This window comes from Stenotrophomonas sp. 96582_Sma (assembly GCF_056480905.1).
In genome coordinates, this window is the sequence record NZ_CM151122.1 from 3,819,965 (window position 1) to 4,046,808 (window position 226,844).

Annotated in this window: 196 protein-coding genes, 2 tRNA genes, 1 other RNA gene and 1 pseudogene (2 of these 200 running past the window's edge); 78 read left to right on the plus strand and 122 right to left on the minus strand. The window is 66.3% G+C overall.

Annotated features, from left to right (window positions below; all coding sequences use genetic code 11):
• The 13 genes from tolA to aspS form a co-directional block, all read right to left on the minus strand.
• Positions 1-589, minus strand: partial view of a cell envelope integrity protein TolA gene (tolA, locus tag ACZK2R_RS17915; RefSeq protein WP_005410750.1) — the 5' portion only. It extends 467 nt beyond the left edge of the window; only the first 589 of its 1,056 coding nucleotides appear in the window; it begins with the start codon at positions 587-589; the stop codon falls past the left edge of the window.
• The gene (gene tolR / locus ACZK2R_RS17920; protein WP_049400778.1) at positions 579-1,007 is read right to left on the minus strand and encodes a protein TolR; all 429 of its coding nucleotides are present in this window, start codon (positions 1,005-1,007) and stop codon (positions 579-581) included. The genes tolA and tolR overlap by 11 nt, the downstream gene beginning before the upstream one ends.
• 24 nt (positions 1,008-1,031) lie before the next feature.
• The gene (tolQ, locus tag ACZK2R_RS17925; RefSeq protein ID WP_006438802.1) at positions 1,032-1,811 is read right to left on the minus strand and encodes a protein TolQ; all 780 of its coding nucleotides are present in this window, start codon (positions 1,809-1,811) and stop codon (positions 1,032-1,034) included.
• A gap of 10 nt (positions 1,812-1,821) precedes the next feature.
• On the minus strand, positions 1,822-2,253 hold the full coding sequence (gene ybgC, locus ACZK2R_RS17930; protein WP_071229045.1) for a tol-pal system-associated acyl-CoA thioesterase: 432 nt from the start codon (positions 2,251-2,253) through the stop codon (positions 1,822-1,824).
• A complete protein-coding gene (ruvB, locus tag ACZK2R_RS17935) occupies positions 2,243-3,283 on the minus strand; it encodes a Holliday junction branch migration DNA helicase RuvB (protein ID WP_010481595.1) in 1,041 nt (346 codons plus the stop codon). Before ruvB ends, ybgC begins: the two co-directional genes overlap by 11 nt.
• A gap of 533 nt (positions 3,284-3,816) precedes the next feature.
• The gene (locus ACZK2R_RS17940) at positions 3,817-5,736 is read right to left on the minus strand and encodes a potassium transporter Kup (RefSeq protein WP_032128529.1); all 1,920 of its coding nucleotides are present in this window, start codon (positions 5,734-5,736) and stop codon (positions 3,817-3,819) included.
• Between the two features lie 49 nt (positions 5,737-5,785).
• Entirely contained in the window at positions 5,786-6,379 is a 594-nt protein-coding gene (ruvA, locus tag ACZK2R_RS17945; protein WP_005410756.1) for a Holliday junction branch migration protein RuvA, read from the minus strand.
• Positions 6,380-6,392: 13 nt separating this feature from the next.
• Positions 6,393-6,914 (minus strand): crossover junction endodeoxyribonuclease RuvC, encoded by a 522-nt coding sequence (gene ruvC / locus ACZK2R_RS17950; RefSeq protein WP_032128530.1) that lies wholly within the window; start codon positions 6,912-6,914, stop codon positions 6,393-6,395.
• A 105-nt stretch (positions 6,915-7,019) separates the two neighbouring features.
• The gene (locus tag ACZK2R_RS17955) at positions 7,020-7,751 is read right to left on the minus strand and encodes a YebC/PmpR family DNA-binding transcriptional regulator (protein WP_032128531.1); all 732 of its coding nucleotides are present in this window, start codon (positions 7,749-7,751) and stop codon (positions 7,020-7,022) included.
• A 179-nt stretch (positions 7,752-7,930) separates the two neighbouring features.
• A complete protein-coding gene (locus ACZK2R_RS17960; protein ID WP_032128532.1) occupies positions 7,931-8,563 on the minus strand; it encodes an esterase/lipase family protein in 633 nt (210 codons plus the stop codon).
• A 75-nt stretch (positions 8,564-8,638) separates the two neighbouring features.
• Positions 8,639-9,160: a GNAT family N-acetyltransferase gene (locus ACZK2R_RS17965; RefSeq protein ID WP_032128533.1), complete on the minus strand. Its 522-nt coding sequence runs from the start codon at positions 9,158-9,160 to the stop codon at positions 8,639-8,641.
• Between the two features lie 31 nt (positions 9,161-9,191).
• Entirely contained in the window at positions 9,192-9,509 is a 318-nt protein-coding gene (locus tag ACZK2R_RS17970; protein WP_032128534.1) for a hypothetical protein, read from the minus strand.
• Positions 9,510-9,525: 16 nt separating this feature from the next.
• On the minus strand, positions 9,526-11,277 hold the full coding sequence (aspS, locus tag ACZK2R_RS17975) for an aspartate--tRNA ligase (RefSeq protein WP_010481582.1): 1,752 nt from the start codon (positions 11,275-11,277) through the stop codon (positions 9,526-9,528).
• A 157-nt stretch (positions 11,278-11,434) separates the two neighbouring features.
• On the opposite strand from aspS, the gene ACZK2R_RS17980 reads away from it, so the two are divergent.
• Positions 11,435-12,178 carry a DUF3011 domain-containing protein gene (locus ACZK2R_RS17980; RefSeq protein ID WP_032128536.1) on the plus strand — a complete coding sequence of 248 codons (744 nt, stop codon included), beginning with the start codon at positions 11,435-11,437 and terminating at the stop codon, positions 12,176-12,178.
• 133 nt (positions 12,179-12,311) lie between these two features.
• On the opposite strand, the gene ACZK2R_RS17985 is transcribed toward ACZK2R_RS17980, so the two are convergent.
• The 3 genes from ACZK2R_RS17985 to blaL2 all read right to left on the minus strand — a co-directional run bounded on the left by ACZK2R_RS17985 (position 12,312) and on the right by blaL2 (position 15,220).
• On the minus strand, positions 12,312-12,953 hold the full coding sequence (locus tag ACZK2R_RS17985; protein WP_049422905.1) for a hypothetical protein: 642 nt from the start codon (positions 12,951-12,953) through the stop codon (positions 12,312-12,314).
• 55 nt (positions 12,954-13,008) lie between these two features.
• A complete protein-coding gene (locus ACZK2R_RS17990; RefSeq protein ID WP_032128538.1) occupies positions 13,009-14,223 on the minus strand; it encodes a cation:proton antiporter in 1,215 nt (404 codons plus the stop codon).
• An 85-nt stretch (positions 14,224-14,308) separates the two neighbouring features.
• A complete protein-coding gene (blaL2, locus tag ACZK2R_RS17995; RefSeq protein WP_180837832.1) occupies positions 14,309-15,220 on the minus strand; it encodes a L2 family extended-spectrum class A beta-lactamase in 912 nt (303 codons plus the stop codon).
• 177 nt (positions 15,221-15,397) lie between these two features.
• Here blaL2 and ampR point away from each other — a divergent pair, with 177 nt between their 5' ends.
• Positions 15,398-16,261 carry a LysR family transcriptional regulator AmpR gene (ampR, locus tag ACZK2R_RS18000; protein ID WP_180837831.1) on the plus strand — a complete coding sequence of 288 codons (864 nt, stop codon included), beginning with the start codon at positions 15,398-15,400 and terminating at the stop codon, positions 16,259-16,261.
• A gap of 73 nt (positions 16,262-16,334) precedes the next feature.
• Here ampR and ACZK2R_RS18005 read toward each other — a convergent pair whose 3' ends face one another.
• The gene (locus ACZK2R_RS18005; RefSeq protein WP_180837830.1) at positions 16,335-18,200 is read right to left on the minus strand and encodes an ABC-F family ATP-binding cassette domain-containing protein; all 1,866 of its coding nucleotides are present in this window, start codon (positions 18,198-18,200) and stop codon (positions 16,335-16,337) included.
• A 336-nt stretch (positions 18,201-18,536) separates the two neighbouring features.
• Between ACZK2R_RS18005 and ACZK2R_RS18010 the strand changes: the two genes are divergently transcribed.
• Entirely contained in the window at positions 18,537-20,924 is a 2,388-nt protein-coding gene (locus tag ACZK2R_RS18010; protein ID WP_180837829.1) for a TonB-dependent receptor plug domain-containing protein, read from the plus strand.
• 151 nt (positions 20,925-21,075) lie between these two features.
• Positions 21,076-22,773, plus strand: a complete 1,698-nt coding sequence (ybaL, locus tag ACZK2R_RS18015; RefSeq protein WP_180837828.1) for a YbaL family putative K(+) efflux transporter — start codon at positions 21,076-21,078, stop codon at positions 22,771-22,773.
• 398 nt (positions 22,774-23,171) lie between these two features.
• Here the strand turns inward: ybaL and ACZK2R_RS18020 are convergent, their stop codons facing one another.
• Positions 23,172-24,458 (minus strand): O-acetylhomoserine aminocarboxypropyltransferase/cysteine synthase family protein, encoded by a 1,287-nt coding sequence (locus ACZK2R_RS18020; protein WP_032128543.1) that lies wholly within the window; start codon positions 24,456-24,458, stop codon positions 23,172-23,174.
• Between the two features lie 181 nt (positions 24,459-24,639).
• Between ACZK2R_RS18020 and ACZK2R_RS18025 the strand changes: the two genes are divergently transcribed.
• The 3 genes from ACZK2R_RS18025 (at position 24,640) to ACZK2R_RS18035 (ending at position 27,604) form a co-directional block, all read left to right on the plus strand.
• On the plus strand, positions 24,640-25,377 hold the full coding sequence (locus ACZK2R_RS18025) for a winged helix-turn-helix domain-containing protein (RefSeq protein WP_180837827.1): 738 nt from the start codon (positions 24,640-24,642) through the stop codon (positions 25,375-25,377).
• On the plus strand, positions 25,374-26,663 hold the full coding sequence (locus ACZK2R_RS18030; RefSeq protein WP_180837826.1) for an ATP-binding protein: 1,290 nt from the start codon (positions 25,374-25,376) through the stop codon (positions 26,661-26,663). Before ACZK2R_RS18025 ends, ACZK2R_RS18030 begins: the two co-directional genes overlap by 4 nt.
• Before the next feature lie 140 nt (positions 26,664-26,803).
• Positions 26,804-27,604: a MipA/OmpV family protein gene (locus ACZK2R_RS18035; RefSeq protein ID WP_125892763.1), complete on the plus strand. Its 801-nt coding sequence runs from the start codon at positions 26,804-26,806 to the stop codon at positions 27,602-27,604.
• A gap of 72 nt (positions 27,605-27,676) precedes the next feature.
• Here ACZK2R_RS18035 and clpB read toward each other — a convergent pair whose 3' ends face one another.
• Both clpB and ACZK2R_RS18045 read right to left on the minus strand, forming a co-directional pair.
• Complete coding sequence (gene clpB / locus ACZK2R_RS18040; protein WP_180837825.1) at positions 27,677-30,262, minus strand: ATP-dependent chaperone ClpB; 2,586 nt, start codon at positions 30,260-30,262, stop codon at positions 27,677-27,679.
• 181 nt (positions 30,263-30,443) lie between these two features.
• Entirely contained in the window at positions 30,444-31,265 is an 822-nt protein-coding gene (locus ACZK2R_RS18045; RefSeq protein WP_180837824.1) for a DUF3014 domain-containing protein, read from the minus strand.
• Between the two features lie 170 nt (positions 31,266-31,435).
• On the opposite strand from ACZK2R_RS18045, the gene ACZK2R_RS18050 reads away from it, so the two are divergent.
• On the plus strand, positions 31,436-32,146 hold the full coding sequence (locus ACZK2R_RS18050; RefSeq protein WP_180837823.1) for a glutathione S-transferase: 711 nt from the start codon (positions 31,436-31,438) through the stop codon (positions 32,144-32,146).
• A 79-nt stretch (positions 32,147-32,225) separates the two neighbouring features.
• On the opposite strand, the gene ACZK2R_RS18055 is transcribed toward ACZK2R_RS18050, so the two are convergent.
• The 4 genes from ACZK2R_RS18055 to ACZK2R_RS18070 form a co-directional block, all read right to left on the minus strand.
• On the minus strand, positions 32,226-33,830 hold the full coding sequence (locus ACZK2R_RS18055) for a SulP family inorganic anion transporter (protein ID WP_180837822.1): 1,605 nt from the start codon (positions 33,828-33,830) through the stop codon (positions 32,226-32,228).
• Between the two features lie 684 nt (positions 33,831-34,514).
• Complete coding sequence (locus tag ACZK2R_RS18060; RefSeq protein WP_180837821.1) at positions 34,515-36,233, minus strand: thiamine pyrophosphate-dependent enzyme; 1,719 nt, start codon at positions 36,231-36,233, stop codon at positions 34,515-34,517.
• 133 nt (positions 36,234-36,366) lie between these two features.
• Complete coding sequence (locus tag ACZK2R_RS18065; protein ID WP_125892751.1) at positions 36,367-37,224, minus strand: XAC2610-related protein; 858 nt, start codon at positions 37,222-37,224, stop codon at positions 36,367-36,369.
• A 36-nt stretch (positions 37,225-37,260) separates the two neighbouring features.
• Positions 37,261-37,743 carry a DUF3574 domain-containing protein gene (locus ACZK2R_RS18070; protein ID WP_125892749.1) on the minus strand — a complete coding sequence of 161 codons (483 nt, stop codon included), beginning with the start codon at positions 37,741-37,743 and terminating at the stop codon, positions 37,261-37,263.
• 216 nt (positions 37,744-37,959) lie between these two features.
• Between ACZK2R_RS18070 and ACZK2R_RS18075 the strand changes: the two genes are divergently transcribed.
• From ACZK2R_RS18075 to otsA, 4 genes are all read left to right on the plus strand, one after another.
• Positions 37,960-40,395 carry a TonB-dependent receptor plug domain-containing protein gene (locus ACZK2R_RS18075; protein WP_180837820.1) on the plus strand — a complete coding sequence of 812 codons (2,436 nt, stop codon included), beginning with the start codon at positions 37,960-37,962 and terminating at the stop codon, positions 40,393-40,395.
• A gap of 147 nt (positions 40,396-40,542) precedes the next feature.
• Positions 40,543-41,301 (plus strand): trehalose-phosphatase, encoded by a 759-nt coding sequence (gene otsB / locus ACZK2R_RS18080; RefSeq protein WP_032128814.1) that lies wholly within the window; start codon positions 40,543-40,545, stop codon positions 41,299-41,301.
• 39 nt (positions 41,302-41,340) lie between these two features.
• The gene (locus tag ACZK2R_RS18085; protein ID WP_180838175.1) at positions 41,341-43,122 is read left to right on the plus strand and encodes a glycoside hydrolase family 15 protein; all 1,782 of its coding nucleotides are present in this window, start codon (positions 41,341-41,343) and stop codon (positions 43,120-43,122) included.
• Complete coding sequence (gene otsA, locus ACZK2R_RS18090; protein WP_032128815.1) at positions 43,119-44,483, plus strand: alpha,alpha-trehalose-phosphate synthase (UDP-forming); 1,365 nt, start codon at positions 43,119-43,121, stop codon at positions 44,481-44,483. The genes ACZK2R_RS18085 and otsA overlap by 4 nt, the downstream gene beginning before the upstream one ends.
• 124 nt (positions 44,484-44,607) lie before the next feature.
• Here otsA and ACZK2R_RS18095 read toward each other — a convergent pair whose 3' ends face one another.
• From ACZK2R_RS18095 to rluD, 4 genes are read right to left on the minus strand one after another with little or no spacing between them, the layout of a single operon-like run.
• Complete coding sequence (locus ACZK2R_RS18095) at positions 44,608-45,045, minus strand: thiol-disulfide oxidoreductase DCC family protein (protein ID WP_032128816.1); 438 nt, start codon at positions 45,043-45,045, stop codon at positions 44,608-44,610.
• The gene (locus ACZK2R_RS18100; RefSeq protein WP_180838174.1) at positions 45,020-45,526 is read right to left on the minus strand and encodes a DUF4166 domain-containing protein; all 507 of its coding nucleotides are present in this window, start codon (positions 45,524-45,526) and stop codon (positions 45,020-45,022) included. The genes ACZK2R_RS18095 and ACZK2R_RS18100 overlap by 26 nt, the downstream gene beginning before the upstream one ends.
• Positions 45,527-45,546: 20 nt before the next feature.
• Positions 45,547-46,317 carry a peptidoglycan editing factor PgeF gene (pgeF, locus tag ACZK2R_RS18105; RefSeq protein ID WP_180838173.1) on the minus strand — a complete coding sequence of 257 codons (771 nt, stop codon included), beginning with the start codon at positions 46,315-46,317 and terminating at the stop codon, positions 45,547-45,549.
• The gene (gene rluD, locus ACZK2R_RS18110; protein ID WP_180838172.1) at positions 46,317-47,306 is read right to left on the minus strand and encodes a 23S rRNA pseudouridine(1911/1915/1917) synthase RluD; all 990 of its coding nucleotides are present in this window, start codon (positions 47,304-47,306) and stop codon (positions 46,317-46,319) included. The genes pgeF and rluD overlap by 1 nt, the downstream gene beginning before the upstream one ends.
• 113 nt (positions 47,307-47,419) lie before the next feature.
• On the opposite strand from rluD, the gene ACZK2R_RS18115 reads away from it, so the two are divergent.
• Both ACZK2R_RS18115 and ACZK2R_RS18120 read left to right on the plus strand, forming a co-directional pair.
• On the plus strand, positions 47,420-48,307 hold the full coding sequence (locus ACZK2R_RS18115; RefSeq protein ID WP_110713341.1) for an outer membrane protein assembly factor BamD: 888 nt from the start codon (positions 47,420-47,422) through the stop codon (positions 48,305-48,307).
• A 190-nt stretch (positions 48,308-48,497) separates the two neighbouring features.
• Positions 48,498-49,700 carry a lipase family protein gene (locus ACZK2R_RS18120; RefSeq protein ID WP_180838171.1) on the plus strand — a complete coding sequence of 401 codons (1,203 nt, stop codon included), beginning with the start codon at positions 48,498-48,500 and terminating at the stop codon, positions 49,698-49,700.
• Positions 49,701-50,539: 839 nt separating this feature from the next.
• Here ACZK2R_RS18120 and ACZK2R_RS18125 read toward each other — a convergent pair.
• From ACZK2R_RS18125 to sucC, 3 genes are all read right to left on the minus strand, one after another.
• Positions 50,540-52,174 carry an NAD+ synthase gene (locus tag ACZK2R_RS18125; protein WP_180838170.1) on the minus strand — a complete coding sequence of 545 codons (1,635 nt, stop codon included), beginning with the start codon at positions 52,172-52,174 and terminating at the stop codon, positions 50,540-50,542.
• Positions 52,175-52,398: 224 nt separating this feature from the next.
• Positions 52,399-53,274, minus strand: a complete 876-nt coding sequence (gene sucD / locus ACZK2R_RS18130; RefSeq protein ID WP_005410793.1) for a succinate--CoA ligase subunit alpha — start codon at positions 53,272-53,274, stop codon at positions 52,399-52,401.
• A 20-nt stretch (positions 53,275-53,294) separates the two neighbouring features.
• Positions 53,295-54,464: an ADP-forming succinate--CoA ligase subunit beta gene (sucC, locus tag ACZK2R_RS18135; protein WP_004154430.1), complete on the minus strand. Its 1,170-nt coding sequence runs from the start codon at positions 54,462-54,464 to the stop codon at positions 53,295-53,297.
• A 405-nt stretch (positions 54,465-54,869) separates the two neighbouring features.
• Here sucC and ACZK2R_RS18140 point away from each other — a divergent pair, with 405 nt between their 5' ends.
• Positions 54,870-56,483, plus strand: a complete 1,614-nt coding sequence (locus ACZK2R_RS18140; protein WP_049401617.1) for a sensor histidine kinase — start codon at positions 54,870-54,872, stop codon at positions 56,481-56,483.
• A gap of 60 nt (positions 56,484-56,543) precedes the next feature.
• A complete protein-coding gene (locus ACZK2R_RS18145) occupies positions 56,544-57,917 on the plus strand; it encodes a sigma-54-dependent transcriptional regulator (protein ID WP_180838169.1) in 1,374 nt (457 codons plus the stop codon).
• Positions 57,918-58,143: 226 nt separating this feature from the next.
• Here ACZK2R_RS18145 and pilB read toward each other — a convergent pair whose 3' ends face one another.
• The 6 genes from pilB to ACZK2R_RS18175 form a co-directional block, all read right to left on the minus strand.
• Complete coding sequence (gene pilB / locus ACZK2R_RS18150; protein ID WP_149908722.1) at positions 58,144-59,871, minus strand: type IV-A pilus assembly ATPase PilB; 1,728 nt, start codon at positions 59,869-59,871, stop codon at positions 58,144-58,146.
• 116 nt (positions 59,872-59,987) lie between these two features.
• Positions 59,988-60,917, minus strand: coding sequence for a UDP-glucose 4-epimerase GalE (galE, locus tag ACZK2R_RS18155; protein WP_440565990.1), 930 nt, complete (start codon positions 60,915-60,917; stop codon positions 59,988-59,990).
• A gap of 144 nt (positions 60,918-61,061) precedes the next feature.
• On the minus strand, positions 61,062-62,606 hold the full coding sequence (locus ACZK2R_RS18160; protein WP_180838168.1) for an NAD(P)/FAD-dependent oxidoreductase: 1,545 nt from the start codon (positions 62,604-62,606) through the stop codon (positions 61,062-61,064).
• Complete coding sequence (locus ACZK2R_RS18165; RefSeq protein ID WP_180838167.1) at positions 62,603-63,049, minus strand: GtrA family protein; 447 nt, start codon at positions 63,047-63,049, stop codon at positions 62,603-62,605. The genes ACZK2R_RS18160 and ACZK2R_RS18165 overlap by 4 nt, the downstream gene beginning before the upstream one ends.
• Positions 63,042-65,003, minus strand: a complete 1,962-nt coding sequence (locus tag ACZK2R_RS18170) for a hypothetical protein (RefSeq protein ID WP_180838166.1) — start codon at positions 65,001-65,003, stop codon at positions 63,042-63,044. The genes ACZK2R_RS18165 and ACZK2R_RS18170 overlap by 8 nt, the downstream gene beginning before the upstream one ends.
• An 82-nt stretch (positions 65,004-65,085) precedes the next feature.
• On the minus strand, positions 65,086-65,496 hold the full coding sequence (locus tag ACZK2R_RS18175; protein WP_478487520.1) for a pilin: 411 nt from the start codon (positions 65,494-65,496) through the stop codon (positions 65,086-65,088).
• Between the two features lie 361 nt (positions 65,497-65,857).
• Here ACZK2R_RS18175 and ACZK2R_RS18180 point away from each other — a divergent pair, with 361 nt between their 5' ends.
• The 3 genes from ACZK2R_RS18180 to coaE are packed head-to-tail and all read left to right on the plus strand — an operon-like array spanning position 65,858 to position 68,612.
• On the plus strand, positions 65,858-67,117 hold the full coding sequence (locus tag ACZK2R_RS18180) for a type II secretion system F family protein (protein WP_149908727.1): 1,260 nt from the start codon (positions 65,858-65,860) through the stop codon (positions 67,115-67,117).
• An 8-nt stretch (positions 67,118-67,125) separates the two neighbouring features.
• On the plus strand, positions 67,126-67,989 hold the full coding sequence (locus ACZK2R_RS18185) for a prepilin peptidase (RefSeq protein WP_180838164.1): 864 nt from the start codon (positions 67,126-67,128) through the stop codon (positions 67,987-67,989).
• Positions 67,990-68,000: 11 nt separating this feature from the next.
• A complete protein-coding gene (gene coaE / locus ACZK2R_RS18190) occupies positions 68,001-68,612 on the plus strand; it encodes a dephospho-CoA kinase (protein WP_180838163.1) in 612 nt (203 codons plus the stop codon).
• Between the two features lie 162 nt (positions 68,613-68,774).
• On the opposite strand, the gene ACZK2R_RS18195 is transcribed toward coaE, so the two are convergent.
• The 5 genes from ACZK2R_RS18195 to rimK all read right to left on the minus strand — a co-directional run bounded on the left by ACZK2R_RS18195 (position 68,775) and on the right by rimK (position 72,954).
• Positions 68,775-70,142 (minus strand): sensor histidine kinase, encoded by a 1,368-nt coding sequence (locus ACZK2R_RS18195; protein WP_032128829.1) that lies wholly within the window; start codon positions 70,140-70,142, stop codon positions 68,775-68,777.
• Positions 70,105-70,782 (minus strand): response regulator transcription factor, encoded by a 678-nt coding sequence (locus tag ACZK2R_RS18200; RefSeq protein WP_005410804.1) that lies wholly within the window; start codon positions 70,780-70,782, stop codon positions 70,105-70,107. Before ACZK2R_RS18200 ends, ACZK2R_RS18195 begins: the two co-directional genes overlap by 38 nt.
• 8 nt (positions 70,783-70,790) lie before the next feature.
• Positions 70,791-71,264, minus strand: coding sequence for a hypothetical protein (locus ACZK2R_RS18205; protein WP_032128830.1), 474 nt, complete (start codon positions 71,262-71,264; stop codon positions 70,791-70,793).
• A gap of 89 nt (positions 71,265-71,353) precedes the next feature.
• Positions 71,354-71,830: a hypothetical protein gene (locus tag ACZK2R_RS18210; RefSeq protein WP_010481495.1), complete on the minus strand. Its 477-nt coding sequence runs from the start codon at positions 71,828-71,830 to the stop codon at positions 71,354-71,356.
• Positions 71,831-72,075: 245 nt separating this feature from the next.
• Complete coding sequence (gene rimK / locus ACZK2R_RS18215) at positions 72,076-72,954, minus strand: 30S ribosomal protein S6--L-glutamate ligase (protein ID WP_005418651.1); 879 nt, start codon at positions 72,952-72,954, stop codon at positions 72,076-72,078.
• A 167-nt stretch (positions 72,955-73,121) separates the two neighbouring features.
• Between rimK and ACZK2R_RS18220 the strand changes: the two genes are divergently transcribed.
• Both ACZK2R_RS18220 and ACZK2R_RS18225 read left to right on the plus strand, forming a co-directional pair.
• Positions 73,122-73,487: a hypothetical protein gene (locus ACZK2R_RS18220; RefSeq protein WP_258015804.1), complete on the plus strand. Its 366-nt coding sequence runs from the start codon at positions 73,122-73,124 to the stop codon at positions 73,485-73,487.
• A 79-nt stretch (positions 73,488-73,566) separates the two neighbouring features.
• Positions 73,567-73,989: an acyl-CoA thioesterase gene (locus tag ACZK2R_RS18225; RefSeq protein WP_049425109.1), complete on the plus strand. Its 423-nt coding sequence runs from the start codon at positions 73,567-73,569 to the stop codon at positions 73,987-73,989.
• A gap of 125 nt (positions 73,990-74,114) precedes the next feature.
• On the opposite strand, the gene ACZK2R_RS18230 is transcribed toward ACZK2R_RS18225, so the two are convergent.
• Positions 74,115-75,296, minus strand: a complete 1,182-nt coding sequence (locus ACZK2R_RS18230) for a hypothetical protein (protein ID WP_258015803.1) — start codon at positions 75,294-75,296, stop codon at positions 74,115-74,117.
• Here ACZK2R_RS18230 and ACZK2R_RS18235 point away from each other — a divergent pair.
• The gene (locus ACZK2R_RS18235) at positions 75,295-76,269 is read left to right on the plus strand and encodes a PoNe immunity protein domain-containing protein (RefSeq protein ID WP_478444953.1); all 975 of its coding nucleotides are present in this window, start codon (positions 75,295-75,297) and stop codon (positions 76,267-76,269) included. The genes ACZK2R_RS18230 and ACZK2R_RS18235 overlap by 2 nt on opposite strands.
• A 1-nt stretch (position 76,270) precedes the next feature.
• On the opposite strand, the gene ACZK2R_RS18240 is transcribed toward ACZK2R_RS18235, so the two are convergent.
• Complete coding sequence (locus tag ACZK2R_RS18240; RefSeq protein ID WP_049425112.1) at positions 76,271-76,675, minus strand: DUF805 domain-containing protein; 405 nt, start codon at positions 76,673-76,675, stop codon at positions 76,271-76,273.
• A 296-nt stretch (positions 76,676-76,971) separates the two neighbouring features.
• On the opposite strand from ACZK2R_RS18240, the gene ACZK2R_RS18245 reads away from it, so the two are divergent.
• Entirely contained in the window at positions 76,972-77,706 is a 735-nt protein-coding gene (locus tag ACZK2R_RS18245) for a hypothetical protein (RefSeq protein ID WP_125892726.1), read from the plus strand.
• Between the two features lie 137 nt (positions 77,707-77,843).
• Here ACZK2R_RS18245 and ACZK2R_RS18250 read toward each other — a convergent pair.
• Positions 77,844-77,917 (minus strand) — tRNA-Gly (locus ACZK2R_RS18250).
• 128 nt (positions 77,918-78,045) lie between these two features.
• Positions 78,046-79,899 carry an autotransporter domain-containing esterase gene (locus tag ACZK2R_RS18255; RefSeq protein WP_049401606.1) on the minus strand — a complete coding sequence of 618 codons (1,854 nt, stop codon included), beginning with the start codon at positions 79,897-79,899 and terminating at the stop codon, positions 78,046-78,048.
• 207 nt (positions 79,900-80,106) lie between these two features.
• Between ACZK2R_RS18255 and thiS the strand changes: the two genes are divergently transcribed.
• From thiS to ACZK2R_RS18275, 4 genes are all read left to right on the plus strand, one after another.
• Positions 80,107-80,307 (plus strand): sulfur carrier protein ThiS, encoded by a 201-nt coding sequence (gene thiS / locus ACZK2R_RS18260; RefSeq protein ID WP_049401605.1) that lies wholly within the window; start codon positions 80,107-80,109, stop codon positions 80,305-80,307.
• Positions 80,308-80,460: 153 nt separating this feature from the next.
• Entirely contained in the window at positions 80,461-81,255 is a 795-nt protein-coding gene (locus ACZK2R_RS18265) for a thiazole synthase (RefSeq protein WP_010481470.1), read from the plus strand.
• The gene (gene trmB, locus ACZK2R_RS18270; RefSeq protein ID WP_010481468.1) at positions 81,255-81,989 is read left to right on the plus strand and encodes a tRNA (guanosine(46)-N7)-methyltransferase TrmB; all 735 of its coding nucleotides are present in this window, start codon (positions 81,255-81,257) and stop codon (positions 81,987-81,989) included. Before ACZK2R_RS18265 ends, trmB begins: the two co-directional genes overlap by 1 nt.
• A gap of 27 nt (positions 81,990-82,016) precedes the next feature.
• Positions 82,017-83,864 carry an SLC13 family permease gene (locus ACZK2R_RS18275; RefSeq protein WP_180838161.1) on the plus strand — a complete coding sequence of 616 codons (1,848 nt, stop codon included), beginning with the start codon at positions 82,017-82,019 and terminating at the stop codon, positions 83,862-83,864.
• A gap of 500 nt (positions 83,865-84,364) precedes the next feature.
• Here the strand turns inward: ACZK2R_RS18275 and ACZK2R_RS18280 are convergent, their stop codons facing one another.
• Complete coding sequence (locus tag ACZK2R_RS18280) at positions 84,365-84,700, minus strand: Rieske (2Fe-2S) protein (protein WP_049401603.1); 336 nt, start codon at positions 84,698-84,700, stop codon at positions 84,365-84,367.
• Positions 84,701-84,878: 178 nt separating this feature from the next.
• Between ACZK2R_RS18280 and ACZK2R_RS18285 the strand changes: the two genes are divergently transcribed.
• The 4 genes from ACZK2R_RS18285 to ACZK2R_RS18300 all read left to right on the plus strand — a co-directional run bounded on the left by ACZK2R_RS18285 (position 84,879) and on the right by ACZK2R_RS18300 (position 88,076).
• Entirely contained in the window at positions 84,879-85,160 is a 282-nt protein-coding gene (locus tag ACZK2R_RS18285) for a hypothetical protein (RefSeq protein ID WP_005410817.1), read from the plus strand.
• 75 nt (positions 85,161-85,235) lie between these two features.
• Positions 85,236-85,952 (plus strand): fumarylacetoacetate hydrolase family protein, encoded by a 717-nt coding sequence (locus ACZK2R_RS18290; RefSeq protein WP_107432150.1) that lies wholly within the window; start codon positions 85,236-85,238, stop codon positions 85,950-85,952.
• Positions 85,953-86,007: 55 nt separating this feature from the next.
• The gene (gene mscL / locus ACZK2R_RS18295) at positions 86,008-86,412 is read left to right on the plus strand and encodes a large-conductance mechanosensitive channel protein MscL (RefSeq protein ID WP_032130206.1); all 405 of its coding nucleotides are present in this window, start codon (positions 86,008-86,010) and stop codon (positions 86,410-86,412) included.
• Between the two features lie 242 nt (positions 86,413-86,654).
• Positions 86,655-88,076: a M28 family peptidase gene (locus tag ACZK2R_RS18300; RefSeq protein ID WP_012481115.1), complete on the plus strand. Its 1,422-nt coding sequence runs from the start codon at positions 86,655-86,657 to the stop codon at positions 88,074-88,076.
• Positions 88,077-88,220: 144 nt separating this feature from the next.
• Here the strand turns inward: ACZK2R_RS18300 and ACZK2R_RS18305 are convergent, their stop codons facing one another.
• The 10 genes from ACZK2R_RS18305 to ACZK2R_RS18350 all read right to left on the minus strand — a co-directional run bounded on the left by ACZK2R_RS18305 (position 88,221) and on the right by ACZK2R_RS18350 (position 102,641).
• Complete coding sequence (locus ACZK2R_RS18305; protein ID WP_180838160.1) at positions 88,221-89,672, minus strand: alanine/glycine:cation symporter family protein; 1,452 nt, start codon at positions 89,670-89,672, stop codon at positions 88,221-88,223.
• Between the two features lie 10 nt (positions 89,673-89,682).
• Entirely contained in the window at positions 89,683-90,675 is a 993-nt protein-coding gene (locus tag ACZK2R_RS18310) for a hypothetical protein (protein WP_180838159.1), read from the minus strand.
• Between the two features lie 237 nt (positions 90,676-90,912).
• Complete coding sequence (locus ACZK2R_RS18315) at positions 90,913-91,749, minus strand: TrmH family RNA methyltransferase (RefSeq protein ID WP_125892712.1); 837 nt, start codon at positions 91,747-91,749, stop codon at positions 90,913-90,915.
• Complete coding sequence (locus tag ACZK2R_RS18320; protein ID WP_180838158.1) at positions 91,742-93,262, minus strand: alanine/glycine:cation symporter family protein; 1,521 nt, start codon at positions 93,260-93,262, stop codon at positions 91,742-91,744. The genes ACZK2R_RS18315 and ACZK2R_RS18320 overlap by 8 nt, the downstream gene beginning before the upstream one ends.
• Positions 93,263-93,440: 178 nt before the next feature.
• Positions 93,441-93,980 (minus strand): GNAT family N-acetyltransferase, encoded by a 540-nt coding sequence (locus ACZK2R_RS18325; protein WP_180838157.1) that lies wholly within the window; start codon positions 93,978-93,980, stop codon positions 93,441-93,443.
• Complete coding sequence (locus ACZK2R_RS18330; RefSeq protein ID WP_049425136.1) at positions 93,973-97,098, minus strand: efflux RND transporter permease subunit; 3,126 nt, start codon at positions 97,096-97,098, stop codon at positions 93,973-93,975. Before ACZK2R_RS18330 ends, ACZK2R_RS18325 begins: the two co-directional genes overlap by 8 nt.
• Complete coding sequence (locus ACZK2R_RS18335; RefSeq protein ID WP_253144035.1) at positions 97,095-98,201, minus strand: efflux RND transporter periplasmic adaptor subunit; 1,107 nt, start codon at positions 98,199-98,201, stop codon at positions 97,095-97,097. Before ACZK2R_RS18335 ends, ACZK2R_RS18330 begins: the two co-directional genes overlap by 4 nt.
• Positions 98,202-98,477: 276 nt before the next feature.
• Positions 98,478-100,541, minus strand: coding sequence for a TonB-dependent copper receptor (locus tag ACZK2R_RS18340; protein WP_180838155.1), 2,064 nt, complete (start codon positions 100,539-100,541; stop codon positions 98,478-98,480).
• Between the two features lie 72 nt (positions 100,542-100,613).
• Positions 100,614-101,045, minus strand: coding sequence for a DUF2946 domain-containing protein (locus tag ACZK2R_RS18345; RefSeq protein WP_180838154.1), 432 nt, complete (start codon positions 101,043-101,045; stop codon positions 100,614-100,616).
• Between the two features lie 612 nt (positions 101,046-101,657).
• Entirely contained in the window at positions 101,658-102,641 is a 984-nt protein-coding gene (locus ACZK2R_RS18350; protein ID WP_043403003.1) for a LysR family transcriptional regulator, read from the minus strand.
• 209 nt (positions 102,642-102,850) lie between these two features.
• Between ACZK2R_RS18350 and cysK the strand changes: the two genes are divergently transcribed.
• Together cysK and ACZK2R_RS18360 are read left to right on the plus strand one after the other, a co-directional pair.
• Positions 102,851-103,810 carry a cysteine synthase A gene (cysK, locus tag ACZK2R_RS18355; RefSeq protein WP_032127874.1) on the plus strand — a complete coding sequence of 320 codons (960 nt, stop codon included), beginning with the start codon at positions 102,851-102,853 and terminating at the stop codon, positions 103,808-103,810.
• Positions 103,811-104,085: 275 nt separating this feature from the next.
• Entirely contained in the window at positions 104,086-104,685 is a 600-nt protein-coding gene (locus ACZK2R_RS18360) for an O-acetyl-ADP-ribose deacetylase (protein WP_032127873.1), read from the plus strand.
• Positions 104,686-104,777: 92 nt separating this feature from the next.
• Here ACZK2R_RS18360 and ACZK2R_RS18365 read toward each other — a convergent pair whose 3' ends face one another.
• From ACZK2R_RS18365 to gap, 8 genes and pseudogenes are all read right to left on the minus strand, one after another.
• On the minus strand, positions 104,778-105,926 hold the full coding sequence (locus ACZK2R_RS18365) for an ABC transporter substrate-binding protein (RefSeq protein WP_180838153.1): 1,149 nt from the start codon (positions 105,924-105,926) through the stop codon (positions 104,778-104,780).
• 129 nt (positions 105,927-106,055) lie between these two features.
• Positions 106,056-107,060, minus strand: coding sequence for a class I fructose-bisphosphate aldolase (locus ACZK2R_RS18370; RefSeq protein ID WP_010481439.1), 1,005 nt, complete (start codon positions 107,058-107,060; stop codon positions 106,056-106,058).
• Between the two features lie 196 nt (positions 107,061-107,256).
• The gene (pyk, locus tag ACZK2R_RS18375) at positions 107,257-108,723 is read right to left on the minus strand and encodes a pyruvate kinase (RefSeq protein ID WP_180838152.1); all 1,467 of its coding nucleotides are present in this window, start codon (positions 108,721-108,723) and stop codon (positions 107,257-107,259) included.
• 214 nt (positions 108,724-108,937) lie between these two features.
• Positions 108,938-109,591, minus strand: a complete 654-nt coding sequence (locus tag ACZK2R_RS18380; protein WP_180838151.1) for an HAD-IA family hydrolase — start codon at positions 109,589-109,591, stop codon at positions 108,938-108,940.
• The gene (locus tag ACZK2R_RS18385; protein WP_180838150.1) at positions 109,588-110,763 is read right to left on the minus strand and encodes a phosphoglycerate kinase; all 1,176 of its coding nucleotides are present in this window, start codon (positions 110,761-110,763) and stop codon (positions 109,588-109,590) included. Before ACZK2R_RS18385 ends, ACZK2R_RS18380 begins: the two co-directional genes overlap by 4 nt.
• Before the next feature lie 755 nt (positions 110,764-111,518).
• The gene (locus ACZK2R_RS18390; RefSeq protein ID WP_180837500.1) at positions 111,519-112,895 is read right to left on the minus strand and encodes a DUF3999 domain-containing protein; all 1,377 of its coding nucleotides are present in this window, start codon (positions 112,893-112,895) and stop codon (positions 111,519-111,521) included.
• Positions 112,892-115,566 (minus strand): annotated as a pseudogene (locus tag ACZK2R_RS18395) (DUF2339 domain-containing protein). The gene ACZK2R_RS18390 and the pseudogene ACZK2R_RS18395 overlap by 4 nt, the downstream one beginning before the upstream one ends.
• Before the next feature lie 125 nt (positions 115,567-115,691).
• The gene (gene gap, locus ACZK2R_RS18400) at positions 115,692-116,696 is read right to left on the minus strand and encodes a type I glyceraldehyde-3-phosphate dehydrogenase (protein ID WP_032127866.1); all 1,005 of its coding nucleotides are present in this window, start codon (positions 116,694-116,696) and stop codon (positions 115,692-115,694) included.
• Between the two features lie 193 nt (positions 116,697-116,889).
• On the opposite strand from gap, the gene ACZK2R_RS18405 reads away from it, so the two are divergent.
• Positions 116,890-117,519: an OmpW/AlkL family protein gene (locus ACZK2R_RS18405; protein WP_125894137.1), complete on the plus strand. Its 630-nt coding sequence runs from the start codon at positions 116,890-116,892 to the stop codon at positions 117,517-117,519.
• A gap of 272 nt (positions 117,520-117,791) precedes the next feature.
• Here ACZK2R_RS18405 and ACZK2R_RS18410 read toward each other — a convergent pair whose 3' ends face one another.
• On the minus strand, positions 117,792-118,706 hold the full coding sequence (locus tag ACZK2R_RS18410) for an IS110 family RNA-guided transposase (protein ID WP_180838801.1): 915 nt from the start codon (positions 118,704-118,706) through the stop codon (positions 117,792-117,794).
• 621 nt (positions 118,707-119,327) lie between these two features.
• Between ACZK2R_RS18410 and ACZK2R_RS18415 the strand changes: the two genes are divergently transcribed.
• Both ACZK2R_RS18415 and ACZK2R_RS18420 read left to right on the plus strand, forming a co-directional pair.
• Complete coding sequence (locus tag ACZK2R_RS18415; protein WP_180838622.1) at positions 119,328-120,146, plus strand: S1/P1 nuclease; 819 nt, start codon at positions 119,328-119,330, stop codon at positions 120,144-120,146.
• Positions 120,147-120,157: 11 nt separating this feature from the next.
• Positions 120,158-120,958: an MBL fold metallo-hydrolase gene (locus tag ACZK2R_RS18420; protein WP_071229432.1), complete on the plus strand. Its 801-nt coding sequence runs from the start codon at positions 120,158-120,160 to the stop codon at positions 120,956-120,958.
• A 57-nt stretch (positions 120,959-121,015) separates the two neighbouring features.
• Here ACZK2R_RS18420 and ACZK2R_RS18425 read toward each other — a convergent pair whose 3' ends face one another.
• From ACZK2R_RS18425 to ACZK2R_RS18435, 3 genes are read right to left on the minus strand one after another with little or no spacing between them, the layout of a single operon-like run.
• Positions 121,016-121,579: a hypothetical protein gene (locus ACZK2R_RS18425; RefSeq protein ID WP_180838621.1), complete on the minus strand. Its 564-nt coding sequence runs from the start codon at positions 121,577-121,579 to the stop codon at positions 121,016-121,018.
• Positions 121,576-122,778: a M56 family metallopeptidase gene (locus ACZK2R_RS18430; RefSeq protein WP_180838620.1), complete on the minus strand. Its 1,203-nt coding sequence runs from the start codon at positions 122,776-122,778 to the stop codon at positions 121,576-121,578. The genes ACZK2R_RS18425 and ACZK2R_RS18430 overlap by 4 nt, the downstream gene beginning before the upstream one ends.
• A complete protein-coding gene (locus tag ACZK2R_RS18435; RefSeq protein WP_010484077.1) occupies positions 122,771-123,136 on the minus strand; it encodes a BlaI/MecI/CopY family transcriptional regulator in 366 nt (121 codons plus the stop codon). Before ACZK2R_RS18435 ends, ACZK2R_RS18430 begins: the two co-directional genes overlap by 8 nt.
• A gap of 118 nt (positions 123,137-123,254) precedes the next feature.
• Between ACZK2R_RS18435 and ACZK2R_RS18440 the strand changes: the two genes are divergently transcribed.
• Positions 123,255-123,812, plus strand: coding sequence for a flavin reductase family protein (locus tag ACZK2R_RS18440; RefSeq protein WP_125894125.1), 558 nt, complete (start codon positions 123,255-123,257; stop codon positions 123,810-123,812).
• 34 nt (positions 123,813-123,846) lie between these two features.
• On the plus strand, positions 123,847-125,799 hold the full coding sequence (locus ACZK2R_RS18445; RefSeq protein WP_180838619.1) for an acetyl-CoA hydrolase/transferase C-terminal domain-containing protein: 1,953 nt from the start codon (positions 123,847-123,849) through the stop codon (positions 125,797-125,799).
• 126 nt (positions 125,800-125,925) lie between these two features.
• Here the strand turns inward: ACZK2R_RS18445 and tkt are convergent, their stop codons facing one another.
• The 13 genes from tkt to ACZK2R_RS18510 form a co-directional block, all read right to left on the minus strand.
• Entirely contained in the window at positions 125,926-127,923 is a 1,998-nt protein-coding gene (tkt, locus tag ACZK2R_RS18450) for a transketolase (RefSeq protein WP_049461813.1), read from the minus strand.
• 476 nt (positions 127,924-128,399) lie between these two features.
• Positions 128,400-129,719, minus strand: a complete 1,320-nt coding sequence (locus ACZK2R_RS18455; protein WP_032127858.1) for a dicarboxylate/amino acid:cation symporter — start codon at positions 129,717-129,719, stop codon at positions 128,400-128,402.
• Between the two features lie 57 nt (positions 129,720-129,776).
• Entirely contained in the window at positions 129,777-131,492 is a 1,716-nt protein-coding gene (locus ACZK2R_RS18460) for a BatD family protein (RefSeq protein WP_180838618.1), read from the minus strand.
• On the minus strand, positions 131,489-133,327 hold the full coding sequence (locus ACZK2R_RS18465; protein ID WP_180838623.1) for a VWA domain-containing protein: 1,839 nt from the start codon (positions 133,325-133,327) through the stop codon (positions 131,489-131,491). Before ACZK2R_RS18465 ends, ACZK2R_RS18460 begins: the two co-directional genes overlap by 4 nt.
• Positions 133,324-134,328 carry a vWA domain-containing protein gene (locus ACZK2R_RS18470; protein ID WP_180838617.1) on the minus strand — a complete coding sequence of 335 codons (1,005 nt, stop codon included), beginning with the start codon at positions 134,326-134,328 and terminating at the stop codon, positions 133,324-133,326. Before ACZK2R_RS18470 ends, ACZK2R_RS18465 begins: the two co-directional genes overlap by 4 nt.
• Entirely contained in the window at positions 134,325-134,774 is a 450-nt protein-coding gene (locus ACZK2R_RS18475) for a DUF4381 family protein (RefSeq protein ID WP_180838616.1), read from the minus strand. Before ACZK2R_RS18475 ends, ACZK2R_RS18470 begins: the two co-directional genes overlap by 4 nt.
• The gene (locus tag ACZK2R_RS18480; RefSeq protein ID WP_049422629.1) at positions 134,771-135,700 is read right to left on the minus strand and encodes a DUF58 domain-containing protein; all 930 of its coding nucleotides are present in this window, start codon (positions 135,698-135,700) and stop codon (positions 134,771-134,773) included. The genes ACZK2R_RS18475 and ACZK2R_RS18480 overlap by 4 nt, the downstream gene beginning before the upstream one ends.
• An 8-nt stretch (positions 135,701-135,708) precedes the next feature.
• Positions 135,709-136,734, minus strand: a complete 1,026-nt coding sequence (locus ACZK2R_RS18485; RefSeq protein ID WP_125894113.1) for an AAA family ATPase — start codon at positions 136,732-136,734, stop codon at positions 135,709-135,711.
• A 172-nt stretch (positions 136,735-136,906) separates the two neighbouring features.
• Entirely contained in the window at positions 136,907-138,880 is a 1,974-nt protein-coding gene (locus tag ACZK2R_RS18490; protein WP_180838615.1) for a type IV pilus secretin PilQ, read from the minus strand.
• Between the two features lie 21 nt (positions 138,881-138,901).
• On the minus strand, positions 138,902-139,408 hold the full coding sequence (locus ACZK2R_RS18495) for a pilus assembly protein PilP (protein ID WP_010484064.1): 507 nt from the start codon (positions 139,406-139,408) through the stop codon (positions 138,902-138,904).
• A 26-nt stretch (positions 139,409-139,434) separates the two neighbouring features.
• Positions 139,435-140,091 (minus strand): type IV pilus inner membrane component PilO, encoded by a 657-nt coding sequence (locus ACZK2R_RS18500; protein WP_049400744.1) that lies wholly within the window; start codon positions 140,089-140,091, stop codon positions 139,435-139,437.
• On the minus strand, positions 140,088-140,984 hold the full coding sequence (locus ACZK2R_RS18505) for a PilN domain-containing protein (protein WP_180838614.1): 897 nt from the start codon (positions 140,982-140,984) through the stop codon (positions 140,088-140,090). The genes ACZK2R_RS18500 and ACZK2R_RS18505 overlap by 4 nt, the downstream gene beginning before the upstream one ends.
• Positions 140,984-142,042, minus strand: a complete 1,059-nt coding sequence (locus ACZK2R_RS18510; protein WP_010484061.1) for a pilus assembly protein PilM — start codon at positions 142,040-142,042, stop codon at positions 140,984-140,986. The genes ACZK2R_RS18505 and ACZK2R_RS18510 overlap by 1 nt, the downstream gene beginning before the upstream one ends.
• 219 nt (positions 142,043-142,261) lie before the next feature.
• On the opposite strand from ACZK2R_RS18510, the gene ACZK2R_RS18515 reads away from it, so the two are divergent.
• The 3 genes from ACZK2R_RS18515 (at position 142,262) to ACZK2R_RS18525 (ending at position 147,196) form a co-directional block, all read left to right on the plus strand.
• Positions 142,262-144,685, plus strand: coding sequence for a penicillin-binding protein 1A (locus tag ACZK2R_RS18515; protein WP_132810710.1), 2,424 nt, complete (start codon positions 142,262-142,264; stop codon positions 144,683-144,685).
• Positions 144,686-145,139: 454 nt separating this feature from the next.
• Positions 145,140-145,784, plus strand: coding sequence for a hypothetical protein (locus tag ACZK2R_RS18520; RefSeq protein WP_010484059.1), 645 nt, complete (start codon positions 145,140-145,142; stop codon positions 145,782-145,784).
• Between the two features lie 449 nt (positions 145,785-146,233).
• The gene (locus ACZK2R_RS18525) at positions 146,234-147,196 is read left to right on the plus strand and encodes an IS110 family transposase (protein WP_478482351.1); all 963 of its coding nucleotides are present in this window, start codon (positions 146,234-146,236) and stop codon (positions 147,194-147,196) included.
• 71 nt (positions 147,197-147,267) lie between these two features.
• On the opposite strand, the gene ACZK2R_RS18530 is transcribed toward ACZK2R_RS18525, so the two are convergent.
• The 16 genes from ACZK2R_RS18530 to gmk all read right to left on the minus strand — a co-directional run bounded on the left by ACZK2R_RS18530 (position 147,268) and on the right by gmk (position 169,620).
• Positions 147,268-148,011 (minus strand): hypothetical protein, encoded by a 744-nt coding sequence (locus ACZK2R_RS18530; protein WP_107432127.1) that lies wholly within the window; start codon positions 148,009-148,011, stop codon positions 147,268-147,270.
• A gap of 69 nt (positions 148,012-148,080) precedes the next feature.
• Complete coding sequence (locus ACZK2R_RS18535; RefSeq protein WP_180838480.1) at positions 148,081-152,664, minus strand: ESPR-type extended signal peptide-containing protein; 4,584 nt, start codon at positions 152,662-152,664, stop codon at positions 148,081-148,083.
• A 61-nt stretch (positions 152,665-152,725) separates the two neighbouring features.
• A complete protein-coding gene (locus ACZK2R_RS18540; RefSeq protein ID WP_180838479.1) occupies positions 152,726-153,433 on the minus strand; it encodes a pilus assembly protein in 708 nt (235 codons plus the stop codon).
• A gap of 18 nt (positions 153,434-153,451) precedes the next feature.
• The gene (locus ACZK2R_RS18545) at positions 153,452-154,585 is read right to left on the minus strand and encodes a CfaE/CblD family pilus tip adhesin (protein ID WP_180838478.1); all 1,134 of its coding nucleotides are present in this window, start codon (positions 154,583-154,585) and stop codon (positions 153,452-153,454) included.
• A complete protein-coding gene (locus ACZK2R_RS18550; RefSeq protein WP_180838477.1) occupies positions 154,582-157,314 on the minus strand; it encodes a TcfC E-set like domain-containing protein in 2,733 nt (910 codons plus the stop codon). Before ACZK2R_RS18550 ends, ACZK2R_RS18545 begins: the two co-directional genes overlap by 4 nt.
• A gap of 51 nt (positions 157,315-157,365) precedes the next feature.
• Positions 157,366-157,875 (minus strand): CS1 type fimbrial major subunit, encoded by a 510-nt coding sequence (locus ACZK2R_RS18555; protein WP_106469007.1) that lies wholly within the window; start codon positions 157,873-157,875, stop codon positions 157,366-157,368.
• A gap of 455 nt (positions 157,876-158,330) precedes the next feature.
• A complete protein-coding gene (locus tag ACZK2R_RS18560) occupies positions 158,331-158,693 on the minus strand; it encodes a NirD/YgiW/YdeI family stress tolerance protein (protein WP_125894097.1) in 363 nt (120 codons plus the stop codon).
• A gap of 300 nt (positions 158,694-158,993) precedes the next feature.
• Positions 158,994-160,064, minus strand: coding sequence for a hypothetical protein (locus tag ACZK2R_RS18565; protein WP_180838476.1), 1,071 nt, complete (start codon positions 160,062-160,064; stop codon positions 158,994-158,996).
• Between the two features lie 291 nt (positions 160,065-160,355).
• On the minus strand, positions 160,356-161,633 hold the full coding sequence (locus ACZK2R_RS18570; protein ID WP_032127838.1) for a citrate synthase: 1,278 nt from the start codon (positions 161,631-161,633) through the stop codon (positions 160,356-160,358).
• A gap of 296 nt (positions 161,634-161,929) precedes the next feature.
• Complete coding sequence (locus ACZK2R_RS18575; RefSeq protein ID WP_005410871.1) at positions 161,930-162,172, minus strand: type B 50S ribosomal protein L31; 243 nt, start codon at positions 162,170-162,172, stop codon at positions 161,930-161,932.
• 88 nt (positions 162,173-162,260) lie between these two features.
• Complete coding sequence (locus tag ACZK2R_RS18580) at positions 162,261-163,199, minus strand: nucleoside hydrolase (RefSeq protein ID WP_049457374.1); 939 nt, start codon at positions 163,197-163,199, stop codon at positions 162,261-162,263.
• Positions 163,200-163,592: 393 nt separating this feature from the next.
• Positions 163,593-165,704 carry an ATP-dependent DNA helicase RecG gene (gene recG, locus ACZK2R_RS18585; protein ID WP_180838475.1) on the minus strand — a complete coding sequence of 704 codons (2,112 nt, stop codon included), beginning with the start codon at positions 165,702-165,704 and terminating at the stop codon, positions 163,593-163,595.
• Positions 165,705-165,711: 7 nt separating this feature from the next.
• Complete coding sequence (locus tag ACZK2R_RS18590) at positions 165,712-166,098, minus strand: RidA family protein (RefSeq protein ID WP_005410875.1); 387 nt, start codon at positions 166,096-166,098, stop codon at positions 165,712-165,714.
• 177 nt (positions 166,099-166,275) lie between these two features.
• Positions 166,276-168,438, minus strand: coding sequence for a RelA/SpoT family protein (locus tag ACZK2R_RS18595; RefSeq protein ID WP_106551287.1), 2,163 nt, complete (start codon positions 168,436-168,438; stop codon positions 166,276-166,278).
• Positions 168,439-168,544: 106 nt separating this feature from the next.
• On the minus strand, positions 168,545-168,844 hold the full coding sequence (rpoZ, locus tag ACZK2R_RS18600; protein ID WP_005410877.1) for a DNA-directed RNA polymerase subunit omega: 300 nt from the start codon (positions 168,842-168,844) through the stop codon (positions 168,545-168,547).
• Positions 168,845-168,954: 110 nt separating this feature from the next.
• Complete coding sequence (gene gmk, locus ACZK2R_RS18605) at positions 168,955-169,620, minus strand: guanylate kinase (protein ID WP_014038334.1); 666 nt, start codon at positions 169,618-169,620, stop codon at positions 168,955-168,957.
• Positions 169,621-169,911: 291 nt separating this feature from the next.
• On the opposite strand from gmk, the gene fdnG reads away from it, so the two are divergent.
• The 3 genes from fdnG to ACZK2R_RS18620 are packed head-to-tail and all read left to right on the plus strand — an operon-like array spanning position 169,912 to position 174,552.
• A complete protein-coding gene (gene fdnG / locus ACZK2R_RS18610; protein ID WP_180838474.1) occupies positions 169,912-172,980 on the plus strand; it encodes a formate dehydrogenase-N subunit alpha in 3,069 nt (1,022 codons plus the stop codon).
• Positions 172,981-172,990: 10 nt separating this feature from the next.
• Positions 172,991-173,908, plus strand: coding sequence for a formate dehydrogenase subunit beta (gene fdxH / locus ACZK2R_RS18615; RefSeq protein WP_012481154.1), 918 nt, complete (start codon positions 172,991-172,993; stop codon positions 173,906-173,908).
• Entirely contained in the window at positions 173,905-174,552 is a 648-nt protein-coding gene (locus ACZK2R_RS18620; protein WP_032127833.1) for a formate dehydrogenase subunit gamma, read from the plus strand. Before fdxH ends, ACZK2R_RS18620 begins: the two co-directional genes overlap by 4 nt.
• A gap of 49 nt (positions 174,553-174,601) precedes the next feature.
• On the opposite strand, the gene ACZK2R_RS18625 is transcribed toward ACZK2R_RS18620, so the two are convergent.
• Entirely contained in the window at positions 174,602-174,841 is a 240-nt protein-coding gene (locus ACZK2R_RS18625; protein ID WP_180838473.1) for a hypothetical protein, read from the minus strand.
• Here ACZK2R_RS18625 and fdhE point away from each other — a divergent pair.
• From fdhE to ACZK2R_RS18660, 7 genes are all read left to right on the plus strand, one after another.
• Positions 174,840-175,823: a formate dehydrogenase accessory protein FdhE gene (gene fdhE, locus ACZK2R_RS18630; RefSeq protein WP_180838472.1), complete on the plus strand. Its 984-nt coding sequence runs from the start codon at positions 174,840-174,842 to the stop codon at positions 175,821-175,823. The genes ACZK2R_RS18625 and fdhE overlap by 2 nt on opposite strands.
• Positions 175,824-175,827: 4 nt before the next feature.
• Positions 175,828-177,252, plus strand: a complete 1,425-nt coding sequence (gene selA / locus ACZK2R_RS18635) for an L-seryl-tRNA(Sec) selenium transferase (RefSeq protein ID WP_180838471.1) — start codon at positions 175,828-175,830, stop codon at positions 177,250-177,252.
• Positions 177,249-179,180, plus strand: a complete 1,932-nt coding sequence (gene selB, locus ACZK2R_RS18640) for a selenocysteine-specific translation elongation factor (RefSeq protein WP_180838470.1) — start codon at positions 177,249-177,251, stop codon at positions 179,178-179,180. Before selA ends, selB begins: the two co-directional genes overlap by 4 nt.
• A gap of 24 nt (positions 179,181-179,204) precedes the next feature.
• A tRNA-Sec gene (locus tag ACZK2R_RS18645) sits at positions 179,205-179,300 on the plus strand.
• A 26-nt stretch (positions 179,301-179,326) separates the two neighbouring features.
• The gene (gene selD / locus ACZK2R_RS18650) at positions 179,327-180,406 is read left to right on the plus strand and encodes a selenide, water dikinase SelD (protein ID WP_180838469.1); all 1,080 of its coding nucleotides are present in this window, start codon (positions 179,327-179,329) and stop codon (positions 180,404-180,406) included.
• A 70-nt stretch (positions 180,407-180,476) separates the two neighbouring features.
• On the plus strand, positions 180,477-180,968 hold the full coding sequence (locus tag ACZK2R_RS18655; protein ID WP_180838468.1) for a helix-turn-helix domain-containing protein: 492 nt from the start codon (positions 180,477-180,479) through the stop codon (positions 180,966-180,968).
• Entirely contained in the window at positions 180,965-181,618 is a 654-nt protein-coding gene (locus ACZK2R_RS18660; protein ID WP_180838467.1) for a nucleotidyl transferase AbiEii/AbiGii toxin family protein, read from the plus strand. The genes ACZK2R_RS18655 and ACZK2R_RS18660 overlap by 4 nt, the downstream gene beginning before the upstream one ends.
• A 25-nt stretch (positions 181,619-181,643) precedes the next feature.
• On the opposite strand, the gene ACZK2R_RS18665 is transcribed toward ACZK2R_RS18660, so the two are convergent.
• On the minus strand, positions 181,644-182,504 hold the full coding sequence (locus ACZK2R_RS18665) for a YicC/YloC family endoribonuclease (protein ID WP_019661992.1): 861 nt from the start codon (positions 182,502-182,504) through the stop codon (positions 181,644-181,646).
• Between the two features lie 124 nt (positions 182,505-182,628).
• Here ACZK2R_RS18665 and rph point away from each other — a divergent pair, with 124 nt between their 5' ends.
• From rph to ACZK2R_RS18705, 8 genes are all read left to right on the plus strand, one after another.
• Positions 182,629-183,354: a ribonuclease PH gene (gene rph, locus ACZK2R_RS18670; protein ID WP_012512000.1), complete on the plus strand. Its 726-nt coding sequence runs from the start codon at positions 182,629-182,631 to the stop codon at positions 183,352-183,354.
• Positions 183,351-183,740, plus strand: coding sequence for a VOC family protein (locus ACZK2R_RS18675; RefSeq protein WP_049400723.1), 390 nt, complete (start codon positions 183,351-183,353; stop codon positions 183,738-183,740). The genes rph and ACZK2R_RS18675 overlap by 4 nt, the downstream gene beginning before the upstream one ends.
• Positions 183,737-184,333: an RdgB/HAM1 family non-canonical purine NTP pyrophosphatase gene (gene rdgB / locus ACZK2R_RS18680; protein ID WP_014038346.1), complete on the plus strand. Its 597-nt coding sequence runs from the start codon at positions 183,737-183,739 to the stop codon at positions 184,331-184,333. The genes ACZK2R_RS18675 and rdgB overlap by 4 nt, the downstream gene beginning before the upstream one ends.
• Before the next feature lie 56 nt (positions 184,334-184,389).
• A complete protein-coding gene (hemW, locus tag ACZK2R_RS18685) occupies positions 184,390-185,616 on the plus strand; it encodes a radical SAM family heme chaperone HemW (RefSeq protein ID WP_253145461.1) in 1,227 nt (408 codons plus the stop codon).
• 201 nt (positions 185,617-185,817) lie between these two features.
• The gene (locus ACZK2R_RS18690; protein WP_125894953.1) at positions 185,818-188,097 is read left to right on the plus strand and encodes a DUF1631 family protein; all 2,280 of its coding nucleotides are present in this window, start codon (positions 185,818-185,820) and stop codon (positions 188,095-188,097) included.
• The gene (locus ACZK2R_RS18695; RefSeq protein ID WP_180838787.1) at positions 188,094-188,468 is read left to right on the plus strand and encodes a PilZ domain-containing protein; all 375 of its coding nucleotides are present in this window, start codon (positions 188,094-188,096) and stop codon (positions 188,466-188,468) included. The genes ACZK2R_RS18690 and ACZK2R_RS18695 overlap by 4 nt, the downstream gene beginning before the upstream one ends.
• A gap of 75 nt (positions 188,469-188,543) precedes the next feature.
• Positions 188,544-189,875 carry a Xaa-Pro dipeptidase gene (gene pepQ / locus ACZK2R_RS18700; RefSeq protein ID WP_180838786.1) on the plus strand — a complete coding sequence of 444 codons (1,332 nt, stop codon included), beginning with the start codon at positions 188,544-188,546 and terminating at the stop codon, positions 189,873-189,875.
• A gap of 607 nt (positions 189,876-190,482) precedes the next feature.
• Complete coding sequence (locus ACZK2R_RS18705) at positions 190,483-191,397, plus strand: IS110 family RNA-guided transposase (RefSeq protein ID WP_180838801.1); 915 nt, start codon at positions 190,483-190,485, stop codon at positions 191,395-191,397.
• 225 nt (positions 191,398-191,622) lie between these two features.
• On the opposite strand, the gene ACZK2R_RS18710 is transcribed toward ACZK2R_RS18705, so the two are convergent.
• The gene (locus ACZK2R_RS18710; RefSeq protein WP_180838366.1) at positions 191,623-192,945 is read right to left on the minus strand and encodes an aminopeptidase P N-terminal domain-containing protein; all 1,323 of its coding nucleotides are present in this window, start codon (positions 192,943-192,945) and stop codon (positions 191,623-191,625) included.
• A gap of 5 nt (positions 192,946-192,950) precedes the next feature.
• Positions 192,951-193,499 (minus strand): YecA/YgfB family protein, encoded by a 549-nt coding sequence (locus tag ACZK2R_RS18715; RefSeq protein ID WP_032128368.1) that lies wholly within the window; start codon positions 193,497-193,499, stop codon positions 192,951-192,953.
• A 153-nt stretch (positions 193,500-193,652) separates the two neighbouring features.
• Here ACZK2R_RS18715 and ACZK2R_RS18720 point away from each other — a divergent pair, with 153 nt between their 5' ends.
• From ACZK2R_RS18720 to ACZK2R_RS18755, 8 genes are all read left to right on the plus strand, one after another.
• On the plus strand, positions 193,653-193,874 hold the full coding sequence (locus ACZK2R_RS18720) for a TIGR02449 family protein (protein ID WP_005410898.1): 222 nt from the start codon (positions 193,653-193,655) through the stop codon (positions 193,872-193,874).
• Positions 193,871-194,167 carry a cell division protein ZapA gene (locus ACZK2R_RS18725; RefSeq protein WP_005410899.1) on the plus strand — a complete coding sequence of 99 codons (297 nt, stop codon included), beginning with the start codon at positions 193,871-193,873 and terminating at the stop codon, positions 194,165-194,167. The genes ACZK2R_RS18720 and ACZK2R_RS18725 overlap by 4 nt, the downstream gene beginning before the upstream one ends.
• Before the next feature lie 152 nt (positions 194,168-194,319).
• Positions 194,320-194,505, plus strand: a non-coding RNA gene (ssrS, locus tag ACZK2R_RS18730) — 6S RNA.
• Between the two features lie 83 nt (positions 194,506-194,588).
• Positions 194,589-195,182, plus strand: a complete 594-nt coding sequence (locus ACZK2R_RS18735; protein ID WP_107431543.1) for a 5-formyltetrahydrofolate cyclo-ligase — start codon at positions 194,589-194,591, stop codon at positions 195,180-195,182.
• Positions 195,179-195,658, plus strand: coding sequence for an EVE domain-containing protein (locus ACZK2R_RS18740; RefSeq protein WP_032128370.1), 480 nt, complete (start codon positions 195,179-195,181; stop codon positions 195,656-195,658). Before ACZK2R_RS18735 ends, ACZK2R_RS18740 begins: the two co-directional genes overlap by 4 nt.
• A gap of 22 nt (positions 195,659-195,680) precedes the next feature.
• Positions 195,681-196,328 (plus strand): ribose-5-phosphate isomerase RpiA, encoded by a 648-nt coding sequence (gene rpiA / locus ACZK2R_RS18745; RefSeq protein ID WP_019338635.1) that lies wholly within the window; start codon positions 195,681-195,683, stop codon positions 196,326-196,328.
• A 21-nt stretch (positions 196,329-196,349) separates the two neighbouring features.
• Positions 196,350-196,796 (plus strand): DUF192 domain-containing protein, encoded by a 447-nt coding sequence (locus ACZK2R_RS18750; RefSeq protein ID WP_180838345.1) that lies wholly within the window; start codon positions 196,350-196,352, stop codon positions 196,794-196,796.
• A 300-nt stretch (positions 196,797-197,096) separates the two neighbouring features.
• Complete coding sequence (locus ACZK2R_RS18755; RefSeq protein WP_049400716.1) at positions 197,097-197,942, plus strand: SirB1 family protein; 846 nt, start codon at positions 197,097-197,099, stop codon at positions 197,940-197,942.
• Between the two features lie 59 nt (positions 197,943-198,001).
• Here ACZK2R_RS18755 and ACZK2R_RS18760 read toward each other — a convergent pair whose 3' ends face one another.
• Positions 198,002-198,226, minus strand: a complete 225-nt coding sequence (locus ACZK2R_RS18760; RefSeq protein ID WP_080291769.1) for a rubredoxin — start codon at positions 198,224-198,226, stop codon at positions 198,002-198,004.
• Positions 198,227-198,260: 34 nt separating this feature from the next.
• On the opposite strand from ACZK2R_RS18760, the gene thiE reads away from it, so the two are divergent.
• Positions 198,261-198,887 carry a thiamine phosphate synthase gene (gene thiE, locus ACZK2R_RS18765; protein WP_032128373.1) on the plus strand — a complete coding sequence of 209 codons (627 nt, stop codon included), beginning with the start codon at positions 198,261-198,263 and terminating at the stop codon, positions 198,885-198,887.
• Between the two features lie 16 nt (positions 198,888-198,903).
• Complete coding sequence (gene hemL, locus ACZK2R_RS18770) at positions 198,904-200,193, plus strand: glutamate-1-semialdehyde 2,1-aminomutase (protein WP_180838346.1); 1,290 nt, start codon at positions 198,904-198,906, stop codon at positions 200,191-200,193.
• A gap of 131 nt (positions 200,194-200,324) precedes the next feature.
• On the opposite strand, the gene azu is transcribed toward hemL, so the two are convergent.
• Positions 200,325-200,774, minus strand: coding sequence for an azurin (gene azu, locus ACZK2R_RS18775; protein ID WP_110713511.1), 450 nt, complete (start codon positions 200,772-200,774; stop codon positions 200,325-200,327).
• A 123-nt stretch (positions 200,775-200,897) separates the two neighbouring features.
• On the opposite strand from azu, the gene ACZK2R_RS18780 reads away from it, so the two are divergent.
• Positions 200,898-201,500 carry an HAD-IA family hydrolase gene (locus tag ACZK2R_RS18780; protein ID WP_180838347.1) on the plus strand — a complete coding sequence of 201 codons (603 nt, stop codon included), beginning with the start codon at positions 200,898-200,900 and terminating at the stop codon, positions 201,498-201,500.
• Positions 201,501-201,553: 53 nt separating this feature from the next.
• On the opposite strand, the gene ACZK2R_RS18785 is transcribed toward ACZK2R_RS18780, so the two are convergent.
• Complete coding sequence (locus tag ACZK2R_RS18785; RefSeq protein WP_164222719.1) at positions 201,554-202,780, minus strand: acetylornithine transaminase; 1,227 nt, start codon at positions 202,778-202,780, stop codon at positions 201,554-201,556.
• Positions 202,781-202,843: 63 nt separating this feature from the next.
• On the opposite strand from ACZK2R_RS18785, the gene ACZK2R_RS18790 reads away from it, so the two are divergent.
• Positions 202,844-203,716: an ion transporter gene (locus ACZK2R_RS18790; RefSeq protein ID WP_180838348.1), complete on the plus strand. Its 873-nt coding sequence runs from the start codon at positions 202,844-202,846 to the stop codon at positions 203,714-203,716.
• A gap of 55 nt (positions 203,717-203,771) precedes the next feature.
• Here the strand turns inward: ACZK2R_RS18790 and ACZK2R_RS18795 are convergent, their stop codons facing one another.
• On the minus strand, positions 203,772-204,764 hold the full coding sequence (locus ACZK2R_RS18795; protein WP_180838349.1) for a YiiG family protein: 993 nt from the start codon (positions 204,762-204,764) through the stop codon (positions 203,772-203,774).
• A gap of 93 nt (positions 204,765-204,857) precedes the next feature.
• Positions 204,858-205,676 carry an SDR family oxidoreductase gene (locus ACZK2R_RS18800; protein WP_180838350.1) on the minus strand — a complete coding sequence of 273 codons (819 nt, stop codon included), beginning with the start codon at positions 205,674-205,676 and terminating at the stop codon, positions 204,858-204,860.
• Positions 205,677-205,784: 108 nt separating this feature from the next.
• On the opposite strand from ACZK2R_RS18800, the gene ACZK2R_RS18805 reads away from it, so the two are divergent.
• Positions 205,785-206,468 (plus strand): hypothetical protein, encoded by a 684-nt coding sequence (locus ACZK2R_RS18805; RefSeq protein WP_180838351.1) that lies wholly within the window; start codon positions 205,785-205,787, stop codon positions 206,466-206,468.
• Between the two features lie 141 nt (positions 206,469-206,609).
• Here ACZK2R_RS18805 and ACZK2R_RS18810 read toward each other — a convergent pair whose 3' ends face one another.
• The 4 genes from ACZK2R_RS18810 to ACZK2R_RS18825 form a co-directional block, all read right to left on the minus strand.
• Positions 206,610-207,113: a hypothetical protein gene (locus ACZK2R_RS18810; RefSeq protein ID WP_180838352.1), complete on the minus strand. Its 504-nt coding sequence runs from the start codon at positions 207,111-207,113 to the stop codon at positions 206,610-206,612.
• Entirely contained in the window at positions 207,113-207,442 is a 330-nt protein-coding gene (locus tag ACZK2R_RS18815; RefSeq protein ID WP_180838353.1) for a hypothetical protein, read from the minus strand. The genes ACZK2R_RS18810 and ACZK2R_RS18815 overlap by 1 nt, the downstream gene beginning before the upstream one ends.
• Before the next feature lie 183 nt (positions 207,443-207,625).
• Positions 207,626-208,114: a DUF2867 domain-containing protein gene (locus tag ACZK2R_RS18820; protein WP_429000080.1), complete on the minus strand. Its 489-nt coding sequence runs from the start codon at positions 208,112-208,114 to the stop codon at positions 207,626-207,628.
• 14 nt (positions 208,115-208,128) lie between these two features.
• Positions 208,129-208,791, minus strand: coding sequence for a serine/threonine-protein kinase (locus ACZK2R_RS18825; RefSeq protein WP_180838355.1), 663 nt, complete (start codon positions 208,789-208,791; stop codon positions 208,129-208,131).
• 85 nt (positions 208,792-208,876) lie between these two features.
• Here ACZK2R_RS18825 and ACZK2R_RS18830 point away from each other — a divergent pair, with 85 nt between their 5' ends.
• Entirely contained in the window at positions 208,877-210,871 is a 1,995-nt protein-coding gene (locus ACZK2R_RS18830; protein ID WP_180838356.1) for a bifunctional DedA family/phosphatase PAP2 family protein, read from the plus strand.
• A 308-nt stretch (positions 210,872-211,179) separates the two neighbouring features.
• Here the strand turns inward: ACZK2R_RS18830 and ACZK2R_RS18835 are convergent, their stop codons facing one another.
• The 3 genes from ACZK2R_RS18835 to ACZK2R_RS18845 all read right to left on the minus strand — a co-directional run bounded on the left by ACZK2R_RS18835 (position 211,180) and on the right by ACZK2R_RS18845 (position 214,011).
• Complete coding sequence (locus ACZK2R_RS18835; protein WP_032128383.1) at positions 211,180-211,758, minus strand: LON peptidase substrate-binding domain-containing protein; 579 nt, start codon at positions 211,756-211,758, stop codon at positions 211,180-211,182.
• The gene (mpl, locus tag ACZK2R_RS18840; protein ID WP_180838357.1) at positions 211,755-213,119 is read right to left on the minus strand and encodes a UDP-N-acetylmuramate:L-alanyl-gamma-D-glutamyl-meso-diaminopimelate ligase; all 1,365 of its coding nucleotides are present in this window, start codon (positions 213,117-213,119) and stop codon (positions 211,755-211,757) included. Before mpl ends, ACZK2R_RS18835 begins: the two co-directional genes overlap by 4 nt.
• Before the next feature lie 328 nt (positions 213,120-213,447).
• Complete coding sequence (locus tag ACZK2R_RS18845; RefSeq protein ID WP_032128385.1) at positions 213,448-214,011, minus strand: adenylate kinase; 564 nt, start codon at positions 214,009-214,011, stop codon at positions 213,448-213,450.
• Between the two features lie 136 nt (positions 214,012-214,147).
• On the opposite strand from ACZK2R_RS18845, the gene ACZK2R_RS18850 reads away from it, so the two are divergent.
• The 3 genes from ACZK2R_RS18850 to ACZK2R_RS18860 all read left to right on the plus strand — a co-directional run bounded on the left by ACZK2R_RS18850 (position 214,148) and on the right by ACZK2R_RS18860 (position 216,914).
• Positions 214,148-215,404 carry a 6-phosphofructokinase gene (locus ACZK2R_RS18850; protein WP_049421714.1) on the plus strand — a complete coding sequence of 419 codons (1,257 nt, stop codon included), beginning with the start codon at positions 214,148-214,150 and terminating at the stop codon, positions 215,402-215,404.
• A 205-nt stretch (positions 215,405-215,609) separates the two neighbouring features.
• Positions 215,610-216,404, plus strand: a complete 795-nt coding sequence (locus tag ACZK2R_RS18855) for a hypothetical protein (RefSeq protein ID WP_049400701.1) — start codon at positions 215,610-215,612, stop codon at positions 216,402-216,404.
• A gap of 120 nt (positions 216,405-216,524) precedes the next feature.
• Positions 216,525-216,914, plus strand: coding sequence for a DUF488 domain-containing protein (locus ACZK2R_RS18860; protein WP_180838358.1), 390 nt, complete (start codon positions 216,525-216,527; stop codon positions 216,912-216,914).
• A 165-nt stretch (positions 216,915-217,079) separates the two neighbouring features.
• Here ACZK2R_RS18860 and ACZK2R_RS18865 read toward each other — a convergent pair whose 3' ends face one another.
• Positions 217,080-217,583 (minus strand): hypothetical protein, encoded by a 504-nt coding sequence (locus ACZK2R_RS18865; RefSeq protein WP_180838359.1) that lies wholly within the window; start codon positions 217,581-217,583, stop codon positions 217,080-217,082.
• Between the two features lie 357 nt (positions 217,584-217,940).
• Here ACZK2R_RS18865 and ACZK2R_RS18870 point away from each other — a divergent pair, with 357 nt between their 5' ends.
• Positions 217,941-219,968: a sodium-translocating pyrophosphatase gene (locus ACZK2R_RS18870; protein WP_032128389.1), complete on the plus strand. Its 2,028-nt coding sequence runs from the start codon at positions 217,941-217,943 to the stop codon at positions 219,966-219,968.
• 93 nt (positions 219,969-220,061) lie between these two features.
• Here ACZK2R_RS18870 and ACZK2R_RS18875 read toward each other — a convergent pair whose 3' ends face one another.
• The 5 genes from ACZK2R_RS18875 to ACZK2R_RS18895 are packed head-to-tail and all read right to left on the minus strand — an operon-like array spanning position 220,062 to position 223,014.
• Positions 220,062-220,781: an energy transducer TonB gene (locus ACZK2R_RS18875; protein WP_180838360.1), complete on the minus strand. Its 720-nt coding sequence runs from the start codon at positions 220,779-220,781 to the stop codon at positions 220,062-220,064.
• A complete protein-coding gene (exbD, locus tag ACZK2R_RS18880) occupies positions 220,778-221,203 on the minus strand; it encodes a TonB system transport protein ExbD (RefSeq protein ID WP_125894987.1) in 426 nt (141 codons plus the stop codon). The genes ACZK2R_RS18875 and exbD overlap by 4 nt, the downstream gene beginning before the upstream one ends.
• Before the next feature lie 9 nt (positions 221,204-221,212).
• Entirely contained in the window at positions 221,213-221,941 is a 729-nt protein-coding gene (gene exbB, locus ACZK2R_RS18885; RefSeq protein WP_180838367.1) for a tonB-system energizer ExbB, read from the minus strand.
• Positions 221,928-222,395, minus strand: coding sequence for a YbaN family protein (locus tag ACZK2R_RS18890; RefSeq protein ID WP_032128408.1), 468 nt, complete (start codon positions 222,393-222,395; stop codon positions 221,928-221,930). Before ACZK2R_RS18890 ends, exbB begins: the two co-directional genes overlap by 14 nt.
• 31 nt (positions 222,396-222,426) lie before the next feature.
• The gene (locus ACZK2R_RS18895) at positions 222,427-223,014 is read right to left on the minus strand and encodes a biliverdin-producing heme oxygenase (RefSeq protein ID WP_049400694.1); all 588 of its coding nucleotides are present in this window, start codon (positions 223,012-223,014) and stop codon (positions 222,427-222,429) included.
• A 106-nt stretch (positions 223,015-223,120) separates the two neighbouring features.
• On the opposite strand from ACZK2R_RS18895, the gene ACZK2R_RS18900 reads away from it, so the two are divergent.
• On the plus strand, positions 223,121-223,378 hold the full coding sequence (locus ACZK2R_RS18900) for a DUF2789 domain-containing protein (RefSeq protein WP_006390068.1): 258 nt from the start codon (positions 223,121-223,123) through the stop codon (positions 223,376-223,378).
• A 96-nt stretch (positions 223,379-223,474) separates the two neighbouring features.
• Here the strand turns inward: ACZK2R_RS18900 and ACZK2R_RS18905 are convergent, their stop codons facing one another.
• Entirely contained in the window at positions 223,475-226,393 is a 2,919-nt protein-coding gene (locus ACZK2R_RS18905; RefSeq protein ID WP_180838361.1) for a TonB-dependent receptor, read from the minus strand.
• Positions 226,394-226,660: 267 nt separating this feature from the next.
• Positions 226,661-226,844, minus strand: the end of a protein-coding gene (locus ACZK2R_RS18910) for a FecR family protein (RefSeq protein WP_180838362.1). The gene runs 749 nt beyond the window's last position; 184 of the gene's 933 nt are visible here — the last part of the coding sequence; its start codon lies off the right edge, out of view — the gene reads right to left on this strand; its stop codon occupies positions 226,661-226,663.

Here is a 226,844-nt window from a genome sequence, read left to right on the forward strand (position 1 = left end):
CCTTGTCAGCCGCCACGCGCTCCTGCTCGGCCTGCTTCTTCTTTTCGTCCGCTTCCTGCTGCTTGGCCAGGCGCAGCTTCTGCTCCGCTTCTTCCTGGCGCTTGCGTTCGGTCAGGTCGATCTGCTCCTGGCGGCGCTTGGCTTCCTGTTCCTGCTTGGCCTTCTCTTGCGAGATGGCCAGCGCGCTCACCGCTTCCTGGTCCTTGGTGTCCGGCTGCGCGACACGCTCCTGCGCCTGTTGCTGCTGCGGCGTGGGGGCGTCCTGCGGGCGCGGCTCGGGAATCGGCTGCGGCGGCGGGATGGTGTCTTCCGGCACCGGGATCGGCTCGGCCACCGGCGGCGGCAGGTCTTCCAGCTTTTCCGACTGGCGCAGGGCCTGGCGTGCAGCGGAGGCCTCGGACGCGGACAGCGCCAGGCTGGCCTCGACCGAGGGATCGCCGGCGGCGGCATCGGTGTTGCGCTCGGGCGACCAGAACCAGGCCACGATGAACACCAGCGCGACCAGCAGGTGCACCAGCAACGCCAGCGCCAGGGGCAAGCCCCAGCCGGGTTCGCGCTGATGCGGGGGTGGCAGGGCGTCAGCGTGCATCGGTGGCCAGGCCTACCTTGTCTACCTTGGCGCGCTTGATCACATCCATTGCAGCAATGACCTTTTCATAGGCCACGGCGCGGTCGGCGGCGACGATCACGCGCACGCCCTTGTCCTGGGCGGCGATGCCGGCCAGACGGCCTTCCAGTTCCTCGGCCGACACGGCGGTCGGGTCCTTGGCGTCGGGCAGCTTCAGGCTGAGCTGGCCGTCCTGGCGCACCGAGACGATCACCGGATCCTGCTTGCTCTCCAGTGCCTTGGCGTTGGACTGCGGCAGGTCGACGTCGAAGCTCAGGGTGAGCAGCGGTGCGGTGACCATGAAGATGATCAGCAGCACCAGCATGACGTCGATGTAGGGAACGACGTTGATTTCCGATTTCAGCTTGCGGCGCTTGCGGCGACCGATGGCAGCGGACATGGCTTGGACTCCCGGGTCAGGCGCTTACTCGTCGCCAGCGCTCTGGCGCTGCAGGATGGAGCTGAACTCTTCGGCGAAGGTCTCGAACCGCACCGACATGCGCTCCACGCGCGTGGTGAAGCGGTTGTAGGCCCACACCGCCGGGATCGCCACGAACAGGCCGATGGCGGTGGCGAACAGTGCCTCGGAGATGCCCGGCGCGACGGCGGCGATGCCGGCCTGCGCACCGCTGCTGATCATGTCGTGCATGGTCACCATGATGCCGAACACGGTACCGACCAGGCCCACGTAAGGCGCGGTCGAGCCGATGTTGGCCAGCAGTTCCAGGTTGCGCTCAAGCTGGTCCACTTCGCGGGTGTAGGTGGTGCGCATGGCACGCTGTGCGCCTTCCAGCTGGGCACGGCCGTCCAGGCGGCGCTTGTCGCGCAGGCGGGTGTACTCGCGGAAGCCGGCTTCGAAGATGGCTTCCAGGCCGCCGACATTGCGGCTGCGGTCGGTGGCCGAGCTGTACAGCTTGCCCAGGTCCGCACCGGACCAGAAGCGGTTCTCGAACTCGTCGGCTTCGCGGGTGGCCTGCTTGAACACGCGGGCCTTGCGGAAAATGATCACCCAGCTGACGAACGAGCCGACCAGCAGCAGCAGCACGATGATCTTCACCGGCAGGCTGGCCTTGGCCATCAGTTCGAGGTAGTTGATGCCGCCGCCGGTGGTGGCCTGGGCAAGGGTCTGTGTCGCGGCGTTGCTGACATCGGCCGGCAGTGCCTCGGTGACCGTGGCCTGCAGGGCCAGGAGCGTTGCGATCATCCGTTGTTCCTCAGTGTTCGGATTCGGGGTGGAGGTGGGGTTGCAGCACGGCAAGGACGGCCTCGTCCATGCCACGCGGGCGGAAACTGGCCGCTTCCAGTGCGGCGATGCGGACCTGCGCCGACAGCAGCAGCTCGCCGTCGCGCAGGATCTGCTGGTCGAAGACCATGCTGGCCTTCTTCAGCTGGACCAGACGGGCACTCACCTGCAGGGTGTCATCCAGCCGTGCCGGCTTGATGAAATCCATCTGCATCGAGCGCACCGCGAAGACCATCCCGTGCTCGGCGCGCATGCGCTCCTGGCCGTAGCCCAGCGCACGCATCCATTCGGTCCGGGCCCGTTCCATGAAAGCCACGTAGCGGGCGTGGTAGACCACGCCACCTGCGTCGGTATCTTCCCAGTAAATGCGTGTCGGCCAACTGAATCGGGGCTCAACCGACATCGGGAACCTCCGCGAACAGGTCCTGCGGCGGGTTCTTCGGCTTCAGGCCCATGTGCCGGTAGGCCTTGTGGGTGGCCATGCGGCCACGCGCGGTGCGCACCAGGAAGCCCTGCTGGATCAGGTACGGCTCGACCACGTCTTCCAGCGTGCCGCGCTCTTCAGACAGCGCCGCCGCCAGCGATTCGATGCCGACCGGGCCGCCGTCGAAGTAGTCGACCATGGTCTTGAGCAGGCGCCGGTCAAGCTCGTCGAAGCCCTCCGGGTCGACCTTGAGCATCTTCATCGCGGCCTGGGCCACGGCCTCGTCGATGTGGCCACCGGCCTTCACCTGCGCATAGTCGCGCACGCGGCGCAGCAGGCGGTTGGCGATACGCGGGGTGCCACGCGCGCGGCGCGCGATCTCCCCTGCCCCATCGGCGGTGCAGTCGATGGCCAGGATGGCTGCCGAGCGGCGCACGATCCGGGTCAGCTCCTCGACACTGTAGAACTCCAGGCGCTGGACGATGCCGAAGCGGTCGCGCAACGGCGCGGTCAGAAGGCCAGCACGGGTGGTGGCACCGATCAGGGTGAACGGCGGCAGGTCGATCTTGATCGAGCGGGCGGCGGGGCCCTCGCCGATCATGATGTCGATCTGGAAATCTTCCATCGCCGGGTACAGCACTTCCTCCACCACCGGCGACAGGCGATGGATCTCGTCGATGAACAGCACATCGTGCGGCTGCAGGTTGGTCAGCAGCGCGGCGAGGTCGCCGGCCTTCTCGATCACCGGGCCGGAGGTGACCCGCAGGGCCACGCCCAGCTCGTTGGCGATGACATGGCTGAGGGTGGTCTTGCCCAGGCCGGGCGGCCCGAAGATCAGCACGTGGTCGAGCGCGTCGCCGCGCCCCTTGGCCGCCTGGATGTAGATCTCCATCTGCTCGCGCACCGGCACCTGGCCGAGGTAGTCGGCAAGGCGCTTGGGGCGGATGCTGGCGTCGGCGGCGTCATCCTCGCGGGTGGCGCCGGCGCCGATGATGCGGTCGTCGGTCATGTGCTGATTATGCGGCAAAAGCGCGGGTTTCGGCCGGGCTGCGCCCGGCACCCGCAGAAGCAACTACAACGGCCGGAGCAACAGCCAAAGCTGAGTTCCTGGGGAATGGCGGGGTGGGTCCGCTTGCGGGGGACGCTGCAAGTACGTCCATGTAAGCTCGGTCGCCGCATCCATGCGGCTCACGCCCCCGCAAGCGGACCCACCCCGCCTTCGACAGTTTCCTGCGGCCTGTCGGAACGGCGTTCTGCTTTAGTGGGTGCCGACCGTTGGTCGGCACGGTAGATCCAGGCGTGGAGGAAACTGGAGAGCAGAGTGGGCCAAGCTTCAAGCGCGCGGCATCTCCGCAAGTGGAGCCCCCTTGTTGTTCAAGGGGGCGCGCCGACAGGCGGGGGGTTAAGGTGGAATGCGCGGAACGCCGGCGCCCAAGGCGCCTGCGTTTCAAGGGGGCGCGCCGACAGGCGCGGGGATAAGGTGGAATGCGCGCGGGACCCACGGTTTGCGCAGCAGATCGTGGGACGTAGCGCAGGTGGAGATTAAATCTCCACCTGCGCGCCCAGTTCCACCAATCTGTTGCCCGGAATCCGGAAGAAGCCCGTGGCAGGAGCGGCGTTCCTGTGCATCAGCGCGAACAGCTTGTCGCGCCAGATCGGCATGCCACGGTTGGCGGTGGCGACGATGGTTTCGCGGCTGGCGAAGAAGGTGGTGTCCATCGGGTCGAAGTAGATGCCGCCGTGGTCGCACGAGCGCATCAGCGCCAGCGGTACGTCCGGGGTCTCCATGAAGCCGAAGCGCACGTAGACGCGGTAGAACTCGTCGCCCACCGATTCGATCTTCAGCCGCTGCCCTTCCATCGCATAGGGAATGGGCAGGGTTTCCACGTGCAGGAACACGTTGCGCTCGTGCAGCACCTTGTTGTGCTTGAGGTTGTGCATCAGCGCATGCGGAGCCACGGTCGGGTCGGCGGTGAGGAATACCGCGGTGCCCGGCACGCGTACCGGCGGCGCCAGCATCAGGCCTGGCAGGAAGGTATCCAGGCGGATGCCGTCCTTGCGGATCTCATCGCGCAGCAGCTCGCGGCCACGGCGCCAGGTGCGCATCATGGTGAACAGGAAGATGCCCAGCACCACCGGGAACCAGGCGCCCTGCAGCAGCTTGGCGCCGTTGGCGATGACGAAGCCGAGGTCGATGACGAAGAACACCACGCACAGCGGCAGGATCCACTTGCGCGCCTTCGGCCACAGCGAGCGCGCCACCAGGGCCAGCAGCAGGGTGTCGATCAGCATGGTGGCCGACACCGAGATGCCGTAGGCCACCGCCAGGTTGGACGAGCTGCGGAAGGCCAGCACCAGGCCGATCACCATCACCGCGATACCCCAGTTGATTCCCGGGATGTAGATCTGGCCGATGGTGTCGTGCGAGGTGTGCTTGATCCGCATGCGCGGGATGTAGCCCAGCTGCATGGCCTGGCGCGAGACCGAGAACGCGCCGGTGATGACCGACTGCGAGGCAATCACCGCGGCCATGGTGGCCAGGATGATCATCGGATACAGCGCCCACGACGGCACCGCTTCGAAGAACGGATTTTTCACCGCCTCGGGGTGGTTGAGCACCAGCGCACCCTGCCCCAGGTAGTTCAGCACCAGGCACGGCAGCACGAAGAAGTACCAGGCGTGGCGGATCGGCTTGGCACCGAAGTGGCCCATGTCGGCGTACAGCGCCTCACCGCCGGTCACTGCCAGCACCACCGCACCGAGGATGAAGATGCTGTGCCAGCCATGCTCCATGAAGAAGCGGATTGCCCACCACGGGTTGAACGCCTTCAGCACTTCCGGTGCATCGACGATGTTGTAGATGCCGATCGCCGCCAGCGAAATGAACCAGATCGAGGTGATCGGCCCGAACAGCTTGCCGATCTTCGCGGTGCCGAAGCGCTGTACCGCGAACACGGCCAGCAGTACCACCACGGTGATCGGAACGATGAAGGCGTGCAGTCCTGGCGCGGCAACTTCCAGGCCTTCCACCGCACCCAGCACCGATATCGCGGGGGTGATCACGCCATCGCCGAAGAACAGCGAGGCACCGAAGATGCCGAGGATGCCGACCACATAGGCCGAGCGCGACCCGTTGCGCAGCGTGCGCTGGGTCAGCGCCATCAGCGCCATGATGCCGCCCTCGCCGTCGTTGTCGGCGCGCATGATGATGGTCACGTACTTCAGCGTGACCACGATGTTCAACGCCCAGAACGCCAGCGACAGCACGCCCAGCACGGTGTCGTGGTCACTGTTGAGCCCGTAGTGCGGCGAGAACGCCTCCTTCAGGGTGTACAGCGGGCTGGTACCGATATCGCCGAAGACCACGCCGATCGCACCGATGATCAGCGCCAGGCCTCCGGCTGGAGGGGCGTGACCATGACCGCCTGGGGCGGCCGCGTGCGGGGTTTGACTGCTGGACATGGGACTCCTGGCGAGGCTCAGGCGGTGGGTTGGGGGAAAGGAAGGCGGGTCAGCGCAGTGCCGACTGCAGCGCCTTGCGGATCACGGTGGCCACTTCGTCACCTTCGTTGAAGGCATCGCGGGCCATGCGCGCCGCTTCGGCCGGCTTGTAGCCCAGCTGCTGCAGGGCCACGGTGGCATCGGAGAGCGGGTCGGCCGGGGCCGGGCCACTGCCGGTCGGCAGCGCGCCGCCGGCACCGAACTGCGCCGCGCGGTCGCGCAACTCCAGCACCATGCGCTCGGCGGTCTTCTTGCCGATGCCCGGAATGCGGGTCAGCGCGGTGATGTCACCGGCCTGGACCATGCGCGCGAATTCCTCGACGGTGACGCCGGACAGCACGGCCAGCGCGATCTTCGCGCCGATGCCACTGACCTTCTGCACGTCGCGGAACAGGCGCCGCTCACCTTCGCGCAGGAAGCCGTACAGCGAGACGCTGTCTTCCTTCTGCGAGTAATGGGTGTACAGGGTGACCTCGCGGCCGAGCTCGGGCAGGTCGTAGAAGGTGCTCATCGGCGCCTCCAGCTCGTAGCCCACTCCGTTCACGTCCACCACCAGCCACGGCGGCGCCTTGTAGGCGACGATGCCGCGCAGTCGACCGATCATTGCGTGCAGCTCCTCATTTGCGGCCCCACGCCTGGCGGGCACTGAGCCCCAGGCGGTTGGCCGTTGCCCTTACGTGGGCATGGGTGATCGCCACTGCCAACGCGTCGGCCGCGTCGGCCTGCAGCTTGGTTTTCAGGTTGAGCATGAGCCCGACCATGTGTTGAACCTGTTGCTTTTCGGCGCCACCGCGCCCGACCACCGCCAACTTGATCTCGCTGGCGGCGTATTCGTGCACCGGCAGGTCACGCAGCACCACGGCGGAAATCGCCGCGCCACGGGCCTGGCCCAGCTTCAGCGCCGAATCAGGGTTGCGGGCCATGAACACGCGTTCGATGGCCACTTCCTGCGGCTGGTACTCGCGGCACAGGTCAGCCAGGCCCAGCACCAGCAGCTTCATGCGCTGCGGGAAATCGTCGGCGCCGAGCAGCACCAGCGGCTGGTGGTGCACGTGGCTGACACGGCCGGTGGCGTCGACATCGATGATGCCGACCCCGGTCCGCTGCGAACCGGGGTCGATGCCGAGGATGCGGGTCATGCTGCACTCCTGGCGGGGCGGAACGGGAGGCGCTGGCAGGCGTATGGGCTCATGACTGTCCGCGGTGACCGTTCAACGGCCCGCGCCCAGGCCGTCGAGGACGGCTCAGGCGTAGGCGTCGGCGCCGAGTTCGGCGTTGGAGTACACGTCCTGCACGTCGTCCAGGTCTTCAAGCATGTCCAGCAGCTTCTTGACCTGCAGGGCAACCTCGCCCTCGACCTTGATGTCGTTGTCCGCGCGGAAGGTGATTTCGGCGTGGTCGGCGACATGGCCAGCGGCGGCCATCGCATCCTTGACCGCGTTGAACGCGTCAGGGCTGGTGACCACGTCGATCGAGCCGTCGTCCGGGTAGACCACGATGTCATCGGCGCCGGCCTCGATGGCCGCTTCGGTGATGGCTTCCTCGTCGGCACCCGGGGCGAAGCTGAGCACGCCCAGGCGCTTGAACATGAAGGCCACCGAGCCTTCGGTGCCCATGTTGCCGCCGCACTTGCTGAACGCATGGCGGACATCGGCCACCGTGCGCACGCGGTTGTCGGTCAGGCAGTCGACGATCACCGCCACGCCACCCGGGGCGTAGCCCTCGTAGCGGATTTCCTCGTAATCGACGCCTTCCAGTTCACCGGTAGCCTTCTTGATGGCGCGCTCGATCACGTCCTTGGACATGTTCACGGCCAGGCCCTTGTCCACGGCCACTCGCAGGCGCGGATTGTTGTTGGGGTCGCCTCCACCGCCGCGCGCGGCAACGCCGATCTCGCGGATGATCTTGGTGAAAATCTTGCCGCGCTTCGCGTCGGACGCGTTCTTGCGGGCTTCGATGGAGGGGCCTCTACCCATGGGTGCTACCGTCTGGCTGCTTCAGGATCAAGGCGCGGATTCTACCTGATCGGGGGCGGCAACCGTGTCTAGGGCCGAAGGGATATCGGGAAGGCGCCATCCACGCATGGCGTGGATCTACTGCCGCCGGGCATGGCCCGGCGCTACCGAGAGTGCACCGCCCTGCCCGGCGAACCGCCTTACGCAGCGGCGGCGTCGCGGCTGTGATCGAACTGGCCGTGGCGCAGGAAATGCGCGGTCTGCCGCGCGGCATCGGGCGATACCACCAGGCCACTGTGGCTGGTGCGCACCACGCAATGGTCGGCCAGGCCCGGCAGTCGTGTCTCGGCCAGGGCCACGGTACCGTCGGAGGCATCGTCGATGGCGCCCAGCAGGCTGCCCAGCCCGTGCGGCACCGAACCGGCGATCAGGCCAACCTCGGCCCTGCCCTGCCAGTCCGGCAGGCCATCGAGCAGCAGATCGCTGCTGCGCCCCAACGCCAGGCCCCAGCCGTGCTCGGACAGCGAACGCGCAGTGCCACTGCCGCGCAGCGGCGAGCCCAGGCAGACCACGCGCTGCACGTCAAGCTGCGGCTGGCGGCGCAAGGCCTCCAGCGCCAGCAATCCCCCCAGGCTGTGGCCGACCAGCGACAACGGGCCGGCATCGGCCAGCCGCTCCAGCAGCTGCGGCACGGCCACGTCGGGGCCACCGAACACCGAGGAGTAACCGAACGCGTGCACCTGGAAACCACGCGCGCGCAGGCGCCAGGCCAGCGGCCCGACCCAGGCACGGGCATTCCAGATGCCATGCAGCAGCAATACGGGGGGAGTCATGCAAACAGCCTGGCGGTCAGCGGGGCGGAAACGTACGGTGATTGAACACGCGCGCGCAGCAAGCGGCGGTGAACGTCAGGTCGCGCGCGGTGCGCGGCGCAGGATGAACTCGAGGTCCTGGGTATCACCGACCGGGAACAGGTACTCGCCGGCCTTCTCGAATCCATAGCGGGCGTAGAAACGCTGTGCGCCGAAGTTCTCCGACCACACGCCCAGCCACAGCGTGCGCGGGCCTTCGTGTTCCAGCCAGGCCAGCGCGGTTTCCAGCAGGCGGCTGCCCCAGCCGCAGCTCTGCTGCGTCTTGATCAGGTACAGGCGCTTGAGTTCGCCGTCACCGGGCTTCACGTCCGGGTGCGGCAAGCCACAGGGGCCGGCGGCGGCATGGCCGACCGCCTCTCCGTCCAGCTCCAGCAGCCACACCGCGTAATCGGGGTGGGCCAGGATCACGCGCTGGCGCTCGACCGTGTAGGCCTCCTCGAGGAAGGCCTGCAGGTCCTGCGGCGGATACAGATGGCCGAAGGTTTCGGTGAACGTGCGGGCAGCCAGCGCCGACAGGGTCGGCGCGTCGTCCACGGTGGCGCGGCGGATCGAATACATGCAGGAAGTTGACGTCAGGGCGAAGCGCGGGTCAAGCCTTTTCAGGCGATTCCGCTTCTTCTTCCTCGTCCTCTTCCTCGTACTCCTCTTCGTCCTCGTCCTCTTCTTCGCCTTCCTCGTCCTCGTCGTACTCTTCCTCTTCGTCGTCCTCGTAATCCTCGACGCCGAAGTCTTCACCGTCCCAACGGCCTTCGCCGTCGGCGACGAAGGTCAGGGCCATCGCCGCCGGGTTGGTTCCGACGCGAACCAGCCAACCACCGAACACGCGCGCACGCTCGGTGACCAGGGTGGCCTCGGAGCCTTCATTGCCCAGCTTTTCCCACTCCAGCGAAAACGCAAACTCGGTCATTGCCTGGATCTCCTGATCAGTTGGTCTTGGGGCGAACCTGGATGTGCACTTCGGCCAGCTGCGCGTCGACGATCGGCGACGGCGCGTCGGTCATCAGATCCTGTGCACCGGTGGTCTTCGGGAACGGGATGACGTCGCGGATCGACTCGGTGCCGGCCATCAGCGCGGCGATGCGGTCGATACCGAAGGCGATGCCACCGTGCGGCGGCGCGCCGTAGTTCAGCGCGTCGAGCAGGAAGCCGAACTTGGCGCGGGCCTCTTCGGCACCGATGCCGAGCAGTTCGAACACCGCGCTCTGCATGTCCGGACGATGGATACGGATCGAACCACCGCCGATTTCATTGCCATTGAGCACCATGTCGTAGCCGCGCGAAACGGCGGTACGGGCATTGGCACGCAGGTCGGCGATGTCGTCCACGGCCGGTGCGGTGAAGGGGTGATGCAGGGCGACGTAGCGCTGTTCTTCCTCGTCCCACTCGAACATCGGGAAGTCGGTGACCCACAGCGGTGCCCAGCCGTCGGCGACCAGGCCGAAGTCCTTGCCGGCCTTCAGGCGCAGCGCGCCCATGAAGTCGGAGACCTTGTTGTAGCCACCGGCGCCGAAGAACACGATGTCACCGTTACCGGCGCCGACATGGGCGACCAGCGCGGCGAAGGATTCCTCGCTGAAGAACTTCTGGATCGGCGAGCTGACTTCGCCGTTGTCGGCGATCTTGATGTAGGCCAGGCCCTTGGCGCCGTACTTGGCGGCATGCGCTGCGTATTCGTCGATCTGCTTGCGGCTGAGCGCTGCACCGCCCGGGATGCGCAGCGCGGCGACGCGGCCTTCGGCGTCATTGGCCGGGCCGGTGAACACGGCGAACTCGCTGTCCTTGACCAGCTCGGCCACGTCGACCAGCTCCAGCGCGATGCGCAGGTCCGGCTTGTCCGAGCCGTAACGACGCATTGCCTCGGCCCAGGTCATGCGCGGGAAGCTGGCATCCAGCTGGACGTCGACCACTTCCTTGAAGATGGCGCGGATCATGTCCTCGACGAAATCCTGCACGTCGCGCTCGCGGACGAAGGCGAATTCCATGTCCAGCTGGGTGAATTCCAGCTGGCGGTCGGCACGCAGGGCCTCGTCGCGGAAGCAGCGCGCGATCTGGTAGTAGCGGTCGAAGCCGGCCACCATCAGGATCTGCTTGAACAGCTGCGGGCTCTGCGGCAGGGCGTAGAACTCGCCCGGATGCATGCGCGCCGGCACCAGGAAGTCGCGCGCGCCTTCCGGGGTGGCCTTGGTCAGGATCGGGGTCTCGATGTCCTGGAAGCCCTTTTCGTCCAGATGGCGGCGCAGGGCCTGCACCAGCTTGATGCGGGTGCGCTGCATGCGCTGCATTTCCGGGCGGCGCAGATCCAGGTAGCGGTACTTCAGGCGGGTTTCCTCGCCCGGATTCTCGTGGGCGTGGAACGGCAGCGGCGCGGCCTTGTTCAGCACGGTGATGGCGGTGGCGATCACTTCCACCTTGCCGGTGCGCATCTTGTCGTTCACCGCGTGGCGGGCACGCACCACGCCTTCCACCTGCAGCACATCCTCGTAGCCCAGCGACGCGGCCACGGCGAACACGTCGGCGTTGTCGACTTCCACGGTCACCTGCACGATGCCTTCATGATCTCGAAGATCGATGAAGCAGACGCCGCCCTGGTTACGGGCCACGTCGGTCCAGCCGGCGAGGGTGACAGTCTGGCCAATCAGGGTCTCATCGACCAGGCCGCAGAAGTGGGTACGCATGGGGGAAGCTCCGCTGGAGAACGCCGGCACCGGATGGGGGCCGGAAAGCCTCGTATTCTGCGGCCGAGGCCCCGGCCGGGGCAAATCCGGCCAGTCACACCGGCTTGATCGCCCCCCTCCCTATAGTCGGGCACCTGCCACCGTATGGGATGCCGCCATGAAACCGCTGTCCCTGGCCAGCCTGGCCGTAACCCTCAGCCTGGGTGCCGCGGGCACCCTTGCCCTGCCCGCCCCTTCCGCGCATGCGCAGAGCGGCGTGGTCCGCTGCGAAAGCCAGAACAACCGCGAACGGGTCTGCAACACCGGCTGGCGCAATGCGCAGCTGGTGCGCCAGCTGTCCGGCTCGGACTGCGATGAAGGACGCACCTGGGGCAGCCGTAACGGCAGCATCTGGGTCACCAACGGTTGCCGCGCCGAATTCGTCGAGGCCCGCGGTGGCTGGGGCGGCGGCAATGGCGGTGGCTGGGGCGGCAACAACGGCCGGCCCGGCGAGACCATCCGCTGCGAGAGCCAGAACAACCGTGAGCGCAGCTGCCCGGTCGGTTGGCGCAATGCCCGCCTGGTCCGCCAGCTGTCCGGCAGCCCCTGCAACGAAGGGCGTACCTGGGGCGTGCGCAACGGCGCGGTCTGGGTCAGTGGCGGCTGCCGTGCCGAATTCGCCGAAGCCCGCGGCTGGGGCGGTGGTGGCGGTGGCTGGGGCGGCGGCAACAGCAATTACTCAGTTACCTGCAGCAGCAACAACAATCGCTCGCAGACCTGCGACTGGGATGAGCGTCAGGGCCGCCCGGTGCTGCAGCAGCAGCTGTCCGGCAGTGCCTGCCAGGAAGGCCGCAGCTGGGGCTACTCACGTGGCCAGGTGTGGGTGAGCAATGGCTGCCGCGCGCGTTTCGGTACGCGGTAAGTACACGGTCGGATCCCTGGCCGACGGCCAGGGCTCTGGCCCCGGTCCGGTATCCCGCATCCACACATGGCGTGGATCTACTGAGGGTCCTTCTGGGGTCGGGGCCCTCCGCATGAGGGATCCGACCCTGGGATCACGGGGCGGACGCTTTGTCGTCGCCCCACGGTGCAGGCGGCAGGGCAACCGGCTTGCTCAGGTCGAACTGCACGCGGAAGCGGCGGCCCTCCGGGCGGGTCAGCTCGTAGACAAAGGTCTGGTCGGGATCAATCTCCATCGCCCAGGTGTTGTGCGTGGAGGCCAGCATGTCGGCGCGGCGGAACATCGCCACCGAATCGGCGTCGGCGGGGAACTGCTGGCGCTCGGCGGTGCCCGGCGGCGTGCTGTCGCCACCGTAGAGGGTGATCGCGTCGGGGCTGCCGTCCTCGTGGCGATGGTCGTGCTTCAGGCGCAGGCCGGTTTCCGTACGGGTCAGCACCCAGGTCCGCGAGTGGTCATCGCCGACATGGAACGGGATGCGCAGCTCGTGTGCCGGATCGGCACAGCCGCGCACATGCATGACCAGGCGCTGCCCGGCGAACGGATCCTTGCCGGTCGGTGCCGGCGTGTCCTCCACCACCTTGCCGGCGTAAGCCTGGCCGCAATGCGCGGCGATGGCGGCCATGAAGGCATCGGCCGGTGCGGTCGCCAGATCATGGGCGACCGTATCGGAGCGCTGCGAACACGCAGCAAGGCTGAGCAGGAGGGCGGAAGCGGTGACAACGGCAGGCAGTTTCATGCCCCAACCCTAACGGCCATGGCCGAAGTGCGCAAACCGCACGCGCAGCATCTGCTCAGCGATCGACTGCAGATGCCGCTGGCAGGGTTTCGGTGGCCGCCACCGGCGCGGCTTCGCCTTCACCCGCAGGTTCCTGTTCAACCGGATCGACATCGAACGGCGTGCGGAACACCAGCGACGGCAACAGCGTGGTCAGTGCGGCATACAGCAGCAGCGCGCCGAACAGCACCGCCGGAATCTGGAAACGCTCGCGCATGATCGCCGCCAGCACCAGGGTGAAAATCAGCGTCGGGGCCAACGCCAGCGAGACCCGCAGGCTGCTGCGGAAGCTCTCGCCGAACATCACCCGACGCTGCAGCCAGACCACGCCGATGCGCAGCGGCAGCACCACCAGGGTGATCACGATGCCCAGCCCCAGCGCCTCAAAGCTCAGTGCTTCGCTGGGCACCTTGGTGCCGGCGTTGAAGAAGTAGAACGGCACGAAGAACGAGGCGAACAGGCGCAGCGCATGCAGGTTCTCGTGCGAGGCCAGCAGCGGCATGCGCTGGTGCAGCAGGCGCGCGACCAGGCCGGCGATGAAGGCACCGACCAGGTAATACACACCCAGCAGATAGGTGATGTACGCCGCGACCATGCCGACCATGACCAGCAGCGAGAACTCCGAACCCGGCGCGTGCGGCGCCACCCAGCGGCCCAGCGCGATGAACAGCAGCGGCAGGCCGACCATCATCGCCAGCAGGGCCAGGCTGGACAGCGCCATGTGCCCCGGATCACCGGCCTGCAGCACGATGAACAACGCCGCCAGCGCCAGCAGTTCACCGGCAATGGCCTTGCTGGTCACCCAGAACCGCTCGTCCTCGCTCAGGCCCAGCCGCGACAGCGAATCCATGATGAAGCCGGTGGACGGCGTCAGCAGCGCCAGCGCCAGCAGGCCGGCGGCCTGCCACGGCAGCCCCGCGTAACGCCAGGCCAGCCAGCCCACACCGAACAGCGTGCCGGTACGGATCACCAGATGCGCCAGCAGCGGCCACATGCCACGGCGCAGCGCCTGCAGATCCACTTCCAGGCCGGCGAACAGGAACAGCGAGGAAATGCCCAGCGTGGCCAACAGACCGATCACCGCGTCGTGCGCCTGGTCGCCCAGCCAGAGCATGCCGATGATGCCGAACAGCAGGCAGGTCAGCGGCGCGGGCAGGCTGAAACGCTGCAGCGCGCGCGGGATCACCAGCAGCGCAAAGATCAGCAGCAGGTAGATCAGTTCATGGCTCATGGGGGACTTCCGTGTGATTCGAACGCGCGCAGGATGCGCGCGCCGAACCGATCCGGCAAGCCACTTCTGAATGACCCCGGTTACCTCAACCGATCAGGCGATCGGCGATGCGGCCAACCTGCGCCAGCACCGTGGCACGCTGTTCGTTGCTGATCGCACCCGCCTGCAGGTAGGCGGTCAGCACCCAGGGCGTGCCGCCGGCCAGCGGCCACAACACGGCGATGTCGTTGCGCGCGTCCTCGCCGTTGCTGCCGGTCTTGTCACCGACGCGCCAGCGCTTGCCCAGGCCCGCGCGCAGGCAGGCGTCGCCGGTTTCGTTGTCGATCAGCCAATCGGCCAGCTGCTGCCGCGACGCCGGCTGCAGCACCTCGCCCAGCACCACGCGCTGCAGGGTCGCAGCCATCGCCGCCGGCGTGGTGGTGTCGCGCGGATCGCCCTTGGCAAAGCTGTTCAGCTCCGGCTCCAGGCGATCACTGCGGCTCACCGCATCACCGCTCGCGCGCAGGAACGCAGTCACCGCGGGCGGGCCACCGACCACGCCGAACAGCAGGTTGGCTGCAGTGTTGTCGCTGGTGATGATCGTGGCACGGCACAGGTCACGCACGGTCATGTCCTTGCCGGCGTGGCGACGGGTGACCGGCGCGTGCGAGAGAAGATCGGCATCGCGCACCGGCACGCGCGTGTCCAGCAGCCCAGGGGTGCGCTCAGCCTGGCTGAGTACGGTGGCGGCCAGCACGCTCTTGAACGTGCTGCACATCGGGAAACGCTCGTCCTGGCGATGACCGATGCGGCGGCCGCTGGCGGTATCAAGCAGGGTCACGCCGAGGCGGCCGGCACAGGCCTTTTCCAGTGCGGCGAAGTCGGTGGCGGCGGTGAGGGCGGCATCGGTCGGTGCACTGGCGGCGGTCTTGCCCGCCGCACGGGCCAGCAACGGCAGGGCAAGCGAGGAAGCCACGGCGGCACCACTGAACTGCAGGAATCGGCGACGGGCGAGCATGCGGGGTTCTCCTGGGGGACCGTTCGATTATTGAAGCCTCGCACGCAGGCGACCAGCGCGAAAAATCAGCGGGAGGCATTAGCTGGATTAATGGCTGTCGCAATCAACCCCTTAATTCTCCTGAACTGGGCGCGAGGCAGGTAGGATCAGCCATCATCCTGGCTCACGACTACTCCGATGCTGCACCCTACCCTGCCGCTGAACGCCCTGCGTGCCTTCGAGGCGGCCGCACGCCACCAGAACTTCACCCGTGCCGCGCTGGAGCTGTGCGTCAGCCAGGCCGCGCTGAGCCACCAGATCCGCGGGCTGGAGGACCGGCTCGGCATCCGTCTGTTCCATCGCCTGCCGCGCGGCGTGGCGCTCACCGAGGAGGGCGCGGCGCTGTATCCGGTGCTCAACGAATCGTTCGAGCGCATCTCGGCCAGCATCGCGCGCTACACCGGTGGCCCGGCCCGTGAAGTACTGACGCTGGGCGTGGTCGGCACCTTCGCCACCGGTTGGCTGCTGCCACGGCTGGCTGCGTTCGAGGCCGCGCACCCGGACATCGAGCTGCGACTGCAGACCCACAACAACCGCATCGATCTGGCCGGCGAGGGCCTGGACCTGGCGATCCGCTTCGGTGATGGCGACTGGCAGGGCCAGGCCTGCACAGCGATCCTCGACGCGCCGTTTGCACCGCTGTGCGCACCAGCATTGGCGCGGCGGCTCAAACAGCCACGCGACCTGGGCACCCTGCCCCTGCTGCGCTCCTACCGCAGCGACGAATGGCCGCGCTGGCTGCAGGCGGCAGGAGTGAGTGGCGTGGAAGCCCGCGGGCCGGTGTTTGATTCGTCGTTGACGGTGGCGATGGCCGCGGTGGGTGGTGCCGGCGTGGCGCTGCTGCCGCTGCGCATGTTCGAGCAGGAACTGGCCGAGGGTCGCCTGCTGCAGCCATTCAGCACCACGCTGGAGCTGGGGCGCTACTGGCTCACGCGACTGCGCTCGCGTGCCGAGCGTGAGCCGGCGAAGCGGTTCCGCGAATGGCTGCAGGCACAGAGATGAAAAAGGGGACGGAGGGGATTAAGTCGTTTGTGGCACAAACGACTTAATCCCCTCCGTCCCCTTTTTTGCGTGATCAGGACTCCAGCAGCTCCATCCACGTCGCTTCGGCTTTTTCCAGCTGCGCGGCGGCGGTTTCGCGATCGCGGCCAAGCACGGCCATGCGGGTGGCATCGGCGTAGTTGGCCGGGTCGGCCAGCTGGCGGTCGAGCTCGGCCAGAGCGCTTTCCAGTTCGGCCACCTTGGCTTCGGCGGCGGCCAGCTTGTGCGGGTTCACCGGCTTCTTCTGCACCACCTGAGCCACCGGCGCGGTCTTGACCACCACCGGCTCTTCCACCTGTTCCATGCGCGCCTTGGTGCCCTGCGCCTGCGGGCGGGTGCGCAGCCAGGCCGCGTAGGCGTCGAGGTCGCCGTCGAACGGCTCGACCACGCCATCGGCCACGCGCCAGTAGGTATCGCAGACCAGGCCGATCAGATGGCGGTCATGCGAGACCATCACGATCGCGCCTTCGAAGGTGGCCAGTGCTTCGGCCAGCGCTTCGCGCATTTCCAGGTCAAGGTGGTTGGTCGGTTCGTCCAGCAGCAGCACATTCGGCTGCTGCCAGGCGATCAGCGCCAGCGCCAGGCGCGCGCGCTCGCCGCCGGAGAAACCATCGACCGGCTCGAACGCGCGGTCGCCCGGGAAGTTCCACTTGCCAAGGAAATCGCGGAACGACTGGTTCGGTGCGTCCGGCGCGATCTCGCGGAAATGCTCCATCGGCGACTGGCCTTCGTGCAGCGACTCCACCGTGTGCTGGGCGAAGTAGCCGATCTTCAGGTCCGGGTGCGCCATGCGCTCGCCGACGATCGGCGCCAGCTCGCCCACCAGGGTCTTCACCAGGGTGGTCTTACCGGCACCGTTGGGGCCGAGCAGGCCGATGCGCTGGCCCGCTTCCAGGCCGAAGCCGACGTTGTGCAGGATCACCGCGTCGTTGCCATAGCCAGCCTCGACGTGGTTCAGGCGGATCAGCGAGAACGGCAGCTTGGCTGGCGGCGCGAACTCGATGCGGAACTCGCGCTCGGCACGCACCGCTTCGGTGCCGGCCAGCTTGGCCAGGCGCTTCATGCGGCTCTGCGCCTGCGCGGCCTTGCTGGCCTGCGCCTTGAAGCGGTCGATGAAGCTCTGCAGGTGGGCACGCTCGGCCTGTTCCTTCTCGTGCGCGATCTGCTGCTGGCGCAGCTGTTCGGCGCGCTGGCGCTCGAAGTCGGTGTAGCCGCCCGGGTACAGCTTGGCGCCGCCACCGTGCAGGTGCAGGGTGTGGGTGGCCACGTTGTCGAGGAACTCGCGGTCATGCGAGATCAGCAGCAGGGTGCCGGGATACTTCAGCAGCCACTGCTCCAGCCAGTACACCGCGTCCAGATCCAGGTGGTTGGTCGGTTCGTCCAGCAGCAGCAGGTCGCTGGGCATCATCAGCGCGCGGGCCAGGTTCAGGCGCACGCGCCAGCCGCCGGAGAACGAGGACACCGCGCGGTGGTGGGTCTCTGCCGGGAAACCGAGGCCGTGCAGCAGCTTGCCGGCGCGCGCTTCGGCGTCGTAGGCATTGAGCTCGGCCATCTTCGTGTGCGCCTCGGCCACCGCTTCCCAGTCTTCACGGGCGGTCGCCTCGGCCTCGGCGGCCAGCACTGCGGCCACCTCGACGTCACCGCCCAGCACGAAGCTCAGCGCCGGGTCGGGCAGCGACGGGGTTTCCTGGGCGACGCTGGCGATGCGCACCTTGCCGGGCAGGTCCACATCGCCCTTGTCGGCCTCCAGCTCACCCTTCACTGCCGCGAACAGGCTGGACTTGCCAGCACCGTTGCGGCCGACCACACCCACCCGGTAACCGGCGTGCAGGGTCAGGTCGACATTGGACAACAGCAGCCGCTCGCCGCGGCGCAAGGCGAAATTACGAAGGGAGATCATCGGGGGAGGCGTCCATATAACCAGATGGAATGTGCTGGTGAGCACTGTTCCTGCGACGCAATTCTAGCGTTAACGAATACTTGACGCGTCCCGGGATGCGCGGCGGCCGGCGTTCCTCTCTCCCACGTCCTCGCCGCGCGCGTCCCGGGCTCCCTCCCCCGCCAGTGCCGATCCGGGCTAAATGGTTGCTGCTGCAACGTTTTTTCCGATGACTGGCATTTGACACGCACTGAATATCCCGTTAATTCCTGCTTTGCGCACCGCAACAACCGCCGTCCGCCTCACCCCCGTGATGTCGATTCCGGTGCCGCCCCCGCCAACCGGAGCTCCGTCCCGATGACCCGCAAGACCAGCCTGATCGCCGCCGCCGTCGCTGTCGCACTCGGTGGCTCTCCGTTCGTTGCCGCTGCCCAGCAGGCCGGCACCGCCGCCAACACCCTGGACACGGTGATCGTCACCGGCACCCGCGTGGCCGACCGCACGGTGGCCGAATCGCAGTCGCCGATCGACATCATCACCCCCGAAGCCCTGCAGTCCACCGGCACCAGCGAGCTGGCCACCGCGCTGTCGCGCGCCCTGCCCTCGCTGAACTTCCCGCGCCCTGCCCTGACCGATGGCACCAGCGGCGTGCGCCCGGCGCAGCTGCGCGGCCTGTCACCGGACCAGGTGCTGGTGCTGGTCGACGGCAAGCGCCGCCACACCTCGGCGATGATCAACGTCAACGGCAGCATCGGCCGTGGTTCGTCGGCAGTGGACATCAATGCGATCCCGATCGCCGCCATCGAGCGCGTGGAAGTGCTGCGCGACGGTGCGTCGGCGCAGTACGGCTCGGACGCCATCGCCGGCGTCATCAACATCGTGCTCAAGGGCAGCGGCAGTGGCGGCAGCCTGGCGGTGGACTACGGCCAGTACTCTGCCGGTGACGGCAACAAGTACCAGCTCTCCGGCGATACCGGCGTCGAGTTCGGCAACGGCCGTGGCCGCGTGCACGTGGCCGGCCAGATCAGCCAGCAGGACGAAAGCAACCGCGCCGGCCCGTACCGCGGCACCACCCCGAACACCGGCAACTTCCCCAGCATCGGCCAGAAGACCTTCATCGTCGGCGACCCGCGCGTGGATGCCACCGCCGCGTCGGCCAACGCCAGCTTCGACTTCAGCGACCACGTGACCGGCTACGCCAGCGCGCTGCTCAGCAACCGCGACATCACCTCGTTCGCGTTCTACCGTTCGCGCAACCACAGCGGGCAGAGCGCGCTGCTGGCGCAGACCTACCCCGACGGCTTCGTGCCGGAGATCAACCAGTATTCGAAGGACCGCTCGCTGGTGGCCGGGGTCAAGGGCAACACCGACAACGGCTGGACCTGGGACCTGAGCCTGAACCACGGTGAGAACACCCTCGACTTCCACACCCGCAACAGCATCAACTACAGCCTCGGCGCAACCAGCCCGCGCTCGTTCTACGACGGCACGCTGAAATACCAGCAGGACATCTTCAATGCCGACCTGACCAAGTCGCTGGACTGGGGCCTGGCCTACCCGGTCACGCTGTCCTTCGGTGGTGAGTACCGCAAGGAAAAGTGGGACCAGAACCCGGGCGAACTGAACTCGTACACCGGCAGCGGCGCGCAGGGCTTCGCGGGCTTCACCCCGACCAATGAAGTGCATGCCGACCGCCACAACTACGCGGTCTATGCTGGCCTGGAAGCGGACCTGACCGAGAAGTTCTCGGCCGGCATCACCGGCCGCTACGAGGACTACTCGGACTTCGGCGACCGCTTCTCCGGCAAGCTTTCGGCGCGCTATGCATTCACCGACAAGGTTGCGCTGCGGGCCACCGCGTCCAGCGGATTTCGTGCACCTTCGCTGGCGCAGCAGGGCTACCAGGCGGTCACCAGCCAGTTCCTCAACGGCGTGTTCGTCGAGCGCGGCACCTTCCCCACCACCAGCCCGGCTGCGCAGGCGCTGGGCGCCTCGCCGCTGAAGGCCGAGACCTCCACCTCCTACAGCCTGGGCCTGGTGCTGCAGCCGGTCGACCGCCTGTACATCACCGTCGACGCCTACCAGATCGACATCGATGACCGCATCGCATTGTCGTCCAGCATCACCACCAATGCGGCAGCCAGCGCGCTGCTGGGCACCCTGGGCCTGCCGCAGGTGACCGCGTTCTCGTACTTCACCAATGGCCTGGATACGCGTACCCGTGGCGTCGACTTCGTGTCCAGCTACACGGTGCCGTTCAGCGCCAGCAGCCTGGAGCTGACCGCGGCCTACAGCTACAACGACACCGAAGTGCGCCGCGTTGGTGGCACCCCGGCGGTGTTCGGCACGCTGGGCCTGAACCAGTCGCTGATCGGTCGCGACGAAATCGGCCGCATCGAGGACAGCTACCCGCGCGACAAGGCAATCCTGAGCGGCACCTGGCGTTCGGACCACTGGGAACTGGGGCTGGCGGCGACCCGCTACGGCAAATTCACCGTGCGCAACTCGGCCACCGCACTGCGCGACCAGACCTATGGCGACGCCTGGGTGGTGGATGCCTCGGCCAGCTACAAGCCGAGCAGCAACTGGACCCTGACCGTGGGCGCCGACAACCTGCTGGACAAGTACCCGGACCGCACCGAAGACCTGCAGAACTCCACCTTCGGCATGCTGCCGTACAGCAACTACTCGCCGTTCGGCTTCAACGGCGCGTACGTATACGGCCGGGTCAAGTACACCTGGTAAGCGGTAGTGCCGGCCGCTGGCCGGCAACTCCCCGGTGGGGTCAGATCCCTTTTCCTGCGGGAGAGGGATCTGACCCCATTCGCATTTAAGGTTTGCCGTATCTGGCGTCATCGGTGAAAATCGGGATACCCCCGTTTTTCTGCGAGTGCCGATGCACCATGACACCGACCTGATCAACATCGTTGCCGTTGGCCTCGGGCTCGCCTTCATCTTCGGCGCGCTGGCCAACAAGCTCCGCTTGTCTCCCTTGGTCGGTTACCTGGTTGCTGGCATCTGCGTAGGCCCGTTCACCCCCGGCTTCGTCGCCGACCAGGCGCTGGCCAACCAGCTGGCCGAGCTGGGCGTGATGCTGCTGATGTTCGGCGTCGGCCTGCACTTCTCGCTGAAGGACCTGATGGCGGTCAAGGCCATCGCCATCCCCGGTGCCATCGGCCAGATCGCGGTCGCTACCCTGCTCGGCTGGGGCGTGGCCTCTTTGATGGGCTGGCCAGCCCTGCATGGCGTCATCTTCGGTTTCTCGCTGGCCACCGCCAGTACCGTGGTGCTGTTGCGGGCGATGGAGGAGCGCCGCCTGCTGGAAACCATGCGCGGCAAGATCGCGGTCGGCTGGCTGATCGTGGAAGACCTGGCCTGTGTGCTGGCGCTGGTGATGATGCCGGTGATGGCCGGTGTGTTCGGCCCCGATGCGGCCAAGGAATCGCACTCGCTGGGCAGCGTGCTGGCCGACATCGGCTGGACCTTCGTGCAGCTGGGCCTGTTCGTGGCGGTGATGCTGGTGGTCGGGCGCCGGGTCATCCCGTGGATCCTCGAACGTATCGCCGGCACCGGTTCGCGCGAACTGTTCACCCTCTCGGTGCTGGCGATCGCGCTGGGCGTGGCGTTCGGCTCGGCGATGTTGTTCGGCGTCTCGTTCGCACTGGGCGCGTTCTTCGCCGGCATGCTGCTCAACGAATCGGAACTGAGCCACAAGGCCGCGCATGATTCGCTGCCGCTGCGCGATGCGTTCGCAGTGCTGTTCTTCGTCTCGGTCGGCATGCTGTTCGACCCGAACATCCTCATCCAGCACCCGTGGCAGGTGCTGGCCACCGTGCTGATCATCATGTTCGGCAAATCGGCCGCCGCGTTCTTCATCGTGCGTGCGTTCGGGCACCCGACCAGCACTGCGCTGACCATCTCGGCCAGCCTGGCGCAGATCGGCGAGTTCGCCTTCATCATCGCCGGCCTCGGCGTCGCCCTGCAGATCCTGCCGAAGGAAGGCCAGTCGCTGGTGCTGGCCGGTGCGCTGGTGTCGATCATGCTCAACCCGCTGGTATTCGGCCTGCTCGACCGTTGGCAGGCCAAGCAGGAGCAGTCGCCCCAGGCCGCCGAGCCGGAAGAGGCCACCGGTCCCTCGCGTGACCTGCATGACCATGCCATCGTCATTGGTTACGGCCGGGTCGGCAGCGAGCTGGCGCAGGTGTTGCGCGATCGTGGCGTGCCGGTGCTGGTGATCGATGACAACAAGGAGCACGTCGAACAGGCGCACGCCAAGGGCCTGGCGGCGATCCGTGGTAGTGCTGCTGCCGACCGCGTGCTGGCCGAAGCGCATCCGGAACGCGCGAAGATTGCGGTGCTGGCGATTCCTCAGCCGCTGGAAGCCGGTGAGGCGCTGGCCAAGCTGCGTGCGATCAATCCGGATCTGACCCTGCTGGCGCGAGCACACAGCGATGCGGAGGTGAAGCATCTGTTGGAGCACGGTGCCGATGGCACGGTGATGGCAGAGCGCGAGCTGGCCTATTCGCTGGCCGAGATGGTGATGGCCACGCCGCCCTACCGGAATATCGGGCAGCACAGCATTCCGGTGGTGTGAGGAGTGTGGGTGCGGCAGGGCTTGCAGCCCTGCACCTGCTGAAGCAACGGCAACGACAAAAGCAAAAGCTGGCATTCCGTGGGATGGCGGGGGGGGGTCCGGTTGCAGGGGACGCCGTGAATCCGTCCATGGAGGCTCGGTCGCGCCATCCATGGCGCTCACGCCCCTGCAACCGGGCCCACCCTGCCTTCGACAATTTCCTGCGGCTGTTGGTAGGTGTCGACCTTGGTCGACACGGCGGTGCATCTGACCCCGGAAACAAAAAAATCCCCGGTCGACCCGCATCGACCGGGGATCTGGATCGCCACGTTGCCATGCCTTGGAGAGGCAGTTCCACCGTAGCGCATCGCGGTGCCGGTGGTGATCGCCTGTGGCGATGACGACCAAGCGTGCGGCTATCAGGCGCCAGCCAGGGCCTGCTCCAGGTCGGCACGCAGGTCGCCGATATGCTCGATGCCGATCGACAGCCGCACGGTGTCTTCGCTGACACCGGCCTTGGCCAGTTCGGCGGCGTCCAGCTGGCGATGGGTAGTCGAGGCGGGATGGGTGGCCAGTGACTTCGCGTCGCCCAGGTTGACCAGGCGGGTGAACAGCTTCAGCGCATCGAGGAAACGTGCGCCGGCTTCACGGCCGCCCGGCAGGCCGAAGGTCAGTACGCCCGAGCCGTGCCCGCCCAGGTAGCGCTGCGCGGCGGCGTGCTCGGGGTCGTCGGCCAGCCCGGCGTAGCGCACCCAGGCCACCTTTGCGTGTGACTTCAGAAACTGCGCGACAGCCAGCGCGTTGGCGTTGATGCGCTCCATGCGCAGCGCCAGGGTTTCAATGCCCTGCAGGATCAGGAACGCATTGAACGGCGACAGCGCCGCGCCGGTATTGCGCAGCGGCACCACCCGCGCGCGGCCGATGTAGGCCGCCGGCCCCAGCGCTTCGGTATAGACCACGCCGTGATAGCTGGGGTCGGGCTGGTTGAGCCGTGCGAAGCGCTGGGGTTGTGCAGCCCAGTCGAAGCGGCCGGAATCGACGATCGCGCCGCCGAGGCTGTTGCCGTGGCCGCCGAGGTACTTGGTCAGCGAATGCACCACGATGTCGGCGCCGTGCTCGAACGGGCGCAGCAGGAACGGCGTGGCCACGGTGTTATCGACAATCAGCGGCACGCCGGCGGCATGCGCGACCTCGGCAATCGCCGCGATGTCGGTGACGTTGCCACGCGGGTTGCCGATCGATTCGACGAACACCGCCTTGGTGCGTTCGTCGATCAGCGCGGCGAAGGCGGACGGATCGGCCGGGTCGGCGAAGCGCGCCTGGATGCCGTACTGCGGCAGCGTGTGCGCCAGCAGGTTGAGGCTGCCGCCATACAGCGCACTGGAGGCCACGATGTTGTCACCGGCCTCGGCAATGGTCTGGATGGCATAGGTGATCGCCGCCTGCCCCGAGGCCAGTGCCAGCGCGCCGATGCCACCCTCCAGTGCGGCCAGGCGCTGTTCCAGCACGTCGGTGGTGGGGTTCATGATGCGGGTGTAGATGTTGCCGGGCACCTTCAGGTCGAACAGATCGGCGCCGTGCTGGGTGTCATCGAAGGCATACGCCACCGTCTGGTAGATCGGCACCGCCACCGCGCGGGTGGTCGGATCGGGACGGTAGCCGCCATGCACGGCCAGGGTTTCCAGTTGCCACTGCGGGTCGCTCATTGCGCCAGGCTCCATCCGGGGAAACCGCCACCATAGGCCAGCCAGAACCACGCGCTGAAAGCTGCTGGCGATGACGCCAGTACCACCGGTTATCAGGTTGGCCGCGATTCAGGCAGCCGTCATGGGCCGTTGCTAGGCTTCGCCGCCGGGCGCTCCTGCCCGGGCACGGAGGCCCAAGCGCATGCAGTCATCCCCCTGGACACCCGCCGCCAGCGGCTCGCCGACCCCGGTGCTGCTGGTGGAGGACGACCGCCGCCTGGCCGAACTGGTCAGCGACTACCTGCACGAACATGGCTTCGCCGTGCAGCATGTGGCCCGTGGCGACCTCGCCGGTGCGGCCTGCCGCCAGCACGCGCCGGAACTGGTGGTGCTGGACCTGATGCTGCCCGGCCTTGGCGGCATCGATGTGTGCCGGCAGATCCGCAGCTTCTCCGATGTGCCGATCCTGATGCTGACCGCCTGCGAGGACGACATCGAACAGGTGCTCGGCCTGGAATCGGGCGCCGACGACTATGTGCACAAGCCGATCGAGCCGCGCCTGCTGCTGGCCCGCCTGCGCGCCCTGCTGCGCCGCCGCCATGGCAGCAGCAACACCGGCAGCCCCTGCCGCCTCATGCACGGCGAGCTGCTGATCGACCGCATGCAGCGCGAGGTGCATCTGCACGGCCAGCCGGTGGACATGGGCACCACCGAATTCGAGATCCTGTGGCTGCTGGCCAGCCAGCCGGGGCAGATTCTCTCGCGTGACCAGATCCTGCAGGCGGTGCGCGGCATCGGCTTTGACGGCCTGGACCGCAGTGTCGATGTCAGCATCGGCAAGCTGCGCCGCAAGCTCGGTGATGATGCGCGCGAACCGCGGCGGATCAAGACCGTGTGGGGCCGTGGCTACCAGTTCAATCCGTCGGCCTGGACGGCATGAAGCGGCTGTTCCTGTGGTTGTGGTTTATCACGGGTGCCTGCTTCCTGGTGTCGGTGTTCTTCCTCAACCACATCCTGGACGGCATCTACACGCCCGTGCAGGATCGCGTCTTCGTCCAGCAGGTGCGTGGTCAGGTGTACGCCCTACGCAGTGGCCTGGCCGGCCTGGATGCCGACCAGCAGCGTGAGCGCCTGCGGCAGTGGCAGCCACACTACGGCATCGCCCTGACCCTGCTCGACAAACCTCCCGCACTCGACGTGCAGGAACAGGTGGCCGTGAAGGCCGACGGTTTCATCGTGCGCGATCAATACCAGCAGGTCCTGCTGCCCATCGAGGGCAGCGATGGCCGCTGGCTGCACCTGCGCCTGCCTGGCGCGGTGCAGATGACGACGTACATGACCATCGCCGCCTACCTCAGCATCCTGCTGCTGGTGGGCGCCAGCCTGTACGCGTGGGTGCGCCTGCTCTGGCGCGACCTGGAAGCGCTGCGCCGGCATGCCGACCGCATCGGTTCGGGCGATCTGCAGGCACGTGCGCAGGTTTCGCCACGCTCGCAGATACGCGTCATCGTCGACCATTCCAACCGCATGGCCGCGCGCGTGGCCGAGCTGGTGCAGCGCCAGCGCGACCTCACCCACGCGATCTCGCACGAACTGCGTACGCCGATCGCGCGCGTGGCCTTCGGCCTGGACCTGATGCAGGACAGCGACGATCACGAACGCCGTACACGGCTGGCACAGGGGCTGCACGGCGACCTGGCCGAACTCAACCGGCTGGTCAGCGAACTGCTGGCCTATGAGCGCCTGGAGCATCCCGGCGAAGGCGAGCCGATGCAGCGCATTGAAGCCAACGACTGGCTGCAGGCCTGCCTGGCCGATGCACGCCGTGATGCCGAACGAGCCGGCGTGGTCCTGCGCGTGCAGCCCAGTGCGTTGCCGCGGGTGGATGCCGAACCGCGACTGCTGCAGCTGGCGCTGAGCAATCTGGTAGGCAATGCGCTGCGCCACGCGCGTTCGCAGGTGGAAGTGTCGCTGGTCGGTGTCGGCGGCCGCGCGTGCCTGCGCGTGGATGACGACGGCCCGGGCATCGCCGAAGCGGATCGCGAGAAGGTGATGCGGCCGTTCACCCGCCTGGATGACAGCCGCAGCCGCGATACCGGCGGCTTCGGGCTGGGCCTGGCCATCGTCAGCCGCATTGCAGCCCGCCACGGTGGCGAGCTGCGCATCAGCCGCGCCACGCTGGGTGGCGCGCGCCTGGAAATGCACTGGCCGCTGGCTGCCAGCTGAACGCCCACGGGCGCCATTACAGTTGATTACAACTCCCGCACAACTGCGGAGGGATCGGTCGCCGGCATATCGCCACGCTGGCGACCCTGCAGCACTCGCCGGATGCGCGCGCTGCTTTCCTCCCATTGTCGAGAGATTCCATGTCCCAGCTTCGCCGTTCCCCCACCCTGCTCTGCCTGGCCCTGCTGCCGCTGTTCGCCGCGCCGATCGCCCACGCCAAGGATGACCACTGGACCTTCGAGCTCGCCGCTGGTGGTGGCGTGACGCCACGCTACAGCGGCAGCGAGGAATACCGCGCGACGCCATCGCTGTCGTTCGATGTCACCTCGCCGGGGGGATGGTTTCTGGGCACCAGTGGCATCGGATGGGGCACGTCCATCGGCGAGCACACCCGCGTGCGTGCCTACATCGGCGCCAGCGGCATCCGCCGCGACAAGGACTCCCTGCTCGGCGGTTCGGACTTCCTGCGCGGCATGGGTGATATCGATACCCGTCCCCTGGTCGGTCTCACCGCTGGTTATACGCTGGGCGAAGCCGTGCTGAGCGGCTCCTGGCAGTTCACCCGCAAGGACGAGGACAAGGCCGAGAACGGCCTGGCTACCCAGCAGATCCATCTGAATCTGAGCATGCCGCTGTTCGACCTGGCCGGTGGCGTGGTCAGCGGCAGCGTGTCCACCGACTACGGCAATCGTGGCTACATGCAGACCTGGTACGGCGTCAGCCCGGAACAGGCGGCGCGCACCGGCTTTGCCCAGCACACGCCGAAGGCTGGGCTAGTCAGCGCCGGTCTTGGCCTGAAATGGAGCCACCGCGTGGGCCGCAATGGCAACTGGTACATCTCGGCCGAAGGCACGCGCCTGCTCGGCGATGCGGCCGACAGCCCGATCGTGCAGAAGGCGAACCAGTTCGGCTTGATGAGCGGCTATACGCACCGCTTCTGAGTGAGCGCCGGGCATGGCCCGGCTTACTCCGCAGGAAACGGGGCGCTGCGGTCAGGCAGCGCCCCGATGGACTCACGCCTTGGCGAACACCAGGTGGCCGCCGTCGTTGCCGACTTCGATGGTGTCGCCGTTGACGAAGGCGCCGGACAGGATCTTCTGCGCCAGCGGGTTCTCCAGCTGCGCCTGGATTGCACGCTTCAACGGGCGTGCGCCGTACACCGGATCGAAACCAACGTTGCCAAGCAGGTCGAACGCTGCATCGGACACCAGCAGCTTCAAACCACGTTCGGCCAGGCGCTTTTCCAGCCCACGCATCTGGATACGCGCGATCTGCTTGATCTGCTGCTTGTCCAGCGGGTGGAACACCACGATGTCGTCCAGGCGGTTGATGAACTCCGGGCGGAAGTGCGCCTGCACCACGCCCATTACCGCCGCCTTCATCTGCGTGTAGGCCTCCGGGCTGTCATCAGCGCTCATGTCCTGGATCTGGTGCGAGCCCAGGTTCGAGGTCATCACGATGACGGTGTTGCGGAAGTCCACGGTGCGGCCCTGGCCATCGGTCAGGCGGCCATCGTCCAGCACCTGCAGCAGGATGTTGAACACATCCGGATGCGCCTTCTCCACTTCGTCCAGCAGGATCAACGAATACGGACGGCGACGCACGGCCTCGGTCAGGTAGCCACCCTCTTCGTAACCGACGTAGCCCGGGGGCGCACCGATCAGGCGGGCGACGCTGTGCTTCTCCATGAACTCGCTCATGTCGATGCGGATCATCGCGTCGGCACTGTCGAACAGGAATTCGGCAAGCGACTTGCACAGCTCGGTCTTGCCGACGCCGGTCGGGCCGAGGAACAGGAACGAACCGGCCGGGCGATTCGGATCGGACAGGCCCGCACGCGAACGGCGCACGGCATCGGAGACGACCTTGATCGCTTCCTCCTGGCCGACCACGCGGTTGTGCAGCACCTCTTCCATCCGCAGCAGCTTGTCGCGCTCACCTTCGAGCATCTTGTTGACCGGAATGCCGGTCCAGCGCGACACGACCTCGGCGATCTCCTCGTCGGTGACCCGGTCCTGCACCAGCTTGAAGTCCCTGTGTTCGGCTTCCTGCGCAGCGGCCAGCTGCTTTTCCAGCTGCGGCAGCAGGCCGTACTGGATCTCGCTCATCTTGGCGAAATCCTGGCGGCGCTGCGCGGCTTCCAGCTCCAGCTTGGCCTGTTCGACCTGCTCCTTGATCTTGGTCGCACCCTGCAGCGCTGCCTTCTCCGACTTCCAGATTTCATTGAGGTCGGAGAACTCACGCTCCAGCGCATCGATGTCGTTCTCCAGATCGGCCAGGCGCTGCCGCGAGGCTTCGTCCTTTTCCTTCTTCAGCATCTCGCGCTGGATCTTCAGCTGGATCACCCGGCGTTCCAGGCGGTCCAGCTCCTCCGGCTTGGAGTCGATTTCCATGCGCAGGCGCGAGGCCGCCTCGTCCATCAGATCGATGGCCTTGTCCGGCAGCTGGCGGTCGGTGATGTATCGGTTGGACAGCGTCGCAGCGGCGACGATGGCCGGGTCGGTGATCTCCACGCCATGGTGCAGCGCGTACTTTTCCTTCAGGCCGCGCAGGATCGCGATGGTGTCCTCCACCGACGGCTCACCGACGAAGACCTTCTGGAAGCGCCGCTCCAGCGCGGCATCCTTCTCGATGTACTTGCGGTACTCGTCCAGCGTGGTCGCGCCGATGCAATGCAGCTCACCGCGTGCCAGCGCCGGCTTCAGCATGTTGCCGGCATCCATCGCGCCGTCAGCCTTGCCGGCGCCGACCATGGTGTGCAGTTCGTCGATGAACAGGATGATCTGGCCTTCGTTCTTGGCCAGGTCGTTGAGCACGCCCTTGAGACGTTCCTCGAATTCGCCACGGAACTTGGCGCCGGCAATCAACGCGCCCATGTCCAGCGACAGCACACGCTTGCCGCGCAGGCCCTCGGGCACTTCGTCGTTGATGATGCGCTGGGCCAGGCCTTCCACGATCGCGGTCTTGCCCACGCCGGGTTCGCCGATCAGCACCGGGTTGTTCTTGGTCCGGCGCTGCAGCACCTGGATGGTGCGGCGGATTTCCTCGTCACGGCCGATCACCGGATCGAGCTTGCCGCTCTCGGCGCGCGCGGTCAGGTCGATGGTGTACTTTTCCAGCGCCTGCCGCTGTTCCTCGGCATTCTCCGACTGCACGTTCTCGCCGCCACGCAGCTTGTCGATCGCGGCCTGCAGGCGGGTCTTGTCGGCACCGGCGGCGCGCAGCGCCATGCCCAGCGTGCCACTGTCTTCCAGCGCCGCCAGCACGAACCACTCGCTGGCAATGAAGGCATCGCCATTCTGCTGGGCCAGCTTGTCAGTGTGATTGAGCAGGCGTCCGAGGTCGTTGCCCATCGAAACGTTGCCAGCCTGGCCGGACACCTTCGGCAGTGCATCCAGCGCCTCGGTCAGGCGCTCGCGCAGCACCGGCACGTTCACCCCGGCCTGGGCCAGCAGCGGGCGCGTGCTGCCGCCCTGCTGGTCCAGCAGTGCGCTGAACAGGTGAACCGGTTCGATGATGCTGTTGTCGCGGCCAACGGCCAGCGACTGTGCGTCTGCCAGCGCCTGCTGGAAACGCGAGGTGAGCTTGTCCATCCGCATTGCGAATCCTCATCGGTCATCAGGGCCGGCCCGCGCCGGCGATGCTGGAAAGATGCGGTTGCCCCACCCCGTTTCAAGGGTGACTGCGACTGCACCCCGAGGCCAGTCAGCCTGCGGCCAGCATGCCGGAACGGGTGTGGTCGGCGCGTTGATCCCGATCAGTTCCGCGCGGTGGAAGGGTTCAACGGGTGATCGCGCTGCGGATCGCCCGCAGCTGCTGCTTGACCGCCCGCGCCTGCGCCGGATCTATACGCAGCAGGGCCTTCTGCCCGATCGAGCGTGACTGCAGGGTGGGATCGACGAAGCGATAGCGGCCCCGTTCGTCGCGCTGCACCAGCGGCGCCTGGGCCAGTTCCGGGGTCTCCAGCAGGTGGTCGATCACCGTGACCAGACGGTCGTTGAAATAGCCCTCGGGCCGGCCAAGATCGACATAGGCCTGCTGGATCAACGGATAGAAACGCTTGTACGCGGTGGCCGTCGCCGCCGGATCCAGCGCGGTGAAGGCCTGCACGTAGGGCGTATAGCGCGCCGCGTTGCTGGCGGCGATCCGCTCGCCGCCCTCACCGGGCTCGACCTGCAGGCTGCCTGGCAGCGGCCGCGCGGCCAGCGCGGTGGGTGGCACGCTGGGTTTGTCCAGGTTATCGACCTGGGTGACCAGGCGCTGGATCAGGTGGTCGCGCAGCAGCAGGGTCAGCGGCCCTTCGCCCTGGAACAACTGGCTCAGCGCGCCCCAGGCCGCCGCATCGCTGTCGGCCAAGTTCGGCAGTGCTGGATCAGCGGCCGCCTCTGTCTCCAGCGGGTGCCTGATCGGTGGCGGTGCCGGGGCCGGTTGCTCGGCCGTCATTGGCTGTGGAGGTGCGGCGCTGCTGGCGGGAGTGGATTGCACCGGCACCGAGACTCCGTCCGCCAGGCTCTTCAGCTGGTCGCGGAACAGCCAACCGCCCGCGCCACCGATCACCACCACGCCCAGCACCCAGGGCCATACCGCCTTTCCACTCTGCATGATGCAGCACCTCGTTTTCACACGCATGGAGAAGGTGTGACCCCCCGTGTCGGCGAGGGTTCCCCCTTCGTTCGGCTGCGGTTTGGGTTGGGCAGGACCTGCAGCCATGCTCACGCCTGCTTTGCACGACGCGCGCGAGGCTGTTGCTCTTGTCGTGTGGAGACACTGCCATGCAGTACGCGCTGTATTACTGGACCGGCATCCAGGGCCGTGGCGAGTTCGTGCGGCTGGCGCTGGAAGATGCCGGTGCCGACTACATCGACATGGCGCGGGTGCACGGCGATGCAGTGATGCAGCCGTTTCTCGATGGCAGCAGTGAAGGTGCGCAGCCCTTCGCGCCGCCGTTCCTGAAGGCCGGTCGCCAGGTCATCGCGCAGGTCGCGGCCATCCTGGATTTCCTGGGCCCGACGCTGGACCTGGTGCCACAGGCAGCCTCGCGGCGGATGCAGGCGCTGCAGTTGCAGCTGACCATCGCCGACCTGGTGGCCGAGGTGCATGACACCCACCATCCGATCGCTGCATCGAAGTACTACGAAGAGCAGAAGACCGAGGCCAAGGCACGTGCCGCGTCGCTGCGCAGCGAACGGCTACCGAAGTTCCTCAGCTACTTCGAGCAGGTGCTGGCGGCCAACGGTGGCCGCCATGCACTGCGCGAGCACTCGTATGTGGATCTGTCGCTGTTCCAGCTGCTGAGCGGGCTGAACTACATGTTCCCACGCCGCATGCAGGCACTGGAACCGACCCTGCCCCTGCTGCGCGCGCTGCAGGAGCGGGTGGCGAAACGACCCAACATTGCCTCCTATCTGGACTCGGAACGGCGATTGCCGTTCAACACCAACGGCATCTTCCGCCACTACCTGGAACTGGATGGCGAGCGGTAGTACCGGCCGCTGGCCGGCAGCTGCACACTACGTCCGAGGTCCATGAGGATGCCGGCCAGCGGCCGGCACTACTCTGGGGTCAGCTGTTCTCACCCAGCGGCTTCACCGCCTGCTTCTGCAGTGACAGCAGGCCCAGCAGCAGCGCCAATGCCACATAGGCGCCGGCGAACTGCCAGCTGATGATGCGCGCCAGGCCGTCCAGATCCCACGGCAGGTAGATGCCACCGCGCGGGTCCACCGAGTGGATCAGGCCGAACAGGGTCAGCACCGCCGCCACCAGCAGGAAGCCGCAGGCGCGGCGCAGGCGGCCATCAACCATGGCCGCCACCGCAGAGATCCACAGCATTGAGGTGATGATGAAGCCATTGCCGAGGGTGAAGATCACCGCCAGCTCAGGCAATCCGTGGCCATCGAGCTTGGTCAGCAGCTGCGGCAGCTGGTCCGGTGCGATCCAGCCTGGCGCCTTGATCGCCAGCAGGTACGCTACCGACGGCAGGAAACCGAACACCATCGCGCCGGTATGGTGGCGCGGCGTGGCCTGGAAGGCCTGGGTGGTGATGTCGATGGCCACGTACACGATGATCGGTGCCAGCACCGCCAGCGGCAGCCACTGCACCAGCCCGGAGATGATGCCGAGCATGCCGCCGATGCCGACGAACAGTCCGGTCAGCAGCGTGTAGCCGCTGCGCGCGCCCATGTGCTTGTAGGCCGGCTGGCCGATGTACGGTGTGGTCTGCGCCACGCCGCCGCAGACACCGGCCACCAGCGTAGCCACCGCTTCCACCAGCAGGATGTCGCGGGTGCGGTAGTCATCACCAGCGGCGCGTGCGCTTTCGGACACGTTGATGCCACCGACCACCATCAGCAGGCCGAACGGCAGCAGCAGCGGCAGGTAGGTCATCGCGGTGGGCAGGCCGTCGAGGAAGCCCAGCGTCGGCAGCGGCAGCACCACCTGCGGCGGCACCCACGCCGGCACGTGGAAGCCCGGCGCGCCCAGACCGGCCAGGCCCAGCCCGTAATACAGCACGGTGCCGAACACGAAGGCCAGCAGCACGCCCGGGCCACGCACCGGCAGCTTGCCCTTGGCGATCAGCACATACAGCAGCAGGCCCAGGGTGGTGAAGCCGACCAGCGGCGAGCGCAGCGTTTCCAGCAGCGGCAGCAGGCCCATCAGCACCAGCGCGATGCCGGCGATGGAACCCAGCAGCGCGGCCCGCGGCAGCGCGCGGGTGACCGCTTCGCCGAAGAACGACAGCACGAACTTGAGCACGCCCATGATGACCAGCGCGGCCATGCCCAGCTGCCAGATCGCGATACCCGCGGCATGCGGGTCCATGCCCTGCTGCTTGAAGGCGATGAAGGCTGGGCCGAGCACCAGCAACGCCATGCCGATGCTGGTCGGTGCATCCAGGCCCAGCGGCATGGCGGTGACATCATCGCGGCCGGTACGCGCGGCCAGCCGGCGGGCCATCAGGGTGTACAGCAGGTTGCCGACCAGCACGCCGAAGGCGGTGCCGGGGAACATGCGGCCGAACACCACGTCGGCGGGGAACTGGAAGATCCCGACCAGGGCCATGGCGATGAAACCGAGGATGGAGAGGTTGTCGACGACCAGGCCGAAGAAGCCGTTGAAGTCGCCGGCGACGAACCAGCGACGCGGTGCGGCGGAAGCGGGAGCGGACATGGAAGGGGCGGTGGGGGTGGGGACCGCCGATGGTAGGCCCAGCGGGGCCCGGGCGCCAATTCCGTCGTGGAATGATGGGTTCCAGTCAACGGCGGGGCCCCTCGTGGCTGGGTTGGTCGCGGACAGCGATTTCTGGGTAGGGCCGGTCGGGATGGGCTGCGCAGGACACGCCGTAAACCCGTCCCTGGGGGCTCGATGGCGCCATCCATGGCGCCAACGGTCCTGCGCGCCCCATCCCGCCCGGCCCCTGACAGTTTCCCGCGGACTCCAGCCACGGAAGAGAATCAAACGATCAAAAGCAAAGGAAGGCTCTCGTTGTAGCGCCAAGCCCATGCTCGGCTGCCATATGCGAAGCCTCTCAGCCGAGCATGGCTCGGCTCTACCGAAGATCATTCCGATCATTCTTTCGTTCATCCACGCATGGCGTGGATCTACCGTGTCGACCAAGGTCGACACCCACCAGTGCAATATGCCGTTCCGACAGATCGCAGGAGACTGTCGAGGGCGGGGTGGGTCCGGTTGCGGGGGCGTGAGCGCCATGGATGGCGCGACCGAGCTTACATGGATGTACTTGCAGCGTCCCCCGCAACCGGACCCACCCCGCCATCCCTCAGGAAACCCGCTTCTGCTCTGGCTCCGGCTCGTAGCGGGTGCAGGGCGCAGCCCTGCATCAAACCCACCCCGTTACTTCTTCAGGAAGTTGTCCACCAGCAGATGCTTCACGTCGTCGAAGCGGCCGTTCAACACCGCCTTGGCCGCATACAGCGCGGTACCGGCCACCTGCTTGGCCTCGATCTGCGGCGGCATCACCAGCTCGGCGCGGCTGGTATGCACGTCCAGCAGCGCCGGGCCGCGCTGCGCCAGGAAGTCCTGCACCGCCTCCTCCAGATCCTCGCTGCGGGTCACCGTGCGGCCGTGGAAGCCGATCACCTCGGCCAAGCGGCCGAAGTCCGGGTTCTTCAGGTCGGTGTAGTTGTCCAGCAGGCCTTCCACCTTCTGCTCCAGCTCGACGAAGTTCAGCGAGCCATTGTTGAACACCACCACCTTGATCGGCAGGTTCTCCTGCACGGCCGTCAACAGATCGCCCAACAGCATCGCCAGGCCACCATCGCCGGACAGCGAGATCACCTGCCGACCCGGGAACGCCTTCTGCAGGCCCAGTGCCTGCGGCATCGCGTTGGCCATCGTGCCGTGCAGCAAGCTGGTCAGCGTGCGGCGGCGGCCGTTGACACGGATGTGGCGCAACACCCACACCATCGGCGAGCCTCCGTCGGCGGTGAACAGTGCATCATCGGTGGCGTACTTCGACAGCAGCGCGGTCAGGTGCTGCGGATGGATCAGCTCGCCCTCACCGGGCTGCTCTTCCTTCTCGCGCTTCTTCAGTGCCTTGTCACGGCGCTCGATGCACTCGTCCAGGAAACTGCTGTCCTCGCGCGGCGGCAGCATCGGCAGCAGGGCATCCAGCGTCGGTGCGATATCGCCGACCACGCCGAGGTTCACCGGATGGCGGCGGCCGAGGTGGCTACCATCGCGGTCGACCTGGATGATCGTGGCCTTGTCCGGATAGAACTGGCCCCAGGCGAAGTCGGCGCCGAGCAGCAGCAGCGTGTCGCATTCCATCAGCGTGTGGAAGCCGGATTCGATGCCGAAGATGCCGGTCATGCCCATGTTGTACGGGTTGTCCGGCTCGACGAAATCCTTGGCGCGCGAGGTATGCGCGACCGGCGCCTGCAGGCGTCGTGCCAGTTCCAGCAGCTGCGGGTGTGCGCCCTGGCAGCCGGCGCCGGCATAGATGCCGATGCGCTTGCCCTGCCCCAGCAGCTCGGCGATGCGCTGCAGTTCGGCGTCGGACGGGCGCAGCACCGGCTGGGTGTAGTGCACCGAGAACGGCACATCGTGCTTCACCTCGGCCTCGCTGATGTCAGCCGGCAGGATCACTACGGCGACGCCGCGACGGCTGATCGCGGCCTGGCAGGCCAGCGCCACCACGCGTCGCGCCTGTTCGGCACTGTGCACCTGCTCGCAGAACACCGTGCAGCTGCCATACACCGCCTTGAAGTCCACTTCCTGCGGGAACTCCATGCCCAGCTCGCTGGTGACGATCTGGCTGGCGATCAGCACCATCGGCGCGCGGTTGCGATTGCTCTCGAAGATGCCATTGATGAAGTGCAGGCCACCGGGCCCACAGGAACCGGCGCAGGCGGTCAGTTCGCCACTTACCAGCGAATCGGCACCGGCGGCGAATGCGGCCACTTCCTCATGCCGTACGTGCACCCAGGCGATGTCACTGCCATGCATCGCATCGGTCACATGATTGAGCGTATCGCCCACGATGCCGTAGCAACGGCGGACACCAGCCTGCCGCAGGGCGTCCACCACGATTTCGGCCACGCGCTTGCTCATCGGATACATCCTCGAACGGGGGAACATCCGAGGCTAGACCCGATGAAGTGATGCCACCGCAAAAAAAAGGGGACGGAGGGAATTAAGTCGTTTGTGCCGTTAACGACTTAATTCCCTCCGTCCCCTTTTTTCTTCAATCGTTGACGTTGATCCAGCCCACCACCGCGCCCTGCTTCGGGTTGCGGTAGCGCAGCTTCATCCAGCCATCCTGTTCATCCAGCATCTCCACGTGGTCGCCCTGCACCAGATAACGCTTGGTGCTGGATGCACCGGGTCGGTCGAACAGGAACAGGCGCGCTGGCACCACGGTGGCCTGCTGGCCACGCAGCGGCCCATTCGGCGGTGCGCCCAGGCCATCAGCGATGGCGGTCTCCAGCACACGACCGGCGGGATCATAGGTACGCCAGACCGCCAACGGGCCCTGCTCGTCGCTCTGTTCCCATTGCAACGCGGCGTTCACCGTGTCGCCCAGCATCAGAACGCTTTCGCTGCGGTAGAGATAGAGCTTCGCACCTGCAAACCGGTACTGGTCGGCGTACCACATCGGGCCACTGCGGCAGCTGCTGGTCAGGGTTCGAGTGGCAGCATCCACGCTCAACCCCATCAGGTCACCGCAGCTGTCCTTGCCATGGGTGTCGGCCTGCAGCGCGCGGAACCCGGCACTGGCCGGGTCGAAGCGGTACACCGCCACCGCCTCGTTGACCATGCCCACCGATGCACGCGCGACCAGTTCCGGATATCCATCGAAATCGACGTCTTCCAGCGACCATCGCGAATTGCCATCGGCATCCGCCGCACCCGCCAGCGTCTGGCGCTTGCCTGACGGTGACAGCTGCACTGCGATGCTGCCGTCCTGCTGGGGATCGGCATGCGCCTGCACATGCGCGGCCACCTGGAAGCGTAGCGTTTCGCTATCGTCCCCACGCGCCTGCGCCGTCGGTGCCAGCACACCTGCCAATACCAGGCCCAGCAGGCATTCCCTGTAGTTCATCATCGCTCCCTGCGGCACCGCGGCGGCACCTTCAACTCAGAACGATACCTCGACCGCTTGCCGCGACCACAGCACCGATTGATGCTTGGTCTGCTGCTTCCACGCCAGGCGGATGGCTTCGATATCGGTACGGCGCTGCGGGGTGTCCTCGTGCAGCACCACCAGCACCTTGGTGCGCAGGCGGTTGGGCGAGGCATCGCCGCGGAACAGCCACTGGCCATAGGCATCGAACACGGTCAGGCCATCCGGGAAGCGCGGGGTCACTTCCTTGTCCAGGAAGGTGCGCCACTGCGTCTCGCTGATGGTGTCGGCCTGCGGACGGTTGCCGGCGCCCTGCTCCTCGCCCACGCCGAAGTACAGCTCACTGCGCACCCAGCCGTGGCCGGCGGAGGGGCGGGCGGCATCGCCCTTCAGTTCGGCGGTGGTGGCCGTGGCATAGGCGCTGGGCGCCTGCGAGGACAGGCTGGCGCAGCCACTGGTGGCCAGCAGCACGGCGAAGACGAGGCCAAGGTGTTTCATCGGTACAGCTCCGGGGAAGGGGGACAAGGCGAGCCGGCAGCGTACAGCGCCACCGGTCCGGCGTGCTGATGCCAACGGGGCATCAACTCATGCCGGACCGGCAGGGGCTTGCATCGGCACCGGCCATCACGCGAAGATAATATATCGCTTCATCCGGATGGATGTAAGTGAAACTATCTCCCCCCCTTCCCCGTCGTCGTTGTTGCTGGAGCCCCCATGTCCATCCGCCTGCCCGCGTCGCCGCTCGGCCTCGCCATCGCCCTCGCGCTTTCCTCCACCGCCGTCCCGGCTCTGGCCCAGGACGCTACCAACCTCGACACCGTGATCGTCACCGGCACCCGTGCCGCCGACCGCACCGTGCTCGAATCCACCTCGCCGGTGGACGTGCTCACCGCCGAGGACATCCGCAAGGCCGGCGTGGTCAACGGTGAGCTGGGCAGTGCGCTGCAGGCGCTGCTGCCGTCGTTCAACTTCCCGCGCCAGTCCAACTCCGGCGGCGCCGACCACGTGCGCGCCGCACAGCTGCGTGGCCTGTCGCCGGACCAGGTGCTGGTGCTGATCAATGGCAAGCGCCGCCACCACACCGCGCTGGTCAACACCGACAGCAAGATCGGCAAGGGCACCACGCCGGTCGACTTCAATTCGATCCCGGTCAGCGCGATCAAGCGCATCGAAGTGCTGCGCGACGGCGCCGGTGCGCTGTACGGCTCGGACGCCGTGGCCGGCGTGATCAACGTGATCCTCGACAACGGCGGCGACGGCGGCGAGATCGAGGCCAGCTACGGTGCCAACCACACCGACCTCAAGCCGATCGGCCGCACCCTCACCGACGGCCAGACCGGCAACATCAGCGCCAAGGTCGGCACCTCGCTGGGTGAGGACGGCGGCTTCCTGCGTGTCGGCCTGGAGTACAAGCACCGCAACGGCACCAACCGCGCCGGCTTCGACCAGATTCCGCCGTGGGACCAGACGCCGGACAACCTGGCGCTGCAGGGCAAGCGCAACTATGTGCTGGGCGATGGCAAGAGCAAGGACATCAACCTGTGGCTGAACACCGAAATTCCGGTGGGCCAGACCTCGACGTTTTACGCGTTCGGCACCTTCAACCAGCGTGATACCGAAGGCGCGAACTACTTCCGCTATCCCGATGGCGATGCCAACTGGAAGCAGGTCTATCCGAACGGTTACCGGCCGATCTCCGAAGGCGAGAACCGAGACGTGCAGGCCGTGGCCGGCGTGCGCGGCCAGTGGGGTGAGTGGAGCTACGACGGCAGCCTGGATTACGGCCAGAACGACTTCACCTACCGCCTGCGTGATTCGCTCAACGCGTCGCTGGGCCCAACCAGCCCGACCCGCTTCAAGACCGCTGACTACGAGTACGCACAGACTGTGGGCAACCTCGATCTGAGCCGCGTGTTCACCCAGAGCGACAGCATCAGCCACACCCTGGGCCTGGGCGTGGAAGCGCGCCATGAGCGCTACCAGACCCGCCCGGGTGACCCGGCCAGCTACGCCGCAGGCCCCTACACCGATCGCCCGACCGGCTCGCAGGCCGGTGGCGGCCTGACCCCGCAGGATGCGGCCCGCCTGTCGCGCGATGTCGCCAGCGCCTACGCCAGCCTGTCCAGCCAGTTCGGCGAGAAGTTCTCCACCGATCTGGCCGCGCGCTACGAGCACAACGACGATTTCGGCGGTGAACTGACCGGCAAGCTCGGCCTGCGCTATGAATTCACCCCGGCGTTCGCGCTGCGTGGCGCCATCTCCAACAACTTCCGTGCGCCGTCACTGGCGCAGATCGGCTACGAATCCACCTCCACCGGCTACAACGCCGGCGGCCAGCTTGTGCAGGGCCGCCTGTTGTCGGTCAACAATCCGATCGCACGTGGCCTGGGTGCGCAGAATCTGAAGCCGGAAAAGTCGATCAACACCTCGCTGGGCTTCACCAGCCGCATCGGTGAGCACTTCGACCTGTCGCTGGACTTCTTCCAGATTGACATCGACGACCGCATCGCGCTGTCGGAAAGCATCACCGGCGCTGCACTGACCGACTACGTGGCGGCCAACTACGGGGTCACCGGCCTTCAGAGCGCCAGTTTCTTCGTCAACGCCGCCGATACCCGCACCCGCGGTGCCGAGCTGGTGAGCAACTGGCGGCAATCGCTGGGCGATGGCCAGCTGCTGCTGACCGGCACCTACGCGTACACCAAGACCACACTGAAGAACGTGCTGGCCACGCCGGCACAACTGCGTGCACTGAATCCGGACTACGTGCTGTTCGGTATCGAAGAGACCAATACCCTCACCGATGCCACGCCGCGTACCCGTGGCAGCTTCTCGGCCGCCTGGAGCAACGACCACTGGTCGCTGAGCACCCGCGTGAACCGCTATGGCAGCGCCACCCGCGTGTTCAACTTCGGTGACGGCTACATCCCGCGCCAGACCTACCAGGCCGAATGGCAGCTGGATGCCGAAGTCGAGTACCGCATCACCCCGCAGTGGAGCGTGGCCATCGGTGGCCAGAACCTGACCGACAACTACCCGGATCGATCCAACAGCGATATCCACTACTTCGGCAACCTGCCGTACGACGTGCTGTCGCCAATCGGCAGCAATGGCGCGTACTACTACGGCCGCGTCCGCTATACGTTCTGATTCATCAGTCCGGTAGTGCCGGCCGCTGGCCGGCAACGTCACGGTCCATGGATGCACCCTGAGGTTGCCGGCCAGCGGCCGGCACTACCCTGATTCGTAGCCTGCCCTCGACCCCACGTACACGCCCACGCTGGCAAGCTGGGCGTCATGGCTGAACCGCTCCCCCTGCGTCCGCCACCGCCATTGCTGGATGACGCCTGTGCGTTGTTCCTCGATGTCGACGGCACTCTGATCGAATTCGCTGCACGCCCGGATGCCGTGCAGCTTCTGCCGGATGTGCGTGAAGCCATCGGCCGTATCAGCGACCGCCTGGAAGGTGCCGTGGCACTGGTCAGTGGTCGCCCGCTTGAACAGCTGGATCAACTGTTCGCTCCCCTGAAATTGCCCGCCGCCGGCCTGCATGGCCACGAACTGCGCGGCGAAGACGGTCGCGTCCTGCGCGACGAACACGACGACGACACCGCCGAGTGGCTGCACGCGCTGCACCAGCAGGCGATGCGCTTTGCCCATGGCCATCCCGGCGTGCTGGTGGAAGACAAGGGCGTCGGCCTGGCGCTGCATTGGCGCGGTGCGCCGCACGCGGCAAGTGATGTGCGCGCCTTCGCCGACCGCCATGTGCGTGGCCGTGCCAGCTATCGCCTACAGCCCGGTGACCATGTGGTCGAATTCGTTCCGGTCGGCACCGACAAGGGCCGTGCCGTGCGCCGGATGATGCAGTACCTGCCGTTCCGCGGCCGCCTGCCGGTATTCCTCGGCGATGACCTGACCGATGAGTTCGGCTTCGACGCCGCCAATGGCCAGCATGGCTGGAGCGTACTGGTAGGCGAACGGGAACCCAGCAAAGCCGTGTTCGCGCTGCCCGACATACGCAGCGTGCACGCCTGGCTGCGTGAGAATGCCTATTGACCCGGCCACCCCACGGCCGCAACCGAGATGTACCGCGTGATGACCCAACCCGATCTTGATCTGGGCGTGGTCGGCAACGGCAGCTTCGGCGCCCTGGTCGACAAACGTGCCCGCGTTGTCTGGAGCTGCCTGCCCACCTTCGACGGCGACCCCACCTTCTGTGCCCTGCTCGGCCCCAACCAGCAGACGGGTGGCGACTTCGCCATCGAGCTGGAGGACTTCGCGAGCAGCGAGCAGGAATACCTGACCAACACCGCGATCCTGCGTACCGTGCTGCGCGACGCGCACGGTGGTGAACTGGAAATCCTTGATTTCGCCCCGCGCTGGCGCCAGAACGACCGTTTCTACCGACCGGTCAGCCTGATCCGCCAGGTACGACCACTGGCCGGCAGCCCACGCATCACCGTGCACGCACGGCCACTGGCCGACTGGGGCGCACGCGTGCCCGAGTCCACCTGGGGCAGCAACCACGTGCGCTGGGTCCTGCCCGAACACGTGCTGCGGCTGACCACCGACGTGCCGGTGCGCTTCATCCGCGATGGCCTGCCGTTCGTGCTCAACCATCCCATCCACCTGATCCTGGGCGTGGATGAATCGCTCAACCGCTCGATCAGTGGCTATGTGCAGGAAGCCTTCCAGCGCACCCGCGACTACTGGCGCGAATGGGTGCGCTACCTGTCCATTCCACTGGAATGGCAGGACGCGGTGATCCGCAGTGCGATCACCCTGAAGCTGTGCCAGTACGAGGACAGCGGCGCGATCATCGCGGCAATGACCACCTCCATTCCGGAAGCGCCCGGCAGCGTGCGCAACTGGGACTACCGCTACTGCTGGCTGCGTGATGCCGCGTTCGTGGTGCGCGCACTGAACCGCCTCGGCGCAACGCGCACGATGGAACAGTTCCTCGGCTACATCTTCAACCTGGCCACCACCGATGGCACGTTGCAGCCGCTGTATGGCATCGGCTTCGAGGCCAAGCTGGACGAGGACGAAGTACCCAGCCTGTCCGGCTACCGTGGCATGGGCCCGGTGCGGCGCGGCAACCTGGCCTGGGTGCAGCGCCAGCACGATGTCTACGGCAGCGTGGTGCTGGCGTCCACGCAGTTGTTCTTCGACCGGCGCCTGCAGGACCCGGGCGATGCGCACACCTTCGCCCGCCTGGAACCCTTGGGTGAACAGGCGTTCGCCCTGCACGACGTGCCTGATGCCGGCCTGTGGGAGTTCCGCGGCCGCACCGAAGTGCACACCTACACCAGCGCGATGTGCTGGGCCGCCTGCGACCGCCTGTGCAAGATCGCCGTGCGCCTGAAGCGCGATGACCGCGCCCACTACTGGCGCGAGCGTGCCGACACCATCCATGCGCGCATCATGGCCGAGTCCTGGAGCGAGGAGCTGGGCCACTTCACCGACACCTTCGGTGGTCATCGGCTGGACGCCTCGTTGCTGCTGCTGGCCGACATCGGCTTCATCGACGCGATGGATGCGCGCTTCATTGCCACCGTCGACGCCATCGGGCGCGACCTCAAGCATGGCAACTCGCTGTACCGCTATATCGCGCCGGATGACTTCGGCGAACCGGAAACCAGCTTCACCATCTGCACCTTCTGGTACATCGATGCGCTGGCGGCAATCGGGCGCATGGACGAAGCACGCGGGATGTTCGAGCTGCTGCTGAAACAGCGCAACCACCTGGGCCTGCTGTCGGAGGATCTGGCCTTCGACAGCGGCGAGGCCTGGGGCAATTTCCCGCAAACCTATTCGCACGTCGGCCTGATCACCGCCGCGATGCGCCTGTCGCGGTCCTGGCAGGAGGCATCGTGAGTCGTCTGGTGGTGGTTTCAAACCGTGTGGCCGTACCGGGCGAGAACCGTGCAGGCGGCCTGGCGGTGGGCCTGCTGGCCGCGTTGAAGGAACGTGGCGGCATGTGGTTCGGCTGGAGCGGCAAGAGCGTGCGCGACGGCAGCGGCACGCTGCACACGCAGAAGGATGGCGATATCGAATTCGTCACCCTCGACCTGAGCAAGCGCGAGGTGGATGGCTACTACAACGGTTTCGCCAATCGCACCCTCTGGCCGTTGCTGCACTTCCGCCTGGATCTGGTCGACTACGACCGGGGCACCCGCGAGACCTACCATAAGGTCAACGCGCTGTTCGCCGACAAGCTCGCGCCGCTGCTGCGCGAGGACGACATCGTCTGGATCCACGACTACCACCTGATCCCGCTTGGTGCGCTGCTGCGCGAGCGTGGCATCGGCTGCCGCATCGGTTTCTTCCTGCACATCCCGATGCCGTCGGCCGACCTGCTGCAGGCCATGCCCGACCACCTTCGGTTGTTCTCCGCGCTGTACGCCTACGATCTGGTCGGCTTCCAGACCCAGCGCGACGCCGATCGCTTCCAGACCTACCTGCGCCTGTTCGGCGGCGGCCGCGTGCTCGACAACGGCGAGCTGGAAGCACCGGGCGGGCGCCGCTTCCGTGCGGCGGCGTTCCCGATCGGTATCGACACCGAGCTGATCGCGCGACAGGCCGGCACCGCCGCCACCAAGGCCGCTGTGAAGAACCTGCGCAACAGCCTGCGTGACCGCCAGCTGGCGATCGGCGTGGATCGCCTGGACTATTCCAAGGGCCTGCCCGAACGCTTCCTCGGCTTCGAGCGCTATCTGGAGCGCCATCCGGATCAGCGCGGCTCGCTGACCTACCTGCAGATCGCCCCGGTCTCGCGCGGCGATGTCACCGAGTACCGGCAGCTGCGCAGCCAGCTGGAACAGATCGCCGGCCACATCAACGGTGGGCACGCCGAACCGGACTGGACGCCGCTGCGCTACGTCAACCAGAACTTCACCCATGCCACGCTGACCGGCTTCTACCGGGCGGCGGCAGTGGGCCTGGTCACGCCGCTGCGCGATGGCATGAACCTGGTAGCCAAGGAGTACGTGGCGTCGCAGGACCCGGAAGACCCCGGCGTGCTGGTGCTGTCGCTGCTGGCCGGCGCCGCCGACGAACTCAAGCAGGCGCTGCTGGTGAACCCGCATGATCTGGACGGCGTGGCCGACGCCATCGCCACCGCGGCAACGATGTCGCTGCGCAGGCGCAAGGAACGCTGGCACGCGATGATGGAGCACCTGCGCACCTACGACATCAACCACTGGCGCCGCAGCTACCTGGACGCGCTGGAAGGCTGACGAGGCCGCGCCTGTAGCGTCGAGCCTGCTCGACTGGCTCTTGTAGAGTCGAGCCATGCTCGACTGCTATCGGCAGGGAAAAAAAAACAGTCGAGCATGGCTCGACTCTACAGAAGGCCGGCGATCAATCCAGGAACCGCGCGGCCTGCTCCGGTGCGGGCAGGTAACAGGCATCATGCCGCCCGAACCAGCGGTAGCGGTTGCGGGCCAGCGCGCGGTATGCGGCATCACGCCAACTGCGCGGCAGCACGCGCAATGCACCGGTCAGGCGCCAGGCGCCGCCCAGCCCCGCCAGCACGCGAAGGATCGCATCGGTATCGGTCCAGGCGCCCTGTTCGTCCAGCAGCAGGAACGACATCGGGTCCTGCGGGTCCAGCCCATGCGCGCGCAACATCGCACTGCCCTGCGCGCCCTGCATCGCCGCAAAGCGGTAGCGGCCCTTGCGGTCGAAACGCAGCAGGAAGCGCACCCAGCGGTTGCACAGCGCGCACACGCCATCGAACACGATCACCGCGCTGCCGGCCTCGGCGGCGGAATCACTGCGGTTCGAGCCAGCCTTCATAGCGGATCAGGGCTCCGGCCCAGGGCAAGGTCACATCGACCAGGAAAGTGTAACGCTCACCCTGCCAGGCTTCGCGGCAACGCACACCACCAAACCAGCGCCTCGGCAGCGGCAGCAGCCCGAACGCCCAGACCCGCCGCACCGACCAGTCGATGCCACCCTCGCGGGCCTGCAGGTCGAACTCGAAGCGCGCTGCGCCCAACTGCTCGCGCAGGTATCCCTCGTGTACCCACAGCCGCGACACCATCGGCCAGCGACCGAATCGTCGTGCCCATTGCTCGCCCTGCCCGTGTGCACTGAACGCCACTTCGGTGGGCAGCGCGTCGCCGTCCTTCGGCAACTGCGCCAACGCGGCCAGCAGCGGCACCAGCCAGTGCCGCCCTCTCACGATGCGCGCCTGCCCCACGTAGCGGCAAGGCAACGGCACGGCATGCAGCGCCTGCACCGGCGCGGCCAGGGTGGCGAAGGCCGACCCCAGCACGCGCGCGAACAGCGGCGAGGTCAGGGCGCGATCCAGGCCAGGGTCGCCATGCGCCCGGTGCGACGGTCGCGCCGGTGCGAATACAGGTCCGGATCGGCCATCGTCGACACCGTGCCGCCATAGACCTGCGCCGGATCCATCCCCGCCGCCTGCAACCGCTGCCGCGCCAGCGCGAACAGATCCACCTTCCAGTGCCCCTGGCGTGTCGCCACAAACGCCGCCTCGGCCGCCGGATCATGGCCGACGAAGGCGTGGAAGACCTCTTCGCCGATCTCGTAATCGGCCGGTCCGGCCGCCGGGCCCAGCCAGGCGCGCAGCTGCGCCGGCGGGGTGTGCATGGCGGCCACGGTGGCCTCCAGCATGCCGTCGGCCAACCCACGCCAGCCGGCGTGCGCAGCGCCCACCTCGCTGCCATCGACGGCGGCGAACACCACCGGCAGGCAGTCAGCGGTCAGGATCGCCAGCACCACGCCCGGCACCGAGGTCACCGCGGCGTCGGCTACCGGTTCGCTGGCACCGGCCACTGGCGGCGCGTTGAAGTGCAGCACGGTACTGCTGTGCACCTGGCGCAGCCAGTGCGGTGCCGACGGCAGCGCCAGCCCCTGCTGCAGCAGCTGCCGGTTGTGCTCCACGTTGGCCGGGGTATCACCATCGGCCGCGTGCCGGTTGCCCAGGTTGAACTGCGCGAACGGCGCCGGCGAAATGCCCGCACCGTGCCGACGCGTGGTCAGCGCATGGACGCCCGGAGGCGCCGGCCAGTCCGCCTGCAGCAAAGGCAACGCGGCGGCCATCACCAGCGGTCCCGCTCGCGTGCGGCGAAAGCTTCGCTGTCTTCGCGCAGCACCTTCATCAGGTGCAGCATGTCGTCCGGCACCGGCGCGGTGTTGCGCACCGGCTCACCGGTGATCGGGTGCGTGAACTCCAGGGTCTCGGCGTGCAGGGCCTGGCGCTTGAAGCCGCGCAGCGCGGCTACCAGCTCATCGCTGGCGCCCTTGGGCAGCTTCAGCGCACCGCCGTACAGCGGGTCACCGATGATCGGATGGCGCACATGCGCCATGTGCACGCGGATCTGATGGGTACGGCCGGTTTCCAGGCGGCACTCCAGCGCGGTGTGCGCACGGAAGCGCTCGCGCAGGCGGTAATGGGTGATCGCTTCCTTGCCGTCCTCGCGCACGGCCATCTTCAGGCGGTCGCGTGGGTGGCGGTCGATCGGGGCATCGGCGGTACCGCCGGCCACCAGCGCCCCCATCACGATGGCCAGGTACTGGCGGTGCACGTCGCGCGCGGCCAGCTGCTCGACCAGTGCGGTCTGCGCTTCCAGGGTCTTGGCCACCACCATCACGCCGCTGGTGTCCTTGTCCAGGCGGTGCACGATGCCGGCGCGCGGCAGCACCGCCACCGACGGGTCGCGGAACAGCAGGGCGTTGACCAGGGTGCCGCTGTGGTTGCCCGCGCCCGGGTGCACCACCAGGCCGACCGGCTTGTTGATCACCAGCAGGTGCTCGTCCTCGAACAGCACGTCCAGCGGGATGTCCTCCGGCTGGGCGTCGGTCTGGGTCTCGAGCACCACATTGAGGGTCACGAGCTCGCCGCCGCGCAGCGGATCGCGCGGGCGCACCTGGGCGCCGTCCAGCAGCACCTCACCGGCCTTGATCCACTCGGTCAGGCGCGAACGCGAGTATTCGGGGAACAGTTCGGCCACCACGGCGTCGAAACGACGGCCGGCAGCGGTGTCGGGGACGATGGCATGGCGGGCCGATTCAGAGGGTTGTTCAGACATGGCAGGGGGCATTCTTTGAAATTTTGGGGTCCCGGCGGCCGGTTTCAGTCGCTGGACAGGACACTAGGCTATCATCGACCCTTCGTATTCCAGCCGCGTCCCGCCTCGACCCCATGATCCGACGCTCCGCCATGCTCTCCGCGCCCGTCCGCCTCACCGCCCTGCTGCTGGTGCTGGTCATCGCCGCCACCGGCTGCCACCGTGGTGCCAAGAAGGGGGATCGCCCCGATGAAGGGACGCCGGTCGAACAGTTGTACGAGAAGAGCCACAAGCTGATGCAGGGTGGCAACTGGAGCGGCGCTGAAACCAGCTTCCGCCGCCTAGTGGCCCAGTATCCGTACGGTCCGTACACCGAACAGGCGATGATCGAGACCGCCTACGCGCAGTACAAGGCCGGCAAGCACGATGACGCGGTGTCCAGCATCGACCGCTTCATCCGTACCTACCCGACCCATCGCAACATCGCGTACCTGTACTACCTGCGCGGCCTGGCCAACTCCAACCGCAGTACGGTTTTCCTGCGCCGCGTATGGTCGCTGGATGCCAGCCGCCGCGACCTGTCCACGCCGCACCAGGCGTATTCGGACTTCAACATCGTGGTGGACCGCTACCCGAACAGCCGCTACGCCGCCGATGCGCGCCAGCGCATGCTGGAGCTGCGTGACGTGTTCGCCCAGCATGAGCTGGACAACGCCCTGTACTACATGCGCCGCGGCGCCTGGGTCTCGGCCGCCGGCCGCGCCAACTACCTGCTGGAAACCTACCCGCAGAGCGCGTTCCAGTACGACGCCGTGGCTGTGCTGGCCGATTCCTACACCCACCTGGGCAACAAGACCCTGGCCGACGATGCCCGCCGCGTCCTGCAGCTGAACCAGCCGGACCACCCGTGGCTGGAAGGCAAGTGGCCGAAGTACCCGTGGATGATCCGCAAGCTGAACCCGTTCGCCGGCGAAAAGTCCGCCAGCACCGGCCAGCGCAACGCGCGACTGGAAAAGAAGTAAAAGAAGGCCCCGAAAGGGGCCTTTTCTTTGTCGGCAGATCCACGCCATGCGTGGAGGGTTCGTGCGCCCATGGACCACGACACTAGGAATTCTACGAATTCCCGGCGGATGCGACGCCGGTCGCATCCCGCTCCGGCGACGCCCTCCACACTGCGGCGCAACGGCCATCCCGGCCGTGAAGGAGCGCCCCATGACCCTACCGCCCCGCCGTTTCCGCCCCCTCGCCTGCCTCCTCGCCACCGCCCTGCTGGCGCTGTCCTCGGCACCCCTGGCTGCCGCACCGGGTGCACCGGGCGATCTGCTGTCTGCTGCCCCCTATCGCGCGTCATGGGTGCCGTCCAAGGCTGTGCAGGCCTACAAGCTCCACTACCGCACCCCGGATCTTCGCGGCCAACTGGCCGAAGGCACCGGCCTGCTGTACCTGCCCGCCGGCGCGGCTCCAGCGGGCGGCTGGCCGGTGGTGTCCTGGGCACATGGCACCCAGGGCATCGCAGATCGCTGCGCGCCCTCGGTGTCCGGCCCCTACCAACCCGAACGCGACGGGCGCTTCCTCGATCAGTTCCTGGCCCAGGGCTATGCGGTGATCGCCGCGGACTACCAGGGGCTCGGCAGCCCCGGCGAGCATGCCTATCTGCACGTCCGCACGGCCGCGCGCAATGCCATCGACCTGGTCAAGGCCAGCCGCCAGTACCTGGGCAACGCAGCGCTGTCGCCGCGCTGGGTCTCGGTCGGTCATTCACAGGGTGGCGCTGCAGCCCTCACAGCCGGGCATCTGGCGCCCACCTATGGTGGCCCTTCCCTGCACTACCGCGGCAGCTTCACCACCGGCACGCCCACCGCCGTCGAGCTGACTGCGCTGGTGATGAAGCCGGACAACCGCACCGCCAATCCTGGCGCGCTCAACGCGTATCACGCGTATCTGCTCGACGGTCTTTTGCAGGTTGCGCCACAGATCGACCGCGTCCTCAGCGACACCGGTCGCGCCCGCGTGGCAGTGGCACGCGAACAGTGCCTGGGCGAATTGGCCACCACGCTGGACGGTGCAGATACCGGCAGCATGTTCACTGCACCGCTGACCAGCGTGCCGGGCATCTGGGCGGTGCTGTACGACTATCTCGGTGTACCGCGCCGCGGCTTCAGCCAACCGCTGATGCTGGGCCACGGCAGCGAGGACCGCGATGTGCCCTATCTGACCACCCTGCTGTATGCCGCAGGCCTGGCCCTGCGAGGCGAGCCGGTCGCGTTCCGGCGTTACCCGGTCGACCACCGCGGCACGCTGGATGCGGCGGCGGCGGATGGCCTGGCGTTTGTGCGGGCACGACTGGGGGACGGACGCTTCAACGACGCTGCGGAAACTGCCAGCCTCGAACAGCTGCTTGAGGACGCCCAGTAGATCCACGCCATGCGTGGATACGCGGTATGCGGGGTTGCCGGCCAGCGGCCGGCACTACCGGACGCAGTAGAGCCACGCCATGCGTGGATACGCGGTATGCGGGGTTGCCGGCCAGCGGCCGGCACTACCGAACGCAGTAGATCCACGCCATGCGTGGATACGCGGTATACGGGGTTGCCGGCCAGCGGCCGGCACTACCGAACGGAGTAGAGCCACGCCATGCGTGGATACGCGGTATAGGGGGTTGCCGGCCAGCGGCCGGCACTACCGAACGCAGTAGATCCACGCCATGCGTGGATACGCGGTATACGGGGTTGCCGGCCAGCGGCCGGCACTACCGAACGCAGTAGAGCCACGCCATACGTGGATACGCGGTATGCGGGGTTGCCGGCCAGCGGCCGGCACTACCGAACGCAGTAGAGCCACGCCATGCGTGGATGCGCGGTATACGGGTTGCCGGCCAGCGGCCGGCACTACCGAACGCAGTAGAGCCACGCCATGCGTGGATGCACGGTACACGGGTTGCCGGCCAGCGGCCGGCACTACCGAACGCAGTAGATCCACGCCATGCGTGGATACGCGGTATGCGGGTTGCCAGCCAGCGGCCGGCACTACCGGATGCAGTAGAGCCACGCCATGCGTGGATACGCGGTATGCGGGGTTGCCGGCCAGCGGCCGGCACTACCGAACGCAGTAGATCCACGCCATGCGTGGATACGCGGTATGCGGGGTTGCCGGCCAGCGGCCGGCACTACCGGACGCAGTAGAGCCACGCCATGCGTGGATGCGCGGTATACGGGTTGCCGGCCAGCGGCCGGCACTACCCGCCAACCGCAGCTTCAGCCCTTGTAGCCGTTGCTGATCGGGTAACGACGCTCGCGGCCAAATGCCCGGCGCGAGACCTTCGGCCCCGGCGCGGCCTGGTGCCGCTTCCACTCGCTGATGCGCACCAGGCGCAGCACCCGGTCGACCACGGCCGCGTCGTAACCGGCCGCAACGATCTCCGTGCGCGACTGCTCCTGGTCGATGTAGCGGTACAGGATGCCGTCCAGCACGTCATAGGCCGGCAGCGAATCCTGGTCCAGCTGGTTCTCGCGCAGCTCGGCCGACGGCGGGCGGCTGATCACGGCCGATGGGATCACCGGCGCGCCGCCCACGGTGTTGCGCCACTTGGACAGCCCGAACACTTCGGTCTTGTACAGGTCCTTCAGCGGCGCATAGCCACCGCACATGTCGCCGTAGATGGTGGCGTAACCGACCGCGTATTCGCTTTTGTTGCCGGTGGTCAGCAGCAGGCCACCGAACTTGTTGGCCAGCGCCATCAGGATCACGCCACGGCTGCGCGACTGCAGGTTCTCTTCGGTCACGTCCGGCGCAGTGCCTTCGAACATCGGCGCCAGCGATTCCATCAGGCCCTTGAACGCCGGCTCGATCGATACCGCCTCCAGCTTCACGCCCAGTGCCTGGCACTGTTCGGCGGCCAGGTCGTTGGACAGGCCCGCGGTATAGCGCGACGGCAACCGCACGGCGGTGACGTTTTCCGCGCCCATCGCGTCCACGGCCATGGCCAGCACCAGCGCCGAATCGATGCCGCCGGACAAGCCCAGCCACACCTTCTTGAAGCCGTTCTTGCGGCAGTAGTCCTGGATGCCACGGGTCACTGCGCGCCAGGCCAGCGCGTCCATGCTCTCGTCGCCATCGTCCATCCACACGTGCGGCATGAAGCGGCGGCTTTCACCGTCGTACTCCACCACCAGCCACTGGTCGACGAAGGCGGCGGCGGCCGGGTGCACGGTGCCGTCGCCATCGGCCACCACCGAGGCGCCGTCGAACACCAGCGCGTCCTGGCCACCGACCACGTTGAGGTAGGCGATCGCCGCCCCGCTCTCACGGGTGCGTGCGGCCAGCACCGCATCGCGCTGGGCATGCTTGCCACGCTCGTAGGGCGAGGCATTCGGCACTACCACCAGCTGCGCACCGGCGCGCACGGTGTCGGCCAGCGGCTCGGCGAACCACAGGTCCTCGCAGATCAGCAGGCCGACCGGAATGCCGTTGACCTCGAACACGCAGCTGCCGCCATCCGGATCGACATCGAAGTAGCGGCGCTCGTCGAACACCGCATAGTTGGGCAGCTCGCGCTTGCGGTAGGTCTGCTCGACCAGGCCGTCACGCAGCACGCTGGCGGCGTTGTAGACCACCGCACCGGCCGCCTGCGGCCAACCAACCACGGCGGTGATGCCACGGCAGGCAGCAGCGATGCGGGCCATCGCCTGCTCGCACTCGTACAGGAAGCCCGGGCGCAGCAGCAGGTCTTCCGGCGGATAACCACTCACCGCCAGCTCGGGGAACATCACCAGCTCGGCGCCGTACTCGTCGCGCGCCTGGCCGATCATCTCGATGATGCGCTCGGTGTTGCCGGCGACATCGCCGACCGGGAAGTCGAACTGCGCCATCGCGATGCGGATCGAAGCCATGGGAATCCAGCCTGTGGTTGCAATGTGCCCATTGTAGCGCTGCGCCATGCGCGCGCCGGGCGCGCTCACTGCGTGGACAGCCCCGGCTCAGTAGATCCACGCCATGCGTGGATGGGGTTACCGGGATGGTCAGGGCACCAGACGCAGAAAGGCCGCCCGGAGGCGGCCCTTCTGTTTGAAGCAAGAGCGTCAGTCGAGCATGGCTCGACTCTACACAAGCGATCTTATTTCACCAGCTTGGCGATGGCAGCGCCCAGGTCGCCCGGCGAGCGGACGGTGACAACACCGGCAGCTTCCATGGCAGCGAACTTGCCTTCAGCAGTGCCCTTGCCGCCCGAGGCGATCGCACCGGCGTGGCCCATGCGCTTGCCGGCCGGAGCCGACGCACCGGCGATGAAACCGACGACCGGCTTCTTCACGTGGTTCTTGATGTACTCGGCGCCGGCTTCTTCAGCGTCACCGCCGATTTCGCCAACCATGATGATGCCTTCGGTCTGCGGGTCTTCGTTGAACAGCTTCAGGCAGTCGACGAAGTTCAGGCCGTTGATCGGGTCACCACCGATGCCGATGCAGGTGGACTGGCCCAGGCCGACTTCAGTGGTCTGCTTGACCGCTTCATAGGTCAGGGTGCCCGAACGCGACACGATGCCGATCTTGCCCGGCTGGTGGATGTGGCCCGGCATGATGCCGATCTTGCACTCACCCGGGGTGATGACGCCCGGGCAGTTCGGCCCGATCAGCACGGTGTCCGGATGCGAACGGGTCAGCACGTTCTTGACGCGCAGCATGTCCAGCACCGGGATGCCTTCGGTGATGCAGACGATGACCTTGATGCCGGCAGCAGCGGCTTCCAGGATCGCGTCGGCCGCGTACGGCGGCGGCACGTAGATGACCGAAGCGTTGGCGCCGGTGCTCTGCACGGCGTCGGCAACGGTGTTGAAGACCGGCAGGTCGATATGGGTGGTGCCACCCTTGCCCGGGGTCACGCCGCCAACAACCTGGGTGCCGTACTCGATCATCTGAGTGGCGTGGAAGGTGCCCTGCTGGCCGGTGAAGCCCTGCACGATCACCTTGGTGTTCTTGTTAATCAAAACAGACATGGGAATTCCTTGGTGTCGAATCAGGCAGCGTTCTTGACAGCTTCAACGATCTTCTTGGCGCCATCGTTGATGTTGTCAGCCGGGATGATGGCCATGCCGCTGTCGCGCAGCAGCTGCTTGCCTTCTTCCACGTTGGTGCCTTCCAGGCGCACCACGACCGGAACCTTGACGCCCACTTCCTTCACGGCGGCGATGATGCCTTCGGCAATCATGTCGCAGCGGACGATGCCGCCGAAGATGTTGACGAAGATGCCTTCGACCTTGTCCGAGGACAGGATCAGCTTGAACGCTTCGATGACGCGCTGCTTGTTGGCACCGCCGCCCACGTCCAGGAAGTTCGCCGGCTCGCCGCCGTTGAGCTTGATGACGTCCATGGTGGCCATGGCCAGGCCTGCGCCGTTCACCATGCAGCCGATGTTGCCGTCCATGGTGACGTAGTTGATGTCCAGCTCCGAAGCGATCACTTCGGTCGGATCTTCCTGGGTCTTGTCGCGCATGGCGACCAGGGCCTTCTGGCGGAACGCGGCGTTGTCGTCGCTGTCGAACTTGCCGTCCAGCGCGTACAGGTTGCCGTCGTCCAGGATGGCCAGCGGGTTGATTTCAACCAGCGCCAGGTCCTTTTCGTTGAACAGGCGGTACAGGTTCACCATGATGCTGGCGAACTGGCCGGCCTGCTTGGCGGTCAGGCCCAGCTTGAAGCCGAAATCACGGCCGTGGTAACCCTGCACGCCTTCGACGAAGTCGACGTTCAGCGAGTGGATCAGCTCCGGGGTTTCAGCGGCGACCTGCTCGATCTCCACGCCGCCTTCCGAAGAGGCGATGTAGGTGATGGTCTTGGTGCCACGGTCGACCAGCACCGACAGGTACAGTTCCTTGACGATCTCGCCGGCGGTGGTCACCAGCACCAGGTTGACCGGCAGTTCAACGCCAGCGGTCTGGTAGGTGGCCATCTTGGTGCCGAGCATCTTGGCCGCAGCGGCCTTCACGTCGTCGGTGGTCTTGCAGAACTTGACGCCGCCAGCCTTGCCGCGGCCGCCAGCGTGGATCTGCGCCTTGACCATCCAGGGGCCCTGGCCCAGGGAGTTGGCAGCGGCAACCGCTTCGTCCGGGGTCGCAGCGACCTTGCCGGCCGGGACCGGGATGCCGTACTCGGCAAGCAGTTGTTTTGACTGGTATTCGTGGAAATTCATGCGTCACCGTGGGAATAGGAACGACCGCACGCAATTCCTCAGGGCCCCGGCGGGGCGCCGGCATGGACCGCGGCGGGCCCACTATTGTGGCCGAGCCGGCGCCGGGGCGCAAAGAAGTCTGTACAAAACGCCACACCCGGCCAGATTTCCACCGCCATTCAGGCAGTTGCGCCCGGGCCGGCGCTGACCACCGGTATCCACGGCAGGCCAAATGCGCGATCCGGGCGGCTCCGGCGGCGTCCTGCCGGGGGCCCTATACTGGTCAACCAAGGTGTGTAGTGTCGGGCTTGCCCGGCGGCTTCCGCCGCAGGCCACATAGAAGCGACGAACCCGCCCGGCTTCAGGGGATGCCAGGCAGGGCCGCCGCAGATTCCAGACCCAGGCAGCCAGAAGGGGAGTTCCGGCGTGTCACCCAGTGCTTCATTGATCGACCGCATCGAATCGATTCCGCGGCGTGAGCTGTACTTCTTCGCGCTGTACCGGGTGCTGATCGCCGCGGTCATCGCCGGCCTGCTCTACAGCCCCCTGTCCGGCATGGTCGGCGAGGCCCATCACCCGCGTCTGGCCGATACCGTCGCGGCGATCTATCTGCTGCTGTCGCTGCTGGCCCTGGCGATCGGCCGCAACGAACGCTGGCTGCGCCCGATCGTGGTCAGCAGCGTGCTGGTGGACATCATCGCCGCCACCCTGCTGGCGCATGCCCTGCCCGGTGCCAGCGCCGGCATTTCGATGTCGCTGCTGTTCAACATCGCCGCTGCCGCCACCCTGCTGCCGCTGAGCTGGGGCCTGGGCCTGGCGGTTGCTGCCAGCCTGGCCACCGGTACCGAATACCTCTGGAAGGTGCTCGAAGGCGGTGACCCCACCCGCACGCTGGCCGAGCTGGCCATGTTTGCCACCAGCTACCTGGCGCTGGCCTTCATCAGCTACCAGGTGGGCAACCGCGCGCGCCGCAACCAGCAGCTGGCCAACCAGCGCGGCGACGAAGTGGCCAACCTGTTCCAGATCAACGAACTGATCATCCGCCGCATGCGCACCGGCGTGCTGGTGGTGGACGCCGACAACCGCATCACCCTGGCCAATGAAGCGGCCTCGATGCTGCTCGGCGACAACGACGGCATCGGTGAGACGGGACGGCTGGATCTGGCCAGTGCTGCGCCGGAACTGGCGCGCCGCCTGCAGCGCTGGCGCAACGGCTGGGCGCAGGACGAACTGCCGCTGCAGCTCAACCCCGACCAGCCGGAAGTGCAACCGCGCTTCGCCCGCCTGCTGGCCGGCAGCGAACTGGCGCTGGTATTCCTGGACGACTCCAGCGTGGTCTCGCGGCGCGCCGAATCGCTCACCCTGTCGGCGATGGGCCGCTTCTCGGCCAGCCTCGCCCACGAGATCCGTAATCCGCTGGCGGCGATCAACTACGCCGTGCAGCTGCTGGAGGAAGGCACCGGTTTCAACGAAAGCGACCGCCGCCTGCTGCAGATCATCCGCCAGCAATGCCAGCGCACCAACGGCATTGTCGAGAGCGTGCTGGGGCTGGCACGGCGCGAGCGCGCCACACCCGAGAACGTCGACCTGGTCGCCTTCGTGCGCCGCTTCGTGCTGGAGTACAAGCAGGGCCAGACGCTGGAGACCGACAGCATCGAACCGATCATCAGCGACACGGCGGTGATGGCGCAGGTCGACAGCAAACACCTGTACCAGGTGCTCACCGTGCTGGTGCACAACGCACTGAAGTACGGCCGCATCGGCCAGCAGCCGGCGCGCGTGCGCCTGCGCGTGGCGCAGCACGAGCGCAGCGCGGTGATCGACGTGATGGACCGCGGCCCCGGCATTCCCGAGAGCGTGGCCGCACAGCTGTTCCGCCCGTTCTTCACTACCTCCGAGCACGGCACCGGGCTGGGCCTGTATATCGCCCGCGAGTTGTGCCGCGCCAACCAGGCACGGCTCGACTACATCCCGGTGCCCGCCGGCGGCTCCTGCTTCCGCCTGGTGCTGCCTGGCCCGCACACGCTGTTGCCCACCTGATTCCAATTCTGTGCGTCAAACATTTGTCGCTTCCAGCCCCCTCGTTTATCTTTCACGCCCATGAACGAAACCCGCAGCGCCCTCGTCGTCGACGATGAACGCGACATCCGCGAACTGCTGGTACTGACCCTCGGCCGCATGGGGCTGCGCATCAGTACCGCCGCCAACCTGGCCGAAGCACGCGAGCTGCTGGCCAGCAATCCGTACGACCTGTGCATCACCGACATGCGCCTTCCGGATGGCAACGGCATCGAGCTCGTCAGCGAGATCGCCCAGCACTACCCGCGCACACCGGTGGCGATGATCACTGCGTTCGGCAGCATGGACCTGGCCGTGGAAGCGCTGAAGGCCGGCGCCTTCGACTTCGTCAGCAAGCCGGTGGACATCTCGGTGCTGCGCGGCCTGGTCAAGCACGCGCTGGAACTCAACAACACCGAACGCCCTGCGCCCGGCCCCGCCACCGAACAGGCTGCACGCCTGCTGGGCGCTTCGCCGGCCATGGACGTACTGCGCACCACCATCGGCAAGGTCGCGCGCAGCCAGGCGCCGGTCTACATCCTGGGTGAGTCCGGCGTTGGCAAGGAACTGGTCGCACGCACCATCCACGCCCAGGGCGCGCGCGCGGCCGGACCGTTCATTCCGGTCAACTGCGGCGCCATTCCCGGCGAGCTGATGGAAAGCGAGTTCTTCGGCCATCGCAAGGGCAGCTTCAGCGGCGCCCATGCCGACAAGCCCGGCCTGTTCCAGGCCGCACACGGCGGCACCCTGTTCCTGGACGAAGTGGCCGAGCTGCCCCTGCAGATGCAGGTGAAGCTGCTGCGCGCCATTCAGGAAAAGTCGGTGCGTGCGGTGGGTGCGGCCAACGAAGAACCGGTGGACGTGCGCATTCTCTCGGCCACGCACCGTGACCTGGCCGAACTGGTCGAGGACGGGCGCTTCCGCCACGACCTGTACTACCGCATCAACGTGATCGAACTGAAGGTGCCGCCGCTGCGCGAGCGCCGCCAGGACCTGCCGGAGCTGGCAGCCGCCGTACTGGCACGCCTGGCCCGCAGCCACGGCCGTGCCACCCCGCTGCTGGCGCCGTCGGCGCTGGAAGCGCTGGCCCACTATGCGTTCCCGGGCAATGTGCGCGAGCTGGAGAACATTCTGGAGCGCGCGCTGGCACTGGCCGAAGAAGACCGCATCGGTGCCGACGACCTGCGCCTGCCGCAGCACGCCCCACGTGCGCCCGGCGGCGCTGCTCCTGCCGAAGCCGTGGCCGACCTGCAGCCGGGCGGTGCCGCCCTGCCCTCGTACATCGAGCAGCTGGAGCGCAGCGCCATCCAGCGCGCGCTGGAAGAGAACCGCTGGAACAAGACCCGCACGGCCGCGCAGCTGGGGATTACCTTCCGCGCGCTGCGCTACAAGCTGAAGAAGCTGGGGATGGAGTAAGGGCCGAACGGCCCTGGTAGGCGCCAACCTTGGTTGGCGTGCGCCGCCGCACCATCCACGCATGGCGTGGATCCACCCACCAACGTGGTAGTGCCGGCCGCTGGCCGGCAACCTCATGCATCGCGGCATCCACGCATGGCGTGGATCTACCCACCAAACGCGGTAGTGCCGGCCGCTGGCCGGCAACCTCATGCATCGCGGCATCCACGCATGGCGTGGATTTACCTCAATCCTTGGTAACGCGATTGATCTCGGCCAGGCTGGTCACACCCGCTGCCGCCTTCTTCAACGCCGACTGCCGCAGGTCATTCACCCCGATCTGCTGCGCCGCCTCGGCAATCTGCAGCGCGTTGCCGCCGGCCAGCACGATGGTGGCGATCTCATCGGTCATCGGCATCACCTGGTAGATACCGGTTCGGCCCTTGTAGCCCTCGGTGCACTCATCGCAGCCCACCGCCTCGTACAACTGGATGCCCGCATCCAGCTGCGCCTGGGTGAAGCCCTCGGCCAGCAACGCGTGCTCCGGCAGGTTGGCCGGTCGCTTGCAGTTGCCGCACAACCGGCGTGCCAGGCGCTGGGCGATCACCAGCGTCACCGAGCTGGTGATGTTGTACGGCGCGATGCCCATGTTCATCAGGCGCGCGATAGTCTGCGGCGCATCGTTGGTATGCAGCGTGGACAGCACCATGTGGCCGGTCTGCGCCGCCTTGATCGCAATCTCCGCCGTCTCCAGGTCGCGGATTTCGCCGACCATGATGATGTCCGGATCCTGTCGCAGGAACGAGCGCAGCGCCGCAGCGAAGGTCATGCCGCGCTTGTTGTTCTGCTGCACCTGATTGACACCGGGCAGGCGGATTTCCACCGGATCTTCGGCGGTGGAAATGTTGCGCGTCTCGTCGTTGAGGATGCCCAGCGCGGTATACAGCGACACGGTCTTGCCCGAACCAGTCGGGCCGGTCACCAGCACCATGCCGTACGGCTTGTGGATGGCGTCGTGGAACAGCTTCTGCTGGTCCGGTTCGTAGCCCAGCTTGTCGATACCCAGCTTGGCCGCACTGCCATCCAAGATACGCAGCACCACCTTTTCACCGAACAGGGTCGGCAGCGTGCTCACGCGGAAGTCGATCTGCTTGGTCTTGGACAGGTTCAGCTTGATGCGCCCGTCCTGCGGCACGCGCTTCTCGGCGATATCCAGCTGCGCCATCACCTTCAGGCGCGCAGCGATGCGCTGGTTCAACTTCACCGGCGCACGCGCCACCATCTTCAGCAGGCCGTCGATGCGCAGGCGCACGCGATAATCGTCTTCGTAGGGCTCGAAGTGGATGTCCGATGCGCCCTTGCGGATCGCATCGACCAGCACCTTGTTGACGAACTTCACCACCGGGGTGTCGTCGCCCTTGGCGTCGATGCCGGAGTCGCCGCCCGCGTTGTCTTCGTCGCCCAGTCCAACGTCGAGGTTGGCCATGCCCTCGTCGTCGCCGCCCAGCGCATCGCCGATGGTGTCGTGGCTGGCGTGCCACTGCTCCAGCGTGCGGCGGATCTGGTCTTCATCCACCAGGATCGGCTCCACCACCAGATTGGTGTGGAACTTGATCTCGTCCAGTGCATGGGTTGGATTGCTGGTACCCACGAACAGCTTGCCACCGCGCTTGAACAGCGGCAGCACATTATGTTTGCGCAGCAGTTCCTCGCTGACCAGGCTCATCGCGTTCTGGCTGGCGTCGAAGGTAGACACGTCGAACAAGGGCATGCCGAACTCGACCGCGTTGGCAGCGGCGAGCTGCGAGGCGCTGACCAGCTTGTTCTGCGCGAACCACGTCGGCAGTGGCTGCCTGGCGGCGGCAGCCTTGGCCATGGCGTCGCGGGCGGATGCCTCGTCCAGCGCGCCGTCCTGGACCAGGCGGCGGGCCAGGCCGGTGATGCCGACCAGATTGGGGGTGGTGACTGCGCTCATACGCTTCCTTTACTGGCCCAAGACGGCCGCCGTGGCGGCCATAGTGTTGTCTACAGGGGTGACATACTAACCGCGCAGCCCGTGTGAACGCTTGTCCAGACACACAAAGTCCGCCTTCAGAACGGCTGCTCCCGATGCCAACCCCAAGCGCTCTCGACGATAGCTACCAGGTCCTGCCAGCTTCGCTCCCATCCCAGCTCCCGTTGCGCCTTGGCACTGGACGCCACCAGCCGGGCCGGATCCCCTTGCCGGCGGCCGACTACCTCGAAAGGTACTGCGCGCCCGACCACCTGCGCGGCAGCCTCAACGATATCCATGACTGAGTAGCCTTGTTCACTGCCAAGATTGAAGTCATGGGCTCCCGGGCTCCGCTCCATCAGGTTCATCGCCAATCCATGAGCCCGTGCGAGATCCTGCACATGCACATAGTCCCGCACACAGGTCCCGTCAGGTGTGGGGTAGTCCACTCCAAATACCTTGAGCGGTGGCGCCCGTCCGGCGGCGGCCCTGAGCACGTTCGGAATCAGATGAGTCTCGCACGCATGCGCCTCACCTATGCCGTGTTCAGGAAGAGCACCGGCAGCATTGAAGTAACGAAGTACCACTGATGACAAGCCATACGCTTCCCAAGCGTCAGCAAGCATCCGCTCAACCATCAACTTGCTGGCGCCATAGGGATTGATCGGCTGCTTCGGCTGCTGTTCGTCGACAAGGGAAGCCGACGACTGCCCGAAGACAGCAGCCGAGGATGAAAAGACCAACTTGCCAATATCACTGCGCCGCAGCTGCGTCAGTAGATTCAGCGTACCGGCCACATTGTTCCGATAGGTGGGAAATGGATCGACGACTGAAGATGCAACCAACGAACTCGCAGCGAAATGCATCACGACGTCAAAGCGCCGCCCGCTTAACGCACGCACGAGCGAAGACTCGTCCAGTAGATCTGCCTGGATGAACTCCCCCCATTTAACTGCCTGCCGGTGACCGGTAGACAGGTTGTCCAACACGGTTACCGCATGGCCCTGTTCGGCCAGCCACTGTGACATGTGGCTACCGATGTAACCCGCCCCTCCACAGACAAGGACGTTCCACATCTGCATGACTCCACGTCAGATCGAATACCGCGCTGGACTATCGTCTTCCTCAATCCCGGCACGCGCCGGGAAGGAGACATGAGGAGGACCTTGGTCTCAGGCCTTGGCCTCTTCGTGATACTCATCGTCCACGTTGATCGACCACAGCCGACTTTTGTCCACGTTACCGGACAGGATCTGATCAGCAGCCTCTTTGGCTGTCAGCATCGAGTGATCCTGATTGTTGTAGCGGTGCATGCCATTGCGACCCACCAGGAACAGGTTCTGTACCTGATCCAATGCAGACCGCAATCGGTCGAACTGAGCGTAGGCCTCACCAAAGTAGCCTGGATAGGCTTTGGGTACTCGGATCACGACCGCATCCTGTGCACGCTCGGTAGTAACCAAGCCGATCTGGAGCATCTCGCGCTGGGCCAGTGCCTGCAGGTCGGCATCATCCATGTTCCACAGTGGGTCAGTCTCGCGACAGAAGAACTCGAGCCCCATCCACACCTTTGATGCGTCACGAACCATGTAGGGGCTCCAGTTATTGAAGACCTGTACCCGCCCAACGTTCACACCCGGTTCCTGAATGTAGATCCAGTTGTCGCCCAGTGCCCGCGGAAGATCGGCAGCATCGTAAAGCAGCCCGACGGTGATGAAATCACGGTACTGCAACCCATCGGCGATCGCAGCCACATCCTCGGGCCAGCTTGTCCGCGAGACGGACACCAGCTCACGCACGGGCATGGTCGAGACAACGTGCGAGCACTCCAACTTGAAGGCTTCGCCAGTCCCGGACTGTACGGTGACGCTGTGCACCAGACCTTCGCCCACTTCCAGGCCAACAGCGCGATGCTTCATCAACAACGTGCCACCACGCGCGACGAACTGCGCGGCAGCCGTTTCCCACATCTCACCGGGGCCATGCTTCGGATACAGGAAATTCTCGATCAACGAAGTCTGTTCAGCCTTTCCGTTCAAGCCCAGCGCGCTTCGCGCAGCATGCAACACCGCCTTGGTGATCGACAGGCTCTTGATGCGTTGCGCACCCCATTCGGCACTGATCTGGTTACAGGGCACACCCCATACCTTCTCGGTGTACTCCTTGAAGAACTGTCGATAAAGACGCTGCCCGAAGCGGTTCACGAGGAAGTCCTCCAGGCTCACTTCCGGCTCAATCTTGCTAACCTGCGAGCGCAGATAGCTGAAACCGAACAATACGGACTTGCCCACCCCGAGGTTTCGGAAACTGTCCGCATTCAGCTTCAACGGGTAAGAGAAAAAGCGCCGATTGAAATAGATGCGCGACAGGCGGTTGCGCACCAGCATCGCAGTCGGCTGTGAGCTCTCTGCCACAGGCGCCCCCGTCGGCAAGCCCTCACGCGCTTGGCCCTGATAGCGAAGATTCAACGGCACATCGCCTGTGTGTTCGATGGGCATCAGGTTCGCCCACCACTGCATCACCCAGTCCGACTTCGAAAAGAACCGGTGCCCACCAATATCGATGCGGTTTCCATTGTGGTTGACCGTGCGCGAGATGCCCCCCACGCAGTCGTCCGCCTCCAGCACGGTGACCTGCACACCCGGCTGACCCACTAGTTCCAACGCGGCAGTCAAACCCGCCGGACCCGCGCCGATGATTACTACATGCTTGCTCATGCCACCTCCCCGATGGCCCGTTCGCGTGCCCGCGACCGGAAAAGAATCAACTTGCGCAATGCGAAGTTCGACGTAAACGAGAACCCGACCGCAACGAGCCTAGCAATGCTCCCCGGCATACCAAGCCACTCAATGCAGACCCACATCACGCCCTGGACAACCAGCAGACCGAAGCAACCAATCAGCACGAATATGGCCAGCTCCGCCGAGGCCGAGCTGACCGCGCGTCGAACGAACACCCAGCGAACGCTAATGACGTAGGCGACAACACTGCCAACCAGGAAGCCCCCGGCAGCAGCAAAGTACCAGCCGCCAATCCACCATGAGAGGAGATAGAACGCTCCCAGATCAGCCGCCAAGGCGATGGCAGATGCTGCTAGATAGCCAATACCTTCGCCAACTACTCCCTTCCCGTGAATTGCGCCGCGCGAGGATCTATTCATTGTCAGTTCCCTCCCCACCACGAACCGAAACGGAGTTCCAAGACTGCCGATCAATGTGTGCCTTACCGGAGGGATCTTTCCAGTCACTGCATTTGTACAGGTAGTAGCTGCCGAGAAGCTCATCGGTATCCGGGTGACGAGCCTCCCATGTTCCCCGCACATGGCGAGTCTGTCGGAAAGGCAGGACGAAATAGTCGGGCGCAGCGACGTCCTTGTAAGGCGTACACATGTAGCGCAGCCCAGCGTCGCCGATCCAACACGAATCAGGCTCTCCGTTTACCGCGTTCACAGTGTCGCAGATCTCACCTTGGACGTTCACCGGTCCAATCTGGAGCTGGCGCTGTATGCCTGCGAATGATGTGCCTCGATTGAAAACCTGCCCTGCCATTTGGAAGATATTGAAGTAGCTTGCACGTCCTAGCACGAGCCATGGCCCTAACGGCGAGGGTTCTGCCGAGTACCAGTAGACAGTCGAGTCAAGCGGCACATGCTCACCGAACACATCTTGGCCTGCAGATGCCTCAACCACTCTCGACCAAGGACTCCGCGAATCCCAAAGGTGTACCGCCCCTCCCAATGCAATCAAAGAAAGCACTCCCAGTGCAGCACCGAGATTCCTCCCTGAGCGGGTATAGATCCAGGCAAGAAGCGCCACACATGAGCCAGCTATTAACGGGTAACCCAGTATCACTACATCCTGACGGACACGTTCCAGACTGCTACCGAGCGCCTTGAAAACCAGCCACGCACTGAACTGATAGCGAAACAAAGCGACCACAAGAATCGCAATGAGACCAACCAGCATGAAACCCTTGATGGTTCTTCCCACCTTGGTTGAAACGTATGGCCAAGCAATGCTCAGAGGAATCAGGCCGAGCACGGCCCATGGCAGAGTCGTCCGGGAGACACTCGCGCCCGTCCCGACGATCGCCACCATCAGAATAATCGCGACCCAATCCTTCGGCTGGCGTTGCCACTGATCCCACAGCACCCATGGCAAACCTGCCATCGCAAACCAGTGAACTACCCAGAGCACACGCCAAAACTGGGCGCCTGCAGGCAACGCCAACTGCAGCATATCGGCGAAGAGAACGGACAACGTGAGTCCGACGGCGAATGCCGCCATGACCGCCTTACAGAGCGCGACAAGAGGACTATCGATGGGAACACAACGGGAAAGCCGATACAGAAGATAAAAATCCGTGACGACAATGCACCAGTCCCGGACCTCCCAGTGGGAGAGGAAAATATTGTCACTCAACTGCAGCAGCAGCTCCATCCAATCCGGATCGATCCTAGTGAACAATCCGGAGAACGGCCCGACCTTGGCAATGCCCAAGATGCAGACAGGGATCGCCGCCAGTAGCGCCCACAGCCAACGTCGGTCCTGCATAACCAGCCAGCACCAGGCAACAATCGCCGCACCCAGCGCCTGCAATGGATGCAGGCCTCCTGCGATGCCCAAGGCAATAATTGCGCACATCGAGTGGCGACGAATCAAAAGGCCCAAAGCGATCAGAGACAGAGCTTCGGCAATGGGGCGAGCGGTCAGAAAAGGCTCTGCGTATGCAAATATGCTGTATGAGCCATATCCAGTAGGCATCACGATCAATGAGAAAATAGCAGGCCACTGCATTTTCCCAGGGAAGAGCACTCGGATCAGATACCAACTTGCAGCGTAGAAGCACAACCTGGTGAAGAAGGTAAACGCAAGAAAAACATCGCCCACTGGAAAATGACGAAGCAAGGCGGCCAAGAGCTGCGGGAATACCGTGAAGTCGGCCTGGCTTCCAGCAACAAAGAAGAGATCACGATTAAATACGTCCGGCGAAATTACCCTCAGCGCTTGCGCAAGATACAGAGTGGCGTCGTGACGAATACCCGTGTATGGCCTCAAATAGACAATCAGCGCCAATGCAAAACACCATGGCGCCATCCTGCGCAGAGCATTCATTCCCTATCCTTCCCCCAAAAAGGCAAGCCCCGCGTAAAGCGGGGCTCCCTTGAAACACTGCCCGCTCGAAAGAGCGGTGGAATTACTGGCAGCTACCCGGGCGGAACTTGGCCGGGATGTCACCGCCACAGGTCCACGCAACGGTGCCATTGGTCGAGTTCAGCGATGCGCTCAGCTCAATAGTCTGGTTATCAATGGCCGCATCGATGCCCTGGGCAGTCGCAACGATCTTGCCATCCTCCCACGCCACGCTCTTGACGTACTTCGACGACTGCACTTCATAACCGCTCCAGCTCGCAGCGGGCAGTGCATTGTTCGAAGCAGCGTATTCAGCCACAGCGGTACGCAGCGACGAAGCAGCCAGAATCACTTCCGACACCTTCGACTTCTTGGTGTAGTCAGAGTAGGCCGGCAGCGCGATGGCGGCCAGGATGGCGATGATCGCGACGACGATCATCAGTTCGATCAGGGTGAAGCCCTTCTGGTTCTTCATGGTGGTACATCCCCAAGATAAGTAGTGGTTGATGTCGGGGGTGGCTGCCGGCCGGCCAAATGACCGGATGAGCAGGCTGCCCGTCCCCGCGGGTGGATCAACGCAGGTTACGTGCCAATCTCCCATGGCAGCGTCTCCCCGATTTCCCCGCGCCAATGATGGCAGCAATTTCGCGGATGGGAACCCCCCAGAAGCGAATCTGCGATGGACGCGGCAATGTGACGCGGTACGTCACCTTTCGTCTCGCCAGGTCGAAAACCCTGCGCGGCGTCACGCCAGCAGGCTCCCCGGACGGCCCCGAACCGGCTACCATCGCCGGTCAGGATGCCCGCCTGGGGATGGCGGGCCTTGGGGAGCCAACATGTCTGTCAGTCGCAGTGCGATCAAGAAAGAGCCCGTGGCGCGAAGCACCATGGAGCTGCAACCGTTTGTCTGGGAGGGGACCGACAAGCGGGGTATCAAGATGAAGGGTGAGCAGTTGGCGAAGAACGCCAATCTGCTGCGCGCCGAACTACGCAAGCAGGGGATCAACCCCGGCCAGGTCAAACCGAAGCCGAAGCCGCTGTTCGGCGCAGCCGGCAAGCCGGTGACTGCCAAGGACATCGCGTTCTTCAGCCGGCAGATGGCCACGATGATGAAATCCGGCGTACCGATCGTCTCGGCACTGGAAATCATCGGCAGCGGGCACAAGAACCCGCGCATGAAGAAGATGGTGGATGGGATTCGGGCTGACATCGAGGGGGGTTCTTCACTGAACGAAGCGATCAGTCGTCACCCTGTCCAGTTCGACGAGCTCTACCGCAACCTTGTGCGCGCGGGTGAAAGCGCCGGCGTGCTGGAAACGGTACTGGACACGATCGCCTCCTATAAGGAGAACATCGAAGCACTGAAGGGCAAGATCAAGAAGGCCCTGTTCTACCCCGCCATGATTCTGGTGGTGGCCTTCCTGGTCAGTACGATCCTGCTCGTATGGGTCGTTCCCCAGTTCGAAGAAGTCTTCACCAGCTTCGGTGCAGACCTTCCGGCCTTTACCAAGATGGTCGTGGGACTATCTCGATTCATGGTTAGCTGGTGGCTGCCCATCGTGATCGTGATCGTTGCGGTGGTCGTTGGAACGATCATGGCCTACAAGCGATCGCCAAAGATGCAGCATGGCTTGGATCGGGCCATTCTGAAGGTACCAGTGATCGGGCAGATCATGCACAACAGTGCCATCGCCCGCTTTGCCCGTACTACGGCAGTGACCTTCAAGGCCGGTGTTCCCTTGGTGGAGGCGCTGGGCATTGTGGCCGGCGCGACCGGCAACAAGGTCTACGAGGAGTCCGTGTTGCGCATGCGCGATGACGTTTCGGTTGGCTATCCGGTCAACATGGCGATGAAGCAGACTGCTCTGTTCCCGCACATGGTCATCCAGATGACCGGCATCGGCGAAGAGGCCGGCGCCCTGGACGCCATGCTGTTCAAGGTGGCTGAATACTACGAGCAGGAAGTGAACAATGCCGTGGATGCCTTGAGCAGCCTGCTGGAACCGATGATCATGGTGTTCATTGGTACCATTGTCGGTGGCTTGGTCATCGCGATGTACCTGCCCATCTTCAAACTCGGCGCCGTCGTCGGCTAAAGGTATCAATGGCATTTCTCGACCAGCACCCCGGCCTCGGCTACCCCGCCGCGGCCGCCCTGGGACTGCTGCTGGGCAGTTTCCTGAACGTGGTCATCCTGCGGCTGCCCAAGCGGCTGGAGTGGCAGTGGAAGCGCGATGCGCGCGAAGTCCTGGAGGAACCGGACTTCTATGAACCACCCCCACCGGGGATCGTGGTGGAGCCGTCGCACTGCCCGCACTGCAAGCACAAGCTGAGCTGGTACGAGAACATCCCGCTGTTCAGCTGGATCATCCAGGGTGGCAAGTGCCGCCACTGCAAGGCGCCGATCTCGCTGCAGTACCCGCTGGTGGAGGCGCTGACCTCGGTGCTGGTGCTGGCCTGCGTCTGGCAATTCGGCTTCGGCTGGCAGGGCTTCGGTGCCATCGTGCTGACCTGCTTCCTGATCGCCCTGTCCGGCATCGACCTGCGCACGCAGTTGCTGCCCGACCAGTTGACCCTGCCGCTGATGTGGCTGGGGCTGATAGGCAGCATCGACAACCTGTATATGCCAGCCAAGCCCGCCCTGGTGGGTGCAGCAGTGGGTTACCTGTCGCTGTGGACGGTCTGGTGGCTGTTCAAGCAGCTGACCGGCAAGGAAGGCATGGGCCACGGCGACTTCAAGCTGCTGGCGGCCCTGGGCGCCTGGTGTGGTCTGAAGGGCATCCTGCCGATCATCCTGCTGTCGTCGGTGCTGGGCGCCATCATCGGCTCGATCTGGCTGTACAGCCGCGGCCGTGACCGCGCCACGCCCATCCCGTTCGGGCCGTACCTGGCCATCGCCGGCTGGCTGTACTTCATGTGGGGTGCGCCGCTGGTGGAGCAGTACCTGGTGATCAGCGGGCTGCGCTGAGGGGAGTCCCCATGAGCCGCTATGTGGTTGGCCTGACCGGCGGCATCGCCTCCGGCAAGAGCGAGGTGACCCGGCGCTTTGAGGCGCTGGGGATCGTGGTGGCCGACGCCGATCTGGCCGCTCGCGCCGTGGTTGCCGCTGGCAGCCCGGCGCTGGCCCGCATTGCCGAGCGTTTCGGCGCCGACATGCTGCTGGCCGATGGCAGCCTGGACCGGGGGCGCCTGCGCGCCCACGTGTTTGCCGACCCGGCCGAGCGGACGGCGCTGGAAGCCATCACCCACCCGGCCATCCGCCTGCTGATGCAACAGCAGTGCGAGCAGGCTGAGAGCCCCTATGCGATTGCCGCGATTCCGCTGCTGACCGAGGTGGGTGGGCGGAAAGCCTACCCGTGGCTGGACCGGGTGTTGCTGGTGGATGCGCCCGAAGCCGTGCAGCATGCGCGGCTGATGCAGCGCGATGGCATTGATGCCACGCTGGCCGACCGGATGATTGCTGCGCAGGCCAGCCGCGCACAGCGGTTGGCGCTGGCCGATGACGTGGTGGTCAATGATGGGCAGCCGGAGGACCTGCAGGTGCAGGTGGAACAGCTGCATGCGCGGTATCTGGGGTTGGCCGGGGGGTGAGGCCTGGTTGCCGGCCAGCGGCCGGCACTACCGAAGCGCATCCACGCATGACGTGGATCTACACGCGCGGGGCGCGGCAGCGATCACGGTGGTGGCACAAGCGACACAGGGCGCGATGCAAGGTCGGCGGGGTTCGTGCCGACCAAGGTCGGCACCTACCGCTTACAACGGCTTCGGCGAGAACGTCAGGGTGGCAATCACGCCACGCTGGCCGCCGGGGCGCACGCTTACCTGCCAGCCGTACAGGTCGCACAGGCGGCTGACGATCGACAGGCCGATGCCGCCGCCCTGCGAGTGGCCGGCATGCGTGCCGCGGTAGCCACGCTGGAACAGCTTGGCCGCGTCTTCCTCGCTCAGGCCCGGGCCACTGTCGGTTACCGACACCGAGTTGGTGCCGACGAACACGCGCACTTCGCCGTCCTGCGAGTACTTCACCGCATTGCCGATCAGGTTGCCCAGCGCCACCGACAAGGCGGCTTCGGGTGCGTCGATGACCAGGTTGCGCTCGCCTTCCAGCAGCAGCTCCAGCGGCTTGCCGCCCAGCTGCGCGCGATGCGCGTCCAGCAGCTGCTCGGCCACGCGGGCCACATTGCTGGTGCCCTGCCCGCGCTCGTTGCGCGACAGCAGCAACAGCGCGCCGATCAGATCACTGCACTGCTGTTCGGCGCGCTGGATGCGCTGCAGGCGCTGCAGCACCTTTTCGTCCAGGCCGGGCCGGGTCAGCAACAGTTCGGTGGCGCCACGGATCACTGCCAGCGGCGTACGCAGCTCATGGCTGACGTCTGCATTGAATTCACGGTCGCGCTGCACCACTTCGGTCAGCCGCGAGGAATAGTCGTCCAGCGCCTGTGCCAGCTGCCCCACTTCGTCGTCGGGGAAGCGTGGCGCCAGGGGTTCGGGGTCACTGGTGCCGCCGCGATAGGCACGCAGCCGCGCGGCCAGATCCGACACCGGCTTCATCACCTTCGAGGCCGACCACCAGCCCAGCACCAGCGACAGCACGCTGAACACCAGCACCGACAGCACCAGCGCGCGGTTGAGCTGCTTGCCGCCGCGCACGCTGTCGGTCATGTCATAGGCGAGGAAGAACCAGGCGTCGGGCGTCTTGCGCACGGCCAGCTTGTAGGAGTACGGCTCGCCGTGCTCATCGCCGCTGACGCTGTGGATGCCATCGGAGAAGCCCGCCCACTGCGCGCGCTCTTCGCGCACCCGGTCGAACTTGTCCTTCGAATAGGCATAGGCCTTGATCTGCAGCACCGGTGCGTCCGGGTTATGCCCGGGGTGCTCGTAATAGCGGCGCGCATACTCGTCGATATTGCGGTTCATCAGCTCTTCCACCAGCTGGTTTTCCACGCGCAGGCGGGCCCAGTTGGTGGCGAACGCGAACAGTGTCGTCAGGCAGAAGCCCAACAACACGAACGAAACGATGATGCGGCTGCGCAGGCGCCGCCGATAAGGCGTGCGCCGGCGCTCCCCCTTGGTTGCCACCGAATCAGGCTTCCGGGGTGGCGATGCGGTATCCGATGCCATGGCGGGTCTGGATCAGCGGCACTTCAAACGGCTTGTCGACCACCGCACGCAGGCCATGGATGTGCACGCGCAGGGAATCCGAATCGGGCAGTTCTTCACCCCACACACGGGTTTCCAGCTCCTGGCGGGTCACCACGGCCGGGGCCGCTTCCATCAGCGCCTGCAGGATCTTCAGTGCGGTCGGGTTGAGCTGCAGCAGCTTGCCCTGGCGGCGCACTTCCAGCGTATCCAGGTTGTATTCCAGATCGCCGGTTTCCAGCACGCGGGTCTGCACGCCCTTGCCGCGTCGCGACAGGGCGTTCAGACGCACTTCCACTTCCTGCAGCGCGAACGGCTTGATCAGGTAGTCGTCCGCGCCGGAATCGAAGCCGGCCAGCTTGTTGTCCAGCGAATCGCGGGCGGTGAGCATCAGTACCGGGGTCTGCTTGCGCGCTTCATTGCGCAACTTGCGGCAGACCTCGATGCCGTCCATGCCTGGCAGATTGAGATCCAGCACGATCGCGTCGAACTCGTGCACCACGGCCAGGTGCAGACCGGTAACCCCGTCAGCCGCGAAGTCCACGGTGTGGCCCCGGTCCTCCAGGTAGTCGCCCAGGTTGGCCGCAATGTCGCTGTTGTCTTCGATTACCAGGATTCTCACTGTCACCTCTAATTTACGAATTTGCCGATGCGCTGGGCCTGGCCCATATCACGCTGTGCCTTGTCCTTCCGCCGGGCGCGCTCGGCAACGGTAGTGCACTGCGTCGTGGACCGGTTCGAACCCGTGGCCTTTTCACGTTGGCATATTAGACGACTATCCTCACGTGCCTGTGTCAAAACCGTGTTCACGATCTGCTGGTCGTTGAAGACATCGGTTCGTACCTGTTCAGGCATGGAATCGCGGTCAGGATGCTGCTCGACGGCCGTACGCATGCGCACCAGCGCCTCGCGTACGCGGCTGCGGTCGGTCTGCTTCAGTTCGCTGTAGGTCTCGCCATCGTTGAGTTCGATTTCGATGCGCTCGATCTGCTGCTGCAGCGGCTTGCCGGGGACAAAGACCTCACCGGACTGGTTCGATGCAGAGGCGGCGGTGGCCAGGGTCAGGCCCGAGATCAGGACCGCCGACATCAGGAGGGACTTCATGACAAACGAATCCTTGTTTGAGTTGAGTGTTGACTGTATTCGCACCACCTTCACGCCAGCAAGTGCCATGCGCAGGGGCATCGGACGGCCTAGTGGTTGGTGGCAGGGTTGAAGTTGTTGAAGGTGCGCTGGTCGTTGAGCAGGGCCTTGCCCTTTTCCTCGATCCGGCGGCGCTCGGCCACGGTCAGGCAGCGGCTTTTAGGCATGTTGCTGCCGGTGGTGCGGGTGTGCTGGCAGATCTGGCGGCTGTCCTCGTGGGCGCGGACAAGAACGGTATTGATACGCTCCTGGTCGTTGAACACCTCCGCCTGGACCTGCGGCGGGAGCTCCTGAAGCGTGCGGTGGTCGCCCATGCGCTGGGTGATGCGCGCCAGTGCCTGCTGCACCTGGGCGCGGTCATCGGCGGAAATCTCGCTGTACTCGCCGTCATCGAGGGCCTTCTCAACCCGCCGGACCTGCTCGGCCACCGGGGCCTGCCCATCCATCTGTATGGCGGTCTTCTCCGGCTTGGCGGAGACAGCACCAGACAGCCCCAGCAACAACGCGATCATCGTGATGCGGTACATCGCCAGCCTCCGGATCCATCCAGGAACGATGGGCGCCACTCTACGGCCGTCACGCTGCCTCCACAAGGGACTTCCGGCGGCATAAAAAAGACCCAGGCGGTGCCCCGCCTGGGTCTGAAGTCGTATCCCGATACCGATCCTGCTGAGAGGCAGAGCTGCGGTTCGCTGAAGGCTACGCCGGCGCCGATTAAAGGCGCGTTAAAGCCGGCCTCATTTGCCCATGAGAATTTCAAGCCATTGATTAATCACGGCTTTTTGATCTTCTCGACGTGCTCGATGATACGCGTGGCCACATCCACCCCGCAGGCGGCTTCGATGCCCTCCAGCCCTGGCGTGGAGTTGACCTCCAGCACCAGCGGGCCACGCGCGGAGCGGATCAGGTCCACACCACAGACCGACAAGCCCAGCGCCTTGGCCGAACGCACCGCCACCTGCTGTTCGGCGCGGCTGGCCTTGGCCGCCACCGCGGTGCCGCCGGCATGCAGGTTGGAGCGGAAGTCACCTTCCGGCGCCTGGCGCTGCATCGACGCCACCACCTGGTCACCGACCACGAAGCAGCGCAGGTCGGCGCCCTTGGCTTCGCCGATGAACTCCTGCATCAGGAAGTTGGCGTACAGGCCCCGCAGGGCCTCGACGATGCCACGCGAAGCGCTGGCCTTCTCGGTGAGGATCACGCCCCGTCCCTGGGTGCCCTCGTTGAGCTTCACCACGTGCGGCGGCGGGCCGAGCATGGACAGCAGGTCGACGGTGTCATCGGGGTTGTCGCCGAACACGGTGACCGGCATGTCGATGCCCTTGGCTGCCAGCAACTGGTGCGCGCGCAGCTTGTCGCGCGAACGCAGGATCGCATCGGACGGGTTGGGAGTACGCGCGCCCATCAGCTCGAACTGGCGCAGCACGGCGGTGCCATAGCGGGTGATCGAGGCGCCGATGCGCGGGATGACCATGTCCACGCCGGTCATCGGCCGGCCCTTGTAGTGCATCGAAAAACCATCGGCGGCGATGCGCATGTAGCAGCGCAGCGGGTCGAGGATGCGAACGGTGTGGCCGCGCGCGCGCGCCGCCTCGACCAGCCGGCGGGTGGAGTACAGGGAGCTGTTGCGGGACAGGATGGCGAGCTTCATCGCGGCAGGATCGGACGGCAGGCGCGCAGCATAGCGCGGGCGTGTGGCGGGCGGATGATGCCCTGCAGGCCGCCGTATCTGCGTGCCTGCCGAGGCTGTGCGAAGATGGCTGTTGCCGGCTACAGGACAGGACACGGCCGGCTTACACAACCCAAGGAGAACCACAGATGCGAATGGGAATTCCGCTGTTGTTGCTGTTTGGCCTGATGGGGAGCGCCGCACACGTACAGGCTGCGCCCACCCACGCAGTCTCCCGGCTCTACTTCTATGCCAACAACACCCTGATCGGCCAAGGCCTGCGCTACTGCACGGGCAAGACACAGCACCAGGGCGTTGCCTCACACGCCAATACCCGCTGGATCGATGTTTCCTACGCCTGCCAGGGCGACTCGACCGACGTTTCCTATGGCAGCTGGGTGCCTGCGCAACTGCGGCAGGACTTCTGCACGCTGTATGACGCCTGCACGTCACTGATGCCGTGGCCGGAACCCGGCCTGCCCGGCACCCTCGGCAACGGCTTCTACTCAGACTGACAGCCGGTAGTCGCCGCACTGTCTCCGGCGATGGCAGCACCGTCGCCGGAGACCCCGCCCACTACACCCCGGAGACTTCATGCCGTTGACGATCCTTCCGCGTTTCTCCGAAGTGGATGTACTCGGCCACGTCACCAACACCGCCCTGCCCGTCTGGTTCGAGGAAGGTCGCCAGGAGATCTTCCGCCATTTCAGCCGCGAGGCCAGCATGCGCGACCTGACGCTGATCCTGCGCCGCTACGAGATCGACTTCCTGCAGCAGATACAGCCGGGACACGAAGTGCGCATCGAGACCCGCATCGAAAACATCGGCCGCTCCTCGCTGTCGATCGTGCAGCAGGCGTTCCAGTTCGAGGCCCTGGTGGCCAGCGGGCGCTGCGTGATGGTGCATTTCGACTACACAACCAACGCCTCGCGCGCCATCGATGCAGAGCAGCGCCGGGCATTGTCAGGGCTGTTTACCGAGGAGTATGCGCAACAGGTGCAGGCGGCAGACGCATGAGCCATACGGAAGTCCGGTCATCCGCACCCGGTACTGCCCGCAGCCCATTTCTTCAGCTTTTCCAGCGCTTTCCCGGCGTGCATCGACGACGCATGCCGGAACCTTCCTGTTTGATTGGACGCAGTCTAACCTGTGACTGAGGGCCGCTGATCCGCGCGGGGCAGGCGCAGCGAGAAGCCCCCATCGCGGACACGCACGGCCAATGCGGTTTCCCGCCATTCCACAGGCAGCGCCAATGCCGTGTGTGGCGTGGGGACGCGTGTGATCGCCTCGAACGTCCAGTGTTCCTCATAGGCTTCGCAGCGAAGCGTTCCGTCATCGCCGACCGCGATGACATCGATCCAGGCCCCACTCCGGGTCTTGCCGCTGCCGCCCATCGCACGGCGGCCAATGGCCTGCCAACGCCCCTGCCAGTGGACGAGCCATACGCCCTCGATGGGACGCAGATCCCCATCAAGCACGCTGCCCGCCACCACCACGCATCGTCCGGACGGGCTGGCAATGACCGTCTCCAGATCGCAGGCGTGACGGTCACTGGGCTGGCCATCAAGACAGAGCGCGTACGGGCAGATGCGCGCGAACAAGGTCGGATGCGCAGTCAGGCGCAGGTCGTCGGGAAGCAGCGGGATGGCCTGCAGCACCCGGGCATCAGGCAGGACATGCCGCAACACCTGCGGCACCCCGGCGGCCAGCGCCGGATGCTCCTGTTCCAGCCATAAACCCCGGCAGGGGCGCAGCGTGGTCGATCGACTGGGAATATCCCGCAACCACATCGCGGCTTCGGCATCCCCGCCAAGCTGCCGGCGCTCGTGCAGTTCCTGCCAGAACAGGCTGGGAACAATCGCCAGCAGGTGCATCACCCTCTTGTCCGCTTCGTCGTAGACGATCACCGCTTCGCTGCGATCACTGTAGCCACTGGCCACACGCAGCGCGCTGCCCGCCAGCGCCAGCCACTCGCCGCTGGCATCGTGGCTGCCTGCGGTGGATACGCCCTCGACAATGGCGCCATCGCGCAGCATCAGGGTGCCGTAGGCCGGCCCGCCCATGCCCAGCTCGCCCCAATCCAACAGCACATCATGCGTGGGCGGCCGGGGTGCGAAGGGCAGCTTCGCCCGCGAGCGCAGCAGTGCGCCCCCTACGGCATCGCCGACCAGATCGAAGTGCTGCAGCACGCCGCCCAGGGCAAGGCATGCGGCCAGGCCAACGACCACACCCCAAGGCGACCACCACACCACGCAGATCGCTACCCATATCAGGAACGGCAGCCACTGGGTGAAGCGGCGGAGGGCGATTCGATCAACGGTCATGCAGGCTGGGCGGCGGCGACTGTGCACCATTCAAACCTTCAACGCTCTGCCAGGCAATGGGGTTCGAGCCGGCAATGCCGCTAGACTCTCGCTGATGATGGAACCGATGACTGCCGTGAATCTCCGGAATCTGCTGCAGGACATGCTGCCGCGATGGAGAGCACTGGCCAAGGCCCCGGGCCAGCCGCGCCGCACGCTTCGCCTGCCGGATTGGCAGGCGGACTGGAACGCAGGCATGGCCTTGCTTGCACGCCATGCGCGCAATGGCGGTGAATCTGTGGAGGAACCGCTGCAGGGACATGCGGCCCTGGAGCATGCCTACGGCTGGGAGACGGTTGCACAGACCGGCAGCAACCTGCTGCTGAAAGGCGTTGACCGCGGCTTCGCCCCCACGGCGTTGCAGCAGATGCATGCCGACGTAGCAGATCTCTGGCTCGAGCATGCGCATTTGCTGGCCCTTGCCCGGGACAGCCTGCAACAGCAAGGCCACGACATCGCGCTGGCTGCGTCGTTGCAATCGCGTACAACGCAGCACTACGAATACGCACTGCAGCTGTTGTCACTGGGCGTGCTGCTGGATGCGCAGGAACGCCTGCCGGCGCTGGTGGAGAAGGTGCTCTGTTTCGACACCGACCGCGTGCTGGACTACCTCAGCGCGCCGGCGCTGGGCCTGGTGGAAGCCAGTGATGAGGTCTTTCATCCGCGACCGTTCGCCGAGCTGTTCGCGCCGCTGCGCGACGGTGAAGCGTTCGACCCTTCACTGCTGGCCGGCTACCTGCAGGTGCAGTACCGCGACTTCTTCCTGCTGCCGCCAAAGGCTCAAAAGCGGACCCGGCGCCTGATCGGGCCGAACGCGTGGGGCTACTGGGCATTTGAAGTGGCTGCGCTGGTGGTGCTGTATGGCGGTGACGACGCCACGCTACGCACCTGCCCCCACTACCCTTCCGACCTGGTGGACTTCGCCCGGCGTTGAGTCAGGCACCCGGCAGGCCGGAAACACCGCCGAATCGATTCTCTTCCTCGTTGCCCGGCAGAAGCATGACCGGGAAGAGGACGAACACACCCAACGGGATGAAGGCGATCACGACGTACCAGCCGGACTCGTCGATGTCGTGCAGTCGTCGAACGGCCAGGGCCAGCATGGGCGGAAGGAGGACGATGACCGCGCAGACCGTCATGACCCACCCCAGCGTCCGGAATGGCTCGAAGGCCTCCCCGTCGAGCAGCACGGTGCCCGTCAGCCAGTATCCGCCGTCCATCAAGGTGTAGCCCACTGCCACCACAAGGGCAGCAGACAGGGAGTACGACCAGAACTCCTTCCGGTTGGATCGCCCTGAAAAATCAAAGCAACGCCTGAGGGGCAAAAGTGCGGGGATCATTCGCGCTCCGGGCAGCGGACGATGGGAGGCAAGGGTTAACGATCTTTTAGCATCCCCAAGCCCAGCACCAACTGAACCCTGCGGCCCAGCGGGCCCGGCAGACAGCGGAGGTTGCAGGAGCCCGCCGCGGCAGCCGCGCAGCCAGAGACGCAGCGCGAACTACCGCACATTTCCATAGACGTGGGCATTCTGAATCGGATCACTGGCTTGCAGCAGTGGCGGATTGGTCGAATTCCAGTTTTCCAGAATGGCGCCTCTGCTAGCGTCACGACTCACTCATGGATTCGAGGTTTTGAATGGCTGCGATTTCTTTTCCGCTGATGCTGGCACTGCTTTCCACCCAGGCCCCGATGGCCGCAAACGCGGAAGGTGACTACACCAGAGCCGCGGGGGCTTCGATCGGGCCTGGCATCTGCGACCCCGGCATGGACATGCTGCCGAACGGCGGAGGGGTGGTGATCCGGCGCTGCGGCACGAATGGAACGGTCGCTGGCGTTGGCAGCAATATCGATGCTGCGACGGCCAACGCCAATGGCTTCCTTGCCGTCGCCGAGGAAGGACCCGTCTGCAGTGTCTTCGCACGCGATCCCTATGTCAGCATCCCGGCACCGGGTGTTGGCATCAAAGCGGAATGCAGTTCCACACCGCTTTCCGCCTATGGCATGACGACCACCACTGCGGGACAGAACGTACTTGAGCTGGCCATCAACCTGGCGGCGACGCAGGCCTGGTGCAATGTCGACTACTACTATGGGTCGGCGCATGGCTATAAGTATCCCTACACCTGCAACCGCCCGGGCCAGTCCTGGAGCGTTGCCGGTCTTGGCTCCAGCGTCGACGATTCAAACGCAATGGCAATGCGGCTTGTGAAGAAATCATCCAAGACCGGTACGCACTGCTATTTTGACAACGCCGAGTTGAATGGCGTCGTCTTCCGCGCATACCTGCACTGCAACGGATCGACCTATACCGGTTTCGGGAGTTCCGTCACTGCCGCGGCCAAGGACGCGGCTGCGCAAGCGGGCGCATAAGCCACCCGGGCTGTGGCTCGGAAGAGCCACAGCCCGACGCATTGAAGAATGAGGTTCCGGCGCCGTTGCCACACGCTGGACTGGGGTGTGGTTCAACGATTGCGCCGCGTCTGCCTGGGGTGAACACCCTGGAGACATGGAGCGGGCGATGGGAATCGAACCCACGTCAGTAGCTTGGGAAGCTACAGCTCTACCATTGAGCTACGCCCGCATTGCGGGTGAAAGTCTATGCGGAGCGGCCGGTGTTGCGCAATGGTGGCCGCCGCACCCGCCGGGCATGGCCCGGCGCTGCCGTGCAGGCATCCCAGGCACCTTGCGGTGCCCGGGATGTTGCATTCATCAGAAGCTGCCACCCACGGTGGCGAAGATCGTCGCGTCACGGGCACGCTTCTGCGCGGCCGTGGTGCTCAGGCCAACGTTGCCCTGCAGGCCGAACAGATCCATGCGCGCACCCAGTACGGCAGTGGCGTAGTTCTTGTCGAAGTCCAGGCCCGGCACGCGGTAGCTGCCCAGTTCCGGCAGGGTCTGCAGCCACGCGCTGGCCTGCTTGGTGTCCTCGAATTCGTGGTCGTAGGTCACCTGCACGTACGGCTTGACGGTGCCGCCATCGAAGCGTGCCTGCCAGCCAACGCGGCCGACGGTCGAGTCGACGTTCTGGCGGTCGTAGCCCAGGGCGGTGGCCAGCGTGCCCGCAGCGGCGCTTTCGCTGTAACCGTCGATCTTGACCTTCTGCCAGATCACCGCAGCGATCGGGCCGTGGCGGAAGCCACCTTCGGTGCCGAACTCGTAACCGGCATTCAGTGCAGCGGTCAGGTTGCTGCCGTCCGGCGAGCCACCGTGTTCGCGGGTAGCCGGGCCCAGCTGGACCTTGCGGTTCACGTCATACGACAACCAGGTGTAGCTGACCTGGCCGTTGACCCAGACGCGGTCGCCATACCAGGCAGCGAACAGGCCGGCGGTGGTGTCCTTCTGGGTGAAGTCGCCACGGCTGTTGCCGAAGTCGGCACTCATGCGACCGAAGCCGGCGAAGCCGCCGACCACCACGCCGTTGCGTGCCCAGTCGACACCGAACAGGCCGGCCGGCGCCACGCCGTCGTACAGGTCGGCGTGGTCATAGCGCTGCAGGTCACCGCGCACGCCACCCCACCACGACAGGCCATCGGCCGGACGGGCGCCCAGGTGGTTGCTGACCTGGTCGGCACGCGAACGGCCGACGGTCTGTGCCGAGTGGCTCAGCACCTGCTGCAGGCGCGGAGCCTCCAGCACCGAGACGGCGTACTGGCCCAGCAGCTGGTGACCGGTAACGGTGGGATGCACGCCATCGGCGAACAGATAGGTCTGGTACGCATCGGGGCTGACGTAGGTGGTCGGGTTGCAGCCGATGATGCTGCCCGTGGTGTTGGCCGGGTTGATCTTGCAGGCGGTGCCGGTGACGTTGGTGAAGCCGTACATGCCCGGGTTGGCGGTCACTTCACGCAGGATGCTGAAGGTATCGAGCGGAATGAACTCGATGCCCGCCTGCTTCAGGCCGCCATACAGCGCCTTGTTGTAGCCGACCGACATGGCGGTGGCAGCCGCTGCATTGGGGCCGCGGAACTGCGGGGTGATGCCCACGTCCGGCAGGTTCGGCACCAGCACGTACTGGGCACCGGCCTGCTTCAGGGCACCGACCAGCGCGATCTGGTCGGTGACCGCCGCACCGATGATGCCCTGCACCTGGGCCGGCGGCGCACCCGCACCGGCAGCGCCGGCGGCGGCAAACAGGTCGTTTGCGCCACCCCAGACGGTATACAGGGCGTTACGGTCAGCCTTGCCACCGTTTGCCGCCAGGTAGCGGGCCGCCTGCGACTTCAGAGACGGGATCGCGCCGAGGGCACCGCTGCCTTCGACCGACACGCGGGCGCCGCCGACAGCGTAGTTGTCGCCGTTCTGGCCGTTGCCGTTGGGGTCCTTGTTGAGGCCGTAGTAATTGGCGACCTGCTGCGACCACACCCAGCCCGGGTTGGTGGTGAACTGGCCGGAGAGCCCCTGCGTGGCCTCGGGCAGCAGCGGGCGGAAGTAGCCGGCGTCGGTGAGGCTGTCACCGAAGAACACCGCCTTGGAGTACGGATTTTCGCCTGCCATGGCCGGCAGCGCGGCCAGTGCGATCGCAGCCGCCATGAGGGAGCGGATCGGGTGTTTGCTGAGCTGCATCTAGGAACTCCTGTGGGGTAAACAAGTTGGAATCCGGCGCACGTACGCCGGCGCACGGTCAATGGTTTCACCGCGCCGCCGTTTGCTCACGCTGCGCCGCCGCATGGATTGTCGCCTGACCACGCCGAACCCTGCTGTGCCGGAGCTGGCGCCCGGTTCAAATTACAAACGTTCCGATCCCGACGGGCTATCAGCGACAATGCAGGGATGAACATCCAGCTCAACGGCGAACCCCGCACCCTGCCCGCCTCGGCGACCCTCCACGACCTGCTTGAGGCCGAGCAGCTGCTGCAGCGCCGGGTGGCGGTGGAGGTCAACGGCGAGATCGTCAGCCGCAGCCGCCATGGCGAGCATCTCCTGGCCGAAGGCGACGTGGTGGAGATCGTGCACGCGCTGGGCGGGGGCTGAGGCCATCCCGGGTAGTGCCGGCCACTGGCCGGCAATCCGACGTTGTCAGGCACCCTGCATCTGCCGGCCAGCGGCCGGCACAAACCCTACCCATCCACGGCCTGCACGCCATTGCGTGATCCCATCTTCAGGCGGATAAGCGATAATCGCGCCATGAACGTTCATGTCTCCCCCGATTCGCTGGTGATCGCCGGCAAGACCTATGGCTCGCGGCTGCTCACCGGCACCGGCAAGTTCAAGGATCTGGAAGAAACCCGCCTGGCCACCGAGGCTGCAGGCGCCCAGATCGTCACCGTGGCCATCCGCCGCACCAACATCGGGCAGAACCCGGGCGAGCCGAACCTGCTCGACGTGCTGCCGCCGGAGCGCTACACCATCCTGCCCAACACCGCCGGCTGCTACACCGCCGAAGACGCGGTGCGCACCTGCCGGCTGGCGCGCGAACTGCTGGACGGCCACAACCTGACCAAGCTGGAAGTGCTGGGCGACCAGAAGTCGCTGTACCCGGACGTGGTGCAGACCCTCAAGGCCGCCGAACAGCTGGTCAAGGACGGCTTCGAGGTGATGGTCTACACCTCCGACGACCCGATCCTGGCCAAGCGCCTGGAAGAGATCGGCTGCGCTGCAGTGATGCCGCTGGCTGCGCCGATCGGTTCGGGCCTGGGCATCCAGAACAAGTACAACCTGCTGCAGATCATCGAAGACGCCAAGGTGCCGATCATCGTCGACGCCGGCGTGGGCACCGCGTCGGATGCGGCGATCGCGATGGAGCTGGGCTGTGACGGCGTGCTGATGAACACCGCCATTGCCGGTGCGCGCAGCCCGGTGCTGATGGCCAGCGCCATGCGCAAGGCGGTCGAGGCCGGCCGCGAGGCCTTCCTGGCCGGGCGCATCCCGCGCAAGCGCTACGCCAGCGCCTCCTCCCCGGTGGATGGGTTGATCGGCTGATGACCAATCCCTTCGACAGCGCCGGTTCCAAGGCCCCGCCCAAGCCCTTCACCGTGAGCGAGGGCCGCCGCGAGGTGCGCAGCTTCGTGTTGCGCCAGGGCCGCTTCACGCCTGCCCAGCAGCGCGCGTTCGACGAACGCTGGCCGCGCTTCGGCATCGACTACAACGGCCAGCCGCGTGATCTGGACGCTACCTTCGGCCGCCCGGCGCACAAGGTGCTGGAAATCGGCTTCGGCAACGGTGCCGCGCTGCGCTTCGCTGCCCAGCACGATCCGTCGCGTGACTACATCGGCATCGAAGTGCACGCGCCCGGCGTGGGCCGGCTGCTGAACGCGCTGGCCGACGACAACGCCGACCATGTGCGCCTGTACCACCACGATGCGGTGGAAGTGCTGCAGAACGAGATCGCCGATGGCGCGCTGGATGAAGTGCGCATCTACTTCCCGGACCCGTGGCACAAGAAGCGCCACAACAAGCGCCGCCTGCTGCAGCCTGCATTTGCCGAGCTGCTGGTGCGCAAGCTGCGCCCGGGCGGCCGCCTGCACTGCGCCACCGACTGGGAAGACTACGCCGAGCAGATGTGGGACGTGCTCGACGCCACCGCTGGCCTGGTCAACCGCGCCGGCCCGCGTGGCAGCGTGCCGCGCCCGGACTGGCGGCCGCAGACGCACTTCGAGACCCGCGGCCAGAAGCTCGGCCACGGCGTCTGGGACCTGCTGTACGACCGCACCTGACGATCGCCTGAGGACACCGCGCCCCACATGGATACCGCGCTGACGCTGACCAACGACATGAAGCTCGTGCTCGGGCTGGTCGGCTTCACGATGGCGATGTTCCTGTTCGAGCGCATCCGCGCCGACGTGGTCGCGCTGGTGGTCCTGGTGGTGCTCGGTGTCACCGGGCTGATCGCGCCGGAGGAAATCTTCGGCGGCTTCTCCGGTAACGCGGTGATGAGCATCATCGCCACCACCATCCTCGGTGCGGGCCTGGACCGCACCGGGGCGCTGAACCGGCTGGCCGCGTGGCTGCTGCGGCGCGGCCATGGCGTCGAGCAGCGGCTGCTGATGATGACCACGGCCATTGCCGGCCTGAATTCCTCTTTCATGCAGAACCCGTCGGTGATGGCGCTGTACCTGCCGGTCGCCTCGCGACTGGCAGCGCGCACCGGGTTGACCCTGCAGCGCCTGCTGCTGCCCATTTCGGCGGCAATCGTGATGGGTGGTGCGCTGACCATGGTCGGCAATTCACCGTTGATCCTGCTGAACGATCTGCTGGCCTCGGCCAACAACAACCTGCCTTCCGGCCTGGCCACGATCGAGCCGCTGCGCATGTTCGCGCCGCTGCCGATCGGCGTGGCGCTGCTGATCGCTTCGCTGCTGTATTTCCGCTACTACGGCGACCGCAAGCTGGTGGAAGAGGAAAGCCTGGTCAACGACGGGGTCACCCCGGCGCGCACCGAAAGCTACTTCGCCAAGACCTATGGCATCGAAGGCGATGTGTTCGAGCTGGTGGTCAGCGCTGAAAGCCCGCTGGTCGGCATGACGCTGGGCGAGGCCGAGAACCTGCATGACGCGCCGCTGCTGCTGGCCCTGAAAACCGGCAACGACACCCGCCTGGCGCCACCGGCGGAAATGCGCATCTGGGTCGGCAGCGTACTGGGGGCGATGGGCCCGCGCGAGCAGATCCACGATTTCGCGCAGAACCAGTTCCTGCGCATGTCCTCGCGCCTGAAGCACCTGGGCGACCTGTTCAATCCCAGCCGCGCCGGCATCTCCGAGGCGGTGGTGCCGCCTACCTCGAACGTGATCGGCAAGAGCGCGGCCGATCTGCGCCTGCGCAAGGAGCGCGGCATCAGCCTGCTGGCGATCAACCGCGACAAGCAGGTGATCCGCGAGGACGTGCGCGACGTGCAGCTGCGCGCCGGCGATATGCTGGTCTTCCACAGCATCTGGACCGACCTGGCGCAGGCCGCCCGCAGCCGTGACTTCGTGGTGGTGACCGACTACCCGACCGGCGAGCAGCGCCCGCACAAGTTCAAGATCGCCATGGCGATCTTCGCCTTGACCATCCTGATCGCGCTGACCAGCAAGCTGCCGGTGGCGCTGACGCTGATGACCGGCGTGGCCGGCATGCTGCTGACCGGCGTGCTGCGCATGGACGAGGCCTACGCCTCGATCAACTGGAAGACGGTGTTCATGATGGCCGGGCTGATCCCGCTCGGCTGGGCGATGGATTCCAGTGGCGCGGCGGCATGGGTGGCCGGCCATACCATCGACAAGCTACCCACCGGTATTCCGGTATGGGTACTGGAGGTGGCGCTGGCGCTGCTGACCACGGCGTTCTCGCTGGTCATCAGCCATGTGGGCGCCACCATCGTGATGGTGCCCATTGCGGTGAACCTTGCGCTGGCGGCGGGCGGCAACCCGACGGCATTCGCGCTGATCGTGGCGCTGTCGGCGTCCAACAATCTGATGACGGCCTCCAACCCGGTGATTTCGATGATCACCGGCCCGGCCAACTACACCCCGCGCGAGATGTGGCGGGTCGGCGGCCCGCTGTCGCTGATCTACACCTGCGTGGTGGTGCTGATGATCAACCTGATGTTCTGAGGGTTGGGTTTGTTGGCAGGGCTGCGCCCTGCACCCGCAGAGGCCGAAGCAACGGCAACGGCAAAAGCGTGCATTTCGTGGGATGGCGGGGTGGGTCCGGTTGCGGGGGACGCTGCAAGTCCCCCTCCGGGGCCCGGCCCAGCCGCTGGCGGCTGTGCGTTCGGGCGCTTGCGAAGCAGTGCTTCGCAAGCAAAGCGCCCTCACCCATGTAAGCTCGGTCGCCGCTTGCTCGTGTGCGCTTTCCTGCGCACACGGCAAGACCGGGGTTGGGCGTCCTGCCCAACCCGCCCGAGGCATGCCTCGGGCCCATGCGGCTCACGCCCCCGCAACCGGACCCACCCCGCCTTCGACAGATTTCTGCGATCTGTCGGAACGGCGTCGTGCACCGCTTTGGTAGGTGTCGACCTTGGTCGACACGGTAGATCCACGCCATGCGTGGATGGATCTCTGGATATCTGTTGATCCGGTGGGTGCGGACCGTTGGTCCGCACACCGATAGGTCAGGCCAGGTAGATTTGCCCGTCGCGCACATCCACCGGCACGGCGCGCAGGCGGTCGCCCTTGCAGGGGCCGGCGATGCAGTCGCCGCTGTCCAGCGCGAACGAGGCGCCGTGGGCGGCGCACACCAGGTGGCCTTCGCGGCTCTTCAGGAACTGGCCCGGCGCCCAGTCCAGGCGACGGCCGGCGTGCGGGCAGATGTTCAGGAACGCACGCACCTGCGCGCCGTCGCGGTACAGCACCAGCGATTCGGCATCGCCATCAACCACCGCTTCGACCTCGGCAAACGCGCCATCGGCAATGGCATCAAGGGCGATCAGGGCAGCGGCGGCAGTCATGGCGAAGGCTCGGACAGTAAACGCGCATTGTCGCACGCCCGCTCAGGTGACTGGCTGCAACATGAACACAAGTCATTGATTCGTAATAAGCACAGGCTATATTTAACGAGTTTTTCACTCAATGACAGTGGCACCTCCCGATACTCTGGTTTCGCTGATCCCAGCCTATCGAGCCGTCATGTTCAATCGCGCATCCGCCTTCAACCAGTTCCGCACCCTGTTCGCGCCGCGCAAGCCGCGTCACCCGCTGGTGCGCGTGGCCGTGGGCCTGCTTGGCCTGGCGATCCTGGCCGCGATGGTGTTCATCGGCGTATTCGTCGGTGCGGCAATGATCCTGGTCGGCCTGGCGTGGAAGCTGCTGGCCTCGCGCAAGCCGGGCGTTGCCCGTCCGGTCGATCCGACCGTGGTCGAAGGCGAGTACCGCGTGGTGCGCAAGCCGGTGCTGCCGGCCTCGCGTTGATCCACGCCCTCCGCGCCCGCTGACGGCGGGCGCCATGCGTTCTAGACTGCGGGCACGCCCTTCCTGGATGCCCGCATGTCCGATGTCTCCGATGTGATCCCTGCCGTAGCCCTGCCGCGTGTGCCGGTAGCCGGTGGCGGCAGCTTCCCCGTGCACCGTATCTACTGCGTCGGCCGCAACTTCGCCGACCATGCCCGCGAAATGGGCGCAGCAGTGCCGGCGGCCGACGATCGCGGCCGTCCGATGTTCTTCAGCAAGCCGGCCGATGCGATCGTGGTCGGCCACGACGATGCCATCCCCTATCCCCCGGCAACCGCCAACCTGCACCACGAAGTGGAGCTGGTGGTGGCGATCGGCCGTGATGCGCCAGCCGGCGAACTGGCCGTGGCCGATGCCGATGCTCTGGTCTACGGCTATGCCGTCGGACTGGATCTGACCCGCCGCGACCTGCAGGCCGCCGCCAAGGACAAGGGCCATCCGTGGGATGCAGCCAAGGGCTTCGATGCCTCGGCACCGATCAGCGAGATTGTCCATGCCGCTGAAGTGGGCGACCTGGCCGCGCTGAACCTGTCGCTGGAGGTCAACGGCGAAGTGCGCCAGCAGGCGCTGCTGGACCAGATGATCTGGAACGTGCCGGAGATTCTGCATGAGCTGTCCAAGCTGTGGCAGCTGCGTGCCGGCGACCTGGTGTTCATGGGTACCCCGTCCGGAGTGGCCGCGCTGAAGCCCGGCGACCGCTTCAGTGCCCGCCTGGAAAACGTGGCCGAGCGCCACGGCGTGATCGCCGGCTGACATCACCTGCGCTACCCTGCGCGCTGTCCACTTCCCCCACCGGAGAAAAACAACAATGGGAATGCTCACCGAGTTCAAGGAATTCGCGATGCGCGGCAACGTCATCGACCTCGCCGTCGGCGTGGTGATCGGCGCGGCCTTCGGCAAGATCGTGACCGCACTGGTCGAGAAGATCATCATGCCGCCGCTGGGCATGCTGATCGGCAAGGTGGATTTCTCGCAGCTGGCCTGGACGTTGTCACCGGCCAGCATCGGTGCCGACGGCAAGGAAATCCCGGCCGTGGTGATCGGCTACGGCGACTTCATCAATACGCTGATCCAGTTCGTGATCGTGGCCTTCGCCATCTTCCTGGTGGTCAAGACGATCAACCGCCTGTCGCGCAAGCAGGAAGCCGCCCCGGCCGCACCGGCCGAGGAAGTGGTGCTGCTGCGCGAGATCCGCGACAGCCTGAAGAAGTAAGGGTGCTGGGCGCCGACTGGCGCCCCACCCATCTGTAGAGTCGAGCCATGCTCGACTGGGCGAAATGAAGCAGTCGAGCATGGCTCGACTCTACATAAGCATGTGAAAGCCCCGCCCTGGCGGGGCTTTCGCTTTGCCGGTCATGGCGGAAAACAGCGTTCGCGCCAGCCATGACCTCCCGCCCATGCGCCGGGCTGAACGACTGTTAAGCTCCAAGGCTTGGTCCCTTCCCGGAGCTGTCCATGCGTCGCCGCGTCCTTGCCATCGCATCCTCCCTCGCCCTGCTGGCCGCCCCGGCCTTCGCGGCGCCGCACACCACCACCCTGCCCCCGGCGTCGCTGGCCACCGCCGCGCAGCTGCGCGACCAGGCGCTGGCCGATGACACCGGCTGGAAAGTGGTTGAATCGCTCACCACCGAAATCGGCCCGCGCATCGCCGGCAGCGAGGCCGACGCCCGCGCCGTGGCCTGGGCCGAAGCCAAGTTCAAGGCCCTCGGCTTCGACAAGGTGTGGAAGGAACCGGTGACGTTCCCGAAGTGGGAGCGCCGCAGTGAACACGCCGCGGTGACCGGCAGGAACCCGCAGCCGCTGCAGATCACGGCGCTGGGTGGCAGCCCGGGCGGCACCGTTGAAGCCGAAGTGGTCCGCTTCGCCGACCTGGCCGCACTGCAGGCCGCACCGGCCGGTTCGCTGAAGGGCAAGATCGCGTTCGTCGATTACCAGATGCTGCCGTTCCGCGATGGCCGCGACTATGGCCGTGGTGGCGCGATCCGCAGCAAGGGCCCGTCCGAAGCAATTCGCAAGGGCGCGGTCGGTTTCCTGATGCGCTCGGCCGGTACCGACTCGCATCGCGTGCCGCACACCGGCATCACCCGCTTCGACGACGGCCTGACCCCGGTGCCGTCTGCAGCACTGTCGGTGCCCGACGCCGACCAGCTGGCCCGCCTGCTGGCACGTGGCAGCACCACGGTGAAGGTGGCGCTGGACTGCGGTTGGGATGGCACCGCCACCTCGTACAACGTGATCGGTGAGATCACCGGCCGCAGCCTGCCGAAGGAAGTGGTGGTGATCGGCGGCCACCTGGATTCCTGGGATCTGGGCACCGGCGCGGTGGATGACGGCGCAGGCGTGGGCATCACCATGGCTGCGGGCCATCTGATCGGCCAGCTCAAGCAGGCGCCGAAGCGCACCATCCGCGTGATCGCGTTCGCCAACGAAGAACAGGGCCTGTATGGCGGCAAGGCCTACGCCGAGGCGCATGCCAAGGACGTGGCCCTGCACCAGCTGGCGGCCGAGAGTGACTTCGGTGCCGGCCGCATCTATGCCTTCAATACCGGTTCGCCGAACCCGGAAGGCTCGCGCGAAGCGACGAAGCAGATTGCCGAAGTGATGAAGCCGCTGGGCATCGAGTACCAGGCCGACAAGGGTGGCCCGGGCCCGGACGTCGGCCCGTTGGCCGCCAAGGGTGGCGCGTGGGCATGGCTGGCGCAGGACGGCTCGGACTACTTCCACCTGCACCACACCGCCGACGACACGCTGGACAAGATCGACCCGAAGGCGCTGGCGCAGAACGTGGCCGCGTACACCGTGTTCGCGTACCTGGCCGCGGAAGCCGATGGCAGCTTCGGCAGCGAGGCCAAGGCGACCACGCCGCCGAACGAATGATGCGGTAGCGCCGGGCCATGCCCGGCGAAAGCAGCGGGAAGAGCGGTGCGAACCAAGGTTCGCACCCACCTGGCAAGGGCGCACCCACCGGGCGATGGCGTGGGTCAGAGCCCTCGCCGTGGCGAGGGATCTGCCCCGATCCTGTCAGCCCTCCCACACGCTGGTGTTGCGCACACCCAGCAGCTTCGGGTTGAACAGCGGATCCTTGCCCGCCTGGCGATGCTGTTCGTAGTCGCGCAGCGCCGCCAGCGCTGGCTTCTGCAGCAGCAGGATGGCGATGATGTTCAGCCAGCTCATCAGGCCGACGCCGATGTCGCCCAGCGACCACGCGATCGTTGCACTGTTCACCGCTGAGTAGCCGGTCGCGGCCAGGAACAGAAGCTGGAACCCGCCCATCACCCACGGCGCGGGACGATCACGGCACAGGTAGCTGATATTGGTCTCGGCCATGTAGTACAGCGCCAGGATGGTGGTGAACGCGAACGGCAGGATCGCCAGCGCCACGAACGAGCGGCCGAAGCCCGGCAGCGCGGACTCCACCGCGTGCTGCACGAAGCGCGGCCCGGCCTCGACGCCAGGCAGATTGCCCAGCAGCAGGCGCGCCTCATCCGGAATGCCGTTCACAGCCGGGTCGTAGACGTTGTACAGGCCCGTGGACAGGATCAGGAAGGCGGTAGCACTGCACACCACCATCGTGTCGATGTAGACCGAAAATGACTGCACCAGGCCCTGCTTGACCGGATGGGTGACTTCGGCGGCGGCGGCTGGATGCGCACCGCTGCCCATGCCGGCCTCGTTGGACAACACGCCACGGCGCACGCCCCACTGGATGGCGGTGCCGATCATTGCACCGAACGCTGCATCCACACCGAATGCACTGCGCAGCACCAGCATGATCACCTCCGGCACTTTCTCTGCATTGAGCACCATTACCAGTGCCGCCACCAGCAGATACGCCACCGCCATCAACGGCACCACCCACTCGGCAACCCGCGCGATGCGGCGCACACCGCCGATCAGGATCACGCCCAGCACCACCAGCAGAACCGCCGTGGTGGTCATCACCGGCACGTCCCAGGCTTCGTTCACCGCACTGGTGATCGCATTGGACTGGGTGCCGGCCAGCATCGCACCGGCCAGCACGGTGACCAGCGCAAACAGCACTGCATACCAGCGCTGGCCCAGGCCTTTCTCGATGTAGTACGCGGGGCCACCGCGGTACTGGCCCTTGGCATCGCGGTCCTTGTAGATCTGTGCCAGCGTGGATTCGATGAAGGCGCTGGAGGCGCCGAGGAAGGCGACGATCCACATCCAGAAGATCGCGCCCGGGCCACCAAAGGCGATGGCCATGGCAACGCCGGCGATGTTGCCGACGCCGACGCGGCTGGACAACGACAGCGACAGGGCCTGGAACGGTGACACACCGGCTTCGGAGCGCTCGTGCCGGAACATCAGGCGCAGCATCTCCGGCAGCGCGCGCAACTGGATGAAGCGGGTACGCACGCTGAAGTACAGGCCGGCGAGCAGGCAGAGCACCACCAGGTACGGGCTCCAGACGATGCCGAGGATGGTGTTGACGATGGATTCGATGTTCATCGGCAGCCCCTCAGAAGAACATGCCCAGGGCGACCTGGGGGCTGATGATGCGGCCGGTGTTGCGCCCGGCCACGGTGAATTCGACGCCGGCGATCAGGCCCAGCGACGGGCTGAAGTGATACTCCACCGCCGGCGCCAGGCTGACGTTGCGGCTGGCCGGACGGTGCTCTTCAATCCGCTCGATCGCACCACTGCCGTTGCGTGCGAAGCCGCTCAGACGCTGGCCGGTCTCGCGGCTGGCGGCCATTTCCATCACCCCCACCCAGCGCGAATTGAAGCTGTACTCGGCGCCTACCGACAGGCCCAGTACCGAGCCGCGCGAAATGTGCCCCTGGAAGCTGTCATCGGTGCCGTACACGCTGGTGCCGGAAATGGCAGTGCGCGACGGTGCCGGCCCGGCGCTGAGCTGGGCGCGCCAGCGCACGGGGCGGTCATTGCCCAGCCACACCACCTGCTGCACGCCCAGCGCCGCGGTGGTGCGCTGCACGCCGTCACCCTGCGCATCCAACGGATTGCCGGTGATGCGATCGTGGCTGCCGGTACTGAAGCGCTGCACAAGCGCGACCGAGATGGCCGGCCGGGTGCCATCGGCATTCGGCGCCTGCAGCAGGTACTGCAGGCGCGCGGTGGTGTCACCGGCGCGGAAGCCGCTGCTGCGCGCACTGCCGGATTCGGAGCGCGAGGCGCTGAGATTGACCTGGCCCATCACCCGGTCACTGAAACCATAGATGATCGGCACCACCGTGGCCCAGGCGCCACTGTGCTCGGCACTGCGGCGACGATCACCGTTGTTGTCGTAGTGGTCGCGGCTGTCGACCCGCACCAGATAGGGCTCGATGTACCAGCTGCCCTGCGGCAGGCCGGCGGGATTGGGAGTGATCAGCGGTCCCGTGAAATTGACGCCATCCAGACTGCGTTCCGCGGCCTGTAGCGATGGTGCGGCAAGCGCAGCGAGTGCCAGCACCAGGCAAGTGCGACGTGTGCGGCGTTGGATTCGATGCATGGAACCACTCCTGTACGACGTTGGAAGGAACTCCACCGTGCGGCGCGGGAAACGGCCCAGCAATGAGACAAATACTAAAATCGCTTGCGTACCCATCAAGCGTGTTTGAAGCAACGTAAGCTGACGCAGATGACCCAGTTTGCTGCGCGTGCATTGTTTGCGCTCTTGCGCCGCGCAAAAGAAAACCCGGCCGCGAGGGCCGGGTCAGGAGATCAACACAGCATCAGCACGACGGGATCAGCCGTGGCGGCGGCTCGCCCACTGCGCCAGCAACACGGCCGTGGCCGAGGCCACGTTCAGGCTTTCCACCGCGCCGCTGCCGGGAATCGACAGCTGCTGGTCACACTGACTGGCCAGGCCGCGGTCCATGCCCTCGCCTTCGGCGCCCATCACGTACACCAACCGTTCCGGCAGCGACGCACGGAACACGTCGTCGCCACCATCAACGAGGGTCGCAGCCAGCCCGAAGCCGGCCGCACGCAGCTGCGCCATCGCCTGGGCGGTCTCCGGCAACTGCACCAGCGGCACCGACTCCGCACCACCTTCGGCCACGCGCGCAGCGGCACCGGACAGCGCCAGCGTGCTGCCAGCCGGCAGCAGCAGCGCCTTGACGCCGAAGTGCGCGGCCGAGCGCAGGATCGCACCGAAGTTGTGCGGATTGCCGACACCGTCCAGCCACAGCGCCAACGCCGGGCCTTCGCCCAGATCCTCCAGCCACTGCGCCAGCGGTACGACAGGCGCGCGCAGCACGTCGGCCACCAGGCCTTCGTGGTGCGTGGTAGCGGCCAGTTTGTTGAGGTCGCCCTCCTCCACCACGCGGTAGCCCACACGGTTGGCCACGCACCACTTCAACACCGGCTGCATGCGCGGAATCAGCGCGTCCACCAGGTACAGCTTGCGCAGCGCCTGCGGGCGCTTGGCGAACAGGGCCTGCACGGCGTTCCAGCCATACAGGCGCAGTTCGTCATTGCCACGCCCCGGCGGTGGCGGGGTGCCGCCCTCACGCGGTGGCAGCGGGGTGGCCCGCGGCGGTCGCGACGACGGGCGGCGGGCGTTCTTCCAGGGATCATTCACTACGGGACAACTCCAGCTTGCGTTGACGCCAGAAATCGGCGTTCTTGATGCCCAGGGCATCGGGGTCGAAAATCGGATCCAGGCCCAGCTTCTTCTGCCGCTCGTAATCGCGCAGGGCCAGGATGGCCGGCTTCTGGATGATGAGGATGGCGATGATGTTCAGCCAGGCCATCAGGCCCACGCCGATGTCACCCAGCGCCCAGGCCAGGGTTGCATTATGGAACGCGCCGAACACCACCATGCCGATGATGCCCAGGCGCAGCACCAGCACGGTCAGCGGACGCTTCTTGTTGTGGTTCACATAGCTGAGATTGGTCTCGGCCATGTAGTAGTACGCCATGATGGTGGTGAAGGCGAAGAAGAAGATGGCGATGGACACGAACGCCGAGCCCCAGCCCGGCAGCACGGCTTCCACACCCGCCTGGGCATAGCCCGCGCCTTCCGGAATGCCGGCCAGGCCCTGGAAGATCGGCGGGGCGCCGGCACCTGCCGGCGAGTACACGTTGTAGGTGCCGCTGGCCAGGATCAGGAACGCGGTGGCGGTGCACACCATCATGGTGTCGAAGTAGATGGCGAAGGCCTGCACGTAGCCCTGCTTGGCCGGGTGCGAGACTTCCGAGGCGGCTGCCGCGTGTGGGCCCGAGCCCTGGCCGGCTTCGTTGGCGTAGATGCCGCGCTTGATGCCCCACTCCACCGCCAGGCCCATCATCGCGCCGAACGCGGCGTGGGTGCCGAAGGCGCTGCTGAAGATGATGCCGAACATCTCCGGCACGCGATCGTAGTTGATGATCATGATGACGATGGCGGTCAGGATGAAGGCTGCCGCCATGAACGGCACCACCACTTCGGCGAAGTTGGCGATGCGCTTGACGCCACCGAAGATCACCACGCCCAGCAGCAGCGCCACCACGATGCCGATGCCCAGCTTCAGCGCCTGCACCGACTCCATGCCGAAGGCCTGGCCATCGAGCGGGCCGCACAGTGCGGTGCCACGGCAGGCGTTGATGATGCTGTCGGCGATGGCATTGGCCTGCACGCCGGGCATCAGGAAGCCGGCGGCAATGATCGTGGCGATGGCGAAGGCCAGCGCGTACCACTTCAGGCCCATGGCCTTTTCGATGTAGTACGCCGGGCCACCACGGTAACGGCCTTCGGCGTCCTTGGTCTTGTAGATCTGTGCCAGCGTACATTCCACGTACGAGGTGGATGCGCCGAGGAAGCCCATCACCCACATCCAGAAGATCGCACCGGGGCCGCCGAAGGCGATGGCGGTGGCCACGCCGGCGATGTTGCCGATACCCATGCGCCCGGCCATCGACATGGCCAGGGCCTGGAAGGACGACACACCGGCGTCGGATTTCTCACCCTTGACGGTGAGGCGGCACATCTCGAGGAAGCCGCGGATCTGCATGAAGCGCGTGCGCAGGCTGAAGAACAGGCCGGCGCCCAGGCACACGAAGATCAATGCCTTGCTCCAGATGATGCTGTTGATGAAATGTACGGTAGCTTCCACGCGCGCTCTCTCCAGTCGGCGGGTTGTGAGGACGTCCCGTCGGCTGGAAGGGACCGGTCGATTCTCCCTGATCGAAGGCCGCTGCGGTAGCGCTGTGTTGTAGAGCCGAGCCCATGCTCGGGGTGGTGATGACGGCGGCCGGGCACGGCCTCGGCTCTACCGCGGCCGGTCCGCGTGTTCAGGGCAGCTGCGTGCGCACCCGGGCGAAGCGGCGCAGGTCGTGCAGCACGCCGCGCTTGTAGACCGCGCAGCGGTCCACGCCTTCTTCCTGGAAGCCGTTCTTTTCCAGCACCCGGGCCGAGCCGAGGTTGAAATCGACCACCCCGGCCTGCAGCCTGAACAGGCACAGCTCGTCCATCACCCAGGGTGCGAACAGTCCGACCACCCGGGTCATCAGCCCCTGGCCCCAGTACGCCTGGCCCAGCCAGTAGCCCAGTTCCGCCATGTGCCCGCGCTCGGCACTGCCCTGCTGGGCCCCGACGCTGCCGCAGGCCTGGCCGTCGATCTCGATGGCCAGGTTCAGGGTGCCGGGGGCCAGCACGCGACCGGCGAGGAAGGCCTCGCCATCCTCGCGCGTGTACGGGTACGGGAAACGATCACGCAGGCCCCGCGATACCTCGGCGTCGTTGGCATGGCGCAGCAGCGATTCCAGATCATCCGGGCGCCAGGGGCGCAGTTGGAAGCCGTCGCCTCGCAGCACGGTGGTCGGATCAGGCATGACCACCCACCGACGGCGACTCCGCCTCCTGCTTCTCCAGCTCGCGCTTCACCGCTTCCGGCGAGCGGGTGTAGGGCGCCAGCCGCGCGTAGAACGCCGGCACCACGAACAGCGACAGGAACGTCGAGAGGGTCACACCGAAGATGATCACGATGCCGATGGTGCCACGGCTGGCCGAACCGGGGCCACCGGCCACCACCAGCGGAATCGCACCGACCACGGTGGCGATCGAGGTCATCAGGATCGGGCGCAGGCGCACCATCGCCGATTCGATGATCGCCTCGCGCACGGTTCTTCCGTCGTCACGCAGCTGGTTGGCGAATTCAACAATGAGGATGCCGTTCTTCGCGGCCAGGCCGACCAGCATGACGATGCCGATCTGGCTGAACAGGTTCACGGTACCGCCACTCACCCACAACCCGACCAGCGCGCCGAGCACGCCCAGCGGCACGGTCAGCATGATGGTGAGCGGGTGGATGAAGCTCTCGAACTGTGCGGCCAGCACCAGGTACACCACCAGCAGCGCCATGGCGAAGGTCAGCAGCACCGCGCCGCCGGCACTCTGGTATTCGCGCGATTCGCCCTTCCAGTTCACCTGCGCGTACTGCGGCAGCTCTTCGCGCGTGACCTGCTGCGCCCAGGCAATCGCCTCGCCCAGCGGATAGCCCGGCGCCAGGCCCGCGTTGATGGTGATCGAGCGCAGGCGGTTGAAGCGGTTCAGGGTGCCGGCCTCGGCCACCTCACTCAGCGTGACCAGGTTGGACAGCGGCACCAGTTCGCCGGACGTCGCGCGCACGCGGATGGCGGCCAGGTCGGCCGGGCTGGCACGGCCATCGCGACCGGCCTGGACCAGCACGTCGTACTCTTCGCCGTTGTCGACGAAGGTGGTGACGCGGCGCGAGCCCATCATGGTTTCCAGTGCCGAACCGATCGCGGTGACCGGCACGCCGAGGTCGGCCGCACGCTGGCGGTCGATGTTGACCCGCATCTGCGGCCGCGTTTCCTTGTAATCCGAGTCCGGACCGACCAGGCCGGGGTTGTCGGCCATGCGCAGCAGGATGCGGTCGCGCCACTGCGCGATCTCGGCATATTCCGGGCCGCCCAGCACGATCTGGAACGGCTGCCCGCCGCTGCGCACCAGGCCACCGCCCACCTGCGTACGCACGCGCACGCCGCGGATGGTGTCCAGTTCCTTCTGCAGTTCGTTGGCCACTTCCGGCGTGCCTTCGCTGCGCTGGCGCCACGGCTGCAGGAAGATGCTGACGCGGCCGGTGTGCATTTCCTCGCTGGCACCCCAACCACCGGGCACGCGTGGATTGGCGCGCACGATCGGTTTGTCCGGGCCAACATGCGGTGCCAGCATCGATTCCACCTGCTGCACCTGCTGCACGGTGTAGTCGTAGCCGGCGCCTTCCGGGCCATCGATCATGATCTGGAACGAACCGCGGTCTTCGGCCGGCGCCAGTTCCGACGGCAGCAGCTTGAGCAGGCCCCAGCTGGCGGCCAGTGCGGCCACCATCACCAGCAGGTAGATCCAGGTGCGGTCCACGTGGTGGTCGAGCACCCGCCCATAGGCCCCGGCCAGGCGCTCCAGGTTGCGGTTGATGAAACCATGCAGGCCACGCGGCGCCTGCCCGGTATGCGGCTTGAGCAGCTTGGAGGCCATCATCGGCGTCAGCGTCAGCGCCACGAACGCGGACAACGCCACTGCTGCGGCCAGCGCCACTGCCAGTTCGCGGAACAGCCGTCCCGTGTTGCCCTCCAGGAAACCCACCGGCAGGAACACCGCCACCAGCACGGCCGTGGTGGCGATCACTGCGAACGCCACCTGCGCGGTACCGCGTTTGGACGCCACCAACGGCGGTTCACCCAGATCGATGCGGCGCTGCACGTTCTCCACCACCACGATCGCATCGTCCACCACCAGGCCGATGCACAACACCAGGGCAAGCAGGGTCAGCAGGTTGATCGAGAAGTCGAACGCATACAGCGCGATGAAGGCGGCGACCAGGCACACCGGCACCGTTACTGCCGGAATCAGTGCAGCACGGAAACTGCCGAGGAACAGCCAGATCACTGCCAGCACCAGGATCATCGCCTCCACCAGCGTGGCGTAGACGCGGTCCACTGCGGCTTCGATGAAGGTGGTGTTGTCGAAGGCAACGAAGATCTGCGTGCCCTTGGGCAGGGTCAGCGCGACCCGTTCGGCTTCAGCGCGCGCAGTACGCGCCACGTCCAGCGAGTTGGCGGTGGAGGTCTTGACGATGCCCAGGCCGATGCCCGGCTCGCCGTTGCTGCGGTAGTACGCGCGGCGCTCGGCCGAGGCCAGCTCGATCTTCGCCACATCGCCCATGCGCACCACGTAACCGTCACGACCCTTGCCCAGCGGGATGGTCGCGAAGTCTTCGGGCTTGATGTAGTTGCGCTCCACGCGCAGGGTGAAATCGCGGTCGGTCGACTCGATGCGGCCGGCCGGCAGTTCCACGTTCTCGTTGCGCAGCGCGGTTTCCACGTCGCCGGTGGTCAGTCCGCGCGCCGCCAGCTGGTCACGGTCCAGCCAGATCCGCATCGCATAGCGCTGGCGGCCGCCGATGCGGACCTGGGCCACGCCGTCGAGGCTGGAGAAACGATCGACCACGTAGCGGTCGGCGTAGTCGCTCAGCTCCAGCGTGTCCATGGTCGAGGAGACCATGTTGAACCAGATGATCGGGTCGGCATCGCTCTCGACCTTGGCGATTTCCGGCGGCCGCGCCTCTTCCGGCATGCGGTCGGCGACGCGGCTGACCGCATCGCGCACATCGTTGGCCGCCGCTTCGATATCGCGGTTGGAGGTGAACTCGATGCTGACCTGCGAGCGGCCGTTGGTGCTGCGCGCGTTGATCGTATCGATGCCTTCGATGCCGGCCAGCGCATCTTCCAGTACCTGGGTGATGCGGCTTTCGATGACCGCGGCCGAAGCGCCGGTGTAATCCACTGATACCGACACGATCGGCGGATCGATGGCGGGCAGTTCGCGCAGGGTCAGGCGGGTGAAGGACATCACGCCCAGCACCAGCAGCAACAGGCTCATCACCACGGCGAACACCGGCCGCTGGATGGAGATGTCGGACAGCTTCATCCGCCGTGGCCCTCGGCCGCGACCGGCGCCGGTGCATCAGCCGGCTTCGCACCCGTGACCGGTGCCGCGTCCTTGGCCGCGACCTTCAGGCCCGGGCGCAGCTTGCCGGTGCCATCGACCACGATGCGCTGGCCCGCTTCCAGGCCCTGCCTGATCTCGACCACGCCGGCACGGCGCGCGCCGGTGACCACATCCACGCGCTCGACGCTGTCGTCGGCGGTGATGCGGTACACGAAGGTATCGCGACCGACCTGCACCACGGCGATTTCCGGAATCACCAGCGCCGGGCGCTCGGGGTGGAACAGGCGCACGTCCAGCAGCATGCCCGGGCGCAGGGCATGGTCGCCGTTGGCGAAGTCGGCCCGTACGGTCACCGCACGGGTAGCCGGATCGATGCGTGCGTCGACGGTGCTGACCACGCCCTCGAAGGTACGGCCTGGCCACGCCACGCTGGTGGCACTGACCTTGTCACCGACGCCGAGCGCGGCCAGTTCCACTTCCGGCACCTGGAAATCGATGTGCATGTGTTCGATGTCGTCGAGCGTGGCGATCACCGTGGTCGGCGTCAGCAACGTGCCCGGGCTGACCTGGCGGATGCCGAGCACACCGGCGAACGGTGCACGCACGCGGCGGTCACCGATGTCCGACTGCATCTGCGCCACACGCGCCTCGGCGGCATCGCGGATCGACTTCTGCGTATCCAGCGTGGCGCTGGACACCAGCCGCTGCGTGGCCAGCTCGCGCTGGCGCTTGTACAGCTGGTCGGCCTCATGGAAGGTGGCCTGCGCCTGCACCAGCGCGGCCTCCTGGGCCTGCCCGCGCAGGGTCACGATCGGCGCACCGGCGGCAACATGCTGGCCGCTTTCGAAGTGCACCTTCTCGACGATCTCGCTGACCTTGGCGGTGACGCTGATCGATTCGCGCGCCTTGGCCGTACCCAGTGCCTGCAGCGTGTCGTTCCACTGCGTGGACTGCACGACCTGCGCGGTGACCGGCACCGCTTCTCCCTGCCGACGGGCGGCGGCCTCCTGTTTGCCCGCGCACCCGGCCAGCACGGCCAGGCTGAGGCCAAGGGCCAGGGTCGAAGCGATGCGAGCCAACATGAACGGTCCTGAGTGATCCACGGCCGCCGAGTGTAGGCAAGCGCCCACAGAAGCGATATGTGCCAAGCGTTTACTGGCGTGGAACCGGCGTCGCGATAGCGCCGTGAACCCGTTCCGTGCAAGGCTGACCGCAGCGGTGTCGGCATGTGTCGAGGTGTATCCAGCCGTGCACCGCAGGCGTTGCCATCGTAGAGTCGAAGCTGCCCGGCAGAGGGCGTCGGGCGGGGGCGGATCCTGGCGGGGATCCGGCCCCGGTTTTTTTTTACACCCGGCGGATCAGTACCGGTAGTTCACCTTCATCCACAGGCTGCGGCCCGGCTCGTTGATGCGCACCGGGTCAGCCGGAAAACCGAAGTCGGCGCTGCCGGCCAGATTCAGGTGCTCGCTGTAGGCACGGTCGAACAGGTTGTCGACGCCCGCGCTGAGCTGCAGCTGCGAACTGAAGCGGTAAGCAGCGTTGAGCGCGAAGGTGGCGAAGCCGGCACTCGGCCCCAGGTCCTGCGCGACCACATTGCCTTGGCCATTTGCGACACGATGCTGGTGGGTCACCGCGCGCAGCAGCGCACCGGCACTCCAGCGCTGGCCTTCCCAGTTCGCGCTCAGGCGTGCTTCCAGTGGTGGCATCTGCGGCAGCGGGCGATGCTGGTCGCGGTTCTCGCCCCAGGCATAGGCCAGCGTGCCGCCCAGCTTCCACTGCTCGGCCACGCTCACTTCCAGGCCCGCCTCGGCACCGGCAATGCGGGCATCGACGTTGCGGGCCTGGCTCATGCCCATCATGCCGCTGCCGTGGTAGGTGAACAGGATGTAGTCCTGGATCTGCCCGGCGTACGCCGACACCCACGCCTGCACACGGGGCCCCTTGTATTGCATGCCCACATCAAGCTGGGCGGTGCGCTCGGGCTGCACGCCGGTGAACGCGTTCACCGCACCGGCCGGGCCGTGGTTGGGCGAGAACAGCTCCCAGTAGTCGGGCATGCGTTCACTGTGGCCGAGGCCGGCGTACCAGGTCAGGCCATCGGCCAGGTCCTGCTCGTAGCGCAGGAAGCCGCTGCCAAGCCATTCCTTGCGCTGCAGGCCAGCGGTCGGGTTCGGCCGGTTGCCCATCATCCCGCGCACCGACTGCCGCTCATCGCGGACGCTCGCGCGATCGATGCGCAGGCCGCTGATCCAGCGCTGGTCGGTGCCGGCGCCGAGGGTCAACTCGGTGAACACGCCATAGCGGCGGAAGTTGGCATCGGTTTCCCAGGCGGCCTGGCGGTAGGTGTCGCGGCCCATGCCCATGCGGCCACGATGGCGGCTGTCTTCGCCATCCATACCCGCCACCAGCTGCACATCCTGCCAGCGCCACTCGGAACTGACCCGGCCGCCCTGGGTACGGCGATCCACGTTCGACGCCATCGGCATCGGCATCATGCTGTGCGGGTTCGGCGTGCGCAGCGTGTAGTTGTCCATCACATGGTCGGCGTTGTTGTAGTACACGTTGGCCTGCAACGTGTCCCATGCCCCCGGCAGGTTGCGCTTCTCGAAACGCGCCGCGTAGCTGGTGCGTTCGAACGCGGCACCGTCCATGCCACGGCCCGCGTAACGCGCGATCGCATCACCGGCACCGGCGGAAATTTCCAGCAGCGTGTCGGCATCCGGCGTCCAGCCGATGGCCACGTCGCCGTTCCACTTGCGCCACTTCGACGGCACCACGTCACCGTGGCCGTCCTTGTAGTCATCGGCTTCGGAACGGTTGCCGCTGGCGCGTACGTAGCCGGTCGGGTTGCCCAGGGTCAGGTCCAGCACCTGGTCGTTGCGGTTGCGCGAACCGACCAGCGCACTGGCATCGGCACGCAGGCCCGGCTCCTCGAAGCGCGGCGTATCGCGCTCGAAACGCACGGTGCCGGCCGACGCGCCCGCCCCCCAGCGCACGCTCTGCGGGCCCTTGATGATGGTCAGCCGGTCGAAGCTCTCCGGCGCGATGTAGGACAGCGGATTGTCCATGCGCGACGGGCAGGCACCGATCAGGTTGCCATCGTTGCTGAGGATGTTCAGGCGCGAACCGAACATGCCGCGCAGCACCGGGTCGCCGTTGGTGCCGCCGTTGCGGATGGCGGAGAAGCCGGGGACGGTCTTCAGGTAATCGGCACCGTCGCTGGCCGGCACCGGCTGCCGCGGCAGGCGCGGGTCGGTCACCCAGTGCAGCGGGGACGACGGTGCGGCGGCGGTGACCACCATCGTGTCGAGGGTACGTGCCTCTTCGGCAGGCGCAGCGTGGGCCAGTGACGCGGCCACGGCCAGGCCAAGGGCAACCGGCAGGCGCGCGCAGGCGCCCGCGGGGCGGGAAGTCATTTTCATCGGAACAGCTCCAAAGTACGCACGCGCGCACGGCGCCCGGTCAGGCGTCGTGCGGCAGATTCGATAGGGATATCAGCGGACGAAGGAGAGGCGCGGCGGCCCGCGCGCGGCATGCGCCGGCCAACGCAGCGCCGGCAGCACCTGCTGCGACCACGGGAACACCAGCCGCGGCCGCCACAGCAGCGGCAACAGCAGCACCAGCACCGCCAGCCACGGCAGCAGGCGCATGGCCAGCACACAGTATTCGCAGGCTTCGCCGTGCATGGCGTGGGGGTCGGGCGGGCGGCTGGGCGCGGCCGGCGCGGCGCCGTGCTGATCGTGCCCGGCCATGGCCATGCCGTGCATGTCATGGCCCATGGCGGCGTGGTCCATGCCTGCCATCGCGGCATGCTCCATCGGCTGCGCCTGCAGCGCGCGGCTGACCAGCGGCGCAAGCACCATCAACAGCGTCGCCAGGACGGCGAGCTGGAGCAGGAGGCGCTGCGGGCGGGACAGGCGGGTCACCCCGCTAGTGTAGAGCCGGGTCCAGGGTTGCCCGTGCGACGAACCGTCGCAGGAGGGGTTTTCGGCAGGGCTGCGCCCTGCACCCGCAGAGGCCACGGCAGGTGCCGAAGCAACAGCAGAAGCTGGTTTCCTGAGGGATGGCGGGGTGGGTCCAGTTGCGGGGGACGCCGTAAATCCGTCCATGGAGGCTCGGTCGCGCCATCCATGGCGCTCACGCCCCCGCAACCGGACCCACCCCGCCTTCGACAGATTTCTGCGATCTGCAGTAGATCCACGCCATGCGTGGATGAATCTCCATCGGAATCGAATATTTCGAATTGGAATCGAAATGCATCCACGCATGGCGTGGATCTACCGTGTCGACCAAGGTCGACACCTACCAACAGCCGCCGGAATCTGTCAGAGGTGGGGCGGTGTGGGCAGGCAGGACCGTTGGCGCCATGGATGGCGCCATCGAGCCCCCATGGATGGGTTTACGGCGTGTCCTGCCTGCCCACACCGCCCCGCCATCCCACAGGAAACCCGCATTTGATGTTGATGTTGCTTCTGAGGTTGCCGGCCAGCGGCCGGCACTACCGCGGGTGCAGGGCTGCAAGCCCTGCTCGACCCACCTCACACCGTGATGGTCTGGGTCAGTGACTCCCACGTCGGTGGCACCGGCCACGCCGCCGCCTGGTTGCCATCCAGCACCCTGCGCAGATCACGCGGATCGATCTGCGGTGCCAGCACGTGCACCAGCTCCAGCGCGTAATCACGCAGCACGCGATCGCGAGGCAGCACCGCCCAGGCAATGCACTCAGTGATCGGCTCCGGGGCCGGCCACGACCTCAGGTCTTCGTCGTTGGAACTGACCGCCATCTCCGCCAGCAGGCCCACGCCCAGACCGGTACGCACGTAGGTCTTGATCAGGTCGGCATCGAGCGCGGTCAGCGCCAGATCCGGCACCAAGCCGTTCGCAGCGAAGGCGCGCTGCAACGAGGAATTCGGCCGGGTCGAGGATTCGTAGCTGATCAATGGCTGCCGGGCCAGCGCGGCCAGGTCTGGGGCGCGGCCGGCGCGGTCCAGCGGGTGGCCCTTGGGTACCACCACCAGACGTCGCCAGCGGAACAGCGGCACCGCGATGCCATCAGTGGGCTCACCGCCAGCGGTGCTGATGATCGCAATATCGGCATCCCCCTGGTTCAGGCGGTCCAGCGCGTCGGCTTCACCGGCCTGCTGCAGATGCACGCTCACCTGGGGATAGGCCTGCTTGATCGCTGCCACCGCCGGCGGCAGCACGAAGCGCGCCTGGGTGTGGGTGGTGGTCAGGATCAGCTGGCCCTGGCTCTCGCGGCGCTGGTTGGCCGCGTAGGTGCGGATGTTGTTGGCCTCGGCCAGCACCGCACGAGCGCGGGCGATGACCTCGGTGCCGGCCGGGGTGACCGACTCCAGGCTGCGGCCCTTGCGCACGAACAACAGGAAACCCAGCTCGTCCTCCAGCTGCTTGAGCTGCTTGGACAGGCCGGGCTGGGTGGCGTGCACGCGCGAGGCGGCCAGCGTGATGTTCAGCTCGGCGTCGGCGATGGCAACCAGGTAGCGCAGCTGGGTCAGCGTCATGGGAGGCAGGCGGCGTGGGGCGGAGGTCCACTCTAGGGTCAATTGCCGTCACCAGCTTATAACCAAAGGTTGTTTAAGAAAGGTATCTGGTCATTTCCGGGCGTCATATGCCGGCGCTACGGTCAGCCGGCAGCCGCTGGCCTGAACAGCCAGCCCTCCCCTTCGCCCGCCGAAGCCCGGCGCGGCCCCGTTTCTTCCGGAGCGCTTCCATGGCCCTGTACGACTCCATCCTCGATACCGTCGGCAACACCCCCATCGTCAGGCTGCAGCGCCTGGCGCCCGCGCAGGTCAGCGTCTACGCCAAGGTCGAGTCGTTCAACCCGGGCGGTTCAGTGAAGGACCGTCTGGCGCTGGCGATCATCCTCGACGCCGAGGCACGCGGCCTGCTCAAGCCGGGCGACACCATTGTCGAAGCCACTTCAGGCAACACTGGCGTGGCACTGGCGATGGTCGCCGCCGCGCGCGGCTACAAGTTCGTGGCCACCATGGTCGAGACCTTCTCGGTGGAGCGCCGCAAGCTGATGCGCGCTTACGGTGCCAAGGTGATCCTGACCCCGGCCGCCGAGCGCGGCAGCGGCATGGTGCGCAAGGCGGCCGAGCTGGCCGAGCAGCACGGCTGGTTCCTGGCCAGCCAGTTCGCCAACCCGGCCAACCCGGCCTACCACCGCAACACCACCGCCGCCGAGATCCTGCGCGACTTCGCCGGCAAGCGGCTGGACTACTTCGTCAGCGGCTGGGGCACTGGCGGCACGCTTACCGGCGTGGGCGAAGTGCTGAAGGTCGCGCGCCCGCAGACCCGCATCATCGCCACCGAACCGGCCGGTGCCGCGCTGCTGAAGGGCGATGACTGGAAGCCGCACAAGATCCAGGGCTGGACCCCGGACTTCGTGCCGGACGTGCTCAACCGCGATGTGGTGGACGAACTGGTCTCGGTCGAAGATGACCGCGCGATCGCCACCGCGCGTCGCCTGGCTGCGGAGGAAGGCATCTTCGTCGGCATCTCCGCCGGCGCCACCGTGGCCAGCGCGCTGGACGTGGCCGCCCGCGCTGAACCGGGCTCGGTGATCCTGGCAATGCTGCCCGATACCGGCGAGCGCTATTTCTCCACACCGCTGTTCGCCGATGTGAATGAGGGTTCCGACGACGACTGGCTGGCCGGCCTGCCGTGATGCATCGGGTCGGATCCCTTTCCTGCAGGGAAAGGGCTCTGACCCGGTTCGCCAGAACCATGGATCGCAGGGGTCAGAGCCTTTTCCGTGCGGAAAAAGGCTCTGAGCCCTTTCTGCTTCAGCCTGCGTGAAGGCGTCGCCCGCCATCGTGCGTGAAGGCCGTCGGATCGCAGCGCGTGAGACGGTCATGACGCAGTATCGATGCCCTGTCCCCTACCGTGGGAACAGCCGGCGCAGATGCTGCGCGGAACACCTCACAGGCAGGAGACGGACGCATGAAGATCGAAGTTTGGCAGGGCGATATCACGACCCTGGCGGTGGATGCGATCGTCAACGCGGCCAATGAAACACTGCTCGGCGGCGGCGGCGTCGACGGCGCGATCCATCGCGCGGCCGGGCCGGCATTGCTGGCCGAGTGCGAGCAGTTGCCGGAACTGCGTCCGGGCGTGCGTTGCCCGACCGGTGAAGTGCGCGCCACCGACGCTTACGCATTGCCTGCGCGGCATGTACTGCACACGGTGGGCCCGGTCTGGCACGACGGCCAGCGCGACGAACCGGCATTGCTGGCCAACTGCTACTGGAAATCGCTGCAGTTGGCCGAGTCGCTGGGCGTGAAGTCGATCGCCTTCCCGGCGATCAGCTGCGGTGTGTATGGCTATCCGCTGTACCAGGCCGCGCAGATCGCAGTGACGGAAACACTGGCGTGGCAGCGCAGCCATGCACAGCCGATGCGCATCGTGCTGGTGGCGTTCAATACTGCTACGGCGAAGGCCTACCAGCAGGCATTGAGCGCCGCGGGACAAAGCACGGACAACGAACCGCGTGGATCGATGCTGCCGCCTCTGGGTGATGCGGGCTTCGCCGCTGCGCACTGAACCCCAGCGCTTCCGGTAAAAGGAAAGGCCGGGCATTGCCCGGCCTTTCCCGTTGCGACCTTGAGGTCATTCCACGCTACGTGTGGATCACCTCAACGGCTGGCTGCTTCCACCGCAGCAGCGGCGTCATCGGCCACGGCAGCAGCTGCATCCGCAGCGGCGCGTGCGGCCGAGGCGGCAGCACCGTCGGCGCTGGCACCTTCGACCTGCACGCGCACTTCCACCAGGCCCGCACCGTTGTTCAGGCTGGACACGTCGACGGTGTAGTGACCGGCCGGCAGCGTCTCTTCCAGGCGTGCATTGGTGCCATTGCCACCGTCGTCGTCGGTCAGCTCGACGTCGCCGCCGACCACGCGCAGCACGGTATCGACCTGGCTGGAAATCGCGTCCAGGCGCACGTCGGCCGGACGATCCAGGGTCAGCAGGAAGCGGCGGCGGCCTTCGTTATCGAGCATGGTGTACGCGCTGCCCGACTTCGGCAGTGCCGTGCCATCGCGATCCACCAGGTTGCCTGGCAGTTCAATGCGGGTGGCCGACAGGGTGAACATGCCATTGACGCCGTCGCCGAGGCCGCGTGCAGTCAGGGTGTACTTGCCCGGCTTCAGCGAGAGGTTCAGGCGCGAGTTGGTGCTGTCGCCGCCATCATCGTTCTCGGCATCCACGCCCTGGCCGGACAGCTTCAGCACCGGATCGAAGACATCCGAGACCAGGCGGATCTCGTACAGGCCCGCCTTCTCCACCTGCAGCGTGTAGTCCTGCGAGTTGCTGGCCAGCATATCGACGATCTCACCACTGCCCACCAGCGGCTTGCCGTCGTACGGCTTCAGCTTCTCGGCGCGCAGGCGGTACGGACCAAAGGCGCTCGGACCGTTGGCGTTGACCGCCACCTGGTAGGTGCCGCCACCGTTGGCACGGAATGCCAGCGAGACATCGCCTTCGCGTTCGTAACCGGTATTGCTGGTGGACACCAGGCTGCCGTTGTTGAACACGGCGATCGAACCGGTCAGTGCGCCGGTGAGCTTCAGGCCGACCAGTTCCCTGTCTTCCAGCTTGATCTGGTACAGCTGGTGATGGCTACCGTCGTTGAAGTTGATGCCGCTGCGCGAGGTGATCTCGCCGGACACCGGCTTGTCGAAATCGAGCGACGCGGCCTTGCCTGCGTCACTACCGCCACCGATGCGGTTGCAACCGCCGGCGATCAGGACCGTGGCGACGGCCAGTGTGATTACTGCCAAACGCATGTTTTTTCTCCTTGGCCTTCCATGTATGTCCCGCACACCGGCCCGGTGCATGGGGGCGGAAAAGATACCCGCAAAAGCAAACGCCGGCGTGATGCCGGCGTTGCCCTGTTCATCCTGCGATGGGACGGATCAACCGTTCCACTTGCCCAGCGCGGCCAGGCCGTTGTCCTTGGCGCGCTCGTACACGGTCTTCTGGGCGGCAGCGTAGTTGCCCTTCATGTCCTTGGCCCACAGCTTCAGCGCGGCCTGCTGCATGGCGCGGCCGTAGGAGAAGCTCAGCGGCCACGGCAGGTTGCCCAGCTGGTTCATCGCGTTCAGATGCTCGGTGGACTGCTCGTCGCTCTGGCCACCGGACAGGAACACCACGCCCGGCAGGATGGCCGGCACGGTGCTCTTCAGGCACATCACGGTCGACTCGGCCACTTCCTCGACGTCGGCCTGCTCATCGCAGCCCTTGCCGGAGATGACCATCGAGGCCTTCAGGATGGTGCCTTCCAGCAGCACGTTCTGCTGGTACAGGGCATCGAACAGCGAACGCAGGGTGGCTTCGGTGACTTCGTAGCAGGTCTCGATGTCGTGGTCGCCGTCCATGATCACTTCCGGCTCGACCATCGGCACCAGGCCACATTCCTGGCACAGGGCGGCATAGCGGGCCAGCGCGTGGGCGTTGGACTCGATGCAGGTGCCCGACGGAATGCTTTCGCCGATGTTGATCACCGCACGCCACTTGGCGAAGCGCGCACCCAGCTTGTAATACTCCTGCAGGCGCTCGCGCAGGCCGTCCAGGCCTTCGGTCACCAGCTCGCCCGGGCAGCCGGCCAGCGGGTGCGCACCCTTGTCCACCTTGATGCCCGGAATCATGCCGTGGTCGGCCATGTACTTGGCGAACGGCACGCCGTCCTTGGTCGACTGACGGATGGTTTCGTCAAACAGGATGGCGCCGGAAATGTGCTCGTTGAGCTTCGGCGTGGTCAGCAGCAGTTCGCGGTAGGCACGACGGTTCTCCTCGGTGTTCTCGATACCGACGCCAGCGAAACGCTTGGCGATGGTAGCGGTGGATTCGTCGATCGCGATGATGCCCTTGCCCGGGGCAACCATGGCCTGGGCGGTTTCAGCCAGCTGTTCGATGCTCATGTACTTCCTGTGGCGGGTGCGGGAAAAACGTAAGTATAGCCCCGCCGCCCGTTGCACCGACGTGCAGGGCAGTCTGGAAACGATTCCAATGTCCGCACCGGACAGACGATGTCCTGTTGCGCCGGGTCACGACCCCTTCAGGGATCTGACCCCGGGTCGGACCCGCGCAGCGGCTCCGACCCAGGGCCGCCTGGGTTTACAGATCGCCCAGGCCGCTGGCGCGGCCGTCTTCGCCCACTTCCAGCAGGCGCAGGGTGTTGGTCGCGCCCAGGGTTTCCATGTGCTCACCGCTGGTGAAAACGACGCGGTCACCGGCCTGCAGCAGTTCGGCTTCCACCAGCAGGCGGATGCTGCCGCGTGCGGCTTCACGCGGGGTCAGGCCACGGCTGTCGAAGTTGATCGGGTAGACATCGCGCATCAGCGCCATCTGGCGGCGTGCACCGTCGTGGCGGGTGACCGCGAACACCGGCGCCTTGGCGCGGAAACGCGACAGGTAGCGGGCGGTGCCACCGGATTCGGTCATCGCCACGATCGCGCGCACGCCCACGTGCTGCGACAGGAACATGGTGGCCATGGCAATGGCCTGGTCGGCACGTTCCAGGTTGCGCGGCGAGGCGTTGAAGTCGGTCTCGGTCTGGAACTGGCGCTCTGCACCCAGGCAGATGCGCGCCATCGCTTCCACCGCCTTGACCGGCCAGGCACCGGCAGCGGTCTCGGCCGACAGCATCACCGCGTCCGTGCCATCGATGACCGAGTTGGCCACGTCCAGCACTTCGGCACGGGTCGGGATCGGGCTTTCGACCATCGACTGCAGCATCTGCGTGGCGGTGATCACCACCTTGTTCTGCGCCAGCGAGGCCTTGATGATCTTCTTCTGCAGGCCCGGCAGTTCGGCATCGCCGATTTCCACGCCAAGGTCGCCACGGGCCACCATCACCACGTCGCTGGCCTCGACGATTTCTTCCAGGTTCTCGATCGCCTCGGTGCGCTCGATCTTCGACACCAGCGCGGCATCGCAGCCGTGCGAGCGGGCGATCTCACGCGCGTCGTTCATGTCCTGCGCATTGCGGCAGAACGACACGGCGATGAAGTCGACACCGATCTTGGCGACGATGCCGATCAGTTCCTTGTCGCGCTCGGTCAGCGCGCCCAGCGACAGGCCGCCGCCCTGCTTGTTCAGGCCCTTGCGGTCGGACAGCACACCGTCGTTCAGTACGGTGTTGATGATGCGTTCGCCCTGCACTTCCACCACCTGCAGCTGCATCAGGCCGTCGTCGAGCAGCAGCACATCGCCCGGACCCACGTCCTGCGGCAGGCCGAGGTAGCTCACGCCCACCTGGGTGGCGTCACCCGGGCCGGTGCTGGTGCTTGCGATCAGGTCGAAGCGGTTGCCCGCCTTCAGCTGTACCTTGCCTTCGGCGAAGCGCTCGATGCGGATCTTCGGGCCCGGCAGGTCGGCCAGGATGCCCACTTCCACGCCCACGCGGGCCGCGGCAGCGCGCACTTCGGCAGCACGCTTGGCCTGGCCGGAGGGATCGCCATGGCTGAAGTTCAGGCGCACCACGTTGACGCCGGCGCGGAACAGATCCTCCAGCACGCCCGGCGGATCAGTGGCCGGACCGAGGGTGGCAAGGATCTTGGTGCGACGCTGACGCTCGAACATGGTGAATGGGCCTCTCCCGATAAAGAACGGAAATTAGCACATCCTTCACGCCGCATGTATACGGTTACAGCCTTGTGCGGCCTGACTTCGCGGGTCATGGAACGGACATCACCCGGACATACGCTGGCGCAGGGTGGTGGTAGCGCCGGGCCATGCCCGGCGGGTGCTGGGTTAAGCCGCCGGGCATGGCCCGGCGTTACCGATCAACGGCGCATCACGCCAGCAGCGTTTCCAGCTGCGCCGGCTCACGGGCCAGCTGCCCGGCGCCGGCTTCGGTGAGTTCGGCCTCACCGCCAAAGCCCCACAACACACCGACGCTGCGCAGGCCGTGGTGACGCGCGCCTTCGATGTCCATGCGGCGGTCGCCGATCATCCAGCAGTGCGCCGGCTGCACCTGCAACCGGCGCAGCGCTTCGCCGACCAGTTCCGGCTTGTGGCTACGCGAGCCATCGAGGGTTGAACCGACGATCTCCTCGAACAGCCCACCGAACGGCAGGTGGGCAAGGATGCGGCGCGCGTGCGGCTCGTTCTTCGCAGTGACCACCGCCAGGCGATGGCCACGACCATGCAGCGTGCGAAGGGTGTCTTCCACCTGCGGGTACACCGTGTGCTCGCGCCAGCCCTCGACGTCGAAGCGCTCACGGTAGTAGCCCACCGCCTGTTCCACCCGCGCCGGTTCACCGAACAGCGGCGCGAAGGTGGTGCGCAGCGACGGACCGATCCAGCCCAGCAGGGTCTCCTGCGGTGGCACCGGATGGTCCATCTTCTGCAGCGCATAGGCGATGCAGGCGGTGATACCCACCTGCGAATCGATCAGCGTGCCGTCGAGGTCGAAGAACAGGACATCCTTGCTGCAGTCGGCATTCATGCGCCGCGCGCGTCGAGTGCGGCCACCGCCGGCAGGGTCTTGCCTTCCAGGAACTCCAGGAACGCACCGCCACCGGTGGAGATGTAGCTGACCTGCTGGGCGATATCGAACTTGTCGACCGCGGCCAGGGTGTCGCCGCCACCGGCGATGGAGAACGCCGGCGAACTGGCGATGGCATGGGCCAGCGCTTCGGTGCCCTTGCTGAAGGCCTCGAATTCGAACACACCGACCGGACCGTTCCAGACCACGGTACCGGCCTTCCCGATCAGCTGCGCGTACTGCGCCGCGGTCTGCGGGCCGATGTCCAGGATCAGGTCGTCTTCGGCAACGGCGTCGACCGCCTTCACTTCGGCAACCGCGTCCGGCATGAACTGCTTGGCGGTGACCACGTCCACCGGCAGCGGGATATCGGCGCCACGCGCCTTGGCATCGGCCACGATCTTCTTCGCGGTGTCCAGCAGGTCCGGCTCGTACAGCGACTTGCCGACGTTGTAGCCGGCGGCAGCGATGAAGGTATTGGCGATGCCACCACCGACGATCAGCTGATCGACCTTGCCGACCAGGTTGGCCAGCAGTTCCAGCTTGGTGCTGACCTTGCTGCCGGCGACGATGGCCAGCAGCGGCTTGGCCGGTGCATCCAGCGCCTGCGCCAGCGCGTCCAGCTCGGCCATCAGCAGCGGGCCACCGGCCGCGACCGGGGCGAAGCGGATGACGCCATGGGTCGAAGCCTGCGCACGGTGCGCGGTGCCGAAGGCATCCATCACGAACACATCGCACAGGGCGGCGTACTTCTTCGACAGGGCTTCATCGTCCTTGCCCTCGCCGACGTTCATGCGGCAGTTTTCCAGCAGCACCAGCTGGCCCGGCTGCACGTCGACACCGTCGACCCAGTCGCGCACCAGCGGAACCTCGCGACCGAGCAGCTCGGACAGGCGCTGGGCCACCGGCGCCAGCGAATCGGCTTCGCTCCACACGCCTTCCTTCGGGCGCCCCAGGTGCGAGGTGACCATCACCGCCGCGCCCTGCTCCAGCGCGCGCTTGAGCGTCGGCAGCGAAGCGATGATGCGCTGTTCGGAGGTGATGCGGCCATTCTCGATCGGCACGTTCAGATCCTGGCGGATCAGCACGCGCTTGCCGGAGAGGTCGAGGTCGGTCATGCGGACGATGGACATGGGCAACTCTTTGGCTCAGGGACGGGATGCCGGGCTACGGCAGACGGCCATTGTATCGGGTGCGGGTGGTGGGAGGGCCGATGCCTGCGGCAGGCAGAGGCGCACGGCAACGGCAACAGCAACGGCAACGGCCAAAGCGCTGGCGCTTCGTGATGCTGGGGCTGGGCCGGGGTAGTGTGGGCTGGCAGGGGACGCCGTGGATCCGTCCCTGGAGGCTTGGCAGCCGCTTGCTCGTGTGCGCTGTCCTGCGCACACGGCAAGACCGGGGTTGGGCGTCCTGCCCAACCCGCCCGAGGCATGCCTCGGGCCCATGCGGCTGACACCCCTGCCAGCCCACACTACCCCGGCCTCGACAGGTTCATGAGGTGATGCGGATGGCAAAGGCACAAGCAGTGTGTGGTGTCGGATGAAGAACGAAGAGGTCAGATCCGTTCTCCTGCGGAAAACGGATCTGACCCCGATGGCCGTCTCCGCGAACAGCAGCCGAGCGTGGGCTCGGCTCTACAAAGAGCGCGCAGCCAAGTTGCTTTTGCTTTTGCTCTTCTTTTTTCTTCCGTGGGTGGACGCACCCGGAAATTGTCAGAGGCCGGGCGGGTGGGCTGGGCAGGGGTATCCGCGCCATGGATGGCGCGGCTAAGCCTCCAGGGACGGATTCACGGCGTCCCCTGCCCAGCCCACCCGCCCGGCCAAGCGCGGCTTCTGCTTTTGCTTTACACGACCAATCCACCCACGAGGGCTGCGCCGTTCGCCGGAACCTACGCCGAAGGCGCCGGCTTCTGCCGAAGCAGACTGACCGCCAGGCCGCCAACAACCAACACACCCAGCCCCAGCAACGCCCACAGCAGCCACGACTTCCAGTCGTGCTGCGGCTTCAGTGCCGACTCACCGGCCAGCGGCTCCGGGCTGCCTTCCAGGCGCGCCAGCGTCGGCTGCCAGGAGGGGTCATTGCGCTGCCGCAGTTCCTCGATCAGCACACCGATCGGCGCCTCCATCCGGCGCGCAGTCGAGCTGCCCACCGCCAGCGCATACGGCGCCGCGCCCTGGCTCAGGAACACCAACACTTCCGGCTGATAACCCAGACGCAGGGTTGGAGCCGTCGCCGTTTCAGCCGGATTCGCTACCAGCTTCCAGTAACGATCCCGATGCACACCGCCCAGCGGCTGCGCAGCCGATTGCTGACGCTGGCCCTGCGCGCCCTGCTGCAGCTGATAGGCAATCCACGGTGCACTACGGCGCTGCCATTCCGCGCTCTCGTCATCGCGGCTGAACAATGTCCACTGCACCAGGCTGTTGTCGGTGCTGGCCACGTCAGCACGCGCCGCCGGGAAGCGGCCATCCATCTCGAAGGTGTATTCGCCCTTGCGCTTCGAGGTCGGTTCCAGCGACAGCCACTCCCACGGCAGTGTGGCCGGTGCCGGCGGCAACTCGGCCAGTACGCTGCGCAGCGTTGGCAGACGGGCATCACCCTGCGCCAGCACGCGCAGATAGCGCGCTTCACCATCCACCTGCAGACGGCGCTGCAGCAGGCGCTTGCCGGCGCGCTGCAGATCCACCAGCGGAATGTCGCGGCCAATCGCACGCCAGTGCTGCAGGTCGTCGCTGACGTCCAGCTGCACCTGTGCCTGCAACGGCTGGCCACTGTCCGCCCAATCCAGCACCAGTGCCGCCAATGGTTGCTGGCCGAGCACGCTGGCATCGATCAGCCAACCGCTCTGCCCGTTCGCTACCGCACCACCACTCACGCGCGCCTCGACCCGGCGTACGCGGCCATCGGTATCGCGCTCGGTCAGCAACTGCAGGTCGTTGCGCTGCGCTTCGGCCAGCGGCGGCAACGCGAACCACGGCAGCTCACGCTGCACCGGCGGCTGTGCCAGCGGCTGGTCCGGCGCCAGCAATGCCGACGGCAACGATTGGCCGGCGGCATTGAACACCTGCACATCGCCCAGGTCCGCACTACCGGCGCGACGGTAGATCGCCGGTTCCAGCACGACACGGTAGGCACCCGATTGTGCGCTGGACAACGTCAGCGGCCACTGCTCGGCGTACTGGGTACGGTAATCGGCGGCCTGTGCGGTGACGGCGGCCAGCATGCCGAACATCGCCGGCAGCAGCGCCCTGCTCCACGTCTTCATTGTTTTTCCTCCACGGTCGGCGCCGCGCTCGGCGGTGCCGGTGCCAGATAACCCACGACCGTGCACAGCAGGCCGTAGGCGATGAACGATGCGATGCCCAGCAGGTTGCCCAGGTGCTGGCGATCGACGATGACCAGCTTGGCCAGCACCACGCCCATCAGCACGGCACCCACCATCCACAACACGCGCTGGCCACGGCGCGAGCCCCACACCCAGGCAATCACGCCGAGCACGCTCCACAGCACGGTCAGGCTGGTCTGCGCCAGGCTGAAGCGCATCATCGACGCGTTCCAGGACAGGCCGCCCCACTGATGCACGCCATGCAGCACAACGCTGGTCAACGCGACGAAGGTTGCCAGTGACAGCAGCGGCATGCGGATACCCAGCAGCGCCTGCGGCGCCTGATCGCTGTACAGCCAACGCGCCAGCAGCAGCAGGCTCAGCCACTGCCCGATCTCCGCCGGATTCAGCACCGGCAGCCACAGCAGCGGCGCAGCATCGCCCGGCAGCAGCTGGCCGGACAGCCAGCCGATCGACAACAGGCCGAACAGCACGCACTGCAGCGGCTGGCGCACGCGGTCGAACGCTGCACCCAGCGGCCAGCGCAGCGCATTCCAGCGCCACAGCGACAGCGCCGCCATCAGCAGCCACGGCAGCGTCACCAGCAACGTGGTCCAGCCCTGTGCCAGCCCGGCTTCACCACCGCCCCACAGGGCCAGCAGCGAAAGCAGCGACGGCCACAGCAGCCACCACAGGAACTGCGCGATGCGTGCCACGGCATTGCCGCCTTGGCGCAGGCACAGCAGCGTGCGCACGCCCAGCACCGCGAACACCGCCCAGGCCAGCGCGCCGTAGCCGGCGAACGGCTGATGGTGCGCGTCGCTCTGTATCAGCGCCAGTGGGAAGCCCAGCGCCAGCATCGCGAGTGCGGTCAGCCCCAGCGCACGCGCCGGCTGGCGCCGCTGTACTTCGGCGGCCAGCCATGCGGTAACGGCAGCCAGCACCAGCAGTGCATCCACTTCGGTGCGGTACGGGAAGAACCGGGTGATCTCGTGCACCAGACCACCCAGCCACCACAGCAGGCCCCACAGGTAGTAGACCAGGGCAATCTCGTGGCGCTGCCTGCGCTGGTAGCTCCAGGCCGACGCGAAGCCGGCAACGGCCAGCAGCAATGCACCGATCGCGGTCGGGTTGAGCAGGAAGCGCAGGTCCTCATGCCAGTGATCGCCACCGGCCACGAAAGCGAACGCCGCGCCCATCTGCAACAACGCACCGGACACCTGCGGCAGCCAGCGCTTCTGGCGCAGGCCCAGCCAGGCCAGGCCTGCACCTTCCAGCGCGAACACCGCGCCGGTGGCACGCGCCGACAAGGCCAATGGCACCGCCAGCGTGGCGAAGCCCACCGCCAACACCGCATGCGACTGCGCCAGCACGGTGTACGACGCGCGCGCAATCAGTGCCCGCGCCAGTACGGCGTAGATCGCCGCCAGGCCCAGTGCGCACAGCGCCAGCGTCATCGGCTGCTCGTGCAGCATGCCGGCCTGCAGCGAGAAGGCGACCAAGGGCGTACCGAACACCAGGCTGCCGTCGACCAGGTCACGCCGCCCGGCGGGCTGCCGGCGTGCGTACAGCAGCGGGATCAGCAGGTAGAAGGCGAAGAACAGCAGCAGGAACGGCTCGGTGCTGCTGAACTTGTCCGGCGCGTACTGCAGCACGCCCCAGAACGTACCGATACCGAAGGTGAAGGCGAAGCCCAGCAGGTTCAGCGCGCGCCACGGCCGGAACCAGGCAATGGCGAAGATGCCGGCGTTGAGCACCGCGTAGTAGCTGAACAACCCCACGTGGTTGCCGCTGCCGGTGGACAGCCACAGCGGTGCCATGAAGCCTGCGAGGATGCCCAGCACCGCCAGCGTGCGCGAGTTCTGCACCACCGCCAGCACGCACAGCCCGGCCACCAGCGCGATCGAACTGGCGAAGGCAAACCCGGGGTTGAGCAACTCGAACCGCTTGAATGCGGCGAAGATGGTCAGCAGCAGCACGCCGATGGCACCGCCCTGCAGCGCCAGTGCGAACAAGCGCCGGCGCTCGCGCTGATGCCAACCGAACGCCAGCAGGCCCAGCGCACCCACGGTGACACCGGCCAGGCGCAGCTCGATCGGCAGCACCAGCCAGCCCTGGTCACTGACGTACTTCAACAGCGCGGCAACACCGGCCAGCAGCACCAGCATGCCGATCTTGACCGGCACGTTGCCCTCGGTGAACCAGCGCTTGACCGCTCCGATGCCGCGCTCGATGAAGTTCGGCAGCGTCGGTTCGGAAGGCAACGGCGGCTGCACTGGCACGGGTGGCACCGGCGGTGGTGCGACCGGGCGCGGCGCCTCCACTGCCGCAGGCACCGGTTCGTGCACCGGCGGCGGCATTGGCTGGGGGGAGGCGGCGCGGCAGCCGCCACCGGCCGCAGGAACGGCGGATCGGCGCCAGCCGCAGGCATGGGCGCAGCCCGTTCCGGCGCAGGCTCGGCTGCAGCCGGGCGGGCGGCCGGCGCGGCGGCCAAGGCACCTTCCAGCGCGGCCACTCGGCGGCGCAGGCCGGCAATCATCACCAGCGCCACCACCAGCAGCAGCGGGATGGCCAGCAGAACCAGTACCACCAGGGCTATCAATGCTTCCATTGCATGCTTCCATTGCAATCCCGCGCCCCAGCGGCAGCGGTCGACCGCCCCATGCTACGACAGGGCTGGCCCCATAAACGACGAACCCCGGCCAGGCCGGGGTCCGTGCGCGATCTTGGCCGGCCTTACTTGGCGGCGACGACCTTGGCCATTTCCAGGCACTTGTTCGAGTAGCCCCACTCGTTGTCGTACCAGGTGACCAGCTTGACGAAGGTGCCGTCCAGGGCGATGCCGGCTTCGGCGTCGAACACCGAGGTGCAGGTCTCGCCGCGGAAATCGGTGGCCACGACCTTGTCTTCGGTGTAGCCCAGGATGCCCTTCAGCGGGCCTTCGCTCTGTGCCTTCACTTCCGCGCAGATCTCGGCGTAGGTGGCTTCCTTTTCCAGCTCGACGGTCAGGTCGACCACCGACACGTCCGAGGTCGGGACACGGAAGCTCATGCCGGTCAGCTTCTTGTTCAGTTCCGGGATGACCACGCCGACGGCCTTGGCCGCACCGGTGGACGACGGAATGATGTTCTCCAGGATGCCGCGGCCACCACGCCAATCCTTGTTGGACGGGCCATCGACGGTCTTCTGGGTAGCGGTAGCCGCATGCACGGTGGTCATCAGGCCACGCTTGATGCCCCACTTGTCGTTGATGACCTTGGCCAGCGGGGCCAGGCAGTTGGTGGTGCACGACGCGTTGGAGACGATTGCCTGGCCGGCGTAGGTCTTGTCGTTCACGCCGTAGACGAACATCGGCGTGTCGTCCTTCGACGGGGCCGACATGATGACCTTCTTGGCGCCGGCATCGATGTGCTTCTGCGCGGTTTCCTTGGTCAGGAACAGGCCGGTGGATTCGATCACCACGTCCACGTCCACTTCGTTCCACTTCAGGTTGGCCGGGTCGCGTTCCTGGGTCAGGCGGATCTTCTTGCCGTTGACCAGCAGGTCGTTGCCCTGCACCGCCACGTCAGCCTTGAAACGGCCATGCACGGAGTCGTACTTGAGCATGTACGCCAGATAGTCCGGCTCCAGCAGATCGTTGATGGCCACGATTTCGATGTCGTCGCCGAAGTTCAGCACCGCCGAGCGCAGGACGTTACGCCCGATGCGACCGAAACCGTTGATACCAACCTTGATTGCCATGTTCTCAAGCTCCTGCGGCCGCGACGGGTGCGGCGGGATGGATAGGGCCCACAAGTCTAGCAAACCGGGGCTGGCCACCGCCGGGCAGCCCCGGCAGGCAGCAGGCCGGCGGACAGGATTTGATCCGGATCAAAGCGTTAGCGCGATGTGAGGCCGAGACTGGCTGCATCCACCCAGCAACGAGATCACCCCCATGCGCAAGACCTCCCCCCTGATCGTGGCCAGCCTGGCCGCCGCCCTGTCCCTCGCCGCCGCCCCGGCCATGGCCCAGTCCAAGGGCGACTGGACCCTCTCCGCCGGCGTGCACCAGGTGGCCCCGAAGTCGAACAACGGCTGGCTGGCCAACCACACCCTGAAGGTCGACGTCGACAACGACGTCAAGCCGACCATCACCGGTGAGTACTTCATCGCCGACAACCTGGGCATCGAAGTGCTGGCCGCGCTGCCGTTCAAGCACGACATCAACATCAACGGCCTGGGCCGCGTGGGCAGCACCAAGCAGCTGCCGCCGGTGGTGACCGTGCAGTACCACTTCAACAGCAAGGGCAAGGTGTCGCCGTTCATCGGTGCGGGCGTGAACTACACGACCTTCTTCAGCGAAGACACCACCGGTGCGCTGAAGGACAGCCGCCTGAAGCTGCAGGATTCGTGGGGCCTGGCCGCGCATGCGGGCGTGGACTTCGCGATCGGCGGGAAGGGCGCACTGCGCGTGGACATGCGCTGGATCGACATCGACAGCAAGGTGAAGTTGAACGGCGAGAAGATCGGCACGGTCAACATCGATCCGCTGGTCTACGGCGCTTCGTACGTCTTCAAGTTCTAAAGCGGTGTGTTGAGCGCGGGGGCTTCGCCCCCGCTCCCCCGCTACATGCAAAACCCTCGCAGCATGTTGCCCCGGTGATTGCCGGGGCTTTTTTATTTGCACGAAAAGCACCGGCATCTGGAATTGGGCGGAGAGGGTGGGGTGATCGGGACACGCCGTAAATACGTCCCTGTAGCAACTGTGTTGCTGGAGAGTCTCAGGCCCGTCAGGTAAACGGGCACGGTAGTGCCGGCCGCTGGCCGGCAGCCTTTGGTCTTTCGCCCTGGCTCGCCTCAGGCGGGGACTAGCCCGCTTTCAGCGTCGCGCACACGGGCGTTGAGGATGACCAGCATCTTCCGCATCACTGCCACGATGGCCACCTTGCCTTCCTTGCCGCGGGCTCGTAGCGACTGGTAAAAATCGCGCAGCCGAGGTTCATGCCGCATGGCCGACATTGCCGCCATGTAGAGCACTTGCCGGATTTCGGCTCTTCCACCGTGGATGCTTCGTTTTCCTCTCATCGTGCCGCTGTCGTGGGACATCGGGGCTACCCCGACCAGGCTGGCGATGCGCTTGCCAGTGATCCTGCCAAGCTCTGGCAGATAGCTGGCTAGAACTGCCTGCAGCACAGGCCCTACGCCCTTCATCGACTTCAGCATCTTCAGTTGAGGCTGCTGACCAACCTGCTCGACGATCTGCTTGCCCAGACGCTCAACCAACGTTTGTAGGCGGGTGATGTTGCCCTGCAGTAGTCGGCGCAGTTCACGATCAAGCACCATTTCCTGCTGTTGCCGCGCGATGGTCAGGGCGTCCATCGCCTGCCGACGTGCCCGAACGAACTCCCGCATCTTCTGCTGCCAAGACTGCAGCGGCTGATAGGGAGGCAGCTTCACCAGGGCGGCCATCTGCGCCAACGCGTAGGCATCCAAACGGTCGGTTTTGGCAGTCTGACCCAACCCCTGAGCCAGTTTCCGGGCGCGCAAGGCATTGGCACGGGCCACCGGATGACCGGCCTTGTGCAGGAAATCCAGCACCGGCTGCTCATAGCCACCCGTGGCTTCAAGCACGATCTGGCGGGTCGGACGCTTCTTCAGCCAAACATCCAGTTCAGAAAACCCGGAGCGGTTGTTGCTGACCTGCAGGGTTTCTCCGTCCGTCGTACCGATATCCAGCTGACGCTTGCTGACATCAATCCCGATCCCGTTCATCACCTGACTCCGTATAGTCTGGAAGGGTCGAGAGCTCCCCCGCTTGCCCAGTCTTATCGCTTCGAGTGGTCGCTCCAGCAACTGTTCGGGCGGATCAAGGGAGATTCCGGCGTGGGCGCCAAGCTACATGGCGATCGTCGCGATCCTGGTTACGGATCGTCGAGATCTAGGCTCGCACGGCGGCCCACGCCGGCTCTCGACGCCTACGCTGCCAGATTCCGATCAGATAAGGCTCGATCGCCGCATCCATGCGGCGAACGGTCCCGATCACCCCACCCTCTCCACCCTTCCCATCTGCGCGCGCGTGCCAGCTCAAGCAAAGGCAAGAGCAGAAGCAGAACCTGAACATCCGAGGCGTAGTGGTTGCCTGTAATTGCAGGAGGCCGATTTTGATCCTGCATTTGTTTTTGATGTTGCCTTTGACGTTTGCATCCGCCTCCGCGGCCATGTTTGGAGGGGAGCGCAGCGGGAGGGGCGGCGGGACCGTTGGTGCCATGGATGGCGCCATCGAGCCCCCATGGATGGGTTTACGGCGTGTCCCGCCGCCCCTCCCGCTGCGCTCCCACTTCGGAACAGGAACGCGCCGCTCTTCAATCCACCTGCCCCCGCTAGAATGTGCGCATGAAAGCCCTGCACTCCTTCTTCCTCGCCGCCGCCCTGGCGCCGGCCCTGCTGTCCGTCTCCGCCCCCGCCCATGCCTGGGGCGCGCAAGGCCACCGCCTTGTCGCCGAAGTCGCTGACGCCCGCCTCAACCCCACCACCCGCGCCGAAGTGGACCGCCTGCTGGCCACCGAACCGGACGCCACGCTGGCCAGCATCGCGCCGTGGGCCGATCAGCTGCGTGCCAAGGATCCGGGCCTGGGCCGTCGCTCGGCCGGCTGGCACTACGTCAACATCGCCGAAGACAACTGCCACTACGAAGCACCGAAGCACTGCAAGAACGGCAACTGCATCGTCGAGGCCCTGAAGGCACAGAGCGCCATCCTCGGCGACCGAAGCCTGACCGACGGCGAGCGCCTGCAGGCGCTGAAGTTCGTCGTGCACCTGGTCGGCGACATCCATCAGCCGATGCATGCCGGTTACGCCCACGACAAGGGCGGCAACGACTTCCAGCTGCAGTTCGGCAACCGCGGTACCAACCTGCACTCGCTGTGGGACAGCGGCATGCTCAACACCCGCAAGCTGGACGACGCCGGCTATCTCCCGCTGCTGCAGAGCCAGCGCGCGCCGAAGCTGGCGCGCCAGTCCAACCCGCAGCGCGACCCGCAGACGTGGGCCGAAGCCAGCTGCCGCATCTCCATGCAAGCTGGCGTTTATCCGGCCTCGCGTAAAATCGGTGACGAATACACCGAGCGCTACCGGCCGCTGGCCGAAGCGCAGCTGCGACTGGCCGGTGAGAACCTGGCGCAGTTGCTGAACCGCGTGCTCGGCACGCGCTGAGGAGCGTTCCAATGTCAGTCCAGGTGCAGTCGTTCTTCCACCGTGACAGCAATACCTTCAGCTATCTGGTCAGTGATCCGGCCAGCGGCGAGGCAGCGCTGATCGACCCGGTCCTGGACTACGACCCGGATACCGATGCCAGCAGTGAAGCGCCGCTGCATGCCGCGTTGCAGGCCATCGAACAACAGGGCCTGCAGCTGCGCTGGCTGCTGGAAACCCATGCCCACGCCGACCATGTGTCAGCTGGGCGCCGCCTGAAGGAGCGCTTCCCGCAGGCCACGCTGGCCATCGGCGAAGGCATCCGCGCGGTGCAGGCCACCTTCGCACCGCGCTATGGGCTGCAGCTTCCGGCGGCCGATGACATCTTCGATCACCTGTTCAGCGATAGCGAAACCTTTGCTCTGGGCGAACTGCGCTGTCAGGTGATCGCCGTGCCCGGCCATACCAGCGACAGCATCGCCTACCTGATCGACGATGCGCTGTTCACCGGTGACTCGCTGTTCATGCCCGACGGCGGTACCGCCCGCTGCGACTTCCCGGGTGGCGATGCCGCGCAGTTGTACCGTTCAATCCAGCGCCTGCTGGCGCTGCCCGATGCGACGCGCGTGTTCGTCTGCCACGACTACGGTCCGGGTGGTCGTGCATTCGCCAACGAAACCACCATCGGCGAACAGCGCGCACACAACATCCACGTGCATGACGGCGTGGCCGAGGCGGAGTTCGTCAGCGTGCGCCAGGCACGCGATGCGACGCTGGAAGAACCCAAGCTGATGCAGCCCGCGGTGAAGGCCAACATCCAGGGCGGGGCCTGACCCACGCCGCTGCGCTCGCCGGGCATGGCCCGGCGCTACCCCGGTCATCGCAAGCGATCATTTTCCCTGCGTACGCACCACGTGCTGTCCCTTCACGATTTCGAAGGTGAAGGCATACTGCAGGGTGACCGCCACCGGCTCGACGCGCTCGGCGCCGCGACAGTCGCCACGGTCGGCAGGCACCTTGCCAGCCGCGAAGTGGCAGACCGCTGCGGACGAGTACTTCCACATCGCCACGGCTTCCTGCGCCGCCTGCAGCAGGGGCGCATTCTCGCCTGCAGCACCTGCCGCGCACTCAGGGCGATCGGTCAGCGGCACGCTGCGTTCGACACTGCCCTGTGCATCAACCACCACCTGCAGGCAGATGGTGGTCGGTGCCAGCTCCGCACGCGGGTCACGATCACCGACCTCCGGATCCGGCGCCGCGTACAACTGCGGCATCCGGTAGCCCTCGCTCGCGCCCAGCGAATACGTCTGCACTTGCCCGCTGCCGCCACCGGCCTGCGGCTGCAGGCGCTGATGGCCGACATTCTCGCTGCGGGTATCCACGGTGGTCAGCCGGTCCTGGGTTGCGCATCCTGCCAACAGCGCCGCCATCATCAACAGCGGCGCGGACTTCACTGGGAGTCCTCGGTGTTGTCCATGGCATAGGTGATCGGAATCTTCACAGCCCCTGCAACGGGCTTTCCGTTCTTCATCGCCGGACGATAGGTCCAGCTCCGCGCAGCGGCGATCGACACCGCATCGAACACACCCGGATTGCTTGCACTGAGCACCTGGACGTCAGTCGGATGGCCGTTGGCATCCACGTCCACGCGCAGGTTCACCACGCCCACCTGGCGCTGTTCGATGGCGGACTTCGGATAGGACGGTGGCGGCATCTTGTCGACCTCTATCTCCCGATCCATGGCGGCCCCTGTCTGGCCGTCTGCGGCTGCACCGCCCTGGCTGGCCCACGCCACCGCTCCCATTCCCAGACACAACCCGACCACCAGAACTTGCCCCGACACCCACGGCAATGCCTTCCGCTTGGACTGCTTCAACATGGCGATACGCTCCTTCAACACGGGTTGGCTGCGCCAATGGCAGACCGCTGGCGCAACCGGATGGACCAGCTGCGCCTTCAGCAGCGTGCTGGCGTAGAGACCGCGCAGCGCAGGCTGCGGGGCAATGGTGCGGGCATCGCAGGCCAGTTCCTGGTCCCGCAGGAAGCGGCGTGCAGCCCATGGCAGAAGCGGATGGAACCAGAACACCGCGCGTGCCATCAGCAGCGCCCCATTGGCCCAGTGATCGCCATTGCGACGGTGGCTGCGCTCGTGCTGCAGGATCAGGCCCTGCTCCTGTGCGGTGAACTGCTGGTCGAAGTCCGGGCCTACCACGATGCGCGGACGCCACAGGCCGACCAGCGCGGGCAGGCCCGGGTCGGCGCTGGCCTGCCAGCTGCCATCGGCGCGTGCACACAGTTGGCCCATGCCACGTTCAAAGCGCCGCTGCGCACGTAGATCGCGTAGCAGACAAAGGACCGCCCCCAGCATCCATGCCAGCAGCAACAGCCCGGCCCACGGCAACGACTGCCCTGCCATGCCTTCGACGGCGCCGGGTACCACTTTCAGCGGCAGCGTCGGCACATGCTCCAGAAGTGCCACCTGTGGCAGCGGCAGCAGCAGGGCCAGCAGCAGCAGCGGCAGCAGCCACCAGCTGCGGTAGGCCAGCCCAGCGCCCCCCAACCGCACGAGCAGCGGTCGCAGCACCGCCAGCAGGACCACGCCCACTGCCAGCCACAGGCTGGCCTGCCACAGTCCGTCGAGCAGCTCAGTCATGGTCCAGCTCCTGGATCAGCTTCTTCAGTTCGGCGATGTCCTGCGCACTCAGCTGGCCCCGTTCGCTGAAGTGCGCGACCAGCGGCGCCACACGCCCTTCGAAGACACGGCCGATGAAGTCCTGGCTCTGCGCCTCCACCCACGCCTGTCGCTGCAGCAGCGGCCGGTACAGGTAGCGCCGTCCATCGCGCTCGGCGGCGATCGCCCCCTTGGTCAGCAGGCGGTTGAGCAGGGTCTTGATGGTCGGCTCGGCCCAGTCACGATGGGCCAGCGCGGCCACCACGTCATCGGCGCTACGCGGTGCCTGCTGCCACAGCACCTCCATCACAACGGCTTCGGCTTCGCTGATCGGGGTCATGGTTTACATCCGTAATCGATAACCCGATTACGCGCGTAATCGAATCGTCTGTCAAGCCCCTCGACTCCAGGTTCATCCCGGCTGCGCCAGCATCGATTCCTCCCGCCCCAGGCCCCGGATGAAAGCGCTGCCCAAGAAGGAATTCCCGGTCGAGCAGGCCCGCCGCTTCCTCGAACCCGGCCCGATCGTGCTGGTCAGCACGGCGTGGCGCGGCCAGCGCAACCTGATGACGATGGGCTGGCACATGGTGATGGGCTTCTCGCCCTCGCTGGTCGCCACCTACCTGTGGCACGAGAACCACAGCCATGCACTGGCGCGCGGCAGCGGCGAGTGCGTGATCAACGTGCCGGGGGTGGAACTGCTCGATACCGTGGTGGACATCGGCAACTGCAGCGGCCGCGAGGTCGACAAGTTCGCCCGTTTCGAGCTTGATGCGCTGCCGGCGCGCGAGGTCGGTGCACCGCTGGTCGGGCAATGCCATTCGTGCTTCGAATGCCGCCTCTACGACGATAGCCAAGTGGAATCGAGCAACCTGTTCATCTGGGAAATCGTGCGGGCCCATGTTGCACCACGCCCAAAGCTGCCGCGCACGGTGCATTACCGGGGCGATGGGCAGTTCATGGTGTCTGGCGCCGAAGTCTCGCGTCGACGGCGGTTCAAGCCCGACATGCTGTAATGCCCGCACTCCCCCACACGCAGGACCGCCGCGCATGACCGAACACCTCACCGACCTGGACGCCGCCGTCGATTGGTTGTTCGCGCGCGTGGACGGGCCGCTGCGGATCGGGGCACCGCTGGCACTGGGCAAGCCGCATCGGCTGCTCAATGCCCTTTACGCACGCGTCGAGCACGATCCGTCGCGGCCACTGCAGCTGTATACCGCGCTGTCGCTGAACCCGCCGAAGGCGCGCGGCAACGGCCTGGAAGCGCGCTTCATGGCGCCGTTTGCGCAGCGCCATTTCGGCGACGATTTCCCGCGCCTGGCCTATGCCGATGCGATCACGCGCGACGCGTTGCCGGCACATGTGCAGGTGGAAGAGTTCTACATGCAGTCCGGCGCCCTGCTCGGCTCGCGGCAGGCGCAGTCCAGCTATACCAGCCTGAACTACACCCACGCTGCCGATGCGGTGGCGCAGCGCGCGCCGCAGGTGATCGTGCAGAAGGTGGCGATGCGGCCGAACGACCGCCGGCTCTCGCTGTCGTGCAACAACGACATCACCCAGGACACGCTGGATGCGATGACCGCTCGCGGGCTGCCTCGCCCGCTGCTGATCGCCGAGATCGATCCGCAGCTGCCCTATATGGGCGGCTCGGCTACGGTCGATGTGTCGTTCTTCGATCTGGTGATCACCCCGCCGCCGCCGTATCCGGCGCTGTTCGGGCTGCCGCGGCAGCCGGTCGGCGATGCCGACTACGCGATCGGCCTGTATGCCAGCACGCTGGTGCGCGACGGCGGCACCCTGCAGATCGGCATCGGCACGCTGGCCGACGCGCTCAGCCATGCGCTGGTGCTGCGCCACACCGACAACGCGCGCTACCGGCGCGTGCTGCATGCGCTGGATCCGCAGCTGGCCAGCCACCCGCTGGTGCAGGAAATCGGCGGACTGGATCCGTTCGAGGTCGGCCTGTATGGCTGCAGCGAAATGCTCAACGAGGGCTTCCGCCGGCTGGTGCAGACCGGCGTGATCAAGCGCAAGGTGCACGACGATCTGGCGCTGATGCAGCGCATCGAGAACGGCAGCACCCTGTCCATCGACCACGCCACCCTGGCTGCCGAGGGCGAGTATCTGCATGGCGCCTTCTACCTGGGCTCGCCGGAGTTCTACGAGTGGTTGCGCACGCTGCCGGAAGACGAATGCCGTGCGATCGGCATGCGCCGCATCAGCGAGATCAACCAGCTGTACGGTGGCAACGAGACACTGGAACGCCTGCAGCGCCGGCACGCGCGCTTCTTCAACTCCTGCATGATGGCCACCGCGCTGGGCGCGGCGGTGTCGGATGCGCTGGATGATGGACGTGTGGTGTCCGGCGTGGGTGGTCAGTACAACTTCGTGGCGATGGCACATGCGCTGCCGGAAGCCCGCAGCGTCTTGATGTTCCGCGCCGCGCGCGATGACAAGGGCCAGCGCGAATCCAACGTGCGCTGGAACTACGGGCACACCACCATCCCACGCCACCTGCGCGACATCTACCTCAACGAATACGGCATCGCCGACCTGCGCGGCCTGACCGACGAGGACTGCGTGCATGCGATGACCGCAATCACCGAGGCCCCGTTCCAGGGCGGCCTGCTGCAGCAGGCACACGCCTCGCGCAAGCTGCTGGCGGCCACGCAACCGGATCCGGAGCGCCAGCAGCGCAACACGCCGCAGGCACTGTCCGCGGCACTGGCACCGTTCCGCGTCGATGGCAGCCTGCCCGACTATCCGTTGGGCAGCGACTTCAACGAGATCGAGCAGGTGCTGGTGAAAGCGCTGGGCTGGCTGAAGGCCAACACGCAGACCCGCGGCGACAAACTGCGTACCGTCTGGGCAGCGCTGCGGCAACCGGCTGGCGACGGCGATGCGGTGTACCTGCAGCGCATGGGCCTGCAGGCACCCAAGGATTTCGCCGAACGCCTGGACGCGCGACTGCTGCGGCTGGCGCTGGCGCGTACCGCCTGAAAAAAAGGGACGGAGGGGATCAAGTCGTTTGTGCACAAACGACTTAATCCCCTCCGTCCCCTTTTCTCTCGAGCAAAGAAAAGGCCGGCGTGCGCCGGCCTTTCCCTTCCTGCTTCGCGAGGCTGCTTACAGCGCCTTGGCCGCTTCCACCACGTGGGCGGTGGTGATGCCGAAGTGCTTGTACAGCTGGTCGGCCGGGGCCGAGGCACCGAAGGTGTCGATACCAATCACCGCACCGTCCAGGCCGACGAACTGGCGCCAGAAACCGGTGACGCCGGCTTCCACCGCAACGCGTTTGCGCACGGCGTTCGGCAGCACCGATTCACGGTAGGCCGCATCCTGGCGCAGGAACACGTCGGTGGACGGCATCGAGACCACGCGGGTCTTGAGGCCAGCTGCATCCAGCTGGGCCTTGGCTTCGGTGGCCAGCGAAACTTCTGAACCGGTGGCGATCAGGATCACGTCCGGGGTACCGGCGGCATCGGCCAGCACGTAGCCACCGCGCTCGATCTGGGCGATCTGCTCGGCGTCGCGCGGCTGGTGCGGCAGGTTCTGGCGGCTGAACACCAGGCAGCTCGGGCCATCCTGACGGGTGATCGCAGCCTTCCAGCTCACAGCCGACTCGACCGCATCGCACGGACGCCACACGTCGTTGTTCGGGATGTAGCGCAGCGAGGCCAGGTGCTCCACCGGCTGGTGGGTCGGGCCGTCTTCGCCCAGGCCGATAGAGTCGTGGGTGTAGACGTGGATGGCGTGGGCCGGGATCAGCGCGCTCATGCGCACGCCGTTGCGGGCGTAATCGCTGAACACCAGGAAGGTGGCGTCGAACGGAATGAAGCCGCCGTGCAGGGCCAGGCCGTTGGCAATGGCGGTCATGCCGAACTCGCGCACGCCGTAGTACACGTAGTTGGCGTTGGCGTCGTCGCTGGCAACCGACTTGCTGCCCTTCCACAGGGTCAGGTTGGAGTGCGCCAGGTCGGCCGAGCCGCCGACGATTTCCGGCAGCAGCGGGGCGTAGGCTTCGATGGCCAGCTGCGAGGCCTTGCGCGAAGCGATCGTCGGGCCTTCAGCGGCCACCTGGGCGATGTAGGCATCGGCCTTGGCAACGAAGTCGGCCGGCAGCTCGCCGTGCGAACGGCGGGTCAGCTCGGACGCTTCAGCCGGGTACTGGCTGGCGTACTTGTCGAACAGCTGTTCCCACTCGGCCTGGCGCAGGGTGCCAGCGCCATTGGCGCGCCAGCCGTCGTAGATCGCCTGCGGGATCTCGAACGGACCGTATTCCCAGCCCAGCTGCTTGCGGGTGGCTTCCAGCTCGTCCTTGCCCAGCGGAGCGCCGTGGCTGGATTCCTTGCCCGCCTTGTTCGGCGAACCGAAACCAATGGTGGTGCGGCAGCAGATCAGGGTCGGCTTGTCGCTCTGCGACAGCGCGGCCTCGATGCCGGCCTTGATGCTTTCCGGGTCGTGGCCATCGACATCGCGCACGACGTTCCAGCCATAGGCCTCGAAACGCTCCGGGGTATTGTCGGTGAACCAGCCCTCGACGTTGCCGTCGATGGAGATGTGGTTGTTGTCCCAGAAGCAGACCAGCTTGTGCAGGCCCCAGGTGCCGGCCAGCGACGCCGCTTCATGCGACACGCCTTCCATCAGGCAGCCATCGCCCATGAACACCCAGGTGCGGTGGTCGACCACTTCCAGTTCCGGGCGGTTGAAGCGCTGTGCCAGCAGCTTCTCGGCCAGGGCGAAGCCCACGGCATTGGCGAAACCCTGGCCCAGCGGGCCGGTGGTGGTTTCCACGCCCGGGGTCTCGTGGCGTTCCGGGTGGCCGGCGGTGTGGCTGCCCAGCTGGCGGAACAGCTTCAGCTGCTCGATCGGCAGGTCGTAACCGCTCAGGTGCAGCAGCGCGTACTGCAGCATCGAACCGTGGCCGTTGGACAGCACGAAACGGTCGCGGTTGAACCAGTGCGGGTTGCTCGGGTTATGGCGGAGATAGTCGTTCCAGAGGACTTCGGCGATGTCGGCCATGCCCATGGGCATGCCGGGGTGGCCGGACTTTGCGGTTTCAACCGCATCGGCGGCAAGGAAGCGGATGGCGTTGGCCAACTGGCGACGGGTAGGCTGCGTCATGGTTCTGTCGGAATCGGGAGGCGGCCGCGGACGTGCGGGCGGCCTATTGTCCCATAGTCGCCGGGCGGGGGGTCGGTTCACCTTGCCCGGTCGTGCCGGCCGCTGGCCGGCAGTTGCGCAGAATTCAATGAAGATCATGAAGTTGCCGGCCAGCGGCCGGCACTACCCCGCCCCCGGAGTTCGGGGGCTGCGCCATAGGCGCCGGGGTGTGGAGGCCGGTAAGGGGGGCCCGCGATTCGCATCGCGAAACGTGGGAGCGGCAGCGCGCATGCGATGACGCGTACCCGGCCAGCGGCCGGCACTACCCGCCCCCGGAGTTCGGGGGCTGCGCCATAGGCGCCGGGGTGTGGAGGCCGGTAAGGGGGGCCCGCGATTCGCATCGCGAAACGTGGGAGCGGCAGCGCGCATGCGATGACGCGTACCCGGCCAGCGGCCGGCACTACCCGTCCCCGGAGTCCCGGTACGGGAATCCGGACTCAGTCCTGCTGCGGGCCCAGCGCCGGGCCATCGTGCGACTCACCCTTGGCCACCAGGGTGGTAAGGGCCAGGTCGCCGGTCACGTTCAGCGCGGTACGGCACATGTCCAGGAAGTGGTTCACGCCCAGGATCAGGCCGATGCCCAGCGGGTTCACGCCCACCATCGCGCAGATCATCGCCACCACCGGCAGCGAGCCTGACGGCACGCCGGCCGTGCCGATGCCACCGAGGATGCAGACCGCCATCACCATGATCTGCTGGCCGATGCTCAGGTCCACGCCGAAGAACTGGGCCAGGAAGATCACCGTCACGCCCTCGAACAGCGCGGTGCCGTTCTGGTTGGCGGTGGCGCCCACGGTCAGCACGAAGCGCGACACGCGCTGCGGCAGGCCCATCTGGTCGGCCACGCGCAGCGCGGTCGGCAGGGTGGCGTTGCTGGAGGCGGTGGAGAACGCCATCACCGTCGCTTCCTGGGTATCGCGGAAGAACGACAGCGGCGAACGACCGGACAGCCATACGGCCGTGCCGTAGCTCACCACCATGTGCAGGCCGAGTGCCAGCACCACCACGCCCACGTAGGCGCCGAGGCGGATGATCAGCTCGAAGCCGAACAGCGCGGCCAGGTTGAACATGAAGCAGGCCACCGCATACGGGGCCAGGCGGATGACCAGGTTGATCAGGGTCATCGAAATTTCGAACACGCCTTCGATGGCGCGGCGCAGCGGCGCGACCTTCTCGTTGTCGGTCAGCACCATGCCGATGCCGAACATCAGCGCGAAGAACATCAGCGACAGGATCGCGCCGTTGTCAGACGCGGCCTGCAGCACGTTGCTCGGCACGATCGACAGCAGCATGTCCATGCCCTTCGGCGTGCCATGGATGCCCGCGACAATCTCCTTGCTGCGCTCGGCGTTCTCCGACAGCATCATCGCAGCGACCTGCGGGTCGACGCCGACACCCGGCTTGAGCAGGTTCACCAGCACCAGCCCGATGCCCACGGCAATGCCGGACAGCAGCACGGTATAGGCCAGGGTCTTCCAACCGATGCGGCCAAGGGCGCGGATGTCGCCCATCTCCGACACACCCATGATCAGCGCCGAGAAGATCAGCGGCACGATCAGCATGAAGATCAGGTTGAGGAACAGGCCCGAAGCCGGGGTGGTGATGTAGTCCATTACCCACTTGGCACCGGCCTGCAGACCATCGACGCTGCCGCCCAGGGCGTGCACGATCAGTCCCAGGATCAGGCCGATCGCAAAGCCGATGCCCATCTTCCAATGCAGGGGCAACTTCTTCTTGTCGGCAGCAGCTGCTGTCATGCGCGGGTTTCCTCGAAAAATGAATGCACTCTAACAAAGCGCGCAAGCGGCGCCGGTTCAGGTTCGCCGCGGCGGATACAGCGGCGCCAGGCCAGTGTCAGCGGTGCCGGCAGCCGCCGACCAGTGCGGTCCGTCACGGAAGGCCTCGCGCAAGCGCGCACGCAGCGACGCCAGGTCGCCCTGCCCACCCCAGCGCGCCTGCTGCAGGTCCTGCAGCACCTGGCGCTGGGCGGCATCCTCAAGCCGCGCGATGACCTGCTCGATACGTTCGACACCGGCCATCGCACACAGCTGCGCTTCCACCTGATCAAACCCTTCACCATCCAACGCGCGGCGCAGTTCGGCCACGCCGGCACGTCCAGTCGCCACAGCCGGCACAGCGCCCTTGGCCGCCACGGGTGCCGCCACGCGCGGGCGACGGCCTCGCTGCCAGCCCCACAACAGCGTCAACAGCCACAGCAACGCCAGGCCGATGGCGGCGCCCATCCACGGCCACGGACGCTCGGACAAACCACTGGCGCGCGGATCGGTCGCCGCGATACGGCTGTCCTGGCCATCGCCATCCGGCAGCGCCGCATCGGTGTCGATCGGCGGCAGCGGTGCAGGTGACGCACTGCCAGCCCCGCTACCGGCCACCACGGCCAGCGTCAGGTCCGGCAGCTTCGCTTCCTGTGCCTTGCCATTGCGCACGTCCCACCACGGCAGGCGCGGCCCCGGCACCACCAGCGAACCCGGCTGGCGCGGCACGATCGAATAGCGGCGGGTGATCTTCAGCCGCGGCGTACTGCCATTGAAGGTCTCTTCGTACTGCGCAGGTTCTGCGAACACCTGCGCGGCGTTGCCGAGGTCGGGCACCGGCAGATCGGTGAACTGCGCGCGGGTAGCGCCTTCGGCAATCGCCTCCACCACCACGTTGGCCGCCTCGCCGGTACGGGCGCTGGTCGGTGCACTGGTGTAGCGCAGCTGCAGGCCCTGCAGCGGCAGCCATGGCTGCGGCGCCTGTGCCGGTTGCGCCTGCACCTGCAACGTGCGGTCCGCGCCAGTGGCATTCATGCGCCCGTCGCCGCCGCCGAAGAAATCGTCGAAGAAGCCACCGGCACTGCGCCCGCTGAAGCGCGCACCGGCCAGCCGAAGTGCACCGCTGCGCTCGGGGATCAGCAGGAAGCGCCGCTCGACCACGTTGTAGCGGCGGCCGTTGACCTGTCGCACATCGGTGCGGTCATCGCCCACCCGCTGCAACGACGCGCCGGCCGGTGTATCCAGCACCAGTTCGCCGGAGGCCAGCTGCGAAGCGAAATACAACCGCACCACCACGCCTACGCTCTGCTGCACATACGGTGTCTCGTCATCGACAGCGGTTTCGATGAACGCCACCGCATTGCTGTCGGGACCTGCCACGGCAGCGGCATCCACCTGCAGGGTCAACGGTGCGGTACGTACGCTGCCCACCTGCAGGCCCGGCACCACCAGTGCACCGCTACGCCGTGGCGTGAGTGCCACGCCATACAGATTGCGCTGCTGCATGCTGCCATTGCTCCACGCTACCTGGCGGCTGCTGGTCTGCCCGCTGAGGTCGAAGTCGGTGCGCAACGGTGTGAAGTCAGGGGCGCCCTGGTCGCTCTCGACATTGAGCGTGACCGTGTCGCCCATCGCGATGCGGTCGCGGTCCAGCCACGCACGCGGCTGCGCCCAGGCCAGCAGCGGCAGCCACAGCAGCAGTGCCGCCAGTACCTGTCGGGGCCAGTGCCCGTGCATGTTGATCGCCCGCGTCATCGCCCTTCCCTCTTCCTGCGTTCGTTTTCCAGCTGGAACTTGGCCCGCAGCAATGCGCCTGGATCATCCGGCACGCGCCGCATCCACGCCTCCACCGCCTGCTGCTCCTCGCGTTGGCGTGGGGTGGTGCCGTCGCTGCCTGGCACGGGCTTGCCATCCTGATCGCCTTTGCCCTCACGTGCCTGCTGCATGGCCTGCTGCATGCGCTGGCGCTGCTGCTCATCAGCCTGGGCCTGCGCTTTGGCATCCTCCACCTGTGGTGGCGCCTGCTGTCCATCGCGGCCGCGCTCGCCGGGCTGCGGGCTCGACTGGTTCTTGTCGTCACCGGGATTGGGCTGGCCCTGCTGACCCGACTGCGGCTGTCCCTGACCGGGATTCTGCTGGCCCTGCTGCGGCTGCTGGCCCTGCGGATTCTGCTGGCCCTGTGAATCGTTCTGCTGCTTCTGCTGCCCGTTCTGCGGTGGCTTCTGCTGATCCTGGCCTTTGCCACCCGACTGCTTGCGCTTGCGCGCGGCATCGACCACGGCACGGTTGGCGACCGCATCGGCCATGCCGGGATGCAGTGCCAGCGCGCGGTCGTAGGCGGCAATGGCTTCGTCGTAGTTGCCCTCGCGGGCCAGTGTATTGGCCAGGTTGTACCAGCCCGCATCGCTGTCGATCCCCTCGAACTGCTTGCGGGCACTGGCGAAATCACCGTTGCGGTAAGCCTGCGCACCTTCGGCCAGACGCTGGTGCTGCACCTGGTCGGCGCGCTTCCACAGCGTGCCCTGCGCCGGCGGTGCGGCCGGCACCGCAGGCGCCTGCGCCTGCACATCACTCATCCATGGCAGCAGGCCCACCGCCAGCACCGCCGCCAGCAGCGCGCGGCGACGGAAAGCGAGCAGCGCCAGCAGCATCACCGGTGGCAGCAGCCAGAACCCTTCATCACGCCATTGCTTGCCCTCGCCGGGCCGCTGCGCTGCAGTACCTTCGCGTGCATCAAGTACGCCCAGCGCACGCAGGTCACTGTCATCGGTGGCGATGCGGGCATAGCGGCCTCCGCCTGCGGTCGCCACCGCACGCAGGCTGCCTTCATCCAGCGCGGCCTGGCGGATCTGCCCAGTGCCATCCCGGTACGCCGCACCGGCAGATGTGCCCAGCCCCAGTACCGACACCTGCATGCCGAGGCTGCGCGCCTGCGCTGCGGCCAGTGCCGCTTCATCATCCGCCTGATCGCTGACCAGCAGGATCTGCCCCCGCAATGCCCCGATCTGGCGCATCAACCGCGTCGCCCAGTCGATGCCACGGTCGGCGCGTTGTCCGTCGCGCGGCATCACATCCGGCGACAGCGCGTCCAGATACAGCGCGACGTTGCTGCCGTCATCGGTCAGCGGTGCCACGGTGTAGGCATCCTCGGCATAGACCACCAGGCCCACCTGGCCACCCTGGCGGGCACGCAGCAGCTCGCCCACTTTCGCCCGAGCCTGCAGCAGGCGCGACGGCGGCAGATCGGTGGCATTGATCCGGCTGGACAGATCCAGCACGACCAGCAGCGGTGCGCTGGCCTGGAACATCGGTTGTGCCTGCTGCCGCCAACTCGGCCCGGCCATGGCCAGCGCTGCCAGGGTCCAGCCCAGCAGCACGGCCCAGGGCAGGCGTGCACGGCGGCGCGTGCCCGCAGCCAGCAGATGCGGCAACAGGTGGGCATCCACCGCTGTTCGCCACACATCGCTGCGCCGCTGCCGATACAACGCCACCACGATGATCAGCGGCAGCGCCAGCAACGCCCACAGCCATTCCGAGCGCAGGAAGTGCAGCGCGTTCCAGTCAGGAAGATTCGAAGCCAACGCGATCATCGACGGCGCTCCGGCCACAGCCAGGCCAATGCGCCCAGCAGCAAGGCCAGGCTCAGCGGCCATGCATAGCGTTCCTCGCGCGGTCGCAGGCTTGGCCCCTTCGCGGCGATCGGCTCCAGCCGGTCCAGTTCGGCGTAGATGCCGGCCAGCTGTGCAGTGTCGCGGGCGCGGAAGAACTGGCCGCCGGTCATGCTCGCGATCTTCTTCAAGGTAGCCTCGTCGACCGGATCCTGGTCGGCGGAAATGGGAATGCCGAACAGGCGCATGCTGCCATCGCCGCCAAAGGCGACGGTGTGGATACGCACGCCTTCGGCACGCGCGACTTCGGCGGCACGCAGCGGTTCCAGCACGCCGGCATTGCTGACGCCGTCGGTCAACAGAATCAGCACGCGCTGGCCTTCAGGCTGGCTGCGCAGGCGCTTCACCGCCAGGCCGATGGCATCACCGATGGCGGTCTCGCGCCCGGCCAGGCCGACCACGCTGTCGCGCAGCTGGTCGCGCACGCTGGCCAGATCGGCCGTAAGCGGCGTCAGCGTGTAGGCGCGGTCGCCGAAGATCAGCAGGCCGATGCGATCACCGGCACGACGATCAAGGAAATCGGCCAGCACGGCCTTGGCCGCGGTCAGGCGATCCACCGCCTGCCCGCCCAGCACCATGTCGCCCTCGCCCATGCTGCCGGACACGTCCATCGCCAGCATCATCTGCCGGCCCTCCTGCGGCGGCGTGATCGCTTCACCCAACTGTTGCGGGCGAGCCAGTGCGACGCACAGCGCGCACCAACCCAGCCACAACAGCAGCGTGCGCAGCCACGACACGTCAACGCGGCCGCCACCGGACAGCGCTTCCAGTTCCGTCGCCGCATAGGGCACCCGCAGCGCAGCGCCGGGATCGGCACGACGCTTCCACCAGCGCATCAGCAACGGCAACGGCAGCGCCAGCAGGGCCAACGGCCACGCCAGCTGCAGGTCCGGCCATGGCCAGTAACTTGCCAGCAGATTCATCGGCGCCGCTCCAGCAGCATGGCCAGATAGCGCTCGCGCGCCCAGCTGCGCAGCGCCGCCACATCGTTGGCGTCCACCCGTGGACGATAGGCGCCTTCCGCCAGCAGACTGCGACGTGCCGCGGGCAGCGTGCCTTTCGGATCCACGCGCTGCCACCAGGCGTCATCGCGCAGGGATTCACTGCCGGGCTGCGCCTGGCGTGCGGCGCGACGCAGCAGTCCTGCGATCGCCGCCAGTTCCGCAGCAGCATCGGCGGTGGATGCCAGCTCCTGATCGAACAGCTGCAACCAGCGTTGGCGGCGACGGCGACGCCGCCACCAGAAGAAGGCCGCCACCACCAGCAACAGCAGCACCACGCCGCCGATCATCAGATAGCCCGGTGCCGGCGGCCACCATGATGGAGCGGGTGGCACCTGCACATCGCGCAGCGGCAGGTTCGCGCTCATGCCGGCACCTCGGTCGGGGATGGCGCCAGCCAGGCATCACTGGGCGCGTCGGTGGACAGCACCTGCACATCGACGCGGCGCGCTCCCAGCTGGCGCCGCAGGTCCTGCAGCGGTTCAACGAAATGCGCCTGCCAATGGGCCTGGACCTCGCTGCGGCGCAGGTCGAGGCCGATGCGCTGCTGCAGGGTCTGGAACTGCAGCGCGGCTGACGGAGGCTGCAGTTCCAATGGATCCACCAGCAGCACCAGACTGAGGTCGTGGTGCTGGGCCAGCGCACTCCAGCGCGCCGGCGGAATACGGATGGCCTGCTGCGGATCGGCCAGCACCAGCACACGTGCACCCGGGCGCAGGACGCGACCGGCATGGTCCAGCGCACGTTCCAGGCCAAGGTCATCGGCCGGGGGCTGCGCATACCAGCGGGTGAGCGCGTCCAGCACGCGCAATACGCCGCGCGGGCCGCCTGCCGGTGCAATCGGTGGTTCACGGTCGCTGCCACGCAGGGCGCCGATGCGATCGCCACGACGCTGCGCCGACCACGCGGCGACGGCGCCCGCGCGTGCAGCCTGCACCGATTTGAAGCGCACGCGGGTGCCGAAGTACAGGGCCGGCGAGGTATCGGCCACGATCAGGCTGACCCGCTCGCGCTCGGCCTGGAACAGCTTGGTGTGGGCACGTCCGGTACGCGCGGTCACCCGCCAGTCGATATGCCGTGCATCATCACCGGCCACGTACTCGCGTGACTCGGCATATTCCATGCCACGCCCGCGCAGCGGCGACGGCGCCTGCCCGGCGTTGCCGGCGCGGCCACGGCGTGGCGGCGGCGGTCGCTGTGCAAGGCGGCGCAGCGCCACCAGTTCGGACAGTTGCGGGCGCAGCCCGTCACCGTCACTGACGGAGGAGGCGTGGTGCAGGGATGGATCGGTCATGCGCAGGCTCAGGGTGCCGGCACCCGGGCCAGCAGCTCCTGCACCAGGCGCTCACCATCCCAGCCTTCAGCGGTGGCTTCGTAGCTGGGCAGCACGCGATGGCGCAGCACGTCGGCAGCAACCGCACGCACGTCATCGGGGGTGACGAAATCGCGGCCGGCCAGCCAGGCGCGCGCGCGCGCGCAGCGTTCCAGCGCGATGGAACCGCGCGGGCTGGCGCCCCATGCAATGCGGCGGCCAAGGCCAGCGTCATAGCGCGACGGATCACGCGAGGCCAGCACCAGCTCGATCAGGTAGCGTTCCAGCGCCGGCGCCATGTGCAGGTCCAGCACTTCGCGGCGGGCATCGAACACATCCTGCATCGGCAGCTTTTCCGGCGCTTGTGCGGCTTCGCCCAACGCACCACGGGCGCGCTCGCGAGCCAGGCGCAGGATCTCCGATTCGGCGGCCTGGTCCGGGTAGCCGATGCGCACATGCATCAGGAAACGGTCCAACTGCGCTTCCGGCAGCGGGAAGGTGCCTTCCTGCTCGATCGGGTTCTGCGTGGCCATCACCAGGAACAGCGGCGGCAGCGCGTAGGTGTGGCGGCCCACGGTGACCTGGCGCTCGCCCATCGCTTCCAGCAGTGCCGACTGCACCTTGGCCGGCGCGCGGTTGATTTCGTCGGCCAGCAGGATCGGATGGAAGATCGGGCCGGGTACGAATTCGAAGCGCCCTTCCTGCGGGCGCCAGATTTCGGTGCCGGTCAGGTCGGCCGGCAGCAGGTCCGGGGTGAACTGCACGCGGGCGAAGTCGGCCTCCAGGCGCGAGGCCAGCGCGCGGATCGCCGTGGTCTTGGCCAGGCCCGGAGCGCCTTCCACCAGCAGGTGGCCATCGGCCAGCAGCGCGATCAGCAGGCGTTCGACCAGCGCGGCCTGGCCGACGATCTCGGCCGACAATGCGTCGCGCAGCTGGCTGAAAGTGGCATGCAGGCGGGAAGTGGCCGGCGCGGACGGCGGCGAGACGGTTTCGGGCATCGGCGGTGGCAGGTTCATGGGGGCCTTTGACCGGCGCGGGACGGCACGGGTTCCCGACATCATCGCAGGGTGCCCTGCGAATGGCATCAAGAACGGCTGAACGACCCATCCACGCATGGCGTGGATCTACTGGCGGAAACGCAGAAGGGCCGCGCAGGGCGGCCCTTCTGCGTTTCGCGGAGGCGCGGGCTCAGTTCTGCTTGGCCACGCGCAGCACCTTCGGGGTCACGAACACCAGCAGCTCGGCCTTGTCCTTGTTGCGGCCGCGCTTCTTGAACAGGTTGCCCAGGAACGGCACGTCGCCCAGGAACGGCACCTTGCTGATGCTGCTGCGGTCGGTGAACTCGTACACACCACCGATGACCACGGTCTGCCCATCCTCGACCAGCACCGCGGTGTTGACCTCACGGCGGTTGATCGACGGTACCGTGCCGTAGCCCTGCAGTTCGATCAGGCGGTCAACTTCGTCCTTCTTCACCTGCATGTTGAGGAACACGCGGTTGTCGTTGGTGATGGTCGGGGTCACCCGCAGTTCCAGCACCACTTCCTTGAACTGCACGTTCGGGGTGGAACCGGCGCCACCGGCAGCACCGGTGCCGCTGATGGTGACGTAGCCGATTTCCTTGCCCTGCTTGATCATCGCCTCGCGCTGGTTGGTGGTGACCACGCGCGGGTTGGAGATCACCTCACCCCGCGATTCTTCCTGCATGGCCGACAGCTCCACGTCCAGCAGGTAGCCTGCGTTGAGGATCGACAGCGCCAGCGAACCCGGATTGCTGGCCGTAGCCACCGGCAGGTTCCAGTTCAGGCCACGCTTGATGGTCGGGCCGCTGGGAATCGGCGCCGGGCCGACGCTGCCACCGGCCTGCCACTCACGGACCGCCTTGGCGTTGGCCAGTGCGGTATCGACCTGCGACTTGCGGGTTTCCTCGTTGGCAGCGAGGCTGCCGCTGAAGTACACGTTGTCGCGGCTGCCGCTGATGCCGAACTTCGCACCCAGCTCGCGGGCGAAGGTGTCGGTCGCGATGACGATGCGGCTTTCGATCAGCACCTGGTCGACCGGGCGGTCGATCACACTGATCAGCTCACGCATGCGCGCGATCTTCTTCGGAATGTCGCTGATCATCAGCGTGTTGGTGCGCTCGTCGGCGACGATGCGGCCCCGCCCGGACAGGAAGCCACTCTCCTCCTGCGACGAGCCGCCACCACCGCCATTGCCGCCACCACTGCCGCCACCGATGCCCTTGGCCTCGGTCAGCGCTTTGAAGATCTGCGTGGCGCTGTGGTAGTTGATCTGGACGTAATCGGTGACCAGGTCTTCGCGGTTCTCGATGGCGATGCGCGCGTCTTCCTTCTCCTGCTCGAACTTGGCCAGCTCAGCCTGCGGAGCGACCCAGATCACGCTGCCATCGCGACGCTTGTCCAGGCCCTTGGCACGCAGCACGATGTCCAGCGCCTGGTCCCACGGCACGTTGACCAGGCGCAGGGTCACATTGCCCTGCACCGAATCGGAGGCCACCACGTTGAGATTGGATTCCTCGGCGATCAGCTGCAGCACGGTGCGCACCGGCACGTCCTGGAAGTTGAAGGTCACCGGCTTGCCGGTGAAACCACGCTGGCCGACGGCCTTGGCAGCCTGGGTGACGCTGCCGGCGGTGACTGCACCGACGGCGGCCGGCGCCTGCCGCGGGCTGATCTCCACCACGTACTCGTTGCCACTCTGGTAGGCCAGCGACTCCACCGCGCCACCGGTGCTCAGCACCAGCTGGGTACCGGCACCGGACGGCTTGGCGTCGATGCGCTGCACCGGCGTGGCGAAGTCGATGACGTTCATCGGCTTCTGCAGGTTGGCCGGCAGTCGGGCGTTACCGACATCGACCACCACGCTGTTGCCCTGCGTACGCAGGTCCGGAACCGCGCCCTGGCCGTCGAACTGGACGATCAGGCGCCCGGCGCCATCATCGCCGCGCTTGAAATCGATTTTGGCCACCGACAGGCCGGCCGGCGCTGCCGCCGGTGCCACGGTGGCGCCCACCGGCTTTTCCGCCGGTGCGGCGGCCAGCGCCGGAGCGCAGGCCAGCATCAGCGCGACTCCCAACGCGCTGACACGGTTCAAGGTAGAGCGCCGGATGGGACGCAGCCCCTTGGCTTGGTGAAAGGTCATCGTGCTATCCCCAGTAAACGATCATTGATCTTCAAGCGAGAGCGTTGCCGGCCGTTCCAGCCAGCCACCCGCGCCATCCGGCACCAGTTCGATCAGCTCCACGTGGTCTTCGAAGACCGCCGTGACCCGCCCGTCGCTCTGCCCCAGGTAGCCGCCCGGGCGTACCCGGTAGGTCACCTTGTCCGGCCCCATCACCAGCGCCACGGTGGCGGCTCCGGTGCCGATGGTGCCGACCATGTCCAGTGCGTCCAGCGGGAAGCCTTCCAGCGGCTCCTTGCGCCGGTTCGGATCCGGACGCAATCCGCCATTCCCCTGCTGCGGATTGGTCCAGGCATCGGTGAACGGATCGCGCAGACCCTGTGCGGAGTATTCGAAGGTTTCGAACTGCTGCATCACCGGCAGCGGCTCCAGCGGCTGTGCCGGTCGCGCACGCTCGCCTTCCACCCACTTTTCAAGATTCGGTGCATCACCCGGCGTGCTGGTCACATCGCGGCCGCACGCGGCCAGCATCAGCACGACGGCAGCCATCCCACAACGCGCAAAGAGGGAACGGATCACTTCTTCTCCTCCTTGCCGGCGTCAGCCGCCTGCTGTGCCTGCACCTCGGTCTCATCCAGATAGCGGTAGGTCTTGACCGTGCCGGACAGCTCCAGCGCACCACTGCGGGCGTTGCCGCTGGTCTTGTCCTTGGGCTTGAGGTTGATGTCGTGCATGGTCAGGATGACCACGCGCGGCAGCGACGCCACGCCACTGACGAAGGCACCGAACTGGTGGTAACTGCCCACCATGCGCAGCTTGATCGGCTTCTCGGCGTAGAACTCCTTGACCTGCTCCTGTTCCGGCTCGAACAGCTCGTTGGTCAGGCCGCTGGACAGCGCGGTCTGCGAGATGTCGATGATCAGGTCCGGCATTTCGGTCTTGCTGGGCAGCTGCCGCAGCATCTGCTGCAGCACCTGTTCCATCTGTGCCAGCTGCTGCTTCAGCGGCGCCAGGTTCACCGCACGCTCCTGCTGCTTGGTGAACTCCGAACGCAGCTCGACTTCCTTCGATTCCAGGCCGGCAAGTTCCTCGCGCTTGCCACTGATCAGCAGCATCCACGCCACGAACATGATCACCAGCGCCAACAGCGAGCAGAAGACGATCTTGGCCTTCTGCGGCCAGTTGCCGATGTCGTTGAAATCCAGGTTCTTCAGATCGATTTTCTGGCTCATGCGCGATCCCCCTGCAGCGGGGCGTTGAAGGCCTGCGGCGGCTGCGCCAGGCGGCTGCCCTCGGGCTTCGGCGCAGGCTTTGCAGCCGGGGCTGCCGGTTGGTTCGGCGTGGCCGGGGCCGGGGTGGCAGCAGGTGTGTTGACCGGCGCGGCGGCGGGTGCGGGTGCAGCCGGTGCAGCAGCGGGCTGGCCGGCGGCCGGTGCAGCAGGTGCCGCTGCATCCGGGCCGGCTGCAAGCGGTGCCACTGCGGGCGGAGCCGGCGTTGCCACCGAACCATCGGCGTTGAGGCCTGGCGTACCAGCCACTTCCTCACTCTGTGCCGGCAGCTTCACCTTGACCACGAACACATAGGGCAGCGCCTTGATGTCGGCCAGCGGGCCCACCTTGCCGTCCTTGTCCTTCTCGGGATCACGCGCTTCGATGATCGACAGTTCCGGGTTGGTCATCCAACCGGAGGTCTCCAGGTTGCGCATGTACGCCGAAACACGGGCATTGGACTGGGTACGGCCTTCCAGGGTCAGCACGTCGCCTTCCTGCTTCAGCGCGGTCAGCACCAGGCCATCGGGAATCGTGCGCACCAGCGCATCGAACAGGTGCACCATCTGCGAGCGCTTGGCCTGCAGTTCCTCGATCACCTTCTTGCGGGCCAGCAGGCGTTCCTTCTGCGCGTCGAGGCGGTCGATCTCCTTGTTCTGTTCCTTGACCTTCTCGATCTCGGCTTCCAGATAGGCGTTGCGGTCCATCTGGCCGCTCACCTGGCGGTCGTAGTAGAACCAGATCACCAGCGACAGCAGCAGGCCACCGATCGCGGCCATGCCCAGCATTGCGTAGAACTCGCGCTGGCGTTGCTTGCGCCGCTCGGCGCGCCAGGGCAATAGATTGATGCGTGCCATCAGTCGAAGCTCCTCAGCGCCAGACCGGTTGCGATCATCAGCGCGGGGGCATCCTGGGCCAGCGCATGCGCGTTCACCTTCGGCCCCAGGGTCATCTGCGCCAGCGGGTTGGCGACCACGGTCGGCACGCCCAGCTGTTCCTCGACCATTTCCGGCAGACCGCCCAGCACGGCGCAGCCGCCGGCCAGCACGATGTGATCAACGCGGTTGAACTCGCTGCCTGCGTAGAAGAACTGCAGCAGGCGGCTGATCTGCTGGACCGTGGCTTCCTTGAACGGCTCCAGCACTTCCATCTCGTAGCTTTCCGGCAGCCCGCCCTGGCGCTTGGCCAGTCCGGCTTCCTCGTAGCTCAGGCCGTAGCGGCGCATGATCTCGTCGGTCAGCTGCTTGCCACCGAACACCTGTTCGCGGCTGTACAGGCTGCGGCCGCCGCGCAGGACATTGAGGGTGGTCATGGTGGCACCGATATCGACCAGCGCGACCACACCCTCGATGGATACCGGCAGCTCGCTGGCGACCAGGGCATAGGCGTTCTCGACCGCGAAGGCCTCCACGTCCATCACCTTGGCCTGCAGGCCACCCAGCTCCAGCGCCGACTGGCGCAGTTCCACGTTCTCCGAACGCGACGCGGCCAGCAGCACCTGGACCATCTCCGGGTTGTTCGGGATCGCCCCGATCACCTCGAAGTCCAAATTCACTTCCTCGATCGGGTACGGAATGTAGTTGACCGCTTCCAGCTCGATCTGGGCTTCCATGTCGTTCTCGTCGAGCTCGGCCGGCATCGGGATCACCTTGGTGATCACCGCCGACCCAGCGACGGCGGCAGCGGCCAGCTTGGCCTTGCTCCCCGAGCGGTTCATCGCGCGGCGGATGGCCTCACCCACGGCCTCCACTTCCACGATGTTCTTCTCCACCACCGCATTCGGCGGAAGAGGTTCCACAGCGTAATGTTCCACACGAAAACGATTGCCACTGCGGGACAGCTGCAAAAGCTTTACCGCAGTCGAACTGATGTCGACGCCTACAAGCGGCGACTGACTTTTTGGGATGAGCCCCACGGTTTCTCCCCTGCCGACGGGCACTTGGACGCAAGACCTGCGCCCGAGCATTAATAACGTATTCTTAGCAAATGGCAACGGCCCTGCTGTGAAGTCCCTCACGGATTCACCATGCAGCCCCTGACTGTTCCCCTTGCGCTCCCCGGTGCCGACCCCAGCCGCCACCTTGCGTAATCTATACTCTGCGACCACGAAATTCGCAATCGGAATCTGAACCCGATGACTCGACTCCGCCGCTGGCTGCGCTGGATCTTCCTGATTGTCCTGGTCCTGGCGCTGATCGGCGCGGCCGCCGTGGGCGGTCTGTACTACGCCGTGTCCTCCAAGCTTCCCGACGTGCAGACCCTGCGCGACGTGGAAATGCAGGAGCCCATGTACGTCTATGCCGCCGACGGCAAGCTGATGGCGGTGTTCGGCGAGACCCGCCGTACCCCCATCACCATGAAGGACGTGCCCGAGCGCCTGAAGCAGGCGTTCCTGGCCACCGAGGATGCCCGCTTCTACGAGCATGGCGGTGTGGACTACATGGGCATCGGCCGAGCGGTGTGGCTGCTGGCCACCACCAACGACAAGCGCGTGCCGGGTGGCTCCACCATCACCCAGCAGGTGGCCCGCCAGTTCTTCCTCAGCTCCGAGTACAGCTACACCCGCAAGCTGGCCGAGATCCTGCTGGCGCGGAAGATCGAGTCCGAGCTGAGCAAGGACGAGATCTTCGAGCTGTACCTGAACAAGAGTTTCTTCGGCAACCGCGCCTACGGGGTGGCCGCCGCCGCCGAGTTCTACTACGGCAAGAAGCTGAACGAGCTGGACCTGGATGAAATGGCCTCGCTGGCCGGCATCCCCAAGTTCCCGTCTTCGGGCAACCCGATCTCCAACCCGGAACGTGCCCGCCAGCGCCGCGACAACTACGTGCTGCAGCGCATGGCCGACCTGAAGTTCGTCAGCCAGGCCGAGGCCGACGCGGCCAAGGCCGTGCCGATGCACGCCACCGCGCATGAACCGCCGGTGCAGGTCGATGCCCCCTACGTGGCCGAGCTGGTGCGCCAGGAAATGATCGCCCGCTTCGGCGGCGATGTGGTCAACAAGGGTTACCACGTCACCACCACCATCGATGCCACCCTGCAGACCGCCGCCAACCAGTCGGTGCGCGACGGCCTGCTGCTGTACGACCACCGCCACGGCTGGCACGGCGTGGAGAAGCAGGTGCAGGTGGGTGCCGGCGAAGACGCCGCTGCCCTGGCCGAGCACCTGCGTGGCATGTACGGCCAGGCCGGCCTGCTGCCGGCCATCGTCGCCAGCACCGGTGCCGATGGCAGCGCAACGGTGGTGCTGGCAAACCGCAGCGAGATCGTGCTGCCGGCCGGCGCCGCCAAGTGGACCAACAAGACCCCGGGCAAGCTGGTGCAGCGCGGCGACATCGTGCGCGTGCGCGCCGGGGCCAAGGAAGGTGAGTGGCTGCTGGACCAGATCCCGCGCGGCCAGTCCGCACTGGTCTCGCTGGATGCCCACAACGGCGCGTTGAAGGCGCTGGTGGGTGGCTTCAGCTTCTCCGGCAACAAGTTCAACCGCGCCACCCAGGCCCGTCGCCAGCCGGGTTCGAGCTTCAAGCCGTTCGTCTACGCCGCCGCCTTCGACAAGGGTTACAACCCGGCCTCGATCGTGCTCGACGCCCCGGTCGTGTTCCGCGACCGCCGCGGCAAGACCTGGGCCCCGCAGAACGACGGCGGCGGCTTCCGCGGCCCGATGCGCCTGCGTGAAGCGCTGGTGCAGTCGCGCAACCTGGTCTCGGTGCGCCTGCTCGATGGCATGGGCGTGGACTACGCGCGCAAGTACATCAGCGAGTTTGGCTTCGCCGAATCGGAACTGCCGCCGAACCTGTCGATGTCGCTGGGTACCGCCTCGCTGACCCCGCTGTCGGTGGCCCGCGGCTACGCCGTGTTCGCCAACGGCGGCTCGCGCGTGGACACCTGGCTGATCGACCAGGTCAATGACCGCGACGGCAACCTGGTGTTCAAGGAAAACCCGGCGCTGGCCTGCCGCGACTGCGCCGGCAGCAGCGACCAGCCGGTCAACCAGGTGGTGGACGGCTTCAACTTCGGTGCCCCGGCCCCGAAGGTGGACCCGGCTGCTGCCGCCAAGGCCGAAGCCAAGACCGAAACCCCGGCCGCGCCGGTCAACCCCGATGCCCGCACCGCCCCGCGCGCGATCGACGCCCGCACCGCCTACCAGCTGGTGTCGATGATGCGCGACGTGGTCCAGCGCGGTACCGGTGCCCAGGCCAAGGTGCTCGGCCGCGAGGACGTGGGCGGCAAGACCGGCTCCACCAACGACCACCGTGACGCTTGGTTCTCCGGCTTCGGCGGCCCGTACGTGACCACCGTGTGGGTGGGCCGCGACGACTTCCGTTCGCTGGGCTACCGCGAATACGGTGGCAAGGCCGCCCTGCCGATCTGGATCGACTACATGCGCACCGCGCTGAAGGACACCCCGATCGCGCAGAACGACCCGCCCAGCGGCATGGTCCAAGCCACCCTCAACGGCGCCACCGAGTGGGTGAAGGTGGAAGACATGGACCGCCTGACCGACTACGACCTGAACCTCAATACGCCGCAGGCCGACGCCGCCGCGTTCGATATCTTCTGAGGAAGGGTGCGGTGGGTGCCGCTCTGGTAGATGCCAACCTTGGTTGGCACCGATGCGGCTCTGGTAGCTGCCAACCTTGGTTGGCGCCCTGTGCCGACCAAGGTCGGCACCTACCAAAGCCTTGGTGGGTGCCAACCTCGGTTGGCACCGATGCCGCCCTGGTAGATGCCAACCTTGGTTGGCTCCCCGTGCCGACCAAGGTCGGCACCTACCAAAGCGTTGGTGGGTGCCAACCTCGGTTGGCACCGATGCCGCCCCGGTAGTTGCCAACCTTGGTTGGCGCCCCGTGCCGACCAAGGTCGGCACCTACCAAAGCGTTGGTGGGTACCAACCTCGGTTGGCGCCCCGTGCCGACCAAGGTCGGCACCCACCAAAGCAGTTGCATCCGCCATACCCACGCAGATGTCACATCCGTGCGCTAGTCTGTAGCCAGGTCGCAACAGGGAGTCATCGCATGCATCGCGCCCGTCAGCATGCTGCCAGCCAGACCCGCGAGCGGCGCCACCGCCTCGCCCACGAAGCCGCCCGCCTGATGGCCGAAGGCGGCATCCGCGACTACCACCAGGCCAAGTTGAAGGCCGCCAGCCGGCTCGGCATTCACGACGATGCCTCCCTGCCCCGCAATACCGAGATCGAAGACGCCCTGCGCGAGTACCAGCGGCTGTTCTCCGGGCCCCAGCACGGCAACGAACTGCAGCGCCGCCGTGAAGCCGCGATGCGCGCGCTGGAGTTCCTGCACGGCTTCTCCCCGCGCCTGGCCGGTCCCGTGCTGGACGGCACCGCCGACGCCAACAGCCCCGTGCAGCTGCACTTGCACAGTGACGACCCGGAAGCCGTGCACCGCTTCCTGGACGAACACGGCATCCCCGCCGAGTCGCGGACGCGCCGCCTGCGCATGGACCGCGAACGCTGCCTGGATGTGCCGGTGTGGGTGTTCAGTGCCGAGGAGCTGACCTTCGACCTCGCGGTGTTGCCGTATGACGCCCTGCGCCAGGCACCACTGTCACCGGTGGATGAGAAGCCGATGCGACGCGCGTCGGTGGCACAGTTGCGGCAGGTGCTGGCCGAAGCGGAGATCACTGCGTACATCGGCGGATGACGGTAGCGCCGGTCCATGGCTGGCGAGCGCAGCGGCGTTCGCCTTGGGTGGGTGCGGACCGTTGGTCCGCACTGTGCTTCGGGCATTTCGATGGCTGACCGGAGAGCAGTCGAGCATGGCTCGACTCTACAGGGGCGCTGCACCCGTGTTTGGTAGGTGCGGACCGCTGGTCCGCACTGTGCTTCGTGCATTTCGATGACTGAGCGGAGAGCAGTCGAGCAAGCTTGTATGTTCCTCCCGGCTCCTACGCGGTATGTAGGAGCCAGGGTGGAGGGACCGTCAAGCATGCATCTGCGGATACTAGCCGACAGACGAGTCGAGCGATCCCCATCCCGCACACGAACGTCGATAAAGGATCGTACGGCCCCCAAAGGGGATCGTCGATGTAGGCAAGCTAACGTCGGTGCGGTACCACCCCAGCCCCTTAAAGATAGCTGGGAGCCGTACAAATGTCTGATTCTCTCGATATTGGCGTGGACGTGGACTCCAAGGAGTTCGTACCGGCAGTGGCCGACCGCAAGGCCGGCGACAGGATCGCCAACACCCGGGCCGGCATAGCCCAGTGGCTCAACACCTTGCCCCAGCGATGCCGGATTGGCATGGAGGCGACGGGGCGGTACTACGAGTTGTTGGCTCGGATGGCTGGCCAGGCAGGCCACGTTGTCTATGTGATCAATCCACGTCTGATCAAGCACTACGGCCGGGCGACGGGCTCGCGTGGCAAGACGGACGCCATGGACGCCGAAGCGATCGCCCGGTACGTGAAGAAGGAGAACGATCGCCTGCGTGAATACGTACCGCGTACCGACGAGCAGCAGCAGATGCACGATTTGCTGCGCAAGCGGCAGACGCTGGTAAAGACACGCGCGCGCCTGGAGCAATCCTTCGGGGTAAGCAAAAGTGCCCCCGGGGAGCTGTCAGATCTGTTCTGCGCTCTGGCTGGGACGCTGTCCGAGCTGGAAAGCGAACTGCAGCGCTTGGGTCGCGATGGAGAGCATGGCACGCTCTACAAGCGCCTGTTGACCATCCCTGGTGTCGGCCCTGCCGTCGCCGCTCACCTGATCTACTACATGACGCGCTGGCCGTTGGCCAACGCCAACGCGTGGATCGCCTGCACCGGCCTGGATCCCCGGCCTAACGAGTCTGGCGGCAGAACGGGACGGCGTCGGCTGTCCAAACAGGGCGCGCCAGTGCTGCGCCAGATGCTCTACATGGCCGCAATGGGGCTCAAGCGGTGTCGCCGGGGGCAACCGCTCTACGACGAGCTGTCAAAACGCGGTCACCCCAGCACCGCCGTCTTCAACATCCTAGCCAGAAAGCTGGCCAGGATCGCCTGGGGTGTCTTCAAAAGCGGCCAGGACTTCGATCCGGCCATGCTGAAGGTGGGTCAAGCCTGCTTCCAGCAGGCTTGACCGCGAACATAGGATCTCGACTCTACAAAAGCGGTGTTACCTGCTCTGGCAGGTGATGCCCATCATGCGCGCTACCAGACAAAACGGGTATCGCGCAGCGGGTCGCTGAGCAGCCGCGGCAACCACGGTGCGGGGGCACGCTGCGGATACTCCCGCATCATCTGCGCGTGCATGGCCTGCAGGTCCCGCAGCACCCAGGACTGGTAGTAGATGTCGTTGAACCCATCCGACCAACCACTCTTCACCCGCTCATGCTCGTCTGCCTCCAACGACGGCATCTGGTCCAACGACACCTCCAGGATCGTCGCCAGCGCCGCGTTGATCTGCGCATTCTCCACACCGGCCTGGCGCACGTAGTCCAGCCGATCCAGCACCCGCCGGCAATCGTAGGGGAAGCACCCGCCTGTGGCCGTGATGTAGTCAGCAATGTCCGCCAGCATGTCGGCTTTCAGCCGCCACACCACTTCGCTGTCCATCACCTGCCGTACCCGCATCGTGCGCAGCGTGCTTGCCCGCACCTCCTCCGGCGTAGTGAACGGGGCACCCGGCGTGCTGCCCGCGTGGCGTACCAGCACGATGCGATGGATCGCCTCCCTGGTGACACCCTCGATGCGCAGCGCCGCTGTCTCCGGGTGCACGCGCGGCGTCGGCACGCTCAGCATCCGCCACATGTACCACAGCACCAGCAACAGACCGGCGATGCACAGCCCGCTCATCAGCGTCCACAGATCCAGGTTCCGCGTGTAGTAGCGATAGCGCGCCCGCCAGATATAGAACGTGCGATAGCTGATGATTCCCTTTACCCATCTGTACATCGCCATCTCCTGGGCGAGGACCCCGGCGCGGCGGGGTGGATTACGCGCGTCACGCCGGGGCTCCATGGCTTACCAGCCGATGCCTACGCCGACGCCCATGCTGCGCTCACCGCTGTTGGTGAACGCCCCATTGAGGCTGAAGGTGGCTGAGCCCTTCTCGTTGAGCACGCGCTGGTAACCCACCGCCATGGCCGACTCACCCTCGCTGTAACCCACGCCCGCACCAAGGCGGTTGTAGGCGGCCAGGCCGGCGGTGTTCATCGCCATCGCCGTCTGCGCGCTGCTCATCGCCGCCATGCGGTTGAAGCGCTTGTCCATCTTGTCCAGGCGGCGCTCGAAGTTGCTGATCGCCCCATCGGTGTACTCGTTGGCGCGGGCCAGCATCTTCTCCAGTTCAGCGGTGTCGACCTGCGGCTTCGGCGAGTCGTCCTTGTTGGCCTTCGGCTGTGGTGTGGGCTTGTCGCCCTCGCCTACGGAGGCGACCTGCTGGGAGTCCTTGCCTTCCGGCACTACGGGGGTCTCTTCGGCCTGCGGCTTCGGCACCGAGGACGTCGCCAGCGCACGCGGTACCGGGGCATCGTCGATGCGCTGCTCCAGACCATCCATGCGGCCGTTGAGCTGCTGCTGCATCGAATGCAGCTGACCGCCGTTGACCGCGTCGCGGCTGCCGGCCGCGATCAGGCCGTTGGCCACGTTGGAAATGACCATGCCGTTGGCACCGGCGAGGGTGAGCTGGTTGACACCATCGGCGCGGACCGAGGGAGTGTCCTGGAAGACGGAGCGGAGCTGGGTTTCGACCCTGTCCACACGCGAGGTATTGGTGACGACCGCACCATCCAGCGCCTCCAGTGCACCGTTCAACGTGGACTGCGTCTGGCCCTGGACGTTGAAGCGCGGACCAATGATGTTGCCGTTGGCATCCACTTCGCCGCCGAGCGCGGAGAGCGCACCGCGCAGCTGGCCGACGGTGGCAGCGTTGTGGTTGGCGGTGCCGTTGGCGATGTTTACGAGGCGGCGCTTCATGTTCGGGTTGCCGAAGGAAACAACTCCAACTTCCGTAGCCGCCGAGCCGGCGCCCATAGCCAGAGATCCCGCTGCACCTGATTCAACTACCGAGCCAAGGCCAATCGCAATACCTTGTGCGGAGTGCACTCGAGATCCAACGCCGACCGCAAAACCGTCAGGCGCATCGGCAGAAACGCCCGAGCCACGACCAAGAGCGACAGAGCCATCGCCAAGCGCTCTCGCGTAGGCCCCCAGTGCCGTGCCGCCGTCGACCCCAGTCATTGCAGAATCGCCGATTGCCACGCCCAAGAAGCCAGCAAACGCATCTTCACTTAGCTCATCTGTATTGATCTTCAGGAAGCGTCCTTGATGCTCAATATTGGATACCCGATCACTGACGCCAAACAACTGGCGCCCAGTAACTACATCTCGACTATCTGCCGAAATGGAGCCATCGGCCACGCCAGTCAAACGCGCACCACCGAAGTCGATCGGGCCGTTTGCATCCATCTCTCGCACTGCCTGCTGCCTCATCTCCCGCTCCTTGCGCATCGCCTCCAGATCATTCCGATTCTGCGAGATCTTCTGCTCTGCGGCATACAGCTGGTTGCCCGTAACGGCATCACGGCTTCCCGGCGCCACTCGGCCGTCGGAAAGATTGGTCAGCACCATGCCGTTTACGCCATTCAGCGCGATCTGGCTCATGCCATCAGCACGGGCGGAGGGTGAATCCTGGAAGATCGAGCTGAGCTGGCCTTCCACCTTGTCCGTGCGTCGGCCGACAGTGATGACGGCGCCATCGAGTGCCGTCAGCGCATCCTCGACGGTGCTCTGCGTTCCGCCCTGCACCGTGTAGGTCGGCGCAATGATGTTGCCATTGGCATCCATGCCTGCGCTGCCGCCGAGGGTGGCGAGGGAATCCTTGAGCTGGGAGACAGTGGTGGCGTTGTGGTCGGCAGTGCCGCGAGCGATATTCACCAAACGCCGCTGGAGAATCGCATTGCCAAACGATGCAACACCTCCTTCGCTAGCTTCAGCACCCTGACCCAATGCCAGCGAGCTATCAGCGCCACTGCCAACCTTTGCACCGGCCCCAAGCGCCACGCTCCCATTTGCAGCTCCACCAATCGATCCAACTTCGGCCCCGGCACCCAGTGCGAAGCCATTGTCGGACCCTTCGAAGACGGTAGACCCGCGCCCGACGGCAACCGAATTTCTTCCCATTGCTACTGCACGAGTCCCCACCGCGGTTCCGCCATCAGCGCCAGCCTTAGCGGCATTGCCCAGTGCTACACCAGCCAAGCCTGCTTCAGCGCGCTCGATGATGGGTGCTGTGCCGATGCTCAGGAACTGGCCAGAGCTCTCTAGATTCGATACACGACTATTGGTCTCATGAAGCTGGCGGCCCGAAATTGCCTCAGCACTGTCGCCACTCACCAGCCCGTCTGCAACGCCACTGATCTTGCGGCTTTCATTGGTACTGTTGCGAACATCCAGCACAGTTCCACTGTTCTTCTCACCAAGCCGTATGCTGCCAGTCGCGGATACCTGCGCCACCAACCCACCCAGCGCTGCTGTCTCGGCCAGCGCCTTGGCTGCATCCGTCTTTGCCACGACAGCGTCCGTGCCCGCAGACCTGGCAATGCCCTCCACCGTCGCCACCTTGTCATTGGTGGCATTGAGCTGCTTGCCATTGACGGCCTCATAGCTGCTGGCGCTAACCACACCATCGGCCACGCCGGTCAGCTTCCGATTCGCGTTCGCGCTGTTGCGCACATCCAAAACGGCGCCGCTGTTCTTCTCACCGATCCGGACATTGCCGCTGGCACTGGCCTGGCTCAGCAGCCCATTGAGCGTTCCCACCTGGGTCAAGGCGGTGTTCGCGGTGGTCTTGGCCGCGCTGGCGTCACTCAGCGCGGTGCTGACGTTGCTGTTGGTGGTGTTGAGCTGCCGGCCAGTCACCGCATCGGTGCTGGTAGAAGACAGCACTGCATCCGCAACACCAGTGATCTTGCGGTTCACATTGGCGCTGTTCCGCACGTCCAGTACGGTGCCGCTGTTGGTTTCACCCAGACGGACATTGCCCGAGGCAGATGTTTGGCTCAGAAGCCCGGAGAGAGTGTTGGCCTTGGTCAGCGCACTGTCTGCATTGGACTTCGCGGAATCAGCGACAGATCGCGCGGCCGTGACATTGCTGTTGGTCACATTCAGCTGCTTGCCTGACACAGCCTCAGTGCTTGTGGCACTGATCGTAGCGTCTGCCACACCCGTGATCTTGCGGTTGGCATTTGCGCTATTTCGCACGTCCAGTACGACGCCGCTGTTGCTTCCGCCTACACGGACGTTACCTGAGGCGGACGTCTGGCTCAGCAGTCCAGAGAGCGTGTTGGCTTTCGACAACGCACTGTCGGCATTGGTCTTCGCGGAATCGGCGACGGATCGCGCAGCCGTGACATTGCTGTTGGTGGCATTGAGCTGCTTGCCCGACACGGCTTCAGTACTTGTCGTACTGAGCGTAGCGTCTGCCACCCCCGTGATCTTGCGATTGGCGTTCCCGCTATTGCGGACATCCAGCGCGATGCCGCTATTGCTCCCGCCTACGCGGACGTTGCCCGAGGCGGATGTCTGGCTCAGCAGTCCAGAGAGCGTATTGGCTTTCGCCGACGCATTATCGGCATTCGCCTTCGCGGAATCAGCGACCGATCGCGCGGCTGTTACATTACTGTTAGTTGAATTCAGCTGCTTTCCGGTCACCGCATCCGTGCTGGTGGCATTCAAGCGCCCGTCTGCCACGTTGACAATCCGTCGCTTGGTTGAGGTATTCCCCACTGAAAATGAATTCGCCTCGGTTGCTTCGGAATTGGCGCCGATGGCGACCGAGCCATTGGCCAACGCCTTCGCATGATGACCAAGAGCGACGCCGCTGTACTCCGCACGCGCGTTACCACCAACTGCAATGGCTCCGGAGTACCCGGTGGTTCCGGCAAAGGCGTTCCCGCCAATCGCGATGCGTGAAACACCAGCCGTGCTCTCAACTGTGCGGGCGCCACTACCTACTGCTATGGAGTTCTGAGAATAAGCACGAGCATCGTGACCGACAGCAGTGGTACCAACACCCGACGCAACCGAACTCGCACCGAGCACTGTGGAGTAGCCGCCCGCGGCTTCCGCCTTGTACCCAACCGCCACAGCTCGGTCCCCCTTTGCAATCGCCTCATTTCCGACAAGCACGCTTCCCCTCCCTGCCAGCGCCGACGCGGTACCGACGACTACGGAACCCCAACCGTTGATGCTGGATCTGGAGCCCAGAATCATCTGCATGTCACCGTTGAGGGTTGAGTCTTTGTAGTAGGCATCATTCACGATGGCGCCTTGCACCACGATCTTGCGTGGTTGCGCAGCGAACAGCGAAGAGATCATGGGAGAGCTGGCCAAGAACCTAGTCACCTCTTCCTGAGGCTCTCCGCTCTCATACTCATCCTTCGGGCGCTCTTGTGCTGATGCAGAGATTCCCACCGATGCAGCAGCCACCAACACCAGCAACCGCGGCTTGGTCCGGGAGGATTTCCCACGTGGACTACTCAACTCACTGCCCACCACCCAGCACTGCTTGGCCACACTCCAGATACGTCGATAGATTCGATTCATGCTTGTTCTCCTTAACAACAAAGGGAAATGAAGCCCCGCGCTTGCGCGGGGCGATAAAGGGTCAGGCGCTCGGCGCCAAGGTCGTTACGTGATCGCGATAGCCGTCGTTCGACAGGCGGTACTGCAACTGCAGGGTGTTGCCCGGCTGGAGCTGGAACGGCAAGGTCAGCGCAGCATCGGGGTAGAGGCTTTTCGACAGCTCACGCGGCGTACATACGCCACTGGCATTGCACTCGGACGCACCGGTGATACCCACACGCAGCGTGCCGGTATTGCGCAGGGTGTTGCCCTGCAGTTGCAGATCCACGCTACCCTTGGCAGGCACCACGTTCACCAGCGCGCCCCAGACCAGGCTGACGCCGACGTTGGCCTGCGCCGCCTGCTCGTCGCCCTCCAGGATCGTGCCGTCGGGGCCATTCACGCCCTCGAAGTAGATGCGATAGGCCGCCTCTTTTTCGACGGTCTGCAGCGGAATCACCCGGATCAGGCGATTGCTACCGCCGCTGAGTGCGAACTTGCCGGGGGTAATGGCAATCGCCGCATCGGCGGCGTCCACTTCGATCTCTTCCTCACCCACCTGCGCCGGGTTGGTGATGCGCAGCAGCCGCGCCTGCACGTACTGCGGCTGGGTGGATTGCGAGTACACGCGGATCTTCGTTCCGTGCCTGGCGTCCACCGCTGCACGCATCGGATGAATGGACAGATTGGCCTGTGCCGGTGGGGCCAGCAGTGCACTCAACGGCAACAGGCAGAACAGCAGCTTCTTCATGATGAGCCTCCGTGGGGATCAGGGTTTGGCAGTCGGCACGCGCAGCTCTACCGTCAGCTCGCCGTCGTAGAGACCGGGGCGTTTGCTGGCGATGGGCGTGGGTGGTGTTTCCAGCGTCAGTGGCGTGGGCACGCAGTACACGGGTTGACTGATGCCCGGCAGCAGCACCATGCGCAGTTGCGCGCTGTCGATGCCACGCAGCAGCTGTTCTTCGCCGTGCTTCATCGCCAGCAGATTTCCGCCGTAGTTCAGGCCGACCTGGTAGTCGAGGCGCTGGGTGTCGTCGCTGCCACCATCCTGATGCCAGACCGCAAAGTCACGCCCAGGCGGTGGGCGTGGGCCACTGTCGCGCACGGTGACGCCGAGGAATTCGCTCTGCGAACCCACACCGTCGTACAGGCACATGTCCACTTCCTTGCGCCCAGCGACGACCTTGCGGATGGGGTCGTAGCGCAGGTCCATGTTGACCAGGGGGGCAACGCCATCGAACCCGGGAAAGTAGATCGAAATCGCGTCGTAGTCGGTGACGGTGAAGTCGAAGTTGAAGGTGGCTGTGGCTACTGGTGCTGCGGCAGGGTCGGCTCTGATGTTCAGGCGCATCGTGGCCTTCCAGTGGCCGGCGACGAGCCTCGCAAGTTCTTCTGCTGGAACTGAGAGCCTCACCCCAGTTCCAATTGGCTGATCAGCGCCACATGTGTACCAAGATGCCGAATGCAGAACCCTCTGCAAGGTGTCCCAGTAGTCGGTTCCGCACCCCCAGTCAGACATGACTCTCTGCAGGCTTCCGAGCGCGCGAATCTCGATGCGCAGACCGGTCCGCTGATCAGCTAAAGCCAGCAACACCTCGCTGATTCCATCTGCACCAGACGGAACGCCTTCCGTCGGGCATCTCCCAAACTCACTATCGGAAGCAGACCCACAAACCACATGGATCTGCCCATACTTCATCGCCAGGTCGTGACTGAACCCCAACACCGTCCGCGGTGCCCACAGCTCCACATCACCCGGCACGGCCGAGCGATCCCAGGTCATCACGATGTCCCGGCTCTGATCCGTCGGATGCGTTTCCGGCGGCCACTGCGCCCACGCCCTCGGCGCCAGCACCACCAGCGCACACACCAGCATCAACACCAACAACACTCGCCGGTTCATGGCGTTCCTCCTGCAGCAGCGGTCTGGGGCGTGGCGGCAATCAACGCGCGTTCCTGCAGCAGGCGGGTCACGCGGGCCTGCTGGCGGATCTGCGGCGGCAGCTGGGCCACGGCCAGCGGCTCGCAGTGCACGGCGCCGACCAGCAGCACCACCTGGCGGCGCTCGCGCACCTGCAGCGGGCAGTGCAGCAGGCGGTCGTCCTGCAGCAGGTACAGCGTTGTTTCGCGACGCGGGAAATCGGCGACGAAGCCGCCATTGGCGCTGGTGCCGGGCACCGGCGCGTTGAGGATGCGGGCGCCACCCAGCGGCGCTCCGGCAAGATCCTTGGCGTTGCCGATGAAGGTGTAGGTCACCTCGATCGGCACCGGCATGCGCATCAGCCGCCCGGGGCTGAGGAACATCGGCCGCGCGCCACCCACGCCGGTCACGCGGATGGCGGCAATGCTGTCCAGCGTGCTGGCGTCCTGTACTTCGGCGCGGTGCGACTGGTACGACGACAACGGCAGCAACCGGCGCTCGCCAATCTGCAGGCGTTGCCTGCGCAGGCCACCCACCTGCAGTTCGGCCGCCACGCCACGCAGGTCGACGTCGTCGGTGTCGGCCACCTGTACGGCCAGGCCGGCGTCTGCACCGTTGCTGCCGCTCCAGTAGAAGCCGCGCTTGCCCAGTGCGAAGCCGGAGCTGTGCATGCCGCTGTAGGCGGTCTCGCTGCGGCCGCGCTGCTGGTAGTGCGCCAGCGTGGCGCCACTCTGGCCGAGGCTGTTCTGCAGCTGGCCACTGAGCGTGGCGCTGTAGCGGTCGCTGTTGTTGGCGCGCAGTTCGGCCGAAAGCTCGCGGTACTGCGCATCGACTTCCTGGCGCAGGCTGTGGCCAACGCTGTAGTTGATGTCCGGGCGCTGGTGCTGCGGCTGGCGCACGTCCACGCTGTAGCGGCGCTGGCCGCTGCCGGCGGTGCCGCGCAGCAGGCGGGTCAGGCTCAGGTTGAAGTAGATGCCGCGATCACGTTGGTCACTGCCGCGCAGGCTGTCGCTGGCGCGCTGCTGCCACACACCCACGCGGGTGGAGACGCTGAAATCCTGCCAGCGATGGCTGCGGCTGAAGCTGGCCTGCCAGGTGCGGCTGAGCTGCGGCTCGCGACGTGGCTGCCACGGCGGCGGCGGTAGCAGCAGCGGGTCCAGCCCGGCCAGCGGGTCGCCCTCTGCACCGGGGAGCTCGCGCCCGGCGCGCCAGGTCTGCCGCCGCGTGTAGCCCACATAGGCACTGCCACCGGCCAGCGGCAGCGCCATCGAGGCGCTGAGCGAGTTGGTGCAGCCCAGCTGGTCGCGGGCGTCGGCCTCGAACTGGCAGGCCTTGCCGCGCATGCGCTGCTGGTAGATGTTCCAGGATGCGGTGCGGCGGTACGACAGCTGGTGCTGCTGGCCGGTGCTGCCATCGTTGCCGCGCATGCCGCCGATGCTGGCGCGCAGTTCCTGGGTGGCGTACAGGCGGCGCAGGTCCACGCGCAGTTCGCCATAGCGGAATCCGCCGAGGTCGGCGGCGCCGGCCACCATCGCCACGTCGCGGCCCAGCGGCACGCGCATCCCGGCCACGGCCACGCGCTCGCCATCGAAGCGGTCACTGCGGCGCTCGTTGCGCTGGCCGCCCTGCACGAACCACTGCCACTGGCTGTTGGTCCAGTCGCCGCCCTTGTCGAACGGCGCGTCTTCGCTGCGCACCAGCACGCCGTCTTCGTAGATGCGCAGGGTGACGTTGTAGTTGCCGAACGGGAAGTTACGGGTGTCGATCTGGTTGATGCCGGCCTGCAGGTAGGAGGTCTGCAGCAGCCGCGTGCCGTCGTAGGCATCGACGCGTGCATCGCGCGCCAGCAGCACGGTCAGCGGCGTGGCCTGCACGGCGGCATCGGCGTCGACATAGGCCTGGGTGGTGCCCACGCGCAGGCCCTGCAGGCGGTCCAGCGGCAGCATGCTGAAACTGAAGGTGCCGCCCTGCGGGCTGGACAGGTTGCGGCGGTCCATGCGCCCGGCCTGCAGGTAATGCGCCTGCCCCAGGTCATGGCGGTAGTAGACGTTGTCGAACTGGAACGCGCTGTCACTGCCACGGCTGCGGTAGCGCTGCTGGTTGAAGTTCCATTCGGCGGAGACATGCCCGCGATCGAACAAGCCCAGCACGCCGGTGCCACGCGCGGACAGCGTCTGGTAATCGCGGCTGCCACTCACATTGATCACCTGCTGGTGCAGGAAGGCGTTCTCGGCGTTGGCGCTGACGGTGTGGAAGCGTTCTGCGGCCGGCTTGCCGGGAATCCACTGGCGGGCAACGAACAGGCGCACCGCGCCCTCGCCTTCGTCGTACAACGCGCGCACGGCGGCGGGGTCATCCGGTGGATCGAGATAGCCGCAGCCGGCAGTAGCGCCACCGAAGCGGCAGGCCAGATGGCTGTTGCGCGGCATGGACTGTGACAGCGCGGGCAGCAGCGCGGCCTGCGCCTCGGCGGGCAGGTCGAGCGCCTGCAGCACGCTTGCTGGATCTTCCAGCTGTACGTGTTCCAGGGTCACGCGCACCGGCGACAGCCCGGCCGAGCGGCCGAACAGCTGGATGTCGAGTTGTTCGGTCTGGCCTTCGACCAGATCCTCGAAGCCGGGCGGGACGCCGCGCGCCGCCGCCAGCGGCGTTGCCAGCGCCAGGGCGAGCGCGACCGCCAGCCGGGTGATGGCGGGGGCGTGTGGGGTCATGGGGGTACCGCTGGAAAAGCAGCCGGCCCGGCGTGCGGGCCGGCGCGGGGATTACGGCGTGGTGGCCTTCTGGTTCAGCACGATGTTGACGATGCCGGTGTAGGCACCCTTGGTGGCAATCGGGGCCGGCGTGGTCTGCGCGATGACCAGCGGCATCGAGATCGACGCGCCCGGGGTGGAACCGGCACCGGTGAACAGATCGGCGGCCTTGAACTCAATCGGAGTCACTGCCAGCGCGCGGTTGTTGAGGCTGACCGTCATCGGCACAGTAACCTTGCCATCACCGTTGGCGAGCACGAAGGCGCTACCAATCTTGGCCTCGATATCGGCGGCTTCATCATTGGAGTGGATGCGCACATGCTGGGTGCTCGGCACCAGGCCGCGTAGCGGATCATGGGTCAGGGTGACGGCGTCCGGCAGTGCGCTGCCGTCATCACGCAGCAGGGCCAGGGTTGGGTCGACGTCGGCGTAGACGGAGATCTTGGTTTCCACGGCGTGCGCGGACAGCGAAGCCGTGGCCAGCGCTGCAGCGAGCGCGGCCTTCTTGAGAATGGCGTGCATGGGTTGTCTCTCTCGGACAAGGGGGGAATGAGAAAGCCCCCCTCCCCTAAGGAGAAAGGGAGGGAGGCGCCGCCCGCAGAGGTGGTTGCGGGCGACGGAGAGAATGTTAGAAACCCATTGTCCTGCAGGCCATTCAAGCATTCCTAAAACGTTGAACGTTAAGAAGAATCTTTGAATTAGTTCAACGTTCCAGGCTTATGCAATTTCCCTCATTCGGTAAATGCAAAAAATCTCATTGCTTCGCCTTTGTAGAGTCGAGCCATGCTCGACTGCTGTTCGCGCTATGCGTGCGAGTCGAGCATGGCTCGACTCTACAGTGGTTCATCCACGCATGGCGTGGATCTACAGACAAGGTTATGCAACTTCCCTCACGCGTTGAATACAACAAACCCCATTGCCTCGCCTTTGTAGAGTCGAGCCATGCTCGACTGCTGTTCGCGCTGTGCGCGCGAGCCTCAGCCTGCGGGCACCACGGCCACGCGATCAACATCGATGTCGGTCGGCTTGAACCGATGCGTATCGACCTTGCCATGCAGTTCCACCACGGTGTCCGCACCAATGGCCTGCTGCGGCAGGTCTTCGTCATCGATCTCCACTTCGATCTGGCCACTGGCATCGCGGAACTGGTAACGCTCGTGGCCAAGCTTGGCGACGAGGTTGCCACGCAGCACCACCGGCTGGTCGTCGCGCTGGGCGCGCGCATCGGCCACGGTGCTGGCAGCGGTTCCTGCGCCTGGGCCGGTGTACTGGGCAAATGCGTGCGGGCTCAGCAGAGCCAGCGGCGTGGCGATGAGGGCAATGGCAAGCAGTCGGTTCATGGTGGTCTCCGTGGCTGAGTAAGTGCCCTCAGGTTCTATCGCCCCGGATGTGATGCCTATGCAATAGATCCGAAAAGATGTGAAAGCGACACTCAGTGTCAGAATTCGTTCAGATCCTGAAGCAAGGTTTTGTAGAGTCGAGCACGGCTCGACCCTACAAATACCCATCCACGCATGCGTGGACCTCGCATTGGCGCGCGATCAGAAGAAGATCGCGTACAGGATCAGCAGCGGAATCGGCACGCCCAACAACCAGAGCAGAATCATTTTCATGGCAGGTCTCCTTGCATGGAACGGGGGTTACAGGTCGCGACGGCGGCCGCCCCAGGTGGCGCTGAGGCTGGCGAAGAACGCGCCGCTCAGCAGCGTGATGAACAGCCACAGCGCGGCATACGCTGCTGCCTTGCGGGCGTCGTCGGCCGCCTGCTTGGCAGTGTTCTTGGCCTTCTCCAGCGCAGCACGCATGCGCGTCTGCACATCGGTCACGCGCGCCTGCGCTTCGGCCTGACTCATGCCGGTCTCGCGCGCGATCAGCTGGGACAGGTACTGGGTGTCGGCCGGATCCAGGCCATCTCCCTGCAGACTGTTGACGATGATGCGATTCACCTCGGCACGCACTTCACGGCGGTCAGCCACCGGGCCATTACCCGGCATCGGACGCGGCGGTGCGGCCATGCGCGCGTCGCGCGGGCCGACGCTTGCGACCGGCGGCGACGGGGCCGCATTCGGATCCATCGGCGCACCCGGCGGAGGCGGCGTTGCAGGATCAGACGGCCCTGCGCTGGTGGCGCTGCGGAACAGCGAGTCCACCCAGTAGTTGAGGTCGCCTTCCGGTGCAGCCGCCGCAACGCTACCGGCGCCCGCTGCGGCGACGCCGGCGGTGGATACTGCAGCACCAGCCGTGGCACCGGCCACTTTCGCGCCCGTGCCGAGTACGCCGCCGATGGCCGAGGTGAGCAGACCGGCGGTGAGCAGCGTGGCCACCGCCCACGACACGAAGCCATGTGCGGTATCGCGGAAGTAGGTTTCGTCGCCGTGGATCTGCGTCCACTTGGTACGCAGGCGTCCTGCCAGATAGCCACCCAGACCCGAAGCCGCCAGCGCAGTGAAGGTGAGCCAGATGATGCTGGACCAACCGAAGGTTTCCTTGCTGACGCCTTCGAACGACCACGGCGACACCGAGGACAGCCCCAGGCCCACGCCGAGAATCAGCAGGATGAGGGACAACGCGGCGGCGGCGGCGGCACCGGCGAAGATTGCACCCCAGGACACGGCGCTTTCGCTTGGCGGGGCGACGATGGGGGCGGCGACGACAGTGCCGACGTCAGGGCCGAGCGGGCCGCGCTCGGGTGGGTCGAATCGGGTACTCATGGGACGGACGCTCCGGATCAGATGCTGCGGATGCAGCTGGCGTCCTGAGGCTGCGCGAGCGCTTGTGAAGCTGGCGAGACCCTTGAATCACGCGGTCTTGGCGCGGTGAAGAGCGTGCCAACCAAGGTTGGCACCTACCGAAGGCGGATGCGGTGGTAGATCCACGCCATGCGTGGATGATTTTTCGCGGGCGCCGAAATCGTGCGGACCAACGGTCCGCACCTACCAGGTCCGCTCCAAAAAAAACGCCCCGCAGATGCGGGGCGTTCTCGGCACAATCTACGCGGGCGATCAGCCCTGGTAGTCGCGCACGTCGCTGCCGGTGTAGACCTGGCGCGGACGGCCGATCTTCATTTCCGGGTCAACCTGCTGTTCCAGCCAATGCGAGACCCAGCCGGAGGTACGGCCCAGGGCGAACATGACGGTGAACATTTCGGTCGGGATCTGCAGCGCCTTGTAGATGATGCCGCTGTAGAAATCGACGTTCGGGTACAGCTTGCGGGCGACGAAGTACTCGTCCTGCAGCGCGGCCTGTTCCAGCTTCACGGCCACGTCCAGCAGCGGATCCTGCACGCCCAGCTGCTTGAGCACCTTGCTGGTCATCTCGCCGATGACCTTGGCGCGCGGGTCGAAGTTCTTGTAGACGCGGTGGCCGAAGCCCATCAGGCGGAAGCCGGAGGTCTTGTCCTTGGCCTTGACCACGGCGGACTCTACGTTGTCAGCGCTGCCGATCTCTTCCAGCATCTTCAGCACGGCTTCGTTGGCACCGCCGTGGGCCGGACCCCACAGCGCGGTGACGCCAGCGGCAACCGACGCGTACGGGTTGGCACCGGTCGAGCCGACCAGGCGCACGGTCGAGGTCGAGGCGTTCTGCTCGTGGTCGGCGTGCAGGATGAACAGCAGGTCCAGCGCCTTGACCACGTCCGGGTTCAGATCGTACTGGCCATCAGCCGACTCGAAGGTCTGCTTCAGGAAGCGGCTGACGTAGTCCAGCGAGGTGTCCGGCTTGTTGGCCGGCAGGCCCTTGCCGTGGCGGTAGATCAGCGCCGACAGGGTCGGCACCTTGGCGATCAGGCGCACAGCGGCCTGGCGGCGCTGTTCGGCGTCGGACAGGTCCAGCGAGGCGTGGTAGATGCCCGACAGCTGCGCAATGGCGGCGGTCAGGATGGCCATCGGATGAGCATCCTTGGCGAAGCTGCCGATCAGGGTGTTGATCGACTCATCGACGTTGGCTTCAGCCGCCAGCTCGTCGGTGAAGGCCTTCAGCTGCTCGGCGCTCGGGCGCTCGCCGTTGATCAGCAGGTAGGCCACTTCGACGTAGCTCGACTTTTCCGACAGCTGTTCGATCGGGTAGCCGCGGTACAGCAGCACGCCCTTGTCGCCGTCGATGTAGGTGATGGCGGACTTGCAGCTGGCCGTCGCGGTGAAGCCGGAATCGTAGGTGAAATACCCCGTTTCCTTGGTCAGCTTCGCGATGTCGACGCAGTCGTTGCCAAGGGTGGGTTTGATGACGGGCAGAACGACCGACTTATCGCCGGCGTTGAGCGTGACCTGATCAAGATCGGACACTGTGTGCGCTCCTTCATGGGAAGGCGCCTGCCCAAGCGCATTGGTCAGGCACGTGAATGACGTCCTCGGCCTGTGCCGGGGATCACGCCATTATCGCACAGCAGCATTTGCCCGGCGCTAGACAGAAGTCGTATACGACAGGCGGCCAGACGCCGGCCGTTGAGCGGCCCGGATCGGCAAAAGTGTTGTCACACGAACGCAGTGTTCCGCCCATCCAAACGCCCGTTGGGTTGGCGTTGGGGAAAAACAAACGGCCGCGCAGAGCGCGGCCGTCGGTTCGAAGCTGGATCGACAGATCAGCGCGCGTAGCGCTTCTGGAACTTGTCGATACGGCCCGAGGTGTCGATGACCTTGTGCTTGCCCGTGTAGAACGGGTGCGAAGCAGAGGAAATTTCAACCTTGACCAGCGGGTATTCGTTGCCGTCTTCCCACTGGATGGTTTCCTTCGTCGCCATGGTCGAGCGGGTCAGGATCTTGAAATCGGAGGTGACGTCATGGAAGACGACGTCGCGGTAGTTCGGATGGATATCGGCCTTCATGGGCTCACACCGTAAATGGGCTGGTGGTCAAGAGCGGCATTATAAGCACCGGTTGCCGCTCGGGGCAACCGGTGCGGGCCAACAGACTTCAGTCCGCGCCCAGGGCCTGGCGCACCAGGGCCTCGAAACGCTGCTGGTCGTAGGCCATCAGCAGATCGCAGTTGTCCGGCTGGCCGGTCTGGCGGTTCCAGTCGACGATGGTGGCGCCGCGGCTGAACGTACCGTTCAGCTCCACGTTCAGCGGCCGCGATTCGACCTGCAGCTGCCCTTCCGGGTTCAGCGCCCAGGCCATGGCGACCGCATCGGCGGTATACCAGCGGCCGCCCTTGCTGTCTTCGGACAGGCCACGGGTCTTGCGCGAGATCAGCTCGTAGAAACGGGCGCGATCGGAATCGGCCTGCAGCCACTTTTCAGCATCCTGCAGCGGCAGGCCATGGGCAACGGTGGCCTCCCAGTCCGACACCAGCAGGTGCTTGAACGAAGTGAACACCACGTGCGCCGCTTCCGGATCGAACGCGATGTTGAATTCGGCCGCCGGGGTGATGTTGCCGTGGCAGGTGACCGCCCCGCCCATCACCACGATGCGCTTGATGCGCTGGGGCAGGGTCGGGTCCAGCTTCAGTGCCAGCGCCAGGTTGGTCAGCGGGCCAAGCATCACCAGCATCAGTTCACCGGCGTGCTCGTGCGACAGGCGCAGGATGGCCAGTGCGGCGTGCTCGGCTTCAGCCTGGCGGCTCGGCGGCGGCAGGTCCACGTCGCCGTAGCCGTCACGGCCATGCACGTGGGCGGCGTCAACGGAGGGATGCAGCAGGGGATCCGGGCTGCCGGCAAACACGGGTACGTCGGCGCGGCCGACGATGTCGCAGAGCTTGAGGGCGTTGCGGACGGTGTACTGCAGGCCGACATTGCCAGCGGCGATGGTCAGGGCGACCACGTCATGCCGTTCATCGGCAAAGGCCATCAGCAGGGCCAGGGCGTCGTCCACACCGGGGTCGGTGTCGATCAACAGGGGGATCTTGTGGGTCATCGTTGCCGTCTTCAGATCGGCAACGAAGTGTGGACCGGGATGATGACCGTTGCAAGTACGGGGGGTTGGGGTTCGGCAGGGCTGCGCCCTGCACCCGCCGAATCAACGGCAAACGCCAGAGCAACAGCAAAAGCTGGTTTCCTGGGGGATGGCGGGGTGGGTCCGGTTGCGGGGGACGCTGCAAGTACGTCCATGTAAGCTCGGTCGCCGCATCCATGCGGCTCACGCCCCCGCAACCGGATCCACCCCGCCTTCGACAGATTTCCGCGGCTGTTGGTGGGTGTCGACCTTGGTCGACACATCCACGCAATGCGTGGATGAACATGGAGTAGATCCACGCCACGCGTGGATGCGTGGATGCGTGGACCAAGGTCCACACCCATCAAGGTGGCGCTACGCCGAGGCGTAACGCACGGCGGTGCCGATCCAGCGCTGCACCACGCGATCGGCCAGCGCGGGTTGCTGGGCCAGCAGGCGTTCGGCCAGGTCATGCACGCCGGGCAGCAGGCCGGCATCACGCGCGAGATCGGCGATGCGGAAACCGGCCAGGCCGGTCTGGCGGGTGCCCAGCAGTTCACCGGGGCCACGTAGCTCCAGATCCTTCTCGGCGATGACGAACCCATCATTGGTTTCGCGCATGGTCTGCAGGCGCTCGCGCGCCATCTGCGAGAGCGGTGCCTGGTACAGCAGCACGCAGCGCGATACCGCCGAACCACGACCGACGCGGCCGCGCAACTGGTGCAGCTGGGCCAGGCCGAGGCGCTCGGCATTCTCGATCACCATCAGCGAAGCGTTCGGTACGTCCACGCCCACTTCGATGACCGTGGTCGCCACCAGCAGATCGATCTCACCCGCCTTGAACGCCACCATCGTCGCCAGCTTCTCGGCGGCCTTCAGGCGGCCATGCACCAGCCCCACGCGCACGCCCGGCAGCAGCGCCTGCAGCGATTCGTAAGTGGCCTGCGCCGGCGTGGCGTCGAGCTCTTCGCTTTCCTCGATGAGCGTGCACACCCAGTACACCTGCCGCCCTTCCTGGCAGGCCAGCGCGATGCGCTCGATCAGTTCGGGACGGCGGTCGTTGTTGAGTGCCACGGTCTGCACCGGGGTGCGGCCCGGCGGCAGTTCGTCAATGGCCGACACATCCAGATCCGCGTATTCGGACATCGCCAGCGTGCGTGGAATCGGCGTGGCAGTCATCACCAGCTGGTGCGGCACGCTGTTGCCGCCCGCGCCTTTGTCGCGCAGGGCCAGCCGCTGGTGCACGCCGAAGCGGTGCTGTTCGTCGACGATGGCCAGGGCCAGGTCCTGGAACACCACCGCCTCCTGCATCAGCGCGTGGGTGCCGACCACCACCTGCGCTTCGCCGTTGGCGACCTGCTCCATCACCTTGGCGCGCGCCTTGCCGGTGACCTTGCCGGCCAGCCACGCGATGCGCACACCGAGCGGCTCCAGCCAACCGCGCAGGTTGTTGAGATGTTGTTCGGCCAGCAGCTCGGTGGGCGCAGCCAATGCAACCTGCTTGCCCTGCTCCACCGCCAGCATCGCCGCCAGCGCGGCGACCACGGTCTTGCCGGAGCCCACATCGCCCTGCACCAGCCGCAGCATCGGGCTGGGCCGCGCGAGGTCTTCGCGGATCTGCTTGAACACGCGCGCCTGCGCGCCGGTGAGCGCGAACGGCAGCTGCTTCAGCAGCGCCTTGGCCAGCTTGCCAGGACCGGCCAGCGGCGGCGCATGGTGTGCCTGCAAGGCAATGCGCTGGCGACGCAGGCTGAGGTGATGGGCCAGCAGTTCTTCCATCGCCAGGCGGCGCTGCGCCGGGTGGGTGCCGGCGGCCAGCGCGGCCAGATCGGCATCTGGTGGCGGCCGGTGCACGGTCAGCAGCGCGCTGCGCAGTGACGGCAGCCCGAGGCCATCGAGCCAGCCGCTGGGCAGCAGTTCCAGCGCGCTTTCCTCGGGCAGGCGGTCCAGCGCCTGGCCGATCAGCTTACGCATGGTCATCGGGCCAACGCCTTCCACGGTGGGATACACCGGGTCGAGGCGGTCGCCGAGTTCGGGATCGTCGTTGCGGCCCAGCACCTGGTAGCTGGGGTGGACGATTTCCAGGCCGAGCTGGCCCGGTTTGGGCGTGCCGAAGCAGCGCAGCCGGTTGCCGACCGCGAACTGACCGACCTGCTGCTGGCGGAAGTGGAAGAAGCGCAGCACCAAAGTGCCCCGCCCTTCGTCTTCCACCGCCACTTTCAGCATCGGCCGGTAGCGCATGCCGCGCTCGACCGCGACCACCCGCCCTTCCACCTGCGCCGGTACGCCGTTGCGCAGGTCTTCGATGCGGGTCAGCCGGGTCCGGTCTTCATAGCGCAGCGGCAGATGAAGCCAGAGATCCTGCAGGGTGGCCAGGCCACGCGCCTGCAGTTTGGCGGCCACGGCCGGGCCCACGCCCGCGAGCATCGCCAAGGATGCTTCGCCGGACGGTGACAGGACCGGGGTGACCGCCGCCTTGCGTGCCACGTGGCGGTCAGTCGATGACCATCACCGCGTCGACCTCGAAGTTGGCGCCCTTCGGCAGGCCGGAGACTTCGATGGTGGAACGGGCCGGGTACGGGGCCTGGAAGTAGTCCTGCATGACGGCGTTGACCTTGGCGAACTCGCCCAGGTCGGTCAGGTACAGGCCAAGGCGCACGACCTTGTCCAGCGAGCCGCCGGCGGCTTCGGCCACGGCCTTGAGGTTGTCGAAGGCGCGGCGGGCCTGCGCTTCGACGTCACCGGCGCCGACGATGTCACCGGTGGCCGGGTCGAGCGGAATCTGGCCGGAGAAATACACGGTGTTGCCGGCGCGCACGGCCTGCGAGTACGGGCCGATGGCGGCGGGAGCCTTTTCGGTGTTGATGATCTGGCGGGACATGGGTCGCTCCGGTGCTTGGGGGAAAACAGAGCGGTGATTGTACCGGGTGGGGGCGCATCCACGCATGGCGTGGATCTACCGCGCCGCTTCGGTAGTGCCGGCCGCTGGCCGGCAAACCCATGAACGTCGGAAGCACCGCGAAGTTGCCGGCCAGCGGCCGGCACTACCGGGTTCGCGTTACTGGCGGCGTACCGACTGCACGACCGACAGGCGGCGCAGGCGGCGCATCACTTCGGCAAGGTGGTTGCGGTCGCGCACCTGGATGTTGAACGCCAGCACGGCGGCGTTGAAATCACGGTCCAGGTAGTCCACACGCTCGATGTTGGAATGGCTCTGCGCGATGGCGGCGGCCAGCTGCGCCAGCACGCCGGTGCCGTTCTCCACTTCCACCACCAGCGAGGTGTCGTAGTCGCCGGAGACGGTGGTATCCCAGCCGATCGGCACCCAGCGCTCGGGCGACTTGCGCAGCTCGGCCAGGTTCGGGCAGTCCATGCGGTGCACCACGATGCCCTTGCCGGCGGTGTGGTAGCCCATGATCTCGTCGCCGGGAATCGGCTGGCAGCAGCCGGCGAAGGTGACCACGCCGCGCTCGCTGCCGTTGATCAGGATCTTTTCCTGCGAATGGTGGCGCGAATGCGGGCCGCCACGCAGTTCGGCGTAGGCCATCAGTGCCTGCGCGGCCTGGGTCGGCATCCAGTTGCCCAGCGCGACCTCGGCCAGCAGCGCCTCCAGGCGCGGGAAACGATGCTCGGTGAGGAACGCATCCAGGCGCCCCTTCGGCAGCCGCTCCAACGAGGAATCCATCGCTTCCAGCGCACGGTCCAGCATGCGGTGGCCGAGCTGCACGGCGTCTTCGTGCTCCAGCTGCTTGAGCTGATGGCGGATGGCGGTGCGCGCCTTGCTGGTGACCACGAATTCCAGCCACTGCGGTTTCGGCGTGGCCGAGCGCGCGGTGATGATCTCCACCGACTGCCCCGACACCAGCTTGGTGCGCAACGGCACCAGTTTCTTGTCCACGCGCGAGGCCACGGCCATGTTGCCGACGTCGGTATGCACGGCGTAGGCGAAATCGAGCGCTGTGGAGTTGCGCGGCAGGGCCAGGATCTTGCCCTTCGGCGTGAACAGGTAGACCTCGTCCGGGAACAGGTCGACCTTGACGTTGTCGAGGAACTCCAGCGAGGACCCGGCGGCGCGCTGCGAGTCGATCAGCTCGACGATCCAGGCGTGCGCGCGGCTCTGTGCGCTGTTGGGCGAATCACCACCGAACTTGTAGGTCCAGTGCGCGGCCACGCCGCGTTCGGCAATCAGGTCCATTTCCTCGGTACGGATCTGCACTTCGATCGGCGAGCCATACGGCCCGAACAGCACGGTGTGCAGCGACTGGTAGCCGTTGGCCTTGGGAATGGCGATGAAATCGCGGAAGCGGCCATCCAGCGGTTTGAAGGTGGCATGCACCGAACCCAGCGCGTGGTAACAGCTGGGCACGCTGCGCACGACCAGGCGGAAGCCGAACACGTCCATCACCTGGTCGAAGGATTTGTTCTCGTCGCGCATCTTGTTGTAGATGCTCCACGGGGTCTTGATGCGGCTGATCAGCCGATGCTCGATCCCCTCCTTGGCCAGGCGCTGCGACAGCTGCACTTCCACCTGCGCCATCGCCTCGCGGCGCACCACCGGCTGGCTGCGGATGTGTTTTTCAATGATGGCGTGGCGCCACGGGTAGAGCGCCTTGAAGCCGAGGTTCTGCAGCTCGCTCTTGACCAGGCTCATGCCCAGGCGCTGGGCGATGGGCGCGTAGATCTCCAGCGTCTCGCGGGCGATGCGGCCGCGCGCTTCGCGGCTCTGCGCGCCCAGCGTGCGCATGTTGTGCAGGCGGTCGGCCAGCTTGATCATGATCACGCGCAGGTCGCGCGACATCGCCAGCAGCATCTTGCGGAAGCTCTCGGCGGCCGCTTCCTGGCGGTCGCGGAACTTCAGCTTGTCCAGCTTGGTCACGCCGTCGACCAGTTCGGCCACGGCTTCGCCGAACTCGGCGGCCAGCGCTTCACGGGTCAGCGGAGTGTCTTCGATGGTGTCGTGCAGGATCGCGGCGATCAGCGCTTCCACGTCCAGGCCCAGCTCAGCCAGCACCTGGGCCACGGCCACCGGATGGGTGATATAGGGCTCGCCCGACTTGCGCGTCTGCCCGGCGTGTGCGGCGGCTCCGACTTCCCAGGCACGGCGCAACAGCGGCAGCTGTTCCGGCGGCAGGTAATGGGCGGCGCGTTCAAGCTGGAGGACGTAGTCGGGTACGGCGGCAGCGGGGGCTGCGGCGACCTTGGCAGTGGGGCCTGGGTTCATGCCCGCAGCCTATTCCAGCGCGACGTTTACGGCAAATCCTGAATGCGAAACAGCCCGCACGGGGCGGGCTGTTCGGCACATCCAACGATTACGTTGATCGATGCGATCAATCGTCGTTCTTGGACATGTCTTCGTCGGCGACCACTTCCGCGGCAGCCCACTCCAGCGCTTCGCGCTCTGCGCGCTCACGCTCGGCCTTCTCGACTTCGTCGATCAGCGCGTTGTCGATCTTGCGGGCGGCGATTTCGCGCAGCGCCAGCACGGTCGGCTTGTCCTCGGTCTCGCTGTTGTCCAGCGTGGCCTGCACGCCGTTGGCGAGCTGGCGGGCACGCTTGGAAGCCATCATGACCAGTTCGAAACGGTTGTTAACGACTTCCAGGCAATCTTCTACGGTGATGCGGGCCATACGGGCTCCCGGCGACCGGTCGGCCGCTCAGTCGAATGAGGGAAAGGGGACGGAGTGTACTGGCAGGGGCTGGACAAAATCAAGCCAGCCCCTACCCGATTCTTTTGGAATCAGTCAGTTGCGCCCGGATCGGGGGTCAACAAGGCCTGGATCAGCCCAGCGTGGCGGACCTTCTGGGCCTCCCGGCGCAGGCGGCTGGCGGTGAAGATGGCGCACAGTTCGTCCACGGCGGTGTCGAACACCTCGTTGACGATGACGTAGTCGAACTCGTTGAAGTGCAGCATCTCGTCACGGGCGGCGCCCAGGCGCTGGGCGATGACCGCCTCGCTGTCCTGGCCGCGCTTGCGCATGCGGTCCTGCAGGGCCTGCTTGGACGGCGGCAGGATGAACACGGTGACCGTGCCCGGCACCAGCTGGCGTACCTGCTGCGCGCCCTGCCAGTCGATTTCCAGCAGCACGTCCTGGCCGGCGGCCAGCTGCGGCTCCACCGACTGGCGGGCGGTGCCCTTCCAGTCACCGTGCACCCAGGCATGCTCGAAGAAGTCGCCGGCGGCGATCATTTCCTCGAACTTCTCCGCAGAGACGAAATGGTAGTGCTGGCCATTCACTTCACCCGGGCGCATCGCGCGCGAGGTGAAGGAGATCGACAGGGCGATCTGTGGGTCACGCGCCAGGGTGGCATTGACGATGCTGCTCTTGCCGGCACCGGACGGGGCGGCAACGATGTACAGCGTGCCGCGCGCAACGGCGTCCGACGGCTTCGACGGGGCGCTCATGCGGGGGATCCAACGGGTTGATTTCGCAAAATTTTTCCTCGGTGTTCCAGATCCGGCGCGGAGGATCGCGCCAGGACGGCGGGGGCTGCGCGGAACATCCTGGAACCAGGCCCGGCAGACGCTTTCCCCGGGGGGCGGGCACGCAACTTTACCAGAGCGGCCCCGTTGCGCGCCCGTCTGGCGGGCGCCGGGCCTTGTGCCACATGGGCGTACGGGGGCCTGTGCTATAACCGGGCCGTACCCAACGACAGCCCGGAGGCCTGCGCCTCCCCGCCATCCCAGGAGAACGGCATGCCATCGATGAGCCGCCGCCAGTTCCTGAAAGTGACCGGGACAACCCTGGTCGGCTCCAGCCTGGCATTGATGGGCTTCGCGCCCGGCATCGCGCTCGCGGAGGTCAGGCAGTACAAGCTGACCCGCGCGACCGAGACCCGCAACACCTGTACGTATTGTTCGGTGGCCTGCGGCATCCTGATGTACAGCCTCGGCGATGGCGCCAAGAACGCCGAGCCGAGCATCTTCCATATCGAGGGTGACCCGGACCATCCGGTCAACCGCGGCACGCTGTGCCCGAAGGGTGCCGGCCTGGCCGACATCATCCACAGCAAGTCGCGCCTGCTCTACCCCGAGTACCGCGCGCCGGGCTCGAACGAGTGGAAGCGGCTGAGCTGGGACGATGCGCTGGACCGCATCGCGCGGCTGATGAAGGAAGACCGCGATGCCAACTTCGTGCAGAAGAACGAGGCCGGGCAGACGGTCAACCGCTGGCTGACCACCGGCATGCTCGCCGCCTCGGCGACCAGCAATGAAACCGCGGTGCTGACCCACAAGGTCGTGCGCTCCCTTGGCATGCTGGCATTCGACAACCAGGCACGTGTCTGACACGGCCCGACGGTGGCAGGTCTTGCCCCGACGCTAGGCCGTGGTGCGATGACGAATCACTGGGTCGACATCAAGAATGCCGACCTGATCCTGATCATGGGTGGCAATGCCGCCGAGGCACACCCGTGCGGGTTCAAATGGGTGACCGAGGCCAAGGCACACAACAAGGCCCGGCTGATCGTGGTCGATCCGCGCTTCAACCGCTCGGCCGCGGTGGCCGACGTGTATGCGCCGATCCGTACCGGCACCGACATCGTGTTCCTGGGCGGCCTGATCAACTACCTGTTGACCGAGGACCGCATCCAGCACGAGTACGTGCTGAACTACACCGACATGTCGTTCCTGGTGAAGGACGAATTCGCCTTCAAGGACGGCCTGTATTCGGGCTACAACGAAGAGAAGCGCAGCTACGACCGCTCCAGCTGGGACTACGCCTACGGTGACGATGGCTTCGTGCGCAGCGACCCGACGCTGAAGGACCCGCGCTGCGTCTACACCCTGCTCAAGCAGCACTACGCGCGCTACACCGTGGAGATGGTCGAACGCATCTGCGGGACGCCGGCGGACAGCATCCGCCAGGTCTGGGAGATGATCGCGTCCACCGCCGGCAAGGACAAGGCGATGACCATCCTGTACGCGCTGGGCTGGACGCAGCATTCGATCGGTGCGCAGAACGTGCGTGCCGGCACCATGGTGCAGCTGCTGCTGGGCAACATCGGCGTGGCCGGCGGTGGCATGAACGCCTTGCGCGGGCATTCCAACATCCAGGGCCTGACCGACATCGGCCTGATGTCCGACCTGCTGCCCGGCTACCTGACGCTGCCGAAACAGGACGAGCAGGACTACGACGCCTACATCGCCAAGCGCACGCAGAAGCCGCTGCGCGCCAACCAGATGTCGTTCTGGCAGAACTACCCGAAGTTCCACGTCAGCCTGATGAAATCGTGGTGGGGCGACGCCGCCACCGCCGACAACAACTGGTGTTTCGATTACCTGCCCAAGCTCGACAAGCCGTACGACATGCTGCAGGCGTACGAGCTGATGAACGAGGGCAAGATCCACGGCTACATCTGCCAGGGCTTCAACCCGCTGGCCTCGGCGCCGAACAAGGGCAAGCTGATCAGCGCGTTCTCCAAGCTGAAGTTCATGGTCAGCATGGACCCGCTGGAAACCGAGACCATCGCGTTCTGGCAGAACCATGGCGCGCTGAACGACGTTGACCCGAGCACGATCCAGACCGAAGTATTCCGCCTGCCGACCACTTCCTTCGCCGAGGAAAACGGCGCGGTGGTGAACTCCTCGCGCTGGCTGCAGTGGCACTGGAAGGGGGCCAATCCGCCGGGCGAAGCGCGCAGCGACATCGAGATCATGTCCGAGCTGTTCCATCGCATCAAAGCGATGTACGAAAAGGACGGCGGTGCGTGGTGGGAGCCGGTGCGCGACCTGGCCTGGAAGTACTCCAACCCGGAACTGCCGACGCCGGAAGAACTGGCGATGGAATACAACGGCAAGGCACTGGCCGACGTGTTCGATCCGAAGGACCCGACCAAGCTGGTGCGCAAGGCCGGCGAGCAGCTGGCGGCATTCGGCGACCTGCGCGACGACGGCAGCACGTCCTCCGGTTGCTGGATCTACATCGGCGCCTGGGGCCCGACCGGCAACATGATGGCGCGACGTGACAACAGCGACCCCACCGGCATCGGCAACACGCTGGGCTGGGCCTGGGCATGGCCGGCCAATCGCCGCGTGATGTACAACCGCGCCTCGTGCGACGTGGCTGGCCAACCGTTCGATCCGCGCCGCACGCTGCTGGCCTGGAACGGGAAAAACTGGGGCAGCGTGGACGTGCCGGACTTCAAGGCGGATGAAGATCCCGCCGGCGGCATGGGCCCGTTCATCATGAATCCGGAAGGCATCGCCCGCTTCTTCGCCAAGGCTGGCATGGCCGAAGGGCCGTTCCCGGAGCACTACGAACCGTTCGATACCCCGCTGCGCAGCAACCCGCTCAGCCCGGGCCAGGCACTGACGTTGAACAACCCGGCGGCGCGCGTGTTCGCCAGCGATCGCGCACAGATCGGTTCGCCGGACGAGTTCCCGCATGTAGCCACAACCTACCGCCTGACCGAGCATTTCCACTTCTGGACCAAGCACGGCAAGTTGAACGCCATCATCCAGCCCGAGCAGTTCGTCGAGATCGGCGCGGCGTTGGCCGATGAGCTGGGCATCAACAACGGCAGCCGCGTGCGCGTCAGTTCCAAGCGCGGGCATATCGAAGCGGTGGCGATGGTGACCAAGCGCATCAAGGCCCTGCAGATTGATGGCAGAACCGTGCACCAGGTGGGCGTGCCGATCCACTGGGGTTTCCTCGGTGCGGCCAAGCCCGGATACATCGCCAATACGCTGACCAACGCCATCGGTGACGGCAACTCGCAGACGCCCGAATCGAAGTGCATCCTGGTCAAGGTCGAGAAGGTGTAGGAGACACGCCATGTCACTGCAATCCCTGGACATCATCCGCCGCTCGGCCACCACTACGCCCTCGCCGGAGGCGCGTGGCGCGCACACCGGCCAGGTCGCCAAGCTGATCGATGTGAGCAAGTGCATCGGCTGCAAGGCCTGCCAGGTCGCCTGCATGGAGTGGAACGACCTTCGCGACGAGGTCGGCAGCTGCGTCGGCAGCTATGACAACCCGCCCGACCTGAGCGAACAGTCGTGGACGGTGATGAAGTTCCGCGAGTACGAGGACGAGAAAGGCAAGCTGGAGTGGCTGATCCGCAAGGAGGGCTGCATGCACTGCAGCGATCCGGGCTGCCTGAAGGCCTGCCCGTCGCCGGGCGCGATCATCCAGTACGCCAACGGTATCGTCGACTTCCAGGAAGAGAACTGCATCGGCTGCGGCTACTGCGTGACCGGTTGCCCGTTCGACGTACCGCGCATTTCCAAGAAGGACCACAAGGCCTACAAGTGCACGCTGTGTTCGGACCGGGTGGCGGTGGGCCAGGAACCGGCCTGCGTGAAGACCTGCCCGACCGGTGCGATCACCTTCGGCAGCAAGCAGGCGATGACCGAGCACGCGGCGGGACGCGTGGAAGACCTGAAATCGCGCGGCTACGAGAACGCCGGCCTGTACGACCCGCAGGGCGTGGGCGGCACCCACGTGATGTACGTGCTGCAGCATGTGGACAAGCCGGAACTGTATGCCGACCTGCCGAAGGACCCGCGCATCAGCCCGATGGTGGAGGTGTGGAAGGGCGTGGCCAAGCCGCTGGGCGTGCTGGCGATTGCCGCTACCGCCTTCGCCGGCTTCCTGCATTACATCGGCATCGGCCGCAACACGGTCAATGACGAGGAAGAAGAGGAAGCCGAGCACGAGGCGAAGAAGATCGAAGAGGAGCAGCGGCCATGAAGTACGCCCCGCACCCGCGGCAGATCATCCGCTACCGCGCGCCGACCCGCATCAATCACTGGATTGTGGCGATCTGCTTCGTGTTGACCGCGCTGTCCGGATTGGCGTTGTTCCACCCTGCCCTGTTCCCGCTGACCCAGTTGTTTGGCGGTGGGCCATGGACGCGCATCCTGCACCCGTTCATCGGCCTGGCCATGGTGGTGGGCTTTGCGCTGCTGGCGTTCCGCATGTGGCGCGACAATCTGCCGACCGCCGACGATGGCAAGTGGATGCGCGGCATGCGCGATGTACTGCGCAACGAGGACGAGAAGCTGCCACCGGTGGGTCGCTTCAATGCCGGCCAGAAGCTGCTGTTCTGGGCGATCATCGGTTGCCTGTCGGCGCTGCTGTTGACCGGCTTCGTGATCTGGCGGCAGTACTTCAGCCACTTCTTCCCGATCGGGGTGATCCGCTTCTCGGTGCTGGCCCATGCGCTGTTCGGCTGGGTGCTGGTGTGCGCGATCGTGGTGCACATCTATGCAGCGATCTGGATCAAGGGCTCGGTGCGGGCGATGACCCAGGGCAAGGTGACCTACGGGTGGGCGTACAAGCATCACCGGCAGTGGTTCCGGGACATCCTGCGCGGGCGGCGGGAAGAGGGGTAGCGGCAGGGCCTGCGGCCCTGCACCCGCTGGATCAACGTCAACATCAACGTCAAGAGCGGGTTTCCTGAGGGATGGCGCGGTGGGTCCGGTCCCCCTCGACAGGTCCGCGGTGCTTTTGGTGGGTGTCGACCTTGGTCGACACGATGAACACGGCAATGATCGAAACCGCCTTTTTTGTAGAGTCGAGCCATGCTCGACTGCTTTGCTCGACTGCTTTGCCTGGAACACGCTGGACGCCGGCGTCGACAACGGCGAGGATGGAGCCTGGTTCTTCTGGCTGGCCCTGCATGGCGCAACGCATCCTTGAACCCGGTGAGATCGAGACGCTGGCCTCGCGCGATGTTCCGCGCATCATCCTGCCCGATACCGCGTCGCTGTTTGCCGGACGTGCGGACCGCCTGCGCAGTCTGGCTGCACACAGTGCCATCGGTGGTTACCTGCAGCTGCTGGCGGCGTTGGCCGATGCGCAGCAGGCGCTGCTGGAGGATCTGACACCGCAGCAACGCGAGGAACTTCAGGCACAGGCGCGTGCACAGCAGTCGAGTGCGGCAGCCGGCGCCGGTATGCCGTTGCGGCCCGCCAACACACTTCAGCTGGATGGACGCTGGCGCGGCTGGCTGCGCACGCTATGCCAGCACTGCGCTGAAGAAGCCGGGCTGCCCGCGGAAACCCGCCAGGAACTGCAGCGCGTTGCTGCTGCCGATGACGGGTGGCTGGATGCGCAGGCGCATGCGGTGCTGGAGCGTGATGACGCGCCGTCGGTGGATGCGGTGGCTGCGCTGCTGGTGATGAACGCGCTGCAGGTCTACTGGGCGGTGCTGGCGGACAGCTTCCGCCCCACCGAGCTGAAGCCGCTGGCCGATGCACCGGGGCTGTGCCCGCTGTGCGGCACCCTGCCGGTGGTCAGCGTGGTGCAGGCGCGGCCGCCCTATGCCTCCTACCGCTACCTGTCGTGCTCGCTGTGTGCCTGCCAGTGGCACTACGTACGCGTGCAGTGCAGCCAGTGTGGTGCGGCCGGCAAGGACATCGCCTATCGCGCCCTGGCCGATGTGGACGGCGACAGCGGCGAGGCGGTGCGCGAGAGCGCGGTCCGTGCCGAGACCTGCGACCACTGCCACAGCTACCGCAAGATCCTGTATCTGGAAAAAGACCCGTCGCTGGAGCCGGTGGCCGATGACCTCGGCACGCTGGCGCTGGATCTGCTGCTGGCAGAGGAGGGCTATGCGCGTGCCAGCCAGAATCCGCTGCTGTGGCAATCCGACGGCGAGTGAGGCGATGACAGCCGCGCCCCCCACCCCGGCATCGATTTCCGCCCTGCCCTCGCTGGACCGGTTGCTGCGTCTGCCTGCCCTGGCAGCACTGATCGAGGGCCACGGCCGCAGCCGTATCACCCAGCTGCTGCGTTCGCACCTGCAGGTGCTGCGCGACCGTATCAGCGCCGGCCAGCTCTCGGCCACGCAGCTGCAGGAAGCGGTTGACGGCCCGGCGCTGGTGGCAGCAGTCGAGGCCGCACTGGCCGCTGACGCACGGCAGGATCTGCAGCCGATGTTCAATCTGACCGGCACCGTGCTGCACACCAATCTCGGCCGCGCCTTGCTGCCGGATGCCGCCGTGCACGCGGTCACCCGCGCGATGACCGCGCCGGTGGATCTTGAATTCGACATCAGCCGCGGCCGTCGCGGCGACCGCGATGCACGGGTGCAGGCATTGATCTGCGAACTGACCGGCGCTGAAGCCGCCACTGTGGTCAACAACAATGCCGCGGCGGTCCTGCTGCTGCTCAACAGCCTGGCCAACCGCCGCGACGTGGTGGTGTCACGCGGCGAGCTGGTGGAGATCGGTGGCGCCTTCCGCATTCCCGACGTGATGCGCAGTGCCGGTGCGCGGCTGCTGGAAGTCGGCACCACCAACCGTACCCATCCGGCTGACTTCGCCAATGCCATCGGCACGCGCACCGCGCTGCTGATGGAGGTGCACGCCAGCAACTACGCGATCACCGGCTTCACCGCCAAGGTCGACACCGCGGCGATGGCCGCGATCGCGCACGAGCACGGCCTGCCGCTTGTGGTGGACCTGGGCAGTGGCAGCCTGTGCGATCTGGCGGCCTTCGGCCTGCCGCACGAGCCCACCGTGCAGGAAACGCTGGCGGCCGGCGCCGATCTGGTGTCGTTCAGTGGCGACAAGCTGCTGGGTGGTCCGCAGGCCGGCATCATCGCCGGTCGCGCCGACCTGATTGCACGGATCAACCGCAACCCGCTGAAGCGGGCACTGCGCATGGACAAGATGGGCCTGGCTGCACTGGAAGCGGTGCTGGCCCTGTACCGCGAACCGGAGCTGCTGGCACAGCGGCTGCCGACCCTGCGCACCCTGTCACGTACGCAGGAGGACATCGATGTGCAGGCCCAGCGCCTGCTGCAGCCGATGCGTTCCGCGCTCGCGGCCGACTACGATCTTGAACGGTCACCAATGCAGAGCCAGATCGGCAGCGGCGCCCAGCCACAGGCGCAGCTGGCCAGCGCCGGACTGCGCATTACCAGCGCGCGCCGTGGCGGACTGAATCGCCTGGCCAAGCGCTTGCGTCAGCTGCCGCGACCCGTGCTGGGCCGCATTGCCGATGACGCGCTATGGCTGGACCTGCGCTGCCTGGAACCGGCCGACGAAGCCGACTTCCTCGCCCAATGGAGCGCGCTGCAGGCATGATCGTCGGCACCGCCGGGCATATCGACCATGGCAAAACCAGCCTGGTACGCGCACTGACCGGCATCGAAACCGATCGCCTGCAGGAAGAGCGAACGCGCGGTATATCGATCGAACTGGGCTATGCCTATGTCCCGGTGGAAAGCAGGGACGCCGAAGGCCCGGCTGCGACGCTGGGCTTCGTCGACGTGCCAGGCCATGAGCGCTTCGTGCATACGATGGTGGCCGGCGCCACGGGTATCGATGTCGCCCTGCTGGTGATCGCTGCCGACGACGGCGTGATGCCACAGACCCGCGAGCATCTGGCCATCCTGCAGCTGCTGGGCGTGGATCGTGGTGCGGTGGCGCTGACCAAGATCGACCGTGTGGATGCGGCGCGCCTCGCACGGGTCGAGATCGAGATTACCGCGCTGCTGGCCGCGACACCGCTGCAGGATTCTCCTCTGTTCGCCTGCAACAGCACCGCACCCGACGATGCCGGCATCAGCGCACTGCGTACCCAGCTGCACGCATGGGCGGCGGACGATGCCAGCACACGCCAGGCCGAACTGCGCAGCGAACTGTTCCGCATGCCGGTGGACCGCGTGTTCTCGCTGGCCGGCCACGGCACGCTGGTGACCGGCGCGGTGCATGGCGGCATCGCCGCGGTGGGTGAGCATCTGCAGCTGATGCCAGCCGCCACCGACGTGCGCGTGCGCAGCATCCATGCGCAGAACCAGGCCAGCGAGCACGCGATGGCCGGGCAGCGCTGCGCGCTGAACCTGGCGGCCATCGCCCGTGACGACATCCACCGCGGTGACTGGATCGCCGACGCACGCGCACTGCTGGCCACCACCCGCGTTGATGTGCGGTTGCGGCTGTCCGCGTTGGCCGCACCGTTGCGCGACTGGGCACCGCTGCATATCCACTGGGGCACGATGCACCGGCAGGCCCATGTGGTGCTGCTGGAGGACCATGACCACGGTGATGGGCAGTTGGTGCAACTGGTGTTCGATGCTCCGGTCTGTGCGATGTGTGGCGATCGCTTCATTGCCCGCGATTCAGCGGCCACCCACACGCTGGGCGGCGGCCTCGTGCTCGATCCGGACCCGCCACAGCGGCGCCGGCGCAGTCCTGCGCGGCTGGCCTGGCTGGGGGCACTGGAGCAGCTGGCGGCCGGTGCCGGTGTTGTCCCGCTGCTGCAGCAGGCACCTGCCGGCATTCCCCTCACCGCGTTGCAACGCTATTGCCGACGCGCTGCCGACCGCATCGACCTGCCCGAGGACGCGCGACGCATCGCGACCCGCGATGACACGGTGATCATCTTCGCTTCGCACTGGCAGGCGCTGCGCGAGCAGGTAATCACCTCGCTGCGTGGATGGCATGAGCGACGCCCCGACGAACCCGGTGTCGACAGCGGCCGCCTGCAGCGCAGCACCCTGCCTGCGCTTGCAGCGAGCCTCTGGAATGCGCTGCTGCAGGACCTGCTGGACGACGGCAGCGTGCAACGCGTGGGTGCCTGGTGGCGCCTGCCCGGGCATGACCATGCGCCACCGGAACGCGAGCGTCTGCTGCTGGAACGCGTGCTGCCGCAACTGCACGCCGGTCGCTTCGATCCGCCGTGGGTGCGCACCCTTGCTGCCGAGATCGGCCTGGCCGAAGACGAAGTCCGCGCCGCCCTGCGCCGCGCCGCCGCACGTGGTGAACTGTTCCAGGTGGTACCGGACTTGTTTTATTCACCCGCGCGCATTGCGGAACTCGCTGCTATCGTCGCGCAGCTGTCACAGGCCAGCGGCACGGTGGATGCGGCGGCGTTCCGCGATGCCATCGGCCTGGGCCGCAAACGCAGCATCCAGATCTTGGAGTTCTTCAATCGCGTTGGCTACACTCGACGCGGCGGTGACCAACATCGGCCGCGCGGCGACCTGCAGTGGAACGCAGCCCGCGGCTGAGCCCACCGGTACCGCCGTACTTTCGGAAGGCATGCGCATCCGGGCATGCGGCTGGGCTTCAAACCCAGTAGGGGGCGTCGATCGTTCCCTGGTAGGTTCGACTCCTGCTGCCTTCCGCCATTCGCGTTCCCGCAGGAGATGTCGGCATGGCCACGCACGCGCAGTCCCCCGCTCCTTCAACGGCCGATGCCCCGCAGCGACTGACGTCTCTCGCGCATGGCGGTGGCTGCGGCTGCAAGATCGCGCCGGGCGTGCTGACCGAACTGCTGCGTGGCGTTCCAGCGCTTCCGGCACCGGCCGAGCTGCTGGTCGGCCGCGAGACCAGCGACGACGCCGCGGTGTATCGCCTCGATGACCGGCAGGCGATCGTCGCCACCACCGACTTCTTCATGCCGATTGTCGACGACCCGTTCGACTTCGGCCGCATCGCCGCCACCAATGCGCTGTCGGACCTGTACGCGATGGGCGCGCGCCCGCTGTTCGCACTGGCCATCGTCGGCATGCCGATCAACAGCCTGCCGCAGGACACCATCCGCGGCATCCTGCAGGGTGGCGAACGCGCCTGTGCTGATGCCGGCATCGTGGTGGCTGGTGGCCACAGCATCGATTCGGTGGAACCCATCTACGGCCTGGCCGCGATCGGTGTGCTCGACCCGCAACGGCTCAAGTGCAATGCCGATGCCCGCGCCGGTGACGTGCTGGTGCTGGGCAAGCCGTTGGGCGTGGGCGTGTATTCGTCGGCGCTGAAGAAAGAAGTGCTGGATGCCGAGGGCTACCGGCAGATGGTCGCGTCGACCACCCGCCTGAACAGCGTGGGCGTGCCGCTGGCCGCGCTGGACGGCGTGCACGCGATGACCGACGTCACCGGCTTCGGCCTGCTCGGCCACCTGCTGGAAGTGTGCCGCGCCAGTGGCGTGGCCGCCGAGGTGGACAGTGCACAGGTGCCGCTGCTGCCGCAGACCCTGGACCTGCTGCAACGTGGCTGCGTAACCGGCGCCTCCAACCGCAACTGGGCCTCGTATGGCGCCGAGGTGCGCTTCGCCGAGGGCTTGGCCGCCCACTGGCAGCCACTGCTGACCGACCCGCAGACCAGCGGCGGCCTGCTGGTGTCCTGTGCGCCGGAAGCGTTGGATGCGGTGCTGGCCTGCTTCAACGATGCGGGGTTCGGCCAGGCGGCCGTGCTGGGGCGCTTGAGCGAGGGAGCGGCGGGCGTCAGGGTGGTTTGAGACGTGAAGGTTTGCCAACGTGCCGCTTCCGGGCACTTGAATTATGTCCAAAATATTGGACACTCAGGCAATGAACCTGATCGACATCGGCAAGGCGGTTCGTTCCCGCCGTGAGCAGCTTGGCCTGTCGCAAGGCCAACTGGCTCATCTCAGCGGTCTTTCCCGGCAGACCGTGGTCGGCGTGGAAGGGGGCACCCTGAGCGACCTGGGCGTCAATCGCGTGGGACAGCTGATGGCCGTGCTCGGTCTGAATGTTCCGGCACCCACCACCGAAAACCGGCTGCGCAAGCAAGGCCTGAAAATGGCCGCGCGAACCGCGAACGTGAGCTACGCAAGCGAATTGACTGCGGGCGAGCTGGCCCGCGTACTGGTCAGCGGGGAGGTTCCTGCCACCTACGCGGCGCAGATGGCGCACCTGCTGGATGAAGCCCCTCCCGCCATGATGGTGATGGCGGTCGAGGAAGCTGCAATCGGCGCGCAGATGCCACCACGACGCATCTGGCGCAACGTGGCGAAGATGGCCAACACACTTTCTGCTCACCGCAAGGACCTGTGGATGTGAACCGCGAATTGCCGGCCGGCGCCTGGCAGGCGCTGCTACCCCGGGCGCTTGTCCTCATCGGGGAGATCCGGCGCCACGGCGGCATCACCGATCCGTTCTGGACGTTGGGTGGCGGAACGGTACTGATGTTTCGACATCGGCACCGGCTCAGCAAGGACATCGACATCTTCGTGCCGAACCCCCAGTACCTGGGCTTCGTCACTCCCCGCTTGAGCGATGTGGCCGCGAGCCTTACCGGCGACTACAGCGAAGATCCCAGCGCATGGGTCAAGCTGCAGTTCGAGGAAGGCGAGGTGGATTTCGTCGCAGCTCCCAATCTTCTCGATGACGCCAAGGAGGAATGGACGATCGATGACCGGCGCATACGCGTGGAAACGTCAGCGGAAATCATCGCCAAGAAAATGTTCCATCGCGGGCATCGAACAACCGCCCGAGACCTGTTCGATCTTGCGCTGGTCATCGAACGCGAGCCGGACGCGCTGGCGGCCGCCGCGCACGCGCTGGTCCGCCATCGATCAACGTTTCTTGATCAGATCCGCAATCCCCACCCGACATTGAAGATTGCGTTCAACGCCATCGACACGCTGGACTACACGCCAGGCTTCGATCACTGCGTCGCGATAGCCGGGGACTGCCTGGAAGGACTGTGATCCTCCCAGGCGATTGCGCAGAACATCACTCGATGTTCTGCACCTGTTCGCGGATCTGGTCGATCAGCACCTTCAGCTCCACCGCAGCATTGGACGTACGGCTGTCCACCGACTTCGACCCCAGCGTATTGGCTTCGCGGTTGAACTCCTGCAGCAGGAAGTCCAGGCGACGGCCGACCGGCTCGCGCTGCTTGAGCACGCGGCGGATCTCGACGATATGGCTGCCAAGACGGTCCAGTTCTTCATCCACGTCCAGCTTCTGCAGCCACAGCACCAGTTCCTGCTCGGCGCGACCGGGGTCGACCGGGTGCGGCAGGTCGGCCAGGCGTGCGGCCAGCTTGGCGCGCTGGCCGTCGCGAATGGCCGGAATCAGCGTGCGGACTTCGGTGGCGATACGCTCGATGCCGTCCACGCGCTCGCTGATGGCCGCGGACAACTTGCCGCCTTCGCGCTCACGGGCCTCGACGAAGCCGTCCAGCACCTGGTCCAGCAGGGCCAGTGCCTCGACCTGCAGGGCGGCGGCATCGGTGGCCTCGCCGCGGGTCACGCCCGGCAGCTGCAGCAGGTCGGTGAAACTGACCTGCAGGTTGGGGAAATCGGAGGTCAGGCGGTGCGCCAGGCGGCCCAGCTGGCCCAGCAGGGCCTCGTCCACCTGCAGGTTGGCGGCCGCTTCCGGCGCGCGCAGGCGCATCACCAGATCCAGCTTGCCGCGGCTCAGGCGCGCGGCGATACGCTCGCGCAGCTGCGGCTCGAGCGCCCGCAGTTCCTCGGGCAGGCGGGTGCCGACCTCCAGGAAGCGGTGGTTGACCGAGCGCAGCTCGCAGCCCAGCGTGCCCCACGGGGTGACCCGCTCGCCGCCGGCGTAGGCGGTCATGCTTCGAATCATGGATTGTGTCCGGTGCGTGCAAAGGGGGAATGGTACCCTAGCGCCCTCACCAGAGCCCCCTTGCCCGCCCCGTGAAGGCTGCGGGCGTGGCGGCGTACTCCCTCGCCATTACGGAACCCGCACCATGTCCGATTCCCGCCCCAGCGGCCGCCAGCCCGACCAGCTCCGCCCGGTCGTCATCCAACGCGGCTTCACCCGCCACGCCGAAGGTTCGGTGCTGGTGTGCTTCGGTGAAACCCGTGTGCTGTGCACCGCCAGCGTCGAGAACCGCGTGCCGGGCTTCTTGCGCGGCAAGGGCGAAGGCTGGGTGACCGCCGAGTACGGCATGCTGCCGCGCGCCACCCACACCCGCAGCGACCGTGAAGCCGCCCGTGGCAAGCAGGGCGGCCGCACCCTGGAGATCCAGCGCCTGATCGGCCGCAGCCTGCGCGCGTGCGTGGACCGCAACGCGCTGGGCGAGCGCACCATCACCCTCGACTGCGACGTGCTGCAGGCCGACGGCGGCACCCGCACCGCCGCCATCACCGGCGCCTACGTGGCCCTGGTCGATGCGGTGAATGTGCTGATGAAGCGCGGCGACATCAAGCGCAACCCGATCCTGGGTGCAGTGGCAGCGGTGTCGGTGGGCGTCTACCGCGGCACCCCGGTGCTGGACCTGGACTACGCCGAAGACAGCGACTGCGACACCGACATGAACGTGGTGATGAACGACGGCGGTGGCTTCATCGAGCTGCAGGGCACCGCCGAAGGCCATGCCTTCCGCCGCGATGAACTGGACGCGCTGCTGGGCCTGGCCGAGAAGGGCGTGCGCGAGCTGCTGGACGCACAGCAGGCGGCGCTGTCGGCATGAACCGGCGCATCGCCCTGACCACCCTGGTGGTGGCCGACTATGACGAAGCCATTGCCTGGTACACCGGCAAGCTCGGCTTCGCACTGCTGGAGGACATCGACCAGGGCCACAAGCGCTGGGTGGTGGTGGGGCCGACCGACGGCAGCGCTGCCGCCCTGCTGCTGGCCCGCGCCAGCGACGAGGAACAGCGCAGCCGCATCGGCAACCAGACCGGTGGCCGCGTCGCCTTCTTCCTCAACACCGACGACTTCCACCGCGACCACACGGCGATGCTGGCCGCCGGGGTCGAGTTCCTGGAAGCGCCGCGCGAAGAACCCTATGCAACGGTCGCGGTATTCCGCGATCTGTATGGCAACACCTGGGACCTGCTGGAGCCCCGTCAATGAAGAAACTGGTACTGGCCAGCCACAACGCCGGCAAGCTGGTGGAGATGCAGGAGATCCTCGCCGACCTGCCGCTGCAGATCACCTCGGCCGCCGAGCTGGGCCTGGGCGACGTGGAAGAAACCGGCCTGACCTTCGTCGAAAACGCGCTGCTGAAGGCGCGCGCGGCCTGCGAAGCGACCGGCCTGCCGGCGCTGGCCGATGATTCGGGCCTGATCGTCGATGCCCTCGGCGGTGCACCGGGCCTGTACAGCGCGCGCTATGCCGGCCACCCGACCAATGCCGCGGCCAACAACGCCAAGCTGCTGGAGGCGATGGCCGACGTTCCCGATGGCCAGCGCGGCGCCCGCTTCTATGCGGTGATCGTGCTGCTGCGCCACGCCACCGATCCGCAGCCGCTGATCTGCGAAGGTCGCTGGGAGGGCCAGATCATCCGTGAACTGCGCGGCACGAATGGATTCGGCTACAACCCGGTGTTCCTTGACACCACCCACGGCCTGACCGCCGCGGAGATGGAGCCGGCCCTGAAAAACGCCATCAGCCACCGTGCCATTGCCCTGCAACAGCTCAAGCAGCAGCTGGCGACGCTGTACTGACGCCACCCGATCGAACCAGGGAAGCTGGCCAGCGGCCGGCACTACCGATGAAGCCCATGCCGCACGCCCACGACCACTGCAACCACCTGCCCGGCGAAGCCTGCTCCGCTGACCACGACACCTCGCCGCGGCTGGTACCGCCACCGCTGTCGCTGTACGTGCACCTGCCGTGGTGCGTGCGCAAGTGCCCGTACTGCGATTTCAATTCGCACCAGGCCAAGGGCGAACTGCCGTTCGATGCCTACATCGATGCGCTGCTGCGCGACCTGGACCAGGACCTGCCGCTGGTCTGGGGCCGGGTGGTGCACAGCGTGTTCTTCGGTGGCGGCACGCCCAGCCTGTTCCCGCCGGAAGCGATCGACCGCTTCCTGCAGCAGGCCAGCGCGCGCCTGCGCTTCGCGCCCAACGCCGAAATCACCCTGGAAACCAACCCGGGCACGGCCGAGCATGGCCGTTTCGACCGCTACCGCGCAGCCGGCGTGAACCGCCTCAGCTTCGGCATCCAGAGTTTCGACGACGCCATGCTCAAGCGCCTGGGCCGCATCCACGACAGTGGCGAAGCCGAGCGCGCGGTGAAGATGGCGCAGGACGCGGGCTACGACAACTTCAACATCGACCTGATGTACGCGCTGCCGGAACAGACCCTGGCCGGTGCCGAGGCCGATCTGGAACGTGCGTTCGCGCTGCAGCCGGCGCATATCTCGCACTACCAGCTGACCCTGGAACCGAACACGGTGTTCTTCGCGCGGCCGCCGCAGGGCATTCCCGATGAAGACAACGCCTGGGACATGCAGGAACACTGCCAGGCCCTGCTGGCGCAGGCAGGCTTCGGCCAGTACGAGGTGAGCGCCTACGCACGCCCTGGCCGGCAGAGCGCGCACAACCTGAACTACTGGCGCTTCGGCGATTACCTGGGCATCGGTGCCGGCGCGCACGGCAAGATCAGCTCCGGTGCAGAGGAACACGTGCTGCGACGCTGGAAGCTGAAGCATCCGCAGGCTTATCTGGACAGCGCGGGCACCCCGGCCTCGTTCGGGGGTGACGATGTAATCGCTCCTGAGCGCCTGCCCTTCGAGTACATGCTGAATCTGCTGCGCCTGCACGAAGGCTTCGGCCTGCGCGATTTCGAGTCGCGTACCGGGCTGTCGCGCAGCGTGCTGGATGCACCGTTGGCCGAGGCCGTGCAGCACGGCTGGCTGGACGTGACCGATGGCCATGTGCAGCCGACCGAACTGGGCCGCCGCTTCACCAACGATGTGGTGAGCCTGTTCCTGGAGGAGTGAGCGTCTTGCAGTAGCGGGTAGTGCCGGCCGCTGGCCGGCAGCTCGATCGGCGCGGATTGCCGGCCAGCGGCCGGCACTACCGTTCATCGGTCGGGCCATGCCTGGCGAACGGGATGCACATTCGCCCTAAAGTAGCGCCGACAGCGGCCGACACGGTAGATTCACCAGATCGATCCGCGGGAATCCGGATACCGCCTGCCGATGTCAGCTGTCTTTTCCATCACTCCTGCCGACAAGAACCGCCTGGCCGCCAGCGACCTGCCACCGCGGGTACGTGAGCTGCTGGGCGCGCTGATCGGCCTGTGCCGGCAGACGCTGGCCGCGCCCCTGATCCTGACTGTCGAAGCGCTGGAGCAGACCCTGCTGCACGACGCCGATCGCGCACGCAATCCGCAGCAGCAGGCCGAACTGATGGCCCAGCGTGGACAGCTGCACGCCTTCGCTGGCCACTTCGCCGACCGCATGCTCGATGCCGTTGCCGACGCCCTCGCACGGTTGCGCGAACCGGCCAACGGTGTCAGCACCAGTGCTACGCCGCCAGCGCTGCCGGGCATGCTCGGGCTGTCGCTGGTTGATGAGCACGAAGTGGATCGCGACCTGCTGCTGACCGAGATGGTGCGGCGCGAAACCCTGCGTTCAACCAACACACTGAACCTGCTCGGCCAACGCCTGGGGGTACTGGCGGCGGCGCCGGCCTTCGAGGCCGACACCCTGCCGCTGGCGCCGCAGGCACTGTGCGCGATGGTGCGCCGGATTGCCGAACAGGACGCGCTGAGCGTCGAGGTACAGCTGGCGCTGTATCGCAGTTTCGAACGGCAGGTGCTGGAACGGCTGGGCGATATCCTTGACCGTGCCAATGCCCTGTTGGCCCAGTCCGGCGTACTGCCGGGGCTGGTCTACACCCCCTACCTGGCACGCTCGTCGAGCACGCGGCGGATCATCACCCAGTCGGTGGGTGGCGGCCGCACCACGCAGCCGGCCAAGCGCAGCGCGGCCCCACTGACCGGCTGGAACGGTTCGGCACCGGCCGGCTCCTGGTCCAGCCTGGTACAGGACGCCTTCCACGAGGGTGGTGCAGCCGGCCCCGCCACGCCGGGCGTGACCACATCCACCGGCAGTGCTTTGCATGAGCTGCTGCAGCAGGCCCGGCACGCCAGCCCTGCCCCGGCGGACAGCGGCGCAGTGCCCAGTGCGGCAGTCGACGCGGTACTCGCGCGTCTGCAGGCTCAGTCCAGCGCGGCAACCGGCGTGGCCGACCTGCAGGCCGCCGTGGTCGCGCAGCTGCGCAGCGAGCATGGTGCGCAGGCCCAGCTGGGCAGTCACGATCGGGACAACCTGGACCTGCTGCGCATGCTGATGCAGCAGGTGCAACAGCAGCAGCGTCCCGATCCGGTGCCGGCCGCCCTGCTGGCCCGCCTGCAGGTGCCCCTGGCACGTGCGGCAATGGCCGATCCGGGCTTCTTCGTACGTGACGAGCACCCGGCGCGCGAGCTGCTCAACCAGATTGCCGAAGTCGGCGCCAACTGGCTGGGCGACGATGACGTCGACCCACAGCTGCTGCAGCGCATGGCGCAGAGCGTGCAGGGCCTGCTGGGGCAGGATGCGCGCGCACCGGAGGCCTTTGCCGCCGCCAACGAAGACGTGCAGCAGCACCAGCGCGCGGCGGCCCATCGTGCCGAACTGGCCGAGCGCCGCCACGTGGAAGCCGCGCGCGGCAAGGAACGATTGGAACTGGCCCGTCGCCAGGCCACCGCACAGATCGACCAGTGCTGCGACACGCAGTCGCCACCGCGCTTCGTGCAGACCCTGTTGCGCCAGGCCTGGGCCGATGCACTGACCCTCACCCGCCTGCGCCATGGCGATGATTCGCCACAGTGGCAGGAACGCCTGCAACAGACCGAGCGCATCGCTGCCATCACCGCACAGGCCATCGACGCCCCCGGCGGCACCGATACCGCGTTGGCAGCGGACGTGGAGGCCGCACTGCTGCAGGTCGGCTACCACGCCGAGGAAGCCGCCGCCGTCGCGCGCAGGCTGGCCACGCCCGGCGGCGAGGATGAAAGCACCTCGCGTACCGAACTCAGTGCCCGCCTGAAGGCACGTGCGCGCCTGGGCGAACACGCCGGCGCGCCCACCGGCACGGCGCCTGCAACGCCCCGCAGCAGTGCCGAAGAAGCCGCCTACCAGCAACTGTCCACGCTGCCGTTCGGCAGCTGGTTCGACATCGATACCGGTGATGGCACGCTGCGCCGCCAGCGCCTGTCCTGGTACAGCCTGCTGACCGGCCACGCCCTGTTCGTCAATCCACGCGGGCAGAAGATCACCGATACCGACCTGGATACGCTGGCACGGCAGATCAGTGCCGGGCGCGCGCAACTGGTCACCGAAGACAAGGGCCGGCTGGTCGACCGTGCCTGGGAAGCCAGCCTTGGTGCGCTGCGCGCACTGGCCACGGGCCGCGCACAGGAGACCCCCGCATGAAAGCCGTACCGCCGCAGGACACCCGCCGCGCGCCGCGCCGCCAGGTCTCGGACCTGGTGCCGGTCACCGACCAGATGCGCGAGTGCGTGGTCGGGCGCCTCGGCAATGTCTCCGAAACCGGCATGCTGATGCTGGCCAGCGTGCCGCTGCGCGAGGATGCGCTGTACCAGCTGCGCTTCCCGTTGCCGCTGGGTGATGGCCGCCAGCAGGCCATCGACGTGGGCGTGCACCTGCTGTGGAGCGAGCCCGCACACGTTCCCGGCCAGAGCTGGACCGGCTTCCGCTTCCTGACCCTGTCACGCGAACATCGGCAGCTGCTGCGCCAGTGGGTGGGCGAGGACAGCGACGAGGGACCGGTTTCGACGGTCTGAGTGCCGGTTCCGGCACAGCGGTTTTTCGCGGTATGCGGCAGAATCTAGGGCCGTTTTCCGTGTCGAGCCACCGCAATGATCCAGCAAGACCCCGGCGCCCTGTATCCCGACCACCTGGCCGTGCTGTGCCGACGCGCCGAACAGGCGCTGGCCCGCGGCGGCTTCGATCACCTGGTGGTGCCCAGCGGCACCCTGCACTACCAGGTGTTCGACGACCGCGACTACCCGTATGCGGTGAATCCGCAGTTCAAGGCCTGGCTGCCGCTGACCCGCGTGCCCAACAGCTGGATCGTGTTCACCCCCGGCAAGCGTCCGGCGGTGATCTTCCACCAGCCGTTCGATTACTGGCACGTGGTACCGGACGCACCGAGTGGCTGGTGGGTGGAGCACTTCGACATCCACATCATCCGCAAGCCCGAAGAGGCGCTGGCCCTGCTGCCGGCCGACCCGTCGCGCTGCGCGATCCTCGGCGAGCCGCAGAGCACGCTGGGCAACTACGTGCCGAACAACCCGGCGCCGGTGGTGAACTACCTGGAATGGCACCGCGGCAGCAAGACGCCGTATGAAATCGCGCTGATGCGCCAGGCGCAGGTGCTGGGCGTGCGCGGCCACCGTGCCGCCGAAGCCGCGTTCCGCAACGGCGCCGACGAGTTCAGCATCCATATGGCGTACTGCCAGGCCGTCGGCCAGGACGCCAACGAGCTGCCCTACGGCAACATCGTGGCGTTGAACGAACATGCCGCCGTGCTGCATTACACCGAGCTGGGCCGCAAGGCGCCGCAGCCGCTGCGCAGCTTCCTGATCGATGCTGGTGCCAGCGCGCACGGCTACGCCAGCGACATCACCCGCACCTACGCCGCGCAGGGCCACGACGAGTTCGCCGCGATGATCGCCGCCGTCGACGGTGCCCAGCAGCAGATGTGCGCAGCGGTGCGCCCGGGCTTCGACTACAAGCAGCTGCACGTGGACGCACATCTTTCGCTGATGGGCGTGCTGAAGGACTTCGGCGTGATCAAGGTCTCGCCGCAGACCGCAGTGGAAACCGGCGTCAGCGCCGCGTTCTTCCCGCATGGCATCGGTCACCTGATCGGCCTGCAGGTGCACGACGTGGCCGGTTTCGCGGCCAGCGACGAGGGTGGCCGCATCGAGCGCCCGGCGGGCCACCCGTACCTGCGCCTGACCCGCGTGCTGGAACCGGGCATGGTGGTGACCATCGAACCGGGCCTGTACTTCATCGACATGCTGTTGAATGAAGTGAAGGATGCCGGCCATGGCGATGCGATCAACTGGGAGCGCGTGGACTTCTTCCGTCCGTATGGCGGCATCCGCATCGAAGACGAAGTGCTTTGCACTGAGGGCGAGGCGGACAACCTGACGCGGCCGGAGTTTGCGGCGGCGAACGGCTGAGCCCCTTGTGGTTGGTCGCAGAAGTCAAAAGCCGCGCTTGGCGGGGCGGGGTGGGTTCGCGGGGGACGCCGTGAACCCACCCCGCCCCGCCTCTGACAGTTTCCTGCCGCGTTCAACCACGGAAAAGAAAAAAGAAAAGCAGAAGCGGGTCGCTCGCTGCGCTCGCTCTGTGTCGACCAAGGTCGACACCTACCAACAGCCGCGCGTTCCAACGGCCGCAGTGGCCAGTAGATCCACGCCATGCGTGGAGGATTCATTCGATATCTGACAGATGTGCCGACCAACGGTCGGCACACACCAACAGCCGCCTGAACCTGTCAAAGGCGGGGCACTGTGGGTTTGCGGGGTGTGAGCCGCATGGATGCGGCGACCAAGCCTTATCTGATCGGAATCTGGCAGCGTAGGCGTCGAGAGCCGGCGTGGGCCGCCGTGCGAGCCTAGATCTCGACGATCCGTAACCAGGATCGCGACGATCGCCATGTAGCTTGGCGCCCACGCCGGAATCTCCCTTGATCCGCCCGAACAGTTGCTGGAGCGACCACTCGAAGCGATAAGACTGGGCAAGCGGGGGAGCTCTCGACCCTTCCAGACTATACGGAGTCAGGTGATGAACGGGATCGGGATTGATGTCAGCAAGCGTCAGCTGGATATCGGTACGACGGACGGAGAAACCCTGCAGGTCAGCAACAACCGCTCCGGGTTTTCTGAACTGGATGTTTGGCTGAAGAAGCGTCCGACCCGCCAGATCGTGCTTGAAGCCACGGGTGGCTATGAGCAGCCGGTGCTGGATTTCCTGCACAAGGCCGGTCATCCGGTGGCCCGTGCCAATGCCTTGCGCGCCCGGAAACTGGCTCAGGGGTTGGGTCAGACTGCCAAAACCGACCGTTTGGATGCCTACGCGTTGGCGCAGATGGCCGCCCTGGTGAAGCTGCCTCCCTATCAGCCGCTGCAGTCTTGGCAGCAGAAGATGCGGGAGTTCGTTCGGGCACGTCGGCAGGCGATGGACGCCCTGACCATCGCGCGGCAACAGCAGGAAATGGTGCTTGATCGTGAACTGCGCCGACTACTGCAGGGCAACATCACCCGCCTACAAACGTTGGTTGAGCGTCTGGGCAAGCAGATCGTCGAGCAGGTTGGTCAGCAGCCTCAACTGAAGATGCTGAAGTCGATGAAGGGCGTAGGGCCTGTGCTGCAGGCAGTTCTAGCCAGCTATCTGCCAGAGCTTGGCAGGATCACTGGCAAGCGCATCGCCAGCCTGGTCGGGGTAGCCCCGATGTCCCACGACAGCGGCACGATGAGAGGAAAACGAAGCATCCACGGTGGAAGAGCCGAAATCCGGCAAGTGCTCTACATGGCGGCAATGTCGGCCATGCGGCATGAACCTCGGCTGCGCGATTTTTACCAGTCGCTACGAGCCCGCGGCAAGGAAGGCAAGGTGGCCATCGTGGCAGTGATGCGGAAGATGCTGGTCATCCTCAACGCCCGTGTGCGCGACGCTGAAAGCGGGCTAGTCCCCGCCTGAGGCGAGCCAGGGCGAAAGACCAAAGGCTGCCGGCCAGCGGCCGGCACTACCGTGCCCGTTTACCTGACGGGCCTGAGACTCTCCAGCAACACAGTTGCTACAGGGACGTACTTGCGGCGTCCCCGCAAACCCACAGTGCCCCGCCCTCCCACGGAATGCCGCTTCGGCTTTTGACGTTGCCGTTGATTGCAGCAGGTGCAGGGCTGCAAGCCCTGCCGAAACCCCTTACCCCGCCATCACCGCTTCAATCTCGTCGGCGCTGCGCGCCAGGCCTTCGGTCATCACGCGATGCCCGTCATCGGTGATCAGCACGTCATCCTCGGTACGGATGCCGATACCGCGCCAGCGCGGTTCCACCGTCGTATCGTCCACGCCGATATACAGCCCCGGCTCGATGGTGAACGCCATGCCCGGCTCCAGCAGCCGCGAATCGCCGGCCAGGCGATAGTCACCCACGTCGTGCACGTCCATGCCGATCCAGTGCCCGGTCTTGTGCCGGTAGAAACGCTGGTACAGGCCCTCGGACAGGTTCTTTTCCAGCGTACCCTTCAGCAGGCCCAGCCGCAGCAGGCCTTCGGTCAGGGTCTGCACCGCCGCCAGGTGACCCATCTCGTAGGCCACGCCCGGCTTGGCCTGGGCCAGTGCCGCGGCCTGCGCGTCACCGACCAGGTCGTGCAGCGCGCGCTGCTCGGCGCTGAAGCGGCCGTTCACCGGGAACGTGCGGGTGATGTCGCTGGCATAGCCGCGGTATTCGGCACCGGCGTCGATCAGCACCAGCTCACCATCGCGCGAACGTGCGTTGTTGTCGCGGTAATGCAGGATGCAGCCGTTGCGACCTGCACCGACGATGCTGCAATAGGCCGGCACCGCGTCGTTGGCGCGGAACACGCGTTCCAGCTCCGCCTGCAGTTCGTACTCGTGGATGCCGGCCTTCGCCGCCTTCATCGCTGCCAGATGCGCACGTACACTGATCTGCGCGGCGTGGTGCATCAGCGCCACTTCGGCGCCGGACTTGAACAGGCGCTGCTCATGCAGCAGGTGGCCCAGCTCCAGGAACTCATGCGGCGGCTGCGCGCCGTGGCGCACCTGCGAACGCACGCGGTTGACCCAGCCGATCAGCTTCAGGTCGAAATCGGCGTCGCGACCGAAGTGGTAATAGACGCGCGAACGCCCTTCCAGCAGGCCCGGCAGGATGTCGTCCAGATCGTCGATCGGGTACGCATCGTCCATGCCGTACTGCGCCACCGCACCTTCCTGGCCGGCGCGGCTGCCGTCCCAGGCCTCGCGCTCGGCATCGCGCTCGCGGCAGAACAGGATGGCCTCGCCGTGGCGGCGGCCCGGGATCAACACCAGCACCGCTTCCGGCTCCGGGAAGCCGCTCAGGTACTGGAAGTCCGAATCCTGCCGGAACGGGTAATGGGTATCGAGGCTGCGCACCTTCTCGGCGGCGGCGGGAAGCACCAGGATCGCATCCTCGCCGGCCATGTCCATCAGCTGGCGGCGCCGACGCTTGTATTCGCCGGCCGCGATGCCGGTGCGCTGCTTGATGTCCATCAGTTCAGGCGCTGCCGATGGCGCGAGGCCAGCACCACGTCACCGTGCAGCAGCAACACCGCCACGCGGATGAATTCCTCGATCTCGGACAGGGCTTCGTCATCGTCATCGCCGCCGGCCTCGAAATCCTCGCTGGAGGCACGCGCCAGGCTGGCCATGTCGGTCAGCGCTTCTTCGCCCTCTTCGGACAGGGTCGGGCGGCGGCCGCCGCTGCCCAGGCCGAAGCCGCCCAGGAAGGAACGGGTCCAGCTGAACATGGCATCAGCCTGCGCGGACACGTCGTCGCCATCGGTCAGCAGCAGTTCGAAGGCGAAATCGCGGTCTTCCAGTTGCTTGATGGTGACCTGCAGCAGCTGCCCCAGCACGCTGTCGGCGGCCACCGGCGGCAGGTTGTCGTCGGCCAGCACACGCGCCGGCCAATCATTGCCGGGGGCACCACCGGCGGCCAGCCAGCCGCACAGTGCGCCGTGCAGCTCGGCAGCGGTGGCGCCCAGGCCCAGTTCCTGGCTGGCGCGGGTAACGTCGTCGACGGAGGGAAGTTCGGTCATCGTGCGGCTCGTTCGGAAAGGAAACCCGGGGCGCGCACGCGCGCGCCCGTGAGACCCCGTAGTGTAGCAACCCGACGGCATCCTCTCTGCGGCCGTCAGGCCTTGCTGCGACAACGCTTGACCGCCCTTACCCGGCTTGCCTATCGTGCCCGTATGGAACCCGCCGATCCCCTTGCCCAGCTGCAGGACTTCGCTGCCCGCGTGGAAGCGTTGCTTGAACGCAACCAGCGCCTGGCCGAGGAGAACCGCAGCCTGCGCCACCAGCAGGAACAGCTGGTGGCCGAGCGTTCCACGCTGCTGGCCAAGAACGAGCAGGCACGCTCGCGGGTGGAAGCAATGATCAGCCGGCTCAAATCCCTGGAGCAGCACACATGAGCGCCGAACCGGTCAGTGTCCGCATCCTCGATCGTGAATACACCGTGGGTGTCGGCGGCGATGAACGCGACAGCCTGATGGCCGCCGCGCGCCTGCTCGATGCGCGCATGCGCGAAATCCGCGGCAGCAACCGCATGGCCGCGGTCGACCGCGTCGCCGTGCTGGCGGCGCTGAACCTGGCCCACGAGCTGCAGCTGCTGCGCGACGAGAACGCCCGCCAGGCAGTCGCCCTGCAGCAGACGCTGGCCGACCTGAACCGGCGCCTGGACCGCGCGATCGACGGCACCCCGTAGAAGAGGGGACGGAGGGAATCAAGGCGCATTCGCCCCTTCCGTGCCGGAAACGTCTTAATCCCCTCCGTCCCCTTTTCTCATATCTGAATTGGCACGGACTGTTGCCGACGAACGGCCTATCCAGATCCTGCGTGCTGGCTATAATGGCCACGCGTTCTCTGCGGTACTCGACGGCATGTGCAAACATTCGCCTTGTCCCTTAAGAACGACACCGGGAGCGCGACAGCGCCGGGAGTGCAGGTCCGCCTTGTAGCGGGAAGCCCGATGGTTCTCCAGCGTTCCCACTTGAGCCCCCGGGTTCAAGGTCGTTTCGCATGCATCGACATTGCGGAGAATGCAATATTCCAGCAAGGGCGGCGTCTTCGGGCGTCGCCCTTGTTCTTTCCGGCACAATGACGGCTGATCCTTGCCGCACGCTGCCATGACCGACCCGCGCCAGGCCCTGCGCCACGACCTGCGGCAACGCCGCCGCGACCTTTCCGCCGCTGAGCGCATCGCCGCCGCCGAATCGCTTGCCGATGCCCTGCTGGCCCTGCCGTTCGCCCCGCGCGAAGGCGCCGTGGCCGGCTACTGGGCGCTGGATGGCGAAATTGCCCTGCACCGCTGGCAGTTGCAGCTACCCGACACACTGACCTACTGCCTGCCGGTACTGGCGGGTGACGTGCTGCGCTTCGCACCGTGGCGCCCCGGGCAGCCGCTGACCAGCAACCGCTATGGCATTCCCGAGCCGGACGTGGCGGTGGAAGACACCCTGGAACCGGCGCAGATGGCGCTGGTAGTGACCCCGCTGGTGGGTTTCGACACACAGTGCCGGCGGCTGGGCATGGGGGGCGGCTGGTATGATCGCAGCTTCGCCTTCCGCCACGACCGGCCGGCGCCGCCCTGGCTGGTCGGCGCTGCATTCGCGGTGCAGCAGGTCGAGTCCTTGCCGGTGGCGTCGTGGGACGTGCCGGTGGATGCGATCTGCACCGAAGACGGCACCCTGTTCCCCTCCGCTGCCCCCGTGAACGCATGACCGCCCGCAAGCGCTACTGGCTGATGAAGTCCGAACCGGACGCCTTCTCCATCGATGACCTGGCCAAGGTCAAGGTCGAACCCTGGAACGGGGTGCGCAACTACCAGGCGCGCAATTTCATGCGCGATGGCATGCAGGTGGGCGACGGCATCCTGTTCTACCACTCCAATACCAAGGTGCCCGGCATCGTCGGCCTGGCCACGGTCGCCAGCCCGGCCTATCCGGACGACACCCAGTTCGACCCGAAATCCGACTACCACGACCCCAAGAGCACGCGCGAGAACCCGCGCTGGATGCTGGTGGACGTGGCCTTCGACCGCAAGCTCAAGCAGGTGATCGCGCTGGACGAGATCAAGCTGCACGCCGAAGAACTCGGCGAGGGCTTCCCGCTGGTTGCCAAGGGCAACCGCCTGTCGGTGTTCCCGGTGACCGCCGCGCAGTGGAAGCTGCTGCTGTCGCTGGAAAAGAAATCCTGATTCCCTGCCTGAGAGTTCTCCCATGTCCGAAGCCAAGCGCCTGGCCGCCGAGAAAGCCATCGAGTACGTTGAAGACGGCATGATCGTCGGTGTCGGCACCGGTTCCACCGTGGCCTATTTCATCGATGCCCTGGCCCGCATCCAGCACCGCATCAAGGGTGCCGTGTCCAGCTCCGAACAGAGCACCGCGCGCCTGAAGCAGCACGGCATCGAGGTGATCGAGCTGAACCACAGCGGCAACCTGTCGCTGTACGTGGACGGCGCCGATGAGTGCGATGCCAACAAGTGCCTGATCAAGGGTGGCGGCGCCGCACTGACCCGCGAGAAGATCATCGCCGAGGCCAGCGAGCGCTTCATCTGCATCGTCGACCCGAGCAAGCAGGTGCCGGTGCTGGGCAGGTTCCCGCTGCCGGTGGAAGTGATCCCGATGGCGCGCAGCCTGGTTGCCCGCCAGATCCGCGACATGACCGGCGGCCAGCCGACCTGGCGTGAAGGCGTGGTTACCGACAACGGCAACCAGATCCTGGACATCCACAACCTGCAGATCACCGATCCGGAAAAGCTGGAGCGCGAGCTCAACCAGCTGCCGGGCGTGGTCTGCGTCGGCCTGTTCGCACGCCGCCGCGCCGATGTGGTGATCGTCGGCGGTGAGCCGCCGGTCGTGCTCTGACCCTTTCGAAGGATCCTGACGATGTCGCTGTTGCGTTCGCTGCTGATGCTTCCGCTGCTGGCCCTGGCCGGCTGTGCTACCGACGCGGCCCGCCATTGGGTCGAACTGGATGGCGCCCGCTACCAGGTCGAGCTGGCCACCAACGATGAAACCCGCGCACGCGGTCTGATGTTCCGCGACCAGATGGCGGCCGACCACGGCATGCTGTTCATCCACGACCGCGAGGAAATGCAGGCGTACTGGATGAAGAACACCAGGATCGCGCTGGACATCCTGTACTTCGACAGCCAGCGCAAGCTTGTCAGCCAGCAGCGCGACGTGCCGCCGTGCTCGGCCGGCGACATGTGCCCGCCCTACCCCAGCGGTGGCCCGGCGCGCTATGTGCTGGAGCTCAACGCCGGTCAGGCGGAGAAGCTCAAGCTGAAGGACGGGACCCAGCTGACCTTCGGCCCGGGCATCGAAAAGTAAACGATGCGGCCGGCCAGCGGCCGGCACCCGCCGAATCAACATCAAAGGCAAAAGCTGGGTTACCGAGGGATGGCGGGGCGGTGTGGACTTGCAGGACACGCCGTAAACCCGTCCCTGGGGGCTCGTAGGCGCCATCTATGGCGCCTGCGGTCCTGCAAGCCCACACCGCCGCCCCACCTCTGACAGTTGGCCGGCGGCTGTTGGTAGGTGTCGACCTTGGTCGACACGACATTTCCAAGGCGATGTTCTTTTCACGCGGCACCGCTTGAAACCGCCTGCGAATGACGCCAGTCTGTGGTCATGCAGGACCAGATCTCACTCCCCGACTGGGATGCACTGGCCGACCTCGAAGACGAGGCGCTGCCACTGTTGCCGACCGCGCTGCTGATCGCGCGCGATGAATACCCCGATCTGCAGCCGTCCACCTATGACGCGCTGATCCAGAGCCATGTCGACCACCTCCGTTCGGAAGTGGACAGCATCGACAACAGCCCATTGAAGATGGCAGCGATCAATCGCCATCTGTTCGACGAGCTGGGCTACAGCGGCGACCACGACGAGTACTACGACCCGCGCAACAGCTACCTCAACCAGGTATTCGAGCGCCGCCTGGGCAACCCGATCTCGCTGGCGCTGGTGCAGATGGAAGTCGCGCGCCGACTGGGAATCCCGCTCGACGGCGTGTCCTTCCCCGGCCACTTCCTGGTGCGCCTGCCGGTGGACGACGGTGTGCTGGTGATGGACCCGTTCAATGGCGGCCGCCCGCTGGACGTGGACGAACTGCGCGAGCGAGCCAAGTCACACCTGGGCGGGCAGATGCCCGACGACCAGGTGCTGGCGCAGATCCTCGACCCGGCCCCTGCGCGCGCGATCCTGATGCGGATGCTGCGCAACCTGCACGGTGTGTATGCCGAAGCGGGCGAATGGGACCGTGCCGCACGCAGTGCCGACCGCCTGCTGAAGCTGGCCCCGGAGCAGGACGACGCGCTGCGTGATCGCGGCCTGGCCTACCTGCAGCTGGAGTACCTGGCCGGTGCCCGCCACGACCTGGGGCAGTATCTGAAGCGCAACCCGGAAGCCAGCGATGCGCAGTGGCTGCGCGAGAAGCTGATCGACCTCGGCGGGCCAGTGCCGCGGCTGCATTGAGGGTGTCCGGTGTGCGGACCAACGGTCCGCACCCACAGAAGGGCCTGCAGGCCCCGCCATCAATCGACCTCGACCATCTCGAAATCGGCCTTGGTCACGCCGCAATCCGGGCAGGTCCAGGTCTCGGGAATGTCTTCCCAGCGCGTCCCCGGCGCGATGCCTTCTTCCGGCAAGCCTTCCGCTTCGCTGTAAAGAAAGCCGCAGACCACGCACATCCAGGTACGCAAGGTGGTGGGGGTGGCATCGCTCATCGGATAATCAAGGCTGGATTCACGGGCCGCCATTGTCCCATCGCGGCCCACTCACCGGTAGCCATCGATGACTTCTGCTTCCCCGGCGCCCCGCGGCGTCTACCTGATCACCCCGGACGAGCCCGATACCGCGCGCCTGCTGGCCCGCACCGCGCCGCTGCTGGCCGCCGGCGCCACCTGGCTGCAGTACCGCAACAAGACCGCCAGCGACGCGCTGCGGCGGGAGCAGGCCACCGCCCTGCAGGCGCTGTGCGCGGAACACGGCGTGCCGCTGATCGTCAACGACGACCCGGCGCTGGCGAAGGCGGTCGGCGCCGCCGGCGTGCATCTGGGCGGCACCGACGGTGACATCCCCAGCGCGCGTGCGCTGCTTGGTGCCGAGGCCATCATCGGCGCGTCCTGCTACGACCAGCTGGCCAATGCCGAGCAGGCCGTGGCCGCCGGCGCCAGCTACGTGGCCTTCGGCGCGTTCTTCCCGACCACCACCAAGATCACCAGCAGCCGCGCCCACACCGACCTGCTGCGGCAAAGCGCCGCACTGGGCGTGCCGCGGGTGGCGATCGGCGGCCTGACGCCGGACAATGTCGGTCCCATCATCGACGCCGGCGCCGATCTGGTCGCCGTGGTCAGCAGCGTGTTCGCCGCCGAAGACCCGGTTGCGATCCAGCGCGCCTACCTCGCCCAGTTCGCGTAATGCCCAGGAAATCCGCATGAACCACGACCAGTCCCACGCCCTGTTCTCCCGCGCCCAGCAGCTGCTGCCGGGCGGCGTCAATTCGCCGGTGCGCGCGTTCAAATCGGTCGGCGGCGAACCGTTCTTCGTCGAGCGCGCCGATGGCGCCTACCTGTACGACGTCGATGGAAACCGCTACATCGATTACGTCGGTTCCTGGGGCCCGATGATCGTCGGCCACAACCACCCGGCCGTGCGCCAGGCGGTGAAGAAGGCGATCGACAATGGCCTGTCCTTCGGTGCGCCGTGCGCGGCCGAAGTCACCATGGCCGAGACCATCACCCGCCTGGTGCCGTCGTGCGAGATGGTGCGCATGGTCAACTCCGGCACCGAGGCTACGTTGTCGGCCATCCGCCTGGCGCGCGGTGCCACCGGCCGCAACCGCATCGTCAAGTTCGAAGGCTGCTACCACGGCCATGGCGACTCGTTCCTGGTCAAGGCCGGCAGTGGCATGCTGACCCTGGGCGTGCCGACCTCGCCGGGCGTGCCGGCCGGCCTGAGCGAACTAACCCTGACCCTGCCCTACAACGACTTCGAAGCGGCTACTGCCCTGTTCGAACAGCAGGGTGACGACATCGCCGGCCTGATCATCGAACCGGTGGTCGGCAACGCCAACTGCATTCCGCCACGCGAGGGTTACCTGCAGCACCTGCGCGAACTGTGCACGAAGCATGGCGCGCTGCTGATCTTCGACGAAGTGATGACCGGTTTCCGCGTTGCCCTTGGCGGTGCACAGGCGCACTACGGCATCACCCCGGACCTGACCACCTTCGGCAAGATCATCGGCGGCGGCATGCCGGTGGGTGCCTACGGCGGCCGCCGCGAACTGATGCAGCAGATCGCCCCGGCCGGCCCGATCTACCAGGCCGGCACGCTGAGCGGCAATCCGGTGGCGATGGCCGCCGGCCTGGCGATGCTGGAACTGATCCAGCAGCCGGGCTTCCACGCCGACCTGGCCGAGCGCACCGCGCGCCTGTGTGCCGGCCTGGAAGCGGCCGCCGCCGACGCCGGCGTGGTCGTGACCACCACCTGCGTGGGCGCGATGTTCGGGCTGTTCTTCACCAGTGAAAAAGTGGAGACCTATGCGCAGGCCACCGCCTGTGACATTCCGGCGTTCAACCGCTTCTTCCACGCAATGCTGGAGCAGGGCGTGTTCCTGGCCCCGTCGGCGTACGAGGCCGGCTTCCTGTCCAGCGCTCACGATGACGCGGTGATCGAGGCCACCCTCGCCGCTGCATGCGTGGCGTTCAAGGCCGCCAAGGGCTGAGCCCGCTCTGCACGAAAAAGGGGACGGAGGGGATTAAGTCGTTTGTGCACAAACGACTTAATCCCCTCCGTCCCCTTTTTCATCCACGCATGGCGTGGATCTACTGGTAGAGCCACGCCATGCGTGGCTGCTCAACCGAAGACGAACTTGCCCTTCATCATCGCGAAGTGGCCGGGGAACGAGCAGAAGAAGGTGTAGTCGCCCCCCTTCTGCAGGCCCTGGGTGGAAAAGCGCACGCGCGTGGTCTCGCCGCCGCCGATCACCTTGGTGTGCGCCAGCACGCGCTTGTCGGCCTTCGGCAGGTAGCTGTCGGCCAGGGTCATGCGCATGCCGGCCATCGCTACCGGCTGGTAATCAGCGCTGCGGGTCAGTACCCAGTTGTGGCCCATCGCGGTGACAGCCAGCTTGCCGGTATGGCGCAGGGTCAGATCCACGGCGGTGCAGTCGGCCGCCACCTTGATCTCGCGGCTGCTGAAGCTCATCTGGTCGGTGCTGTCGATGCTGACCGCACATACCCGCGCCATCGCCGACGGCGCCAGCATCAGCGCGCCCAGTCCCACTGCCACCATCCAAGCCTTCATCGTTGCATCTCCTGCGGATTCAAGCGCCATTCTAGGCAGGCCCCTGCGGCCGCGTCTGCGACCGTCTGTCGCATGGCTGCTCCAGGGTTTCCCGCGTGTTCACTGCAATGGCATGCTCGACCAATGCGGATCGACCTGTTGCTGCTGGATGTGGATGGCGTGCTGGTGCAGTACCAGCGCGCGCAGCGCGTGCTGCACCTTGCGCAGGCGCTGGATGTCATGCCGGAAACCGTGCAGGCCGCGCTGTACGACAGCGGGCTGGAAGCGGCACATGACAATGGCACGCTGGATGGTCCGGCCTACCTGGCACGGCTGTGCGCACTGCTGGGCAGACCCGCCGATGTGACGACATGGACCGCCGCACGCCAGGCCGCCAGCCATCCGCAGCGCGCGGTGCTGCAGCGACTGCAGACACTGCAGTTGCCGATGGCAGTGCTGACCAACAACGGCGCGCTGATGCAACAGGCCTTGCCCACCCTGCTACCGGAACTGTTCCCTGCCCTGCAGGACCGCGTGTTCTGCAGCGCCGATTTCGGCCTGCGCAAACCGGCGCCGGAAGTCTTCCTGCGCACGCTTGAGGTACTCGGCGTGGCACCTGCGCGCACGCTGTTCGTCGATGACCTGTTCGCCAACGTGCGCGGCGCACGCGCCGCCGGCCTGCACGCGGAAACCGTGCGCGATGGCCGTGGGCTGGGCAAGGTGTTGAAGCGTTACGCGGTGGGCTGATCGGGGTCAGAGCCCTCCCTGCAGGAGAGGGATCCGACCCCGACGCCAGGGCGTCAGCGCGCGGCGATGAACGCGGCAATTGCCGCGCGCAGGCGCTTCAGGCCTTCGGCCACTTCTTCGTCGGTGATGTTCAGCGACGGCACGAATCGCAGCACGTCCGGGCCGGCCTGCAGGGTCAGCAGCCCCTGCCCGGCAGCGTGGTCGAGGATCGCACCAGCCTGGCCGGCGAAGTCCTTGCTCAGCACCGCACCCAGCATCAGGCCGCGACCACGCACCTCGCTGAACACGCCGAACTCTTCGTTGATGCGCGCGAAGCCATCGCGCAGCGCCTTCGACTGGCGGCTGACGTTGGCGGCGATCTCCGACGAGGCCAGCTTGCGCAGCGCCACGCGGGCCACCGCAGCGGCCAGCGGGTTGCCACCGAAGGTGGTGCCGTGCGCGCCAAACTGCATGGTCTCGGCCACCTTCGGGCCGGCCAGCATCGCACCGATCGGGAAGCCGCCACCCAGTGCCTTGGCCAGGGTGACCATGTCCGGCACCACGTCGTCCTGCCAGTGCGCGAACAGCGTACCGGTACGGCCCATGCCGGCCTGGATCTCGTCGAGCACCAGCAGCGCGTTGTGCTGGTCGCACAGCTCGCGCACGCGCTTGAGGAAACCGGACTTGGCCGGCATCACGCCGCCCTCGCCCTGGATCGGCTCCAGCATCACCGCCGCCACATCGCCGGCGGCCATCGCGGTTTCCAGCTGCACCTCATCGTTGAAATCGATGTAGCGGAAGCCACCGGGCAGCGGCTCGTAGCCTTCCTGGTACTTCGGCTGGGCGGTGGCGGTCACCGCGCCCATGGTGCGGCCGTGGAAGCTGCCGCGGAAGGTGATGATCACCCGCTTGTCGGCCGGACGCCCCTGGCTGGAGGCCCACTTGCGGACCATCTTGATCGCCACTTCATTGGCTTCGGCGCCGGAATTGCACAGGAACACGCGCTCGGCGAAGCGGCTGGCCTTCACCAGCTCCTCGGCCAGGTGCAGCGGCGGCGCGCTGTAGAACACGTTGCTGGTGTGCCAGAGCTTGCCGGCCTGCTCGACCAGCGCGGCCACCAGGTCCGGGTCGTTGTGGCCCAGGCCGCACACGGCGATGCCGGCAGCCAGGTCGATGAACTCACGGCCCTGGCTGTCCCACACGCGGGCGCCCTGGCCTCGCTCCAGTACCACCTGGCGGGGCTTGTAGACCGGCAGGTAATAGTGCGAAAGGGAGATCAGCGGATCGGTAGCGGCGGTCATGGCAGTCGGCAGGGTTCAGGAATCCCCATTCTCGCGCCGGAACCCCTGCGGCACAATGCGCCCATGCGACCGTTTTCCGCCCCCCAGCTGAACCCCGCCACCGAGACCGGCTGGCGCCGTCGGTGGTTCGACATCATCTACCGCCACGACTCGCGGCCCTCGCGCAATTTCGACCTGATCCTGGTGGTGGCGATCGTCGCCAGCATCCTGGTGGTGATGATCGACAGCGTGCAGCACCTGCATGCCGAATGGTCCACCGGCCTGTACATCCTGGAATGGGCCTTCACGATCATCTTCACCGCCGAGTACCTCCTGCGACTGGCGGTGGTCAAGCGCCCGCTGCGTTACGCGGTGAGCATCTGGGGCATCATCGACCTGCTGTCGATCCTGCCCGCCTACCTGTCGATGTTCATCCCCGGCGCGCAGAGCCTGCTGGTGGTGCGCGCGCTGCGCATCCTGCGCGTGTTCCGCATCCTCAAGCTGACCCGCTACATCGAGGAAAGCGGCGTCCTGATGACGTCGCTGTGGCGCAGCCGGCGCAAGGTGCTGGTGTTCCTGTTCACGGTGATCACCATCACCATCATCGCCGGTGCGCTGATGTACGTGATCGAAGGTCCCGAACACGGCTTCACCAACATCCCGGCCAGCATGTACTGGGCGGTGGTGACCATGGCCACGGTCGGCTTCGGCGACATCGTGCCGCAGACCGTGCTTGGCCGCTTCGTCACCTCAGTGCTGATCCTGATCGGCTACAGCATCATCGCCGTGCCCACCGGCATCTACACCGCCGAACTGGCCAGCACCATGCGCGAAGCCGAGCTGGCCGCACGCCGTGATGCACGTGGCTGCCCGGACTGCGGACTGGAAGGACACGAACCGGATGCACGGCACTGCCGCAAGTGCGGTGGCCAGCTGCCGGATGCGTTCAGTCATTGATGCGGGCGCCGGCGATGTACACCGGCGCTCGCTGATCACGCCATGAGCGGGAGCGCTACTGGCGGTTGCTCTGGAAAACGAGCGTGTTGTATTCCTGCATGAGCTTGCTGGCAGAGCCACGCGGCGCCATCGACGGCGAATCAAGCATGCGTCGTTCGAAATCGGTGTAAGGCTTTTTCTCGCTGACGCGCTGCAGCCGCTCCTTGCCTTCGCGCCGGAAATTCTCGGCCCCACGCTCGAAGCCTTCCCAGTCCGACTTGCCCGGTTCCTGGTCGGCAACCTTGGCGTGCGCTTCATCGGAAATGCGGTTGAAGGCATCCAGGCGTTCGCGGGCCTTGGCCTGATCGAAATCATCCTCGCTCATCAGATCCATGATGGCCTTGGCTTCCAGCATCATCGCCAGACGGTAGTACTCGCGCGTGCGCCCCTCGGCCTGTTCCAGCGCCTTGAGCTGCTCGCGCTGGGCGGCGTCGTTCTGGCGCTCCAGCTCGGCATTGAACGTTTCGCTGGCAGCCACGAAATCCTTGAAGGCGGCCATCAAGGGCGCGTGCAGCTGCTTGCCCTTGGCGAACTGGTCGTCTTCGTAGTCCTGGCGATCGTAGTAGTCATGCGCGTCCTTGCTGACCGGCACCAGCGCCTTCAGCGCCTGCTGGTAGTGACCTGCAGCCGCATCGAGTTCGGCCAGCGCAGGCTTGGCAGCGATCGCCTCGGTCACCGGGGCGTCGCACTGCTTCATGTCGTAGTCGCTGATCTCGAACGGGCCGTACACGTGCGTCTCGCGTCCGGTCGGGCCAGCGTCGACATCCTTGATCCAGCGCGTGTAGGACTGGATGCTGCCGTGGGTTTTCGAATCCAGCGCGTTGAAGCAGCCGATGTAGGCGTTGAGCTTGGCGGTCAACTGCTGCTGTGTATCGGACGGGACCGTGCTGGCGTCCGGCGTGCCGGAGGCAGCGGCGCCGCCCGCAGCTACGGGTGCCTTGCCACCGCAGGCGGCCAGGATCAACGACAGCGAAGCGGCCAGCGCCGCGACGGAAAGAGTGCGTGACATGTGCTCACATCCTTGTTGAAAACGATTACAGCCACGCATTCTAGCGCAGCAGGCCGAGAGTCGCAGCCCTCGGCTTCTTCCGGCGACGCGCGGTCAATCCAGGAACAGATCCGGCAGCAACGGCCGCGACGGATCCACCGCGTAGCCCGAAAGATCGGTGATACCGGCCTGCGCCAGCACTTCATCGTCGATCAGGAACTGGCCGTGGAAGCCTGCCGCTTCGCGCACCAGCACCGCATGCGCGGCATCGGCCATGATCTGCGGCGTGCGGCAGCCGGCCGCATCCACGCCCGGAATCATGTTGATCGCATCGGTGGCGATCACCGTGCGCGGCCATAGCGCATTCACCGCCACGCCCTGCGGACCGAATTCCGCGGCCAGGCCCAGGGTGACGAAGCTCATGCCCATCTTCGCCAGCGTGTAGCCGGTGTGCGGTGCCCACCACTTCGGCTCCAGGCTCGGCGGCGGCGCCAGAGTCAGGATGTGCGGGTTCGGCGCCTGCTGCAGGTACGGCAGGCAGGCCTGCGCGCACAGGAAGCTGCCGCGCGAATTGACCTGCTGCATCAGGTCGAAACGCTTCATCGGCGTATCCAGCGTGCCGCGCAACCAGATCGCGCTGGCGTTGTTGATCAGGATGTCGATGCCACCGAAGGTATCGACCGTGGCCGCCACCGCCGCCTGCACCTGCTCTTCCTCGCGGATGTCGCACTTCAGCGCCAGGCCCTGGCCGCCGGCCGCCGTTACCGCTTCGGCCGCGGTATGGATGGTGCCCGGCAGCTTCGGGTTCGGCACCGACGACTTGGCTGCAATGGCCACATTGGCGCTGTCGCGCGCAGCGCGCAGTGCGATGGCCAGGCCGATGCCGCGCGAGGCACCGGTGATGAAAAGCGTTTTGCCCTGCAGACTGCCCACGTTCCACACTCCAGCGTATGCAATGAGCCGCTAGTATGCCGCGCCGACGCGGAGTTCACCCGGCCTTGACGATACTCGGGCCTCCAGACAACGCACGAGGTCCACGCCATGCGCCGTTCCCGCCTGTTGCTGCCTGCCCTGGGGCTTGCCCTGCTGACTGCCTGCCAGGGCCGTTCGCCGGAACCCGGAAAGGAGCCGCCCGCCGGTGACGCGCCCAGCGCGGAAAAGGCCGCCGCCGACGGCAAGATGCGCTGGAGCGAGGCGGTGGTCTGGGATGGCGATCTCAACGCCTGCCGCCAGGGCGAGAACGCTGCGACCCGCGATTGCCTGCGTGATGCGATGCGCGCCGGTGGCGCCAGTACCGATGCCGTTACCGCCGCCGAGCAGTTGTCCAGCGGCGGTGAGCTGGCCTATGTGACCGCCTGGCACGAGAACGAAGGACTGGGCATTGCCACGGTCGAGTATCCGTTCCGCGCCAACACCAATGAAGGCACCCGCCTGGTCGATGCCAGCGGCAAGCGCATCGATGTGGATGCCGTGCAGTTGGACGACACCCTGCGTGCCGACCCCGCTGTGCAGGAACTGCTGAAGGCCAACCCGCAGGCCACGCCGTTCGCGCCGGCACAGTCGGCCGGCGCTTCGCCATTGGACAACGGCGGCATCCGCCTGCTGTACCGCACGCCGCTGCGCGACTGCCACGCCTGCCCGGATGTGGGGCAGTTGCAGATCGCCTATGACTTCGATGCCAAGCGCAACTTCATCGGCCAGCAGGTGGTGCCGGCGACGCCGTAAGGCGTTGAGCGTCGCGATGCTGTGGTCGCCGGGCCATGCCCGGCGACATCGACCGAGCGGACCATGGATATTGGCTTTCCCCTGACCAAAAGCCGAACGACGACCAGAGCGGCAGTGCCTCGTATTTCGCGACGGAGAGAATCAAAGGGATCGTCGATAGAATGATTCAGTCGCCAACCGGCTTTCAATTACCGATCTAACATAGGTAGCCCGCGCCTTGCCGGACTGTGAGTACTCGGCAAAAATCGCCATTGCCTCGGACCTCATCTCGGCACCACCGGTGGCCGTAAATACGAAAAATGAGGGCTCAAGATAACCAACAGTCTCTCGCATGAATCGCCTGCACTCATCAAGCGGAAAATCTATGGCGTAATCCGCCCAATCGATGTAGCGCCTCCAGAAAGCAGAAACCCCCCATTTCCCGCGTTTCTCATCAACAAAGAGCTTCAACCCAGAGAGCATATTGGCACATGCATCTACAGTTTCGTCATCCAAATCCAGGGAAGCGACGCGACCGGGATCAACCGCCTGCCAACAGAAAACCATAAAGTCTGCAACAAAGTCCTCTTCACAGCCTTCGAAGAAATTGCTCTTGTACCAAGCAATAGTTTTCGCCACGTCAGCCAATTCATCAGAATCAATCATCATCTCACCTTTCCGACGGTTCCCTCGATGTTGGCGTTGAAGCTTCCAGCCCCCACCAGATCCATCTCGACGCTGGAGCGACGCCGCATCTGCACAGGCAGTGCGTTGTTGCCGGGCAGGCTGACATCGGTCACGGCAAATTCGGTCTTGCCGTTGTAGAGGCTGACACTCTCACCAAAGAGATCGTCCTTCAGCGCGGTCAGATTCTGTGCGGACTCGATGAGCTTGCGATACTCCTGATACGGCTGGACCGCCGAGACCGTTCCCGCACCCACACACAGCACCAGTACCGCAACTGCGCGGTACTGCCAAGCAGAAAATCGACTCACAGCATTCCCCTCGCGTCCGCATGCGAACCCGCGCCAGGGCGGCGCGACGACGCTTCCATGCGACTCTCTCGCTCTCGATTCTAGGTGAGTACCACGAGCAGATGAAAGATGTTTTCAGCGCCAATTATCTGGCGTCTGTGCGCAATCATTGAATTGCGAACAGCATCCACGCATGGCGTGTTTCTACCGGTACAACTGCACCTGCTTCTCCAGCAGATGCGGCACGATCAGCCGATGCACGGGCGCAACCGGCAGCATGTACACGCGCCCGAACGCGTTGTGCGTATGCACCACGGTCGCCACTTCCAGCACGTCGCCCTGCCACTGCAGCGCCAGCTGCACGCGCAGGTGGCGGTCGTCGTCTTCCAGCACGATGGCATCGTCGTCCAGCGACTGCAGGGTGAAGATGCCCAGCCGCTGGCCGGGTTGAGGATCCGCAACAACCTGCACCGCCCGCAACGAGCCCAGGTGCTTCATGCCGAGCAGGCGCATGCCGTGGTTGCGCAGCGCCATCAGCCCATCGAACCAGCCGGGAATGGTCGCGGCCATATCGCGGTAGGCCTGCAGGGCCGAGCGCCCATCGCGACGAGTCGTCGCCTGGCAGGCGTGCACGAAGTCGGCACCGGGCAATTGCGCACGCAGCACACTGCAGGCAGTTGGCGGCCTGCTCACGACGGACGCACTGCTCACGGCTTCGGCCCCTGCCCTTCGTTGTCTTCCCAATGCAGGATGCGGCGGGTGACGAAGCGATAGACCGGCTTGCCGGTAGCAAACCACAGTTCGCGCACCCACGAGGTGCGCTTGAGCAACCGCTTCTCCACCGGGGTGAGCGATTCACGGCAGTACATGCGCTTGTGCTTGAGCAGGTGGCGCAGGTCCTCGCGGGCCAGCAGCCGCATCCAGCGCGAGCGCGGGTTGCCTATCACCGCCAGCTGGAAGTCGATCAGCGCCGGACGACCGTCTTCGGTGACCAGCCAGTTGGCTTCCTTGGCCAGGTCGTTGTGGGCCACGCCATTGCGGTGCAGCTGCTGCAGCAGCCGACGCGCCGAGCGGAACCAGGCCAGGTCACCGCGTGGTGGACGCTGGTACATGGCATCGCCGGCCATGAAGCTGCGGTCGAGATGACGGCCATCCCACGCCAGCAGCTGCGGCACATCGGCCATGCCGTGGATGTGGCGCAGCGCGCGTGCTTCCCGGCGGGCCAGCCACCAGGCCGGCAGCCGCAGCCACAGCGGCGTGGCGCCCAGATCACGGCGCACGAAGGGGCCATCGGGCCCTTTCACAAGAAGGATCTGGCCGAAGCTGTCGGCCTTCAAAGCATGCGGTGGAGCGTCTGGCGTATGCGGCATGAGCCCATTCTAGGCGATGGCGCCGGTTGCAAACGGTCACGAAGCGGCTGGGAACCAGTCACCTTCACGCCCCTATAATCGGGCAATGGACTCTTCATGGATCGACGCCACGCTCGCGTGGATTGCCGCTCACCCCGTGTTGGCGGGTGCCGTTATCTTCCTCATCGCCTTCTGCGATGCGGTCATCATTCTTGGCGCCATCGTGCCGGCGCTGCCGTTGCTGTTCGCGGTGGGCGTGTTCATCGGCCTGGGCCAGATCTCCGGGCCGTACGCGGTTGCGGCTGCAGCCCTGGGCGCCTTTGCCGGCGACGGCATCAGCTACTGGATCGGCCGCCGTTGGGGTGACCGACTGCGCGGCGTCTGGCCGTTCAGCCGCTACCCGCAGCTGCTCGACCGCGGCGAGAACCTGTTCCGCCGCAATGCCTTCAAGAGCATCCTGATCGCACGCTACGTCGGCGCGATCCGACCGTTCGTGCCGGCCATCGCCGGCATGATGAAGATGCCCGCCAGCCGTTACGTGCAGGCCAGCGGCATCGCCAGCATCTCCTGGGCGGTGCTGTTCCTGGCGCCGGGCTGGATCCTCGGCGAAGCCTACGACGCAGTCGCGGCGGTGGCCGGGCGTCTGGTGGTGGTGGTCGGCCTGCTGGCGGTGATCCTCAGCCTGGTCTGGGCCATCGTGCTGTACGGCTACCGCTGGTCGGCCGCGCGCATGGACAACTGGCTGGCGCGCCTGCTGGACTGGTCCAACCGTCATCCGACGCTGGGCCGCTACACCGTTGGCGTGCTGGACCCGAAGCGCCGCGAGTCGGTGCCGCTGGCGATGCTGGCACTGATGCTGCTGGTGCTGGGCTGGGGCTGGTTCGCGCTGCTGACCGTGGTAGTTGCGCATGGGGAGCCGCTGGCAATCGATCTGCTGGTGCACCAGGCCATGCTGGCACTGCGCAACCCGCTGGCCGACTACCCGATGGCCGCGCTGGCTTCGCTGGGGGCGTGGCAGGTACTGCTGCCGGCCACCGCTGCGGCGATGGGCTACCTGATCTGGCGACGGCGCTGGATGGCGGCCGCGCACTGGCTGGCCGCCCTCGCCTTCGGCCTGGCGCTGACCATGCTGCTGGGCGCCACCGTGGATGTGGTGCGCCCGATCGATGCCAGCAGCGGCTTCGGCTTCCCGTCGGTGTCGGTGACCATGGCCACCATCACCTTCGGCTTCTTCGCGGTGCTGATCGCCCGCGAGATGCCCGGCCGCACCCGCGTCTGGCCGTACCTGGTGTCGGGCATCGTGGTCAGCCTGATCGGCTTCTCGCGCCTGTACCTGGGCGCGCATTGGCTGAGCGATGTGATCGGCGGCATGCTGTTCGGCACGTTCTGGCTGCTGGTGCTGGGCATCGCCTACCGCCGCCGCTTCAACCGCTCGTTCTGGGTGAAGCCGGTGGCCTGGCTGTTCTACGGCGTATTCGCCGTGGCGGCGATGTGGTACGCGCCGCGCCACATTCCGGTGAAGCTGGAGCGTTTCGAGCCGACCCTGCCGGCACCGCAGGCGATGGATGCGCAGGCCTGGTGGCAGCACGACTGGGCCACGCTGCCGGCGCGCCGCAACGAGTTCGACGACGACCAGCGCTGGCCGCTGGACGTGCAGGTGGCGGGCCCGCTGGCGCCGCTGCAGGCGCAGCTGGAAGCCCGCGGCTGGAAGCGGCAGGAGCAGGCCGGCTGGCAGCAGGCGCTGCTGATGCTGGACAAGAACACCGGCGCCGATGAGCTGCCGGTATTGCCGGCAACGCTGGACACCCGCGTGGAAGCCTTGCTGATGGTGCGCCAGGGCGCGAAGCCGGATGAGCGCTATGTGCTGCGCTTGTGGCCGGCACCCGCGCAGCTGCAGCCGGGCAACACGCCGCTGTGGCTGGGCAGTGCACAGACCCTGCGTTACGAGCGCCACTTCGAATGGATCGGCATGTGGCACCCGCTGCGGGGTGTCGACCCGGCGTTGAACGCGGTGAAGGACGCCGTGCAGGACCTGCCGCAGCGGGAGGATGTGCACAGCGAAACCGGGCTGCCGGTGTTGCGGTTGAAGACCATGCCGTGATCGAGCCGGTGCTTCTCTGGTAGTCGCCAACCTTGGTTGGCGCTTCGGGTGAAGGCTGCCAACCAAGGTTGGCAACTACTGGTTCCGGCGCGCTCTGTCCGTCGCCAACCCTGGCGTTTCCCGGTTCCGCTGCGCTCTGGTAGTCGCCAACCTTGGTTGGCGTTTCCCGGTTCCGCCGTGCTCTGGTAGTCGCCAACCTTGGTTGGCGTTTCCCGGTTCCGGCGCGCTCTGGCTGTCGCCAACCCAGGTTGGCGTTTCCCGGTTCCGCTGCGCTCTGGTAGTGGCCAACCTTGGTTGGCGGTTATCGGCTACGGCATCCAGCCCAGCAACTGCTGCAACCGCTGGTGCGGGTCATCCATCTGCAGCAGCTGCAGGCGCTGCTGCTCGCTCAGCGGCAGCAGTTCGGCCAGCCGCCAGCCGACCCAGCTGGCCTGGTCCAGCAACGCCGGGTTGGCCGGCGCATAGGCCTCGCCGGCCTGTTCGATGATGTGACCCAGCACCGTGGCCAGCAGCGCATGCTGCGGCCGTAGCTCATCGTCCGGGTCTTCATCACACCAACGCACGTCGGCCACCACCAGGCCGTTGTCGCGCACGCGGGTGCGCTCGACATGGAAGCGGCGGGTGCCACGCAGGCGCAACTGCAGCACGCCGTCGGCGCCGACATCGAAGTCTTCGATGCGTACCTGCACGCCATAGGCGGCCGGCGTTGCTGGTGCGCCGACTTCCTCGCCATCGAGGATCAGACAGACACCAAACCCCTCACCACTGCGGCCGCTGTCGCGGACCAGGTCCAGATAGCGGCGCTCGAACACGCGCAGGCCTACCGCCGCACCCGGCACCAGCGTGGTGTGCAGCGGAAACAGCGGCAGCGAACCGTCGACGCTCATCGGGCCTGCAGCGCGGCCAGGAAACGGCGCGGTGCACCGTCGAAGCCACCATTGGACATGAACACCACGTGGTCACCACTGCGCGCGCTGGCCTGCAATTGCGCCAGCAGCGCGTCGGTATCGGGCACGGCGTGCGCTTCGCCACGCACCGCAGCGATCACCGCAGCGGCATCCCAGGCCAGTTCCGGACGATGCAGGAACACCACTTCATCGGCCAGCGCCAGCGACGGTGCCAGCGCCTGCGCATGTGCGCCCAGCCGCATCGAATTGCTGCGCGGCTCCATCGCGACCACGATGCGCGCATCACCCACCTTGGCACGCAGGCCTTCCAGTGTGGTGGCGATCGCGGTCGGGTGATGGGCGAAATCGTCGTAAATGGTGATGCCGTCATGCTGGCCGATCACTTCCATGCGGCGCTTGACGCTGCGGAAGCGTGACAACGCAGGAATCACGTCGGCCGGTGCCACGCCCACCGCATGCGCGGCAGCCAACGCAGCCAGGCCGTTGAGCACGTTGTGGCGGCCCAGCAACGACCACTGCACGTCGCCCATTGCCTGCCCGCGGTGATGCACGCGGAAGGCGCTGCCATCGGCGGCCAGCAGCTCGGCATGCCATTCCAGCGACGGATCGAATCCGAAGCGTTCGACCGGCGTCCAGCAGCCCATCGCCAGCACTTCGGCCAGATGCTGATCCTCGCCGTTGACGATCAGTCGGCCACGCGCCGGCACCGTGCGCACCAGATGGTGGAACTGGCGCTGGATCGCGGCCACGTCGGGGAAGATATCGGCGTGGTCGTATTCAAGGTTGTTGAGGATGGCCACCAGCGGCCGGTAGTGCACGAACTTGCTGCGCTTGTCGAAGAAGGCGGTGTCGTACTCGTCGGCCTCGACCACGAACTCGCGGCCCTGGCCCAAGCGGGCCGAGACGCCGAAATCCTCGGCGACGCCGCCGATCAGGAAACCGGGTGAACGACCGGCGCTTTCCAGCAGCCAGGTGAGGATGGTGGTGGTGGTGGTCTTGCCGTGGGTACCGGCCACGGCCAGGGTGTCGCGGCCCGGCAGCACCTGTTCGGACAGCCACTGGGCGCCGGAGATGTAGCGCTGGCCGGCGTCGAGCACGGCCTCCACGGCCGGGTTGCCGCGCGAGAGCGCGTTGCCGATCACCACCTCGTTGGTGCCGGCCGGCACGCTGTCGGCGCGGTAACCCTGGTCCAGGGTGATGCCCAGCTGTTCGAGCTGGGTCGACATCGGCGGATAGATGGCCTGGTCGCTGCCGCTGACCGTATGGCCCAGTTCCCGCGCCAGGGCGGCCACGCCGCCCATGAAGGTGCCGGCGATTGCAAGGATATGTACGCTGCTCATGACCGAGGATTGTGACCGATGACGGCTGTATAGGGCCAATGTCCGATCCGGGGTAAGACAAGTCCTACACAGGATGTGAGAAAACTCCAATCATCTGTCAGGGAAATCCCGATAGCGATGTTCTGTGAACCCGGACACAATTCGAACTGCCAGCCGCAGTACCCGAACCGGTCCTACTCCCCAAGAGGCCATCCCCAAGGGAGCTCATGCTGCGGGGCCCTGAGCAAGCCCTCTGCTGGCGCCTATCAAACGACACAGGCCTGGTCCTCGCGGACCAGGCCTGTGCTTTTTGCGCCCGAAGGACCGGCAGTGCACCGGCCCTGCAGGATCAACCCTTGATCGCCGCCAGGATGCGGGCTTCGATCTCATCCAGCTCACCGACGCCGTCGACGCGGGCCAGGGTGCCACGACCGGCGTAGAAGTCGACCACCGGGGCGGTCTGGTCGTTGTAGACCTGCAGGCGCTGGCGCACCGCTTCCGGCGTGTCATCGGCGCGGCCCTGCTCCTTAGCACGACCGGCGATGCGCTCGACCAGCAGCTCGGTGGCCACGTCCAGCTGCACCACGGCATCCAGCGGCTGGCCGATCTTGGCCAGCAGGCCGTCCATCGCATTGGCCTGGGCCACATTGCGCGGGTAGCCATCGAGGATGAAGCCCTTGGCGACATCGGCCTGGGTCAGGCGCGACTCCAGCATGCCCAGCAGGATGTCGTCCGACACCAGGTTGCCGGCATCCATCACCGTCTTGGCCTGCTTGCCCAGCTCCGTGCCCGCGGCGATTTCCGCGCGCAGCATGTCACCGGTCGAAATGTGGGCGATCCCCAGCTTTTCCTTCAGGCGCGTCGCCTGTGTCCCCTTGCCCGAACCGGGCGGTCCCAACAGAACCAATCGCATTGACCTGACTCCAACGTGTTGAAAACAAAGAAGGTTCGCGTCCCGGACGGACCGGTATCGCTGCACCGCAATAGCGCCACTTTACCGCATCCGGGTAATGTCCCTGCAATGTCCCCTCCCCCGAGCAGGTAGAAGCATGCGCAACGGTACTCTCCTTTATGCCCAGTCCGGCGGTGTCACCGCAGTCATCAATGCCACTGCAGCGGCGGTGATCGAGCAGGCCCGGGCCAAGGGCATCAAGGTCCTGGCCGCCCGCAACGGCATCCTCGGCGCGCTGCGCGAGGAACTGATCGATACCAGCAAGGAGAGTGCTGCGGCCATCCGCGCCCTCGCCCACACCCCGGGCGGCGCCTTCGGTTCGTGCCGGGTCAAGCTGAAATCGCTGGACGCCGACCGTGCCCGCTACGACCGCCTGCTGGAAGTGCTGCGCGCGCACGACGTGCGCTGGTTCCTCTACAACGGCGGCAACGACTCGGCCGACACCGCGCTGAAGGTCTCGCAGCTGGCCAAGGCCTCCGGCTACGACCTGACCTGCATTGGCGTGCCCAAGACCATCGACAACGATCTGGCGGTGACCGACACCTGTCCCGGCTTCGGCTCGGCGGCCAAATACACCGCCGTGTCGGTGCGCGAGGCGGCGCTGGACGTGGCGGCAATGGCCGAGACCTCCACCCGTGTCTTCATCTACGAGGCCATGGGCCGCCACGCCGGCTGGCTGGCTGCGGCCGCCGGTCTGGCCGGCAACGGCGATGACGAAGCGCCGCACATCATCCTGCTGCCCGAACGCGCCTATGACGAAGCAGCGTTCCTGGCCAAGGTCAAGGCGGTGGTCGAGCGCGTCGGCTACTGCGTGGTGGTGGCGTCGGAAGGCATCGCCACCGCCGATGGCCGCTTCGTCGCCGACGCGGGCGGCGGCAAGGACTCGTTCGGTCACTCGCAGCTGGGCGGCGTGGCCGCGCACCTGGCCGGCCGGGTCAAGGACCAGCTGGGCCTGAAGGTGCACTGGGCGCTGCCCGACTACCTGCAGCGCTCGGCCCGCCACCTGGCCAGCAAGACCGACTGGGAGCAGGCGCAGGCGGTCGGCAAGGCCGCCGTGCAGCTGGCGCTGAAGGGCCAGAACGGTGTGATGCCGGTGATCGTGCGCAGCAGCGATGCGCCCTATCGCTGGAAGATCGAAGCGGCGCCGCTGTCGAAGATCGCCAATCATGAAAAGAAGATGCCCGCCGGCTTCATCCGCCGCGACGGCTTCGGCATCACCGCCAAGGCACGCGCCTACCTGTCGCCGCTGATCAAGGGCGAAGCCCCGCTGCCGTACGGCACCGACGGCCTGCCGAAGTACGTGACGCTGAAGAACGTGGCCGTGAAGCAGAAGCTGCCGGCCTTCGAGGGCTGAGCCGAAAAAGGGGACGGAGGGGATTAAGTCGTATACGCCCCTTTGTGTTGAGCCCTGTGCGGAGCGCAGGGCACATTGCGGCGGCCTTCGAAGCACCCCACAATCGGGCTCCGGCCCGGGGCAAAGGGGCCGCCGCAAGCCAGATTCGACGCTGCCCGGCCTTCAAGGCCCGGGCCTGTGCTGCCATTTCACAAGGACTGTAACCATGAAGCACCCGATCCTGATCGCCGCGCTGCTGTGCGGTGCCGCCGCGCCGGCCTTCGCTGCGACCTGCGAAAGCAACTTCCAGAAGAAGGGCAATCCCTTCGTCGGCACGACCTTCACCTCATCGGTCACCCATCCAGACCTGACCGTGGCCAGTGCCATCGGCCAGATGCGGGTGATCGCCAAGAACGCCAACATGGACGTCCTCAGCGAGGACGTGGAAGGCGGCTCGATGCTGATCGAAGAGCCGGAATCCATGGCCCACAAGCCGATTCCGATGATCATCAGTGCCACCTCCGAAGGCGGCCAGGGCACCGTCGGCATGGTGGTGAAGGTCAACAAGGGCGCCATTGCCTCGGCCGACGGCGTGCGCGAAGAAATGTGCAAGCTGCTCAACCAGATCAAGCCGGGCAAGGCTGGCGAACAGGCGGCCAAGGCCACTCCGCAGGCGTCGGTGGTGACGATTGCCGCCGACCGCTTCGGCTTCCAGCTGCGCAACCAGAACAAGGACAACCCGGCCGCGGTCGAGCCGCGCTACAAGGGCAAGACCTACGCCATCACCGGTCGCATCACCTCCGTGCTGCGCAGTGGCGGCACCTACAACACCAGCTTCGACCTGCCCAGCGATGGCAGCATCGACTTTGAGCGCGTGGCCATTTCCTGCTCGTTCGCAGCCAACCAGGCCGCGTATGCGCTGGCCCTGCGCCCGCGCGAGAAGGTGACACTGACTGGTGTGGTCGACAGCTACGACCAGATTGGTCGTGTGTTGTGGTTGAAGGACTGCCGCGGCAACTGATCGCTGCCAGCATGGGAAAAGGCCCGGGTGCGCAGGCGCCCGGGCCTTTTCGTTTCCACAGCGGTTCACACCTGGCGCACGTGCATCGCAGGATGATGGATGCCCCGTCCGGAGGTCATCATGGCACTGCGTGTTGTTCGGCTGGGTACGCCGCGCCACCCCGGCGAAGGGCTGCGCATCGGTACCGTGCGGCGGCCGCCACGCGGCGTGCCGCGCAGTGAGTTCGCGGAACAGGACTGGTACGACGTCTGGTTCCCGACCCTGTCACCCAGCGCGGAACTGGTAAAGCGGGCGCACGAAGCGAAGACCGCCGCCGACTGGACTGCTTTCTTCCGCCACTACAAGGCCGAGATGAAGGCGCCGGACGCGGCCCACGCGCTGGATCTTCTGGCCACGATGTCACAGCACAGCGACATCAGCGTGGGGTGCTACTGCGAGGATGAAGCGCATTGCCATCGCAGGGCCCTGCGAGAGCTGCTGGTGGCGCGCGGGGCGACGCTGGCGGAGTGATGATTGCAGGGTTGCCGGCCAGCGGCCGGCACTACCAGGTTGCCCGCCGGGCATGGCCCGGCACTACCGATGCGCTGCGAAGTAGATCCACGCCATGCGTGGATGCGCAGCGCCGGGCACGTCAGTAGATCCACGCCATGCGTTGATGCGCGCTGCTGGGCGGCCTCAATTGCAGGCCTTGCCTTCCATCTGCAGCTGCGCGGCGAAAATCGTCACCTGCGGAATCTGGCCGGCAGCGGCCTGCTTCTTGGCCTCTTCCAGATAGATGCGCGACTGGCCCTGCCCGTCCAGCTCGACCTTGTTGCTCGACGGCAGGCGCCACACCCGCACTACCGCCTGTTGCGCCGGGCACGCGGCATTGGGTACGCGGATCACATCATTGAGCTTCCAGCCCTTGTCGGCGCTTGGCTGCGCCTTGGCATAGTCGACGAAACGCGCGCGCGGCTGGCACTGCTCGCTGGTCCGCACCGGCGCGAAGCGATACGGCTCGGCCGCCTGACCGGTGAAGGCACCTTCCAGGCGCGCGCAGGCCTCGGGAATCTGCCGCAGGGTATGCACCGCGCCCACGGCCTGGGGGGCACCCACGGCGCGCTGCAGCTCCGGGGTTTCCGCGGCGAGTGCCGGTACGGCCGGGACCAGGGCGGCAAGCATCAACAGGGACAGGCGCATGGGGAATCTCCTACGGGACTGAGCGCAGGCTTGCAGAGGCTGGCTTAACGGGGTGCAAAGGCCTGTGGATCTCGAAGCATGCTCATGGACTGGCGGCGGGTTCCGCGCGCATGGCGATGCGTTCAGCGGGAGGGCGCCCACGGGTGATGCGGCGGGGCTCGTAAAAACCAGTCGAGCACGGCTCGACTCTACAGTGCGCGGCACGCATACTGCGGGCACCAGGGAATGCTGAACACCGCCATACGTCGGACGACCACCAAGGTCGGTACGGGTTGGTTCCAGGCTGCAGCCCGTCGTCCCCCTCGTGGTGCCGTTCATCGCCACTGGATGCCTACATCCATTCTGCGGAGGGGTCTAATGCTGGAACGTCACGGGCTGTCATTGGCGCTGGGCTGCGCCATTCTCGCGATCCTGTTCGGAATCGTCTCGGCGCGCTGGATCCTGCGCCAACCCACCGGCAATGAACGCATGATCGCGATCGCCACCGCGATCCAGGAAGGTGCGCGTGCCTACCTCAACCGCCAGTACCTGACCATCGGCGTGGCCGGTGTGGTGCTGTTCGTGCTGGTCGGCATCTTCCTCAGCTGGTACACCGCGATCGGCTTCGCCATCGGTGCGGTGCTGTCCGGCGCGGCCGGCTACATCGGCATGAACGTCTCGGTACGCGCCAACGTACGCACTGCCGAAGCTGCACGCCACGGCATCAGCGCCGCAATGGACGTCGCCTTCCGCGGCGGCGCCATCACCGGCATGCTGGTGGTCGGCCTCGGCCTGCTGGGCGTGGCCGGCTACTACGCGCTGCTGCTGCGCATGGGCCTGCAGATGGACCAGGCGCTGCATGCACTGGTCGGGCTGGCGTTCGGCTCGTCGCTGATCTCGATCTTCGCGCGCCTGGGCGGCGGCATCTTCACCAAGGGCGCGGACGTCGGTGCCGACCTGGTCGGCAAGGTCGAAGCCGGCATTCCCGAAGACGATCCGCGCAACCCGGCGGTGATCGCCGACAACGTCGGTGACAACGTCGGCGACTGCGCCGGCATGGCCGCCGACCTGTTCGAGACCTACGCGGTGACCGTGATCGCCACCATGCTGCTGGGCAGCCTGATGCTGGCCGAGGCAGGCGCCAATGCGGTGCTGTATCCGCTGGTGCTGGGCGGCGTGTCGATCATCGCCTCGATCATCGGCGCGCTGTTCGTCAAGGTGAAGCCGGGCGGTTCGATCATGGGCGCACTGTACAAGGGCGTGATCGTCTCCGGCGTACTGGCCGCCATCGCCTTCTACCCGATCACCACCGGGTTGATGAGTGACAACGTGCATGGGCCGATGGCGCTGTATGGCTGCGCATTGATCGGGCTGGTACTGACCGGCCTGATCGTGTGGATCACCGAGTACTACACCGGCACCCAGTACAAGCCGGTGCAGCACGTGGCACAGGCCTCGACCACTGGGCATGGCACCAACATCATCGCCGGCCTTGGCATTTCGATGAAGTCCACCGCGCTACCGGTGGTCGCGGTGTGTGCGGCAATCTGGGGCGCGTTCGCGCTTGGGGGCCTGTACGGCATCGCCATCGCCGCCACCGCGATGCTGTCGATGGCCGGCATGATCGTCGCCCTCGATGCCTATGGACCGATCACCGACAACGCCGGTGGCATCGCCGAGATGGCCGAGCTGCCCTCGGAGATCCGCGACATCACCGACCCGCTGGATGCGGTGGGCAACACCACCAAGGCGGTGACCAAGGGCTATGCAATCGGTTCAGCGGCACTGGCCGCGCTGGTGCTGTTCGCCGACTACACCCATAACCTGCAGGCAGCACATCCGGGGCAGGAATTCCGCTTCGACCTCAGCGACCACACGGTGATCATCGGACTGCTGATCGGCGGCCTGATTCCCTACCTGTTCGGTGCGATGGCGATGGAAGCGGTCGGCCGCGCCGCCGGTGCGGTGGTGGAGGAAGTGCGCCGCCAGTTCCGCGAGATCCCCGGCATCATGCAGGGCACCGGCAAGCCGCAGTACGACAAGGCGGTGGACATGCTGACCCGCTCGGCGATCCGCGAAATGATCGTGCCCTCGTTGCTGCCGGTGGCGGTGCCGGTGGTGGTCGGCCTGCTGCTGGGGCCGCGCGCACTGGGCGGCCTGCTGATCGGCACGATCGTGACCGGCCTGTTCGTGGCCATCTCGATGACCACCGGCGGCGGCGCCTGGGACAACGCCAAGAAGTACATCGAGGACGGCCACTTCGGCGGCAAGGGCAGCGAGGCGCACAAGGCGGCGGTAACCGGCGATACCGTCGGTGACCCCTACAAGGACACCGCCGGCCCGGCGATCAATCCGCTGATCAAGATCATCAACATCGTGGCACTGCTGCTGGTGCCCCTGCTGTAGATCCACGCCTTGCGCAAACCCGTAGAGTCGAGCTTGCTCGACTGCTTCTGGCCCACACCGCAAGAGCAGTCGAGCAAGCTCGACGCTACAAGGTCACCGCCCGCGCAGGAAGAACGACACCGGCACCATCACTTCCACCGGGTCGCCGGCCACTTCGGCCGGCGGCGCCGGTACCGGGCTGGCCCGCTGCACGGTGTCCAGCGTCTCCTGGTCGAGCAGCGCGAAGCCACTGCTGCGGCCCAGTTTCAAGCCCGAGACCGCGCCATCGCGGGCAACCGCAAAGCGCACGTAGACCACACCCTGCTGGCGCAGCCGCTCGGCCTGGCGCGGATAGCGGCGGTGTTTCTGCAGGTGCCCGAGCAGGCGTCCTTCCCAGGTCGCCTCGGCACGACTGCGTTCGCCGGCCGTGGTCTGCGGTGCGGTGTAGCGTGTGGCCGCGTCAGCCGCCACCTGCGGCGGTGCGCTGGTCTGCGCGACGTTGGCGTCAGCGGTGTGCGGCGACGGCGTCGGCTCCGGTGTACGCGGCGGTGGCAGCTCACCCTGCGGCTGCACCGGCGCCTTGGGTTGCTCGCGCAGGGCCGGCTTCGGCGCCTGCCGCTGCTGTTGCTGCTGCAGCGGCCCGGTGGCGACCTCGCGCGGCGGCACCGGCGGTGCCTGCGCCATCGGCGCCAGTTCCAGCATCAGCGCCGCAGGCGGAACCGCAGCCGTCAGCGCTGGCGCACGAGCCGCCCACCAGCAGGCCGCGCCGATCAACAGCGCATGCACCAGCAGCACGATCGCCAGGCTGGTCGCCCAGCGCCGCAGTCCACTCATCGTGCGCCCTGCTCCAGGCCGACCAGCGCCACCTTCAGGTAGCCGGCCACTCGCAGCGCATCCAGCGTGGCCATCAGTTCGCCATAGGGCACGCGGGTATCGGCACGCAGGAAGATGCGCTGCGTGGTGTCACTGTGAGTGGCCGCCTGCAATGCAGCCGCCAGCCCGTCGCGCGCTACGGCCTGTTCGCCAACGCGCAGCGACAGATCTGCCTGCACGGTCACGTACACCGGTGCCTGTTCCGGCGGCGTGGCACTGGCATTGCTGGCCGGCAGCTGCACCGGCACCGACACGGTGGCCAGCGGTGCGGCCACCATGAAGATGATCAGCAACACCAGCATCACGTCGATGAAGGGCGTGACATTGATCTCATGCGCTTCTTCCGGCGCATCGTCACGGTCGGACGCGGTCCTGATCGCCATCGTCGCGCCTCAGTGCACCGCACGCAGCGGCGCCGCTGCGGTACGCGGAACGGCACGATCGAGATCGCGTGAGACCAGTTGCTGCACGGCCGCCGACAGATCACCGAGCAGACCCCGCAGGCCGGCCAGTACACGGCTGAAGTGGTTGTAGACCAGCACGGCGGGAATCGCTGCGACCAGACCCAGCGCGGTCGCCAGCAGAGCCTCGGCGATGCCGGGCGCAACCACCGCCAGGTTGGTGGTGTTGCTGTGCGCGATGCCGATGAAACTGTTCATGATGCCCCACACCGTGCCGAACAGGCCGACGAACGGCGCCACCGCGCCGATGCTGGCGAGCACGCCGATGCCACGTCGCTGCACGCGCGCGGTTTCCAGTTCAATGCGGTCCAGGCGCGACGCGACGCGTTCCTTGATGCCGTCGCGGCTGTCCAGTTCCTGCGACAGGCGCAGCTCGGTGCGGACAGCGTCCAGCATGGCTAGTGCGGTGCCCTGCTGCAGGCAGGCCTCGGCGCTCTCGCCGGACAGGCTCGGCGCCTGCAGCAACAGCGTGCGCGCTGCGCGCAGCTGCCGTGCCTGGCGGGCCAGTTCCCAGCCCTTGGCCAGCAGCACGGTCCAGGTGGCCAGCGACGCCAGCGCGAGCGCGATCATCACTGTCTTCACCACCACGTCGGCGGCCAGATACATGCCCCAGGGCGTCAGTGCAGGGGCAGCCACTGGGGCCAGGTCAGCAGGCAGCATCGTCTCGTTTTCCATCAGCATCAGGGGTCGCTGCACGGCGGCGTGTCGTGCGCGGATCATTGGCGTCGTCCACTTCCACGACCGGGTTGGGTTCCAGCCGCGGTGCGGGCCGACTGAGCACGTAGCCGGCGCTGACCGCGAAGAACAGGCCCACGCCCAGCAGCAGCCGCCAGGACGGATGTGCGCCCCAGCAGAACAGCGCGAAGCCCACCGCCATGCCGGCGCTGGCAAACGCCTTGCCCTTGCGCGACACCGCGCCCTGCTCACGCCACAGCCGCAGCGACGGGCCGTAGCGCGGGTGCGCCAGCAGGCGTTGCTCGAACTTCGGCGAACTGCGCGCGAAGCAGCCCACGGCCAGGATCAGGAAGATGGTGGTCGGCATCACCGGCAGCAGCGCGCCGATCACCCCGAGGCCGACCATCACCCAGCCCAGCGCGAACCAGAGCCAGCGCATCAGCCGTGCGCCTGCACGCAGAAGGTGTCCATCAGGCGAATTCCACTTCAACGTGGCCGTGCACGCTGCGGAAGGCGGCGTCCGCCGCATCGATCACCTGCTGCTCCTGCTCGGCGCTCAGCGGCACCGCATCCAGCGCAGCGGTGAATTCACGCCAGTGGCGCGCCGCGCCATCCGGGTGTGCGGCCAGGTGGCGGGCGCCGAAATCACGATCCAGGCCGAGCTTGGCAGCCATCTTGTACAGAATGGTGCCGCCGAGATTGGAGCCTTCAGCCACATACAGCCACCCCAATGCGGCGGGTAGCTCCAGATCGGACGGCAACGCCGCGATGTCGGCCCCCGGCAGGGTCTGCTCCAGATCCTGCAGGTCGCGCGCCACCTGGGTCAGGCGGCGGCGCTCGCCCAGGTCCGGCAGCAGTGCATCCAGCGCAGGGTTGGCATACAGCGCATCGATGCTGCGATGAAAGCGGTACTGCACGCGCAGGAAACGGGCGAAGTTGCTGCGGTCGGCGAAGATGTCGCCGGCCATGATGCGCTTGTCCAGCGCGCCATGGCTGTCGCGGGTGGCGGCCTTGAGCCGCAGGCTGCGGCTGTCTTCAGGGGCGATGTGTGCGTTCATGGGGGATGCCAAGGGGGTCGTCCTGCTGTAGACGTTCGCCACGGGGCTTTCCCCAAGGCCATGTGCACCGATAATGGCGCATCCCTTCTTCCCGCAGGAACCGACGATGATCACCACCGAACCGCGCATGACCAACCTGTTCCTGCAGCTGGGCCTGGACGCCAGCGCCGAGGGCATCGCCCGCTTCATCCGCGAACACCAGCTGGCCACCGATGTGGAAGTGGTCGAAGCGCCGTACTGGAACGATGCCCAGCGCCAGTTCCTGTCCGAATCGCTGCAGGCCGACGCGGCGTGGACCACGGTGGTGGATGAGCTGAACGAGTCGCTGCACGAAGATGCCGTTAAGGCGGCGACCGGGCTGTAACTGGCTGGAGGAAGGCGCCGGGCATGGCCCGGCGCTACCGTTGTCTCCCGCTGGAGTCAGAGCCCTTTCCGCAGGAAAGGGATCCGACCCCGACGATCAGTACTTCCAGGTCAATGCCAACCGTGCGGTACGGCCCGGGGCCGGCATCACGCCCAGGGCAAGCGGGTCCAGGTAGTAGCGGTCGGTCAGGTTGTCCATGCCGGCTTCCACCGACAGCTGGTCGTTGAAGCTCCAGCTGGCGAACAGGTCGACCAGGGTGGTCGGCCGGTACAGCTGCTGGATCGCCGACAGGCCCACGTTCCAGTCCTTGTCCAGCTTGCTGATCGGACCGGCGTTGTGGACCACGCGGGTACCGAAGGTCAGGCGCTCGTCGAACAGGCGCGAGCCCAGGGTCAGGTTGACCATGTAGCGCGGCGGGTTCTGGGTATTGGTGTACGAGCCCTCGAAGCCGCCGTCCACACAGTTCGGCGTGTTGGCCAGTTCATCGTTCCTGCGCTGTGCACCATAAGCACGGCGCTCGGCTGCGATGTCCGGTGCGCAGGTCTTGGCCTTGAAGTAATAGTGCGCGGACAGATCGGCAAATACCTTGCCGCTGTCATAGCTGGACTGGAACTCCATGCCCGAGACCTTGAACTGGTCGACGTTGCGGATCAGGCCGGCCGAGAGCGTGCGGTAGTCACGGGTGATCAGGTCGTCGATGCGGGTATCGAAATACGCCAGCTTCAGCGCCAGGCGGTCGCCGGCAGTGAACAGGTCGTAGCGGATGGTACTGGCGCCGATTTCCCAGCTACGCGCGCGCTCCGGCTTCAGCTCGCCCACCGGTTTGGCGGCAGTGAACAGGCCCAGCGTGGTCTCGAACAGGCTCGGCAGCTTGGTGCCTTCGGCGTACTTCACGTAGACCATGGTGTCTTCGCTGAAGCGGTAGGCCACGCTGGCGGTCGGCGAGAACGCAGTGTCACGACGGCGGATCGGCTGCGACCAGCTCCAGCTGACCGGCACTTCCAGGTCCTGCGCCTTGCCGGCGTCGTAGAAGTTCCAGCCACCGATGTCGCCCACCGTGCCCTTCTTGTACGGTGAAGCCAGCAGCGATTCCTGGGTGAAGTTGCCGTTGGCATCCGGATACCAGTTCAGCAGCGCGATGCGCTTGGCCCGCCACGACGGCAGCGCCGGGTTGCCATTGAGCAACTCGGTGTAGCGGTACTGGCCCTGCACCTCGTAGGCATCGGGCGTGGCCAGGCGGTTGCGGTCGTGCACATCCACGCGGTTCCAGCGGCCGCCGGCCAGCAGTTCCCAATGCTCATCGGGCTGCCACTTCAGCGAGGCCACGGCACTGTATTCCTTGCGCTCGGCGTTGCGCAGGAAACGGTTGTTGATCAGGTCATCGTGCATGACCGGCCCCGAGCTGCCCGGCGCAATGTCCTCATCGCTGTAGGACAGGCCGTAGTCGAGGGTGAATGCACCGGCGTGGGTCTCGAACTTCGAGGTGTTGCTGGCATCCAGGCCGAAGCGCTTCTGCCGCAGCGGATTGCGGTAGGCATCCTTGTAACCGGGGTCGCCACTGAAGCTGGGCGCGTCGTACCACTCGGTGCGGCGATCGAAGTACCAGGGGGTGATGCCGGTCAGGCTGTTGTACATCACGCTGTCGGTGTCGGTGTACGTGGCGTTGACGCGCAGGTCGACCAGCTCGCTGTCTGGGTTGAAGCGATAGCGCAGGGTGTAGCTGTCCATGTCGACGTGGCCCGGGTCCCATTGCGGAATGCGGTCACGATCCACACGGATGATCTGCGAGGCCATGATCTCGCCGGCGGTGCCCTCGTAGCGGCGGTAGCCCGCTTCCAGGGTCTGTGCATCGTCGATGCGCCAGGTGCCCTTGAGCAGCGCCGACTTCGCGCGGGCCGAGGTATTGAACACCTCGGTACGCGGCGGATTCAGCGGTGCCAGCGTGCGCCGGGTCTGCGGGAAGTCATCGTAGCCATGCTTGCCGGAGAAGTAGTTGCCGTTGTCGCGGTAGGCGTAGGCGGCAACCAGGTCGAAGCGATCCCAGTGTCCCGCAGCGGCCACGTTGAAGAACTGGCTACCGGTGGCGCTGCGGTCGGTGCGCGGCGCGGCGCTGTAGGACGGCAGGTTGTTGGCGCTGTTGTTGGCCAGGCCGCCACGCACGCGCACGCCGAAGTCCCGCCCTTCGCGCAGCACGTCACCGATCTTCAGCGTCTCCATCTCGACCACGCCGCCGATGCCACCGGAGGCGTTGGCCTGCAGGCTCGGGCCCTTGGTGATGGTCAGGCTGGAGATCAGGTCCGGGTCGAGGTAGGTGCGCTGCGACTGGCCGGCATAACCACGGTAGGTATCCATGCTGGACTGGCCACCGTCGATGATCACCGGCACGCGGCCCTGGCCCTGGATGCCACGGATGTTGACGTCAAAGCCGTTGCCCACGCGCGGATCACCGGCGGTGACGCCAGCCACGCCCTTGACGATGTCGCCGTTGGACGTACCGCGGAATCGCTCCAGGTGCGTGCGGTTGAGCGTGGTGGTGGAGCCGACGCTGCGATAGCCGTCGAGCAGGCGCGCCTCGTCGCTGGTTGCGCCGCTGTCGATACGGTCGCCGGCCACGCTCAGCGTATCGGTGACGATCACACCGCTGTCGGCCTGCGCCGACGCTGCCGCTTCCAGGGTCACCGCATCGGCACTGACCCGGCGCACCGCCAGGCCACTGCCCTGCAGCAGGTACTGCAAAGCCTCGCTGGCCGACAGGCTGCCGCTGACCGCACGCGAGGTCACACCCCGGGCCAGAGTGGCCGGGTACACGACCTGCACGCCGGACTGGCGCATGTAGCTGCGCAGCGCCTCGTCCAGTGGCTGCGCGGGGATATCGAAGCGCTGCAGGGCAGCGTGGTCACCGCTGGCATCCTGCGCGAGTACGGAGGGCGCGGCGCTGGCCAGGCCGGCCGCCAGCAGGGCGATGCACAGGCGGGACGGGCGCGGCATGCGGCCCGGACGATGGAAATCGAACATGGGGGAACCTGTCAGGTAATCGGTGCCGCGGGCGCGGCGACATCCGCAACACGGGCGGACACGGCGACGTACTGGCGGCGGCGGGTACGTTCGCGGAGTAAGACGGATGAAAGCGCGGCAACCCCAAGAGCGATTTGCGGCCGCGACAGGTGCCGACCGTGGGTCGGCTGGTTGCCGCGGTGGGTGCCAACCGTGGGTCGGCTGGTTGCAGTGGTGGGTGCCGACCGTTGGTCGGCACAGGGACGGTCATCCACGCATGGCGTGGATCTACTGCACGATGGCGACGCCGAATGGAAGACGAGTAACCCGAAGACCTGCTGTTGCCGCCAACGCATCCAGCGCCTGCTCCGGGCGATCGATGCGCAATGCTGCACTGACGGCCGGCAGCTGCGACAGATCGCCACGCACGAAGGTCGGGCCAGCGCGATAGCGCCCGACCCATTGCATGGCC

What these genes read in the sequence shown, in the direction of transcription:
- tolR (WP_049400778.1), bottom strand. Translation starts at nt 1,007, where the DNA reads ATGTCCGCTGCCATCGGTCGCCGCAAGCGCCGCAAGCTGAAATCGGAA.
- tolQ (WP_006438802.1), bottom strand. Translation starts at nt 1,811, where the DNA reads ATGATCGCAACGCTCCTGGCCCTGCAGGCCACGGTCACCGAGGCACTG.
- ybgC (WP_071229045.1), bottom strand. Translation starts at nt 2,253, where the DNA reads ATGTCGGTTGAGCCCCGATTCAGTTGGCCGACACGCATTTACTGGGAA.
- ruvB (WP_010481595.1), bottom strand. Translation starts at nt 3,283, where the DNA reads ATGACCGACGACCGCATCATCGGCGCCGGCGCCACCCGCGAGGATGAC.
- ACZK2R_RS17940 (WP_032128529.1), bottom strand. Translation starts at nt 5,736, where the DNA reads ATGTCCAGCAGTCAAACCCCGCACGCGGCCGCCCCAGGCGGTCATGGT.
- ruvA (WP_005410756.1), bottom strand. Translation starts at nt 6,379, where the DNA reads ATGATCGGTCGACTGCGCGGCATCGTCGCCTACAAGGCGCCGCCGTGG.
- ruvC (WP_032128530.1), bottom strand. Translation starts at nt 6,914, where the DNA reads ATGACCCGCATCCTCGGCATCGACCCCGGTTCGCAGCGGACCGGGGTC.
- ACZK2R_RS17955 (WP_032128531.1), bottom strand. Translation starts at nt 7,751, where the DNA reads ATGGGTAGAGGCCCCTCCATCGAAGCCCGCAAGAACGCGTCCGACGCG.
- ACZK2R_RS17960 (WP_032128532.1), bottom strand. Translation starts at nt 8,563, where the DNA reads ATGACTCCCCCCGTATTGCTGCTGCATGGCATCTGGAATGCCCGTGCC.
- ACZK2R_RS17965 (WP_032128533.1), bottom strand. Translation starts at nt 9,160, where the DNA reads ATGTATTCGATCCGCCGCGCCACCGTGGACGACGCGCCGACCCTGTCG.
- ACZK2R_RS17970 (WP_032128534.1), bottom strand. Translation starts at nt 9,509, where the DNA reads ATGACCGAGTTTGCGTTTTCGCTGGAGTGGGAAAAGCTGGGCAATGAA.
- aspS (WP_010481582.1), bottom strand. Translation starts at nt 11,277, where the DNA reads ATGCGTACCCACTTCTGCGGCCTGGTCGATGAGACCCTGATTGGCCAG.
- ACZK2R_RS17980 (WP_032128536.1), top strand. Translation starts at nt 11,435, where the DNA reads ATGAAACCGCTGTCCCTGGCCAGCCTGGCCGTAACCCTCAGCCTGGGT.
- ACZK2R_RS17985 (WP_049422905.1), bottom strand. Translation starts at nt 12,953, where the DNA reads ATGAAACTGCCTGCCGTTGTCACCGCTTCCGCCCTCCTGCTCAGCCTT.
- ACZK2R_RS17990 (WP_032128538.1), bottom strand. Translation starts at nt 14,223, where the DNA reads ATGAGCCATGAACTGATCTACCTGCTGCTGATCTTTGCGCTGCTGGTG.
- blaL2 (WP_180837832.1), bottom strand. Translation starts at nt 15,220, where the DNA reads ATGCTCGCCCGTCGCCGATTCCTGCAGTTCAGTGGTGCCGCCGTGGCT.
- ampR (WP_180837831.1), top strand. Translation starts at nt 15,398, where the DNA reads ATGCTGCACCCTACCCTGCCGCTGAACGCCCTGCGTGCCTTCGAGGCG.
- ACZK2R_RS18005 (WP_180837830.1), bottom strand. Translation starts at nt 18,200, where the DNA reads ATGATCTCCCTTCGTAATTTCGCCTTGCGCCGCGGCGAGCGGCTGCTG.
- ACZK2R_RS18010 (WP_180837829.1), top strand. Translation starts at nt 18,537, where the DNA reads ATGACCCGCAAGACCAGCCTGATCGCCGCCGCCGTCGCTGTCGCACTC.
- ybaL (WP_180837828.1), top strand. Translation starts at nt 21,076, where the DNA reads ATGCACCATGACACCGACCTGATCAACATCGTTGCCGTTGGCCTCGGG.
- ACZK2R_RS18020 (WP_032128543.1), bottom strand. Translation starts at nt 24,458, where the DNA reads ATGAGCGACCCGCAGTGGCAACTGGAAACCCTGGCCGTGCATGGCGGC.
- ACZK2R_RS18025 (WP_180837827.1), top strand. Translation starts at nt 24,640, where the DNA reads ATGCAGTCATCCCCCTGGACACCCGCCGCCAGCGGCTCGCCGACCCCG.
- ACZK2R_RS18030 (WP_180837826.1), top strand. Translation starts at nt 25,374, where the DNA reads ATGAAGCGGCTGTTCCTGTGGTTGTGGTTTATCACGGGTGCCTGCTTC.
- ACZK2R_RS18035 (WP_125892763.1), top strand. Translation starts at nt 26,804, where the DNA reads ATGTCCCAGCTTCGCCGTTCCCCCACCCTGCTCTGCCTGGCCCTGCTG.
- clpB (WP_180837825.1), bottom strand. Translation starts at nt 30,262, where the DNA reads ATGCGGATGGACAAGCTCACCTCGCGTTTCCAGCAGGCGCTGGCAGAC.
- ACZK2R_RS18045 (WP_180837824.1), bottom strand. Translation starts at nt 31,265, where the DNA reads ATGCAGAGTGGAAAGGCGGTATGGCCCTGGGTGCTGGGCGTGGTGGTG.
- ACZK2R_RS18050 (WP_180837823.1), top strand. Translation starts at nt 31,436, where the DNA reads ATGCAGTACGCGCTGTATTACTGGACCGGCATCCAGGGCCGTGGCGAG.
- ACZK2R_RS18055 (WP_180837822.1), bottom strand. Translation starts at nt 33,830, where the DNA reads ATGTCCGCTCCCGCTTCCGCCGCACCGCGTCGCTGGTTCGTCGCCGGC.
- ACZK2R_RS18060 (WP_180837821.1), bottom strand. Translation starts at nt 36,233, where the DNA reads ATGAGCAAGCGCGTGGCCGAAATCGTGGTGGACGCCCTGCGGCAGGCT.
- ACZK2R_RS18065 (WP_125892751.1), bottom strand. Translation starts at nt 37,224, where the DNA reads ATGAACTACAGGGAATGCCTGCTGGGCCTGGTATTGGCAGGTGTGCTG.
- ACZK2R_RS18070 (WP_125892749.1), bottom strand. Translation starts at nt 37,743, where the DNA reads ATGAAACACCTTGGCCTCGTCTTCGCCGTGCTGCTGGCCACCAGTGGC.
- ACZK2R_RS18075 (WP_180837820.1), top strand. Translation starts at nt 37,960, where the DNA reads ATGTCCATCCGCCTGCCCGCGTCGCCGCTCGGCCTCGCCATCGCCCTC.
- otsB (WP_032128814.1), top strand. Translation starts at nt 40,543, where the DNA reads ATGGCTGAACCGCTCCCCCTGCGTCCGCCACCGCCATTGCTGGATGAC.
- ACZK2R_RS18085 (WP_180838175.1), top strand. Translation starts at nt 41,341, where the DNA reads ATGACCCAACCCGATCTTGATCTGGGCGTGGTCGGCAACGGCAGCTTC.
- ACZK2R_RS18095 (WP_032128816.1), bottom strand. Translation starts at nt 45,045, where the DNA reads ATGAAGGCTGGCTCGAACCGCAGTGATTCCGCCGCCGAGGCCGGCAGC.
- pgeF (WP_180838173.1), bottom strand. Translation starts at nt 46,317, where the DNA reads ATGGCCGCCGCGTTGCCTTTGCTGCAGGCGGACTGGCCGGCGCCTCCG.
- rluD (WP_180838172.1), bottom strand. Translation starts at nt 47,306, where the DNA reads ATGTCTGAACAACCCTCTGAATCGGCCCGCCATGCCATCGTCCCCGAC.
- ACZK2R_RS18115 (WP_110713341.1), top strand. Translation starts at nt 47,420, where the DNA reads ATGATCCGACGCTCCGCCATGCTCTCCGCGCCCGTCCGCCTCACCGCC.
- ACZK2R_RS18120 (WP_180838171.1), top strand. Translation starts at nt 48,498, where the DNA reads ATGACCCTACCGCCCCGCCGTTTCCGCCCCCTCGCCTGCCTCCTCGCC.
- ACZK2R_RS18125 (WP_180838170.1), bottom strand. Translation starts at nt 52,174, where the DNA reads ATGGCTTCGATCCGCATCGCGATGGCGCAGTTCGACTTCCCGGTCGGC.
- sucD (WP_005410793.1), bottom strand. Translation starts at nt 53,274, where the DNA reads ATGTCTGTTTTGATTAACAAGAACACCAAGGTGATCGTGCAGGGCTTC.
- sucC (WP_004154430.1), bottom strand. Translation starts at nt 54,464, where the DNA reads ATGAATTTCCACGAATACCAGTCAAAACAACTGCTTGCCGAGTACGGC.
- ACZK2R_RS18145 (WP_180838169.1), top strand. Translation starts at nt 56,544, where the DNA reads ATGAACGAAACCCGCAGCGCCCTCGTCGTCGACGATGAACGCGACATC.
- pilB (WP_149908722.1), bottom strand. Translation starts at nt 59,871, where the DNA reads ATGAGCGCAGTCACCACCCCCAATCTGGTCGGCATCACCGGCCTGGCC.
- galE (WP_440565990.1), bottom strand. Translation starts at nt 60,917, where the DNA reads ATGTCACAGTGGCTGGCCGAACAGGGCCATGCGGTAACCGTGTTGGAC.
- ACZK2R_RS18160 (WP_180838168.1), bottom strand. Translation starts at nt 62,606, where the DNA reads ATGAGCAAGCATGTAGTAATCATCGGCGCGGGTCCGGCGGGTTTGACT.
- ACZK2R_RS18165 (WP_180838167.1), bottom strand. Translation starts at nt 63,049, where the DNA reads ATGAATAGATCCTCGCGCGGCGCAATTCACGGGAAGGGAGTAGTTGGC.
- ACZK2R_RS18170 (WP_180838166.1), bottom strand. Translation starts at nt 65,003, where the DNA reads ATGAATGCTCTGCGCAGGATGGCGCCATGGTGTTTTGCATTGGCGCTG.
- ACZK2R_RS18175 (WP_478487520.1), bottom strand. Translation starts at nt 65,496, where the DNA reads ATGAAGAACCAGAAGGGCTTCACCCTGATCGAACTGATGATCGTCGTC.
- ACZK2R_RS18180 (WP_149908727.1), top strand. Translation starts at nt 65,858, where the DNA reads ATGTCTGTCAGTCGCAGTGCGATCAAGAAAGAGCCCGTGGCGCGAAGC.
- ACZK2R_RS18185 (WP_180838164.1), top strand. Translation starts at nt 67,126, where the DNA reads ATGGCATTTCTCGACCAGCACCCCGGCCTCGGCTACCCCGCCGCGGCC.
- coaE (WP_180838163.1), top strand. Translation starts at nt 68,001, where the DNA reads ATGAGCCGCTATGTGGTTGGCCTGACCGGCGGCATCGCCTCCGGCAAG.
- ACZK2R_RS18195 (WP_032128829.1), bottom strand. Translation starts at nt 70,142, where the DNA reads ATGGCATCGGATACCGCATCGCCACCCCGGAAGCCTGATTCGGTGGCA.
- ACZK2R_RS18205 (WP_032128830.1), bottom strand. Translation starts at nt 71,264, where the DNA reads ATGAAGTCCCTCCTGATGTCGGCGGTCCTGATCTCGGGCCTGACCCTG.
- ACZK2R_RS18210 (WP_010481495.1), bottom strand. Translation starts at nt 71,830, where the DNA reads ATGTACCGCATCACGATGATCGCGTTGTTGCTGGGGCTGTCTGGTGCT.
- rimK (WP_005418651.1), bottom strand. Translation starts at nt 72,954, where the DNA reads ATGAAGCTCGCCATCCTGTCCCGCAACAGCTCCCTGTACTCCACCCGC.
- ACZK2R_RS18220 (WP_258015804.1), top strand. Translation starts at nt 73,122, where the DNA reads ATGCGAATGGGAATTCCGCTGTTGTTGCTGTTTGGCCTGATGGGGAGC.
- ACZK2R_RS18225 (WP_049425109.1), top strand. Translation starts at nt 73,567, where the DNA reads ATGCCGTTGACGATCCTTCCGCGTTTCTCCGAAGTGGATGTACTCGGC.
- ACZK2R_RS18235 (WP_478444953.1), top strand. Translation starts at nt 75,295, where the DNA reads ATGCAGGCTGGGCGGCGGCGACTGTGCACCATTCAAACCTTCAACGCT.
- ACZK2R_RS18230 (WP_258015803.1), bottom strand. Translation starts at nt 75,296, where the DNA reads ATGACCGTTGATCGAATCGCCCTCCGCCGCTTCACCCAGTGGCTGCCG.
- ACZK2R_RS18240 (WP_049425112.1), bottom strand. Translation starts at nt 76,675, where the DNA reads ATGATCCCCGCACTTTTGCCCCTCAGGCGTTGCTTTGATTTTTCAGGG.
- ACZK2R_RS18245 (WP_125892726.1), top strand. Translation starts at nt 76,972, where the DNA reads ATGGCTGCGATTTCTTTTCCGCTGATGCTGGCACTGCTTTCCACCCAG.
- ACZK2R_RS18255 (WP_049401606.1), bottom strand. Translation starts at nt 79,899, where the DNA reads ATGCAGCTCAGCAAACACCCGATCCGCTCCCTCATGGCGGCTGCGATC.
- thiS (WP_049401605.1), top strand. Translation starts at nt 80,107, where the DNA reads ATGAACATCCAGCTCAACGGCGAACCCCGCACCCTGCCCGCCTCGGCG.
- ACZK2R_RS18265 (WP_010481470.1), top strand. Translation starts at nt 80,461, where the DNA reads ATGAACGTTCATGTCTCCCCCGATTCGCTGGTGATCGCCGGCAAGACC.
- trmB (WP_010481468.1), top strand. Translation starts at nt 81,255, where the DNA reads ATGACCAATCCCTTCGACAGCGCCGGTTCCAAGGCCCCGCCCAAGCCC.
- ACZK2R_RS18275 (WP_180838161.1), top strand. Translation starts at nt 82,017, where the DNA reads ATGGATACCGCGCTGACGCTGACCAACGACATGAAGCTCGTGCTCGGG.
- ACZK2R_RS18280 (WP_049401603.1), bottom strand. Translation starts at nt 84,700, where the DNA reads ATGACTGCCGCCGCTGCCCTGATCGCCCTTGATGCCATTGCCGATGGC.
- ACZK2R_RS18285 (WP_005410817.1), top strand. Translation starts at nt 84,879, where the DNA reads ATGTTCAATCGCGCATCCGCCTTCAACCAGTTCCGCACCCTGTTCGCG.
- ACZK2R_RS18290 (WP_107432150.1), top strand. Translation starts at nt 85,236, where the DNA reads ATGTCCGATGTCTCCGATGTGATCCCTGCCGTAGCCCTGCCGCGTGTG.
- mscL (WP_032130206.1), top strand. Translation starts at nt 86,008, where the DNA reads ATGGGAATGCTCACCGAGTTCAAGGAATTCGCGATGCGCGGCAACGTC.
- ACZK2R_RS18300 (WP_012481115.1), top strand. Translation starts at nt 86,655, where the DNA reads ATGCGTCGCCGCGTCCTTGCCATCGCATCCTCCCTCGCCCTGCTGGCC.
- ACZK2R_RS18305 (WP_180838160.1), bottom strand. Translation starts at nt 89,672, where the DNA reads ATGAACATCGAATCCATCGTCAACACCATCCTCGGCATCGTCTGGAGC.
- ACZK2R_RS18310 (WP_180838159.1), bottom strand. Translation starts at nt 90,675, where the DNA reads ATGCATCGAATCCAACGCCGCACACGTCGCACTTGCCTGGTGCTGGCA.
- ACZK2R_RS18325 (WP_180838157.1), bottom strand. Translation starts at nt 93,980, where the DNA reads ATGCCTGATCCGACCACCGTGCTGCGAGGCGACGGCTTCCAACTGCGC.
- ACZK2R_RS18330 (WP_049425136.1), bottom strand. Translation starts at nt 97,098, where the DNA reads ATGAAGCTGTCCGACATCTCCATCCAGCGGCCGGTGTTCGCCGTGGTG.
- ACZK2R_RS18335 (WP_253144035.1), bottom strand. Translation starts at nt 98,201, where the DNA reads ATGTTGGCTCGCATCGCTTCGACCCTGGCCCTTGGCCTCAGCCTGGCC.
- ACZK2R_RS18340 (WP_180838155.1), bottom strand. Translation starts at nt 100,541, where the DNA reads ATGAAAATGACTTCCCGCCCCGCGGGCGCCTGCGCGCGCCTGCCGGTT.
- ACZK2R_RS18350 (WP_043403003.1), bottom strand. Translation starts at nt 102,641, where the DNA reads ATGACGCTGACCCAGCTGCGCTACCTGGTTGCCATCGCCGACGCCGAG.
- cysK (WP_032127874.1), top strand. Translation starts at nt 102,851, where the DNA reads ATGGCCCTGTACGACTCCATCCTCGATACCGTCGGCAACACCCCCATC.
- ACZK2R_RS18360 (WP_032127873.1), top strand. Translation starts at nt 104,086, where the DNA reads ATGAAGATCGAAGTTTGGCAGGGCGATATCACGACCCTGGCGGTGGAT.
- ACZK2R_RS18365 (WP_180838153.1), bottom strand. Translation starts at nt 105,926, where the DNA reads ATGCGTTTGGCAGTAATCACACTGGCCGTCGCCACGGTCCTGATCGCC.
- ACZK2R_RS18370 (WP_010481439.1), bottom strand. Translation starts at nt 107,060, where the DNA reads ATGAGCATCGAACAGCTGGCTGAAACCGCCCAGGCCATGGTTGCCCCG.
- pyk (WP_180838152.1), bottom strand. Translation starts at nt 108,723, where the DNA reads ATGTTCGAGCGTCAGCGTCGCACCAAGATCCTTGCCACCCTCGGTCCG.
- ACZK2R_RS18380 (WP_180838151.1), bottom strand. Translation starts at nt 109,591, where the DNA reads ATGAATGCCGACTGCAGCAAGGATGTCCTGTTCTTCGACCTCGACGGC.
- ACZK2R_RS18385 (WP_180838150.1), bottom strand. Translation starts at nt 110,763, where the DNA reads ATGTCCATCGTCCGCATGACCGACCTCGACCTCTCCGGCAAGCGCGTG.
- ACZK2R_RS18390 (WP_180837500.1), bottom strand. Translation starts at nt 112,895, where the DNA reads ATGAAGACGTGGAGCAGGGCGCTGCTGCCGGCGATGTTCGGCATGCTG.
- gap (WP_032127866.1), bottom strand. Translation starts at nt 116,696, where the DNA reads ATGGCAATCAAGGTTGGTATCAACGGTTTCGGTCGCATCGGGCGTAAC.
- ACZK2R_RS18405 (WP_125894137.1), top strand. Translation starts at nt 116,890, where the DNA reads ATGCGCAAGACCTCCCCCCTGATCGTGGCCAGCCTGGCCGCCGCCCTG.
- ACZK2R_RS18410 (WP_180838801.1), bottom strand. Translation starts at nt 118,706, where the DNA reads ATGAACGGGATCGGGATTGATGTCAGCAAGCGTCAGCTGGATATCGGT.
- ACZK2R_RS18415 (WP_180838622.1), top strand. Translation starts at nt 119,328, where the DNA reads ATGAAAGCCCTGCACTCCTTCTTCCTCGCCGCCGCCCTGGCGCCGGCC.
- ACZK2R_RS18420 (WP_071229432.1), top strand. Translation starts at nt 120,158, where the DNA reads ATGTCAGTCCAGGTGCAGTCGTTCTTCCACCGTGACAGCAATACCTTC.
- ACZK2R_RS18430 (WP_180838620.1), bottom strand. Translation starts at nt 122,778, where the DNA reads ATGACTGAGCTGCTCGACGGACTGTGGCAGGCCAGCCTGTGGCTGGCA.
- ACZK2R_RS18435 (WP_010484077.1), bottom strand. Translation starts at nt 123,136, where the DNA reads ATGACCCCGATCAGCGAAGCCGAAGCCGTTGTGATGGAGGTGCTGTGG.
- ACZK2R_RS18440 (WP_125894125.1), top strand. Translation starts at nt 123,255, where the DNA reads ATGAAAGCGCTGCCCAAGAAGGAATTCCCGGTCGAGCAGGCCCGCCGC.
- ACZK2R_RS18445 (WP_180838619.1), top strand. Translation starts at nt 123,847, where the DNA reads ATGACCGAACACCTCACCGACCTGGACGCCGCCGTCGATTGGTTGTTC.
- tkt (WP_049461813.1), bottom strand. Translation starts at nt 127,923, where the DNA reads ATGACGCAGCCTACCCGTCGCCAGTTGGCCAACGCCATCCGCTTCCTT.
- ACZK2R_RS18455 (WP_032127858.1), bottom strand. Translation starts at nt 129,719, where the DNA reads ATGACAGCAGCTGCTGCCGACAAGAAGAAGTTGCCCCTGCATTGGAAG.
- ACZK2R_RS18460 (WP_180838618.1), bottom strand. Translation starts at nt 131,492, where the DNA reads ATGACGCGGGCGATCAACATGCACGGGCACTGGCCCCGACAGGTACTG.
- ACZK2R_RS18465 (WP_180838623.1), bottom strand. Translation starts at nt 133,327, where the DNA reads ATGATCGCGTTGGCTTCGAATCTTCCTGACTGGAACGCGCTGCACTTC.
- ACZK2R_RS18470 (WP_180838617.1), bottom strand. Translation starts at nt 134,328, where the DNA reads ATGAATCTGCTGGCAAGTTACTGGCCATGGCCGGACCTGCAGCTGGCG.
- ACZK2R_RS18475 (WP_180838616.1), bottom strand. Translation starts at nt 134,774, where the DNA reads ATGAGCGCGAACCTGCCGCTGCGCGATGTGCAGGTGCCACCCGCTCCA.
- ACZK2R_RS18480 (WP_049422629.1), bottom strand. Translation starts at nt 135,700, where the DNA reads ATGACCGATCCATCCCTGCACCACGCCTCCTCCGTCAGTGACGGTGAC.
- ACZK2R_RS18485 (WP_125894113.1), bottom strand. Translation starts at nt 136,734, where the DNA reads ATGAACCTGCCACCGCCGATGCCCGAAACCGTCTCGCCGCCGTCCGCG.
- ACZK2R_RS18490 (WP_180838615.1), bottom strand. Translation starts at nt 138,880, where the DNA reads ATGACCTTTCACCAAGCCAAGGGGCTGCGTCCCATCCGGCGCTCTACC.
- ACZK2R_RS18495 (WP_010484064.1), bottom strand. Translation starts at nt 139,408, where the DNA reads ATGGCTGCCGTCGTGCTGATGCTGGCCGCGTGCGGCCGCGATGTGACC.
- ACZK2R_RS18500 (WP_049400744.1), bottom strand. Translation starts at nt 140,091, where the DNA reads ATGAGCCAGAAAATCGATCTGAAGAACCTGGATTTCAACGACATCGGC.
- ACZK2R_RS18505 (WP_180838614.1), bottom strand. Translation starts at nt 140,984, where the DNA reads ATGGCACGCATCAATCTATTGCCCTGGCGCGCCGAGCGGCGCAAGCAA.
- ACZK2R_RS18515 (WP_132810710.1), top strand. Translation starts at nt 142,262, where the DNA reads ATGACTCGACTCCGCCGCTGGCTGCGCTGGATCTTCCTGATTGTCCTG.
- ACZK2R_RS18520 (WP_010484059.1), top strand. Translation starts at nt 145,140, where the DNA reads ATGCATCGCGCCCGTCAGCATGCTGCCAGCCAGACCCGCGAGCGGCGC.
- ACZK2R_RS18525 (WP_478482351.1), top strand. Translation starts at nt 146,234, where the DNA reads ATGTCTGATTCTCTCGATATTGGCGTGGACGTGGACTCCAAGGAGTTC.
- ACZK2R_RS18530 (WP_107432127.1), bottom strand. Translation starts at nt 148,011, where the DNA reads ATGTACAGATGGGTAAAGGGAATCATCAGCTATCGCACGTTCTATATC.
- ACZK2R_RS18535 (WP_180838480.1), bottom strand. Translation starts at nt 152,664, where the DNA reads ATGAATCGAATCTATCGACGTATCTGGAGTGTGGCCAAGCAGTGCTGG.
- ACZK2R_RS18540 (WP_180838479.1), bottom strand. Translation starts at nt 153,433, where the DNA reads ATGAAGAAGCTGCTGTTCTGCCTGTTGCCGTTGAGTGCACTGCTGGCC.
- ACZK2R_RS18545 (WP_180838478.1), bottom strand. Translation starts at nt 154,585, where the DNA reads ATGAACCGGCGAGTGTTGTTGGTGTTGATGCTGGTGTGTGCGCTGGTG.
- ACZK2R_RS18550 (WP_180838477.1), bottom strand. Translation starts at nt 157,314, where the DNA reads ATGACCCCACACGCCCCCGCCATCACCCGGCTGGCGGTCGCGCTCGCC.
- ACZK2R_RS18555 (WP_106469007.1), bottom strand. Translation starts at nt 157,875, where the DNA reads ATGCACGCCATTCTCAAGAAGGCCGCGCTCGCTGCAGCGCTGGCCACG.
- ACZK2R_RS18560 (WP_125894097.1), bottom strand. Translation starts at nt 158,693, where the DNA reads ATGAACCGACTGCTTGCCATTGCCCTCATCGCCACGCCGCTGGCTCTG.
- ACZK2R_RS18565 (WP_180838476.1), bottom strand. Translation starts at nt 160,064, where the DNA reads ATGAGTACCCGATTCGACCCACCCGAGCGCGGCCCGCTCGGCCCTGAC.
- ACZK2R_RS18575 (WP_005410871.1), bottom strand. Translation starts at nt 162,172, where the DNA reads ATGAAGGCCGATATCCATCCGAACTACCGCGACGTCGTCTTCCATGAC.
- ACZK2R_RS18580 (WP_049457374.1), bottom strand. Translation starts at nt 163,199, where the DNA reads ATGACCCACAAGATCCCCCTGTTGATCGACACCGACCCCGGTGTGGAC.
- ACZK2R_RS18590 (WP_005410875.1), bottom strand. Translation starts at nt 166,098, where the DNA reads ATGTCCCGCCAGATCATCAACACCGAAAAGGCTCCCGCCGCCATCGGC.
- ACZK2R_RS18595 (WP_106551287.1), bottom strand. Translation starts at nt 168,438, where the DNA reads ATGAACCCAGGCCCCACTGCCAAGGTCGCCGCAGCCCCCGCTGCCGCC.
- rpoZ (WP_005410877.1), bottom strand. Translation starts at nt 168,844, where the DNA reads ATGGCCCGCATCACCGTAGAAGATTGCCTGGAAGTCGTTAACAACCGT.
- gmk (WP_014038334.1), bottom strand. Translation starts at nt 169,620, where the DNA reads ATGAGCGCCCCGTCGAAGCCGTCGGACGCCGTTGCGCGCGGCACGCTG.
- fdxH (WP_012481154.1), top strand. Translation starts at nt 172,991, where the DNA reads ATGTCACTGCAATCCCTGGACATCATCCGCCGCTCGGCCACCACTACG.
- ACZK2R_RS18620 (WP_032127833.1), top strand. Translation starts at nt 173,905, where the DNA reads ATGAAGTACGCCCCGCACCCGCGGCAGATCATCCGCTACCGCGCGCCG.
- fdhE (WP_180838472.1), top strand. Translation starts at nt 174,840, where the DNA reads ATGGCGCAACGCATCCTTGAACCCGGTGAGATCGAGACGCTGGCCTCG.
- ACZK2R_RS18625 (WP_180838473.1), bottom strand. Translation starts at nt 174,841, where the DNA reads ATGCAGGGCCAGCCAGAAGAACCAGGCTCCATCCTCGCCGTTGTCGAC.
- selA (WP_180838471.1), top strand. Translation starts at nt 175,828, where the DNA reads ATGACAGCCGCGCCCCCCACCCCGGCATCGATTTCCGCCCTGCCCTCG.
- selB (WP_180838470.1), top strand. Translation starts at nt 177,249, where the DNA reads ATGATCGTCGGCACCGCCGGGCATATCGACCATGGCAAAACCAGCCTG.
- selD (WP_180838469.1), top strand. Translation starts at nt 179,327, where the DNA reads ATGGCCACGCACGCGCAGTCCCCCGCTCCTTCAACGGCCGATGCCCCG.
- ACZK2R_RS18655 (WP_180838468.1), top strand. Translation starts at nt 180,477, where the DNA reads ATGAACCTGATCGACATCGGCAAGGCGGTTCGTTCCCGCCGTGAGCAG.
- ACZK2R_RS18665 (WP_019661992.1), bottom strand. Translation starts at nt 182,504, where the DNA reads ATGATTCGAAGCATGACCGCCTACGCCGGCGGCGAGCGGGTCACCCCG.
- rph (WP_012512000.1), top strand. Translation starts at nt 182,629, where the DNA reads ATGTCCGATTCCCGCCCCAGCGGCCGCCAGCCCGACCAGCTCCGCCCG.
- ACZK2R_RS18675 (WP_049400723.1), top strand. Translation starts at nt 183,351, where the DNA reads ATGAACCGGCGCATCGCCCTGACCACCCTGGTGGTGGCCGACTATGAC.
- rdgB (WP_014038346.1), top strand. Translation starts at nt 183,737, where the DNA reads ATGAAGAAACTGGTACTGGCCAGCCACAACGCCGGCAAGCTGGTGGAG.
- hemW (WP_253145461.1), top strand. Translation starts at nt 184,390, where the DNA reads ATGCCGCACGCCCACGACCACTGCAACCACCTGCCCGGCGAAGCCTGC.
- ACZK2R_RS18690 (WP_125894953.1), top strand. Translation starts at nt 185,818, where the DNA reads ATGTCAGCTGTCTTTTCCATCACTCCTGCCGACAAGAACCGCCTGGCC.
- ACZK2R_RS18695 (WP_180838787.1), top strand. Translation starts at nt 188,094, where the DNA reads ATGAAAGCCGTACCGCCGCAGGACACCCGCCGCGCGCCGCGCCGCCAG.
- pepQ (WP_180838786.1), top strand. Translation starts at nt 188,544, where the DNA reads ATGATCCAGCAAGACCCCGGCGCCCTGTATCCCGACCACCTGGCCGTG.
- ACZK2R_RS18705 (WP_180838801.1), top strand. Translation starts at nt 190,483, where the DNA reads ATGAACGGGATCGGGATTGATGTCAGCAAGCGTCAGCTGGATATCGGT.
- ACZK2R_RS18715 (WP_032128368.1), bottom strand. Translation starts at nt 193,499, where the DNA reads ATGACCGAACTTCCCTCCGTCGACGACGTTACCCGCGCCAGCCAGGAA.
- ACZK2R_RS18720 (WP_005410898.1), top strand. Translation starts at nt 193,653, where the DNA reads ATGGAACCCGCCGATCCCCTTGCCCAGCTGCAGGACTTCGCTGCCCGC.
- ACZK2R_RS18725 (WP_005410899.1), top strand. Translation starts at nt 193,871, where the DNA reads ATGAGCGCCGAACCGGTCAGTGTCCGCATCCTCGATCGTGAATACACC.
- ACZK2R_RS18735 (WP_107431543.1), top strand. Translation starts at nt 194,589, where the DNA reads ATGACCGACCCGCGCCAGGCCCTGCGCCACGACCTGCGGCAACGCCGC.
- ACZK2R_RS18740 (WP_032128370.1), top strand. Translation starts at nt 195,179, where the DNA reads ATGACCGCCCGCAAGCGCTACTGGCTGATGAAGTCCGAACCGGACGCC.
- rpiA (WP_019338635.1), top strand. Translation starts at nt 195,681, where the DNA reads ATGTCCGAAGCCAAGCGCCTGGCCGCCGAGAAAGCCATCGAGTACGTT.
- ACZK2R_RS18750 (WP_180838345.1), top strand. Translation starts at nt 196,350, where the DNA reads ATGTCGCTGTTGCGTTCGCTGCTGATGCTTCCGCTGCTGGCCCTGGCC.
- ACZK2R_RS18755 (WP_049400716.1), top strand. Translation starts at nt 197,097, where the DNA reads ATGCAGGACCAGATCTCACTCCCCGACTGGGATGCACTGGCCGACCTC.
- ACZK2R_RS18760 (WP_080291769.1), bottom strand. Translation starts at nt 198,226, where the DNA reads ATGGCGGCCCGTGAATCCAGCCTTGATTATCCGATGAGCGATGCCACC.
- thiE (WP_032128373.1), top strand. Translation starts at nt 198,261, where the DNA reads ATGACTTCTGCTTCCCCGGCGCCCCGCGGCGTCTACCTGATCACCCCG.
- hemL (WP_180838346.1), top strand. Translation starts at nt 198,904, where the DNA reads ATGAACCACGACCAGTCCCACGCCCTGTTCTCCCGCGCCCAGCAGCTG.
- azu (WP_110713511.1), bottom strand. Translation starts at nt 200,774, where the DNA reads ATGAAGGCTTGGATGGTGGCAGTGGGACTGGGCGCGCTGATGCTGGCG.
- ACZK2R_RS18780 (WP_180838347.1), top strand. Translation starts at nt 200,898, where the DNA reads ATGCGGATCGACCTGTTGCTGCTGGATGTGGATGGCGTGCTGGTGCAG.
- ACZK2R_RS18785 (WP_164222719.1), bottom strand. Translation starts at nt 202,780, where the DNA reads ATGACCGCCGCTACCGATCCGCTGATCTCCCTTTCGCACTATTACCTG.
- ACZK2R_RS18790 (WP_180838348.1), top strand. Translation starts at nt 202,844, where the DNA reads ATGCGACCGTTTTCCGCCCCCCAGCTGAACCCCGCCACCGAGACCGGC.
- ACZK2R_RS18795 (WP_180838349.1), bottom strand. Translation starts at nt 204,764, where the DNA reads ATGTCACGCACTCTTTCCGTCGCGGCGCTGGCCGCTTCGCTGTCGTTG.
- ACZK2R_RS18805 (WP_180838351.1), top strand. Translation starts at nt 205,785, where the DNA reads ATGCGCCGTTCCCGCCTGTTGCTGCCTGCCCTGGGGCTTGCCCTGCTG.
- ACZK2R_RS18810 (WP_180838352.1), bottom strand. Translation starts at nt 207,113, where the DNA reads ATGATTGATTCTGATGAATTGGCTGACGTGGCGAAAACTATTGCTTGG.
- ACZK2R_RS18825 (WP_180838355.1), bottom strand. Translation starts at nt 208,791, where the DNA reads ATGCCGCATACGCCAGACGCTCCACCGCATGCTTTGAAGGCCGACAGC.
- ACZK2R_RS18830 (WP_180838356.1), top strand. Translation starts at nt 208,877, where the DNA reads ATGGACTCTTCATGGATCGACGCCACGCTCGCGTGGATTGCCGCTCAC.
- ACZK2R_RS18835 (WP_032128383.1), bottom strand. Translation starts at nt 211,758, where the DNA reads ATGAGCGTCGACGGTTCGCTGCCGCTGTTTCCGCTGCACACCACGCTG.
- mpl (WP_180838357.1), bottom strand. Translation starts at nt 213,119, where the DNA reads ATGAGCAGCGTACATATCCTTGCAATCGCCGGCACCTTCATGGGCGGC.
- ACZK2R_RS18845 (WP_032128385.1), bottom strand. Translation starts at nt 214,011, where the DNA reads ATGCGATTGGTTCTGTTGGGACCGCCCGGTTCGGGCAAGGGGACACAG.
- ACZK2R_RS18850 (WP_049421714.1), top strand. Translation starts at nt 214,148, where the DNA reads ATGCGCAACGGTACTCTCCTTTATGCCCAGTCCGGCGGTGTCACCGCA.
- ACZK2R_RS18855 (WP_049400701.1), top strand. Translation starts at nt 215,610, where the DNA reads ATGAAGCACCCGATCCTGATCGCCGCGCTGCTGTGCGGTGCCGCCGCG.
- ACZK2R_RS18860 (WP_180838358.1), top strand. Translation starts at nt 216,525, where the DNA reads ATGGCACTGCGTGTTGTTCGGCTGGGTACGCCGCGCCACCCCGGCGAA.
- ACZK2R_RS18865 (WP_180838359.1), bottom strand. Translation starts at nt 217,583, where the DNA reads ATGCGCCTGTCCCTGTTGATGCTTGCCGCCCTGGTCCCGGCCGTACCG.
- ACZK2R_RS18870 (WP_032128389.1), top strand. Translation starts at nt 217,941, where the DNA reads ATGCTGGAACGTCACGGGCTGTCATTGGCGCTGGGCTGCGCCATTCTC.
- ACZK2R_RS18875 (WP_180838360.1), bottom strand. Translation starts at nt 220,781, where the DNA reads ATGAGTGGACTGCGGCGCTGGGCGACCAGCCTGGCGATCGTGCTGCTG.
- exbD (WP_125894987.1), bottom strand. Translation starts at nt 221,203, where the DNA reads ATGGCGATCAGGACCGCGTCCGACCGTGACGATGCGCCGGAAGAAGCG.
- exbB (WP_180838367.1), bottom strand. Translation starts at nt 221,941, where the DNA reads ATGCTGCCTGCTGACCTGGCCCCAGTGGCTGCCCCTGCACTGACGCCC.
- ACZK2R_RS18890 (WP_032128408.1), bottom strand. Translation starts at nt 222,395, where the DNA reads ATGCGCTGGCTCTGGTTCGCGCTGGGCTGGGTGATGGTCGGCCTCGGG.
- ACZK2R_RS18895 (WP_049400694.1), bottom strand. Translation starts at nt 223,014, where the DNA reads ATGAACGCACACATCGCCCCTGAAGACAGCCGCAGCCTGCGGCTCAAG.
- ACZK2R_RS18900 (WP_006390068.1), top strand. Translation starts at nt 223,121, where the DNA reads ATGATCACCACCGAACCGCGCATGACCAACCTGTTCCTGCAGCTGGGC.
- ACZK2R_RS18905 (WP_180838361.1), bottom strand. Translation starts at nt 226,393, where the DNA reads ATGTTCGATTTCCATCGTCCGGGCCGCATGCCGCGCCCGTCCCGCCTG.